This window comes from Jiella mangrovi, assembly GCF_017815135.1.
In the GTDB taxonomy this organism is placed as follows: Bacteria; Pseudomonadota; Alphaproteobacteria; order Rhizobiales; family Rhizobiaceae; genus Jiella; species Jiella mangrovi.
Genome location: NZ_JAGJCF010000011.1, coordinates 1 through 170,780 on the forward strand (window position 1 = coordinate 1; position 170,780 = coordinate 170,780).

General features: G+C 64.7%; 163 protein-coding genes and 1 pseudogene. 79 read left to right on the forward strand and 85 right to left on the reverse strand.

Annotated elements, in window-relative coordinates; all coding sequences use genetic code 11:
• Positions 1 to 849 precede the first annotated feature (849 nt).
• The gene (locus tag J6595_RS14670) at positions 850 to 1,635 is read left to right on the forward strand and encodes an alpha/beta fold hydrolase (RefSeq protein WP_342453209.1); all 786 of its coding nucleotides are present in this window, start codon (positions 850 to 852) and stop codon (positions 1,633 to 1,635) included.
• A gap of 239 nt (positions 1,636 to 1,874) precedes the next feature.
• Here J6595_RS14670 and J6595_RS22970 read toward each other — a convergent pair whose 3' ends face one another.
• The 7 genes from J6595_RS22970 to J6595_RS14705 form a co-directional block, all read right to left on the reverse strand.
• A complete protein-coding gene (locus J6595_RS22970; protein ID WP_425342157.1) occupies positions 1,875 to 2,516 on the reverse strand; it encodes a hypothetical protein in 642 nt (213 codons plus the stop codon).
• Positions 2,517 to 2,936: 420 nt separating this feature from the next.
• A complete protein-coding gene (locus J6595_RS14680; protein WP_209595326.1) occupies positions 2,937 to 3,353 on the reverse strand; it encodes a DUF3830 family protein in 417 nt (138 codons plus the stop codon).
• A 54-nt stretch (positions 3,354 to 3,407) separates the two neighbouring features.
• Positions 3,408 to 4,763 carry a M20 family metallopeptidase gene (locus tag J6595_RS14685; protein ID WP_209595327.1) on the reverse strand — a complete coding sequence of 452 codons (1,356 nt, stop codon included), beginning with the start codon at positions 4,761 to 4,763 and terminating at the stop codon, positions 3,408 to 3,410.
• Positions 4,760 to 5,464, reverse strand: a complete 705-nt coding sequence (locus J6595_RS14690) for a GntR family transcriptional regulator (protein ID WP_209595328.1) — start codon at positions 5,462 to 5,464, stop codon at positions 4,760 to 4,762. Before J6595_RS14690 ends, J6595_RS14685 begins: the two co-directional genes overlap by 4 nt.
• A gap of 17 nt (positions 5,465 to 5,481) precedes the next feature.
• Positions 5,482 to 6,522: a phosphotriesterase family protein gene (locus J6595_RS14695; RefSeq protein WP_209595329.1), complete on the reverse strand. Its 1,041-nt coding sequence runs from the start codon at positions 6,520 to 6,522 to the stop codon at positions 5,482 to 5,484.
• Between the two features lie 9 nt (positions 6,523 to 6,531).
• Positions 6,532 to 7,260 (reverse strand): amino acid ABC transporter ATP-binding protein, encoded by a 729-nt coding sequence (locus J6595_RS14700; protein ID WP_209595330.1) that lies wholly within the window; start codon positions 7,258 to 7,260, stop codon positions 6,532 to 6,534.
• A gap of 3 nt (positions 7,261 to 7,263) precedes the next feature.
• The gene (locus J6595_RS14705; protein WP_209595331.1) at positions 7,264 to 10,221 is read right to left on the reverse strand and encodes an FAD-dependent oxidoreductase; all 2,958 of its coding nucleotides are present in this window, start codon (positions 10,219 to 10,221) and stop codon (positions 7,264 to 7,266) included.
• Between the two features lie 117 nt (positions 10,222 to 10,338).
• Between J6595_RS14705 and J6595_RS14710 the strand changes: the two genes are divergently transcribed.
• The 3 genes from J6595_RS14710 to J6595_RS14720 all read left to right on the forward strand — a co-directional run bounded on the left by J6595_RS14710 (position 10,339) and on the right by J6595_RS14720 (position 13,007).
• On the forward strand, positions 10,339 to 11,232 hold the full coding sequence (locus J6595_RS14710; RefSeq protein ID WP_209595332.1) for a dihydrodipicolinate synthase family protein: 894 nt from the start codon (positions 10,339 to 10,341) through the stop codon (positions 11,230 to 11,232).
• Between the two features lie 95 nt (positions 11,233 to 11,327).
• Complete coding sequence (locus tag J6595_RS14715; RefSeq protein WP_209595333.1) at positions 11,328 to 12,170, forward strand: ABC transporter substrate-binding protein; 843 nt, start codon at positions 11,328 to 11,330, stop codon at positions 12,168 to 12,170.
• A 138-nt stretch (positions 12,171 to 12,308) separates the two neighbouring features.
• Entirely contained in the window at positions 12,309 to 13,007 is a 699-nt protein-coding gene (locus tag J6595_RS14720; RefSeq protein WP_209595334.1) for an amino acid ABC transporter permease, read from the forward strand.
• Positions 13,008 to 13,048: 41 nt separating this feature from the next.
• Here the strand turns inward: J6595_RS14720 and J6595_RS14725 are convergent, their stop codons facing one another.
• The 12 genes from J6595_RS14725 to J6595_RS14780 form a co-directional block, all read right to left on the reverse strand.
• Positions 13,049 to 14,842: a gamma-glutamyltransferase family protein gene (locus J6595_RS14725; RefSeq protein ID WP_209595335.1), complete on the reverse strand. Its 1,794-nt coding sequence runs from the start codon at positions 14,840 to 14,842 to the stop codon at positions 13,049 to 13,051.
• Positions 14,843 to 14,865: 23 nt separating this feature from the next.
• Complete coding sequence (locus J6595_RS14730) at positions 14,866 to 15,819, reverse strand: ABC transporter permease (RefSeq protein ID WP_209595336.1); 954 nt, start codon at positions 15,817 to 15,819, stop codon at positions 14,866 to 14,868.
• Positions 15,819 to 16,763 (reverse strand): ABC transporter permease, encoded by a 945-nt coding sequence (locus J6595_RS14735; protein ID WP_209595337.1) that lies wholly within the window; start codon positions 16,761 to 16,763, stop codon positions 15,819 to 15,821. Before J6595_RS14735 ends, J6595_RS14730 begins: the two co-directional genes overlap by 1 nt.
• Positions 16,764 to 16,826: 63 nt before the next feature.
• Positions 16,827 to 18,326, reverse strand: coding sequence for an ABC transporter substrate-binding protein (locus J6595_RS14740; RefSeq protein WP_209595338.1), 1,500 nt, complete (start codon positions 18,324 to 18,326; stop codon positions 16,827 to 16,829).
• Positions 18,320 to 19,381 carry an ABC transporter ATP-binding protein gene (locus J6595_RS14745; RefSeq protein ID WP_425342158.1) on the reverse strand — a complete coding sequence of 354 codons (1,062 nt, stop codon included), beginning with the start codon at positions 19,379 to 19,381 and terminating at the stop codon, positions 18,320 to 18,322. Before J6595_RS14745 ends, J6595_RS14740 begins: the two co-directional genes overlap by 7 nt.
• Before the next feature lie 110 nt (positions 19,382 to 19,491).
• On the reverse strand, positions 19,492 to 20,490 hold the full coding sequence (locus J6595_RS14750) for an ABC transporter ATP-binding protein (protein ID WP_209595340.1): 999 nt from the start codon (positions 20,488 to 20,490) through the stop codon (positions 19,492 to 19,494).
• Complete coding sequence (locus J6595_RS14755) at positions 20,483 to 22,003, reverse strand: carboxypeptidase M32 (protein ID WP_209595341.1); 1,521 nt, start codon at positions 22,001 to 22,003, stop codon at positions 20,483 to 20,485. Before J6595_RS14755 ends, J6595_RS14750 begins: the two co-directional genes overlap by 8 nt.
• A 29-nt stretch (positions 22,004 to 22,032) precedes the next feature.
• Positions 22,033 to 23,082 (reverse strand): ABC transporter ATP-binding protein, encoded by a 1,050-nt coding sequence (locus tag J6595_RS14760; protein WP_245198430.1) that lies wholly within the window; start codon positions 23,080 to 23,082, stop codon positions 22,033 to 22,035.
• On the reverse strand, positions 23,079 to 24,089 hold the full coding sequence (locus tag J6595_RS14765) for an ABC transporter ATP-binding protein (RefSeq protein ID WP_209595342.1): 1,011 nt from the start codon (positions 24,087 to 24,089) through the stop codon (positions 23,079 to 23,081). The genes J6595_RS14760 and J6595_RS14765 overlap by 4 nt, the downstream gene beginning before the upstream one ends.
• Positions 24,086 to 24,943 (reverse strand): ABC transporter permease, encoded by an 858-nt coding sequence (locus J6595_RS14770; protein ID WP_209595343.1) that lies wholly within the window; start codon positions 24,941 to 24,943, stop codon positions 24,086 to 24,088. The genes J6595_RS14765 and J6595_RS14770 overlap by 4 nt, the downstream gene beginning before the upstream one ends.
• Positions 24,940 to 25,878 (reverse strand): ABC transporter permease, encoded by a 939-nt coding sequence (locus tag J6595_RS14775; RefSeq protein WP_209595344.1) that lies wholly within the window; start codon positions 25,876 to 25,878, stop codon positions 24,940 to 24,942. Before J6595_RS14775 ends, J6595_RS14770 begins: the two co-directional genes overlap by 4 nt.
• Positions 25,879 to 25,955: 77 nt before the next feature.
• Entirely contained in the window at positions 25,956 to 27,536 is a 1,581-nt protein-coding gene (locus tag J6595_RS14780; protein WP_209595345.1) for an ABC transporter substrate-binding protein, read from the reverse strand.
• Positions 27,537 to 27,727: 191 nt separating this feature from the next.
• Here J6595_RS14780 and J6595_RS14785 point away from each other — a divergent pair, with 191 nt between their 5' ends.
• From J6595_RS14785 to J6595_RS14805, 5 genes are read left to right on the forward strand one after another with little or no spacing between them, the layout of a single operon-like run.
• Entirely contained in the window at positions 27,728 to 28,717 is a 990-nt protein-coding gene (locus J6595_RS14785) for a GntR family transcriptional regulator (protein ID WP_209595346.1), read from the forward strand.
• A complete protein-coding gene (locus J6595_RS14790) occupies positions 28,714 to 29,415 on the forward strand; it encodes a creatininase family protein (RefSeq protein WP_209595347.1) in 702 nt (233 codons plus the stop codon). The genes J6595_RS14785 and J6595_RS14790 overlap by 4 nt, the downstream gene beginning before the upstream one ends.
• On the forward strand, positions 29,412 to 30,473 hold the full coding sequence (locus tag J6595_RS14795) for a ketopantoate reductase family protein (RefSeq protein ID WP_209595348.1): 1,062 nt from the start codon (positions 29,412 to 29,414) through the stop codon (positions 30,471 to 30,473). The genes J6595_RS14790 and J6595_RS14795 overlap by 4 nt, the downstream gene beginning before the upstream one ends.
• Positions 30,470 to 31,228, forward strand: coding sequence for an SDR family NAD(P)-dependent oxidoreductase (locus tag J6595_RS14800; protein ID WP_209595349.1), 759 nt, complete (start codon positions 30,470 to 30,472; stop codon positions 31,226 to 31,228). The genes J6595_RS14795 and J6595_RS14800 overlap by 4 nt, the downstream gene beginning before the upstream one ends.
• A complete protein-coding gene (locus J6595_RS14805; protein WP_209595350.1) occupies positions 31,225 to 32,652 on the forward strand; it encodes a dipeptidase in 1,428 nt (475 codons plus the stop codon). The genes J6595_RS14800 and J6595_RS14805 overlap by 4 nt, the downstream gene beginning before the upstream one ends.
• Before the next feature lie 438 nt (positions 32,653 to 33,090).
• Here J6595_RS14805 and J6595_RS14810 read toward each other — a convergent pair whose 3' ends face one another.
• The 9 genes from J6595_RS14810 to J6595_RS14850 form a co-directional block, all read right to left on the reverse strand.
• The gene (locus J6595_RS14810) at positions 33,091 to 34,380 is read right to left on the reverse strand and encodes a PQQ-dependent sugar dehydrogenase (RefSeq protein ID WP_209595351.1); all 1,290 of its coding nucleotides are present in this window, start codon (positions 34,378 to 34,380) and stop codon (positions 33,091 to 33,093) included.
• A gap of 835 nt (positions 34,381 to 35,215) precedes the next feature.
• A complete protein-coding gene (locus tag J6595_RS14815; RefSeq protein WP_209595352.1) occupies positions 35,216 to 36,220 on the reverse strand; it encodes an ABC transporter ATP-binding protein in 1,005 nt (334 codons plus the stop codon).
• Positions 36,217 to 37,230: an ABC transporter ATP-binding protein gene (locus J6595_RS14820; RefSeq protein WP_342453210.1), complete on the reverse strand. Its 1,014-nt coding sequence runs from the start codon at positions 37,228 to 37,230 to the stop codon at positions 36,217 to 36,219. Before J6595_RS14820 ends, J6595_RS14815 begins: the two co-directional genes overlap by 4 nt.
• A 17-nt stretch (positions 37,231 to 37,247) precedes the next feature.
• Positions 37,248 to 38,219 carry an ABC transporter permease gene (locus tag J6595_RS14825; RefSeq protein ID WP_209595354.1) on the reverse strand — a complete coding sequence of 324 codons (972 nt, stop codon included), beginning with the start codon at positions 38,217 to 38,219 and terminating at the stop codon, positions 37,248 to 37,250.
• 11 nt (positions 38,220 to 38,230) lie between these two features.
• Positions 38,231 to 39,274 (reverse strand): ABC transporter permease, encoded by a 1,044-nt coding sequence (locus J6595_RS14830; protein WP_245198432.1) that lies wholly within the window; start codon positions 39,272 to 39,274, stop codon positions 38,231 to 38,233.
• A 90-nt stretch (positions 39,275 to 39,364) separates the two neighbouring features.
• Entirely contained in the window at positions 39,365 to 41,059 is a 1,695-nt protein-coding gene (locus tag J6595_RS14835) for an ABC transporter substrate-binding protein (RefSeq protein ID WP_209595355.1), read from the reverse strand.
• An 83-nt stretch (positions 41,060 to 41,142) separates the two neighbouring features.
• Positions 41,143 to 42,057, reverse strand: a complete 915-nt coding sequence (locus tag J6595_RS14840) for a proline iminopeptidase-family hydrolase (RefSeq protein WP_245198440.1) — start codon at positions 42,055 to 42,057, stop codon at positions 41,143 to 41,145.
• A gap of 1 nt (position 42,058) precedes the next feature.
• On the reverse strand, positions 42,059 to 42,649 hold the full coding sequence (locus J6595_RS14845; protein ID WP_209595357.1) for an ANTAR domain-containing response regulator: 591 nt from the start codon (positions 42,647 to 42,649) through the stop codon (positions 42,059 to 42,061).
• On the reverse strand, positions 42,646 to 43,839 hold the full coding sequence (locus tag J6595_RS14850; RefSeq protein ID WP_209595358.1) for a transporter substrate-binding protein: 1,194 nt from the start codon (positions 43,837 to 43,839) through the stop codon (positions 42,646 to 42,648). The genes J6595_RS14845 and J6595_RS14850 overlap by 4 nt, the downstream gene beginning before the upstream one ends.
• 562 nt (positions 43,840 to 44,401) lie before the next feature.
• Here J6595_RS14850 and J6595_RS14855 point away from each other — a divergent pair.
• From J6595_RS14855 to J6595_RS14910, 12 genes are all read left to right on the forward strand, one after another.
• Positions 44,402 to 45,442, forward strand: coding sequence for a LacI family DNA-binding transcriptional regulator (locus J6595_RS14855; RefSeq protein ID WP_209595359.1), 1,041 nt, complete (start codon positions 44,402 to 44,404; stop codon positions 45,440 to 45,442).
• A gap of 127 nt (positions 45,443 to 45,569) precedes the next feature.
• Positions 45,570 to 46,241: an amino acid ABC transporter permease gene (locus tag J6595_RS14860; protein ID WP_245198452.1), complete on the forward strand. Its 672-nt coding sequence runs from the start codon at positions 45,570 to 45,572 to the stop codon at positions 46,239 to 46,241.
• 10 nt (positions 46,242 to 46,251) lie between these two features.
• Positions 46,252 to 46,908 carry an amino acid ABC transporter permease gene (locus tag J6595_RS14865; RefSeq protein ID WP_209595361.1) on the forward strand — a complete coding sequence of 219 codons (657 nt, stop codon included), beginning with the start codon at positions 46,252 to 46,254 and terminating at the stop codon, positions 46,906 to 46,908.
• A 42-nt stretch (positions 46,909 to 46,950) separates the two neighbouring features.
• Entirely contained in the window at positions 46,951 to 47,781 is an 831-nt protein-coding gene (locus J6595_RS14870) for a transporter substrate-binding domain-containing protein (RefSeq protein WP_209595362.1), read from the forward strand.
• 54 nt (positions 47,782 to 47,835) lie between these two features.
• The gene (locus J6595_RS14875) at positions 47,836 to 48,588 is read left to right on the forward strand and encodes an amino acid ABC transporter ATP-binding protein (protein ID WP_209595363.1); all 753 of its coding nucleotides are present in this window, start codon (positions 47,836 to 47,838) and stop codon (positions 48,586 to 48,588) included.
• Positions 48,589 to 48,653: 65 nt separating this feature from the next.
• On the forward strand, positions 48,654 to 49,598 hold the full coding sequence (locus J6595_RS14880; protein WP_425342159.1) for a 2-hydroxyacid dehydrogenase: 945 nt from the start codon (positions 48,654 to 48,656) through the stop codon (positions 49,596 to 49,598).
• Positions 49,595 to 49,921: a hypothetical protein gene (locus J6595_RS14885; protein ID WP_209595364.1), complete on the forward strand. Its 327-nt coding sequence runs from the start codon at positions 49,595 to 49,597 to the stop codon at positions 49,919 to 49,921. The genes J6595_RS14880 and J6595_RS14885 overlap by 4 nt, the downstream gene beginning before the upstream one ends.
• 14 nt (positions 49,922 to 49,935) lie before the next feature.
• Positions 49,936 to 50,826, forward strand: coding sequence for an NAD(P)-dependent oxidoreductase (locus J6595_RS14890; protein WP_209595365.1), 891 nt, complete (start codon positions 49,936 to 49,938; stop codon positions 50,824 to 50,826).
• A gap of 369 nt (positions 50,827 to 51,195) precedes the next feature.
• Positions 51,196 to 52,164 carry a TRAP transporter substrate-binding protein gene (locus tag J6595_RS14895; protein ID WP_209595366.1) on the forward strand — a complete coding sequence of 323 codons (969 nt, stop codon included), beginning with the start codon at positions 51,196 to 51,198 and terminating at the stop codon, positions 52,162 to 52,164.
• Between the two features lie 71 nt (positions 52,165 to 52,235).
• Positions 52,236 to 52,760 (forward strand): TRAP transporter small permease, encoded by a 525-nt coding sequence (locus J6595_RS14900; RefSeq protein WP_209595367.1) that lies wholly within the window; start codon positions 52,236 to 52,238, stop codon positions 52,758 to 52,760.
• Complete coding sequence (locus J6595_RS14905; protein ID WP_209595368.1) at positions 52,757 to 54,043, forward strand: TRAP transporter large permease; 1,287 nt, start codon at positions 52,757 to 52,759, stop codon at positions 54,041 to 54,043. The genes J6595_RS14900 and J6595_RS14905 overlap by 4 nt, the downstream gene beginning before the upstream one ends.
• 3 nt (positions 54,044 to 54,046) lie before the next feature.
• Entirely contained in the window at positions 54,047 to 55,276 is a 1,230-nt protein-coding gene (locus tag J6595_RS14910; RefSeq protein ID WP_209595369.1) for an aspartate aminotransferase family protein, read from the forward strand.
• A gap of 4 nt (positions 55,277 to 55,280) precedes the next feature.
• Here the strand turns inward: J6595_RS14910 and J6595_RS14915 are convergent, their stop codons facing one another.
• Both J6595_RS14915 and J6595_RS14920 read right to left on the reverse strand, forming a co-directional pair.
• Positions 55,281 to 56,141 carry a LysR family transcriptional regulator gene (locus J6595_RS14915; RefSeq protein ID WP_209595370.1) on the reverse strand — a complete coding sequence of 287 codons (861 nt, stop codon included), beginning with the start codon at positions 56,139 to 56,141 and terminating at the stop codon, positions 55,281 to 55,283.
• Positions 56,142 to 56,333: 192 nt separating this feature from the next.
• Positions 56,334 to 57,293 carry a D-2-hydroxyacid dehydrogenase family protein gene (locus J6595_RS14920; protein WP_209595371.1) on the reverse strand — a complete coding sequence of 320 codons (960 nt, stop codon included), beginning with the start codon at positions 57,291 to 57,293 and terminating at the stop codon, positions 56,334 to 56,336.
• Between the two features lie 162 nt (positions 57,294 to 57,455).
• Here J6595_RS14920 and J6595_RS14925 point away from each other — a divergent pair, with 162 nt between their 5' ends.
• The 8 genes from J6595_RS14925 (at position 57,456) to J6595_RS14960 (ending at position 64,428) form a co-directional block, all read left to right on the forward strand.
• Positions 57,456 to 58,379 (forward strand): LysR family transcriptional regulator, encoded by a 924-nt coding sequence (locus tag J6595_RS14925; protein ID WP_209595372.1) that lies wholly within the window; start codon positions 57,456 to 57,458, stop codon positions 58,377 to 58,379.
• Between the two features lie 124 nt (positions 58,380 to 58,503).
• Positions 58,504 to 59,523, forward strand: a complete 1,020-nt coding sequence (locus tag J6595_RS14930; RefSeq protein ID WP_209595373.1) for a C4-dicarboxylate TRAP transporter substrate-binding protein — start codon at positions 58,504 to 58,506, stop codon at positions 59,521 to 59,523.
• A 91-nt stretch (positions 59,524 to 59,614) separates the two neighbouring features.
• Entirely contained in the window at positions 59,615 to 60,148 is a 534-nt protein-coding gene (locus tag J6595_RS14935) for a TRAP transporter small permease subunit (protein WP_209595374.1), read from the forward strand.
• A complete protein-coding gene (locus tag J6595_RS14940; RefSeq protein WP_209595375.1) occupies positions 60,145 to 61,455 on the forward strand; it encodes a TRAP transporter large permease in 1,311 nt (436 codons plus the stop codon). The genes J6595_RS14935 and J6595_RS14940 overlap by 4 nt, the downstream gene beginning before the upstream one ends.
• Positions 61,456 to 61,457: 2 nt before the next feature.
• Positions 61,458 to 62,132, forward strand: coding sequence for a glutathione S-transferase N-terminal domain-containing protein (locus tag J6595_RS14945; protein ID WP_245198466.1), 675 nt, complete (start codon positions 61,458 to 61,460; stop codon positions 62,130 to 62,132).
• Between the two features lie 4 nt (positions 62,133 to 62,136).
• Positions 62,137 to 62,688 (forward strand): carboxymuconolactone decarboxylase family protein, encoded by a 552-nt coding sequence (locus tag J6595_RS14950; protein ID WP_209595376.1) that lies wholly within the window; start codon positions 62,137 to 62,139, stop codon positions 62,686 to 62,688.
• Positions 62,689 to 62,733: 45 nt separating this feature from the next.
• On the forward strand, positions 62,734 to 63,609 hold the full coding sequence (locus tag J6595_RS14955) for an amidohydrolase family protein (protein ID WP_209595377.1): 876 nt from the start codon (positions 62,734 to 62,736) through the stop codon (positions 63,607 to 63,609).
• Between the two features lie 18 nt (positions 63,610 to 63,627).
• A complete protein-coding gene (locus J6595_RS14960) occupies positions 63,628 to 64,428 on the forward strand; it encodes an SDR family NAD(P)-dependent oxidoreductase (protein ID WP_209595378.1) in 801 nt (266 codons plus the stop codon).
• Between the two features lie 54 nt (positions 64,429 to 64,482).
• On the opposite strand, the gene J6595_RS14965 is transcribed toward J6595_RS14960, so the two are convergent.
• Both J6595_RS14965 and J6595_RS14970 read right to left on the reverse strand, forming a co-directional pair.
• Positions 64,483 to 67,176 (reverse strand): bifunctional acetate--CoA ligase family protein/GNAT family N-acetyltransferase, encoded by a 2,694-nt coding sequence (locus tag J6595_RS14965; RefSeq protein ID WP_209595379.1) that lies wholly within the window; start codon positions 67,174 to 67,176, stop codon positions 64,483 to 64,485.
• Between the two features lie 266 nt (positions 67,177 to 67,442).
• Entirely contained in the window at positions 67,443 to 67,604 is a 162-nt protein-coding gene (locus tag J6595_RS14970) for a hypothetical protein (RefSeq protein ID WP_209595380.1), read from the reverse strand.
• 467 nt (positions 67,605 to 68,071) lie between these two features.
• On the opposite strand from J6595_RS14970, the gene J6595_RS14975 reads away from it, so the two are divergent.
• From J6595_RS14975 to J6595_RS15000, 6 genes are all read left to right on the forward strand, one after another.
• Positions 68,072 to 68,713, forward strand: coding sequence for a peroxiredoxin (locus tag J6595_RS14975; protein WP_342453211.1), 642 nt, complete (start codon positions 68,072 to 68,074; stop codon positions 68,711 to 68,713).
• The gene (locus J6595_RS14980; protein WP_209595381.1) at positions 68,710 to 69,156 is read left to right on the forward strand and encodes an ArsR/SmtB family transcription factor; all 447 of its coding nucleotides are present in this window, start codon (positions 68,710 to 68,712) and stop codon (positions 69,154 to 69,156) included. The genes J6595_RS14975 and J6595_RS14980 overlap by 4 nt, the downstream gene beginning before the upstream one ends.
• Before the next feature lie 119 nt (positions 69,157 to 69,275).
• Positions 69,276 to 70,142 carry an MBL fold metallo-hydrolase gene (locus J6595_RS14985; RefSeq protein ID WP_209595382.1) on the forward strand — a complete coding sequence of 289 codons (867 nt, stop codon included), beginning with the start codon at positions 69,276 to 69,278 and terminating at the stop codon, positions 70,140 to 70,142.
• A gap of 116 nt (positions 70,143 to 70,258) precedes the next feature.
• Entirely contained in the window at positions 70,259 to 70,675 is a 417-nt protein-coding gene (locus J6595_RS14990) for a protein tyrosine phosphatase family protein (protein ID WP_209595383.1), read from the forward strand.
• Positions 70,676 to 70,818: 143 nt separating this feature from the next.
• On the forward strand, positions 70,819 to 71,253 hold the full coding sequence (locus J6595_RS14995) for a YeeE/YedE family protein (RefSeq protein ID WP_209595384.1): 435 nt from the start codon (positions 70,819 to 70,821) through the stop codon (positions 71,251 to 71,253).
• A gap of 10 nt (positions 71,254 to 71,263) precedes the next feature.
• Positions 71,264 to 71,698 (forward strand): DUF6691 family protein, encoded by a 435-nt coding sequence (locus tag J6595_RS15000; protein WP_209595385.1) that lies wholly within the window; start codon positions 71,264 to 71,266, stop codon positions 71,696 to 71,698.
• Between the two features lie 138 nt (positions 71,699 to 71,836).
• Here the strand turns inward: J6595_RS15000 and J6595_RS15005 are convergent, their stop codons facing one another.
• From J6595_RS15005 to J6595_RS15015, 3 genes are all read right to left on the reverse strand, one after another.
• Positions 71,837 to 73,147: an MmgE/PrpD family protein gene (locus tag J6595_RS15005; RefSeq protein WP_209595386.1), complete on the reverse strand. Its 1,311-nt coding sequence runs from the start codon at positions 73,145 to 73,147 to the stop codon at positions 71,837 to 71,839.
• Positions 73,147 to 74,304, reverse strand: coding sequence for an acyl-CoA dehydrogenase family protein (locus J6595_RS15010; RefSeq protein ID WP_209595387.1), 1,158 nt, complete (start codon positions 74,302 to 74,304; stop codon positions 73,147 to 73,149). Before J6595_RS15010 ends, J6595_RS15005 begins: the two co-directional genes overlap by 1 nt.
• A gap of 99 nt (positions 74,305 to 74,403) precedes the next feature.
• On the reverse strand, positions 74,404 to 75,900 hold the full coding sequence (locus J6595_RS15015; RefSeq protein WP_209595388.1) for a fumarate hydratase: 1,497 nt from the start codon (positions 75,898 to 75,900) through the stop codon (positions 74,404 to 74,406).
• Between the two features lie 308 nt (positions 75,901 to 76,208).
• Between J6595_RS15015 and J6595_RS15020 the strand changes: the two genes are divergently transcribed.
• Positions 76,209 to 76,997, forward strand: coding sequence for an HpcH/HpaI aldolase/citrate lyase family protein (locus J6595_RS15020; protein WP_209595389.1), 789 nt, complete (start codon positions 76,209 to 76,211; stop codon positions 76,995 to 76,997).
• 14 nt (positions 76,998 to 77,011) lie between these two features.
• Here the strand turns inward: J6595_RS15020 and J6595_RS15025 are convergent, their stop codons facing one another.
• The 5 genes from J6595_RS15025 to J6595_RS15045 form a co-directional block, all read right to left on the reverse strand.
• The gene (locus J6595_RS15025) at positions 77,012 to 77,845 is read right to left on the reverse strand and encodes an HTD2 family dehydratase (protein ID WP_209595390.1); all 834 of its coding nucleotides are present in this window, start codon (positions 77,843 to 77,845) and stop codon (positions 77,012 to 77,014) included.
• On the reverse strand, positions 77,845 to 78,594 hold the full coding sequence (locus J6595_RS15030; RefSeq protein ID WP_209595391.1) for an SDR family oxidoreductase: 750 nt from the start codon (positions 78,592 to 78,594) through the stop codon (positions 77,845 to 77,847). Before J6595_RS15030 ends, J6595_RS15025 begins: the two co-directional genes overlap by 1 nt.
• A 10-nt stretch (positions 78,595 to 78,604) precedes the next feature.
• Positions 78,605 to 78,757, reverse strand: coding sequence for a hypothetical protein (locus J6595_RS15035; RefSeq protein ID WP_209595392.1), 153 nt, complete (start codon positions 78,755 to 78,757; stop codon positions 78,605 to 78,607).
• 147 nt (positions 78,758 to 78,904) lie between these two features.
• Positions 78,905 to 79,195, reverse strand: a complete 291-nt coding sequence (locus J6595_RS15040; RefSeq protein WP_209595393.1) for a hypothetical protein — start codon at positions 79,193 to 79,195, stop codon at positions 78,905 to 78,907.
• Position 79,196: 1 nt separating this feature from the next.
• Positions 79,197 to 80,147, reverse strand: a complete 951-nt coding sequence (locus J6595_RS15045) for a LysR substrate-binding domain-containing protein (RefSeq protein ID WP_209595394.1) — start codon at positions 80,145 to 80,147, stop codon at positions 79,197 to 79,199.
• Between the two features lie 107 nt (positions 80,148 to 80,254).
• On the opposite strand from J6595_RS15045, the gene J6595_RS15050 reads away from it, so the two are divergent.
• On the forward strand, positions 80,255 to 81,394 hold the full coding sequence (locus J6595_RS15050) for a CaiB/BaiF CoA transferase family protein (protein ID WP_209595395.1): 1,140 nt from the start codon (positions 80,255 to 80,257) through the stop codon (positions 81,392 to 81,394).
• A 57-nt stretch (positions 81,395 to 81,451) separates the two neighbouring features.
• Here J6595_RS15050 and J6595_RS15055 read toward each other — a convergent pair whose 3' ends face one another.
• From J6595_RS15055 to J6595_RS15100, 10 genes are all read right to left on the reverse strand, one after another.
• A complete protein-coding gene (locus tag J6595_RS15055) occupies positions 81,452 to 82,699 on the reverse strand; it encodes an amidohydrolase family protein (protein ID WP_209595396.1) in 1,248 nt (415 codons plus the stop codon).
• A gap of 19 nt (positions 82,700 to 82,718) precedes the next feature.
• The gene (locus J6595_RS15060) at positions 82,719 to 83,588 is read right to left on the reverse strand and encodes a GNAT family N-acetyltransferase (RefSeq protein WP_209595397.1); all 870 of its coding nucleotides are present in this window, start codon (positions 83,586 to 83,588) and stop codon (positions 82,719 to 82,721) included.
• Positions 83,585 to 84,355 carry an aspartate/glutamate racemase family protein gene (locus J6595_RS15065; RefSeq protein WP_209595398.1) on the reverse strand — a complete coding sequence of 257 codons (771 nt, stop codon included), beginning with the start codon at positions 84,353 to 84,355 and terminating at the stop codon, positions 83,585 to 83,587. The genes J6595_RS15060 and J6595_RS15065 overlap by 4 nt, the downstream gene beginning before the upstream one ends.
• A gap of 168 nt (positions 84,356 to 84,523) precedes the next feature.
• A complete protein-coding gene (locus J6595_RS15070; protein WP_209595399.1) occupies positions 84,524 to 85,423 on the reverse strand; it encodes an ABC transporter permease in 900 nt (299 codons plus the stop codon).
• Positions 85,424 to 85,827: 404 nt separating this feature from the next.
• Positions 85,828 to 86,790: an ABC transporter permease gene (locus J6595_RS15075; protein ID WP_209595400.1), complete on the reverse strand. Its 963-nt coding sequence runs from the start codon at positions 86,788 to 86,790 to the stop codon at positions 85,828 to 85,830.
• A 4-nt stretch (positions 86,791 to 86,794) separates the two neighbouring features.
• Positions 86,795 to 88,078 carry an ABC transporter substrate-binding protein gene (locus J6595_RS15080; RefSeq protein ID WP_209595401.1) on the reverse strand — a complete coding sequence of 428 codons (1,284 nt, stop codon included), beginning with the start codon at positions 88,076 to 88,078 and terminating at the stop codon, positions 86,795 to 86,797.
• Between the two features lie 63 nt (positions 88,079 to 88,141).
• Positions 88,142 to 89,128 carry an ABC transporter ATP-binding protein gene (locus J6595_RS15085; RefSeq protein ID WP_209595402.1) on the reverse strand — a complete coding sequence of 329 codons (987 nt, stop codon included), beginning with the start codon at positions 89,126 to 89,128 and terminating at the stop codon, positions 88,142 to 88,144.
• Positions 89,129 to 89,326: 198 nt separating this feature from the next.
• The gene (locus tag J6595_RS15090) at positions 89,327 to 90,706 is read right to left on the reverse strand and encodes an aspartate aminotransferase family protein (protein ID WP_209595403.1); all 1,380 of its coding nucleotides are present in this window, start codon (positions 90,704 to 90,706) and stop codon (positions 89,327 to 89,329) included.
• A 52-nt stretch (positions 90,707 to 90,758) separates the two neighbouring features.
• The gene (locus J6595_RS15095; protein WP_209595404.1) at positions 90,759 to 92,252 is read right to left on the reverse strand and encodes an NAD-dependent succinate-semialdehyde dehydrogenase; all 1,494 of its coding nucleotides are present in this window, start codon (positions 92,250 to 92,252) and stop codon (positions 90,759 to 90,761) included.
• A 546-nt stretch (positions 92,253 to 92,798) separates the two neighbouring features.
• Positions 92,799 to 93,263, reverse strand: a complete 465-nt coding sequence (locus tag J6595_RS15100; protein WP_245198469.1) for an Lrp/AsnC family transcriptional regulator — start codon at positions 93,261 to 93,263, stop codon at positions 92,799 to 92,801.
• A 66-nt stretch (positions 93,264 to 93,329) separates the two neighbouring features.
• Here J6595_RS15100 and ehuR point away from each other — a divergent pair, with 66 nt between their 5' ends.
• The 10 genes from ehuR to doeB all read left to right on the forward strand — a co-directional run bounded on the left by ehuR (position 93,330) and on the right by doeB (position 103,231).
• On the forward strand, positions 93,330 to 94,712 hold the full coding sequence (gene ehuR, locus J6595_RS15105) for a MocR-like ectoine utilization transcription factor EhuR (protein ID WP_209595405.1): 1,383 nt from the start codon (positions 93,330 to 93,332) through the stop codon (positions 94,710 to 94,712).
• A gap of 142 nt (positions 94,713 to 94,854) precedes the next feature.
• On the forward strand, positions 94,855 to 95,628 hold the full coding sequence (gene ehuA, locus J6595_RS15110) for an ectoine/hydroxyectoine ABC transporter ATP-binding protein EhuA (protein ID WP_342453212.1): 774 nt from the start codon (positions 94,855 to 94,857) through the stop codon (positions 95,626 to 95,628).
• A gap of 81 nt (positions 95,629 to 95,709) precedes the next feature.
• On the forward strand, positions 95,710 to 96,570 hold the full coding sequence (gene ehuB / locus J6595_RS15115; RefSeq protein ID WP_209595406.1) for an ectoine/hydroxyectoine ABC transporter substrate-binding protein EhuB: 861 nt from the start codon (positions 95,710 to 95,712) through the stop codon (positions 96,568 to 96,570).
• A 329-nt stretch (positions 96,571 to 96,899) separates the two neighbouring features.
• Positions 96,900 to 97,559 carry an ectoine/hydroxyectoine ABC transporter permease subunit EhuC gene (ehuC, locus tag J6595_RS15120; RefSeq protein WP_209595407.1) on the forward strand — a complete coding sequence of 220 codons (660 nt, stop codon included), beginning with the start codon at positions 96,900 to 96,902 and terminating at the stop codon, positions 97,557 to 97,559.
• Positions 97,560 to 97,574: 15 nt separating this feature from the next.
• The gene (gene ehuD, locus J6595_RS15125) at positions 97,575 to 98,252 is read left to right on the forward strand and encodes an ectoine/hydroxyectoine ABC transporter permease subunit EhuD (RefSeq protein WP_209595408.1); all 678 of its coding nucleotides are present in this window, start codon (positions 97,575 to 97,577) and stop codon (positions 98,250 to 98,252) included.
• The gene (gene eutA / locus J6595_RS15130; protein WP_209595409.1) at positions 98,249 to 99,025 is read left to right on the forward strand and encodes an ectoine utilization protein EutA; all 777 of its coding nucleotides are present in this window, start codon (positions 98,249 to 98,251) and stop codon (positions 99,023 to 99,025) included. Before ehuD ends, eutA begins: the two co-directional genes overlap by 4 nt.
• Positions 99,026 to 99,032: 7 nt before the next feature.
• Positions 99,033 to 100,019 carry a hydroxyectoine utilization dehydratase EutB gene (eutB, locus tag J6595_RS15135; protein ID WP_209595410.1) on the forward strand — a complete coding sequence of 329 codons (987 nt, stop codon included), beginning with the start codon at positions 99,033 to 99,035 and terminating at the stop codon, positions 100,017 to 100,019.
• Entirely contained in the window at positions 100,019 to 101,011 is a 993-nt protein-coding gene (gene eutC / locus J6595_RS15140) for an ectoine utilization protein EutC (protein WP_209595411.1), read from the forward strand. Before eutB ends, eutC begins: the two co-directional genes overlap by 1 nt.
• Before the next feature lie 16 nt (positions 101,012 to 101,027).
• The gene (gene doeA / locus J6595_RS15145; RefSeq protein ID WP_209595412.1) at positions 101,028 to 102,209 is read left to right on the forward strand and encodes an ectoine hydrolase DoeA; all 1,182 of its coding nucleotides are present in this window, start codon (positions 101,028 to 101,030) and stop codon (positions 102,207 to 102,209) included.
• Between the two features lie 5 nt (positions 102,210 to 102,214).
• On the forward strand, positions 102,215 to 103,231 hold the full coding sequence (gene doeB, locus J6595_RS15150) for a N(2)-acetyl-L-2,4-diaminobutanoate deacetylase DoeB (protein ID WP_209595413.1): 1,017 nt from the start codon (positions 102,215 to 102,217) through the stop codon (positions 103,229 to 103,231).
• 72 nt (positions 103,232 to 103,303) lie between these two features.
• Here doeB and J6595_RS15155 read toward each other — a convergent pair whose 3' ends face one another.
• The 5 genes from J6595_RS15155 to J6595_RS15175 form a co-directional block, all read right to left on the reverse strand.
• Positions 103,304 to 103,933 (reverse strand): isochorismatase family protein, encoded by a 630-nt coding sequence (locus J6595_RS15155; protein ID WP_209595414.1) that lies wholly within the window; start codon positions 103,931 to 103,933, stop codon positions 103,304 to 103,306.
• Between the two features lie 84 nt (positions 103,934 to 104,017).
• On the reverse strand, positions 104,018 to 105,049 hold the full coding sequence (locus J6595_RS15160; RefSeq protein WP_209595415.1) for a 2,5-dihydroxypyridine 5,6-dioxygenase NicX family protein: 1,032 nt from the start codon (positions 105,047 to 105,049) through the stop codon (positions 104,018 to 104,020).
• 53 nt (positions 105,050 to 105,102) lie between these two features.
• On the reverse strand, positions 105,103 to 105,885 hold the full coding sequence (locus J6595_RS15165; RefSeq protein ID WP_209595416.1) for an alpha/beta fold hydrolase: 783 nt from the start codon (positions 105,883 to 105,885) through the stop codon (positions 105,103 to 105,105).
• Positions 105,886 to 105,921: 36 nt separating this feature from the next.
• Complete coding sequence (locus tag J6595_RS15170; RefSeq protein WP_483414002.1) at positions 105,922 to 106,671, reverse strand: maleate cis-trans isomerase family protein; 750 nt, start codon at positions 106,669 to 106,671, stop codon at positions 105,922 to 105,924.
• A 153-nt stretch (positions 106,672 to 106,824) separates the two neighbouring features.
• Positions 106,825 to 107,271 carry a MarR family winged helix-turn-helix transcriptional regulator gene (locus J6595_RS15175; protein WP_342453213.1) on the reverse strand — a complete coding sequence of 149 codons (447 nt, stop codon included), beginning with the start codon at positions 107,269 to 107,271 and terminating at the stop codon, positions 106,825 to 106,827.
• Between the two features lie 206 nt (positions 107,272 to 107,477).
• On the opposite strand from J6595_RS15175, the gene J6595_RS22570 reads away from it, so the two are divergent.
• From J6595_RS22570 to J6595_RS15185, 4 genes and pseudogenes are all read left to right on the forward strand, one after another.
• Positions 107,478 to 108,035 carry a (2Fe-2S)-binding protein gene (locus J6595_RS22570; RefSeq protein WP_245198470.1) on the forward strand — a complete coding sequence of 186 codons (558 nt, stop codon included), beginning with the start codon at positions 107,478 to 107,480 and terminating at the stop codon, positions 108,033 to 108,035.
• Positions 108,026 to 110,668, forward strand: a pseudogene (locus J6595_RS15180) (xanthine dehydrogenase family protein molybdopterin-binding subunit); the annotation flags it as partial. The gene J6595_RS22570 and the pseudogene J6595_RS15180, both read left to right, overlap by 10 nt.
• A gap of 438 nt (positions 110,669 to 111,106) precedes the next feature.
• On the forward strand, positions 111,107 to 111,544 hold the full coding sequence (locus tag J6595_RS22575) for a c-type cytochrome (protein ID WP_245198499.1): 438 nt from the start codon (positions 111,107 to 111,109) through the stop codon (positions 111,542 to 111,544).
• An 84-nt stretch (positions 111,545 to 111,628) separates the two neighbouring features.
• Positions 111,629 to 112,771 carry an FAD-dependent monooxygenase gene (locus tag J6595_RS15185; RefSeq protein ID WP_209595419.1) on the forward strand — a complete coding sequence of 381 codons (1,143 nt, stop codon included), beginning with the start codon at positions 111,629 to 111,631 and terminating at the stop codon, positions 112,769 to 112,771.
• Positions 112,772 to 112,853: 82 nt separating this feature from the next.
• On the opposite strand, the gene J6595_RS15190 is transcribed toward J6595_RS15185, so the two are convergent.
• The 4 genes from J6595_RS15190 to J6595_RS15205 all read right to left on the reverse strand — a co-directional run bounded on the left by J6595_RS15190 (position 112,854) and on the right by J6595_RS15205 (position 116,874).
• Positions 112,854 to 113,864: a zinc-binding alcohol dehydrogenase family protein gene (locus J6595_RS15190; RefSeq protein WP_209595479.1), complete on the reverse strand. Its 1,011-nt coding sequence runs from the start codon at positions 113,862 to 113,864 to the stop codon at positions 112,854 to 112,856.
• 40 nt (positions 113,865 to 113,904) lie between these two features.
• Entirely contained in the window at positions 113,905 to 114,678 is a 774-nt protein-coding gene (locus J6595_RS15195; RefSeq protein WP_209595420.1) for an ATP-binding cassette domain-containing protein, read from the reverse strand.
• A 120-nt stretch (positions 114,679 to 114,798) separates the two neighbouring features.
• Positions 114,799 to 115,740, reverse strand: coding sequence for an ABC transporter substrate-binding protein (locus tag J6595_RS15200; protein WP_425342160.1), 942 nt, complete (start codon positions 115,738 to 115,740; stop codon positions 114,799 to 114,801).
• An 87-nt stretch (positions 115,741 to 115,827) separates the two neighbouring features.
• Positions 115,828 to 116,874, reverse strand: a complete 1,047-nt coding sequence (locus tag J6595_RS15205; protein WP_209595422.1) for an ABC transporter permease — start codon at positions 116,872 to 116,874, stop codon at positions 115,828 to 115,830.
• Between the two features lie 201 nt (positions 116,875 to 117,075).
• On the opposite strand from J6595_RS15205, the gene J6595_RS15210 reads away from it, so the two are divergent.
• The 7 genes from J6595_RS15210 (at position 117,076) to J6595_RS15240 (ending at position 125,422) form a co-directional block, all read left to right on the forward strand.
• Positions 117,076 to 117,993, forward strand: a complete 918-nt coding sequence (locus J6595_RS15210) for a GntR family transcriptional regulator (RefSeq protein ID WP_209595423.1) — start codon at positions 117,076 to 117,078, stop codon at positions 117,991 to 117,993.
• Between the two features lie 157 nt (positions 117,994 to 118,150).
• Complete coding sequence (locus J6595_RS15215) at positions 118,151 to 119,668, forward strand: sugar ABC transporter ATP-binding protein (protein WP_342453214.1); 1,518 nt, start codon at positions 118,151 to 118,153, stop codon at positions 119,666 to 119,668.
• 165 nt (positions 119,669 to 119,833) lie between these two features.
• Positions 119,834 to 120,916 carry an ABC transporter permease gene (locus J6595_RS15220; protein WP_209595425.1) on the forward strand — a complete coding sequence of 361 codons (1,083 nt, stop codon included), beginning with the start codon at positions 119,834 to 119,836 and terminating at the stop codon, positions 120,914 to 120,916.
• Positions 120,917 to 120,921: 5 nt separating this feature from the next.
• Positions 120,922 to 122,031 (forward strand): ABC transporter substrate-binding protein, encoded by a 1,110-nt coding sequence (locus tag J6595_RS15225; protein WP_209595480.1) that lies wholly within the window; start codon positions 120,922 to 120,924, stop codon positions 122,029 to 122,031.
• A gap of 171 nt (positions 122,032 to 122,202) precedes the next feature.
• Entirely contained in the window at positions 122,203 to 123,117 is a 915-nt protein-coding gene (locus tag J6595_RS15230) for an SMP-30/gluconolactonase/LRE family protein (protein WP_209595426.1), read from the forward strand.
• A 299-nt stretch (positions 123,118 to 123,416) separates the two neighbouring features.
• On the forward strand, positions 123,417 to 123,998 hold the full coding sequence (locus J6595_RS15235) for a DUF4142 domain-containing protein (protein WP_209595427.1): 582 nt from the start codon (positions 123,417 to 123,419) through the stop codon (positions 123,996 to 123,998).
• 266 nt (positions 123,999 to 124,264) lie between these two features.
• A complete protein-coding gene (locus J6595_RS15240) occupies positions 124,265 to 125,422 on the forward strand; it encodes a GGDEF domain-containing protein (protein WP_209595428.1) in 1,158 nt (385 codons plus the stop codon).
• A 25-nt stretch (positions 125,423 to 125,447) separates the two neighbouring features.
• Here J6595_RS15240 and J6595_RS15245 read toward each other — a convergent pair whose 3' ends face one another.
• Positions 125,448 to 126,014, reverse strand: a complete 567-nt coding sequence (locus tag J6595_RS15245) for a CoA-binding protein (RefSeq protein WP_245198474.1) — start codon at positions 126,012 to 126,014, stop codon at positions 125,448 to 125,450.
• Positions 126,011 to 126,832: an enoyl-CoA hydratase gene (locus J6595_RS15250; RefSeq protein ID WP_209595429.1), complete on the reverse strand. Its 822-nt coding sequence runs from the start codon at positions 126,830 to 126,832 to the stop codon at positions 126,011 to 126,013. The genes J6595_RS15245 and J6595_RS15250 overlap by 4 nt, the downstream gene beginning before the upstream one ends.
• 149 nt (positions 126,833 to 126,981) lie before the next feature.
• Here J6595_RS15250 and J6595_RS15255 point away from each other — a divergent pair, with 149 nt between their 5' ends.
• The 5 genes from J6595_RS15255 to J6595_RS15270 all read left to right on the forward strand — a co-directional run bounded on the left by J6595_RS15255 (position 126,982) and on the right by J6595_RS15270 (position 129,419).
• Positions 126,982 to 127,407 carry a PaaI family thioesterase gene (locus J6595_RS15255; protein ID WP_209595430.1) on the forward strand — a complete coding sequence of 142 codons (426 nt, stop codon included), beginning with the start codon at positions 126,982 to 126,984 and terminating at the stop codon, positions 127,405 to 127,407.
• Between the two features lie 247 nt (positions 127,408 to 127,654).
• Positions 127,655 to 128,119, forward strand: coding sequence for a 50S ribosomal protein L13 (rplM, locus tag J6595_RS15260; RefSeq protein ID WP_209595431.1), 465 nt, complete (start codon positions 127,655 to 127,657; stop codon positions 128,117 to 128,119).
• A complete protein-coding gene (gene rpsI, locus J6595_RS15265) occupies positions 128,119 to 128,601 on the forward strand; it encodes a 30S ribosomal protein S9 (RefSeq protein WP_209595432.1) in 483 nt (160 codons plus the stop codon). Before rplM ends, rpsI begins: the two co-directional genes overlap by 1 nt.
• A gap of 349 nt (positions 128,602 to 128,950) precedes the next feature.
• The gene (locus tag J6595_RS22760) at positions 128,951 to 129,073 is read left to right on the forward strand and encodes a hypothetical protein (RefSeq protein WP_280891109.1); all 123 of its coding nucleotides are present in this window, start codon (positions 128,951 to 128,953) and stop codon (positions 129,071 to 129,073) included.
• A gap of 121 nt (positions 129,074 to 129,194) precedes the next feature.
• Positions 129,195 to 129,419, forward strand: coding sequence for a hypothetical protein (locus tag J6595_RS15270; RefSeq protein ID WP_209595433.1), 225 nt, complete (start codon positions 129,195 to 129,197; stop codon positions 129,417 to 129,419).
• A 165-nt stretch (positions 129,420 to 129,584) separates the two neighbouring features.
• Here the strand turns inward: J6595_RS15270 and J6595_RS15275 are convergent, their stop codons facing one another.
• Complete coding sequence (locus J6595_RS15275) at positions 129,585 to 129,785, reverse strand: hypothetical protein (protein ID WP_209595434.1); 201 nt, start codon at positions 129,783 to 129,785, stop codon at positions 129,585 to 129,587.
• A 477-nt stretch (positions 129,786 to 130,262) separates the two neighbouring features.
• Between J6595_RS15275 and J6595_RS15280 the strand changes: the two genes are divergently transcribed.
• Both J6595_RS15280 and J6595_RS15285 read left to right on the forward strand, forming a co-directional pair.
• Positions 130,263 to 131,453, forward strand: coding sequence for a vWA domain-containing protein (locus J6595_RS15280; RefSeq protein ID WP_209595435.1), 1,191 nt, complete (start codon positions 130,263 to 130,265; stop codon positions 131,451 to 131,453).
• Between the two features lie 379 nt (positions 131,454 to 131,832).
• The gene (locus tag J6595_RS15285; RefSeq protein WP_209595436.1) at positions 131,833 to 132,345 is read left to right on the forward strand and encodes a cytochrome b; all 513 of its coding nucleotides are present in this window, start codon (positions 131,833 to 131,835) and stop codon (positions 132,343 to 132,345) included.
• Between the two features lie 6 nt (positions 132,346 to 132,351).
• On the opposite strand, the gene J6595_RS22765 is transcribed toward J6595_RS15285, so the two are convergent.
• From J6595_RS22765 to J6595_RS15340, 12 genes are all read right to left on the reverse strand, one after another.
• Complete coding sequence (locus J6595_RS22765) at positions 132,352 to 132,687, reverse strand: AzlD family protein (RefSeq protein ID WP_209595437.1); 336 nt, start codon at positions 132,685 to 132,687, stop codon at positions 132,352 to 132,354.
• Entirely contained in the window at positions 132,684 to 133,445 is a 762-nt protein-coding gene (locus tag J6595_RS15295) for an AzlC family ABC transporter permease (RefSeq protein WP_342453215.1), read from the reverse strand. Before J6595_RS15295 ends, J6595_RS22765 begins: the two co-directional genes overlap by 4 nt.
• Before the next feature lie 123 nt (positions 133,446 to 133,568).
• Complete coding sequence (locus J6595_RS15300) at positions 133,569 to 134,081, reverse strand: YbjN domain-containing protein (protein ID WP_209595438.1); 513 nt, start codon at positions 134,079 to 134,081, stop codon at positions 133,569 to 133,571.
• A gap of 216 nt (positions 134,082 to 134,297) precedes the next feature.
• Entirely contained in the window at positions 134,298 to 135,674 is a 1,377-nt protein-coding gene (locus tag J6595_RS15305) for a replication-associated recombination protein A (protein ID WP_209595439.1), read from the reverse strand.
• Between the two features lie 71 nt (positions 135,675 to 135,745).
• On the reverse strand, positions 135,746 to 137,317 hold the full coding sequence (locus tag J6595_RS15310) for a DegQ family serine endoprotease (protein WP_209595440.1): 1,572 nt from the start codon (positions 137,315 to 137,317) through the stop codon (positions 135,746 to 135,748).
• 109 nt (positions 137,318 to 137,426) lie between these two features.
• Entirely contained in the window at positions 137,427 to 137,555 is a 129-nt protein-coding gene (locus J6595_RS22770) for a hypothetical protein (protein ID WP_280891113.1), read from the reverse strand.
• 289 nt (positions 137,556 to 137,844) lie between these two features.
• Positions 137,845 to 138,861: an NAD-dependent epimerase/dehydratase family protein gene (locus tag J6595_RS15315; RefSeq protein WP_209595441.1), complete on the reverse strand. Its 1,017-nt coding sequence runs from the start codon at positions 138,859 to 138,861 to the stop codon at positions 137,845 to 137,847.
• 147 nt (positions 138,862 to 139,008) lie between these two features.
• On the reverse strand, positions 139,009 to 139,431 hold the full coding sequence (gene rplQ, locus J6595_RS15320; RefSeq protein WP_209595442.1) for a 50S ribosomal protein L17: 423 nt from the start codon (positions 139,429 to 139,431) through the stop codon (positions 139,009 to 139,011).
• Positions 139,432 to 139,587: 156 nt separating this feature from the next.
• Entirely contained in the window at positions 139,588 to 140,625 is a 1,038-nt protein-coding gene (locus J6595_RS15325; protein ID WP_209595443.1) for a DNA-directed RNA polymerase subunit alpha, read from the reverse strand.
• Positions 140,626 to 140,822: 197 nt separating this feature from the next.
• Positions 140,823 to 141,212 carry a 30S ribosomal protein S11 gene (rpsK, locus tag J6595_RS15330; protein WP_209595444.1) on the reverse strand — a complete coding sequence of 130 codons (390 nt, stop codon included), beginning with the start codon at positions 141,210 to 141,212 and terminating at the stop codon, positions 140,823 to 140,825.
• A 195-nt stretch (positions 141,213 to 141,407) separates the two neighbouring features.
• Complete coding sequence (rpsM, locus tag J6595_RS15335) at positions 141,408 to 141,776, reverse strand: 30S ribosomal protein S13 (RefSeq protein WP_209595445.1); 369 nt, start codon at positions 141,774 to 141,776, stop codon at positions 141,408 to 141,410.
• Positions 141,777 to 142,014: 238 nt separating this feature from the next.
• Complete coding sequence (locus J6595_RS15340; protein ID WP_209595446.1) at positions 142,015 to 142,464, reverse strand: GatB/YqeY domain-containing protein; 450 nt, start codon at positions 142,462 to 142,464, stop codon at positions 142,015 to 142,017.
• 345 nt (positions 142,465 to 142,809) lie between these two features.
• Here J6595_RS15340 and carA point away from each other — a divergent pair, with 345 nt between their 5' ends.
• Positions 142,810 to 143,997, forward strand: coding sequence for a glutamine-hydrolyzing carbamoyl-phosphate synthase small subunit (carA, locus tag J6595_RS15345; RefSeq protein ID WP_245198476.1), 1,188 nt, complete (start codon positions 142,810 to 142,812; stop codon positions 143,995 to 143,997).
• Between the two features lie 116 nt (positions 143,998 to 144,113).
• Here carA and J6595_RS15350 read toward each other — a convergent pair whose 3' ends face one another.
• A complete protein-coding gene (locus J6595_RS15350; protein ID WP_209595448.1) occupies positions 144,114 to 144,251 on the reverse strand; it encodes a hypothetical protein in 138 nt (45 codons plus the stop codon).
• 438 nt (positions 144,252 to 144,689) lie between these two features.
• Here J6595_RS15350 and J6595_RS15355 point away from each other — a divergent pair, with 438 nt between their 5' ends.
• The 4 genes from J6595_RS15355 to J6595_RS15370 all read left to right on the forward strand — a co-directional run bounded on the left by J6595_RS15355 (position 144,690) and on the right by J6595_RS15370 (position 150,663).
• Entirely contained in the window at positions 144,690 to 144,977 is a 288-nt protein-coding gene (locus J6595_RS15355) for a helix-turn-helix domain-containing protein (RefSeq protein ID WP_209595449.1), read from the forward strand.
• 198 nt (positions 144,978 to 145,175) lie between these two features.
• Complete coding sequence (gene carB / locus J6595_RS15360; protein WP_209595450.1) at positions 145,176 to 148,670, forward strand: carbamoyl-phosphate synthase large subunit; 3,495 nt, start codon at positions 145,176 to 145,178, stop codon at positions 148,668 to 148,670.
• 212 nt (positions 148,671 to 148,882) lie between these two features.
• Positions 148,883 to 149,356, forward strand: coding sequence for a transcription elongation factor GreA (gene greA, locus J6595_RS15365; RefSeq protein WP_209595451.1), 474 nt, complete (start codon positions 148,883 to 148,885; stop codon positions 149,354 to 149,356).
• 254 nt (positions 149,357 to 149,610) lie between these two features.
• Positions 149,611 to 150,663 (forward strand): glycosyltransferase family 4 protein, encoded by a 1,053-nt coding sequence (locus tag J6595_RS15370; protein WP_209595452.1) that lies wholly within the window; start codon positions 149,611 to 149,613, stop codon positions 150,661 to 150,663.
• Here the strand turns inward: J6595_RS15370 and J6595_RS15375 are convergent.
• Together J6595_RS15375 and J6595_RS15380 are read right to left on the reverse strand one after the other, a co-directional pair.
• Positions 150,633 to 151,496, reverse strand: coding sequence for a glycosyltransferase family 25 protein (locus tag J6595_RS15375; protein WP_209595453.1), 864 nt, complete (start codon positions 151,494 to 151,496; stop codon positions 150,633 to 150,635). The two genes, J6595_RS15370 and J6595_RS15375, sit on opposite strands and share 31 nt — an antisense overlap.
• A 10-nt stretch (positions 151,497 to 151,506) precedes the next feature.
• Positions 151,507 to 152,904, reverse strand: a complete 1,398-nt coding sequence (locus J6595_RS15380; RefSeq protein WP_209595483.1) for a TrkH family potassium uptake protein — start codon at positions 152,902 to 152,904, stop codon at positions 151,507 to 151,509.
• Positions 152,905 to 153,164: 260 nt separating this feature from the next.
• Between J6595_RS15380 and trxB the strand changes: the two genes are divergently transcribed.
• The 3 genes from trxB (at position 153,165) to J6595_RS15395 (ending at position 156,049) form a co-directional block, all read left to right on the forward strand.
• On the forward strand, positions 153,165 to 154,136 hold the full coding sequence (gene trxB, locus J6595_RS15385; protein ID WP_209595454.1) for a thioredoxin-disulfide reductase: 972 nt from the start codon (positions 153,165 to 153,167) through the stop codon (positions 154,134 to 154,136).
• 71 nt (positions 154,137 to 154,207) lie between these two features.
• Positions 154,208 to 155,104, forward strand: a complete 897-nt coding sequence (locus tag J6595_RS15390; protein ID WP_209595455.1) for a LysR family transcriptional regulator — start codon at positions 154,208 to 154,210, stop codon at positions 155,102 to 155,104.
• Positions 155,105 to 155,272: 168 nt separating this feature from the next.
• A complete protein-coding gene (locus J6595_RS15395) occupies positions 155,273 to 156,049 on the forward strand; it encodes a metallophosphoesterase (protein ID WP_209595456.1) in 777 nt (258 codons plus the stop codon).
• A 32-nt stretch (positions 156,050 to 156,081) separates the two neighbouring features.
• Here J6595_RS15395 and J6595_RS15400 read toward each other — a convergent pair whose 3' ends face one another.
• Together J6595_RS15400 and J6595_RS15405 are read right to left on the reverse strand one after the other, a co-directional pair.
• Positions 156,082 to 156,567: an SRPBCC family protein gene (locus J6595_RS15400; RefSeq protein WP_209595457.1), complete on the reverse strand. Its 486-nt coding sequence runs from the start codon at positions 156,565 to 156,567 to the stop codon at positions 156,082 to 156,084.
• A 301-nt stretch (positions 156,568 to 156,868) separates the two neighbouring features.
• Positions 156,869 to 157,171 carry a hypothetical protein gene (locus J6595_RS15405; protein ID WP_209595458.1) on the reverse strand — a complete coding sequence of 101 codons (303 nt, stop codon included), beginning with the start codon at positions 157,169 to 157,171 and terminating at the stop codon, positions 156,869 to 156,871.
• Positions 157,172 to 157,796: 625 nt separating this feature from the next.
• Here J6595_RS15405 and J6595_RS15410 point away from each other — a divergent pair.
• Positions 157,797 to 158,813 (forward strand): SOUL family heme-binding protein, encoded by a 1,017-nt coding sequence (locus J6595_RS15410; protein ID WP_209595459.1) that lies wholly within the window; start codon positions 157,797 to 157,799, stop codon positions 158,811 to 158,813.
• Between the two features lie 120 nt (positions 158,814 to 158,933).
• Here the strand turns inward: J6595_RS15410 and J6595_RS15415 are convergent, their stop codons facing one another.
• Positions 158,934 to 159,614 carry a queuosine precursor transporter gene (locus J6595_RS15415; RefSeq protein ID WP_245198485.1) on the reverse strand — a complete coding sequence of 227 codons (681 nt, stop codon included), beginning with the start codon at positions 159,612 to 159,614 and terminating at the stop codon, positions 158,934 to 158,936.
• Positions 159,615 to 159,765: 151 nt separating this feature from the next.
• Complete coding sequence (gene rpmB, locus J6595_RS15420) at positions 159,766 to 160,068, reverse strand: 50S ribosomal protein L28 (protein WP_209595460.1); 303 nt, start codon at positions 160,066 to 160,068, stop codon at positions 159,766 to 159,768.
• Positions 160,069 to 160,338: 270 nt separating this feature from the next.
• Between rpmB and J6595_RS15425 the strand changes: the two genes are divergently transcribed.
• The 3 genes from J6595_RS15425 to fghA all read left to right on the forward strand — a co-directional run bounded on the left by J6595_RS15425 (position 160,339) and on the right by fghA (position 163,388).
• Positions 160,339 to 161,127 (forward strand): DUF3108 domain-containing protein, encoded by a 789-nt coding sequence (locus tag J6595_RS15425; RefSeq protein WP_209595461.1) that lies wholly within the window; start codon positions 160,339 to 160,341, stop codon positions 161,125 to 161,127.
• Positions 161,128 to 161,442: 315 nt separating this feature from the next.
• Complete coding sequence (locus tag J6595_RS15430; RefSeq protein ID WP_209595462.1) at positions 161,443 to 162,552, forward strand: S-(hydroxymethyl)glutathione dehydrogenase/class III alcohol dehydrogenase; 1,110 nt, start codon at positions 161,443 to 161,445, stop codon at positions 162,550 to 162,552.
• Entirely contained in the window at positions 162,552 to 163,388 is an 837-nt protein-coding gene (gene fghA, locus J6595_RS15435; protein WP_209595463.1) for an S-formylglutathione hydrolase, read from the forward strand. The genes J6595_RS15430 and fghA overlap by 1 nt, the downstream gene beginning before the upstream one ends.
• A gap of 221 nt (positions 163,389 to 163,609) precedes the next feature.
• Here fghA and J6595_RS15440 read toward each other — a convergent pair whose 3' ends face one another.
• The 3 genes from J6595_RS15440 to J6595_RS15450 all read right to left on the reverse strand — a co-directional run bounded on the left by J6595_RS15440 (position 163,610) and on the right by J6595_RS15450 (position 166,872).
• Positions 163,610 to 164,677, reverse strand: a complete 1,068-nt coding sequence (locus J6595_RS15440) for an aldo/keto reductase (protein WP_209595464.1) — start codon at positions 164,675 to 164,677, stop codon at positions 163,610 to 163,612.
• A gap of 97 nt (positions 164,678 to 164,774) precedes the next feature.
• Positions 164,775 to 166,031: an AGE family epimerase/isomerase gene (locus J6595_RS15445; protein ID WP_209595465.1), complete on the reverse strand. Its 1,257-nt coding sequence runs from the start codon at positions 166,029 to 166,031 to the stop codon at positions 164,775 to 164,777.
• Positions 166,024 to 166,872: an SDR family oxidoreductase gene (locus J6595_RS15450; RefSeq protein WP_209595466.1), complete on the reverse strand. Its 849-nt coding sequence runs from the start codon at positions 166,870 to 166,872 to the stop codon at positions 166,024 to 166,026. Before J6595_RS15450 ends, J6595_RS15445 begins: the two co-directional genes overlap by 8 nt.
• Before the next feature lie 278 nt (positions 166,873 to 167,150).
• On the opposite strand from J6595_RS15450, the gene J6595_RS15455 reads away from it, so the two are divergent.
• Complete coding sequence (locus J6595_RS15455; protein WP_209595467.1) at positions 167,151 to 167,636, forward strand: hypothetical protein; 486 nt, start codon at positions 167,151 to 167,153, stop codon at positions 167,634 to 167,636.
• Between the two features lie 25 nt (positions 167,637 to 167,661).
• Complete coding sequence (locus tag J6595_RS15460) at positions 167,662 to 169,881, forward strand: pyrroloquinoline quinone-dependent dehydrogenase (RefSeq protein WP_245198487.1); 2,220 nt, start codon at positions 167,662 to 167,664, stop codon at positions 169,879 to 169,881.
• A 269-nt stretch (positions 169,882 to 170,150) separates the two neighbouring features.
• On the opposite strand, the gene J6595_RS15465 is transcribed toward J6595_RS15460, so the two are convergent.
• Entirely contained in the window at positions 170,151 to 170,636 is a 486-nt protein-coding gene (locus tag J6595_RS15465; RefSeq protein WP_209595469.1) for a hypothetical protein, read from the reverse strand.
• Positions 170,637 to 170,780: the final 144 nt, after the last annotated feature.

The window sequence follows — 170,780 nt, forward strand, 5'->3', positions numbered from 1 at the left end:
GCGATGCGGAACAAGCGTGCATAACCTAGGACTTCAAAGCTGACATTCAGACATCATGCAGCATTCGTCGCTGTGGGCTCGAAGCCGCCATTCGCTGCGAACTCGGTGTACGGCAGCACTGGGTCGACTGCAGAACGGCAGCTTCTCGGCTCTATCGCCCCAAAGCCGACCGTCTCCTTCCGGCCCGACCCTGCCGATACCGGAACGACGGGGTAGAATGGAAAGCGGAATGGCAGCTCTCGGGCGTTCGCCGACTAAAACGGACATGGGTCGGTTTTGGAAAGGTAGATAAGCCGCCACTAGTGCGCCCCAGAATTTTACACCATGTCACCCGCTTCGCGAGCATGCCGCGCAATCTCCCGCAGATTTCTTGCTCTCCATACGTTATTGTTAGCTGGGTACTTTATCTTGGATAAGTCCGCTTAAATCTCGCACGCTCACAAGTCGGGCATCGACGGAACGTGTGCCTTCACTGGATCTTACAGCCTTGCGTAAAGACACATGTCGATGTCCCGATTTCTTTGGGCCGCTCCGATGTCTGCGCAGGAGCTTCCCGATGATCACAGACAGACGCTCGATCCTGATAGGCCTCGTTCTCGTCGCCGCGGCCCCGGTTGCGTTGATGACACGTGCGTCCGCCGCCATGCCTCCCCGTGAATTTAGCCGACGTGAAGCTCGCCGCCGATTTCTATAACGCAGGATTTTGCGGTGACCGATCTCAAGTCCGCGTTCGCAGGTACGATCTCCAACTGAACTAAAAGGCGCGGCTTGAACGCCGCGCCTTTTCATAACGCAGGCCGTTACAATTTGACGGCTGTTTCGCGGTTGCGCCAAGCAAGGAACACGACAGTGACTTTGAACTTCGTTCGCCAAGGCAAAGGCCCCAAACTTCTCCTGGTCCATGGCTTGGGTGGGACGTGGCGGTCCTGGAGCACGATCCTTCCGGCTTTGTCGAAGGCGCGTGAGGTGACCGCGATCGATCTCCCCGGACATGGCGAAACACCCGCGGCGGCAGACAGCGGCACCTTAGGCGGCCTCGCTGAAAGCGTTGAGCGTTTCATCCTGGACCAGGGGCTGGAGGGCGTCGACATCGTCGGCAGTTCGCTCGGGGCGCGGATCGTCTTGGAGATGGCATGCCGCGGCAGGGTCGGTGCCACTGTCGCCTTGGACCCTGGCGGTTTCTGGAGAGGCTGGGAGCGCACCTACTTCCGGACGACGCTCTCGGCTTCGATCCGTCTTATCCATGGACTGCGTCCGGCGCTGCCGAGGCTTTCACAGTCCGCGGTGATGCGGAGCGCGCTTTTGGCGCAGCTCTCGGCAAGGCCTTGGCGCCTGGATGGGAAGGTTGTCGCAACCGAACTGCAAAACTTTGCCAGCACGAAGACCTTCGCCGCCCTCGTGCACGATCTGGCGATAGGGCCTGAGCAAAAAGGACCGGCGGCCGATCCGGCCCGTCCTCTCGTCATCGGCTGGGGCCGCCAAGACCGTCTGTGTCTGCCGCGACAGGCCGCTCGCGCTCAGGAGGCCTTCCCATCCGCCAGGCTGCACTGGTTCTCCAAGTGCGGTCACTTCCCGATGTGGGACCGCCCGGACGAGACGGTGCAACTCATTCTTGAGACGACGGGCACCCACTGAGAGTGTCAAAGAATGCGGAAGTCGACTGCAATGGACACTTGTCTGTCACTTGCGTCTGCTAGCGGCGGCAGAACCCCTTCTGGCCACCAGCTAAGACTGGTTCGCGGGGCAGCATCTCGCGCGAAGGATGTCTGCTCTGCGGAGCGATAGCCTCAAGCAGTCAGCAGCCGCTATGGGTCGACTGGTGGCATTCGGGCGGAGGCTGACGACCACTGCTTGTGACCGTACACCGGCGCATCTCAGAGCCAAGACGTTCTAGCGGCGGATTGTGCACGACGCGCGACCCGGTGCAGACGCGCTAAAACGCGCGCGCGGCCCCGGAGCTCGGCCAGAACCACGAGATCATCGTCGTTCTGACGGGAGGCGGTGGCGCGGGCACGCCCTACGCACCGCTGACCGTCGGAGCACGAGCCCTGCCGGAGGCCGAATGGCTGGTGCTCGGGCCGACGCTGTAGGCGGGCCACGAGACGAACTTCGCCAATCTGAAGGAACTGGGTTGGGTGGCGAACGTCACTGACTGTCTGGCAGCGGCCGATATCGTCATCGCTTCGGCGGGCGACAATACGATCACCGAGATCGCGCGGGTCGGAAGGCCGCTCGTGGTCATGCCGGAATAGCGCTATTTCGGCGAACAGGCGCGCAAGGCCGAGGCCCTCGCCCGTCTTAGAGCCGCGGTTCACGCCCCACGCTGGCCGGGCGATATAGCCGGTTGGCAACAGATGATGGCCGAGGCGCGAACCCTCGATCCAGCTCGCCAGACGCCGCTCTACGATCCGGATGCCGCTAGGAAAGCCGCCGGTTAGCTGGAAAGCCTGACCGACGAGCGGATCGACCGGTGGAAGATTGGCGATTTCGCCCGCCAGAAAACCGATCCGCCACAAACGAGATCGAAGCCTCGCCCGAGCCGAACTCCCGGTCGAGCGCATCGAGACAGGCGCCGACCCGCTCCGCGTCGTTGCGGACCGGAACGCAGGCGACGTGGCGCACGGTATCGGGCGGCAGCGATCCTTCCCGCTGAAGCAATTTGCCACCGGTCGGCGATGAGATCGGCAATCGGCATCCGAGGCCTCTTCGAGATCAACCAGAGATCGACGAAATCGATCCAAATCCCGGCAAATCTCGGGCTGAAGGGACCTGGCATTCCGCGCCGTCGCCCGTGGCCTGAGTACGTCCAAAGCTGTGGTACGTGATCGCGGAGCGCTCGGGCCATATCGATCGACTTCGAACGGTTAACCGCCCGATCCCGGCGAGAGGATGGGCGACGGATGTGTTGAATCACCGCCGCCGCTGATGGCCGTGCGTCAGGCGAGCTCGAAACGGATCGGCTGAGCGCCCTTCCACAGAACCGTCGTGCCGAGATCGTGCAGTCTGTCGAAATTCGAAGTCAGAGTAATGAAGTGATTGCCGGCGAGCTGGCCCATCTTGGACGAGAAATCGACGCCGCCATAAGCGAGCAGGATTTCGGTTTCGCTAATCCCGCCGGGATAAAGGATGATGTGGCCGGGAGCTGGATGGCTCGTGTGGTTTTCGTAGGAAACGCCGAAGTCCGTGTCACCGAGCGGCACCCAGACGCCCTCGCCGCTCCAGCGCACATGCACGATCTGGCTCTCGAAAGGCAGATGCTGAAGGAAGGCGGCGCAAGTCTTCGGCGCGAGTTCGGTTTCGAGACGCGCGTCGAATGTGAAGTCGCCGGCGGTGATCTTGAGAGCTTTCGGCATGTTGGTCCTTATTTTGCTGAGATCTTTGGAGTTCGCATAGAGGCTAGGGAACGCTCAGCCGTCCGGGCGCACGCCACACCATGCGGCGATGATCCGGGCCGTGACGGCGACGTTGCGGTGAAAATCAGCGACGTCGACCCATTCATCATGGCCGCCGGCCATGGTCAGGCCGCCGCAGAGCGGACCGTAGCCGACGGTCGGGATGCCCCGCTGGACGACCGGGTTGCGGATGTCGCTGGAGGTGTGCAGCGAATTGACCTCGGGCCGCGCGCCGGCCTCTGACAGCGCGCCTTCGACAAGTCGGTAGAGGTAGCCGTTTCGGTCGGTCTCGGCGGCGCTCACGCCCGCAGTCCAATCAATCCGAGGCGGATTTTCGCGAAGCCAGGAGGAAACATCTCCGGCACGCCCGATCGCGGCGGCGATCTCGCCTTTTGCGGCATCCAGATCTTCGCCCGGGATAAGCGACATCGCCGCCCGCAGCCGGCAAGTCTTTGCAACGCGCGGCGAGCCGCCGTCCGCGCCATGGTCGACACGGGTGATCAGAAGATTGGTCGAGCGACCGACCGCCGCTTCGAGCAGCGGATGGCGGACGCGTTCGCCGCGCTCGGCGTCGAGCGATTTCAGGGCCGAGGCAACGGCCATCATCTCGGTAAACGGATCGACGGCGAGATGGGCAAAGGCCGTGTGGGCGGGCTCGTTCGTCTCGGGCAGGCGCCCTTCGACGGTGACTTCAAACTCGATCTGCCCCGGCGCGAACGCCTTGATCTCGTCGAGGCCTCTGCCGGATTCGGCCGGATGAAGATAGATGGCGGCGTCCGCAACGAGGCCGCGATGGAGTGCGGCGGCGATCCCCCGGCGATGGCTCTTCGACGGTGCCGAGACGAGGCTGAGCGGCGCGGCCGGGGCAAGGCCGGCGGCCTTCAGGACGGCGAGGCTCTGCAGCATGATGGCAATGCCGGCGAGATCGTCAGCGACGCCCCAGCCGGTGATGCAGCCATCCGAGACCGTTGCGGTGAATGGATCAGTCGCCCATGCCGGCGTCTCACGATAAGGCTCGGGATCGGGATGCGAGAAAAGGAGCAGGCTCCGGCCGGTCTCTCCCGTCCCTTTAGCGGTTTGCCCAACGAGGCAGCGCTCGCGCTGATGTGCGCCGGGCTGCTCCGCGGCGAATTCGGCGATGAGCGGCACGTCTGCCGGATCATAATCGAAGCTCTCGTCGTCGAGCCCCAGCGCCTTCATCTCACTGCCGATCACCGCCTCGATCGCTTCTCGGCCTTCTTTTGCCGCAGCGATCAGGCGCTTCAGAAGATCGAGGCTCGCCGCTTCGATGCCCTCGGCGGCCTTCCGGATGATCTCGGAGGTCAATGCGTCGAGCGGCGTTGCGCCGCCTGTCTTCGCCGGATCGCTCATAGCCGCGCCATCGCTGCGAGGACGTCGTTGGTCAGGCTGCGGATATGGGCCTGCATCGAGGCCCGCGCCCGCTCCGCGTCACCGGATCGCAGTGCCGCGATGATGGCGATGTGCTCCTCGGTATCCGGTCGAAAACGCGAGGGCAGGCCGGACAGTTCGTAAAGCCGGGTGGTGATGCGCAGCGAGGCGATCATCGCGGCCATCACGTCGTTGCCGGACGCCTCGGCGATCATCTCGTGCAGCTCTTCATCCGCCGCCCAATGCACTTCTGCCGGCACGTCCGGATCGTCCTGCAGGGCCAGCATCCCCCGCTCGACCTTTTCCAGCTCATGAGGGGAGATGGCCGTCACGGCGGTTGCGATCGCCTCACCTTCCAGAAGCTCGCGCAGGCGCATGCTCTGGAAATATTCGCGGTTGGAGACGAGCCGAACCCGAAAAGGCTGGTTCATCTCTTTCTGGATCAGGCCGGCATTCTGGAGAAGAAGCAGAGCCTCGCGCACCGGCGTGCGGGAGATTTCGAGCTCGGCCGCGAGCTTTTCTTCCGACAGGATATCGCCACCCGGTAGGCGCCGCTCCATGATCATCGCGCGGATGGCGCCATAGGCCTTGCGGCCAAGGCTTTCACCGTCGCTCGCCACTCGCTTGCGCTTTTCGGGCGCTGCCGCGTTCTCTTCGTCGTGGGCCATGCTGCGCCGGACCATGCCTCTTCTCCTGCCGATCAGCTCAGGAAGCTCAAAAGCCGCGCCGGGGTCTGCACCAGCAGCTGATCGAGTTCGCTGTCCGAAAAGCCCCGCCGGCGCGCGAGCGGCGCGACATGGGCGATGAGATGTCCGTACCCGTGACCACCATAAGCGAGCAAGCGGGTTCGGGTGCAGATGTCGTGAGAGACCGCGATCTGGTTGAGATAACCGCGCTCGATGAGGGCCCGGATCAGATCGAGCCGCATATAGTCGGTCGGCAGGTCGAGATCGACGCCGCCCATCCAGTATTGCGACGTCTCGATGCCGAAGAAATCCCATTCGAGAACGAAGCCCCGCTCGAGAAGGGCAATCAGGCGGTCCCGGTCGAAGATCGTGCGGTCCATGTGGCCGATGACCGTGCGTTCGGGATCGCCGCCTGCGGCAATCACGATCTCGGCGATCTCGGCGGGCGCATCGGGATGGCGACCCGGATGGATGGTCAGGGCAGCACCGGTGGTCTGCTGCGCTTTCGCCGCGGCGGCAAGGATGCGGCGCTCGGTCGGCGTGACCGGCCAGGAACAGCCGATCTCGCCGATGATGCCACAGCGGATATTCGTGCCCCAGGCGCCTTGCAGCACCTGTCTTTCGATCTCGGCCTGGATCGTGTCCTGATCCATCCCGTCGATCTCGGGCGACAGATAGGCCTGCGTGTACCAGCCAGCGCCGAGAATGACATGGACGCCGCTTTCTCTCGACAGGGCCGCAAGCCGCTCCGACTGGGGCGCCATCCCGCCGACGGTGAGTTCGACGATCGTGCCGCCGCCGGCGGCCGAGAAGTGCTCGAGATCCAGCTCAGCGGCCGCGTCGTCGTCGAGAAACATGTTCTCCGGAACGCGATTCTGGAAGTAGTCGACCGCAAAGCGGTTCGCCATGGTGATGGGCCCCGACCCTAGTCCATGCGCTGGTGAGCCGCGATCGCCCGGCGCGCGCAGATCGCACAATATGTGCTCGTGCATCAGCGTGCGGCCGAGCTCGGCCGCCGCTATCCGTCCCGTCACGGTCTGGGCGAAGCCTCCCATCACCCCGGCCTAGTGCTTCAGGATCTTGTCGAGGAACTGGCTCGCCCGTTCCGAACGCTCGGTGGTGAAGAACTCGTCGCCGGTGCAGTCCTCGACGATCTCGCCATTGTCCATGAAGACGACCTTCTTCGCGACCTTGCGGGCAAAGCCCATCTCGTGGGTCACGCAGACCATGGTCATGCCTTCGTTGGCGAGCTGCACCATCACCTCCAGCACCTCGCTGATCATTTCCGGATCGAGCGCCGAGGTCGGCTCGTCGAAGAGCATGGCGACCGGGTCCATGGCGAGGGCCCGCGCGATGGCGACACGCTGCTGCTGGCCGCCGGAAAGCTGGATCGGATATTTGCGGGCCTGATCGGCGAGACCGACGCGTTCGAGCAGCGCCTCGGCCTTTTCCGTCGCTTCTCCCTTCGAGCGGCCGAGAACCTTGCGCTGGGCGATGGTCAGATTGTCGATGATCGACAGATGCGGGAAGAGCTCGAAGTTCTGGAAGACCATGCCGGTCTTCGCTCGCAGCTTGGCGAGGTCGGTGCCCTCGGCCCACACATCGGTTCCTGCCACCGTGATGCGGCCGGAATCGATCGGCTCCAGACCGTTGATCGTCTTGATCAGCGTCGATTTTCCCGAGCCCGACGGCCCGCAGACGACGACGACCTCGCCGCGTTCGACGGTGGTGGAGCAGTTTTTCAGGACCTGAAACTTGCCGAAGGACTTGGAGACGTTGTCGAGCGTGATCACTATTCAGCTCCTTTCGAAGCGTTCGAGGCGGTAGGGTTCGACATTGAAACTCGCCGAACCATGGGTGACGAGTTCGCGGGTGAGGCGCGCGACGGCAGGCGCCAGCGTGTAGCCGTTGGAGGTCACGCAGTTGTAGAAGCCGGAGAGACCCGACGCCTCGCCGATGATCGGCGCGCCGTCGATATTGACGTTCATGCCGGCCCAGCTTCTGAGCACATGCAGGCCCGCGATCTGCGGCACGACGCGCTGGGCGACCCACAGATTGCCCTCGATGCTGTCGAGCATCGTCGTGTTGAGGCGCTGATGCTCGGCATAGCGCGCCGGCCAGGCGCCGCCGATCAGAATGCCGCCGGTGGACAGCTGCTTCAGCGAGAGATGCCGGTCGGCATGGGCGACGAGCTGGCCGATCAGCTGAGGCGCGCGTTCGGTGGTGATCATCTGCAGCGGCGCGCTGTAGACCGGCACGTCGATGCCGACCATCGCGCCGATTTCCCGCGCCCAGGGGCCGGCGGCGTTGATCACCGTACCGGCGCGGATCGTCCCGCGCTGGGTGGTGATCGTCCAGGCAGTGCCGTCCCGCTCGATAGCCGTGACATTCGTGCCGCGCAATGACCTCGCGCCCGCGGCCTTCGCCGCCTCGAAGGTGCGATAGGTCGCCGTCAGCGGATTGATCTTGCCTTCCTCGGCCACGTATTCGGCACCGATCAGCTCCTCCGACAGGCCGGGCGCGAGATCCCGCAATTCCGAGCGGCCGAGGATATGGGCGTCGATGCCGTGGCGGCGCTCGACCTCGGCCTTGGCCTTGAGGAACGCCATGCCGGCTTCGCTCTCGGCCACCATCAGTCCGCCGGTGACGCGGATCTCGAAGTCGCCACCGCAGGCCTCGGCGATCTCCTGCCAGAGCTTCACGGCATAGGGGCCGAGCGGCAGCGTATCGGCGGCCGGGCCGCCGCCTGCCTCGGCCTTCTTGCCGAAATCGAAGGACAGCAGCTGAACGTGCAGGCTGCCGGCATTGGCGCCGGAGGCCTGAAGATTGACGTCGTCGCGCTCGATGACGAGGACGTCCTTGCCGGCTTTGGCGAATTCATAGGCCAAGCATGCGCCCACCACACCGCCGCCGATGACCGCGACCTCGGCTTCCATCGTGCCGAAGGGTTCGGCTTGCGGCGCCCGGCCGAGATTGGGTGAGCCGGCCCGCGCATGGCCGCCCCATTCCGGCTTCTGGCGGGCAAGGGCCGCGGCGGGAAACGGCTTGACCGGCAGGCGCGGGGCGAAGCCCTCGACCTCTCGCTTGCGCCCGGTCCGCTCCTCGATCAGCTTGGCTGTCGTCGCCGCGCAGTAGCGGGCCTGACAGCGGCCCATGCCGAGGCGCGTGCGCCGCTTCAACGTGCCGAGGCTGTCCCAACCCGCATCGATCTCGGACCGGATGCGGCCGAAGGTCAGGCCCTCGCAGCGGCAGAGGATCGTCTCGTCCGGGACGCCGGCCAGCGTGACGGGCGGCGCGGCGAACAGGTCCCAGAGTGCGGTCTGGAAGGAACGGGCTGTCTCAAGGTCGCGGCGAGCCCGATCAGCCGCGGCAGAACCTGCCGTACGCCCCAGTGTCCCGGCCGCATGGGAGCCGGCGATGGTGCCCATGGCCTCAGCGACCCGCGAGCCGGCGACAGCGGCGCCGTCGCCGACGGCATAGACGCCTGAGAGGCTGGTTTCACCACTCTCTGATATTTCGACGGCAGGCGTTCCGAGATGACGCGGATCATGAACTGTCCGGCAGCCGAGCGCCCGTGCGATCTCGCTCGACGCGACGAAGCCGTAGCCCAGGCATAGGGCGTCGGCCTGAAGTTCGGTCACGCGGCTCATGTCGGCCTCGTCGTCCGCGCCGAGCGGGGCGATGGCGACGCTTTCGAGCCGCCCATCGCCCTTCGCGCTGACGGCAGCGTGGCCCCAACGGATCGGCGTCCCGCTTTTCGCCAGGACCGCCCGGTATTTCCCGCCCTCAGCCAGAAGGTCCGGGGCGGCAAGGCCGGCTTTCGCAAGGCTTCGCCATTTGCCGAGGCCGGGACGCGGCGCCGCCTCGACGACGGCGACGACCGTGACCCCATGGGCCGCAAGGTCGGCCGCAAGCTGCAGGTTCAACGGCCCATTGCCCGCGACGACGACGCGGCTTCCCGGCGAGACGCCATAGGCGCGCGACAGGGTCTGGCCGGCGCCGGTGGTCATGACGCCGGGCAGCGTCCAGCCAGGAATCGGATAAGGACGCTCATAGGCGCCGGTCGCAAAGATCAGCCGCTTCGGCCGATAGACGACCTCCCGGCCGCCGACCAATGTCAGCACCTCGTCGGGACGAATGGCGCCCCAGACGAGAGCGCCCTGAACCAGAGTCACGCCTGCGTCCTCGAGAGCCTTGAAGCGCTCGGCGCCTCGGCGGAACTGCCGGTCCGGTTGCTCGGCCGCGCTCAGGGAGGGCGCGAGCGGCTTGTAATATTGACCGCCTGCCTGCGCGCGCTCGTCGATCACCGTCACCGAGGCGCCGGCTCGCCGGGCGGCAAGCGCTGCGGCCATGCCCGCCGGCCCCGCCCCGACGACGAGGATGTCGACGCCGACCTCCTCGCGCGGCGCTTCGTCCGGCAGGGCCGCCACAGGCGCCAGCCTGTCGTCTGGGGTTCCCGCAGGCTGGGACGACCGGACGGTCTCGCCGCCGGAAATCTTCGTCAGACAGGCGCGCTGACCGGCCTTGCCGTCCACCGTCACCACGCAGTCGTAGCAGGCGCCCATCCCGCAATAGAGCCCGCGCCAGTTCTCGTCGCCCGGCGCACCAGCATCGAACTTGCGGATCGCCGCGATGCCGTTTGCCGCCAGCGCAGCCGCGATCGTCTCCCCAGGCAGGGCGACAAGCTTCCGCCCGTCGAATGTGAACTCAACGGGGTTCGCTGCGGGCTGGACGGTCTTGCGGTTGAGACGCATGGGCTCGGTATCGGATGGCTGTTGACGAGGGTGATACTACACGTTCTGGATTTTTTGTGTATACAGAGAAAATATTTTTGTTATGGTGCAAGCAATGAAAGCGATGAAAGACAGGCAATGACCACAGCGAGGGGCACCTTCACAGTTCTGGTAACGCCGTTCACGGCCGATGGCTCGGCCGTCGATGCCGCGGCGCTCAGGCGTCTGGTCAACTGGCAGATCGAACAGGGCATCCACGGCCTCATCCCCCTAGGTAGCACGGGTGAATTCCTGTCCTGCTCGCGGGCCGAGCGGCAGGAAATCATCGAGATATGCGTTTCGGCCGCGGCGGGCCGGGTGCCGGTCTATATCGGCACCGGCGCGGAGGCGACGTTCGATGCGGTCGAGCTGTCGCGCGAGGCCGAGGCGATGGGCGCCGACGGCGTCATGATCATCCCGCCCTTCTATTCGGCCCCGACCGACGACGAGCTCTTCCAGCACTACGCCAAGATCGGCGAGGCGATCTCGATCCCGATCATGGTCTACAACAATCCGGCGACGGCGAATGTCGATCTCGTCCCGCACATCGTCGACCGGCTGAGCCGGATCGACGCCGTCCGCTCGATCAAGGAATCGACCCTCGAGGTTACCCGCGTCCGCGACATCATCGATCTCTGCGGCGACCGGATCGACGTCTTCGCCGGCATCCTCGGTTACGAATCCTTCTGGCTCGGCGCCGTCGGCTGGGTGGCCGTGTGCTCCAATCTGATGCCGAAGGAATCGGCGAAGCTGTTCGAGCTCGTCGCGGACCACTCCGACAAGGACGCCGCGCTGGCGCTTTACAAGAAGATCCTGCCCGTCGTGCGCTGGGTCGGCGGACCCCGCTACGTCTCGGCCTCGAAGGCGGGGCTGGCAATGATGGGCCTTCCGGTGGGCGATCCGCGCGCGCCGCGCCTGCCGCTGCCCGCCGACCAGCAGGCGGAGCTGAAACAGACTCTCGCGAGCCTCGATCTCATCGGCAGTCTCGCCTGACCATAAAGACGGGCGGCAACGCCCGCATCGCCGATCTCATACTGGGAATGAAACGCCGCCTAACCCCACGCCCTTCGGGCCAACAGGAGACAAGCATGATCAGACTTCACGACGCATTCCGCATCGCCGGCGGTCTTGCCGCCAGCCTTCTCGTCTCGGCCGCTCCGGCCCTGGCACAGGATTGTGAGCAGAAGGTTCCGGACTCGGCGCTGGTGTCGCCGGGCAAGCTGACCATGTCGACCAACCCGACCCTCCCGCCGATGCAGTTCGTCGATTCTTCGGGCCAGCTGAAGGGCATGCGCATCACGCTCGGTGACGAGATCGCCAAGCGGCTCTGCCTCGAGCCCGAATATGTCCGCATCGAGTTCTCGGCGATGATCCCGGGTCTTCAGGCTGGCCGCTGGGATGTCATCAACACCGGCATTTTCTGGAACCCAGAGCGCGCCGAGATGATGAAGATGGTCCCCTACGAGCAGCAGGCGATTTCCATCTCTGCCCAGAAGGGCAATCCGGAAGGGATCTCGAAGGAAGAGGATCTCGCCGGCAAGACGGTCGGTGTCGAGATCGGCGGCTTCGAGGAAGCCAAGCTGAAGGCGCTCGACGAGAAGCTTCAGGGCGAAGGCCTCGAAGCGATGAACATCCGCACCTTCGACAATTTCGCCCTCGCCTACCAGGCGCTTGCCGCCGGCCAGACCGACGCTACCGTCAGCATCGATCCGACGGCCGCCGAATACGCCAATCGCGGCGATTTCGACCGGGCGATTTCCGGCCTCTTCCCGACCCCTGTCGCCCTGGCGATGCAGAACGAGGAGGTCGCCGACGCCGTGGTCGAGGCGCTGAACTCGATGATGGAAGACGGCAGCTACAAGACGCTGATGGACGAGTACGGCCTTCTCGCCAACACCGAGCCCTTCGCGCTGCGCGGCCCGAACGACTGATCGGCCGAAGCACCGAAACCCTGATCTCGGACCGGATTGGCCGGGCGGTCTCACGCCCGGCCAATTCATAAAGCGCAGGCCTTCGCTGGAACCTGATCGGTGACGGCCTGCCCGCAACCTTCTTGCTTTGAGGCCTTCATGGATATTCGCTGGAGCTGGACGGGATTTTTCGAATATCTCGTCAATCCGTTCATCCTCGGCGGTGCGCTGACGACGCTCTGGCTGACCCTGGCGGCGATTGCGGGTGGCCTCGTTCTCGGCTGTCTCCTCGCCATGATGCGGATGTCGTCGATCCGTCTCCTCACCTATCCGGCGCGCTTCTATATCTGGGTCTTCCGGGGAACGCCGCTCCTCGTTCAGCTGATCATCATCTATACGGGCCTGCCGCAGTTCGGCATCCGCATGGGGGTGATCGAGTCGGCCCTTCTCGGCCTGATCCTCAACGAGGCGGCCTATCTCTCCGAAATCGTTCGCGGCGGCATCCTCGGCGTTCCCGGCGGCCAGTGGAACGCCGCCCGTGCTCTCGGCTTCAAGCCGTCACAGGTGATGGCCTACGTGATCATGCCCCAGGCGACGCGGATCATCATTCCGGTCCTCGGCAACAGCGTGAACGGCCTTCTGAAGACCACCTCGGTTACCTCGGTCATCTCGATGGAAGAGCTCCTCCGGCGCACCCAGATGCTGATCCAAGAGAAGTTCCTGGTCCTCGAACTCTTCATCGTCGCGGCGATCTATTACCTGATCATGACGACCGCCTGGCACTTCATCCAGATGCGCATCGAGGCACATTTCGGCCGTGCCTACTCCCGCAAGATGGAAGAGCAGGACGCGCGTTAGTAGACCGGCTCGGACAGCATGATGGTCCGGCTCAGCCCCGGCTACCTGGCGATCGCGTAAGCCTGCATCAGCCGCGGTGTCGCGGCCGCCCTCAGAAGGCCGTCCCTTTCACGAGCGACGGCGACAAGCCGACCGATGGTCCATTCCGGCGAGACTTCGAGATCGTGGCCACGGGCGCGAAGATCGTCGATCACCTCGTTCCCGAAGCTCTCCTCGACGAGGAGATGACCGGGCTTGCGCGACCGCGGATAGAACGAACTCGGAAAATGCGTGGTATGGCTCATCGGGAGGTCGATCGCCTCCTGCAGGTTCAGACCATGGTGAACCGCCCGCAGGAAGAGGATGAGCTGCCACTGCTCCTGCTGGTCGCCGCCCGGCGAACCGAACGCCATGAAGGGCTTACCGTCGCGTGTCGTCAGCGTCGGTGTCAGCGTGGTGCGCGGACGTTTTCCGGGAGCAAGCGACGCCGGCAGGTCCGGCTCCAGCCAGAACATCTGCGCCCGCGTGTTCTGCATGAACCCGAGCTCCGGGATCATCGGCGAGGATTGCAGCCAGCCGCCCGAAGGCATCGCCGCCATCATGTTTCCCCACCGGTCGACGGCATCGACGTGAACCGTGTCGCCGCGCCGCGCCGATTGCATGGCGGCGGTGGTCGGCTCGTTCACCTGCTTGGTGCCGGTGGCGTCGGACAGCCTCTCCAGCGTCGCCATCACCCGGTCGACCTGCGCCTCGTAGCCGGCAATGCGGCCGGGGCGAAGGTCGAAGGACGCCTTTGCGCCGATCAGCTTGCGGCGCTCGTCTGCATAGGCATCGGAGAGCAGCGTCTCGACCGGCACGTCGACGAAAGCGGGGTCGCCGTAATAGGCCTCGCGATCAGCGAAAGCGAGCTTCATCGCCTCGGTGAGGAGATGGATGAGTTCGGCGCCTGCGGGCTTGGCCGCGCCGAGGTCGAAGCCTTTCAAGAGCGACAGGGTCTGCAGGAACACCGGCCCCTGCCCCCATGGCCCGATCTTGTTCACCGTCTGGCCGCCATAGTCATAGGTCAGCGGCGCCTCGAACGACGCTTCCCACCCGCCCATGTCGTCGGCGGTGATGACTCCCTTGTGGCGAGTGCCGCTTTCGTCCATCGCCTCGGTCTTCGCCGCAAATTCGCCGATCGCCTCGGCGACGAAGCCTTTGTAGAAGGCATTCCGCGCCGCCTCGATCTGGCGCTCGCGGTCGGACCCCGCGGCCTCTGCTTCTTTGATGATACGCTGCCAGGTTCCGGCCAGCGCCTCGTTCTTCAAAAGGGACCAGGGCTCGGGTGCAGAACCTCCGGGCAGGAAGGCGGCCGCACTCGTCGGCCATTCCTTCTCGAAGAAGGACTTCAGACCTTTGATCGTGTCGGAGACGCGCGGCAGAAGCGGATGCCCCTTTTCGGCGTAGTAGATCGCAGGCTCCAGCACGTCCCGAACGCTCATCGTGCCGTGGTCGCGCAGCAGGAGCATCCAGGCATCGAAGGCGCCGGGAATGACGGCGGCGAGAAGGCCGTTGCCCGGAACCAGCGTCAGACCCTCGCTCTTGTAGTGCTCGATCGTGGCGCCTGCCGGTGCCGGGGCCTGGCCGCAGATCACCTCGGTCTTGCCGGTTTTCGCCGAGTGGAAGACGATCGGCACCTCGCCGCCGGGCCCGACGAGATGCGGCTCGACCACCTGCAGGACGAAGGCCGTCGCGATGCCCGCATCGAAGGCGTTGCCGCCACGCTCCAGCACGGACATGCCGACGGCGGTGGCGAGCCAGTGGGTCGAGGCGACGGCGCCGAAGGTGCCGAGAAGCTCGGGACGGGTGGTGAACATGGTGAAGCCTTTCGAGGGTTTTTTCAGCTTTCGCGCGGATCGAGCGCGTCGCGCAGGCCGTCCCCGAGAAGATTGAAGCCGAGGACGAGAAGGAAGATGGCGGCGCCGGGAAAGATCGACATCCACGGTGCCTGGCCCATGAAGTTCTTGGCGGTGTTCAGCATCGAGCCCCAGGAGGGGTCCGGCGGCTGCTGACCGAGGCCAAGGAAGGAGAGGCTCGCCTCGGCGATGATCGCGGTGGCGATGGTCAGCGTCGCCTGGACGATCAGCGGCGGCAAGACGTTCGGAAAGACATAGCGGGCGACGATCCAGCGGTTCGGCAGGCCGATCGCCTCGGCGCCCTCGACGTAGTCTTCCGCCTTCACCGCCAGCGTCTGGGCGCGCGCCAGTCGCGCGAAGATCGGCGTCTGCGAAATGCCGATGGCGATCATCGCATTGGTCAGCGTCGGGCCGAGAAAGGCCGCGAGTGCGATGGCGAGAATGAGAAACGGAATCGACAGCATGGCGTCGGCGACGCGGCTGACGACCATGTCGACCCAGCCGCCGAAGAAGCCGGCAAAGAGCCCGAATGGCACGCCGATGACCGCGGCGATGGCGACCGAGACGACGCCAGCGAGAAGCGAAGCCCGAGCGCCATAGGCCATGCGCGAGAAGATGTCCCGCCCGAGTTCGTCTGTGCCGAAGAAATGCGCCAGCGACGGCGCCTTGCGGATGGCGAGAAAGCTCGTCTGGAGCGGGTCGTAGGGCGCGATCAGCGGCGCGAAGACCGCAAGCAGGACGAAGACGGCCACCACCACGCCGCCGACAATCGCCGCCCGGTTGGCAAGGAACTTGCCGACGGCACGATGACGCTTTTCGGGAAGCGGTTCATCCGTCGGGCCGATCTCGGGGATCTTCACGGTCTCGGGGCGCGCCGGAGCATCGGCGTCGGTGCGCGGAGCGACCTTTCCGGCCCGGGCCGCGGCGGTCTCGGTCATCACGCCCCCCTCAGCCGCGGATTGATCAGGATGTAGAGGATGTCGGCGAAAAGATTCATGACGATGAAGCCGATGGCGGTGCACAGGACGATCCCCTGGACGACCTGATAGTCCCGGGTGAAGACCGCATCGACCACGAGCTTGCCGAAGCCCGGAATGGTGAAGATCTGCTCGGTGAGGACAGCCCCGCCGAGAAGCTCGCCGAAGAGCAACGTCATCAGGGTGACGATGGGCACCAGCGCGTTTCTGAGCGCGTGTTTGTAGACCACCTTGTTCTGACGAAGCCCCTTGGCCCTCGCGGTTCGGATGTAGTCGGAGCGCAGGATGCCGATCATCGCCGATCGGGTGTGACGCATCAGCGTCGCCGCGAGCGCCGTGCCGAGAACGAAGGCCGGCATCAGCATTGTCTCGATCGACAGCCAGAGGTCCTCGGATGGCGGTACGTAGCCAGAGGCCGGCAGCCAGCCGAGTTGAACGGAAACGAGGAAGATCAGGAGGATGCCCAGCCAGAAATTCGGGATCGAGAGGCCGGAGAGCGCGACGACGTTTGCGACGTAGTCCGTCACCGTGCCCTTGCGGACGGCCGACAGGATCCCCGCTGGAACGCCGACGAGAAGCGCGATGATCATCGCCATGACGGCGAGCTGGATCGTCACCGGCAGCTTCTGGGCGACAAGGGTCGTCACTGGCGTGTCGGTCCGCAGCGAGATGCCGAAGTCGCCCGTCAGAACGTTCATCACCCAGTAGCCGTACTGGACCGGCACCGGATCGTTGAGATGGTATTTCTCGCGGATGAACTCGACCACCTTTGGATCCCGCTCTTCGCCGGCGATCAGAAGCGCCGGATCGCCGGGGAGAAGCTTCTGCAGCGCGAAGACCAGCATCGACACGATGATGATGGTCGGGATGGCGACGAGCACGCGCCTGAGGATCAGTTCCGCCATGATTTGACCTTCGAGGAGGGCCGGCGGGCGATCGATGAGACCGCCCGCCGCTTTTGATCTCGGCTATTCGACGTTCATGCCCTTCAGGCGGACCATGCCGTCGGGATAGGGCTCGAAGCCAGTGACGTTCTTGTTCAGGACGAACGGCCAGGGCTGGTAGTAGGTATAGACCAGCGGCAGGTCCTGCTGGAGGATGGTCTGAGCCTGATCGTAGAGTGCTTTGCGCTTCTCGACGTCGGAGGTTAGACGTGCCGCGTTCAGCGCCTTGTCGACGTCTTCGTTGCAGTATTTGGAATCGTTGAGATTGCCGTTGCAGGTGACGAACTGGTGGATGTTGCCATCGGGATCGACACGGCCCGACCAGTTGATCATTGCCGCGTCGAAATTGCCCTGCTCCATCTCCTGCTGCATGGCCGCAAATTGCGTCGCCCTTAAAGTGATCTGGAAGCCCGCCTCGGCGGCCATCGCCTGGATCAGCTCGGCGAGCTGCTGGTTGGCCGAGCCAGTGCCGAAGACGAGCTCGAAGCTCGGGTTGGGCTCTCCGGCTTCCTCCAGCAGCGCCTTGGCCTTGTCGACGTCCCGGGTGGTCACCGGGAACTTGTCGGAGTGATACGGGCTCGACGGCGGAAACGGCTGCTGCGCCGGTGGGAAGATGCCGTTGCCGGCCACCTGATCGATGACATCGCGGCCGATCGCTGCCTGGAACGCCTGACGGACGAGCTTGTTGGCTCCAGCCGGCTTTTTTGATCGCTCGCCGTTGTTGGTGTTGAAACGGATGGAACCGTAGCCAAGGCCGGTGACGGGGACGAAATCGAGACTGGTATCTCCCTTCACGGACGGCACGTCGGTCGGTGCCAGCCGCTCCAGCATGTCGATGTCGCCGGCCTTCAGATTGGCGAGCTTCACCGTCGCGTCGGTAATCGGCAGATAGGTGATCGCCTCGATCGGGAACGCCTCGGCATCCCAGTAGCCGTCGTACTTCTCCAGCTCGATTCGATCGTTCTGGACGCGTTGGACGAATTTGTATGGACCGGAACAGACGGGATTTTGCGAGAACTCCTTGCCGTCGGCGAAGGCCGCGGGCGCCAGCATCATGCCGGCGCGATCCGACAGGGTGGCGAGCAGCGTCGCGTCCGGCTGCTTCAGCTTGATCGTGGCAGTCTGGGGATCTACGACCTCGACGCTGTCCACCGAGGAAAGCTCGCTCTTGCGGTTGGAATCGGGGAGCGTCATCGCCCGCTCGATGTTGGCCTTGACCGCTTCGGCATCGAACTTCGAGCCGTCCTGGAAGGTGACGCCATCGCGCAGTTTGAAGGTCAGCTCGGTCTGATCGTCATTGTAGGACCATGAGGTCGCGAGCTGCGGCACGAATTCGAGCTTCGGCGAGATGTCAATCAGCTTGTCGCACAGCGCCGTGAAGACGATGCGCCCGACATAGGTTCGCGCCCGGTGCGGATCGAGCACGTCGGGATCCTCGGCAAGACCGATCCGCAGTGTCTGGGCCGAGGCCGCGCTCGTCGTCAGAAGCGCAAGGGTGAAAAGGGCAAGTCTGGTTTTCAGCATGTCTGGTCCTTTGCGGTAGGCGTTGATGATCGATGGGATAAGAGTTCCGCTCGTCCGGCCTGGCAGGCGGTGTAAAGCGCGAGGCGCTTTTCCAGCCGGGCGCTCGGCCGCGCGATCGGACGCGGATCGCTGCCGGCTGCCGCGATCTCGCGCCAGAAGTGGCAGGCGACCCGACGACCACCCTCAACAGCTTCGAGCTGAGGCCGCGCCTCATTGCACAGGGGCTTGGCATGCGGGCAGCGGGTGTGGAACTTGCAGCCGGATGGCGGATTGGTCGGGCTCGGCACGTCGCCGTCGAGAGGCTTGATGCTGTGACGCGCCACCGCGCTCGCCTGCGGAATCGCGGCGAAGAGCGCCTGGGTATAGGGGTGAAGCGGCGCATCGTAGAGCGTGTCGGTGGTCGCAAGTTCCACCACCTCGCCGAGATACATCACCGCCACCCGGTCGCTCATATGGCGGATGACCGCCAGATCGTGGGCGACGATGATCAGCGTGAGCTTCAGCCGCTCCTTCAGCTCCTCCAACAGATTGACGATCTGCGCCTGGATCGAGACGTCGAGGGCCGACACCGGCTCATCGCCGAGGATCAGCCGCGGGTCCGAGGCGAGCGCGCGGGCGACGCCGATGCGCTGGCGCTGGCCACCGGAGAATTCGTGGGGATAGCGGCTCGCCATGTCCGGTCGAAGGCCGACGGTCCGCAGGATCTCGACAACCTTGTCGCGCCGTTCGCCCCGGCTCGAACCGCCCTTCAACCAGATCGGCTCGCTGACGATGTCCGACACGCTCATGCGCGGGTTGAGCGAGGCAAACGGATCCTGAAAGATGATCTGCAATTCGCCGCGCAGGCGGCGCAGTTCGTCCGGCGTCAGGTTGCCGAGATTGCGACCGCGATAGATCACGTCGCCGGCGCTCGGCTCAAGCAGACGGATCAGGAGTCGCCCAAGCGTGGACTTGCCACAGCCCGATTCCCCGACGACCGCCAGCGTCTCGCCCTCTTTGACCGACATCGAAATGCCGTTGACCGCCCGGACCAGCGGCGAGCGTTTGAGAAGCATCCGCTTGCCGCCGAAATGCTTGACGAGACCCGACGCTTCGAGGATCGGTGGCGGTGCCGTCGGCCCCCTGCGGCCGGTCGGCGCCTGACCGTTCTGCGTGAGAGGCGCCATCACGCGACTTCCGAGAAATGCGCTTCGAGCGGCGCGAACCAGCAGGCGGCGCGATGATCGTCCTTCCCGCCGACGGGGACGAGCGGCGGGGCCTCGGCACATCGTGGCTCGGCAAAGGGGCAACGGGGCGCAAAGCGGCAGCCTGCCGGCATCGCCTCGATGGCCGGCACGGTACCGGCGATGGTCGCAAGCTTGGCCGAACGCCGGCCGAGCGACGGGATCGCGCCCATCAGGCCGATCGTATAGGGATGTTGCGGGTCCTCGAAGATCGCCTCCGCCGGCCCGCTTTCGACCACGCTGCCGGCATACATCACCGCAACCTTGTCTGCGGTCTCCGCGACGACGCCGAGATCGTGGGTGATCATGATCACCGCCGTTCCGGTCTCTTCCTGCAGCGCGCCGATCAGCGAAAGGATTTGGGCCTGGATCGTCACGTCGAGCGCCGTCGTCGGTTCGTCGGCGATCAGGAGCTTCGGCTCGTTGACGAGCGCCATCGCGATCATCACCCTTTGGCGCATGCCGCCGGAGAGCTGATGCGGATAGTCGCTCATGCGCTTTTCCGGCGCCGGGATCCGCACTTTCCGCAGCATGTCGAGGGCGAGCCGCCCGGCCTCGGCTTTGTCGACCTTGCGGTGACGAAGAACGGTCTCCGTAAGCTGGTTGCCAACGGTGAAGGCCGGGTTCAGCGAGGTCATCGGCTCCTGGAAAATTATCGAGATCCGGCTGCCGCGCAGGTCGGACATGGCGCTGTCGAAGAGCTGGAAGAGGTCACGGCCCTCGAATGTCGCCCTTCCCGAGACGATATCGGCCGGGGGTGTCGGCAGAAGCCCCATCAGCGCCAGTGACGTCACCGACTTGCCGCAGCCGCTCTCGCCGACGATGCAAAGCGTCTCACCGGCCGCGACCGAAAAGGACACGTCGTCGACGAGATTACGGCCGGGCGCGAAGCGCAGCGAGAAGTTCTCAAGGGTCAGGACGGCGTCGGTAGGCTCAGCCATTGTGCATCGCTCCAACCTTGGCCGTCAGGTGACGGAGATAGGGAGAGACGTCGAGCCCCCTCCCCGTCGCCCGCACAAGGATTTCGTCCGGCGTCAGCGACCGGCCGAAGCGATGGACGTTGTCGGTCAGCCAGGTCTTCAAGGGCGCGTAATCGCCCTGATCGATTCCCTGTGAGACACCCGGCGCATCGAGGGCCGTCTCGAAGAGCTGTCCCGCCATGACATTGCCGAGGGTGTAGGTCGGGAAAGAGCCGATCATGCCGGACGACCAGTGGACGTCCTGTAGGACGCCGAGTCTGTCGCTCGGCACGTCGAGCCCGAGACTGGCCTTCACCTTCTCCGCCCAGAGCGCCGGCAGGTCCTCCACCGCGACATCGCCGACGATCAGCGCCGCCTCGATCTCCGAGCGCGATATGATGTGAAGGTCATAGGTGGTCTCGTCAGCCTCGACGCGAATGAGACTCGGCTGCGAGACATTGACGGCCCGCCAGAATTCTTCGGCCGACACATCGGCGAGCTGATCGGGAAAGACGTCGCGAAGTTCGCCGTAATGCAGCTCCCAGAAGCGGCGGGTCCGGCCGACGCGGTTTTCCCACAGCCGCGATTGGGATTCGTGCATGCCGAAGCTCGCACCGCCGACAGCGTAGAGATTGACGAAGTCGGTGGTGAAGGCCGAACGGCTGAAGGCGGGATCGATACCCTGCTCGTACATGCCATGGCCGGCCTCGTGCCAGACGGCGAAGAGGCCGCCCGGGAGCCAGCGCTCGTCGAAACGGCTGGTGATGCGCACATCCTCACGGGTGAAGGAGGTCTCGAAGGGATGCACCGTGTCGTCGAGGCGGCCTCGGGAAAAGTCGTAGCCCATGCGTTCGGCGACGGCCCTGGCGAAGCGTTTCTGCTCGGGGATCGGAAAGCGACGTTCCAGAAAATCGGTGCGCGGTCGTGGCGCGGCCAGGGCGGTTTCGAGCAGCGGCAGGAGGCCGGTCTTGAGGTCCGCATAGAGAGCCTGCAGCCGCCTCCACGTCATTCCCGGCTCGAAGCCAGCGACCATCGCGTCATAGGGATGATCGTCATAGCCGATCGCCTCGGCGATCTCGCGCTGGATCGCTACGGTGCGCGTCAAGAGCGGCGCGAAGGCGGCGAAGGCGTTCTCGGCGCGGGCCTTCGCCCAGACGGCCTGCCCCTTGGTCTTCAGTTCGGCTGCTTCGAGAAGAAGCCCGGCCGGAATACGCGAGAGAACGGCGATCCCGCCGGACGCGACCGCAACGGCCTTCACGCGCGGATCGTCCGCGGCCGCATCCTGCAACTCGGCACGAGCCGCGTCGATCGTCCGCGCCATCGCCTCGCCGGTCGCAAGACCGCGGGCAAGATCCGTCAGCGTGGCAAGCTGGTGGGCACGCGACCCGACACCGCCCGGCGGCATCATCACCCGCGCGTCCCAGGTCAGCAGGTTGGCCGCGCAGAGCAGATCGTTGATCCGCGCGATCTCACGGGTGAAGTTCTGATAACTCATCGGCCGTGCTCCGGATCAAAATTCATGGCTCAGGCCGGCTCGGCTGCAGTGAAAGACGGTTCGAAAGCCGGCGTGCCAAAATCGGCGAGGTGGCAGGCTGCCCGATGATCCCCTCCCCGCTCAGCAAGAAGCGGGCGCTCGACTTGGCAGCGCTCGAAAACATGCGGACATCGCGTATTGAAAAGGCAGCCGCCGGGAAGATCAACCGGGCTTGGCAATTCGCCCCTGGTGGCCGCGCGGCGCGTCCGCCGGCCCGGATCGAGCTCCGGCGCGGCGTCGAGTAGCGCCATGGTGTAGGGATGGCGCGGCGCGGAAAAGAGCGCCTCCGTCGGCCCGATCTCGATCACCTTGCCGAGATACATCACCGCCACCCGGTGCGAGATGTGCCGCACCAGCCTGAGGTCATGGGCGACGAAGACGATGGTGAGTTGCAGCTCGTCCTGAAGCTGCAGAAGTAGATTCACCACCTGCGCCTGGACCGAAACGTCGAGGGCGGAGACCAACTCGTCTGCAACGAGCACGTCCGGCTCGACGGCGAGCGCGCGGGCGATGCCGATCCGCTGGCGCTGGCCACCGGAAAATTCGTGCGGATAGCGTCCCGCCGCATCCTGCGGCAGGCGCACGAGATCGAGCAGCTCAGCGATGCGGACGGGAATCTCGGCTTTTGGCCGCATCCTGTGGACGGACAGCGCCTCGCCGAGGATCTGGCGCACGGTCATTCGCGGATTGAGCGACGAATAGGGATCCTGGAAGATCATCTGGACCCGTCGGTTGAACGCCCGCCGCTCTCCGCCACGCAATTCGCCGATATCGCGGCCCTCGAAACGGACTCGGCCCTCGTTCGGTTCGAGAAGGCGGACGAGACAGCGCGCGAGGGTCGACTTGCCACAGCCGCTCTCGCCGACGATGCCAAGGGTCTCGCCGCGATGGACCGCCAGGTCGACGCCGTTAAGCGCATGAACGGCGAGCGGGAGCCGCCCGGCAATCCGCCCGACGATCGTCTGCCGCATGGCGAAGCGCTTTTCCAACGCTTCGACCGAAATCAACGGCGCTCCCGGATGGTTGGTCATGGCGCTCATACTGGCGCTCCCGCCGCAGCAACCTCGGCCTCGCGAAAGCACGCGACCATGCGGCCGAGGCCGATCCGCTCCAGCGCCGGACGCTTTGCAACGCAGTGCTCGACGGCGTAGGCGCAACGAGGATGGAAGGCGCAGCCTTGCGGGATGACCGCAAGGCTCGGCGGCGTTCCCTCGATCGAGGTCAGCATGGTCCGCTCGGCCCCGCCGCGTGGCACGGAGCCGAGAAGCCCCCGCGTATAGGGGTGATGTGGCCGGGCGAAGATCTCCGCCACGGTGCCAGATTCGACAATCCGACCGGCATACATCACCGCCATGCGGTCGCAGGTGCCAGCGACGACGCCGAGGTCATGGGTGACGAAGACGACGCTCATCGCGAATTCGTCGCGCAGATCGAGGATCAGCTTCAGGATCTGGTCCTGGATGGTGACGTCGAGGGCCGTGGTCGGCTCGTCGGCCAAAAGCAGCTTCGGATTGCTGGCGAGCGCGATGGCGATCATCACCCGTTGGCGCATGCCGCCGGAGAACTGGTGGGGATAGTCCTCGAGCCGGCGTTCGGCGGCGGGAATGCCGACGAGATCGAGAAGTTCGATCGCCCGGGCCCTGCGCTGCCGGGCGTCGAGCTGCGAGTGGGCGGCAAGGTTTTCCTCGATCTGGACGCGAACCTTGAGCACCGGGTTCAGCGCCGTCATCGGCTCCTGAAAGATCATCGCGACCTCGCCACCGCGCACGCGCCGCAGCGCTTTTTTGGGCATCGCCAGAATATCCGCGCCCTGCCAAAGCACCCGCCCGGATACCTGTGCCGGGGCATGGATGAGCCCCATGAGCGAACGCAGCGTGACGCTCTTGCCCGAGCCGCTCTCGCCGACGAGGCCCAGCACCTCGCCAGGCATGACGTCGAAGGAGACGGCGTCGACGGCTCTTACCGGCCCCTTCGGCGTCTGGAAGACCGTCGTCAGACTCTGGACGCTGAGCGCCGGCGTCTCGGCGGGCGTGGCGAGCGCGCTCATTTCTTCGTCCGCATCAGTTCGGCGAGGCCGTCGCCGAAGAGCGAGAAGCCGAGCCCGGTGACGACGATGGCGATGCCGGGGAAAACCGAGATCCACCAGGCGGTCGCCATGAAGTTCTTGCCGTCCGCGATCTGGACTCCCCACTCGGCAGCCGGCGGCTGGGCGCCAAGGCCGAGATAGCCGAGGGAGGAGCCGAGCAGGATCGCGAGCGCCATGTCGGTCATCCAGTAGACGATAGCCGGCGTGATGGCGTTGGGCAGGAGATGGCGGAAGATGATGCGCATCGGCGTGTAGCCCATCGCCCGGCCGGCATCGGCATAGTCGAGCCGCTTCTGCACCTTGACTTCGCCGGAGACGAGGCGGGCGAAGAACACCCAGTCGATGACGCCGACGGCGATGTACATGTTGGTGAGGCCGGGGCCCAGCACCGCGACGATGGCGATGACGAGAACGAGCTGCGGAAAGCTGATCACCGCGTCGACAATCCGGCCGAAGATGCTCTCGGCAAGCCCGCCCGCATAACCGACGAGAGCGCCGACGATCACGCCGACGATCAGTGGCCCGGTGGTGGCGAAGACGGCGATCTGCATGTCGATCGTGTAGGCGTGGATGACGCGCGAAAGGACGTCGCGGCCGAAGCTGTCGGTGCCGAAGGGATGGGCGAGTGAGGGCGCTGCGAGGATCGAATTGTAATCCATCGCCGCCGGATCGTAGGGCGCGAACAACGACGGGACGACGGCCAGAACGAGGCTCGCGAAGAGGACAAGGCCGCCGACGATCAACGTCGCGGGAAGGCCGGCGACCTTGAACCGCGACCGCCAGCTGCGCTGCGGAGGCGCCTCGATCGCCCTCATCGCGCCACCCGTGGGTCGAGCCAGGCTTGGACGATGTCCGTGGCAAGGAAGGTTAGCGAGACGATGATGGCCAGCGCGAATGTCAGCCCCTGCACCACGGGATAGTCGCGACCATAGATGGATTCGATCATCAGCCGCCCGGCGCCGGGAATGGCAAAGACCGTCTCGGTGATCACCGCGCCACCGAGCAGCGTGCCGATCTGCAGACCGAGCAGCGTCACCGTCGAGATCAGAGCGTTGCGCAGGACGTGGCGCATCATGATCAACCGCGAGGAGAGCCCCTTGGAGCGGGCGAAGTCGACATATTCGGCGCCGACGACGCCGATGATCGCTGAGCGCAGATTGCGCATCAGGATAGCGGATAGGCTGAGGGCCAGCGTCACCGCCGGCAGGAAAAGGTGATAGAGCTGATCGAGAAAGGTCGTGCCGAACCCGCCGACGGGAAACCAGCGCAGCTTCGCCCCGAAGACGGTGAGGAGGATAAGCCCGACATAAAAGACCGGCATCGACAGGCCGACCTGAAACGAGCCGCGAATGGCGTTGTCGCTTAAGCTGCCGCGACGGGTGGCGGCGACGAAGGCGAGCGGTACGGAGAGAGCAAGCGCGATCAACGCTGCCATTGCCGTCAGCATCAGCGTCACCGGCAACCGCTCCGCGATCAGGCTCGCCACGGAAACCTTGAGATGGATCGAATTGCCGAGATCGCCGGTCACGATGTGCTTGACGAAGAGGGCGAACTGCACGGGCCATGGCTGATCGAGACCAAGCTCAGCATTGATGCGCGTCACGTCGGCATCGCGCGCCCTGTCGCCGAGAATTGCGCTCGCCGGATCGCCGGGTAAGAGACGCACGAGGACGAAGATCACCACCAGGATGAAGGCAAGCGTCGGAATAAGCTGCAGAAGGCGGCGGGAGATGAAGCTGAGAAGGGCCAAGAAGCCGATCCGATCCGTGCTGTCAGGACGGGGCGGCGGGCGGCCGGGCCTATCAGGCTAGCCGCTCGCCATGCGGATTACTGCTTGTCCATCCAGGCCGCCCGGAAGACGTTGTTGCCAAGCGGGATCTGGAGGAAGCCGTGAACCTTGTCGCTGAGCGCCACAGGATAAGGCGTCTCGTAGAGCGGAACGATCGGGCCGGTGTCATTGTAGATCTTCTGGATCTCGGCGTATTGCTCGGCCCGCTTTTCCTGATCGATCTCCTTCTGGGACGCTTCGAACAGCTCGTCCGCCTTCTCGCTTTTCCAGCCGGAATGCACCGCGTCGATGTTCTTGGAATAGACGTAGTAGGAGGTGATCTCGTTCGGATCGGCGATGTCGTCGGTCCAGGCGCCAGCGCGCATCTGGAACACGCCGTCGCGGTACTTCTGGGTGCGCGTGGCATTGTCGACCTGCTGGAGCTCCAGCTCGACGCCGATCTGCGCCCACATCTGCTGCAGGGCCGTCGCCGTGCCAATCTCGTCCTGGCTGCCGGCGAGGATCAGGATCGACGTCGAGAAACCGTCCTCGAAGCCCGCCTCCTTCATCAGCTGCTTGGCCTTCTCCAGATCATAGGGGTAGACCGCGCCCTCGCCCACATGTAGTGGCGTCGCCGACGACATGTAGGAGGACATCGGGGTCCCGACGCCATGGGTTACGATCTGGATGATCGCCTGCTTGTTGGCGGCGTAGTTCAGCGCCTGGCGAACCTTCTCGTTCGACAGCGGATTGTCCTTGCCGTCGACCTGCGGGCGCACATTCATGATGACGTCGGCGATGCGCGTCGAGGGGAAGAGCTCCATGTCGATCCCCTCCGCCTGCTTCAGCTCGGCGACGCGGGCATAAGGGATCAGTTCGGCGCCGTCGATCTCCCCGGACTGGAGCTTCAGGATGCGGGTGGCGTCGTCCGGCAGAAGGTTGAACTCGATGCCATCCAGATAGGGCAGCGGCTTGCCGTCCTCGCCCTTGCCCCAATAGTGCTCGTTCTTCACAAGTTCCATGGTCGAGCCCCGCTGCCAAGACTTCAGGACGAAGGGGCCTGAGCCGACGGGATGCTCGGCGAAGGCCTTGGCCTTCTCGGCATCGGTGGAGCCCTCGGACGCCTCGAACGGCTTCTTCGGCATGATCGCGGAATTGAACACCGTGAGTGCCGGCAGGATCGCCGGGTCGGTGTGCTTCAGCTTGATCGTGATGCCGTCGTCACTCTTGGCGACCACGTCGTCGACCGAGACGAGCAGGAAGTTCCAGATACCGTTCTCCGGATTGGCCGCGCGCTTCAGCGACCAGATGACGTCGTCCTGGGTGATCGGCGTGCCATCGGAGAACATCGCGCCCTGGCGCAGGGTCAGATCGACGGAAAGGCCATCGTCGGCGATCTTCCAGTCGGTCGCGAGGCCCGGCTTCAGGCCCTTGCCGTCGTCCGTCGGCAGGATCAGCGTGTCGTACAGGTTGGACAGGATCCAGATGTCGACATTGGCGTCGTTCAGCACCGGATCGAGGAACAGGCTGTCGGCATAGCGGCCGTAATGCAGGACACCGCCCCGCTCGATGGAAAAGGCGGCCGAACCGGAGCCGAAGATGAGTGCGGCGGAGAGTGCGGCAGTGACGGCGTTCTTCATGACGATGTCCCTATGGCAAACCGTTCTATCGATGTATAACGATAGGCATGGTGCCGGGACGCTGTCAATTCGGTAGGCGTGGCTTAAATTTCAGCATATTATCAGTTTTCCGCTCAAAGTCGCGCCATTGACGGGGCTTGTTGACCGTTGGTCATCGTGCTAGCCGAATAGGACAGTTGGAGCATGCCCCGATGGATTTCCGCATCGACCGCGCCCTGCCCGTACCGATCCGAACGCAGATCAAAGGGCTCATCGAATACGGCATTGCCTGTGGGGAACTTCAGGCTGGAGAGGCGCTGCCGTCCGTACGTGATCTCGCGGAACGGATCGGCGTCGCGCCGATGACCGTCAGCCAGGTCTATGGCGAACTCAAATCCGCAGCTTTGATCGAGACCCGCCCCGGCTCCGGCACCTTCGTCGCCGAGAGCGGCCAGTCGCGCATGGCGGCGCGTCCCGAGGCGATCCGGCTGCGCCGGCAGATCGATGCGCTGATCGACGAGGGCCTGGCAATGGGGGTGCGCGCCAGCGATCTCTCGGCGCTCGTCAATGCCCGCTTGTTCTACCGCACCAGCGTAGGCCGGCGCATCCAGGTGCTGATGGTCGGCCTGTTTGCGGAAGCAACGACGAGCTATGCCCGCTTCATCGCCGCCCGCCTCGGCGAAGGCGTGACGGTCGAGCCGCTCACCATCGCCGCGATCCAGCGCAAGCCGGACGCCCGCGCCAGAGCGGCTTCCGCCGATCTGGTCGTCACGTTCCTTACCCGACAAAGAGAAGTCGCGGCGCTATTGCCGAACACCAAGGTCGTCTCCGTCAGCTTCATCCCGTCGGAGGAGACGCGGCGCGCGCTCGCCTCCCTCGACCCGCGCACCAATCTCGCCGTCGTCTCGCGCTTTCCCGACTTCCTGCCGATCATGAAGGCCGGCGTCCAGCGCTTCGCCCCGCATGTCTCGCAGATGGTGGCAACGACAATCGACGAGCCAGACCTCGCAGACGTCCTCGAGCGCTCGAGCGTCGTGGTCTACGCCACCGGTGCCGAGACGGTCCTGACGATCATCGAGCCGGAAACGCCGGCCATCGAATACCGGCACACGCCCGACCCCGCCGATATCGAACGTATCATCCTGCCATGGACCCGCGCGGGCGACGAAGGCGGCGCGCCGCAGCAAAGGGAAGCATCATGAAAATTGCCGAGATAAACTGGCTGCAGATCGAGAACTATCTGAAGACCGACGACCGCGCGATCCTGCCGCTCGGCTCCACCGAGCAGCATGCGGGGCTCTCGCTCTCGGTGGATTCGATCCTTTCCGAGCGGGTCGCGCTTGAGGCGGCAGCCCCCCTCGGCGTGCCGGTCTTCCCGGTGCTCGCCTATGGCGTCACGCCCTATTTCCTTAGCTATCCCGGCTCGATCTCCATCCGCATCGAGACCTATGTCCGGATCGTCCGGGACATCCTCGACAGCCTGAAGCGGCAGGGCTTCCGGCGCATCCTCATCGTCAACGGCCATGGCGGCAACCAGCCGGCGGGAAGCCTCGCCATCGAGTGGATGGCCGATAATCCCGACACCGCAGTCAAGTTCCACAACTGGTGGAACGCACCGAAGGCCTTCGCCAAGGTTCAGGAGATCGATCCGATCGCCTCCCACGCATCCTGGATGGAGAACTTTCCCTGGACGCGGCTCGCCAGCGTCGAGCAGCCGACCCAGCAAAAGCCGATGGTCGATTTCGACCGCATGCGAGTGATGGACCCGGACAAGGTCCGCGAGCTTCTCGGCGACGGCAATTTCGGCGGCCACTACGAAAAGCCCGACGCCGACATGCTGGCACTGTGGGAGGTGGCCGTCGCCGAGACCCGCGCGCTGATCGAAGGGCCCTGGGCTTGAGCACTGGAGGAGAGCCGTCCGGGCCGATCCTCATCTGGGGCGCCGGAGCCATCGGCGGGACGCTCGGCGCCGCCTTCCTGCGCGCCGGCCACGAGGTGGTCTTCGTCGATGCAGCGGACGACCACGTGAGAGCGATCGAGGCGAGCGGCCTGTCGATCACCGGCTCGCTGATCGAAGACACCGTGCGCGCGCGGGCCTTTCTGCCGGCCGATCTTTCCGGCCGTTTCGACACGATCTTTCTCTGCGTGAAGGCCCATCACACAGAGGCCGCAGCGCATGAAGTCGCCTTCCATCTCGCCGAAGGCGGCTGTATCGTCTCCGCGCAGAACGGGCTCAACGAATATGTCATCGCAAAGGTCGTCGGAGACGAAGCCGTCGTCGGTTGCTTCGTCAATTTTGGTGCCGACTATCTCGAGCCGGGCCTCGTCCATTACAGCGGCAAGGGTGCAGTGGTGATCGGCGAACTCTCCGGCGAGAAGACGGCGCGCGTCGAGCGGCTCTTTGGCCTTCTGCATGAATTCGCCGACCACGCGATCCTGACGGAGAATATTCTCGGCTTCCTCTGGAGCAAGCTCGTCTATGGCGCGCTGCTCTTCGCCACCGCGCTGACCAACGATTCCATCGCCGACGTCCTCGCCGATCCCGCCCACCGCCCGGCCCTGACGGCGCTTGGTCGCGAAGTCGGGGCCGTGGCGGGCGCTTTAGGCATCCGGCTCGAGCCCTTCGACGGCTTCGACCCTCTCGCCTTCCTGCCCAACGCCCCTGCCGAGCGGACGGCGAAATCCTTCGACGACATGGTGGCGCACAACCGCCGCTCGCTGAAATCCCACAGCGGCATCTGGCGCGATCTCGCCGTCAGAAAGCGCAAGACAGAAGTCGACGCGCAGCTCGGTCCGATCGTCGATCATGGCGCGCAAACCGGTGTCGCGACGCCGCTGACGACGCAGCTAATCGCCATGATCCAGGAGATCGAGGACGGCACCCGTCCCCTCTCGGACAGCAATCTCGTGGAACTCGCGCAGTCGATGCCGGCGTCCGAAAAGGCAAAGGCGATATGACCGGGTCCTTCGAGGGCCGCACTGCCCTCGTCACTGGCGCAGCCCACGGCTTCGGCCGGGCGATCGCGCTTGCCTTCGCCGCCCGCGGCGCCCGTGTCGTAGCCTGCGACATCCTCGGCGATGGCGTCGCAGAAACGGCAGAGATGGCCGGTGCCTCCTGTGAGGCGCTCTGCCTCGACATCACCGACCATGGCGGCGTGGGCCAGGCGCTCGCCGACCTCATGACGCGCCATGGCGGCGTCGATATCCTCGTCAACTGCGCCGGCGGCGTCCTCGGGCAGGTCGGCCGACCGATCGAGGAGATCTCGCCGGCGGACTGGACCGCGATCGTTGCGGTCAATCTGTCGGGCGCCTTCTACCTCTCCCAGGCCGTGGCACCGGGAATGAAGGCGAATGGCTGGGGCCGGATCGTCAACATCTCGTCCGGCGCGGGCCTCGGTATCTCGCTCACAGGCATTCAGGCCTATGCCAGCGCCAAGGCCGGGCAGATCGGCCTGACCCGCCAGCTCGCCCACGAGCTGGGCGCCTTCGGGATCACGGTGAACAATGTCGCGCCGGGCTTCGTGCGCTCCAATCCGACTACCGAGAGACAATGGCAGGCGATGGGCAAGGACGGGCAGAAGAAGCTCGTCGAAAGCATCGCCCTGAAGCGCCTCGGCAGCCCAGACGACATCGCCAACGCCGTCCTGTTCTTCGCTTCGGAGGAAGCCGGCTGGATCTCCGGCCAGGTGCTCAGCGTGGACGGCGGCAAATGAGCGGGAGCGCGGAGACCGCCGACGTCGAGGCCTATCTTGCCGCCCGCATGGAAACCGCAATCGAAGAACTGCGAGCCTTTTGTCGCATCGCCAGCGTTTCCACCGATCCGTCCTGCAAGGCCGACATTGCGGAAGCCGCAGCTTTCGTCTCCGAGCGCCTCTCTCTTGCCGGCTTTCCGAGCGTCGAGATCGTCGAGACCGGTGGCCATCCGGCCGTCGTCGCCGAATGGTGCGAGAAACCGGGCGCACCGACGATCCTTGTCTACGGCCATTACGACGTGCAGCCCCCTGATCCGCTCGAGAAGTGGCTCACACCGCCCTTCGAGCCGTCGATCCGCGGGGGTCGCCTTTACGCCCGCGGCGTCTCCGACGACAAGGGACCGCTGCTCATCCCGATCCTCGTTGCCGAAGCCTTCGCCAGAACCCGCGGCAGCCTGCCGCTGAACGTCAAGGTGTTCGTCGAGGGCGAGGAGGAAAGCGGCAGCCCGCATCTCGCCCCAACGGTCGAGCGGCTGCGCCAGCGCTTGGCGGCCGACCTCGTCGTGTCGGCAGACGGGGCGATGTGGCGATCGGATCTCCCCTCCGTCACCGTCGCGAGCCGCGGGCTCGTGGCGCTCGACGTGACGGTCACGGGAGCCGCCAAGGACCTTCATTCCGGCCGGCACGGTGGCAGCGCGCCGAACCCGGTCCGCACGCTGGTCGCCATGCTTGCGACACTGCATGACGAGGCAGGCCTCGTCGTCGTTCCAGGCTTCGACGACGGCGTGGATCTGCCCGATCCGGCGATCCGGGAGGCGATGGGCGCTTCGAATTTCGACGTAACGGGTTATTTCCGGGACATCGGCGCCGAACTTCCCGATCCCCTACCCTCCCCCGAAGAACTGCTCGAGCGACAATGGCTCGTCCCGACGCTGGAGTTCAACGGGATTGCGGGCGGCTATTCCGGTCCGGGCACCAAGACGGTGATCCCGGCCTCGACGACCGTCAAGATCACCTGCCGCCTTGTGGCCGGCCAGGATCCGCAGGCCGCCCTTAGCGCCATCGAGGCTCACCTGCGCTGCATGCTTCCGTCGGGCTACCGGATGTCGATCGAACGCCATGGCCCAGGCAGCGCGGCCTTCGCCCTAGACAAGGACGATCCCGGCCTTGCCGTGACAGAGGACGTCGTCGAAGGAATCTTCGGCCAGCGCCCGCTTCGCGTCGCCATGGGCGCGACCATTCCCATCGGCGCGGTATTCAAGGACGCACTCGGCGCCCCGGTCGTGTTCTTTTCCTTCTCGACGGCGGACGAGGACTACCACGCTCCGAACGAGTTCTTCCGGCTCGCAAATTTCGAGAAGGGCATGGTCGCCTGGGCTCGGCTGCTCCTTCGCCTGTCCGGCGAGCTGACGCCTCGAAATCCGAAGGCCCCGCCATCTCCGTGACGTCATCGAGCGCCGGACCGGTGACCGCCCGTCAGCCATTTCAAGGTCGCGACGCGCTTGGAATCGGCGAAAAGGGTGTTCATCTGATACGATGAGGCGTCTCACGACATGTCGCTTCATTTTTCGTTCGGGCCGAGCGCCGCCTCATTGTAGTCCACCGTTTCGGCTCTTACGCATCTAGACGACATCACGTACGTCGCTCGGTTGGTCGCGATGCCACTTCTTTACAACAATCGACCACCACTCGTCACTTCTGACCCGAGTTGCGACTGCATGCCGGTCGCGTCGAATGTCCGCTTCCAATGCGCATGTGCCGACAGCCGGCCGTCCGCTTTCAGCCCAAACTCCCCGCCGGATCCTGATCGCCTGGACGCGCTCAACCTAGCTTCTACGGCTTGATCTTGAGCCTGCGATCACCGCTCCGGTGCGACCGCCGCATCAAGCGGAGGTCACCCGCCAGATGACGTCACCCACATCGTCGGCCATCAAGAGCGATCGGCCGTCCGGGCCGATCGCCACGCCGACGGGACGCCCATAGGCAAGTTTCTCGTCCTTTGACAGGAAGCCGGCGAGAATGTCGCGAGGCGGTCCGTTCGGCGCGCCATTCTCGAAGGGGACGAAGATCAGCTTGTAGCCGCTGAGCGTCGCGCGATTCCACGATCCGTGCTGGCCGACCACCATGCCCTTGCCGAATCCCGGCAAGGTGCCTTCCGGCATCCAGCAGAGGCCGAGCGATGCGGTGTGGCCGCCGAGGGCATAATCTGGCTGGATGGCACGGGCGACGAGGTCTGGCGCCTGCGGGACACGATCGTCCACGGTCCTGCCCCAGTAACAATAGGGCCAGCCGTAGAACCCACCCTCTTCGACCGACGTCAGGTAGTCGGGCGGCGTTTCGTCGCCGAGCCCGTCGCGCTCGTTGACGACGGTCCAGAGCTTTCCGGTAACCGGCTCGAAGGCCATGCCGACAGGGTTTCGCAGCCCGGAGGCGAATATCCGCGCCTCTCCGGTGGCAACGTCCATTTCCCAGATCGCCGCGCGGCCCTCTTCCGCCTCCATGCCGTTGTCACCGATGTTGGACAGCGATCCGACACCGGCGTAGATCTTCGCTCGATCCGGCGAGACGATCAGGCTGCGGGTCCAGTGCCCGTGCGGCTTGAAGTCGACAAGCGTTTCACCACCGCCCGTCAGGCTCGTGTCGCCTGGCTGGTAGTCGAAACGCCGAATGCCGTCGGTATTGCCTAGATAGAACTTGTCATCGACCAGCGCCATGCCGAAGGGTTGGTTCTGGTTTTCTACGAAGACCTCGCGGTGCTCGGCGACACCGTCTCCATCCGCATCACGCCAGAGCGTCACACGATTGGCGCTCTCGCCGATTGCCTTGACGCGGCGCATCGTAGCCTGCTGGGCGTGGTCCATGAGGGTGCGCGGCGTCTCTGGCTGTTCCTTCGATTCCGCCACGAGGACATCGCCGTTCGGCAGGACCTCGACCCAGCGAGGATGATCGAGGTTCGACGCAAAGGCATTGACCTTGAGCCCCGAGGCGCAGGTGGGCAGGCGCCCCTCCTTCCAGCCCTCAGCGGCGGGAAGTTTCAGGGTCATGATCCCCTGTTTGCGCGCCTCCGGAATCTGCGGTGTCTGCCCGACCGCTTGATGCGACGGCGAACCATAGCGCCTGACGAGCGCGACAGCGCCACCCACGATTTCAGTCGCCTTCGCGACAATCTCCATAGCCGACCGCCTTATCCTGAGGAGCGTGTAGAATGAGCACCGACACCTGCCCTACCGAGTGTCGCGGAGCAAGTGTTGGTCCAGAGTGGCGTATCTGCCCCGATCTCCAATCCGGATCCTCGCTCATGGCCGAACGGGTATGTAACGCGATCTGGATTGACGGGCAGACAGAGGCGACGGGCGAGCAAAGTCTACTAAACACCGGACAGAGGTCTCGGTGCCAGAGTGGGCGCATCTTCATTATCTGTTCGGTGCGCGACGCTGGCTTTTCCGAAAGGCCCTAACCGAAAAGCATACAGGAGCGCCCGGCTTGAAACTCCAGTACAGACTGCATAACATACCTGACGCGACGTCCCCTAACGCATTCAATTGTTTGCACTTTCACAGAGTGGTATCGCGTCCCTCCGGGCCTACCACTTTTCGTGCAAGGCACTGCAAACGTTACATATTAGTGCCAATCCGGATTGGAAACGGGCTGAGCGGCATAACATTGTGCATGAGGTGCCCCCCGATCGGCTGCCCGGGGCAACTGATCATCTCCGAGATCGGGATTGCCTACTGCAAGACATCGACCGTCCGGAACATTGCGCCTTCGAAAGACCGCGTCTTTCAGGCAATTCGCGACATCTTCGCGCCGGCACTCGTCGCCGCAACCTCGTCCGACACGACGATCCTCGATCAGTCACCCTCAGCCACCGATGATCGCAAGTCGTTGCATCGAAGATCAGGGGCATCAGGCTCCGTTCCAAGCCGGAGCGCATCGCTGGCGGCGGACCGGCTGTCAAAGCACCAATGCGATGGTTTTCCTGGTTCCAGGTTGAATCCAACATTGCCCCTACCCGGCCGCACTGCCGAGCGGATAGTGGCACGCAACACTGCGGCCGGAACCGGCAGGCAGAAGTTCGGGTCGCTCGGCGTGGCAGCGCTCCTTTGCGAAGGGACAGCGTGTCGAGAATTTGCAGCCCTTTGGCGGGTTTAGCGGGCTCGGGATCTCGCCCTCGAGGATGATGCGGCTGCGCCGCCCGCGGTTGCGCGCCTGGGGCACGGCCGACAACAGCGCCTCGGTGTAGGGATGGCGTGGCCGCGCATAGAGGTCTTCGGTCTCGCCGATCTCGACCAGCGCGCCGAGATACATCACCGCCACCCGTGTCGAGACCTGCCGGACCACCGCCAGATCATGGGCGATGAAGACGTAGGTGAGGTTGAGTCTTTCACGAAGCTCCGAAAAGAGGTTGACGATCTGCGCCTGGACCGAGACGTCCAGCGCCGAGACCGGTTCGTCGGCGACGATCAGCTCGGGCTCGACGGCGAGAGCGCGGGCGATGCCGATGCGCTGGCGCTGGCCGCCGGAAAATTCATGCGGATAGCGGTCGAGATATTCGGCTCTCAGACCGACGATGTCCATCAGCTCGCGCAGCCAGTCCTCGACCGCCCTGCCCTTGCGAATGCCGTGGACGCGCACGGCGTCGCCCACGAGATCGCGGACGCGCCGGCGTGGATTGAGCGAGGCGGAGGGATCCTGGAAAATCATCTGCATGCGCCGGCGGACGGGCAGCAGTCCGCGCTCGCCGGTCCGGGTGATATCCTCGCCGTCGAAGACGAGGGAGCCCGAGGTCGAATCACAGAGCCGCGTCATGCAGCGGCCGAGCGTCGACTTGCCGGAGCCGGATTCGCCGACGAGCCCCAGCGTCTCGCCGCGATAAACGTCGAGCGTGACGTCTTCCACCGCGTGGACCGTGCGACCGGAGCCGGGACGCATGGTCTTGCCGACGGTAAAATGCTTGGTGAGGTCGCGCGCCGAAATCAGGGGCGACACGGCGGTGTTGGCAGCGTCGATCATGCGGCCACCGCCTCGCCGAGGACGGAGGCGCGCAGTTCTTCCCGCTCTTTCGCATCGAGAACGCAAAGAACGGTGTGGTCGCCCTCGCGGCGCTGAGGCGGGCGCTCGGCGCAGGCCGCGCGAGCAAATCGGCAGCGCGGCGCGAACGCACAGCCCGGGGGGATCGCCTCCGGCGACGGCGGCATGCCGGGGATCGAGGGCAGCCGCGGCAGTCTCGGCCCGTCGATCGGCGGTATCGAGGCCATCAGCCCCCAGCTGTAGGGATGCATCGGGCGCTCGAAGATTGCCTCGGCGGCCCCCTTTTCGACGATCCGCCCGGCATACATCACATGCACACGGTCGGCGACTTCGGCGACCACGCCCATGTCGTGGGTGATCAGGATGATCGCCGAGCCGAAATCGTCGCGCAGCCTGAGGAGAAGATCGAGCACCTGCGCCTGCACCGTGACGTCGAGCGCCGTGGTCGGTTCGTCGGCGACGAGGAGCTTCGGGTTGCAGGAGAGCGCCATCGCGATGACCGCGCGCTGGCGCATGCCGCCGGAGAGCTGATGCGGATAGCGGTCCTTCGCCTCGTCCGGGTTGGGCAGGCCGACCGCCGCGAGGAGTTCGACGGCGCGCTTCAGGGCTGCCGACTTCGAGACGTTCTCGTGGGCGCGGATCTGCTCGGCGATCTGCCAGCCGATCGTATAGACCGGCGTCAGCGCGGTCATCGGATCCTGCGAAATCAGGCCGATCTCCTTGCCGCGCAGCCGGCGCAGCTCGCGGTCGGGCATTTCGAGGAGATGCCTGCCGCGAAACGACACCGCCCCGTCGACGAAGGTCGTCTTCGGATCGTTGAGCCCGAGCAGCGACATCAGCGTCACCGACTTGCCCGAACCGGATTCGCCGACGATCGACAGGATCTCCCCCTCCGCGACCTTGAAGGACACGTCATCGATCGCCTTCACCCGGCCGCGATCGGTGGAGAAGGAGACGGAGAGCCCCTGGACATCCAGCAAGGGTGCATTCACGGAACTGGTTTCCTGCATCAGTTTCCCCTTACCCGCGGATCGATGACGACGTAGAGGATATCGACGAGCGCATTGGTGACGACGACGAAGAACGAGGCATACATCACCGTCGCAAGGATCATCGGCAGGTCGAGATTGAGCATGGCCTGATAGGTCAGGCGGCCGACGCCGTTAAGGCCGAAGACGACTTCGGTGAGGAGCGCAGCGCCGCCGACGAGCACGCCGAAATCCATGCCGAACATCGTCACGAAGGGGATCAGCGACATGCGAAGCGCGTGGCGGATCATCACCCGGGACGGCGAAAGGCCCTTGGCCCGAGCCGTGCGGATGTAGTCCTCCTGATAGGTCTCGACGAGATTGGCCCGAAGCACGCGCCCATAGATGCCGATGTAAAGGGCGGCCAGGGTGAACCAGGGGATCACCAGCGTCTTAAACCACAGCCATGGTCCGTCGAAGAACGGCTTGTAGCCGAGCCCCGGCACCCAGGAGAACAGGAACGTGTCGTGAAACCGGCTCTGGGAGACGAGGTTCAAGAGCTCGCCGAGCCAGAAGACCGGCATGGAGACACCGATCAGCGCGAGGATCATCAGTCCCTTGTCGATGATGGTGTCTCTGGTCATCGCCGCCAACACGCCGACGGCGATCGACCCGACGACCCACAGGACCGCCGCCCCGAAAACCAGCGAGAGTGTGATCGGCGCTGCCCGCATCACCTGCGGCACGACTTCAAGTCCACGATTGACGAAGGAGGTGAGATCGCGGGAGACGAAGAGCTTCTCCATCATGATCGCATATTGCACCGGCAGCGGCCGGTCGAAGCCGAAGTCCTTGCGGATCGCCTCGACGGTTTCCTGGGCCGCATTGCGCCCGGCGATGCGCGCAGCAGGGTCAGAGCCGGGGGTTGCGAAAAAGATCAGAAAGACCAGCGCCGAAATGCCGAACAGGACGAACAGCATCTGAGCCAGACGTTGAAGGATTGCGAAAACCATCGGGATTCCCTTCAGCGAAGCTTGGTGCGCGGATCGACCGCGTCGCGTACGCTGTCACCGAGAACGTTGAGGGCGAGCACGGTGAGGACGATCGCAATGCCGGGGGCCAGCGCCACCATCGGCCGCGTGTAGAGCAACCCCTGCCCGTCCTGGATGATGGTGCCCCAGCTCGCATCGGGCGGCTGCACACCGATCGACAGGAAGGACAGTGCCGATTCCGTGACGATGTTCAGCGCCATCATGATCGGGATGTAGACGATCAGCGTCGTCGTCACATTGGGCAGGATGTCCTTGAGAAGGATTCGCCAGCGCGGAATGCCGAGCCCCTTCGCCGCGAGCACGAACTCGCTGTGGCGCAGCGACAGGACGCGCCCGCGGACCGGCCTTGCGATATAGGGAACGTAGATGATGCCGATGATCACGATCGGCAGGATCAGGCTGCCGGAGCCGATGCGGAACGGCCCGATCCAGAACTCGGTCGTCAGAAGGACGATCGAGAGGGAAATGGCGAGGAGATAGACCGGAAAGGCCCAAAGGACTTCCAGGATCCGCGACAGGACCATGTCGACCCAGCCGCCGAAGAAGCCGGCAATGGTGCCGATCGCGGCCGCAAGAACGAGGCAGATCAGCGTCGCGGCGGTGGCGATCAGCAGCGAGTTGCGACCCCCATAGAGAAGCCTTGCGGCGACGTCGCGGCCCTGATTGTCCGCGCCCAGCATGTATTGCCAATGCCATGTCGGGCCGATCGGAGTGGTGCCGAGACCGAGGCCGGTGGTCGACGCCTCCATGATCTTCCGGGTCTGGCCGTCGATGACGATGCTGCCGCTCAAGGTGGAGCGGAAGGGATCGGTCCTGGCGAGGTCATTGGCGTAGATCGGCGCTGCCAGACATGCGGCGACGATCAGAACGAGAACGACGAAGGCGCCGATCGCGGCCTTGTCGCGGCGAAGGATGCGCCAGGCGCGGCGCCACGGGCTCTGGCTTGGCCTTGCCGGAATGGCCGCGGCATCGCCGCCGGTCTCCGTCATCTGACGCGGTGCTGCTGCGTCTGACATTTCGCATTCCTGTCATCAAGGCGCCGGGCGCGGAAAGAAGCCACCGGGAGCGCTGGAAGCCCCCCGGCAGCGTCGATGAGGAAGGTCTCGTCACTGCACCCAGGACTGGTCGATGACCCAGCGGAACTGGTTGGAGAAGATGAAGTTGCCGACGCGCTTCGAGACGAAGTCGACATTCTTGGGCGTGAACAGCGGTGCCACCGGCGCCTGTTCCATGAATGCCTTGTCGAGCTTCGCCCACATCTTGTTGGCGGCCTCTGGATCGGTCACCGCCGTCTGCATGGCTTCCGCCATCCGTTTGTCCAGATCCTTGTTGCAGTAGCCGGCGATGTTGATTGAAGAGTCGCTGCCGGGGGTGAAGGACGCGCAGGACAGGAGCACGTTGAGGAAGTTCGAGGCCTGCGGATAGTCCATGAACCACTGCGACACCGAGATCTGCACCTTGTTGTCGGTGTTCTGGATGTAGGTGAACTGGATATTCGGCGAGATCGCCTGCATCGTCGCGTCATAGCCGAGCTCGGACAGAACGCTCTGGAGGTAGGTGCCGACGGCGCGCGAGGTCGCCGTGTCTTCGGCGACGACCGTCACCTTCTGGCCAGCCGTGCCGGATTCCTCGACGAGTTGTTTGGCCTTTTCCATGTCGGGCGCCGACCACGCCGTGCCGGGATCCTTGGTGTAAAGGCAGCTGTCCTCGTGGCCGGGGAAATCCGGCGGCAGGATCTGACAGGTCGGCTGCGCCAGCACCGGGCCGCCATAGATGTTGACGAGAGCGTTGCGGTCGATGGCGAAATTCACCGCCTGACGGACCTTCAGATTGTCGAAGGGCGCGAGGTTGGTGTTCATCGGCGCGTACCAGAAGGCGGCCAGCGGATTGACGTGAACCTGATCGGCATACTGGGTGCCGAGCTCGTTGAGGCGATCGGCCGGCGGGGGATCGAACATCCAGTCGATCTGGCCGTTCTGGATGGCGTTGATCGCCGATTCTTCCTTCATGCCGAAGCGATAGACGATCTCGTCGGGGAACCCCTGCGGCTGGGCTGCGACGCTCCATTCCTTGAAATGCGGATTGCGCTTGAGCACCATCTTGTCGTTGGGATCGTAGCTCTCGATCACATACGCGCCGGTACCGGGAATGTAGGAGGTTCCCGAATCCTTCGCTTCCGTCTTGGCCGGCAGGATCGAGGCATGCGGAACGGCGATCTTGTCGAAGAATTCCGAATCCGGCTGCATCAGGTGGAAGGTGATCGTGCCCGCCGCGTCGTCGGCGACGACCCCGCCTTCGAGCGTGCATGTCTCGGCATCGGCCAGGCATTTGTCGGCGCCGACGATGTTGTTGTAGAAGCTGCCGGACGTCGGACCGTGGATCTTGAAGATTCGCTGGAACGAGGCGACCACGTCTTCCGGCGTCACGTCGGAGCCGTCTGCGAACTTGATGCCCTTGCGCAGCTTGAAGACGTAGGTCTTGCCGCCGTCCTCAGGCTCCGGAATGGCCTCGGCAAGGTCAGGCACGATCTCGAAGCCTTCCGAGCGCGAGGCCTGCTTGAACTTGACGAGACCGTCATAGGTCATCTGGAAGATCTGCCAGAACTCGGCGGTGTAGTTGACCTGCGGATCGATCGTCCCGGCGGCCGACACGGCCGAGAGGATCATCGTCCCGCCGCTGTGTTCCTCCAGCAGCGCCTTGCGGTCCTGGGCCTGGGCGCCGCCTGCGAGCGCGGCCTGGGCGAAAAGCCCGGCGGCGAACAGGGTCGTCGTGATTTTCAGTCGATGAAGCGTTCTGCTCATTCTTGCCGTTCCTGTCGATGGAGGTTGCGAGTGGTGAGCGCCGCGGCGGGGAAGCCCGCCGCAGCTTTCTGGCTGCTGCGGGTTCAAGCGGCCTTCTCGTCGAGAAATGCCGTAACGGCCGCCATGCATGCGGGGCGTTCCTCGACATGCGGCATGTGGGAAGAGGCGCCGAAGATCGTCCAGCGCACGTCCGGGATCTCTTCGAGGAATGGCGTGACGCAGGCCTGCGTCGCCTCGTCGTGACGTCCGGAGACGAGATAGACCGGCACGTCGATCGTGCCGAGCCGGCCCTCGATCGACCACTCCTTCATCGTGCCGACGACGTGAAACTCGTTCGGCCCGTTCATGGTGTAATAGACGGTCGGGTCCGCCTCGATCGCATCGAAGGTTCGCTGCACCTCCGCCGGCATCGGCACGATCCGGCAGACATGGTTCTGGTTGAAGACGTCGGTCGCGGCCTTGTATTCGGCGCTGTCCGTGGTCCCGGCCTCCTCATGCTTCAGGAGCGTCTCGTGGACCCCGCCCGGCAGCGCCCGGCGCAGCCGGTTCGCCTCTGCGACCCAGGTCTTCAGCGAGGCCGGCGAATTGGCGATGACGAGCGCTTTCAGGCCCGCCGGACGATCGACGGCAAATTCCGACCCCAGCATGCCGCCCCAGGACTGGCCGAGCACGCAATAGGCGTCGCGGATGCCGAGATGGTCGATGAGATTGTGGAGTTCCGCCTTGAAGAACTCGACGGTCCAGAAGTCGCCGCCCTTGTCCGGCAGATGGGTCGAGCGGCCGTTGCCGACCTGATCGTAATGCACGACCGCGCGGCCGCTCTCGGCGACGTCCTTGTAGGAATCGACATAGTCATGGGTGCAACCGGGCCCGCCATGCACGACGATCAGCGGCGGCTTGCCGGATTTCAGGTCGCCGGTGATGCGATACCAGGTCTGGTAGTCGCCATAGGGCGCGAAGCCTTCCGTTGCTGACACTTTTTGCGTCTCCTTTTCCAACTCACGCCTCGCGTTTGGCGTGTTGTTCGTCGGCACAGATCGTCTCGGCTGCCTCTTCGATCGTCATGCGCCAGGTCATCGCGATGGTGCGCAGCGTCTTCATGGCGGCCGCCTCGTCGCGCTCGCCCTGCCCCATCAGCTTGAGCACCGCGCGCACGACCGCTGGCCTCTGCCTCAGCCGATCCTCGAGATGTCGAATGTCGTCGCTCTTGGCGCGGACGATCCGGTGGCTGTGGGCCGCGATCAAAAGCGCGCTGTAGACGCCGGTCGATCCGATCGGCTTCAGAAGATGCGCGGTCGAGCCTTGCGACAGGGCCCATTCGATGCGGCCCGGAGCCTCCGAGCCGACGAGTGCGATCATCGGCATCGGAGCAAGGCCCGCGGACCAGGGAAACTGCCCGTCGTGGCCATCGTCGGCGTCGAAGAACACGACGTCGGCGCGCGCATCGGCTTCATCGAGCTGCGGCCAGACAGTGCGGGCCTCGACATGCAGCATCGCGAGCTGGCGGATCAGCGCATCCACGGAAGGATGCGGCCGGTGCAGGATGATCGCCTGCCAGCCGGCAGGTTCGAGACGCTTGAAGCCGGTCATTTCACCACCCTCAGTTTCCGGGCCTGTGACGCTTCGATCGGCAGGTCGGCCGGATGCGGCGTCAGGGCGGCCCGAGCGGCCAGCCCGGCAAGATAGGGATCGGCCGCGACCGGCCCCGAGCTTTGCTCAAGAACGTGAAAACACCCGTCCGCCCCGGCCCGGGCGAGATGAGGCGTCAGGTCGGCATGGTGGTTCCGCGGATCGACGCGAAGATCGCCGAGCGGCGTCGCAAAGCGACGGGCGGTGACGATCTCTCTAACCGCCGCCGGATCGTCGCTGCCCGCCTCCGCCATGGCCGTTCCCAGCACGAGAACAGCCGAATAGGCGGCGGCGAAACAGGAGGAAATCGCATGTCCCTCGCCCAGCCTCTCGGTCATGCGGGCCTTGAAGGCGCGATTGTCGGCCGTATCCAGTTCATGAAGATAGGTCGAGACGGTGATGTGCCCGGCTGCGGCCGCGCCGACGGCCGAAAGGTCGAAGTCGGTCATGTTGCAGGACACGACGGGACAGTTCTCGGGCCGGAACGCATCGTCCTCAAGACCAAGTGAATGATAGGCCCGGATGAAGGCATGGAGGCTCTCCCCGACCAGATTGGACAGGATGAAATCGGGCTTCTTCTGGCGGATTTCGGCGATCAGATGGTCGCAATCGATATGGCCGAGGGGCAGATAGCGGTCTGCCGAGAGCGCCCCGCCCCTCGCCTCGACCAGCTCGCGGGCAATCCGGGCAATCTCCCACCCCCAGATGTAGTTCGAACCAACGACGAACGGCCGGACACCCTGACGCGGCAAGAGATAATCGAAAAGCGGCAGCAGATGCTGGTTCGGACACGCCCCGAAATACAGGGCGTGCTGGCTGGATTCGTAACCCTCATAGGGAAACGCGTACCAGAGCAGCGCGTCGTGGCGCTCCACCACCGGGACGATTTCCTTGCGCGCCGACGAGGTCAGCGCACCGACGACATGGCGCGATCCATCGCGGATCGCACCCTCCGCCAGTTCGGCATAGCGCCGATCCTCACCGCGGGGATCGGCAATGACGGGACGCAACCGCAGGGAAAGCGTCGGGGAAGCGTTGATCTCGGCAATCCCGGCCAGAGCCCCCGCCACCGCTTCCCGCCCCAGACCCGCATAGGGCCCGGCTGCGGAAAACAGCACGCTGACGGGATAGGCCGGGATATTCGAGGACATGCGCCGCAGATTCCCTGTCAAAAACAAAAAAAGCCCCGCTACGTCCGAAGGACGTGGAACGGGGCGCACTTGCCGCTTGGCCTTTTCGGCCGTCATCTGCCATCACATTAAGCAGGGTATAAAATCTAGTCAACGATGATTATGCGAGCGTTTGCGAAAACGGCCTCGCGCCGCTGCTGCTCTCCGCGCTCGACCGCAGCTCGCTCGCCACGGACAGGGCGCCCGTTCGGGCCAGACCCATAGTCGAGGACACGAAGCTCGACCGCTGGCCTCGACTTGATCGAGAGTGCGCACCATTCGAAGCTTCGTCATTCTCGCGTCTCGTCCAGAGACCCCAGGAAAGTTCGACAAAACAGACGCTTTGAGACGGTCGTTTAGTATCGGCCTGACCAGTGGCGACGCTCCGAAAGCTGGGCTCGAACGGAGCGGTTGTACTCGCCAAGGGCAGCCGGACGCACGACCAGTCGTGCTTTCGGCAACACGCGCCCCCGCAGTTTCCAGCTTGACACGGGCTGCACTGAAACTGATTTTAGATCGATCTAACGGTGGCGATGGAGCGAGTATGGCAACCACCCGAAAGCGCGTCACGCTTCTCGATGTCGCTCGGCATGCGGGCGTCTCGCGCGCGACGGCTTCCCTCGTGGTTCGGCAGAGCCCCCTGGTGGGAGAGACGACGCGACAACGGGTGGTGGAGGCGATGCGCTCCCTCGGCTATGTCTACAATGCCGGTGCCGCCCGCTTGCGGCGAGGAACGAGCCGAACCGTCGGCGTCATCGTCCCAAATCTGCGCAACCCGTTCTTCGCCGAGATGCTGGACGGGATCGAGACCGTCTTCGACACCGAGGACATGGCGGTCATGCTGGCGAACACCCATGAAGACCGCGCCAAGCAGGACGCTTTCGTCCGACGGATGCGCGAGCACGACGTCGACGGCGTGATCGTCTGCCCCGCCGCAGGCAGCGACGAGAGTTTTCTAGAAACCACGGACACGCTGGGCCTGACCGTTGTCCAGGCCTTGCGCTGGATTTCTCAGGACAGAAGCGACTATGCCGGCACCAACTATGCCGACGGCATGCGTCAGGCCGTCGAGCATCTCAAAGAGCTCGGCCATCGTCGCATCGCTTTCGTCGCCGGCGACCGCCAACACTCGGCCTTCCGGGACCGGCTCGAAGGATATCGAAATGCGATCGGCCCAGAAGCAGAGACGATCGTCGTCAAGGTGCCGCTGACACACGAGGACGGGCGCGCCCTTGCCGGGACATTGATGCGGCAGACGCCCCCTAGCGCGGCAATCTGCTTCAACGATGTCGTCGCGCTCGGCCTTCTGCGCGGGCTCTTCGACCTCGGCGTCGATGTCGGCCGGGACTTTTCGCTGGTCGGTTTCGACAATGTTCCTGAAGCTGCACTGTCGCGTCCGGCGCTGACGAGCGTGACGACCAATCCCTTTGCGATCGGAGAGGCAGCGGCAAGGCTGTTGCTGCGCCGGCTCGCCGATCCCGAGGGCGCGCCAAAGCGAACGATCGAGCCCACCCGCCTCGTCATCCGCGAATCGACGGGTCCCTGCCCCGAATCGCAAGCCCACGCCCCAAAGCGACGCGGTTGACATCATCCCTGTTTCTTTTTAGATCGATCTAAATGATGCCATGCGGTCGGCTGGGTTTGGGGATCCCGTGAACGATCGCTGCCCTCGACAGGTTCGGGCGCGGCTCATCGACGATCGGGAGGATCGCTTGAACTACGACTTCAATTTCGCGCCTGTGCTTGCGAACTATCCGCGGCTTCTGGAGGGGGCGTGGGTGACCATCCAGCTTTCCTTCGGCGCGATGGTTGCGGGGCTCGTCGTCGGGCTGATGGGCGCGATCGCGAAGAATGCCGGGCCGCGGCCCCTGCGCTGGCTCGTCGACGCCTATGTCGAGGCGATCCGCAACACGCCCTTCATCATCCAGATCTTCTTCATCTTCTTCGGCCTGCCGGCCATCGGGCTGCGGTTCTCACCCAACGTCGCCGCCCTCGTCGCTCTGATCATCAATGTCGGGGCCTATGCCACCGAGATCATTCGGGCCGGCATCGAGTCGATCAACCGGGGTCAGGTCGAGGCCGGCATCGCGCTCGGCATGAAGCGGGCGCAGATCTTCCGCTATGTGATCCTGCGACCGGCGCTGCGCACCGTCTATCCGGCGCTCACCAGCCAGTTCATCTTCCTGATGCTGACGACCAGCGTCGTCTCGGTCATTTCGGCCAGCGATCTTGCCGCCGCCGGAAACGACATCAACGCCGAGACGTTCGCCAGCTTCGAGGTCTATCTGGTCATCACCGTCATCTATTTCATTCTGTCGATCGGGTTTTCCGCCCTCTTCTCGGCCATCGAACGGGTCGCCTTCAGCTACCCGTTGAGCCGGTAGGAGCAGCGCCATGATCCGCGAATTTGGAACCAGCGACTTCCTGTTCATTCTCTTTGCCGTGCGCTGGACGCTGCTTCTTTCGGCCATCGCCTTTGCCGGCGGTGCGGTCGGCGGGCTCGTCATCGCGCTCGCCCGGGTTTCGCAGAACCGCATATTTTCCGGGCTGGCACTCGGTTTCATTCGGGTGTTCCAGGGCACGCCGCTTTTGATGCAGCTCTTTCTCGTCTTCTTCGGCATCAATATCTTCGGCATCTCCGTCACCCCGCTCCTTGCCGCAGCGATCGCCCTCACCCTTCATGCCAGCGCCTTTCTCGGCGAGATCTGGCGCGGCTCGATCCAGGCCGTGCCCGGCGGACAGCACGAGGCGAGCTGGGCGCTCGGCCTTGGCTATCTCGACCGGATGAAATCGATCATCCTGCCCCAGGCAGCACGGATCTCCGTCGCACCGACGGTCGGCTTCCTGGTCCAGCTCATCAAGGGCACCTCGCTCGCCTCGATCATCGGCTTCGTCGAAATGACCCGGGCCGGCCAGATCATCAACAACGCGACCTTCGAGCCCTTCACGGTCTTCGGGCTCGTCGCCGTCTTCTACTTCATCCTCTGCTGGCCGCTCTCGATCGCCGCGCGTCAGCTGGAGCGCCGTTTCTCACGCGCCACGGCGCGGTGAGCGGCTGAAATCCGAACAATCGATCAAACCGGGAGAGACATCATGAAAATTCTGAACCTCGTTCTGGCAGCCGGCGGGCTGGCTGGCGCCCTCGCCGCGACGAGCCTGCCTGCGACCGCGCAGACTCCGCAGGAGATCAAGGATCGCGGGACGGTCAACATCGGCATGCTCGTCGATTTCCCGCCCTTCGGCATTCTGAACACCGAAGGCAAGCCCGACGGCTACGATGCCGATGTGGCGAAGCTTCTCGCCGAGGATTTCGGTGTGAAGGTCAATCTCGTCCCGGTGACCGGCCCGAACCGCATCCCCTATCTTCTTTCGAACCGGATCGACTTCCTCGTCGCCTCGCTCGGCATCACGCCCGAGCGCGCCGAACGCGTCGACTTTTCCCAGCCCTATGCCGGCATCGAGATCTCCGTGGTCGGTGAGAAGGGCCTCGACATTCCGGACGCGGCCGCCCTTGCCGGCCAGTCGGTCGGCGTTGCCCGGGCCAGCACCCAGGACACCTCGCTCACCAAGGTCGCGCCGGAAGGCACCAACATCCAGCGTTTCGACGACGACGCCTCGGCCGTTCAGGCCCTGATTTCGGGTCAGGTGCCGCTCATCGGGGCCTCGAACACCGTCATCGCACAGATCCAGAAGCTGCGGCCCGACACCTACGACAAGAAGTTCGACCTCGCCCAGCAGGTGCAGGGCGTCGCGGTCAAGCCGGGCTCGGACGAGCTCCTGAAAGAGATCAACCAGTATCTCACCGAGGCGAAGAAGGACGGCAAGCTCAACGCGATCCACGAAAAGTGGCTCGGCCAGCCGCTTCCGGACTTCATCGCCGACGACACGGCTCCGCGTGTCGATGGCAAGCCGGCTTCGAAGTAAGCGGCTCTCCAAGCCTGACGATCGTCCCGAAAGTGCCTTTGAAAGGAGCTGTCCATGACCGAGCGAACCAGCGGCGCCGCCGCCGTGCGCATGGAGAAAGTCGGAAAATGGTTTGGTGACTTTCATGCTCTGAAGGGGATCGACCTCGAGGTCGCAAATGGCGAGCGTATCGTGATTTGCGGCCCGTCGGGCTCCGGCAAGTCGACGCTGATCCGCACCCTCAACCAACTCGAGCCGGTTCAGGAAGGGCGCATCTTCGTCGACGGAATGGAGCTCACCGGGGGCGACAGGAACGTCGATGCGATCCGCCGGGAAGTCGGCATGGTCTTCCAGTCGTTCAATCTGTTTCCACACATGACCGTCCTCGAAAACTGCATGATCGCGCCGCGCAAGGTGAAGAAGATCGACAAGGCGGAGGCGGAAAAGACCGCCCGCCATTTCCTGGAGCGGGTCCGCATTCCCGAACAGGCGGACAAATATCCCGCCCAGCTTTCCGGCGGCCAGCAGCAGCGCGTGGCGATCGCCCGGGCGCTGTGCATGAACCCCAAGCTGATGCTCTTCGACGAGCCGACCTCGGCGCTCGATCCGGAGATGGTGAAGGAAGTTCTCGATACGATGATCGATCTCGCGCAGGAAGGCATGACCATGCTTTGCGTCACCCACGAGATGAGTTTCGCCCGAAGCGTCGCGGATCGGATCATCTTCATGGATCGTGGCGAGATCGTCGAGGTCGCCCCGCCGGACCGTTTCTTCGACGCGCCGGAACACGAGCGGACGCGCAATTTCCTTGGGCAGATCTCGCACTGATGGCAAACGCAATGTCCGACATGCCCGAGCGCGGGATGCGAAAATCCATCGTCCTCGTCGAGCCGATGATGGCCGAAATCGAAGCCCGCCTCGACGAGCGCTACGACGTTTTCCGCGTCGCGGGTGGCCGTGACGGCGACATTCCCGCCGACAACCGCTTCGAGGCGGTGGTGACGGGCGGCGGAAGCGGTTTGCCGCCAGCCTGGTTCGACAGGCTCCCGCATCTGAAAGTCGTCGCCATCAACGGTGTCGGCACCGACGCCGTCGACCTCAAAGCCGCCCGGGACCGGAATGTCGATGTGACGACGACCCCCGGCGTTCTCGCCGGCGATGTCGCCGATCTTGCCTTGGCGATGATCCTCGCTTTCCTGCGCAAGGTTCCGGAAGGGCACAGCCTCGTGCGCTCGGGGGCATGGCAAGGTGGCGAAAAGCCCGTTCTGGGCCGCAGCCCCAGAGGCAAGCGGATCGGTATTCTGGGCCTTGGCGAAATCGGCCGCGAGACAGCCGTCAGGGCGACCGCCTTCGGCATGTCCGTCAGCTACTACAATCGCAGCGACGTCGATGTGCCCGCAGACTGGCAAAGGGCCGCAGATCCGGTGGCATTGGCCACTCAGTGCGACATCGTCGTCGTGTCGCTGGCCGCCAACGCTTCGACCGAAAACATGATCGGCGAAGAGTTTCTGAACGCGCTCGGGCCACAGGGTATCCTCGTCAATGTCGCGCGCGGGGCGCTGGTCGACGAGGACGCCTTGATCGAGGCGTTGACAAGCGGCCGGATCGCCGGCGCCTGCCTTGACGTCTATCGTGACGAACCGGGCATCCGGGACGCCTTCAGGACCCTCCCCAACGTGCTTTTGATGCCGCATCAGGGCAGCGCGACGCGCGAGACACGCTTGGCCATGGGGACGATCGTGCTGGAAAGCCTTCGAAGCGTGTTCGCCGGAGAGCGCCCGGCCGCCAGCGTCTTCAAGGATGACGCAGCGCTCTTACCTCGAAGGATACGATCATGATCGTTCGCCAGGCGTTTTTCGAGGGCTCGATCAGGGACGGTCAGGAAACGGCCTTTCGCACCTTCGTCGAAACGCGCCTCATCCCGATGTGGCGGCGCTTCCCAGATGTGCGTGATGTCCGGGTGCTTTTTGCCCGGGATCGCGACGCGGGCGCTCCGTCCTTCGCCTTGTCTCTCGCCATGATCTTTGACGACGATGCGGCCCTCGAAGCTGCCCTCGCCTCGCCCGTTCGCTACGAAAGCCGCGCGGTGACGCAGGAGCTGATGGCGATGTTCGAGGGCCATATCCACCACCATGTTTTCGACATGACACCACTCGACTGATCAAAGGACGCCGCATGGATGACGCAACCAGACAATCCGCCGCCGTCATTGGCGCCGGCATCATGGGAGCTGCGATCACCGAGCGGCTGCTGTCCGTCGGCTTCACGGTCACGATCTACAACCGTGATCAGGACAAGCTGAAACCATTGGAAAAGCTCGGCGCCAGAGCCGCGTCGACGCCGTGCGAGGCCGCGGCAAATACCGACTATGTCGTGGTTTGCCTGACCTATGCCGATGTCGTCGAAGACGCGATTTTCGGCACCGAAGGCGTTGCAGGATCTGCCGGGCCAGACAAACTTCTGATCGACATGTCGTCGATCGATCCTGACGCGACCAAGCGGATGGCGGAGCGGCTGCGCCGCGAGACGGGCATGGGCTGGATCGACTGCCCGCTCTCGGGCGGGGCCCCCGGCGCCCGAACCGGCACCCTGACGGTCATGGCCGGCGGCTCGGCGGAGGATTTCGAGCGCGGCCGGGCCGTGATGGATCATCTTTGCGCCAACTATAATCACATGGGCCCGAGCGGCGCCGGTCAGGCGACCAAGCTGATCAACCAGCTGTTTTGCGGGCTCCTGTTTCAGGGCGTCGCCGAGGCCGTCGTGCTGGCCGAGGCAGCCGGGATCGACCCGGGCAAAGTCCCGGCCGCCTTGAAGGGCGGACGTGGAGATTCCCGAATTCTCCAAGAATATATGGGCAAGTTCGCCGCGCGTGATCACACCCCGACGGGGCGTCTCGACAACATGATGAAGGACCTCGAGACGCTTCAGTCTTTCGCTCACAAGACCAGGACGCCGCTGCCTTTGACGACGGCTGTCGCCGACATTCACCGGATCCTCATCCGCATGGGCCTCGGCGCAGCGGACATGTCGGAGATGATCCGGCTTCTGGAGCCGACGGACGACTGAGGGCCGCCCGCCGGCCAAGGGCGGAATTGGCGCAGGCTCGACCGGCCCCGCATCGACATGACGACCGATGGGAGGATCGCCGCCGGCGAAAGCCGAAAGGCGCCGCGAAGGTCTGCGAAGCGTCAATCCGCGAGGAGAGCGGTCGACTCGAAGCCTACAAGGCGATCGGCAGGACCGTCAGCTTGCGTGAAGGCAGCTTCTATAGCGCCGTGACCTTTGAGCGGTGCAGAGAATCGAGACGGCGGTGCATAAGCTGACCGAATGGCACCATAAGATCTTCGCGGCGTGGATCGGCGCGCAACGCGTTGACGATCGCAACCCTGGACGCGATTGGTAGGGCGTTCGCTCTAATAATAGGCACGCCCGAAAATGAAACATTTGCTCGCCACTCTCGCAGCCTGCTCCATGCTGACGCTTTCCTCCGGCGTTCAGGCAGAGACGCTTCGCCTGGCCCACGCCTCGTCGTCGTCGAGCCTGATCCAGAAAGCGGTCGAAATGTTTGCCAAGGAGGTCTCGGACAAGACCGGAGGCGAATTGACCGTCCAGATCTTCCCCGACGGTCAGCTCGGCGATGAGGGACCGATCGCGGACGGCGTCGGCTCCGGTTCGATCGACATCGGTCTTGGCGGCGTCGCGGATGCGATCGATCCCAAACTCAACGTCGTGACCCTGCCATTCCTGTTTTCCGATCTCGACGCGGTCCACGCCTTCCTCGACAGCCCGGCGGGCAAGAAGGTTTTCGACACGGGTCAGGACAACGGCTTCCACATGCTGGGCGCCCTCGATTCCGGCTTTCGCCAGTTCGCCGATACCCGTCGCCCGATCGAAACGCCTGCGGACCTGAAGGGCGCGAAGATCCGCACGCCGCCGAACCCTGTCATCCTGGCGACGATGAACGCCCTCGGAGCGCTGCCGCAGTCGATCCCGTTCGGCGAGGTCTACACCTCGCTGCAGTCCGGCGTCGTCGATGGTACGGAACCGGAGATCCGCGATTTCTACGACCAGAAATGGTACGAGGTGAGCCCCTATCTTTCCATCGCGAACTACATGTGGACCCCGAACTACTGGTTCATGAATGCCGACCGGTTCGATTCGCTTTCCAAGAAGGATCAGGACGCGATCACCGAAGCTGTTGCCGACACCACGGCGTGGTATCGCAAGGAACTCGGCGCGACCTACGACACCGTGCTCACGGAGCTCAAGGACGCAGGGGTGAAGGTGAATGTCGTCGATCAGGCGCCGTTCCGCGCGATGGTCGATCCCGTCTACGCCAAGTTCGGCGCCGAGTGGGGCAAGGACTTCGTGGCCTCGGTCCGCAAGGCCGCATCCGGGAAATAACCCAAACAGCCGCGCGATGCCGCGTTACCGCGGCATCGCCTCGACCCAGACCTGAGTAAGGACCGTTCGTCTTGACGGAACTTTCGATACCCGACGGGCGAGAGCGGACCGGACGCGGGCGCGCGCACCGGCTCTGCCTTTTCGTCGCAAGCGTCGTTGCCGCCGCATCCTTCGCCGTCACGCTGCTTGCCACGCTTGGCGGCGTGGCCGCGCGCTATCTCGGCATCAGCGGGATGGAGTGGACGTTCGAACTTGCCGGGATCGCCTTTCTCTGGACGACATTCGTCGGCGTCATCGTCGCCGAAATGAAGGGCGAGAACGTCGCTTTCACAGCCATGTCAGACCGCCTGCGCGGCCGGGCCCGGCAGGGTCTCGTCCTGTTTCTCGGCGTGGCCACCCTCTGGTTTGCACTCGAGCTCTTCCAGAGCGCTCTTGCCTTCCTGGAGCGCAGCGGCGGAGCGCCGACACCCGTCCTTCGCCTGCCCCGCGCCGTCTCGATCATTCCGCTCATGGGCGCCGCCGCAGCAACCGCTGCGATCGCCGTTGCCTCGATCGTCAGAACCCTTCGGCACCACTCGGACGGCGAGGCCAAATGACGACGCTCTATCTCTTCGGCGCATTCGCCATCGGCCTCGTCGCCGGATTGCCGATCCTTTGGACCATGGGTTTTGCCACCATCGTGGCGTTGACGCTCGGCGATCTTTCGATGCCCACCGCCTGGCTCGCACAGCAGGCCATACGGGGCGCGGATTCGCTCTATCTCGCGGCCATCCCGCTGTTCCTGTTCAGTGGCGAACTGATGAACCGGGGCGGCCTCACCCATCGCCTGGTGTCGCTGGCCGAATTCGTCTTCGGCCGCTTCACCGGGGGTCTCAGTCTCGTCAACGTCGCGACGGCCTTCGTCTATGGCGGCATCAGCGGATCGGCCACGGCCGATACCAGCGCCGTCGCCAAGCTGATGATTCCTGCCATGGAAAGCCGAGGGTATCCCCGATCCTTCGCAGCGGCCCTCACCGCGGCTTCGGGAACGCTCGGCATCATCGTGCCGCCGAGCGTCGTCTTCATCCTCTACGGCGTTCTCACCAACACCTCGATCGGCGGCCTGTTCGTCGCCGGCATCATTCCCGGCATCCTGGTCGCCGGCCTGTTCATGCTGACCGCCTACATCGTGTCGAAAAAGCGCGGTTACGTCGGCACCGCGCCGCAGCAGAGCATGGCGCAGTTCCTGCGCGACCTGGCTTTCGGCCTGCCGGCGCTGGCGATGCCGGTGTTCATTCTCGGCGCCATCCTGTCCGGCTTTGCGACCGCGACCGAGGCGGCGGCGCTGTCGGTGGTCTACGCGCTCATCGTCGGCATGTTCGTCTACCGCGAACTGACGCTCAAGGACATCTGGCCAGCCGTGGTCGATACGGTCGCGGGTACCGGTGCGGTGATGATGATCGTCGCGCTGGCGACGCCCTTCGCCTGGATCCTGACGATCGAACAGGTTCCCACCATGGCGGCCCACGCGGTCACAGCACTGGGGGCCGGGCCGACGGGCACGGTCATGCTGGTTCTCATCATCCTCCTCTTCGTGGGAACCTGGCTCGACCTCAGCCCCGCGATGATCATTCTCGCTCCCATCCTGACGCCCATTTTGCTGACCGCGGGTCTTGGGCCCTATCAGGCCGGCGTTCTCGCCACGGTCGCCCTCGGCATCGGCCTCTACACGCCCCCGGTCGGCACCAACATCTTCGTCGTCTGCAATGTCGGACGCGTGCCGATCGGCGCCGTGTCGCGCGAACTCGTGCCGTTCTGGGCGGCGAGCGCCGCCGTGATCCTTCTTCTGGCCTTCGTTCCGTCCCTGACCGAATGGCTGCCATCCCTGCTTGGAAATTGAATCATGCAACATCTCGTCGGCGGCATCTCGAGTGCCGGTCGCGCCGTCCCGATGGTCGACGGCGAAGTCTTTCTGGTGGAACGCGCCTCCGGTCCCTATCTCTTCGACCTGTCCGGACGGCGCTATATCGATACCGCTCTCGGTTTCGGTGCGACCATGCTCGGCCATGCCCATCAAGGCGTGAACGAGGCGGTCGCGCGGGCCCTGAACCAGGGCTCCATGCCGGCCTTCGCGCATCCGGGCGAGGAAGCTGCGGCGGCCCGTCTGACGGGCTTTTGCGGTCCACTCGATCAGGCGATCTTCACCAATACCGGTTCTGAAGCGGTCCATATGGCCTGCCGCATCGCCCGGGCGGTGACCGGACGGCCCACGATCGCCAAAATGGGCGCCGGCTTCGACGGCTGGTACGACAGCATGGCCGTCGGCAATGCCGGCTCGGCCGAAGCGCTGATCAGCGGCAACAGCCGGGCCGAACGCCACGGCACGACGCTGGTGCGCTTCAACGACATCGAGGATCTGGAGCGCCTCTTCGCCGAGCGCAGCGACATCGCCGCCATCATCGCCGAGCCCCTGCTCGCCAATGCCGGCTGCATCGAAGCCCGCAACGACTACCTGCATCAGGCGCAGGCGCTGGCTCGCCGGCATGGCGCGTTGTTCATCGCCGACGAGGTGTTGATGGGCTTTCGCCAGGTCGCCGGGCTCGCGTCCCAGCATGCCGGCCTCGATCCGGACCTCGCCACCGTCGGCAAGGCGATCGGCAACGGCTTCTGCGTTGCCGCCGTGCTCGGCCGTGCCGAGATGATGAAAGCCGCGACCGACGGACGGGCCGTTCGGGCCGGCACCTACAGCGGCAACCCGGTTGCCACCGCCGCCGTCCTCGCCACCCTCGACGCTCTGGAGAATGCCGACTATGCCGCGCTGGAGGCCCGCGGCAATCGCCTGCGCAACGCGCTGGTGGAGAATCTGCTGGCCGCCGGCGAGATGTCCGCGACATCCGGCCTCGGCATGGTGTTCACCCTGTGGTTCGCCGCCGAGGCGCCGGTCTCATACAGCCAGGCGTCCGAGATGGTCCGTCCGGAGCTGACACTCGCCTTCCATGCGGCAATGCGGCGATCGGGCATCATGACGATGCCCCAGAGTTTCGGCCGGTTCTACCTGTCCTTCGCCCATGACGACGCCGTCGTCGCCGATATGATCGAGCGCGCGGCGACCGCCATCCGCGACATGGTCTGAGACTTCAGTCCGGGCGATCGGGGCTGAACTCCGATCGCAGGAAACTGGCAAGACGGCGTGCCGCCAGTCCGATGCTCGGCGCGCTGATCAGCGCCAGTTCCAGTTCCGGAAGCGCGGGCAACCCGTCGCCTTCGCCAAGTTCGCGGTGCTCGAAGGTCAGCGCCGACAGCGGCAAGGCCGTCACCGCAAAGCCCATCATCACGGCGGACTGGATCGACTGAAGGTGGGAGGACGTCCAGACGATCCGCCAGTCGCGGTTGGCCGCGCTGAGCGCTTTGAGGATATGCGGCCGCGCCCGGCAATGATCGGGAAACAACGCGAGTGGAAGGATCGGCTCGGTCTCCGGGCGCGCCTGCCGGGCCGCGCACCAGATCTGGCGCTCGCGCTTCAGAAGACTTCCCTGTCCGTCGTCGGATTGCCGGGTCACGATCGCCAGATCGAGGTCGCCGGTGGCGACCAGCGGCTCGAGATGATGGGAGAACTCGCAGACGACCTCGACGTGGATTTCCGGATGGCGCGCCCGAAAGTTTTCCATCACCAGCGCTCCGAACAGGCCTAGATAGTCGTCCGGCATGCCGAGACGGACGCGACCGGCCGTCACATCGCCGCCGAGAGCCGACAGGGCCTCCTCCTCCAGCGCCAGCAAGCGGCGCGCAAAGTCCGTCAGGATCTCGCCCGCCGGCGTCAGGCTGACGGTCCGGTTCGTGCGGTTCAGCAGACGCTTTCCGATCCTGTCTTCCAGACGCGCGATGGCAGAGGAGACAGCGGCCTGGGATTTGGAAACCCGGTCGGCAGCCTGTGTGAAGCTTCCCGTATCGATGATGGCGACGAGGGTCGCGAGTGTTTCAGTATCGAGGTGACGCATCCTGATGCCTGACTTTCATTCGCAGAACTCGCCTTCGGGCTAAAAGACGCAAAACCTTTTCATGCAGCCGAAAGCGGCCGCTGCCTGATCAGCTACGATCGATCTTCACTCGAAGATGTCGACCGGCTGCCGGGTTTCCGTCGTCAAACCATTCGTCGCAGATAGTCTGCGTCGTATCGATGAAAGATAACCTCAAAGGTTCTTCAAAACATTGACAGGACGTCCTTCGCGCCAGGCCGCGATCGTCTCGATCGTACTCTCGTAGAACTCCCGCAATCCACCTTCGGTGACATAGCCGAGATGCGGCGTCAGGATGACGTTCGGCGCGCTGCGGAGCGGGTGGTCGGCTGGCAGCGGCTCGGTGTCGTAGACATCGAGCGCGGCGCGGATGCGATCCTGCCGCAGGGCCTCCAGCAGCGCCGCTTCGTCGATCAGGGGGCCGCGGGACGTGTTGACGAGGAGCGCGCCGGGCTTCATCGCCGCCAGCTCCGGCGCCCCCACGATCCGCCGTGTCGTCTGCGACAGGACGAGGTGAAGGCTGACAACATCCGCAGTCTCGAAGAGCTCGGTCTTCGCGGCCCGCCGCACGCCCGCCACCTCAGCCCGCTCGTCGGTCAGGTTTGGGCTCCAGGCGATCACCTTCATGTCGAAAGCGCCGGCGATCTTCGCCATGCGCTGGCCGGTCCGGCCAAGCCCCAACAGACCCAGCGTCTTGCCGTTCAGGCTGGTTCCGACGGTTTCCTGCCAGCCGCCTTCGCGCATCGCCAAGTGCTCCTGCGGGATCGAGCGCATCGCCGACAGGATGAGGCCGAAGGCAAGCTCGGGCGTCGCGATGCCGCCCTCGCCCGGCGCCGTGTGGCAGACTGTCACGCCGTGACTGGTCGCAGCACCGAGATCGACGGAACCAGCCGACCGTCCGGTGACGACGACCAGCTTCAGCCGGTCGAGGCCGGCGATCAGATCCGCCGGCAGAGCCATCCGCTCGCGCATCAGGCACAGGACGTCGAAGCCGGCGAGCTGTGCAAGCGCGGCCTCGCTGTCGGCGAGATGATCGCGAAAGACCGTCACCTCGCAGTCCGGTCCAAGCTGCGACCAGTCGGCGAGCGAGAGGGCGACGCCCTGATAATCGTCGAGAACGGCAATCTTCGTCATGGGATGGAGCCTCGTGCGGTCGTCAATTCGGCTTGTGGATCGGAGAGAGTCGCGAAACAACGGCCCTCGGCCTATAGGCTGTGGCTCGCGCCCTCGCCTGCAAGTGCCGACCGCCGCGCCATCGCCGATCGTCGGCGCCATTTGAAATGGGGATCAGAGAGCATGGCCGCAGAATGGCAACCCGAACTGCGGACGCTGCGCTATTTCGTTTGCGTCGCCGAGGAAAAGAGCCTGACCAAGGCGGCGACGCGGCTTCACATCGCCCAGCCGGCTTTGTCGCGGCAGATCCGCGGGCTGGAACTCGACCTAGGGCTCGATCTTTTCCTGCGGACCTCGCGGGGGGTCGAGCTGACGGAGGCCGGAGGGATCCTGCTGCGCCGGGCCTATGTCATCCTCAACCAGATCCAGCAAACACACCACGACGTCACCGCCCATGCCACCAGCCCCCGCGGCGTCGTCACCATCGGCATGCCGCCGACGCCGGGTGAATTCATCGGTCCGCCCCTGCTGGCTCGAATGAAGGAACGCTTTCCCGAGATCGAGCTGCGCTTCCTGGAAGGTTTCAGCGGCGAGCTCGAGCGTCGCATCAACAACAACGAGATCTCCCTCGCGGTCATGCACGACCCGGCGCCGCGCGAAAACATCAAGGTGACTCCGATGCTGGTGGAGCCGCTTTGCGTCGTCGGACCGCCAGGATCGCTGACGCAGGCCGCCTATGATTTCGCCGACGCCGTACGGCTTCCGCTGATCCTGCCCAGCCGCCCGAATTTCCTGCGGATTCTGATCGACGATCAGGCCCAGCGCTTCGGCCTCGCCATCAACGACGTCCAGCGTTCCGACGGGGTCTGGCATCTCAAGTCGCTCGTCCGCTTCGGCCATGGCTACACGATCCTGACCTATGGTGCGGTCCTGTCCGAGGTGCAGCAGGGGACGCTTGAGGCGGCCCCGATTCGTAACCCGCAGATCGACTGGACGCTTTGCGTCGCCATGCGCACCGACCAGGGTCAGAAGCAGGCGCTGACAGTCGTCGAGGAAGAAGTCCGCGACATCGTCGCCGGGCTCGTGGAGCGCGGCATTTGGCGCTAAGTCATGCCTGAAAGGTATGGCCCTCATGCTGATATGGTATTTGAAACATGACACAAGGTCGGAGCACAGTGCCCGTCGAGATCAGAACCGGGTGGAGGCCCGGCATTCCAGGGAGGAAAACATCGTGATCCGCTCATATCTGAAAACCGTTCGTGCCAGCCTTTTGGGGATAGCGCTGACGCTGCCTGTCGCCGCCCATGCGACCACCTACAAGTGGATCACGTTCAAGCCGCAAGGTGCGGGCGACGCCCAGGCGATCTCCACGCAGTGGTTCGTCGATGAGTTCAAGAAGCGGACGGGCGGCAAGGACGACATTCAGGTCTTCTGGGGCGGCAGCGTCGCCAAGACCGGCGAGATTCCCGACTCGCTGGCTGCCGGTGTCGGCGACTTCGGCGATATCATCACCCCGTATTTTCCTGACAAGTTCCCCCTGAACAACGCCGTCGGCTTTTTCATTCCGCAGCCCAATTCGACGCTGAAGATCGCCGAATTGATGGAGGAGTGGCATAAGAAATACCCCCAGTTCGACGCCGAACTCGCCAGATACAATCTCAAGGCCATCGGCTACAGGCCGCTGGAAGACTACGGCCTGCTCTGCACCAAACCGGTCAAGTCGGTGTCCGACCTGAAGGGTCTTCGTATTCGCAGTTACGGCTTCGCCTATCCGGCTTTGATCGAAGCGCTCGGTGCGACGCCGGTCTCGATCAACACGGCCGAAGCCTACGAGGCGCTGGAGCGCAGCATCATCGACTGCACCCCCATCGGACCGGCCCTCGCCCGCGGCTGGAAATATGACGAGGTCGCCAAGTATTACATTGAGATGCCGCTCGGCGCGTCGTTCGGCCATCTCATCGCGATGAATCTCGACAGCTATAACGGCCTCGACGACGCCACGAAGGCGGTGGTCGACAAGCTTGGCGAAGACTACGCAGTCGAATATTCCAAGCTTCTGGACGAGGACACGGCCAAGGTTCTGGAAATGTGGAAGGGCGAACTCGGCGTTACCGTCATGCCCTTCCCGCGCGACGAGCTGGCCAAGGTTGTCGAGGACCCTAGGGTTCAGGCCGTACGCAAGCAGTGGATCGACCGTGCGACGGCCGAGGGCGTGCCTGCCGAAGAGATCGTCGACGAACTGAAGTTCTGATCCGGCCATAAAGAGCGGCCGCGCCAAGGTCTGCCGGTCGCTCACCCTTCCCACTTTCCCAATCTCTTGCCTCGAAAGAGAGGTCCTGGTCATGTCCGCACTGCAACGCGTGCGCACGGGATTTGGCGCGCTGCTTTATGGCTGCGGCCTCGTCGCCGGCATCATCACCTTCCTCGTCATGTGTCTGGTGGTTGCGAACGCCTTGTCGCGTTTCATCCTCAACGCGCCGATCGCCGGCACGCTGGAAATCACCGAGTCGGCCTTGCCGTTGTTGATCTTTCTGTCCCTGGCTCTCACGCAATACGAGGGCGGACACATTCACGTGGTGCTTGTCACCCAGCATTTCGGCAAGCGCAGCCAGAACGTTGCGACCTTCCTCGCCATGGTACTCGGCGCGATCTTCTTTGCCTGGTGCGCCTATGCTGCCTTCGGCTTTGCCATGAAATCCTTCGCGATGAACGAACAGGAATGGGGCTCGATCCGGTTTCCGATCTGGCCGGTCAAGTTCGTCATTCTCTTCGGCCTGGCGCTGCTCGCCATCCAGTTCGCCCTCGACGCGCTCGCCGTCGCCTTCGGGCTGGAACTCGCCGACACGGATCTCGAAGCGGTGGAGCTTGACCGATGAGCGGCATTACGATCGGGCTCGTGGGGGTCGCCTGCCTGTTCGCGACGATCCTGCTCGGCGTCAACGTCATGGTCGCCCTCGGCTTCGTCGGCGCGGTCGGCCTTGCGGCGCTCGTCGGATTTCACGCTGCGACCGCCATGCTCTCGACGGTGTTTTTCGACACCACCCACTCCTTCCACTTCAGCGTGATCCCGCTGTTTCTGCTGATGGGCTTTTTCGCGATGCGCGCCGGCCTCGGCGAGGATCTGTTCGAGGCGACGACCAAGTGGCTGGGCAATCTGAAGGGCGGCCTTGCGATCTCGACGACGATCGGCGCCGCCGCATTTGGTGCCGCTTCCGGCTCCAGCGTCGGCACGGCGACTGTGTTCACCAAGCTGGCCCTGCCGCAGATGCTCGATCGCGGCTACGACAAGTCGCTCGCCTCCGCCTCGATCGCAATCGCCGGCACGCTGGCGGTGATGATCCCGCCGAGTTCGCTCGTCGTCGTCTACGGCATCCTGACCGATTCCTCGATCGGCGGCCTGCTCGTCGCCGGCGTCATACCGGGCTTGATCTTCGCCGTTCTACTTTGCGTGGCCACTTATCTGACGGTGTTGCGCCGGCCCGAGCTCGCCCCGGTCACCCCCGTCTCCGCGACCTTTCGCGAGAAAATCGTCTCGTTGCGCCTTGCCGGCCCCCTCGTCCTCGTCATCATCTGCATCGTCAGCGGTCTTTACTACGGCGTCTTCACGCCCACCGAGGCCGGTGCGATCGGCGCCGCCTTCACCTTTGTCCTGGCGATTCTGCGCCAGCGCGGCTTGAAGGGCGTCGAACTCAAGGCGACGTTGCTCGACACCATTCGCACCTCCGCGATGATCTTCGGCATCATCATCGCGGCCCTCGTCTTTTCCAAGTTCCTCGCTCTCAGCGGCCTAGCCAACGCCATAGGCGGTTACCTGACCACCCTCGACGTCAATCGCTGGATCGTCGTCCTCCTGATCGCGCTCATCTATCTGGCGCTCGGCATGATGATGGATGCTCCGGCGCTGCTGGCCATCACCCTGCCGATCACCCATCCAGTGATGATGAAGCTCGGCTTCGATCCGATCTGGTTCGGCGTGTTCGTCGTGCTGCTCGTGGAGATCGGAGCCGTGACCCCGCCGGTCGGGATCAACTGCTTCGTCGTCCAGGCCTCATCGGGCGGTCGCGTCAAGCTCGAGGACGTCTTCAAAGGCCTGATTCCCTATGTCCTTGCCGGCTTCGTCATGCTGATCGTGCTCTGCGTGTTCCCGCAGCTGGCGCTGTTCCTGCCTCAATCGATGAAGTGACGATGCAAGCCCCCCTCTCCTCGCCCCAGTCACCAACGAGCCAGGAAATCGCCGCGGCAGCGTCCGGACGGATGATCATGCGCACCACGCTGACATCGCCATTCGGCCGCAAGGCCCGGATCGCCGCCGACGTTCTCGAGCTTTCCGGCCGGATCGACATTGTCCCGGCCGACACCCGCGACGAGAGCGACGATCTGCGCGAGATGAATCCGCTCGGCAAGATGCCCTGCCTCGTCCTTACCGACGGCACGACGCTCTACGACAGCCGGGTCATACTCGACTATTTCGACGCCTTGTCCGGCGGCGGCCGCCTCTTGCCGCCCGGCGGCCTTCCCAGGCATGTCGCAATGACCCGCGCAACGCTGGCCGACGGGATCGCCGATGCGGCGCTTCTGATGGTCTATGAGGGACGTTTTCGCGAGCCCCATCAAGCCTCCGACGTCTGGATGTCGCACCAGCGCGGCAAGATTTCGCGAGGGCTCGCCGCCTTCGCGGCCGACCTGCCGAACCCTGAGGTCACGGATGTCGTGTCGATCTCGCTGGCCTGTGCCCTCGGCTATCTCGACTGGCGGCAGCCCTACGACTGGCGAGAACCATTCCCGCGGATCGCCGCCTGGCTCGAGGCCTTCGCTGCCGCCGAGCCCGCTTTTGCCGCCACCCAACGCCCCGGAGCCTGACGCCATGGCCCGCATCTCACCGCCCGATCCGCAAACCATGACTGCGCGCCAGCGCGAGGTGCACGACGCCATCGCATCCGGCCCGCGTGGCAAGGTGCGCGGTCCGCTTGCGGTCTGGCTGCACAGACCTGAACTGGCCGACGCCGCCCAGGCGCTCGGCCGCTACTGCCGCTACGACACGCTGCTGGAGCCGCGCCTTTCGGAACTCGCAATCCTGACAATTGCCCGCATCTGGGGCTCGGAGTTCGAATGGTGGGCGCATAAGCCCATCGGGCTCAAGGCGGGCCTTTCCGAGGCCGTCGTCGAGACCATCCGTACCAATGGCGAGCCGGTATTCGAACGCGCGGACGAGGCGATCGTCCACGAATTCACCCGTGCCGTCCATACCGAGCGGAAGGTCTCCGATGATCTGTACGCCAGGGCAGTGAGCGTGCTCGGTGAGGAAGCGGTCGTCGATCTGGCCGGCATCCTCGGCTACTACGCGCTGATCTCCCTTACCATCAACGTCTTCGACGTCGACGTTCCAGACCCGGACGCGCCGCGCGAGCTCGTCTGAGCAGCACCGGCGCTTCGTCCGCAGCCCCGAGAGAAAGGCGCACTCATGAATTCGGCCTCGATCACCTTCGATCCCGCCCCGAGCCAGCCCGCCCTCGTCCTGCCCGAGGGGGCGACGGACACCCATTGCCACGTCTTCGGCCCGACCGATCGGTTTGCCTTCGCTGAAGGCGCCAAATTCCGGCCGGGCGACGCTCCCAAGGAGACCCTGTTCGCCCTGCATGACCGGATCGGCATCGATCGCTGCGTGGTCGTGCAGTCCGGCTGCCACGGCTTCGACAATTCCGTAACGCTCGATGCGATGCTGGCTCGGCCAGGGCGCTATCTCGGCGTCGCTCTCTTGCCTCGTGATGTCAGCGATGCCGAGCTGCAGCGCCATGCGGGTCTCGGCTTCCGGGCGGTGCGCTTCAACTACATGGCGCATCTGGCGGCCGAGCTGCCGATCGGGGAAATCCCCGCCTTCGCCTCCCGGCTTGCCGGTTTCGGCCTGCATCTTCAGTTGCACATGGAAAGTGGCCTGATCGCCGAGATGGCACCTGCCATTGCGTCCAGCCCGGTGCCGGTCGTCATCGACCACATGGGCCGGATCGACGCCTCCGAGGGCCGCGACCAGAAGGCCTTCGCCGCGCTCATGAAGCTGTTGGAACACGATCATGTCTGGGTGAAGGTCTCGGGCTGCGAGCGCGCCTCGCGCCAAGATGCGCCCTATGCGGACGCGGTGCCCTTCGCTGCCCGGCTGGTCGAGACCTATCCCGACCGGGTTCTGTGGGGCACCGACTGGCCGCATCCCAATTTCCGCGTCGATACCCCGCCGGACGACGGCGTCCTCGTCGATCTGCTGAGCGGCATCGCTCCGACGCCGGCGCTCCTTCAGGCGCTTCTCGTTGACAATCCGATGCGGCTCTACCGCTTCGAGGCCTGAATTTGATGGAGTGCAACAATGGCCGGACGTCTTGAAGGCAAGGTCGCTGTAATCACCGGCGCCGGCTGTGTCGGTCCCGGCTGGGGCAATGGCCGCGCGGCCTGCGTCCGCTTTGCAGAGGAGGGCGCGAAGATCTTCGCCGTCGACCTTAAGGCCGACACGATGGCGGAGACGATCGAGCGGACCCGCGCTGTCGGCGGCGAGATCGAGAGCCATCTCTGCGACGTCACCGATGGCGACGCGGTCGCGTCGATGGTCGCCGCCTGCGTTGCGCGCTTCGGCACCGTCGATATCCTCGTCAACAATGTCGGCGGCTCGGCCAAGGGAGGCCCCGCCGAGATGAGCGAAGAGGTCTGGGACAGGCAGGTCGATTTCAATCTGAAAAGCGTGTTCCTCACCTGCAAGTCCGTCCTGCCGATCATGGCGGACAAGGGCAACGGTGCGATCGTCAACACCTCCTCCACGTCGGGCATGCGCTGGACGGGAGCGGCCCAGTCCGCCTATGCCGCGACGAAGGCTGCCGTCATCCAGTTCTCCCGGGTGGTTGCGGTCGAATATGCGGCAAGGGGCGTCAGGGTGAACACCGTCGTGCCCGGCCAGCTGCACACGCCGATGGTTGAGGCCAGGCTCGCCGGCCAGCGTGCAGGCGGCGACGTCGATGCGCTCCTGAGGCAGCGCCTTGCGCGCATACCGCTCGGCTTCATGGGCGACGGCCGCGACACAGCGAACGCCGCGCTGTTCCTCGCCTCTAATGAGGCCCGCTTCATCACCGGCACCGAGATCGTCGTCGATGGGGGCATGACGGCGCGCTGCGATTGACGGCTGTGGACGAAGAGACGGTGGGTTGAGCGTCGCCTGTCAGTCCTGCAGGGTTCAGCCTTCGTCCGGCAGCCTGTCGAGTTCGATGATGATATGGGCGACGTCCTGGTCGGCGCTGGCGGCCGAGTGAAAACCGAGGTCGCGCGCCATTTTCAGCATGGTCGAGTTCTCCTGCAGGACCTCGCCGGAGATGCGCTTCAGCCCGCGCTTGCGGCCATAGCCGAGGATCGCGGTCATCAAGCGGTAGCCGAGCCCCTTGCCCTTCATGTCCGAGCGCACGAGGACGGCGAACTCGGCGGTCTCGTTTTCCGGATCGGCCACCAGCCTGACGACGCCGTAGATCGGCCCTTCGCCGTGGCCGCTCTGCGGCTCGACGGCGACGAAGGCCATTTCGCGGTCGTAGTCGATCTGCGAAAAGCGCGCCGCCGTCTGGTGGGGCAGCGCCTTGATCAGCCCCATGAAACGCAGGCGCAGATCGTCGGGGGTGCATTTCAGCACCATCTCGGCAAGCGCGTTCTCGTCCTCCGGCCGGATCGGCCGCAGGAGAAAGCGGGTCTCGTCACGAAGCGTGACGACCTTGCCGAGCTCGCCCGGATAGGGTCGGATCGCCGGCCCGGTCTGCTTGGCGCCCGGTTCTGCCAGGGCGATGCGAGCATCGAGAGCGATGACGCCCTCGCCATCGGCCAGGAGCGGGTTGATGTCCAGTTCGCCGACCTCGGGCAAAAGGACCGAGAGCTCCGCCAGCCGGACCAGCACATCCGTCAAGGCTTCCATCGGCACGGCGGGAACGTCCCGGAAGCCGGAGAGCAGCCGCGAGACGGCGGTGTCCTCGACCATTCTTCGGGCGAGCACCGAGTTCAGTGGGGGCAGGCCGATGGCGCGATCGCCGATCACCTCCGTCGCCTTGCCGCCCTGACCGAAAAGGATCACCGGACCGAAGGTCGCATCGCGGGCAATGCCGGCGATCAGCTCCTGCGCGTCGGGGCGCGTCACCATCGGCTGGACGGTGAAGCCGGCGATCTCGGCGTCCGGCAAGGCGGCCGACATGTCCCGCGTCATTACTGCCACGGCCTCGCCCATCTCGGCGCCCGAGCCGATGTTCAGCCGCACGCCGCCGACATCGGATTTGTGGACGACCTGCGGCGAGACGACCTTGAGAACCGCCGGCCCGCCGATCGCTGAAAATTCGTCCGCAGCCGCCTCGGCCGACGTCACGAAGACGGTGGGGACGATCGGAATGCCGAACAGTGCCAGCACCGCCTTGGCTTCCCATTCGCTGAGGCTCGCCCGGCCCTCGCCGGCCGCTTTCTGGAGGATCTGCCGCGCCTCGGCGACCGCTGCGGGCGCGATGGTCACGCCGGCGGATGGCGTTTCCAGCAAAAGTTCCTGATTGCGGCGATATTCCACCAATTGGGTGAAGGCGCGAATCGCGTCGTCGGGGCTTTCGAAGGTCGGGATCTTTTCCTGCGAGAAGAAGCTGCGAACGGGCGCTGCCGCGGAGCCGCCGAGCCAGCTGGTCAGAACCGGGATGCGGCGCTGGCGCTTGTGCGCGTTTGCCACTGCGCGCCCCGCCTCCATGCCGTCGGCAACGGCGGTCGGACAGTTGAGGACGAGAACCGCGTCGCTGTCCCGGTCCGCCATCAGAATGTCGAGCGCCGCGCCATAGCGCTCGCCGGTCGCGTCGCCGATGATGTCGACGGGATTGCCCCGCGACCAGATCGGCGGCAGCACGGCGTCGAGCGCGCTGCGCGTCGCCTCGCTCATCGCCGCCAGATGGCCGCCATGAGCGTCCAGCGCATCGACGGCGAGGACCCCCGCTCCGCCGCCATTGGTCAGGATGGTCAGCCGCTCGCCGCGAATTCGCACGCCTGTCGCAAGCGTCGCGGCCGCCTCGAACAGCTCCTCGATCGTGTTGACCCTGAGAACGCCCGCGCGCTTGAACGCTGCATCGTAGACGATGTCCGACCCGGCAAGCGCGCCGGTATGGGAGAGCGCCGCCCGCGCCCCGTCGGCGCTGCGGCCGGACTTGATGACGAGAACGGGTTTTGCCCGCGCCGCGATGCGCGCGGCCGACATGAATTTCTTGGCAAAGGTGACGTTCTCCACATAAAGGAGGATCGATCGCGTTGCCCTGTCCGTGGACAGGAAATCCAGGAGATCGCCGAAATCGGCGTCGCCCATGTCGCCGAGGGAGACGACGTGGGAAAAGCCGATACCGCGCGCGTCGGCCCAGTCGAGAACGGCGGTGACGATCGCGCCCGACTGGCTGACGAGGGCGATGTCGCCGGCCTTCGGCGTCAGATGGGCAAAGCTTGCATTGATGCCGGCTGGCGTCGAGATCAGGCCGAGGCAGTTCGGCCCGACGATCCGCATCAGATGCGGACGCGCGGCGTCGAGCACATGCTGGCGCAGCGTCTTTCCGCCCAAGACTTCGCCGAGCCCGGCCGAGATCACTACGGCGGCGCGGCAGCCGGCCTCGGCCAGCTCTTTGACGATCCCCGGCACGCTCGGCGCCGGCGTGACGATCACCGCCAGATCCGGCACCTGCGGCAGCGCTGCGATGGAAGGATAGCACGGCCGGCCGAGGATCTGCCGGTGATGAGCGTTCACCGGCATGACCGGGCCGGAAAAGCCCGCCGAAAGCAGGTTGCGCGCAACGACGCTGCCGACCGTATGCGGCTCGTTGCTGGCGCCGACGAGCGCGATCGAACGCGGAGCAAAGAGTGCATCGAAATTGCGGGTCGTCATGGCGGGGCCTTTCGGGCTCACGACGGACTGAAACGTCGAGACAGCGTTCCTTCGTCAGAAATAAGGAACTGGTTGAAATTCCTGCGGGCGCTCCGAGCGAGAAATATATTCCCTGCATTTCAGGCACAAAAAAAACCTCGCACGGACGATCGTCCGATGCGAGGCAATCCGATACGCGGCTACCATGCGCGAAGCTCAGCCGTCGCCCCTGACGCAGCCTTGCGCCGGGCACGGTGCTGGCTCAGGCGGCAAAAGCCGCACGAAACTCAGACGATGTGATCGAAGGAGCGCGGGTTGATCCCGAGCGCGCGAAGCGAACGCTCCGGCGGACGGCGCCCGGCATCGATGGCGGACGCGCATTCGCGCGCGGCGCTCAGTTGGCCGAAAAAGCGATCGATGCGTTCGACTATGCGGCTCGCGCGTTTCATGGGTCGTCTCCTGATGCGACGTTTGCAACATGTGCTGTTGCGCCTGATCTAGGCCATGTTGCAGTGCAAAAGAAGCGACGATCGGGCTTGCCTGCCATGCGTTCGACGCAGTTCAAGACCGCACCCTTCGCAAGCTGGCCTCAGGGAGAAGTCGATCAGGCAGGATCGCGCCCTTGCCTCGGACCGGGATTGCTACGCGTCCTGACGCGACAATCACGCCGCCTGGTAAGGGCGCGATCGGGCTTCACAGGCCCCCGACGCATTGTCGTCATTCTCGCGACGCGAGACCGGCGCGGCCCGCACATCATCACGAGCATCAAGCGGAGTAGCGAACGGCAGGGCCGATGTGCCGGCCGGACGTTCACGAAGGCGACCGACTGCCGCGCTCATAATCGCATGAATATACGTTTTCATATATTGATTGCGAAGGACGATTGCGTATTCTTGATATCGTGATAGGAGGGCCCGTGACCAATCTCGATACACCAGCCTCGACGCCGCCCCGGATCGGCGACCCCGCGCCCGACTTTTCCTGCCGCTCCACCCGTGGCGAGATCAGGCTCTCGGAGTTTCGCGGCCGCTGGCTGGTGTTCTTTTCGCACCCGGCGGACTTTACGCCGGTCTGCACCTCCGAATTCGTGGCTTTCGCGAAGGCGGCGGGCGATTTCGATGCGATGGGCTGCGAGCTTCTCGGCCTTTCGGTCGATAGCCTGTTCTCACATCTCGCCTGGATACGGGCGATCGAGGAGAGGTTCGCGCTGAAAGTTCCGTTCGCGCTGTGTGAGGATCCGTCGATGGCGGTCGCCCGCGCCTATGGAATGCTCGATGCCGCCTCCGGCTCGAGTGCGACCGTGCGAGGGCTGTACGTCATCGATCCGGCCGGCACGGTGCGGATGGCGTCCTTCTACCCGATGTCGACCGGTCGCAGCGTCGCCGAGGTTTTGCGCACCGTCCAGGCGCTGCAGCTTTCCGATGCCCGCGCGATCGCGACCCCGGAAGGCTGGCAGCCGGGCGACGCGGTCATCGACCTTGCCGACATGACGCGCGACGACGACGCCGGCGTCTCCAACTGGCTCTATCGAACCCGGATGCTGGAGGCTCTGCCATGAGCGGCCGCAACGGCGCCGAGACGGCGGCCGGTTTCGGCCAGGCTGAGGTCATCGAGGAGGCCGTGTCGCTTCTCAAGCGCCTTGGCCACCCCGCGCGGCTTCTCATCGTCTGCCGCCTCGTCGAGGGGGAAATGTCGGTGGCCGAGATGGAGGAGCAGATGGGGCTCAAGCAGCCGTCGCTCTCCCAGCAGCTCGGCGAATTGCGCAATGCCGGGATCATCTCGCCGCGCCGCGAGGCGAAGAACGTCTTCTACCGGCTTGCCGATCACAAGGCCGAAAAGCTGGTCGAACTCCTCCATGCGCTGTTCTGCCCGAACGGGGCCCCCGCAGCCTTCGGACAAGCCGACCTGTCTATGCCCGCCAATCTCGCACCGCAGCTCGGCGCGGCGGTCTTTGCCAGAACCGGCATCACGGCGCAGCCGGGCACGCCGGAGGATCCCTGATCACCGCCCCTGCCAGAGCAACCGGCGCGTCCTTCAGTCTGGTCGCGCCCGCCATGAAATCATCGACGCGTGGTTCGACTGAAACCACTGCAACAACCTGCCAGTCCCAGGAGGACATCATGACCGCACATCCCGACGTCACGACGTTTTTCGACACCGTGTCCAACACCTTTTCCTATGTGGTCAAGGACCCGGCGAGCGACGCCTGCGCCATCGTCGACAGCGTGCTCGACTTCGACTACGCCTCCGGCAAGGTCTCCTACAAATCCGCCGACGAAATCGTCGCTCATGTCAGCAAGCACGGCCTCAACGTCGAGTGGCTGATCGAGACCCACGTTCATGCCGACCACCTCTCGGCCGCTCCCTATCTGCAGGAAAAGGTCGGCGGAAAGATCGGCATCGGAGAACAGATCACCGCCGTTCAGGAGACCTTCGGGAAGGTGTTCAACGAGGGCACCGAGTTCCAGCGCGACGGCTCGCAGTTCGACCGGCTGTTTGCGGACGGCGCGACGTTCTCGATCGGCGCGATGCAGGCTCTCGCCATCTCGACGCCCGGTCACACGCCGGCCTGCATGACCTATGTGATCGGTGATGCCGCCTTTGTCGGCGACACGCTGTTCATGCCGGATGGCGGTACCGCGCGCGCCGACTTTCCCGGCGGGGACGCCCGCCAGCTCTATCGTTCGATCAAACGGGTTCTGGCGCTCCCGGCCGAAACGCGGCTGTTCATGTGCCACGATTACGGGCCGAACGGCCGCGACATCCTGAACGAGACGACGGTGGCCGACCAGATCGCCCACAATATCCACGTCCATGAGGGCGTGAGCGAAGAGGAATTCGTCCAGATGCGCACGGCGCGCGACGCGACGCTGGCCATGCCGAAACTGATCATTCCCTCGCTCCAGGTCAACATGAAGGCCGGCGCGCTGCCCGACCCCGAGGCGAACGGACAGCGCTATCTCAGGGTGCCGATCAACGGTCTCTGAGCGCCGCGAGAGCTGGCTTTCCGGCGGCCAAGTGGAGCGGTCCGGCTGCGAGGCCGGCGCTTCACGCATCGTCCTCGCATGACATCCAGGTTTGGAAGAACGGGAGAATAACGGCCATGAACGCAAAGCCACTCACCGATCAGCTGTCTGTCCGCGATCAGGTTGAGCCCGGCGAGATCGCCGGGCTGAAGGCCGAAGGGTTTCGCGCGATCATCGTCAATCGGCCGGACGGCGAAGGCCCCGGCCAGCCGAGCTTTGCCGAGATCGAGCAGGCGGCGAAAGCGGCCGGCATGGAAGCCCGATACATCCCCGCCGTGATCGGCCAGATCACCGAGGCGGATGTCGCGGCATTCTCCGCTGCAATGGAAGAATTGCCGAAGCCGGTCGCGGCCTTCTGCAAGTCCGGTCTGCGCTCGACGACGCTTTGGGCGCTGAGCGAGGCGGGCAAGAGGCCGGTCCCCGACATTCTCCAAAGAGCCAGGTCGGCCGGCTACGACCTCTCCGGCATCGCCGAACGCCTGGCCAAGGGCTGAACGACGCAGGCTAGTGGCCTGACGTTTCGACTGGACAGCCGCCGCATCGCAGGCGTCGGCATCGCGATGGTCCGTGCCCGTGGCGCCAGATGCCATCGCCTCTGCCAGATCCGCGCTCGTCGCCTCCATGGGGAATAACCGACATGCCCATCGAGATCGCCACACCCTTCACCCCGATCGCCTCCACCATCGGCGGCATCATGATCGGCCTTTCCGCCGTCCTCGTCATGGCGCTGTTCGGCCGGATCGCCGGCATTTCGGGCATCACCACCGGCGCTTTGCCGATGCGCCGCGACGACTGGTCCTGGCGGTTCGCCTTCGTCGCCGGGCTGATCGCAGCGCCGCTGCTCGTTCAGGCGGTGACCGGCTCGCCCGTCGTCCAGACCGTTCCCGGCAATCTCGCCGCGATGGCTCTTGCCGGCCTTTTCGTCGGCTTCGGCACCGTCAAGGGAGCCGGCTGCACCAGCGGCCACGGCGTCTGCGGCCTCGCCCGGCTGTCGGGACGCTCGCTGGCGGCCGTCACCATCTTCATGGCCACGGCTTTCGCAACGGTCTTCATCCTGCGCCACATCCTCTGAGGGGGCTTACATGGGCATTGTCTTCGGATTTCTCGCAGGGCTGCTCTTCGGCGTAGGGCTGATCGTCGCCGGCATGTCCGATCCGGCCAAAGTTCTCAATTTCCTCGACGTCTTCGGCAGCTTCGACCCGAGCCTCGCCTTCGTCATGGGCGGCGCGGCAATCACCACCTTTGTCGGCTATCGCCTTGTCTGGCTGCGCGAAAAGCCGCTCTTGTTCTCCGATTTCCAGATCCCCCGTCGCAGCGACATCGATAGCGACCTCGTCATCGGCGCTGCGGCCTTCGGCGTCGGCTGGGGCATCGGCGGGTTCTGCCCGGGGCCCGCCTGGACGGCGCTTCCCCTCTCCGCCCCCGGCACGCTGGTCTTCCTGCCGGCGATGCTGGCCGGCATGGCGCTCGCAACCGTTATGAAGGACCGTAAGACCGGGCTCGCCTCAAGTTCCTGACGTCGGGAACGGCGATTTCCCTTCACCAGCGTAATCCCCACTCCGCCTCGCCACCCTGGCGATCATGCTCGCGATCGACAGGCGCGGACGGGACGGTCGCTGCGCGGTGGCCGCCAAGATGCGGCGTGCCTTATCGTCTCACCTCGCAAGGTTGCCTGCAAATGTCTCGACGCTGGCGTCTCCGCTGGCCAGGCCGCAAACGGCCTGCCACAAGGCGCTGGAGGCTTGCGCGCCGAGAAGCGTCGCGGATTTCGCCCTGAGCCGCTTCTCGATCTGAGCCGGGCCGATCGCCCCGAGGAGGTCGTGGCCGGCCGACAGCCTTGCGCCGTCGCGGGTCTCGACGATGACGCGGGACGCGGTGTCGGTAAGCGACGGGTCGGCCTCGACCTCCACACGGTCGCGAAGCGCGACGAGATCGGGCCTTCGGCACGTTCGTGCGTCGTAGACCGCGAGATCGGCCGTATCCATGCCGCAGATCGCCATGGCGGCGACAAGCCGGTAGCTGAATTTCGCCTCGAGGCCGGTTTGAGGCTCTCGCTTGTTGCAGACGGCGAACCAGCGCGGATTGGTCAAGATCGTCACGCGCTCGACCGCTTGCGGCTCCAGCCCCGCCTGCCGGATTTCGCGCAGGGCTTCCAGCATCGCATGCAGCCCGTGGCAGCAGGCATGGAACTTGTAGGAGACGCCCGGAAACACCCAGTCCCGCCCCATTTGGTCGAAGGCCTCAATCCTGTCGGAGCCGGCATGGGTCGGGCCGAAACCCTGAGCGTCCTCGAAGGCTTGCGGGTTGGAGATGACGCCATGGCGGGCGAGAAGCGCGCAGGTGACGCCGACCTCGGCGGCAAAGCCCGCATTGAGGGGTTTTGCCATGGTCCCGAACTGACTTTTCAGGCCCGCCGCCCGAGTTGTCGCCAATCCAAGAGCGGAGGTCATGGCTCCCGCATCGAGGCCAAGGAGGCGCCCGGCCGCCGCCGTAGCGCCAAAGGCGCCGGCGGTGCCCGTCTGGTGGAAGCCGGCTTCGTAATGCGAGCGGCCGAGCCAGTCGCCGACCCGGCAGGAGAGTTCGAGACCGTGGGTCAAGGCTTCCAGAAACTCGCTGCCGGAGGCTCCCTCCGCCTCGGCGACGGCGAGTGCCGCCGAGGCGACGACGACGCTCGGATGGCCGATATGGAGGAAATGCGTGTCGTCATAGTCGAGGGCATGGCTGGTCGCGCCATTGGCGAGCGCCGCGGCGCTTGGATGGGCCCTGCCACCGCCGAAGAGGGTGGCGCCATCGCCCGACCGCACCCCCACGGCCAAGGCCCTTGCGGCCTTCGAGACCGGTTCGTCGCGCCCGGCAAGACCCACCGTCGCCCAGTCGAAAAGCGACAGCTCGGCGAAGCGACGGGCCTCGGCGCTTGCGGGCTCCTTCGACAGGGCAAATTCCGCAAGCTCGCCGGCGAGCGACATCAGTAGCTCCTCGGCATGCCGAGAACGTGCTCGGCGAGGTAGGAGAGGATGAGGTTGGTCGAGATCGGCGCGACCTGATAGAGCCGCGTCTCGCGGAACTTGCGCTCGACGTCGTATTCCTCGGCAAAGCCGAAGCCGCCATGGGTCTGGACGCAGGCCTCGGCCGCCTCCCAGCTGGCTTCGGCCGCCAGCATCTTCGCCATGTTCGCCTCGGCGCCGGGGTTCTCGCCGGCCTCGTAGAGCCGGATCGCCTCGTGCAGCATCAGCTCGGCGGCCCGCATGCGGGCATAGGCCTTGGCGATCGGGAACTGGATCCCCTGGTTCTGGCCGATCGGCCGGCCGAAGACGACGCGCTCCGTGGCGTAGGCGGAGGCCTTGTCGATGAACCATTTGGCGTCGCCGATACATTCGGCCGCGATTAGGATCCGCTCGGCATTCATGCCCGAGAGGATATAGCGAAAACCCTTGCCCTCCTCGCCGATCATGTTGGCCGCCGGCACCGGCACCTCGTCGAAGAACAGCTCCGTCGTCGCGTGGTTCATCATGGTGCGGATCGGCCGGATCGTGAGGCCGTTCTCTTTCGCCGCCACCATATCGACCAGGAAGACCGAGAGCCCTTGCGTGTTCTTCTCGACCTTGTCGAGCGGCGTCGTGCGGCAGAGAAGGATCATCAGATCGGAATGCTCCGAGCGCGAGATCCAGATCTTCTGGCCGTTGACGATGAAATCATCGCCCTCGCGCCGGGCCGTCGTGCGCAGCGAGCCGGTGTCGGTGCCGCTGGTCGGCTCGGTCACACCAAACGACTGGAGCCTCAGCGTGCCTTCGGCGATCTTGGGCAGATAGGCCTGCTTCTGCGCCTCGGAGCCGTGCCGCAAAAGCGTGCCCATCGTATACATCTGGGCATGGCAGGCGCCGGCATTGCCGCCCTGGCGGTGGATTTCCTCGAGGATCACCGCAGCCGCCGACAGGGGCAGTCCCGAGCCGCCATATTCTTCCGGGATCAGCGCCGACAGAAAGCCGGCCTCGGTCAGCGCCTTCACGAACTCCGTCGGATAGGCGCGTTTCTCGTCGAGCTCTCGCCAGTAGCTTCCGGGGAAATCCTGGCAGAGGCGGCCAACGGCCTCGCGGATTTCGTCGTGGGTCTCGATCGTGGTCATGGCTGTCTCCCGTGCTTTGGCGTCTTTGTACCGGTCCAGATCCGATCGAAGCAGGGCGCGAATTGAATGCAGCCCATAGACCTGCGCTATGGCTCGCCTTTACGCGCTCTTGCGCCAGAGCTTCGGCCCGCTTTCGTGGATGGAGTTGCCCCTGGTGTCGACGGCGAGCGTCACCGGCATGTCTTCGACCCTCAAACGATAGATCGCCTCCATGCCGAGGTCCTGCCAGGCGACGGGTTCGGCCTCGCGGATCGCCTTGGAGACGAGGAACGCCGCGCCGCCGACGGCGATCATGTAGACGGCGCCGTGATCGGCGATGGCGGAGATCGCCTCCGGCCCGCGCTCGGCCTTGCCGATCATCACCTTCAGGCCGGTTTCGGCCAGCACCTGTCGGGTGAACTTGTCCAAGCGGGTCGAGGTCGTGGGTCCGGCCGGGCCGATCACCTCGTCGCCGACGGGATCGACCGGCCCGACATAGTAGATCGCCCGTCCCTTCAGATCGACGGGCAGGCTCTCGCCCTTGTCCAGCGTTTCCACCATGCGTTTGTGGGCGGCATCGCGGCCGGTATAGAGCGTGCCGGAAAGAAGCAGCGTCTCGCCGGGGGTGAGCGCCGCCAGCGTCGTCTCGTCGAGCGCGTCGAGGTCGATCCGCTTCACCGAGGCGCTGGAATTGTCGAGAACGATCTCCGGCCAGAGCGAAAGATCCGGCGGATCGAAGGTCGCGGCCCCCGATCCGTCGAGGACGAAATGGACGTGGCGGGTGGCCGCGCAATTGGGGATCAGCGCGACCGGCAGCGACGCGGCGTGGGTCGGGAAATGCCGGAGCTTGACGTCGAGCACCGTGGTCAGGCCGCCGAGGCCCTGGGCGCCGATGCCGAGCGCGTTGACGCGCTCGTAGATTTCCAGCCGCAGTTCCTCGGCGCGGTCGCGCGGGCCCCGCTCCAGAAGATCGAAGATGTCGATCGGATCGTTCAGCGACATCTTGGCGAGCGCCATCGCCTTGTCGACGCTGCCGCCGACGCCGATGCCGAGCATGCCCGGCGGGCACCAGCCGGCGCCGAGGCCGGAGACGGTCTCGACCACCCAGTCGGCGACCGAGGCCGACGGATTGAGGACGGCGAACTTCGTCTTGTTCTCCGAGCCGCCGCCCTTGGCCGAGACGACGACGTCAACCGTGTCGCCCGCCACCATCTCGACATGGACCATGCCGGGGGCGTTGTCGCCGGTGTTCCTGCGATCGCCGAACGGATCGCGGACCACCGAGGCGCGCAAGGGATTGGTGTCGAGACGATAGGCCCGGCGCACCGCCTCGTCGACGATCTCCTGCAGCGGCCGCCTCCAGCCGATTTTCGCCTCGCAGCCGATCTTGAAGAAGACGTTGGCGACGCCGGTATCCTGGCAGATCGGACGCTGGCCCATGGCGCACATGCGCGAGTTGGTCAGAATCTGACCGATGGCGTTCTTCGCGCCCGGCGACTGTTCGCGCTCATAGGCCGTCGTCATCGCCCGGATGAAATCCTCCGGGTGGTAACAGGCGACGAATTGCAGCGCGTCGGCGATGCTGTCGACGACATGGTCTTCGGTGATCGCAGCCATGAAACCTCCCTGACTTCGGCAACCCTCGGCGGCAATGGCACGCGGCGAGCCCTGCGTTCAGACTGGAATGGTTCTTACTCCCCAGACCGCGACAGGCAAAGACGGCGCCCATAGGCCTTGCCTCGAGCAGGCTTCCACTTGCGCGACGAACACCGGCAAAAATTGCCCTGAAACGATAGGTTGGGTCTATCCATCCCATCCTGCGACAACGCATTTCGATCGTCCCGGCGCTTCGCTATGAGGATTGTTGTCAAAGACCGGTCGTTCTTTCGCGACCAGATCTCAGCCAGACCCCGGAGGGCCCCGCCATGAGAGACCTTGCCGCCGCCCGCAGCTTCCTCTTCGTGCCCGCGACACGGCCCGAGCGGATCGAAAAGGCCAAGGCCAGCGGCGCCGACGCCGTCATCGTCGATCTCGAGGACGCCGTTGCGCCGCAGGAAAAGGCCGCGGCACGCGAGACGCTGCAAGCGGCGCTCGTAGAGGACGCTGGCATTCTTCTGCGCATCAACGCCGCCGGCACGAAGTGGCACGACGAGGACCTGGCCCTTCTCGCCCATCCCGGCATCTCCGGCGTCGTGCTGGCCAAGGCCGAGCGCGCCGAAGACATCGAAAAACTGGGCAAACCGGTCGTCGCGCTGATCGAGACGGCGCGCGGCCTTGCCAATGCGCGGCCGATCGCGGCGGCCAGAGGAACCCGCCGTCTCGCCTTCGGCACGATCGACTTCATGGCCGATCTCGGCCTGCCCGAGGACGGCGCGGCGATGGCGATCTACCGTGCCGAACTCGCCCTCGCCTCCCGCCTCGCCGGCATCGGGCCGCCGATCGACGGGGTCACGACCGCGATCGACGACGACGCGCTGATCGCAGAGGAAACCCGCCGGGCGCTCGCCTTCGGCTTCGGGGCGAGACTCGCCATTCACCCGAGGCAGATCGGCCCGATCCACGACGCGCTCCGCCCCACCGACGCCGAGATCGCCCGCGCCCGGCGGATCGTCGAGGCGGCAGAGACGTCCGATGGCGGCGCCATCCGTCTCGACGGGGCGATGGTCGACGCTCCTGTGGTGTTGCAGGCCCGCGCGGTTCTGGCCCGGGCCTGAGACTTTCGCCGGAATCAGCCGAGCGTCAGCGTCGCCTTCATCGAGGTCACGCGGTCGGAGCGTTCGACCCGGCCTTCCCGGCTCGCCCCTTCGGTCTCGAAACCGAGGCGGATGGGCGTCGTGTCGAACACCGGTGCGAGCGCCCGATAGGCAAAGCGAAGCGGCTGTCCTGTCGCGATCCCGGCACTTTCGATCATCGTGTCGCAGAGCTTCGTCGCCATCAGGGGCCCGTGCACGACGAGGCCCGGATAGCCCTCGACCTTTCGGCAGAAATCACGATCCCAGTGGATGCGGTGACCGTTGTGGGTCAGGGCCGAATAGAAGAACAGCTCCATGTCCGGATGGACGACATAGCCGTCCGGCACGGGGTCGTCCGCCTCGCGCAATGCTGCATCGGGCAGACCGCGATCACGATAGACGACGGTCTGGATCTCGTCGATGGCGGTCTCGCCGCCTTGCGAAATCCTGTGTTCGACCGTGACGAAGCAGAGATCGCCGGTCTTGCCCGTCTTGAAGTTGACGGCGGTGATCGTCGATCTGCGCGTCGCGGCAACGCCGAGCTGCAACGGCCGCCGAACCGTCACGTCGCCCGCCGCCCACATGCGCCGGTGAAACGGCGCCGGCGGCAGGAAGAGGCCGAGCTTTTCGTGGCCGTCCTCTCCCGCATCGACGATCGGATAGCCGTGGTTGAAATAGGCCCAGTGCCATGTCGGCGGCAGCCCTTCCTCTGGCACAGACCGCCGAAGCAGTGTCGCGAGCTTCGTCGCCGTTTCAGGCGCCATCTCGTCGGTGACGGAGCGCTCGCGGCCGACATAGGCCTCGCATTCGGCCTTGATTGCGGCGTCCATCAGATCGTCCGCCCGCCGTCGACTTCGAGGATGACGCCGGTCAGGTACTCCGCTTCGTCACTGGCGAGGAACGCCGCAGCATTCGCGACGTCGCGGGGCTCCGACAGGCGGCCGAGCGGGATCGTCGCGATGAAGCGCTCGCGATTTTCCGGCGTGTCGGGCATGCCCATGAAGTTCTCCAGCAGCGCCGTCGCGCCCATCACCGGCGCAAGGCCGCAGACGCGGATCCTGTCCGGCGCAAGTTCGACCGCGAGCGAGCGGGTCATCAGGTTGGCCGCGCCCTTGGAGGAGTTGTACCACGTCAGCCCCGGACGCGGGCGAATGCCGGCGGTGGAGCCGACATTGATCATGACGCCGCCGCCGGAAGCACGCCAGCGGGGAACGATCGCCTTGGTCATGTGGAAGATCGACATGACGTTGACGTCATAGAGTTTCCTCATCGTCGCTTCGTCGGTCTCCATCAACGGAGCATTCTTGTTCGACCAGCCGGCATTGTTGACGATCACGTCGACGCCGCCGAACTCAGCCTCCATCTTCGCGATCGCCGTCTCGATCTGTTCTGCGCTGGTGACGTCGCAGGTGATGGCGACCGCGCCTTTGCCGATTTTTGACGCGACAGTCTTGGCGCCCTCGCCGTTCATGTCGACGACGGCGACCTTTGCGCCTTCCGCCATGAACTTTTCGGCAATGCCCCTGCCGAAGCCGGAGGCAGCGCCCGTGACGAGACAGCGTTTTCCTTCGAGCCGCATGACGACCTCCTTATCCGTGATTGTGGACGATCGTCTTGATCGTCGAGACTTCGAGCAGGGCCTCGAAGCCGACCTCCAGCTCGGCCGGCTTGTCACCATTCTGAGGCCCGGGCGGCATCGCTTGGGCGGCGAAGAGCGCGGCGCGATTACGGTGTCCTGCCATGTCGAATTTCCTCCCATCACAAGGATCACCCCTGCCCGCAGCCCTTCCTCCCAGGGCCGCGGGACGATACTGGCGGAGCCTACAGAGCGGGGCGGACCTTGAGAAATAGCGATTTTGGACCCGCGCCCATAGATCAGGCTTATTGCTTCAGCGAATGGCGATCGGATTGATGATCATCTGCACGGCGCCGCGCAGCCGCGCCTGACCCAGCACGCAGAAACATTCGTTCACGTCATCCGCCGGGAGTTCGCGGGTTTCCATGTTTTCCAGGATGTCGATGCCGTGCTCGGGCTGAAGAATCGGGTGGACCTTCAAGGCCGCCCCTCTTCCTCGGCCGGAACCACCTCCATGCCGCAGATATCGGCACCCGAAGCGCCAACACTGGCGCCACGGATGCACCGTCGGGAACATGTCCAACAGGCCGGGCGGCAGGTCCACTTTAGTCTTCGGTTTGCCCGGTCGGAAACTCCGCCTGCCAGATGCCGCGTCCCACGAGATCCTCGATCACCTGCCGGCAATAGGTCTCGATCGCCCGGGTCGCGGCGGTGGCGCGGGACTTGCCGGAGCGCACCAGATAGACCGGCCGGCGCATGCACGGCTCGATGATCTGGCTGCCGAGAAGCCAGCCCATCTCGACATGATCGTGGACCGCCGCCGGCGACAGGATGGTGTGGCCGCTGCCGCGGGCGACGAGCGCCTTGATCTGCTGCAGGGAGTCCATCTCAGTGACGACCCGTGGCTCCAGCCGCGCGGCCTTGGCCACGCGGTCGATCAGCGTCCTGAGGCCATGGCGGCGCGAGGGCAAAACGAGATCGAGGCGCATCACGTCGCGAAGCGCCACCGGCTCTCCCGGCGGCGTCTCGAACGGCCAGTCGTCCGGGGCGGCGTAGAACCACAGATCCTCCATCAGGATCAGTTCCGAGGTGCAGTCGCCGATGCCCTCCTGGTCGTAGAGAAGCGCCAGATCGATGTCGCCGGACTTCACCCACTCCTTGATATGGCCGCTCATCGCCTCGGTGGCGCAGAAATGCACCCTCGGCATCTCGACCCGAACGGTCTCGGCAAGCGGGATCGACAGCGCCATCGAGACGGAGGCCGGCAGGCCGAAATCGACGCGGCCGGACGGTTCGGAGGAGATCGCGCGCACATCCTCTTCCGCTTGCCGCAGGAGTTCGGCGATCCGGCAGGCATGTACGTAGAGGAGCTGGCCAGCCTCGGTCGGCGAGACACCGCGGGCGGTGCGGGTCAGGAGTTCCGAGCCGAGACGCTCTTCGAGATTGCGCGTCTGCTGGGAGAGCGAGGGCTGGGCGACGCCCAGCGCCCGCGCCGCCGCGCTCATCGAACCGCTTTCGACGATCTGGCGGAAATAGGCGAGCTGGCGCGAATCCATGGATACTCCGCGGAGATAGGGTCTTCCTATTGGTAGATGCCGCGAAAGCTATTTGTACAGGCCCCGTCGCATTCGGCATCTTCGCGGCGAATGCGAGAGGATGTCTGATGCAGGATCTGAGCGGTCTGACCGTGGTTTCGGTCGAGCATGCGGTGGCGGCGCCCTATGCGTCGGTGAAGCTTGCCGATGCGGGGGCGAGGGTCATCAAGGTGGAGCGGCCGGAGGGGGATTTCGCCCGCGGCTACGACAAGCTCGCGGCGGGCAACAGCGCCTATTTCGTCTGGCTCAATCGCGGCAAGGAATCGATCGCCCTCGATCTGAAGGACGCGGCCGACAAGGCGGTCCTCGCCAGGCTGATCGACGAAGCCGACATCCTGATCCAGAATCTCGGGCCGGGTGTCATGGAGCGGCTCGGCTTCGGCGTCGACGACCTATGCAAAAGCCATCCGAAGCTGATCGCCTGCTCGATCTCGGGCTACGGTTCGGAAGGCCCGCGCGCCTCGCAGAAGGCCTACGACCTCCTCATTCAGGCCGAAAGCGGCCTGTCGGCGATCAACGGCACGCCGGAAGGGCCGGCCCGCGTCGGCGTTTCCGTCTGCGACATCGCCGCCGGCATGACCGCCTATCAGGCGATCCTCGAGGCCTTGATCGGCCGGGCGACGACCGGCAAGGGCCGCCATGTCGAGGTTTCGCTCTATCACGCCATGGCCGACTGGATGAACGTGCCGTATCTCCAGTATCGCTATGGCGGCAAGGCGGCGCAGCGCCAGGGACTGCAGCATCCGACCATCGCGCCCTATGGCGCCTTTCCATGCGCCGACGGCAAGGTGCTGCTCATCTCGGTCCAGAACGACCGGGAATGGGCTCAGCTCTGCAAGGCACTGGGGGCGCCCGAGATGGCGACGAAAGAGGGCTTTGCCACGAACCACGAGCGGATGGCCAACCGTCCGGCGGTCGACGGCTTCGTCGGCGGAAGACTGGCGGAGCGGGGCCGCGAGGAAAACATCGACCTTCTCACCAAAGCCCGGATCGCCATCGGCCGGCTGTCCGACATGGAGGACGTCGTTCAGCATCCGCAGAACCGCTTCGTCGAGGTGCCTACGCAACACGGCCCGCTCGAACTCCTCGCCCCCGGCGCGACCGTGCGCGGAAGAAAGATCGAGGCCTTCGGGCGGGTGCCGGAAACAGACGAACATGGCGCATCGATCCGCGCCGAATTCGGCTTTGCGGCGAAGCACTCGACCTAGATCAAGGGCGTCACGGCGCTCGCGGCGAAGCCCGGCCCGTCCTGGCCTATCCCGAAATTATAAGGCTTCGCCGCCCATTTCGCTGCCGAAGAGTTGCGGCAAGGGGCGCTCGAAGGTCTGGCGACCGGCCTTCCAGCCGGCAATCGGCTGGGCGATGCGGCGCACGGCATCCGTGGCGCTCGCAGCGTCGAGGATGACGAGATCGGCCGGCGCGCCGACGGCTGGCGTCGACGGCCTGTCGAGGCCAATGACGGAGGCGGCGCTCTCGCTGACCATCGCGAAGCTTTCGGCGATCTCTTCCTCCGTCCCGATCTGGGCGATGTTGGCAAAGAGGTTCGCCATGCGGATCAGCGAGGCGTCGCCGAATGGCGTGAAGGGGTTGAGGACGTTGTTGGTGGCCACCGCCGTCCTGACGCCCGCCCGGGCCAGACGATCGGCCCTTGCCATGCCGCGCGGATTGAGCCGGTCGGCATCCCGCCCCATGAGATAAAGATCCGTCGCCGGCAGGACGACGAGGCCGATATCGGCTTCGGCAAGTTCGCTCGCCAGCTCATCGAAGCGCTCCGGCGCCATCGCCGAGAGCTTGCTGACATGGCCGATCGAAACCCGGCCCTGAAGGCCCCTCGCCTTCACGGCGGCAATCAGCGTCGGTAGATCCGAGCCTTCGGGGTCGAGATCGAAATCGATGTGGAAATCGGCCGGCACCGCGAAGCGCTCGGCCAGATCGAGGACGAGCTCGATGTGCCGCGCCGGATCGTCGTCCGTATAGGGACAGCCACCGACGCTGGTCGCGCCGCCCTCGAGCGCCGCGATCAGGAGATCACGAGTGGCCATCTCCTGGGTCAGGCCCTCCTGCGCGAAGGCGCAGAGGTCGAGATCAATGGCATGGGCATAGTCGCGCTTCAACTGGACAAGCGCGTCGAATGAGGTCAGCTGGACGCGCGGGTCCGTCTCGACGAAGCTCCTCATCGCCATGGTTCCGTTGACGATCGCCTGTCTGAGGACGGTCTCCGCCCGCTGGTAGACGTCTTCGCGGGTAAACTCCGCCTTGGCTTTCGCCGTCAGAGACACCGCCTCTTTAAGCGTCCCCTCACAGATCGGGCAGCGCCCGAGAATCGCGGCCTTGTCGAGATGGATGTGGGCATCGACGAAGCCGGTGCAGACGAACCGCCCGTGCACGCGGCGCTCGGCTGCGCCTTGCGGCAGTCCCGGCGCGATCTCGGCGATGCGCCCGTCCAAGATGCCGATATCGACGGGCGCGTCCCTGCCCGCGATCCGCGCCTCCCGCAAAATCAGATCCAGCATGCCCGCTATTCTCCGCCTGTCAGCCGAGTTCGAAGCTGGTAACGCCGAAGATCCTGTCGAGGGGGAGCGACGGAGGGTCGCCCTTCACCATCCGCGCGGTCTCGAAGACCTCGACCATGCCGCGGCCTTCGGCAAGCGCGATGGCGGCTTTATTCGGCTCGGGAACGTCGAGGATCACTGCCTCGCCGGGCGGCACCATGCGCGACAGGGCGTCGAACAGGCTCGATGCGGCATCCGGCGTCTCGGCGAAGAGCGGACCGACCTTGAACCCATCCTGCGCCGGACGAACGACGCCATAGCCCCTCACCGTGTCGCCCTCGCCGGGCAGTATCCTGGCGACGTGCCCGTCCGCAAACAGCCAGGCGCGAAGGAAGGCCTCACGCTCGGTCCCGAAATGGGCCGTGTCGTAGGAAACGAGAGCGGCGCCGTCCTCGGCCGTGACCGCCCGCGTCGCGTCCGGCACCTCGGCCGCTAGTGAAACCGGGCCCTTGAAGCGGATGTTGCGATGCTGGAGGACGAAGCCGGATCGGGCATAGTTCGCCTGCTGATCGACGACGCCGTCGAGACCGACCGAGCGGCCTTCGAGCCGCGCCATGCCGGCCTGCCAGAGCGCCCAACCGATGCCCCGGCCGCGCAGCTCCGGCCTGACGATGTAAAAGCCGAGAAAGCCCTGTGTCTCGCCATAGGCGACGACCGAGATCGCGGCCGCCGGCTCGCCAGCCAGAAATGCCATCAGGAAGCCCTCGGGATCGGCGCTCCGGAACGCCTGCGCATCGCCGAGACCGGGATTCCAGCCCTCCTTCGCGGCCCATTCGACCGCCAGCTCGACATCGGCCGGCGTCATCACGCGGATTTCGATATCGGACGCTCGCGTGGCGATGCCCGTCATTCGACGGGCTCGAGAACGGGTGCGCTCTCGGTGTAGCCGATCATCCCGTCCGGATAGACGAAGCCCTGGTCCTTCGGGCGGGGCGTCGCATAGCCGCCGCGCTTGACGGTCTTCAGACCGAGCGTCACGGCGGCCTCCATCAGTTTCACCGCCGCCGAAACGCCTTCGACCACCGGAACCCCGTGGCGCTCGGAAAGGCTCGCGGCAAAGTCGGCCATGCCAGCGCAGCCGAGCACGATCGCCTCGGCGCCGTCCTCGTCGATCGCCCGGGCGATCTCTTCGGAGATTTTGGCGTTCGCCGCCTCCGGATCGGCCTCGAGAGCCAGGACCGGCAGCTCCGATGCGCGGACGCTGGCACAAAGGCTCGAAAGGCCGGCGCGGGACAGATTGTCTTCGAGGATCGGTACGGAGACCGACAGCGTCGTGATCACCGAATATCGCCTTGCCACCAGCGTCGCCATGCGCGCCGCCGCTTCGCCGATGCCGATCACCGGGCCCTTGAGGATAGAACGGGCGGCTTCGAGGCCGGTATCGTCGAAACAGGCGATGATATGGGCGTCGGCTCCATCGCGTTCGGCGATCGCGAGGGCATGGAGAAGCCCCGGCACGGCGAGCGCGCCGTCGACATGGCCCTCGATCGAGATCGGGCCGGCGTCGTTCTGATAGGCAAGGATTTCAGTGCCCCGCGCCGCCGCCTGGCGCGCCGCGTGGGCGATCGTCTCGGTCATCGACCGGGTGGAGTTCGGATTGACGATTGAGATCCGCAATTTGTCCCCTCAGACCTCTGTTCGTCCCGCCGCGACATTCGCCGGCCGTGGCTCTGGCGCTTGCGGGACGATAGCTCGATCCCGAAATTCTTAAGCCATCGCCGCTTGCAGGGGGCGACGAATTTGTCACGTCTGCGCCGGAATTCGAAGCAGGAGGCGATGACACAGTCAGGCCGCAAGGGCGCGGCGGCGGCGGCGTCTCTGGAGAAGCACGAAGGCCGCGAGCGTTCCGAAGATCACCGTGAAGGAAACCGCCGTCACCGACGTGCCGAGGGCGTAGATCTCGGGCGTCGTCACCGTCGTCGTCAGAGCCGCGAGTTCGAGCGGCAGCGTGTTGGTGGAGCCCATGGCCTGGCTGGAGCGGGCGATCTCGTCCCATGAGAGTGTGAAGCCGAACAGCGCGATGCCGATCAGGAACGGCGCGATCATCGGCAGGATGACATGGCGAAAGCTCTGCCAGTTCGAGGCGCCGAGGTCCCGCGCGGCCTCCTCGTAGCTCTTGTCCAGCCGGTTGAAGACCGCGAACATGATCAGAAGGCCGAAGGGCAGCGTCCAGGACAGATGAGCGCCGAGGCCGGAGGTGAAGAGGCCCAGCGAATTGCCGCGACGCGAGACGAGCCCGATCGAGGAGAGGACCGGCCGGAAGATGTCGTCGATGATGCGGAATTCCAGCGCGATGCCGAGCGAGACGACGATCGAGGGCACGATCAGGCTGGCGATGGCGATGTAGAACAGCGGCGTCGCGCCGAAGAATTTCTTGCGAAAGGCAAGACCGGCGAGGACCGAGATCACGACGGTGATCACCATCACCGTCAGGCCGAGCATCAGGGACCGCTGAAAGGCCGTGCCGATGTCGACCGTGCCGCGCCCGCTCCACAACCGCTCGAACCAGTAGAGCGAGACGCCGTTCATCGGGAAGGTCAGCCCGCCCGACGGCCCCTGGAAGGAGAGCGTCAGGATGGTGACCACGGGCCCGTAGAGAAACACCACGAACAGCGCGAAGAAAATCGCGAGGGCATAGAAGGAGCGCGGACGCTTTTCCTCCCGGGTGACGGATTTCACAGCCATGAGGGGGCTCCTTCCGCGTGATGGCGGGAGAGCGCTGCAGGGTCGCGACTGCATGCGTCTCGGCCATCGCCGGGCCGAGGCTCCGCAAGGGTGCCATGTCGAGGCGCTCCCCTCAACGCCCCGTCATCCTCGGGCTTGTCCCAAGGATCTACCGCCGTGTCCGCGTCAAAATCCGTGCAGAAACGCCCAGCTTCGACGTCGAGCTCCACCGGCCGGCGGCAGGAGTTCCTCGGGACAAGCCCGAGGATGACGGCGCCGGGATGTGTAGGCCCTATCTCAAAGGTCTCATCCGGCACGAGCGTCGCGCCGCTCGAAGGTGTACGGCCGGGCCTGAGTGCCGGGTATCCGCAGGACCTAGCTCCGATAGCCCTCGCCCTGATATTCGACCGCGGCCCAACCATCGCTCAAAGCTCCTTGCGGATGTCGACGAGCCGCAGCATGCCCCAGATCGTCACGAGAACGACGGCGAGAAGCACAATGGCGTTGGCGGCGGCGATGGGGAACTGGAGGAAATTGATCTGGGTCTGGATGACCTTGCCGACCGAGGCGATCTGCTGGCCGCCCATGATGCCGATGGTGAGATAGTCGCCGGTGACGATGGTGACGACGAAGATCGATCCGATCAGGATGCCGGGCTTGACCAGCGGAATGATGATGTTGGTCAGCGTCTGCCAGCCCGAAGCGCCGGCATCGTAGGCCGCCTCGATCAGCGATCGGTCGATGCGCATCATCGAATTGAAGATCGGGACCACCATGAACAGCGTGTAGAGATGGACGAGCGCCAGGGTGACGGCGAAATCGGAATAGAGCAGCCATTCCAGCGGCGCGTCGATCAGCCCGATGGACTGTAGCGTCTCGTTGACGAGGCCGTTGCGGCCGAGCAGCGGGATCCACGAGATCATCCGGATGACGTTCGAGGTCCAGAACGGGATGGTGCAGACCATGAAGAGCGCGATCTGCATCGGCAGCGTGCGCACGTGGAAGGCGAGGAAATAGGCGACGGTGAAGCCGATGAAGAGCGTGACCGCCCAGACGATGGCGACGAATTTCAGCGTCGACAGATAGGTCGCGAAAGTGGTGCAGAGCCGGGATGAGCCGGAGAAGCAGCCGTAGAACACGTCCTGGTAGTTCGAGAAGACGAAGGCCGGCTCGATCGAATATTCGGTGTAGTTCCAGAAGGAGACGACGAAGGTCGCGACCAGCGGCAGGACGAAGAACAGAAAGAAGACGAGCGCCAGCGGCGCGGCCTGGGCATAGGGCACCCAGGCCGGCGTCCAGCTCGTGCGCCGGTTGCGCGTCGCGGTGGACGCGCCCTTCTCGGCGTTGGACGCCCCGGTGCGGGCCGCGGCGTCCATCGTCTCGGTCATGACCTCAGGCGGCAATGAACTCGTTCCACTTGCGGATCATGTAGATGTTCTCGTCCATGACCGCGTTCCAGCACGCGACGGCCCCCATGCGCTCGTTGTAGGAACCGCCGTCGCGCACGGCGCCGGCCTTTTCGAGCAGCTTTCCGTCCGGCGACATGATGTCCTTTTCGGCCGGCTTGCCCTCGAACCAGTAGGCCCACTCGTAGGGCTCCATGGCTTGCTCGGTGGTCTCGAGCACGGCGGTGTAATAGCCCTGCTTGGCGAGATGTGCGCCGGCCCAGCCGGAGAGGAACCAGTTGATGAACTCGTAGGCCGCGTCCTTCTCGCGGTCGTCGATCGCGATCGGAAGTCCGAAGCCCGACGCCCAGGCGCGGTACCCCTCTTTGAGCGGCTGGTACTTGCACGCGATGCCCTGGGTCCGAACGGCTGTCACCGCCGGCGACCACATCGACTGAATGACGACCTCGCCCGAGGCCATCAGATTGACGCTCTCGTTGAAGTCGGTCCAGAAGGCCCGGAACTGGCCGTTGCGCTTGGCTTCGATGAGCGCGGCGATCGTCGCGTCGATCTCGTCGCGGGTCATGTTGCCCTTGTCGGCATATTTCATGTCGCCCCGGGCTTCGATCGCCATCGCCGCATCCATGATGCCGATCGAGGGAATGTTGAGCGTCGCCGCCTTGCCCTTGAATTTCGGGTCGAGAAGCGCCGCCCAGCTGTCGACGGGGCCGTCGATGAGATCGGGACGGATGCCGAGCGTGTCGGCGTTGTAGGTGGTCGGGATGAGGGTCAGGAAGTCGGTCGGCTCGCTGGCGAACTCGGTCGCTTCCTCGTCCGGCAGATAGAGCACCTCGGTCGGCGCGGTGCCGTCGAGGCCGACCTTCTTGCCGTCGACGGTGCCGTCGCGGATGACCGTGGCAATCTTGTCGGCGAGTTTGATCTTCTTGGCGTCGAGACCCATGATGTTGCCGGAGGGAAGCAGCTTCGGCAGCGCGAAATATTCGGTATCGACGAGGTCGAAGGAATTCGGCTGGGTGATGACGCGCTTGGCGACGTCGTCGGTCGTCACGGCGATGTATTCGATCTTGATGCCGAGATCTTCCCCGGCCTTTTCGGCGATCGCCGGCGACTGGTTCACCGCCGTCGAGAGATAGCGGAGCGTCACCGGCTCCTGGGCGAGTGCCGGAAAGCCGGTGACCTTGGTCACCAGCGCCGCGCCGCCGAGCGCGGCCGAGCCCTTGAGGATCGACCGGCGGGTCACGCCGCCGCGGGTTTCGGTGAGTATCGTCATGAAGCTTCCTCCGTCTACAGTTTCGGGGGTGGGCGAGTTCTGGGGCGGACCTGGCAGCGACGCTCAGGCCGCAAGCTCGTGGCGGTCGGCCGGCTGCCAGGCGACCGACACCGTGTCACCGGCCGCGACGGGCGACCGGTCGAATTCCGATTCCGGCAGGGTGGCGATGAGGTCCGTGCCGTCCTTGCGCGTCATGGCGACATGAACGGTCATGCCCTGATATTCGACATCGGTGACTTTCGCCTCGGTGCCGGCCTCGCCGGGCTGGGCGAGACGGATGCGGTCGGCCCTCACGGCATAGGACTTGCCGCCTTCGGGCACGACATTGTGGCCACCCATGAATTTGGCGACGAACACCGTCTTCGGAGCGTTGAACACCTCGCGGGGCGAGCCGACCTGCTCGATCCGGCCGTCATTCATCACCACCACCATGTCGGCCAGCGCCATCGCCTCTTCCTGGCTGTGGGTGACATGGACGAAGGAGATGCCGAATTCGCGCTGATAGCGTTTCAGCTCTGCCCGCATGCGGATCCTCAAGAACGGATCGAGGGCGGAAAGCGGCTCGTCGAGGAGAAGGACGGTCGGATTGGTGACGAGCGCGCGGGCGAGCGCGACGCGCTGCTGCTGGCCACCGGAGAGCTGGCTCGGCAGACGGTCGCCATATTTGGCCATGTCGACGAGATCGAGCAGCTCGTCGGCGCGCTGTCGTCGCTCGGCCTTGCCGACGCCGGCCATCTTCAGCGAAAAGGCGACGTTGTCGCGAACGTCGAGATGGGGAAACAGCGCGTAGTTCTGAAACATCATCGCCGTGCCGCGCTTGGCCGGCGGCAGGTCGTTGACGACCTGGTTTCCGATCACGACGTCGCCGTCGGAGATGAATTCGTGGCCTGCGATCATTCGCAAGGTCGAGGATTTGCCGCAGCCGGACGGCCCAAGCAGGCAGCAATAGGTGCCGGCGGGTATCTTCAGCGAGACCCTGTCGACGGCGATCGTTTCGCCATAAGCCTTGGTGACGGCTGCAAGTTCAAGATCGGCGGCTTCGTTCGGCAAGGCATGACCTTCATGTCGGACGGCATTTCATCCGACAGAAGCAACGGCCATGCCAACCAGGCGTGGAAAGGGGAAGCCAGTCCTCCCGGCTCCCCCTTTTCCAATCGAGCCCGCCTCGCTGTCTGAAAACTGGGCAATCAGCCCATCTTCGCGGCAAAGGCGTTTGACTGCCTGATCACCACGTCAGATCGCGGACGGTCAGCGCGCGGCCATCACCGCATCGACCGCTTCCGAGGTCTTCTGAACGATCAGGTCGGCGTCTTCCTTCGTCAGGCAGAAGGGCGGCGCGAAGCCCAGAATGTCGCCTTCGGGCATCGCCCGGCCGATGACACCGCGATCGAACAGGGCCGCCGAGATCTTCGGCCCGATCTTCTGCGAGGCATCGAAGAAGCGGCGGTCGTCCTTGTCCTCGACGAATTCGACGGCGGCCAGAAGCCCCTCGCCGCGCACCTCGCCGACATTCGCCTTGCCCTCGAGAGCCTCCTTCAGGGCCTTGAGGAAATAAGGCCCGACCTCGCGGACGTTGTCGATCAGCTTCAGATCGTCGATCAGCTTGAGGTTGGCAACGCCGGCCGCCGCGCAGATCGGATGGGCCGAATAGGTCCAGCCATGGCCGAAGGCGCCGAGATCATCGGCCCCCTTCACCAGCCCGTCCCACATGCGCTTCGAGACGATCGAGCCCGACAGCGGCGCATAGGCCGAGGTGAGACCCTTGGCGATGGTGATGAGGTCCGGCTTCATGCCGTAATGGTCGGAGCCGAACATCGAGCCGAGGCGGCCGAAGCCGGTGACCACTTCGTCGGCGACGAGCATGACGTCGTATTTTTCCAGCACGGCCTGGATCTTCTGCCAGTAGCCGGCCGGCGGCGGCACGATGCCACCGGTGCCAAGCACCGGCTCGCCGATGAAGGCGGCGACGGTCTCCGGGCCCTCGGCGAGAATCAGCTCTTCCAGCTGGTCGGCGCAATATTGCGAGAACTGCTCCTCGCTCATCGAGCGATCCTCGCGGCGGTAGTAATAGGGCGAGACCGTATGGAGGATCGGCGCGCGCGGCAGGTCGAAGGCATTGTGGAAGAGCTGCAGGCCGGTCAGCGAGCCGGTCATGACGCCGGAGCCGTGATAGCCGCGCCAGCGCGAGATGATCTTCTTCTTCTCGGGCCGGCCGAGGACGTTGTTGTAGAACCAGATCAGCTTGATGTTGGTCTCATTGGCATCCGAGCCCGACAGGCCGAAATAGACCCGGCTCATATGCTTCGGCGCCCGGTCGATGATCATCTTCGAAAGCTGGATCGAGGCGTCCGTGCCGTGGCCGACATAGGCGTGGTAGTAAGCGAGCTCATGGGCCTGCTTGGCGATCGCGTCGGCGACCTCGGTGCGGCCGTAGCCTGCATTGACGCAGTAGAGGCCGGCGAAGGCGTCCACATGGGTGCGGCCGGTGGCGTCCGTGATACGCACGCCCTCGGCGCCGGTGATCACCCGGGTCGGGCTCTCGCCGCGGGCATGGGTGCCCATATGGGTCGAGGGGTGGAAGAAGTGATCGCGGTCGAACGCTTCGCGTTCGTTCGAGGCGTCGAGCATGGCGGCGGCTCCTTTCAGGTTTTGTCTGGAGGTTTCTGATTTTGCGGCCGGATCAGGCGAGATCGGCGCAGACATATTTGATGTCGGTGAAGGCCTCGAGGCCGTGGCGTGAGCCCTCACGGCCAAGACCCGACTGCTTGACCCCACCGAACGGGACCGGCGCGCCGGTAATCTTCACACGGTTGACGGCGACCATCCCGTAGTCGAGGGCGCCGGCAAGACGCGCCGCCCGGGCGCCGTCCTTGGTGACAACATAGGCGACGAGGCCATATTCGCTGTCATTGGCGCGGGCGACGACCTCGTCCTCGCTGTCGAAGGGGGTGAGCGCGGCAACCGGTCCGAAGGTCTCCTCCCGCATGATGGTGGCGCTGTCGGAAACGTCGGCGAGCACCGTCGGCTGATAGAAGAGGTGCCCTGCCCCGTGGCGCGCGCCGCCCGTCAGCAGCCTTGCGCCTCGCGCTGTTGCATCCTGGACCTGCGCCTCGATCTTTGCGACCGCGCGCTCATGCATCAAAGGGCCGATCTCGCTCGCCTCGTCGAGACCGTTGCCCACGACCAACGACGCCGCTTTCTCGGCAAATCGGCGGGAAAATTCCGCGTAGACGGAACGCTCGACATAGATGCGGTTGGCGGCGAGGCAGTCCTGGCCGGAGGTGGCGAATTTGGCATCGATGGCGATGGCGACGGCCCGGTCGAGATCGGCGTCGGCAAAGACGATCAGCGGGGCGTGTCCGCCGAGTTCCATGACGAGGCGCTTGACGGTGGGCGCCGACTGGGCGGCGATCAGCCGGCCGATTTCCGTCGAGCCGGTGAAGCTCATCGCCCTGACGCGATTGTCCGCACACATCTCGCCGACGATGGTCGCGGCATCGCCGGTGACGACGTTGAAGACACCGGCGGGAAAGCCCGCCCTTTCGGCGAGTTCTGCCAGGGCAAGCGCGGAGAGCGGGGTCTCGGCGGAAGGATGGGCGACGACGGTGCAGCCGGCGGCAAGCGCGGCCGCGGCCTTGCGGGTCAGCATCGCCATCGGAAAATTCCAGGGGGTGACGAGGCCGGCAACGCCCACCGGCACGCGGGAAACGCTCATGGCAGCGCCCGGCAGGTGGCTCGCCACGCTCTCGATCGAAACGCGCCTGGCCTCTTCGGCGTAGTAGCCGACAAAGGACGCGCCATAGGCGATTTCGCCCACAGCCTCGGCATAGGGCTTGCCCTGTTCGAGGACCATCAAAAGAGCAAGGTCGTCTTTCGCCGCGAGGATCAGATCGTTCCAGCGTTGCAGGATCGCGCCGCGCTCCTGCGGCAGCAGCGCCTTCCAAGATGCAAAGGCGCCCTGTGCGGCATCGATCGCCGCCACCGTAGCGGCGGCATCGAGGCCGGCGACATGGGCAAGGGTGATCCCGCTGGCGGGATCGGTCACGGCGAAGGTCGCGCCGCTGCCCGCTCGTGTCCAGCGTCCGCCGACATAGGCGTTGTCGCGGAACAGCCGGGGATCGGCGAGACGGTCGATGGCAGGGTGAATTTCGGTGCGGGCGAAGACGGCGCTCATCGATGACCTCTCGACTGTTCCGGCCAGGCAACCGGAGGGACCGGCGACGTCCGCCAGCATGGCCATCAACCTACGAGGTCCGTGGTGGAGGGATTGGCTAAAGAGGCGATCGCGGCAGGCCGTCTGGGCTGAAGTCGGCCGCTGTCGCAGAGAGTTTCTCTCCCTGCGCGCTTTTGCCGAGCAACCTTGAATGCGTGCGTGCAGCTCCAATGCAAGTGGCCGAAGCGCTTGTCTTGGCTGCGGCTTGCACCCGATCAGCTGGAAAAGACGCCTTGTTCGCAGTCGTATCCACTTCGCGACGTCATCTTCGTGCTTGTCCCGAGGAACGACTGCGGGTTGATGATCGGGCCGCTCGCGGATGAATGGCCACTCTTGGACGATTTTGGTGAAGACGCGGCAGTAGATCCTCGGGACAAGCCCGAGGATGACGCAATTTCAATGGCTTCGGACCTAACTTTACCCAAGCCGTCTCTTGGTGAATTGTGGATCTCGCCGCATTCTGGCTGAACGGGACTGGGCAAATTGTTAGGCGGCGAGACCGCAGGCTCAGACGCCCGCCTCCTTGACCGTGCGGGTCACGATATAGGTGAAGTATCGGGCTATGCCGATCTCGCGGTTCAGCCAGCCGTCGATCAGCCGCTGATAGGCGTCGACATCCCGGGCGACAACTTTGAGGACGTAGTCGACGCCGCCGCCGACCGACCAGCAGGCGACAATTTCCGGCGTGTCGCGCACCATTTTCTCGAAGCGGTCGAAATCCGCCTGCCGATGCTGGCCGAGAGTGATCTCCACCAGCACCGTCGTCTGCGGCGCGACCAGCCGCCATTCGATCCGGGCGTGATAGCCCGCGACGATGCCGCTCTCCTCCAACCGCTTCAACCGGTTCCAGCAGGGCGTCGGCGACAGGCCCACCATCTCGGCCAGCTTGAGCTTGGTGATCCGCCCCTCGCGCTGGATGGCGCCGAGGATCTTCAGGTCGATCGGATCGAGCTTGATGGGCGGAATCGGCATGGCATTCCCTGATGAGTTGTCCGCCACCATATTGCCGAATGACATGATTTGCGAAAGAGTGCTTTCATGACAATGCCATTTCTCGATCCCGCCGCGCTCCACCGGCCGGTCTATCAGTCGCTTGCCGACCAGATCGCCCGCGCCATTGCCGACGGGCATCTGGCGAATGGCTGCAAGCTTCCGCCGCACCGCAGCCTCGCCCATGATCTGAAGATCTCGGTGCAGACGGTGAGCCGAGCCTATGAGGAACTGATTCGCCGCGGGCTGGTCTCCGGCGAGACGGGGCGCGGCAGTTTCGTCCGGCGCCAGGAGCCCTCCGGCGACGTGCCCTATCTGCAGGAGCGGCCGGGCGAAGTCGTCGACCTGTCGATCCTGAAGCCGGTCTGCGAGGCGATGCATCTCGACCGGATGAAGGCGGTCCTGGCCGAGCTTTCGGTCGATCTGCCGGCCAGCGCTGCTTTGTCCTTCCGCCCGAACGTCATCTTTCCCGGCCACCGGATCATTGCCGCGGACTGGCTGCGCCTTTGCGGGCTGAACGTCTCGCCGGGCAATGTCGTCCTGACCAATGGCGCCACGGCCGGCATGACGGTGGCGATGATGAGCGCCGCCTCCACCGGCACGGTGATCGCGACCGAAACCGTCGGCCACCACACGCTGATCCCGCTGGCGAGCTATCTCGGGCTGAAGATGGTGGGCGTGGAGATCGACGCCGACGGCATGGTGCCGGCAGCCCTCGACGCGCTCTGCCGGCAGGAGGATGTGCGCTCGGTCTTTCTGCAGCCGTCGCCCATCAATCCAACGGCGACGATGATGAGCCTCGAACGCCGCAAGGCACTGATCGCGGTGGCGCGACGCAACGCCCTGACCATCATCGAGAATGATCCGCTCGGACCGTTGATGGAAAATCGCCCGCCGCCGATCGCGGCTCTGGCGCCGGAGCTGACGCTCTATGTCACCAGCTTTACCAAAACCGTGCTGCCGGGCCTTCGGACCGGCTATCTGGTCGCGCCGGACAGGCTGATGTCCGCCGTCGCCAATCGTCACCTGGTCAGCCACTGGATCGCGACGCCGCTCTTGGCCGAGATCGCGTCACGCTGGGTGCGCGATGGAACGGCGATGGAGCTGGTCCGCTGGCAACGGGCGGCGCTCAAGAAGCGCCAGGAGATCGTCCGCTCGATGCTCAAGGGGATCCAATACGGCGCCCATCCCGAGGGCCTGCATGTCTGGTTGCCACTGCAGAGCCGCGCGGAGGAGGAAATCTTCGTGACCCAGGCGCGGCTGCGCGGCGTCGCGCTCGCCCCAGGCCGCAGTTTCCAGATCGGCCGGGACGACCATCCGGCCGTGCGCATCGCCGTCGGATCGGCGAGCGAGACGGAGCTGAGATCAGGCTTGCGGATCGTCGCCAGCCTGCATCAGGCGGCGCCGGAGCCGCTACTGCTCGCCATCTAGGCGGACTGCCTACGAAATGAAGGGCCGTCTGCGCGATTGTCCGGCATTTCGGCAAATATTGTCATGATTTTATTTTCTCGATTGACATGATTTAGCCTGCCGTCTCATCCTAGCGCGTCGCAACGCGATGACCGAGGAAGCCGTGGCCGAACCGATAATCAGACTGGACGCCGTCACCAAACGCTTCGGCACCCTCACCGTGCTGGACGAACTGACCTTTGACGTGAAGCCCGGCGAGAAGCTGGCGCTGATCGGCCCGTCCGGCTCCGGCAAGACCACCATTCTGCGCATGCTGATGACCCTGGAAAATCCTTCCGAGGGCCGCATCACCGTCGATGGCGATTATCTCTTCCACATGAAGCGCGGCAACGACGTCGTGCCGGCGGACGAGAAGCACCTCCACGAGATGCGCCGCAAGATCGGCATGGTGTTCCAGCACTTCAACCTGTTTCCCCACAAATCGGTGCTCGAGAACATCACCCTCGCGCCGATCCTGACCCAGAACGTTTCCAAGGCCGATGCCGAAGAGCGGGCGATGTCGCTGCTGACGAAATTCGGCCTTGCCGAAAAGGCGGACGCGATGCCGAGCCAGCTCTCAGGCGGCCAGAAACAGCGGGTAGCGATCGCGCGGGCCTGCGCGTTGCAGCCCAAGATCATGCTGTTCGACGAGGTGACGTCGGCGCTCGACCCCGAGCTGGTCGAGGAAGTGCTGAACGTGATGCGGCTGATCGCGGAGGAGACCGACACGACGATGCTGCTCGTCACCCACGAGATGAACTTCGCCCGGGATTTCGCCGACCGGGTGCTGTTCTTCGATTCAGGTCACATCATCGAGGACGGCCCGCCTTCCGAGATCTTCACCAATCCGACCCACGAGCGCACCCAGAGCTTCCTGCGCAAGGTGCTCTCTCACTGATGCAGTTTCCATGACGGGCGCCGTTAGCCGCCGCCCCTCAGCTGCGAAAACGAACCATTTTCAACAGCCAACGGAGTTGCCATGAACCGCCTCTTCACTCTTTCCCGCCGCGCCGTCCTCGGGGCCGCCATCGCCGGTCTCGCAGCCACCGCAGCTCAGCCGGTCATGGCCCAGGACGCGCTCGAAAAGCTGATGGAGAAGGGCGAGGTCCGGATCGCCATCGGCAACGAGCCTCCCTACACCGAGCTGAAGTCCGATGGCACCGTCACGGGCGCTGCGCCCGACGTTGCCCGCGCCGTGTTCAAGAAGCTCGGCATCGACAAGCTCGATCCGGTCGTGTCCGAATATGGCGCGATGATCCCCGGCCTTCAGGCCGGCCGCTTCGACGCCGTCACCGCCGGCCTGTTCATGAAGCCCCAGCGCTGCAACGCCGTCGCCTATTCCGAGCCGGTGCTGTGTGACGCCGAGGCGTTCCTGGTGAAGGAAGGCAACCCGAAGAAGCTGACGACCTTCAAGTCGATTGCCGAAAGCTCCGACGCCACCATCGGCGCGCCGGGCGGCGGCACCGAGGAGCGGCTGGCCCTCGAAGCCGGCGTGCCGCGCAGCCGCGTCATCGTCGTGCCGGACACGCAGAGCGGCCTGACCATGCTGCAGCAGGGCCGGATCGACGTCTATTCGCTGCCCGTCCTGTCGATCAACTCGCTCGCCAAGAAGGCCGGCGGCGGCGTCGAGGTCGTGGCGCCGGTCGAGGATTCGCCCATCGCCTGCGACGGCGCGGCCTTCCGCAAGGACCAGACCGATCTGCGCGACGCCTTCGACAAGGCGCTGGCGGAGCTGAAGGAATCCGGCGAATTCGCCAAGCTCATCGAGCCCTACGGCTTCTCGGCCAAGGCGGCGATGAAGACCTCCCGCGAAAAGCTCTGCTCGGCCTCGGCGGAGTAAGAGGCGGGCGCGGCGGCCAGGTGGCCCCGGTCGGCGGGTTGTCGACCCAGGCCCAGGCCATTTTCGCCAAAAGATGTCGACGAAGTTGAAACTTCGTCATTCTAGGGCTCCGTCCCGAGAATCCAGGGGCGGCGGACGCAGCGCTGGACGCTTCCCCAATTACAGCTGAGACCGAGTGCTCGACGATTCCTGGATTCCCGGGACGGGGCCCGAGAATGACGGGGCTGTTGGGCTGGCGCCTCAAGCTCTGACGATCCGGATGTCCCGCGATATTCATCGCCGACGAGACTGTTCGAAACCAACACCAACCTTCAAGGATCCCGACCTTCATGGAGATGTGGCTCGGCTACATGCAGCTCATCCTTCAGGGTGCCTGGATCACCGTCCAGCTCACCGCCTATGGCTGCGCCTTCGCACTCGTCGTCGCAATCCTCGCCGGTCTCGGCCGGATCTCGCGCTTTGCCGCGCTGCGCTGGCTCTCCGTCGGCTACATCGAGTTCTTTCGTGGCACCTCGATCTTCGTGCAGCTGTTCTGGATCTATTACGTCCTGCCGCTGATGGGCTTCACCCTGAGCCCTATGCAGGCCGGCGTTCTCGCTCTCGGCCTCAATGTCGGGGCCTATGGCGCCGAGGTGGTGCGCAGTGCCATTCAGGCCGTGGACGGTGGGCAGAATGAGGCTGCCGTCGCGGTCAATCTGACGCGCTTTCAGACCATGCGCCACATCATCCTGCCCCAGGCCTTCGTCATCATGCTGCCGACCTTCGGCAACAACGCCATCGAGCTTCTCAAGGGCACGGCGATCGTCTCCTTGATCTCGCTCTCCGACATGACCTTCCAGGCGCAGGTCGTGCGCGCCCAGACCGGCAACACGGCCGTGCCCTTCATCACAATCCTCGTCCTCTATTTCGCCATCGCCTCGGTCATCAGTTTTGGAGTGCGATCCCTGGAAAAGCGCCTGACGCGCGGCCTCGACGGCGTGCGGGCTTAAAGGAAGGGATCGACCATGGATTGGGACTGGCAATTCGTCTGGCAGATCCTGCCGACCCTCGCCGAGGGCGCCAAGATCACCATCATCGCGACGCTGCTCGGCTATGTGCTGGCGGTCGTTCTCGGCCTCCTTCTGGCGATCATGCGGCGCTCGCACAACGGCTTCGTCTCGAAACCGACCGCCGGTTTCGTCGAGTTCGTGCGCGGCACGCCGCTGCTGGTGCAGCTCTATTTCCTGTTCTACATCCTGCCCGAGGCAGGCATCACGCTGGCGCCGCTCGTTGCCGGTGTCATCGGGCTCGGCCTGCATTATGCGACCTATACGTCCGAAGTGTACCGCGCCGGTATCGACAACGTGCCGCGCGGCCAGTGGGAGGCGGCGAAGGCCTGCAACTTCACCACCCGCCAGACCTGGCGCCACATCGTCCTGCCTCAGGCGATCATGCCCGTCATCCCGGCGCTGGCGAACTATCTGATCGCCATGTTCAAGGAAACGCCGCTCCTGTCGGCGATCACCGTCCTCGAACTGATGAACCAGGCCCGCTCGATCGCCAACTACAACTATCGCTATGTCGAGCCGATCACCCTTGTCGGCGTTTTCTTCCTGGTGATCAGCCTGATTTCGGTGGTGGGCGTCAAATATCTCGAGCGCCGTTTCGGCGCTTACGGCAAACGCGGGCGGGCGGCATCATGACGGCGATGCGCGAGCTCGGCCCGGACGCCGTGACGCTGGACGAACGCCCGATCGCCAGACGGATCGGCCTGATCCTGCTCGACACCGATCATACGACGGAGACGGATTTTGCCCGTCTCGTCGCCTCCGGCGAGATCGGGGTCTATGCTGCGCGGGTCGCCTACGCCAATCCGACGACGCCCGAAAATCTCATGGCCATGCGGCCGCGTCTCGCCAAGGCAGCGGCGGCGATCCTGCCCGGGAGCGAACTCGACGCGATCTGCTTTTCCTGTTCGTCCGCCTCGGCGGTGATCGGCGACGATACTGTGCGTGATGCGATCCGCGCGGGCAAGCCGGGCGTTGCCGTCATCACGCCGGCACTTGCGGCCGCCAACGCTCTTGCAGCCCTCGGTGCGCGGAAGATCGCCATGCTGACCCCCTATCTCGCCGAGACCACCCGGCCGCTCGCCGCCTATATGCAGGCCAAGGGCTTCCACCTTGCCGGCGTCACCTGCCTCGGCTTCGACGACGATCGCGAGATGGCCCGCATCTCGCCCGCCTCGCTGGTCGAGGCGGCGGTGGCAGCGACGCCCGACGATGCCGAAGCGCTCTTCATCTCCTGCACGGCCCTTCGCGCGGTCTCGGTCGTCGCCAAAATCGAGGCGAGGATCGGCCGACCGGTCGTCACCTCCAACCAGGCGACGGCCTGGGAGTGCCTGTCCCTTTGCGGCGCCACGGCCGATCCGGCCAGAGCGGGCCGGCTCTTCGCCCTCGACCGGCCAAAAGCGGCTTGATCGTTTCATGGAAGCCGTCACGATTTCCGCCATCGAAGCCGCCGCCGACCGGATTGCCGGCCATGTCCGCCGCACGCCGATGGCGAATTCGGCCTCGCTCTCCGAACTCTGCGGCGCGCCGGTTCATCTGAAGCTGGAGCATTGGCAAGAGACCGGTGCCTTCAAGCTGCGCGGCGCGACCAATGCCGTGCTTTCGCTGAGCGATGAAGAGCGGGCGCGCGGCGTCGTCGCGGCCTCCACCGGCAATCACGGCCGGGCGCTCGCCCATGCGGCGAAGAAGGCCGGCGCGCGCTGCACCGTCTCAATGTCGAAGCTAGTGCCGCAGAACAAGCTCGACGCCATTGCCGCGCTCGGCGCCGAGATCCGCATCGTCGGAAACAGCCAGGACGACGCGCAGATCGAGGTCGACCGGCTGGCGCGCGAGGACGGCATGGTGCCGCTGCCGCCCTTCGATCACCCCGACATCATCGCCGGCCAGGGCACGATCGGCCTCGAGATTGTGAAGGATCTGCCCGATGCCGAGACGGTTCTCGTGCCCCTCTCCGGGGGCGGGCTGATCGCCGGCGTGGCGGCGGCAATCAAGGCGCAAGCGCCGGGCACGCGGATCGTCGGCATCTCCATGGCGCGCGGCGCGGCGATGCAGGCGAGCCTTGCCGCCGGTCATCCGGTCGAGGTGAAGGAGCTGCCGACGCTGGCCGATTCCCTCGGCGGCGGCATCGGCCTCGACAACCGCCTGACCTTTCAGATGGTGCGCGACCTCGTCGATGAGGTCGTGCTGCTCACCGAAGCCGAGATCGCGGCGGGCATGCGCCACGCTTACTTTCAGGAGCGCGAAATCCTCGAAGGCGGTGCCGCCGTCGGCATTGCCGCTCTCCTCGCGGGCAAGGTCGAGGCGCGCGGGCCCATCGTCGCGCTTTTGTCCGGTCGCAACGTCGCCATGGACCTACACGCCCGTATCATGGCCGGGGCAAACGGGTTGGAGGAGGCCGCTTGATGCCGCAGATCCGTATTCTCACAGAGGCCGAGCTGCGCCAGTTCGTCAGCCTCGACATCGAAACCATCGACGCCATCGAGGCGGCGTTTGCCGCGCTGGCGACGAAGCCGGTGGCGATGCCGCCGATCATGCGGCTCGACATTCCCGAGCATCGCGGCGAGGTGGACGTGAAGACCGCCTATGTGCCGGGCTTGTCCGGCTTCGCGATCAAGGTCAGCCCGGGCTTCTTCGACAATCCAAAGCTCGGCCTTCCGAGCGTCAACGGCCTGATGATGCTGATGTCCTCGACGACCGGCCTCGTCGAAGCGCTGTTCCTCGACAATGGCTATCTGACCGACGTCCGGACCGCTGCTGCCGGTGCCGTCGCCGCCCGCCATCTGGCGCGCTCGGACGCCTCGGTCGCGGCGATCTTCGGCGCCGGCGTCCAGGCGCGGCTGCAGCTTGAGGCGCTGACGCTTGTGCGTCCGATCCGCGAGGCGCGGATCTGGGCGCGCGATGCCGCCAAGGCGTCGAAGGCGGCGACCGAGCTGACCGAGGCCCTGGGTTTCAAGGTGACGGCGCATGCCGATCCCCACGCGGCCATCGATGGTGCCGAGATTATCGTAACCACCACGCCTTCCGAAACGCCGATCCTGACGGCCGACTGGCTCCAGCCCGGCCAGCATGTCACCGCCATGGGCTCCGACGCGGAGCACAAGAACGAGATCGATCCGGCCGCCCTCGCCCGCGCCGACCTTTATGTCGCCGACAGCCTGAACCAGACGCGACGGCTGGGTGAGCTGCACCATGCCATCGCGGCCGGGCTCATTACGGCGAACGAGGGTTTTCCCGAACTCGGTCAGATCGTTGCCGGCCTTTGTGAAGGTCGAACCTCCCATGACGCCATCACCCTCGCCGACCTGACCGGAACCGGCGTTCAGGACACGGCGATCGCGACCCTCACCCATGCCCGCGCGCTTGCCAGCGATCGTGGCACACAGTTCAACACCTGACAGGAAAGACGGCCCGATGGCGGCGCCCCAGCTCAAATTCACCCGCGAGGAATATGCCGCGCGGCTTGCCAAGACCCGAAAGGCCATGGCGGCCAAGGGCGTCGATGCCCTCTGGGTCTCCGACCCCTCCAACATGGCCTGGCTGACGGGCTATGACGGCTGGTCCTTCTATGTCCATCAGGGCGTGCTCGTGCCGCCGGAGGGCGAGCCGATCTGGTTCGGCCGCGGCCAGGACGGCAATGGCGCCAAGCGCACCGCCTATATCGGCCACGACAACATCGTCGGCTATGCCGACCATTATGTCCAGTCGACCGAGCGCCACCCGATGCAGGCGCTGTCGGCGCTGATCAAGGATCGCGGTCTTGATCGCATGACCATCGGCGTCGAGATGGACAATTACTGGTTCTCGGCCGCCGCCTTTGAGACCATGCGCCGCGAACTGCCCGAGGCGCGCTTCGTCGACGCGACGGCGCTGGTCAACTGGCAGCGCGCGGAAAAGAGCCCGCAGGAGCTCGACTACATGCGCATCGCCGGGCGCATCGTCGGCAAGATGCACGAGCGGATCGTCGAGAAGATCGAGCCCGGCATGCGCAAGAACGATCTCGTCGCCGAGATCTATGATGCCGGCACGCGCGGCGTCGACGGTTACGGCGGCGACTATCCGGCGATCGTGCCGCTGCTACCATCGGGCGCCGACGCTTCCGCGCCGCATCTCACCTGGGACGACCGGCCGATGCAGACCGGCGAAGGCACATTCTTCGAGATCGCCGGCTGCTACAACCGCTATCACTGCCCCTTGTCGCGCACGGTCTTTCTCGGCAAGCCAAGCCAGGCCTTCCTCGACGCCGAGAAGGCGACGCTGGAAGGCATGGAGGCCGGCCTCGAAGCCGCAAAGCCCGGAAACACCTGCGAAGACATCGCGAATGGCTTCTTCGCGGTCCTGAAGAAATACGGGATCATCAAGGACAACCGCACCGGCTATCCCATCGGTCTCAGCTATCCGCCGGACTGGGGCGAGCGGACCATGAGCCTTCGCCCCGGCGACAAGACGGTGCTGAAGCCCGGCATGACCTTCCATTTCATGACCGGCCTGTGGCTCGAGGACATGGGCCTCGAGATCACCGAGAGCCTCGCCATCACAGAGACCGGCTACGAACTCCTCGCCGACGTGCCGCGCAAGCTCTTCGTGAAGGACTGACGATCATGTTCGGACCCGAACCCATCGCCGAACTGCCGCCCTCGCCCGTCGTCGCCAAGGTCGAGTTCGAGGCCGATGGCATCCATCACGGCTATCTCCGGATGCCCTACAGCCGCGACGATAGCGCCTGGGGCTCGATCCTGACGCCGATCACCGTCGCGAAGAACGGCGACGGGCCGACGGCGCTTGTGACCGGGGGCAATCACGGCGACGAATATGAAGGGCCGATCGCGCTCTTCGATCTCGCCCGCAATCTCGATCTGTCGGACGTCTCGGGGCGGATCATCATCGTCCCGGCGCTGAACTATCCGGCCTTTCGCGCCGGCACGCGCACCTCGCCGATCGACAAGGGCAATCTCAACCGCTCCTTTCCGGGGCGGCCTTTCGGACAGCCGACCGAGAAGATCGCCGACTTCGTCACCCGCAATCTCCTGCCGATGGCGGACATCGTCCTCGACTTTCATTCCGGCGGCAAGACGCTCGACTTCCTGCCGTTTGCGGCAGCCCACATCCTCGACGACAAAAAGCAGGAGGCGGCCTGCTTTGCCGCCGTCAGGGCGTTCGGCGCGCCCTATTCGGTGAAGATGCTGGAGATCGACGCCGTCGGCATGTTCGACACCACGGCCGAAGCGATGGGCAAGGTCTTCGTGACGACCGAACTCGGCGGCGGCGGCACGGCGAGCGCCCGCACGGCGGGTATCGCCAAGCGCGGCGTCAGGGACGTCCTGCGCCATGCCGGCATCCTCAAGGGCGAGCCGGAGATCCGCGAGACCCGCTGGCTCGACATGCCGGACGACCGCTGCTTCACCTTCTCGGAAATCGACGGGCTGATGGAGCCGCTGGTCGATCTCGGCGAACCGGTGAAAAAAGGCCAGCCGATCGGCCGATCCTGGCCGATCGACCGCACCGGCGAGGAACCCTACACCTATACCGCCAAGATGGACGGCATCCTCGTCGCCAGGCACTTCCCGGGCCTCGTCAAGGCCGGCGACTGCATCGCCGTTCTCGGCGTGCTCGGTTGACGGAGATCGCCAGAGGCCCGAGCGAAGGTCAAAGTGACGTCCCGCGCCTTTGAAGGCGCGGGACCGGCGACCTCAACTTTCGGCGATGCCTTGCAGCCAGGCGAGCACGTCCGCGCTATCGGTCACGTCAGCGTATTTCTGGCCCATGTCGTAGAGATTGGCGTCGTGTGGGGCCTTCGCCCGGTCGGCGCAGCAATCGGCCGGCACGAGCGTGTTGAAGCCGGACTGCACCGCATCGACGACGCTCGCCCTGACGCAGCCGGACGTCGTCGCGCCGGTGACGACGAGGGTGTCGACGCCGGCACCGGTGAGAATGGCCGCAAGGTTGGTGCCGAAGAAGGCCGACGCGCCGTGCTTGACGATGAGGGCGTCCGCGTCGGTCATGCCGCAACGCTCGTCGATCTCGACGAGACGCGTTCCGATCTTCAGTGCCGCCATGCCCGTCGCCTTCTTCAGCCAGGGCAGGCTTTCGGCTTCGAGCGGCGTGTAGGCGATGGTCGTATAGATCACCGGCATTCCGGCGTCGCGGGCGAAATCGGTCAGCCGGCGCGTCGCGGCGATTTCGGCGGTCATGTCGGCCGCGGTCGGATATTGCGTATCGGAAAAGCCGTAGGAGAAGTCGACGACGAGGATCGCCGGCTTTGTCCCGCGGGGAACGCTCGCACCGAAGCCGGCGTCCTTGTAGACGGTTTCCTGGGTCATGCGGCTTTCCGGCAGATCGGGTGGAGGATGTTGGCGTAAGTCCGCCGCGACCCGGTGAGGCCGCGGCGGAAGTCGGCGAGACGCTCAGTGGCGCTCCATCTGCATTTCCTTGACGACGATGTCGCCGTCGATGACGATCGGCTCGTCGTCGAGGAAGAGCGAGCAGCCGCGCATCGGGATGTCGAGGTGGCAGGGCGTGTCGTTGGGGCCCCCGAGCTCGTTGTTCGGGCCGGTGGAGAACATGACGTTGCCGTAGAAGGAGCGCGGCTCCATGCCCATGCCGCCCGGGAACTCGCCCGGCACCATGCCGTGCCACTTGGCGTTCGGATTCATGCCCCAGCCGACATGGCTCATGCCCATGCCGCGCGGATCGTTGAAGGCGCCCATGTAGGATTTGACCAGATCGGCATCGAGCCCGCCCCGGATGTCGGTTACCCAGCCCTTTTCGATCGTGTAGGTGATCGGGTCGCGCACATACATGTTCTGCGGCAGGAGGATGTCGCCCTGCGCGACGACGATCTGCCCGTCGACGCCGTCGTCGTCACCACCGGTGAAGACGAAGCCCGACGGCCAGTGATCCCAGCGGCCCGCCTCGTCCGTGCAGGCATATTCGGTGATCGTCGGATAGGTGTTGAGCTTGTAGGTGACGTCGGTGCCGTGCGGCGAGGTGATGCGCATCACCTTCGCCTTCGACAGGAGCTCGCCGCCGATCTCGACCTTCTCGCGGATCTCCTTGGTCGGCAGCATGCGGGCGAGCAGCTCCGGCGGCTCGACGGCGGTGAGGATGCGGGTGCCGGCGGCCTGGATCGCCATCTGCTCGGGCGAGAACAGAAGGAAGATGCAGTCGATCAGCATGTCGGCCTTCTTCAGGGCCTCCACCGCATCGGGCATCGCGGCGAGCCCGGTCTGGCCGACGGCCCAGGCACCGACCGGCGGCACGGCGGGAAGCCGCATGTGATACATCTTGGCGCCGAGGCGCTGGCCCGCCGCCATGAAGGCGTCGGCATAGTCGAGGCGCTCCGAGCCCTGCGTCAGGACGACGAGCTTCTCGCCCTCGTGAACGCCCGACATCTTGAGCTGATGCAGGCAGATTTCAGTGAAGCTGAACTGATCCATTCTCGCTCTCCTTCTCTCGGTGAGATCGCCCTTTGCGGCGATCGGCTTGGCTGTCAGGCCGAAAAATCCATGACGGCTTCAAGGAAACCGTCGAAATCGTCCCAGGGGATCATGTGACCGGCATTCGCGACCGTCCTGACCTCGATCCCGGGCGCAAGCTCCTTGATCTCGGCGACGTCCTCTTCGCCGATCACCGGCGCGGCGCCGGCGACGACGAGGCGCATCGGCAGCGTCAGATGCGGCAGGTCCTGATGGATGTCGTCGGTGTGGAAGCCCTTGAAGGCGGTGTCGATGGCGTCGAGCTGGCAGGTGTGGAGCCATTCGGCCCGAAGCGCCCGCTGCTCCTCGGTCCAGGTCGGGCAGAATTCCTTCATGTCCTCGGCTGAGCAGCCGCGATCGGCCATGAGGATCGAATCCTCGTACCAGGGCCATTTCGACGGATATTCGCGGCGGCCGGGGCCCGAGACCGGCGGATCAACGAGGACGAGGCCGGAGAATACGTCCGGCGCAAGGCGGGCGGCGCGAATGGCGTTTCTCGCGCCCATGGAATGGCCGAGGACGATCGGCTTGCCGAGCCCGGCCACCTTCGCGACCTCGACGGCGTCCTTCGCCATCGCGTCAAGAGAATAATCGAGCTCGCCGGCCTGGGATAGGCCGCGCCCGCGCACGTCTAGAACATGGACGTCGAAGCGCTCCGCCAGCTTCTCGGCGACGAAGCCCCAGGTGATCGCCGGCGAGGTGATGCCGGGAATGAGCAGCATCGTCTCGCCCTCGCCCGGATAGTGGATGAGATGCTGGCGAATGCCGTTGGCGTGAACGTTATAGCCGAAAGCCATGGTCGTTCCTCCTTGAATGGGTGGGCGGGCGCCGGCTCAGTAGAGACCCGAGAGCAGCGTGCCGCCGCCGGGCACGCGCGTGTCGAGATCGAGGGCCTTGAGCATCGACCAGGTGGTGGCGATCGCCGCCGTCAGCACCGGCTTGCCGGTCATCGCCTCGACCATCGAGACGGCGGCGAGCGACGGCATCTGCACGCAGGCCGACAGGACGATCGCATCGACGTCGCCGACCTCGAGTTCGGAGACGATGCCGGGCAGCTTGCCGGTGTCGTGAGCGGCGACGGCGAGATTGTCGGAGATTTCGAGCGCCCGCGAGGTCGAGACCTCGATGCCCTCATTGGCGATGTAGTCGACGACCATGGCGGTCAGCGGCTTCATATAGGGCGCGACGACCGCGACCTTCTTCGCGCCGACGGCCTTGATGCCCTCGCACAATGCGCCGGCCGACGTCACCACCGGAGCCGGATTGCCGTTGTCGACCGTTACCTGATGCAGGCGCTTGGCCGACGCGTTGTGGTAGCCATGGCCCATCGACATGATCGCGACGAGGCAGGCATAGCCCATCACATCGACCCGGGCGTCGGAGAGTTCGGCCGCGCAGCGGTCGCTCTCACCGTCCATCGCGGCCAGCTCTTCCTTCGTCACATGCTTCATACGCATGCGCGAGGAGTGGTAGGTGAAGCGCTCCGGCGCGATGGTCTCGCGCAGGCGCAGCAAAGCCGGGATCTCCGTCTCCATGGTGACGTTGGAACTCGGGACGATCTGCCCGATGCGGATCGGCTTCATGGGCGCAACCTCAATCTTGTCATGAGGCCGATGCTACAGATTGTTTGTGTAGAAACAAGTTCCCTTGTCGGGATTTTTTGGCAGAGCAGCGATATCAAGGAGTTGGGTGGGATTGCTCCCGAGGGCCTTCGGACAACCGCGCCGCGCACGGGTTCAGCACAGCCTCGCCAACAGCGTCATGAAGGTCTGGCGTTCGGCCTCGTCCAGCGGTTCGAGGGTGGCTTCGGTGATTCCCGTCACGACCGGGATCGCATCGCGGACCAGCGTGCGGCCCTTTTCGGTCGAACGCAGGAGATAGCGCCGCTTGTCCCGCGGGTCGCGCTCCGTGGTGATCAGCCCGTTGTTCTCAAGCCGTGAGATCACCCCCTTGGTGGTCGCGGCGTCCATCGCGACGAGACGTCCAAGGGCATTCTGCGAAATCGGCTCGCGTTCCGCGAACAGCCTGAACAGCGTCGAGAACTGCGTCGGGGTCAATCCGCCGATCATGTTCTTGGCGAAGATCGTCATGTGGCGCTGATAGGCCTTGCGCAACAGGAAACCGACCTGTTCGTCGAGCACATAGCCGAGGAAGGCTTCCTCTTTTCGGGTCGCTTCTGCCACGCTTGCATGCCTTTCGTGTTGGCGGTTACCCGCCCTCGTTGCCATGTCGTCAGCACCACGGCAAGCGCCCGGCGACCGTTGCCTCCCCGCGTCAAACCGGAGGGAGGGTTGCAAGCCTTCCCGATTTCAGATTGTTTGTACACAAGCAAAATTTGAGATCACCGACGACTCCTTCCCGAAGGGGTCGCCCTACGGGAGTGTTCACCATGAACCGCTCGATCGAAGTCACAGTGAATGGCGCGCATCACGCCCTCACGATCGACGAGCGCCGAACCCTGCTCGACGTTCTGCGAAGCGATCTGCGCGTCACCGGCCCGAAATACGGCTGCGGACTTGCCCAATGCGGGGCGTGCACGGTGCTCGTCGGCGGCGCACCGGCCCGCAGCTGCGTGATGCGCGCGGCCAAGGCGAACGGCGCCGAGATCGTGACGCTGGAAGGTCTCTCAGATCCCGTGTCGGGCACGCTTCATCCCGTGCAGCAGGGTTTCGTCGACGCGGCAGGCGCCCAGTGCGGCTACTGTCTCAGCGGCATGGTCATGACGGCGGTCGCCTTGCTCGAAAACGAAAGCGATCCCAGCGAGGCCAGGGTGCGGGACGCGCTCAAACATAATCTTTGCCGGTGCGGCACACACAAGGAGATCATCGCCTCGGTGATGCGGGCTTCAGAACTGATGCGGCGGGAAAGGCCGGCCAAAGCCGGAGACGGCGAGCCTTTCAGCGACGGCGGCGCAGATGCTCGCCGCAGCGAGGGACCCCGCGCGTGACGTCACAGTTCGGACGCATCGCCGTCTTTCGCGACGATCTCGGACCGCGCGAGGTTTTCCTCACCTTCGACACTTCGGGCGTTGCAATCGGTTTCAACGGCCATGTCGATCTCGGCACCGGCATCGAGACGGCGCTCGCGCAGATCGTCGCCGAAGAGCTCGACCTGCCCGTCCAGCGCGTCAGGATGGTGCTTGGCGACACTGAACGGACCCCCAACCAGGGAGCGACGATCGCCTCGGAAACGATCCAGGTCGCGGCCGTGCCGCTGCGCCATTCGGCAGCCCAGATCCGGCGCGAACTCGCCTTACGCGGTGCGCGCCGGCTGAACGCTTCGCCGCAGGGCGTCACGCTCGAGGCCGGCGAAGTGCGCTTCAAGGATGCCAGGGTCAGCTATGAGAGCCTGATTGCCGGCGAAGACATCGCTCTCAGGCTCGATCTCCTTACGCCGGTGAAGCGCCCGGAGGACTACTGTGTCGTCGGAAAATCGACCCCGCGCGTCGATCTTCCGGCGAAGGTGACCGGCACGCATCCTTATGTTCACGACATCTTCGTCGAGAACATGGTCCACGGCCACATGGTCCGGCCGCCCTATGCCGGCCGCGACAGCGGCGAGTTCATCGGGAAAAGCCTCCTGTCATTCGACGAGACGGCGGTGCGGGACATGCCGGGCTTCGTAGCCGTCGTGCGGCAGGGTGACTTTCTCGGCGTCGTCGCCGAGCGCGCCGACCAGGCCGAACGGATCGCCGCGGCACTGCCGGCCCGGTGGCTGACGCCGCCGCCTCTGCCGGACATGGCAAGCCTCGCCGATACGATCCGCGCGCAGCCGTCCAAGCCGCGATCCTGCGACGCGACTGGCGACTTTGCCGCGGGCATCGCCGAATGCGACAAGCGGCTTTCGCGCAGCTATGTGTGGCCGTACCACATGCACGCGTCGATCGGCCCGTCCTGCGCGATCGCCGACTGGAACGACGGTGAACCCGTCGTCTGGTCGGGAACGCAGAACCCCCACATGCTCAGGCACGATCTCGCGCAGCTGATGGCGCTTGCCGAAGCGCGGATCGACATCCGCCGCTATCAGGCCGCCGGCTGCTATGGCCGCAACTGCGCCGACGACGTGTGCGGCGACGCGCTGTTCCTTTCAAGGGCGGTCGGGCGCCCGGTCCGGGTGCAACTGACGCGCGAACAGGAGCATCTGTGGGAGCCGAAGGGTGCGGCGCAGATCATGGATGTCGAGGGCGGGCTGAAGGACGGCGCGCTCAACGCCTACGGCCTCGACTCGTGGTATCCTTCCAATCGCGGACCGAATCTGGCGCTGCTTCTGACCGGCACGATCTCGCCCGAGCCCCGCCCCTCGGACATGGGCGACCGGACGATCATCCCGCCCTACCGCATCCCCCACAAGAAGATCACCGTCCACGACGTGGCGCCGATCGTGCGCGCCGCCTGGATGCGTGGGGTTTCGGCCCTGCCCAACACCTTCGCCCATGAGAGCTTCGTCGACGAGATGGCGTTCGAGGCCGGCGAGGATCCCGTCGCCTTCCGGCTCGCCCATATCGACGATCCCCGCACGGCGCAGCTGATGCGCGAAAGCGCCGAAAAGGGCGGATGGGAACCAAGGACGGCCCCGCGCAAACGGCGCGAAGGCCGCATGGCCTATGGTCAGGGCTTTGCTTTTGCGACCTATGTGCACGGTACGTTTCCGGGAACGGCGGCGGCGGCGGCGGCCTGGGTCTGCGACGTCGCGGTCGACATGGAGACCGGCGAAGTTTCGCTGACCCGTGTCTTCGTCGGCCAGGATCAGGGCCTCGTCATCAATCCGGACGGCGTTCGCCACCAGATCCACGGCAACGTCAACCAGACGGCCGGGCGCGTCCTGAAGGAAAACCTCAGCTTCGACGAGGTCACCGTGACGCCGAAGAGCTGGGCGACCTACCCGCTGCAGACGTTTCCCGAGACGCCCGAGATCGAGACGATGCTGGTCGAGCGCTCCGGCGATCCGGCGCTCGGCGTCGGCGAAAGCGCCGCCGTGCCGGCTGCCGCCGCGATCGCCAACGCCATCTTCGATGCGACGGGCGTCCGGATGCGCGAGGCGCCGTTCACGCCCGAAAAAATGCGTGCGGCGCTCGGCATTCACGACGGAGCGCCGGAAGCCGCCCTCGCCGGCCCGGTGGCCAGACCCGGTTGGCGCCAGCGCCTTTCGGCAAAAAGGCTCGGCGCGAAAGGCGTCGGCCTTGCCGCACTGCTTGGCGGCTCGCTGACGGCGGGAGCGCTGGCCCTGCCGATCCACCGCGCGATCCCGCCGGCGGCCGCTCCCGGCGCCGCGAGCTTCTCGCCGGAGCTTATCGCGAAAGGACGGGACGTCTTTGCCGCGGGCAACTGCGCCGACTGCCATACGGCCGAAGGTGGCGCGGCCAATGCAGGCGGACTGGCGGTCGAGACGTCCTTCGGCCGGATCTACACGTCGAACATCACGCCCGACCCTGAGACGGGCCTTGGAAACTGGAGCTACGCGGCCTTCGAGCGGGCCATGCGCCAAGGCATTTCCCGCGACGGGACGAACCTTTATCCGGCCTTCCCTTACACCTCCTTTGCGAAGATGACCGGCGACGACATGTTCGCCCTTTACGCCTATCTGCAGACGCTCGAGCCCGTGACGAAGGCAACGCCAAGCGCTGAGATGGCCGTGCCGTTCAATCTGCGGCCGCTGAATGCCGCCTGGAACGCGATCTTTCACGATGCGAGACCGCTCGAGCCCCAGCCCGAACAGAGCGCGGAATGGAATCGCGGGCGTTATCTCGTCGAGGCGGCGGGCCATTGCAGCGTCTGCCACTCTCCGCGCAACGCGCTCGGTGCCGAAAAGACGGGCGAGAAGGCGCTCACCGGCGCACTCGTCAAGGGCTGGTATGCTCCGGCGATCGCAGGTCCCGAGGCGACAGGCTTCGGTTGGAACGATGAGAGCTTCTATGAGTATCTGCGGAACGGAAGTGCCCACGGCCTTGCCGCCGCGGCCGGCCCGATGGCAGACGTCGTCGCCAATCTGAAGGCGCTGCCCGACGCCGATATCCGCTCGATGGCGGTCTATCTCGCATCACTTTCCCAAGGCAGCTCTGTGACGGCATCCGATATTGCCGCGACCGATCCCGGCTCCCCGTCTCCGCGGCCGGTTTCGGTGCCGACGATTTTGCCCGACGCGGTTCACCGCCTGTTCGAGAGCGCATGCGCGTCCTGCCACGAACCGGCGATCAGCAACCTCGCGACAGCAGCGCAGATTCCTTTGTCGCGCACGCCGGCGCTTCGCTCGGGCGATCTTGAGGCGATCCGCACCGTCGTCCGCGACGGCATCGAGGCGCCGCTTTCGCTCGACACCCGCGACATGCCAGCTTTCGGCAGGGAACTCACGGTCCGGCAGATCGACGATCTGGCGGCCTATGTGCAGGCTCGCTACCGGCCGAAAAGGGCCGCCGGCCTTGAGGAGACCAGCCCGGCGCAACCGTCCGGAATCCGCTGACAGCCGGGCCGGCTCGCACGGGGCTTTACACCGATCGAATATTTGTTAGTATACAAACAAATATTCGAGTGACAGGACAGTGCCATGACTACCATCGAAAAAGTCGACATCGCGATCATCGGTGCGGGGCTCGGGGGCGCCGCCGCCATGGCCCTCCTCTACAAGGCGGGCTTTGCGGTCCACACCTTCGAACAGGCGCCGGAATTCACGCGGCTGGGCGCGGGCATCCACATCGGCCCGAACGTGATGAAGATCTTTCGCGAGATCGGGCTGGAGCAGCATCTCGCCGATGTCGGCTCGCACCCCGATTACTGGTTCTCGCGCGATGGCAATACCGGCGAGTATCTGTCGAAGATCCGCCTCGGCGACTTCGCCAAAAAGGAATACGGCGCCCCCTATATCACCATCCATCGCGGCGACATGCATGCCGTCCAGATCGAGGCGCTGCCGCAGGATCGGGTGCATTTCGGCTACAAGCTCGTCGATATCGAGGAGCGCGAGGACGAGGTCCTGCTCTCCTTCGAGAATGGCCAGCAGATCGCGGCGGGGTTGGTAATCGGCGCCGACGGCATCAATTCGGCGATCCGCGAGAAGCTGCTCGGCGTCGAGAAGCCGCGCTTTTCCGGCTGGATCGGCCACCGCGCGCTGATCAACATGGACAAGCTGCGCGCCTCGGGTCTCGAATTCGAGCCCTGCGTCAAATGGTGGTGGGAGGCGTCGCGCCATATCATGGCCTATGCCACGAAGCGGGACCATTCCGAATATTACTACGTCACCGGCGTGCCGGTGGATGGCTGGGAGCACGAGGCGAGCTTCGTCGATTCTTCGCGCGAGGAGATGGAGGCGATCTTCGGCAGTTCGCATCCGGTGGTGAACGCCCTGATCGACGCCACGGAAGAGGTGACGAAATGGCCGTTCCTCAACCGCGATCCGCTCAACCTGTGGAGCCGCGGACGCCTCTGTCTTCTGGGCGACGCCTGCCACCCGATGCGCCCGCACATGGCCCAGGGCGCCTGCATGGCGATCGAGGACGCCGCCGTCCTGGCCCGCTCATTGACGGAGACGGGCGAAGAGAACTATGAAGAGGCTTTCCGGATCTACGAGGAGGCCCGGCGCGATCGCGCGACCAAGGTGCAGACGATCTCCAACGCCAACACCTGGCTCAAGGAGCCGGAGGATCCCGCCTGGGTCTACGCCTATGATCCAATGACCGTGTCGCTGGGCTGAGCCTTGGCCTTTGCAGCTCGTACGGATGCGGGTGATCGCTTCGCCCGTATCGCCTCGACCCCGCAACGACGCGCGGACGTGATCAATCGGCGACCGTGACGATCGCCTTGACGATCTCGCCGCGATCGGCGCTCCATTCTGCCAGGACGGCGGCGACTTCGCCCCATGTCGCGGAATGGGTCTTGAGCTTCGCGGCATCGATGGCGCCGTTCGAAAGCGCGGTCTTCACCGTCTCGAAATCCTCGCGCGTGGCGTTGCGGCTGCCCATCAGCGTCATTTCGCGCTTGTGGAATTCGGGATCGAGAAAGCTGATCCGGTCCTTGACGACGCTGACGAGAACATAGGTGCCGCCATGGCCGACGAGAGCAAAGCCGGCCTCGATCGCGCGGGCACTGCCGGTCGCGTCGAAGACGACATCGAAACCGTCTCCCCCGGTTGCGGCCAAAAGGGCGCCCGAACCGTCCGACAGGAGATGGGCGTGTTCGAAGCCAAAATTTGCGCGCAGCGTCGCAAGCCGCGCCGCATTGGCGTCGAGGAGATGGACCTCTGCGCCCTGCCCCTCGGCGAAGAGCGCGGTGCCAAGGCCGATCGGGCCGAGGCCGACGACGAGCACCCGGTCTTTGGCGGTCAGGCCGGAGCGGCGCACGGCATGAGCGCCGATGGCCAGAAACTCGACCATCGCCGCCTCGTCGGGGCTGAGATCGCCGGCAGGATAGAGATTGCCCGCCGGCACGGCGATCCGCTCGGTCAGCCCGCCGTCCCTGTGAACGCCGAGGACGGCGATGTTCGTGCAGCAGTTCGGCCTGCCGCGCCGGCACGCCCGGCAGGTGCCGCAGGACAGATACGGGTTGACGATGACGAGCTCGTCCTTGCCGAAGCCGGCGCCCGCTTCCACGACGCGGCCGCTGAGTTCGTGGCCGATGACGCGGGGATAGTCGAAGAAGGGCTGGTTGCCCGCGATGATGTGGTAGTCGGTGCCGCAGATGCCGACGCGGGCGATGTCGACCAACACCCAGCCGTCCGGCGCGCTCTCGGGCCTTGGCCGCGCATCCAGCCGCAGCCGGCCAGGCGCCTCGACGACGAGGGCCTGCATGGTCTCTCCCTCGCCGTCCTCGGGCCCGGCTTCATCGCTCTCATGCTGCACGGCGGTCGCTCCAGTCGGCGGGCAGTTCGCCCTTGATGATCAGGCTGAGGACGTCGTCTTTCGACACCTGATCGATGGCGTAGTCGCCGACATTGCGGCCGTTGTTCATCACCATCACCCGGTCGCAGAGCCGGAACACGTCGTGCATGTCGTGGCAGACGAGGAAGATGCCGATCCCCTCCGATCGCAGCTTTTCGACGAGGCTCGAGACCATCTCGGTCTCGGAGGGACCGAGCGCCGCCGTCGGCTCGTCCATGATCAGCACCTTCGCCTCGAAATGGATGGCCCTCGCGATGGCGATCACCTGGCGCTGGCCGCCCGACATGGCGCTGACCGGCACGGTGAGGTTCTTGAAATTGGGATTGAGCCGGTGGAGCACGCTCTCGGCCTCGCGCAGCATGCGCTTCTTGTCGAGATTTCCGAGCCAGGTCTTGAGTTCGCGCCCGAGAAAGAGATTGGCCGGCGCGTCGAGATGGTCGGCCAGCGCCAGCGTCTGGTAGATCGTCTCGATGCCATGATCGCGCGCCGCCGAGGGCGTCGGGATCTCGATCTTCTCGCCGCGCAGGAAAATCTCGCCGGACGAGGCGGCCATCGCGCCGGACAAAATGCGCATCAGGCAGGACTTGCCCGCGCCGTTGTGGCCGAGAACACCCACGACCTCGCCGGGATTGAGCGAAATCGACACGTCCCGGACGGCGTGGAGCCCGCCGAAATGCTTGGAAATGTGCCGCATCTCGACGAGCGGCGTTGCGCCATTCTGCATGATCGAGCCTTGGTTGACCGGCTGCCCTTCGTCGCCTTGAGGCGGAAAAGTGGCGCCGCGTGTTTCGGAAGGCGCGGACGGCGCCGACACGCCGCCCGCAGCGATCTCGCGAAAGCCGCCTCAGTAGAGGACGTTCTGGGCTTCCGGGCTGTCGATATTGTCCTTGGTGACGATGACGACGCCGGTATTGACGAAGGGCTCGACAGTCTTGCCCTCGATCAGGTCGATGACCGTATCGACGCCCTTCTCGCCCATCTGAAACGAGCCCTGGACGGCGATGGCGTCGAGTGTCCCGTCTCTCACCATGGCCTGCAGGTCCTCGTTGCCGTCAAAGCCCAGCGCGACGATCTGGCCCTTCTTGCCGGCCTGCTCGATCGCCCGGCCCATGCCGACGGCCGTCGGCTCGTTGGCGCCGAAGATGCCCTTGAGGTCGGGATTGGCGGCCAGTGTGTCGGTTGTCTGGTTCAAGGCGGTGGCCATCTGCGACTGAGAGTAGAGCGTCGAGACGATCTTCAGGTCGGAGTTCTTGGCGATATAGTCCTTGAAGCCGCCGACGCGGCCGATCTCCGAACCAACGCCCGGCACGTAGGACATGACGGCGATGTTGCCGGTCTTGCCGACGCGGTCGATCATCTCTTTCGCCATCGCCTCCCCGGCCGCCTTGTTGTCGGTGGAAAGGAAGGACTGGTAATATTCCTTGCCGCCATCGGCGAGGAGGCTGTCGATGATGACGACCGGAATGCCGTTCTCATAGGCGCGCTTCACCGGCGGGATCAGCGCCTCGGGGTCGGAGGGCGCGAGCACGATGCCCTTGACGCCGCGATTGATGGCGTTCTCGACGAGATTGACCTCGTCGGAAATCGCCGACTCCGTCGCCGGCCCGTCGAAGCTCATCGTATAGCCGTCGTGCTTCTTGATCGCGGCGGACGCGCCCTTGTTGACGTTCTGCCAGAAGTTCGAGGAGTTGGTCTTGACGATGACCGCGATCTCCTGCGCCGAGGCGGCTCCCGCGAAGGCCGTCGCGACACCCGCCAGAATGGTCGCGGCTGCGAGTTTCCCGATGAAATTCATGCCTGTTCCTCCCGTTATGCGGCCGAAGCGGCCGTTCGTTCCCAGTTTGCTGCGATGGCCGGCACCTCCCGTGCCGCCTCACCGCCGGTTGCGCAGCTGATCGACATAGACGGCGCCGATGACGACGCAGCCGATGACGATCTGCTGGATGAAGGACGACACCCCGGCCATGTTCAGGCCATTGCGCAGGATGCCGATGATGAAGGCGCCGATCATCGTGCCGGAGATCGTCCCGGCGCCGCCCATCAGCGAGGCGCCGCCGATGACGGCTGCCGCGATCGCGTCGAGCTCGGCCATGACGCCCTCGCTCGGCTGCGCCGTGACCAGCCGCGACATCAGGACGAGGCCGGCGAGACCGGCCATGAAGCCCGACAGCGAATAGGCAAAGAGCTTGGTGCGCCAGACGCTGACGCCCGAAAGATGCGCCGCCTCCTCGTTCGAGCCGACGGCATAGACATGCCGGCCGATGCCGCGCTTGTGCAGCACATAGGCGATGATCACGGCGGCAACGAGAAGCAGGATCGCCGGATAGGGAATGCCGGGAAACACCACCTTCGGAAAGCCGTTGGGCGCCTTTTCGACGATCCGGAAAAGCGCGCCGTTGCCGAGCCGGCCGAAGGCATCGCCGAGTTGCGAGACCGGTGCGGCGCCGGTGATCTGTAGCGCGACCCCCCGGGCAATCAGCATCATGCCGAGCGTCGCGATGAAGGGCGTGATCCTCAGCTTCGTGACGATGAGGCCGTTGAGGAAGCCGCAGAAGGTGCCGACCGCGACGCCGCCGGCAAACCCGACTGGCACGGACCATCCCGCCTTGACCAGAAGACCGGCCGCGACGCCGGACAGCGCCAGCACGGAGCCCACCGAAAGATCGATCCCGCCGGTGATGATGACCACCGTCATGCCGAGGCCGAGCAGGCCGATCACCGCCGTCTGCAGCAGGATCGTCATCGCATTGGCCGATGACAGGAAGGCGCCGTTGACGAAGGAAAAGGCGATCACCAGGACGACCAGCGTCGCCAGCGCCGAAAGCTTCTGGATCAGGTCCCCCTGCCGGGGAAGCGACGCGGCGATGCCGATCAGGTCGAGATCGCCTGGCTTGGATGTCGAGCCTTCGACCTGGCTCATCCACAGTCTCCCATTCGCCCCGCCGCGACCGTCGCAGCACGACACGCTGCGCAAGATCTTCGCCGAAGGTCTTTCACCCGACTGGCATTCAGCCTGCCGGGCCTCCCGGACGAAAGACTAGACAGTCGCTGCAAATGCGGTCAATGGTTTTTAATTATTTCCGTACAATCCGGAAAAATGCGCTAAATATCAATCGACTGGATGGACGGTACGAAAGTCGTGGCCAGGACCAACACCCGTTTCAAGACCGCCTACAATGCGCTTCTCGCCCGGCTGGACACCTGGCCGGAAGAGACGCCGCTTCCGTCCGAGGCGGTGATTGCGGACTGGCTCTCCGTCAGCCGGACTGTCGCGCGCTCGGTCCTCCGGGAACTCGACGAAGCCAAGATCGTCGACTGGCGCGGGCGACGGAAGGATCTCCTGCGCCGTCCACTCCCCTCGGACCGCTTTTCTCTGACCGAGCTGCGATCCGGCAGTGAAAAGGTCGAGCGGGCCTTTCTGGAATGGATCCTGCGCCGGGACGTACCGCCAGACACCCGGCTCAACGTGCGCGACCTGTCGCGGCGCTTTTCCGTCAGCCCCTCGTCGGTGACCGAATTTCTCAGCGGGTTCAGCCGGTTCGGCCTCGTGCGACGCGAGGGGCGCGACGGATGGATGCTCGACGGCTTCACCCCGCAATATGCCATGGAGCTTTCGGATTTTCGCCAGATGATCGAGATCGACGCCGCGCTCCGCTTCGCCGCGCTGGGCGGAGAGCATCCGGTCTGGGCAGAACTCGAGGCGATGGAACGCGAACATCACCGGATCCTCGACGAAATCGAGGTCTCCTTCCACGACTTCTCCGCGCTCGACGACCGGTTCCACGCGACCATCGTCGCGCAGAGCCAAAACCGTTTCGCTCTGGAGTTCCAGAACCTCATCTCCTTCGTCTTCCACTACCATTACCAGTGGAACAAGCGTTTCGAACGCCAGCGCAACGAGGCGGCGATCGGCGAGCACCTCGCCTATATCGCAGCGCTTCGCTCGCAGGAGCCGGCGCGGATCGAGATCGCCGCAAGGGCCCATCTGGCAACGGCTCGCCAGACGCTCCTCGCCTCCATCGAACGACCGCAGGTCTGAGACGGGCCGGGACTGAAATCGTCGCGCAGCCATGGCCGCGACCTCTCGGCGCCCGGAGACTGGCCGGGACGTCCGCTCGAAAGGATTGTCACGACGAGCCGTTGCACTTGCTCCGGTTCCAGATATCATCGCCACTGACGGTCACGGGAGAAAACCGGTGTCGCAGCTCGTGTTCAACGACGTCCGCAAGCGGTTCGGCGGCACCGAGGCGCTCAAGGGCGTCGGCTTCGAGGTGACATCCGGCGAGGTCGTCGCGCTGCTCGGCGAAAACGGCGCCGGCAAATCGACCCTCATCAAGATCCTCGGGGGCGTCTACACGGCCGATGGCGGTCGGGTGACGATCGACGGCGCGGACTATCTCCACAAATCCCAGCGCCGCACCGGCGCGGCCCAGGCGGTCGCCTTCGTTCATCAGGATCTCGGACTGATCGAGTGGATGACGGTTGCCGAGAACGTCGCCATGGTCAACGGCTATCCACGTCGCGGCAACCGGCGTTTCGGGGCGATCGACTGGGCCGAGGCCGACCGGCGCGCCGCGTCGGCGCTTTTTCAGATCGGTTGCGACATCGATCCCCAGACCCGGGTCTCCAGCCTCTCGCGTACCGAAAAGTCGCTGGTCGCCATCGCGCGGGTGATCGGCACGGATTGCGACTTTCTCGTCCTCGACGAGCCGACCGCCAGCCTGCCGGCCGACGAGGTGGAGACGCTTTTTTCCGCCGTGCGTCGCCTGAAGGCCAAAGGGGTCGGCATCATCTATGTCTCGCACCGGCTCGACGAAATCTTCCGCATCGCCGATCGCGTCGTCGTCCTTCGCGACGGTCTGCTGGCGGGGGCGCAACCGGTCGCCAAGACGACGCCTGACGAGCTGATCGAGCTGATCGTCGGCGCGGGGACCCTGCAATCCTTCCGGAAGCCGCAGGTGCCCGAGACGCGGCCCGACGACGAGAAGAGGACCGTCACGGTCCGCAATCTTGCCAGCGATCATGCCGGCCCGGTGGATTTCGACATCAGGCCCGGCGAGATCCTCGGCCTCGTCGGCCTGCGCGGTGCCGGCCAGGAAGAGATCGGCCGATCGCTCTTCGGGGCCCTAGAGCATAGCGGCGAGGTCCGCATCGGCGGCGAGAAACTCGACCTTTCGACCATGCGCCACGCCCTCGCATCGGGGGTCGGCCTCGTGGCACGAGACCGCGCGGCGGAATCGGTGGCCGGGTCGCTTTCGATCCGTGAGAACGTCTTCCTCAATCCGCAGGCCACCGGCCGGACCCTTGCCTCGGTGCTGTCGCGCCGGACCGAAACACGGCGGGCGGGCGAAGTCGGGCGGGCGGTTGGCTTGCGCCCCAACCGGCCGGAGCTTCCCATCGAGAGCCTTTCGGGCGGCAACCAGCAGAAAGTCGTCGTCGGCCGCTGGCTGTCGACAGGCCGGCGGCTTCTGATCCTCGAAGACCCAACTTCGGGTGTCGACGTCGGGGCCAAGGCGGAGATCTACCGACTGGTCGAGAAGGCCATGGCGCAAGGCCTCTCTGTTCTGGTGGTCTCGACGGATTTCGAGGAGATCGCGACCCTGTGCCACCGGGCGCTGGTGTTCAATCGCGGCAAGATTACCGCCGAACTCGACGGCGATGCGCTGACGACGGAGGCGGTGATCGCCGCTGCCAGCGCCTCGGAGGCAGCCTAGGAAAGACGAGATGCAGATGACGGGACAAGCCGGACGGCAAGTCCCCAAGGAGACCGACAAGAGTTGAAGCGAGCCCCGAACCGGGGCCGGGTGCGGACGGGAGACCGCAGCCGGATGCGATGAATGCGGAAGGCGCCAAACGGTGTCTTCGGGAGGAAAACGAACATGAATTCGCTGAAATCGAACGCGCTCGAGCCGACGCGCGCCGAGCTTGACGGGCTCGGCCGTGGCGAGGCCGCCCTTCGGCTCCTGCCGGTCTACGGCCTACCGATCATCACCCTCGCCCTGATCGTCCTGTTCTCGATCATCCTCCCAAACACCTTCCCCACGCTCCTCAATCTGCGTTCGGTGATCTCAGACAAGGGCGTGATCGCGCTGCTGGCGCTGGCAGCGATGATCCCGATGGCGGCCGGCAAGATCGACCTGACCGTCGGCTATGCCATCGTCATCTGGCACATCCTGGCGATCAGCCTGCAGACCGTCTTCGGCATTCCTTGGCCCCTCGCAGTCCTGATCGTTCTTCTGCTCGGCGCCTTTGTCGGCTTCCTGAACGGGCTCCTCGTCGAGGTGGCGCAGATCGACAGCTTCATCGCGACGCTCGGGACCGGCACCGTGCTCTACGCGATCGCGCTCTGGTACACGGGCGGCAGGCAGGTCATCGGCATGTTGCCGGCCGGCTTTCTGGCGATCAACGGCACGATGCTCTTCGGCCTGCCGATTGCCGGGGCCTACGTGCTTCTGGTCGCCTTGGTGCTCTGGGCCGTGCTCGAATACACGCCGACCGGCCGCTATCTCTACGCCATCGGCGCCAATCCGAACGCGGCGGCCCTGAACGGGATCGACGTCAAGCGTTTCACCATCGGGGCGTTCGTCGCCTCGGGGGCCCTGACGGCGGCGGCCGGCGTTCTCCTCGCCTCCAAGCTGCGCATCGGCCAGGCGAGCGTCGGGCTCGAATATCTCCTGCCGGCTCTCGTCGGAGCCTTTCTCGGCTCGACGACCATCCGCCCCGGACGGGTCAATGTCTGGGGCACGGTGATCGGCGTCGTCATCCTCGCCGTCGGCATTTCCGGCATCCAGCAGTTTGGCGGCTCGTTCTGGGTCGAGCCGATGTTCAACGGCATGACGCTTCTGATCGCCATCGGCATTGCCGGCTACGCCCAGCGCAAGCGCGGCGCCAAAAGCGGTCTTCAGGATACCAGAAAGACGGCCATTTCCGAGCCGTCGCCAAAGGGAGGAACCACCCCATGACGTGCATCACCACCAGACGGCTGTTACTGGCGACGGCAAGCCTCGCCGCCCTCACCCTGTCACAGGGCCCCACCCGTGCCGACGCCTTTACCGACGAGGCCAAGGCTGTCGTCGAAAAGGCGGTGGCACCGGTGACCAAATGGGAAGGCCCGACCAGCGGTCCGAAGGCCGCCACGGGCAAGACGCTCGTCTATGTCGCCGGCGACATGCGAAACGGCGGCATTCTCGGCGTTGCGCAGGGCGTCAAGGAAGCGGCCGAAGCGATCGGCTGGACCTATCGCGAGATCGACGGGCAAGGCACCGTTTCGGGCCAGTCCTCGGCGCTCAGCCAGGCCGTCGCCCTGAAGCCCGACGCGATCGTCGTCGGGGGCAGCGACGCCGTCGAGCAGAAGGCCGCGCTTCAGGCCGCAAAGGACCAGGGCATCACCATCGTCGGCTGGCATGCCGGGCCGAAACCGGGCCCGATGGAAGATTCGCCGGTCTTTGCCAACGTCACCTCCGATTCGGCGGAAGTCGCAAAGGTCTCGGCGATGAAGGCGATCGCCGATTCCGATGGCAAGGCCGGCGTCGTCATCTTCGCCGATTCCACCTATGCCGTCGCCATCGCCAAGGGCCGCGCGATGGAGGAGGTCATCAAGCAATGCGCCGAATGTCAGGTGCTGTCGTTCCAGGACACGCCGCTCGCCGACGTCTCGACGCGCATCCCGCAGCTAACGACGACGCTGCTGCAGCAGAACGGCGAGAAATGGACACACTCGCTGGCGATCAACGACCTCTATTACGACTTCATGCCCCCAGCGCTCTCGGCCGCCGGCATTCCCGGCGACGGCGCGCCGCACAACATCTCGGCGGGCGACGGCTCGGAATCGGCCTATCAGCGCATCCGGGCCGGCGACTATCAGAGCGCGACGGTGCCCGAACCCTTGAACATGCAGGGCTGGCAGGTCGTCGACGAACTGAACCGGGCCTTTGCAGGACAGGAATGGTCCGGCTTCGTTCCGGGCATCCATCTGGTCACCAAGGACAATATCGGCAGTGACGGCGGCCCGAAGAACCAGTTCGACCCCGACAACGGCTATCGCGACGAATACAAGAAGATCTGGGGCGTCGAATAGCGCCCTCGGCCGGCGGCGATGCGAGGCCCCTCGCGTCGCCGCTTCCTGCCTGTTTCGAACTCCTTGCCGAGACATCGACCCTCGACGATGACTATTTGATCCGCATTCGCGGATGACGGCTCGACCGACACACTCCCCATCGTTCCGGGTTGAACGACCACGAGACATCCCATGAGCGACTACATTTTCCACGACGACCGCTTCAAGCAGCTCGTCATCTTCCACGCCCGGCTGGAAAAGCTGTGGACCGGCGGCCGCTGGGTCGAGGGCCCGGTCTATGTTCCGGCGGCCAAGAGCCTGCTGTGGTCGGACATCCCCAACGACCGCGTGATGCGCTACGACGAATGCGACGGCTCGGTCTCGGTGTTCGAACGCCCTTGCGGCTTTCACAACGGCCACACGCTCGATCATCAGGGCCGCGTCATCGCCTGCGAGCACGGCGGCCGTCGGATTTCGCGGCTCGACCATGACGGCGTCTGGCGGGGCCTCGTCGACAGGGTCGACGGAAAGCGCTTCAACTCGCCCAACGACGTCGTCGTTCATTCCGACGGGTCGATCTGGTTCACCGATCCAACCTACGGCATCGACAGCCATTACGAGGGCAAACGCGCGACCTCCGAGCTCGAGGGCAGCTACGTCTACCGCTTCGATCCCGAAACAGGCACGGTGGAAGCGATGATCCGGGACCGGCTGCGACCGAACGGCCTCGCCTTCTCGCCGGACGAGACGATCCTCTACGTCGCCGATACCGGAGCGACCCACGTTCTCGATCATCCGGTGACGATCGAGGCCTATCCGATCGGGCCGGACGGAAGGCCCGGCAAGGGCTCGACTTTCGCCACGTCTCCTGCCGGCCTCTTCGACGGCTTCCGGGTCGATGGCGAGGGCAATGTCTGGACGTCGACGGCGCGAGGCGTTTCGGTCTACGCAGCGGACGGCAGCCATCTCGGCGAGATCCCGGTTCCGGAGCTGGTCTCGAATCTCACTTTTGGCGGAGCCAAGCGAAACCGGCTCTACATTACCGGCCAGACCTCGATCTACGCCATCTATGTCAATGCCCATGGCGCGGGCTTCGAGGATGCATGACTTTTGCACGGACCGGCACGCGAACGCGAACCGATCCAGGATGAAACATCCCGCATAATCAGCACCTTAAGACGTATCACAACACCAGTTGTCGCTTTTGCCGGCCGATGATCGGCTCGTGGAAGGCGGACGGTTGCGACCTGGCGCCCGTAGCGGCGCCCCTCCCTTGGCGCGAACCCGGCAAAGACCGATCCGGTCCAGACTAAGCATCTGATCTGGAACCAGGAATGCCGCTCCTTGCTTGACAGTCAAATCCTGGACGCGTGTCGGCCGGGACAACAACGTCAGGGAGAGCGACCATGCAGCGGAAAATCCTCGGACCCATCACGGCCTTCGTCCTCGCAGCGAGCCTCCCGGCCTTCGCGCAGAGCGAGAGAACGCCCGATGGCGGCGAAGCCATGGGCACCAACGCAATGGACACCGACAAGGGACCGACGCCTGCGCCACAGGACGTCAAGACCGCCGCAGACTTCGTGCCGCTGGCGGCCGTCGGCAACAGCTTCGAAATCGAAACGAGCAATCTCGCCCTGACGAAATCGACCGACGAGGCCGTGCGTGAGTTTGCGAGGCGAATGAACGCCGACCATTCCGAGGCTGCCGTGAAATTGCAGCAGGCGGTCGAGCAGTCCAAGAGCGGGCTTGCCATCCCGACAGGCCTCGACGCCAGACATCAGGAACTGTTGAACGAACTATCGGCAGCCGACGACGGCGACTTCGACGCCGAGTACGTCGCGATGCAGCGACAGGCCCATGAGGAGGCCGTCGCCTTGTTCAGCGCCTATTCGACGAACGGCGAGGACGGTCCGATCAAGGAAATGGCTGCTTCCACGCTCCCGACGCTGAAGGAACATCAACAAATGGTCGGCGACCTGGGAAAGTAATCTCGCCATTCCATCTAAGCTTGCCTCCAGATATAAATACAGTTTCAGATAACCGTGAACGGCATTGGAAACATGCAGAATATTGATCGCATCCTGTGGTGGACATGAACGGGCCAAGGCATACTGGCGTGAGCTTTGAATCAGCTGCCGTCAACGACCGGGACGTCGATATCGCAAGGACGTCTGTAGCGGCAGCTTGAAACAGACATGCCGGGCGCCAGATAATTGCGGGCCCGGCTGTTTGTCGATGCGCGAAGGACGTCGGGTTGGGAGATACGATCAGTCTCTTCTCTGCGGTATTCGGACTGGTACTGGCGCTCGCGTTCGTCTGCACGTTGATCTATGCCGGCATGCGCAGCCAGTCGTCGCTTTTGTGGTTGGCGGGAGCGCTGGTCAGCGGCGGTCTCGAAGTCCTCGTGTTGCGCCCCGGCACCGAACCCGTCTTGCAGACGACCTGCGCGACCATCCTGCTTCCCCTGACCTATTTCTGCGGTAGCCAGACGATCCGCCTGGCGCTTGGCCACAAGCAGGCGAGCGGCAGCTTCGTCGCGATCATCGGTCTTCTCGTCTGCGCATCGCTGGTCATGGCCGGGCTCGGGATCGAAAACCTTTACCAGACCATGCCGTTCAAGATCGCCGGCGCGATGGGGCTCGCCGACATGCTCTGGTGGACGCTGCGCGTGCGCGGCAAAAGCTTCATCGACTACGGTCTTCTCGTCGCCATCCTGGGTCTGACCGTCATCTTTCTCTTGCGAATTCCGGCTTACCCGACGGTCGGCGAAGGCTTCGTTTCGATCTACGGTATGGATCGCCCGGAAATCGAACGATTGCTTCTGTCACTGACGGCCTTCATCACGCCAGCCGCCGTCGTCCTCATCGTGGCCAAGCTCTTGAATGGCGCGATGCTGGGTTATCGCGAGAAATCGGAGCGCGACGGGCTCACCGATCTTCTCAACCGGCGTGCCTTCGAGCGAATGGCTCAGGAAAGGCACTATCGAAGCGGGGTCCTGATCCTCTGCGACATCGATCATTTCAAACGGATCAACGACAGCTACGGACATCTCGTCGGCGACGACGTCATCCGCGCGTTCGGCAAGGAACTGCGCAAGGAATGCCCGCAAGCAGCCCGGATCGGCGGAGAAGAGTTCGCGCTGCTGCTGCCGGAGGAGACCGTGCCGACCGCCGTCGCGATGACTCACGCGATCCGTGCGCGGCTCCAGTCGGTGAGCCATCCGCAGATCGACGCCGATCACAAGCTGACGGCCAGTTTCGGCATCGCGCCGCTTTCGCCGGAAGAGCCGTTTCGTGACGCCATGGAGGCAGCCGATCGCGCGCTCTACCGCGCCAAGAATGCCGGGCGCGACCGGATCGCCCTCCACCCCACCGGCATTCTGGTTCCCTCCAACACGCCGCGCGCGGCCTGAACCGGCCCAACATGACGAAAGAGCATCAGCGACGGGTGTTCAGACCGAAGCTCTGATAGCCCTTGCCGAGCGTCGGCTTCTTCGACGAGAGAACCCGCGAGTTCACGCCATTCCAGCCGATTTCGCCGGAAAGCCGCGCATATTCGATCTTCGGGCAGCGATCCATGATCACGGTGATACCCGCCGCCTCGGCCCGGGCTGCCGCCTCGTCGTGGCGGACGGTCAGCTGCGTCCAGATCACCTTCGGCAAAGGATCGAGCGACAGCGCCTCCTCGACGATACCGGGCACGGCGTCCGAGCCGCGGAAGACATCGACCATGTCGATCGGCACGGGGATCGATTTCAGGTCCGCATAGACCGTCTTGCCGAGGATCTGACCGCCCACAAGCCCCGGATTGACCGGGATCACGTCGAAGCCCTTGGCGAGCAGATATTTCAGCACGAAGAAAGACGGCCGGATCTCCCTGGCGCTGGCACCGACCATGGCGATGGTCTTCGTGTCTGAGAGGATCCGCCGGATCAGCGTATCGGGATAGGTGAGCGGCGCCACGCCGTTCGAGGCGGGCCTCTCGGGTGTCGTGCCGGCGCTCATCGTCCCGTCCATTCCGGCTTGCGCTTTTCGAGGAAGGCGCCGATCCCTTCTTCGGCATCCCTGGCCAGCATGTTCTCGACCATCACGTTCGCCGCATAGTCGTAGGCTTCAGACAGTCCCATCTCGGCCTGGGCGTAGAAGGCCTGTTTGCCGGTCTTCACCGTCAAGGCCGACTTCGAGGCGATGGTGGTCGCATATTTGCCGACGATGGCGCCGAGATATTCCGGCGGCACGACACGGTTGACGAGGCCGAATTCCCGGGCGGTGCGCGCGTCGATCCCCTCGCCCGTCAAAAGCATCTCCATCGCATGCTTGGGCGAGAGGTTGCGCGACAGCGCCACCATCGGCGTCGAACAGAACAGGCCGATATTGACGCCGGGCGTCTGGAACATCGCCTCCTCGGAGGCGATGGCGAGGTCGCAGGAGGCGACGAGCTGGCAGCCGGCGGCCGTGGCCACGCCGTTGACCTCGGCGATCACCGGGCAGCGGTGGCGCACGATCGCCTGCATCAGGGCCGAGCACTGGCGCATGGTCTTTTCGAAGAAGGCCCGCCCCCGGTCCTCGTCGGTTCGATGGGCGGTCAGCTCCTTCAGATCGTGACCGGCGGAAAACACTTTGCCATTGGCGGCGAGAACGACGACCCGGCAATCCTCGTCCTTCTCTGCCGCATCGAGGGCCGCCATCAATGCGTCCATCACCGCGATCGACAGCGCGTTGGCCGGCGGGCTCGACAGCGCGATGCGGGTGATGCCCGGCGCCGTCTGCACCTCGATCGGATGGGGAGCGGTGTCGGAGTTCATCGGGAGAATTTCGGCCATGCCACCATCAGGTTCTTGCGTGTCGTGAAACGAATATCGCCAAAGGCGCGGCTTGCCGCGACGCCGGGTTCCGTGGTCTGAACATAAGGCAGGAGAGAGGCCGGCGCCAAGAGTTCGCGGCGCCGGAGACGGCGGGGGAGGATGCGGCCATGCAGCCGGTGATGACGAGCGAGGAACTGCGCGCGTTCCTTCACGACGCGTTTCCGCAGGTGATGGGTTCCGAATTCGGCTTCACCGTCGACGAAATCGGCGAAGGCTACACGGTCATGAAACTCCTCGCCGCCGAGCGGCATCTGCGCCCCGGCGGCACGGTCTCCGGCCCGACACTCTTCACCCTTGCCGACGTCTCGGCCTATGTGGCGATCCTCGCCCATATCGGCCCGGTGGCGCTGGCCGTCACCACAAACATGTCGATCAACTTCCTGATCAAGCCGCCGCCGGGAACACTCGCCGCCAAAGCCTCGATCCTGAAGCTCGGCAAGCGCCTTGCCGTGGTCGAGGTCGCGATATCGGGTGAAAGCGACGGCGTCACCGTCTGCCATGCCGTGGCGACCTATTCTATCCCGCCGCGATAGCGGGCAACGGCTGGCTACCACCCGGCGAGATCGAACCGGGACGAAGTTGCGGTACTATGCTACCATGCCCCGTCGATCACCGCGATTTCAGGCGATTGCCGGCATGACGGTCCACGCGTTTTGCGTTGACAGCCCGCCCGCGTGACCGTATGGAGGCGCACAGGAAGAGCGGCCGGTGGCCGCCCTTTTCGTTTGGCGGCCCTTGACCGGCTTGCCTCGCAACCCGACCAACATCCAGGGGCAACCCATGAAGACCTTCTCGCAGAAGACCGAGACGGTGGTGAAGAAGTGGATCGTGATCGACGCCGAAGGGCTCGTCGTCGGCCGCCTTGCTTCCCTCGTCGCGCTTCGCCTCCGTGGCAAGCACAAAGCCACCTTCACGCCGCATGTCGACGATGGCGACAACGTCATCATCGTCAATGCCGACAAGGTGGTTCTGACCGGTAAGAAATACTGGGACAAGACCTATTACTGGCACACCGGCTATGCCGGCGGCATTAAGGAGCGCAAGGCGCGCGAAATCCTCGAGGGGCGCTTTCCCGAGCGCGTCGTGGAAAAGGCCATCGAGCGCATGCTGCCCCGCGGCCCGCTCGGCCGTCGCCAGCTGAAGAACCTCCGCGTCTATGCCGGGCCGACCCATCCGCACGAGGCGCAGAATCCCGAAACGCTCGACATCCGGGCGATGAACTCCAAGAACGCGAGGGCCGCATAATGTCACAGCTCTCTTCTCTCGAAGATCTCGGCACGGCCGCGAACGTCGCTCAGGCCCAGCCGGACGCTCCGGTCCATGTCCAGAAGCTCGACAAGTTCGGTCGCGCCTATGCCACCGGCAAGCGCAAGGACGCCGTCGCCCGCGTCTGGGTGAAGCCCGGCTCCGGCAAGATCGTCGTCAACGACAAGGACTACACCGCCTATTTCGCGCGGCCCGTCCTGCAGATGGTGCTGCGCCAGCCGATCGTCGCCTCCGAGCGTGACGGCCAGTTCGATATCATCGCGACGGTTGCCGGCGGTGGCCTCTCCGGCCAGGCCGGTGCGGTGCGCCACGGCATCTCCAAGGCGCTGACCTACTACGAGCCGGCCCTTCGCGCCGTGCTCAAGAAGGGTGGCTTCCTGACCCGCGATTCGCGTACGGTCGAGCGCAAGAAGTACGGCAAGGCCAAGGCCCGCCGGTCCTTCCAGTTCTCCAAGCGCTGATTTTTCGGCCCATGCGGGCCGGACCGATCTCACAAAGAAGGCCGCGGGCTTCTCGCCCCGCGGCCTTTTCGTTTGAGCGTGCCCTGTCTGGTTCCTGTTCCCCTCCGGCCCCGACGGCAGAAAAATCGGCCGCTATCGTGCCTTTCTGACGACCTGACCTCACGGGATCGCGAGGTCAGGCAAATTGCTTCAACTGTCATCTTCCCGCCGCTCGAATCGTGCACATATGAGGGTGCCATCAAGGAGGACGAGGACGATGGATACTTTAAAGAAATCAGAACCTTTCCAAGGTTCCTTCGAGCAGATTCAAGTTGCCCGGAAGGCGGATACCGGGCTGTCTGAAGACTGCATGAAGGGTGAGCCGACGCTCGACGAGCTCCTCGACGAGCCGATCGCGCGCCTGCTCATGGCCTATGACCGGGTCGATCCCGATCTCCTGGAGGAACTGGTGCGCCGGCGCTTTGCGGCCTGATCCTTGTCCCCGGCCTTGCGGACGACCGGATCCGACGGAACGAAGCGCGATCCCGCCGGTTCTCTCACGAAAGGAAGGCGGACGCTGCTTTCCGGAAGACATCACACGCAAGGAGACGGCCGTGAGCAACGCACCGGACAAGTTCGACAACCAGCAGAACCGGGCCGACGAACAGGACCGCGACCAGGACATGGCCTACCGCCAGAACGCCCCGAAGGCGCGGCCCAGCCAGGACAACGCCTTCGACCGCCCCGGCAGCGTCGATCGCCTCGGCGGCGGGGCAAAGCCCGTCGGTCAGGGCGAAGCCGTCAAGGTCAGCGAAGACGGCGACGAGGCGGAGAAGTAAGAGCCTTTGCTTCTGTCGGTGACCATCAAGGCCGGGCCGGCAAAAGCGGCTCGGCCTCTTGCCACTGATTGCCTGGGGAGCAGGCGTTCAGGAACCAGGGACACCGCAGGCAGTCGCGTAGGCGCCTCCTACAGCGAACACAGCAAACGATGCCTTATACCTCTCCTACGAAGACGAGGCTTTGGCCTCTTCACCGACAACCGATGCATTTCGTCTTTCCATCGGGCGATCCGAAGCATCGACGGCATACCGATGGATGACCACCTCGGAGTGATCGCCAACAAACCATTTCAACGCTTGTCCGAGCGCCTCTTCCATTCGCTCGTTGGCTTCTTGCTGGGTCTCGCTCGGCCTGGTTTCGCTCATGGCCTAAAATCCAAACAACCGTTTCACGTCATTTATGATGCGGATCAGCCGAAGAATGCTCGTCAGCGTCTGAGATTTTGGGGCATCCGCCGGCACGACACGAAGGAGGACGATACGATCGAGATCCTTTGTCGGCCAATACGTAATCCGACATTCGCGAAAGTTCCAATCCCAAAGGTTCTGCGACTCCGGTCTTTGGACTCCCACCGTAGCGTTTGATCCAAGTTGCTCCATCGCAGATTTGAGCCGATCTTCGCTGAGGCCGTAGAGGGCCGCGTCCAACCGAAACTGATCGGTCTCGACGATCACAACCTCCAACTTTGGTGGCAACGCGGCAACTCCCTCAACTCCACCAACGCACCACCACACACCATCAGTCGCTGCATTTCAGTATGCGCACACCTCCGAGCGCGCGCAAGTAGAGACTGGAAGCGAAACAGGCTGACTTTTCACCCGCGCTCACCTACGATCCCCGCCATGTTCCTGACCTTCTTCCTCAAGCTGAAAGCCGCCGGCGTGCCGGTCACGCTGCGCGAGCATCTGCAGCTGCTCGAGGCGATGCAGGCCGATCTCGTCGCTTACGACGTCGAGGCGTTCTACTACCTCGCCCGCGCCACGCTGGTGAAGGACGAGCGGTTCGTCGATCGCTTCGATCGCGTGTTCGCCGACATCTTCAAGGGCGTCGAGGCGGTATCCGGCGCGGCGGGCGAAGAGGTCGCGACCCGTGATCTACCGGAGGAGTGGCTGCGCAAGCTCGCCGAAAAGCACCTGACGGACGAGGAGAAGCAACTCGTCGAAAGCCTCGGCGGCTTCGACAAGCTCATGCAGACGCTGAAACAGCGGCTCGAAGAGCAAAAGGGCCGGCACCAGGGCGGCTCGAAATGGATCGGAACCGGCGGCACCTCCCCCTTCGGCGCCTACGGCTATAATCCAGAAGGCGTCCGCATCGGCCAGCACGAAAGCCGGCATCGGCGCGCCGTGAAGGTCTGGGACAAGCGCGAATTCAGAGATTTCGACGACGACATCGATCTTGGCACCCGCAACATCCGCATTGCGATGAAGCGCTTGCGGCGCTGGGTGCGGCAGGGTGCGGCGGAGGAATTCGCCCTCGACGAGACCATCGATTCCACCGCCCGGAAAGGCTATCTCGACGTCAAGACGCGGCCGGAGCGGCACAACGCCGTCAAGCTCCTGCTCTTCCTCGACGTCGGCGGCTCGATGGACGATCATGTGCGCGAGGTCGAGCAGCTGTTCTCGGCGGCGCGGGCCGAGTTCAAGCATCTCGATTTCTTCTATTTCCACAACTGCCCCTATGAGCGCCTGTGGAAGGACAATCGCCGACGCCACGCCGAGACGGTCTCGACCGAGGAGGTGATCCGCACCTACGGCCCGGATTACAAGGCGCTGTTCGTCGGCGACGCGGCGATGAGCCCCTATGAGATCGCCATGCCGGGCGGCTCGGTCGAACACTGGAATGCCGAGGCCGGCCGCGTCTGGCTCGAGCGCCTGACCGGCAAATGGGCGAAAGCCGCCTGGCTGAACCCGTCGAACCAGAAATACTGGGCCTACACCCAGTCGGTCGGCATGATCGACGAGGCGATGGCGGGGCGGATGTTCCCACTGACACTCGCCGGCATCGAGGCCGCGACGCGCGAACTCGCCCGCTGAGGCAAATTCCAGCCGTCACTGGAGCGCCGTGCGTGCGAAAGGACGCACAAAGGACGCTCCAATCCATCGAACACACGCATCGTGCTTTAGCCTGCGCTGATCGATCATCTCTCCGCGCCGAGGTGCGGCCTATCCGTCAGCCGCGAAGTCTCGTCAGGATGCCCTCACGGGCAAGTCGAATGGCAGGGTTTTCGAGCGCCGCCGATCCTCATCCCGTGAAAACGACGCGACCATCGTCAGTGATACATAGTTTATAACGATTCTTAACTTGAAGAATTGCTGCAACCCGTGCGACCCATCCGGCAACGTCAGTTCGCGTCTGCCTTTGCCTCGGCCACGTGCGGAACCGATCGCTCGATTTCAGGAGACCATCTTCGCCATGTCCCTATCCGCACCCCGCTCGCAAGGCTGGTCGACCCTCAGCGTCGTCCTCCACTGGACCATCGTTCTGCTCATCATCATCCAGTTCATCGACCACGAGTGGATGTCCGAGATGTGGCGTGCGACCCGCCGCGCAACGCCGATCGATGCCACGACTGAGACATGGGGCTGGGTGCACATCATTGCCGGGACGCTCGTCCTGGTCGCCGCTCTCGTGCGTCTCTGGGATCGTTTCAGCCACGGTCGCCCGCCCTATCCCGAGGGAGAGCCGAGCTGGGCATCCTGGATCGCCAAGGTGACCCATGCCCTGATCTACGCGATCCTGATCCTGATGCCAATTGCCGGGCTCGTCGCCTGGTTCGGGGGGATCGGTGCAGCCGGCGGAATCCACGAGCTGATGTGGACGCCGCTGCTCGTCCTCATCGCGCTCCACGTCGTCGGTGCACTGACCCATCAGTTCTGGTTCAAGACCGGCGTCCTGAAGCGGATCTTCGTGCCGGGAACGGTGTGATCGGCGCTACAGCCCCAGCGCCCTCGCCCCGGCGACCATCGCCGTACCGATGACGACGACGACGATCAGCGGCAGCCGGAACGACAGGATCAGACAGACGACGATCGCCACCCGCTCGGCCCAGTCGCCGGAAACCAGCACCGGCGCGACGATCGCCGTCATCACGGCGGCGGGAACGGCGTCGAGCGCGGCCGAGGCACGCGGCGGGATGGTGCCGAAGAGCGAAATCAGCAAATGGCCGCCGGCGCGCGTCAGATAGGTCAGCAATCCGCCGGCCAGGATCACGAACCAGATCGAGGCGACGGACCATGCGCCGTCGGAAAGAAGCGGTTCACCGTTCACGGGGCTTCCTCGCGGACAGGCTCTCGTCCGTCTAAAGGTTCGGCTTTCGGTGGACCGATGATCGCTGCAACGGCAATGCCGGCCAGACCGCCGAAACTGACATGCCAGGGCGGACCCGCCAGCCAGTAGACGACGACGGACACCAGGAGGCTCGTTCCGGCCACGGGATAGAACGAGCCACGCCCGCGAAAGCTCATGACGAGGCCGAGGAAATAGACCGGCAGGACGAAATCGAGGCCGAAGGCTTCCGGATCCTCGATGAGATTGCCGAAAGTCGCACCCGTCAGCGTCGCCAGCTGCCAGCCGGAATACATCAGGACGCCGTAGGTCAGGTAGAAGGTCGGCGTCAGCCGGGTTCTTGCTGCCCGGACTTCCGACGCGCCGAACAGCGGATCGACGAGCAGAAAGAAGGCAAGCGCCTTCTGCCGGCGGGAAAACGCTCCCAGATGACGGCTGAGGGACGCGGAATAAAGGACATGGCGGAAGTTCAGAGCAAAGACGGTGAGGAGGACCGACCAGACCGGGGCGCCGATACCCATCAGCTGCAGTGCCGCAAGCTGCGAGGCACCCGCGAAGATCGCTCCGGAAAACCCCATCGCCTCGGTAACGCTCAGCCCTTCCTGGACGGCGACCGCGCCATAGACGAGGCCGAAGGGCAGCACTGCGAGCAGGACGGGCAGAAGCGTACGGACGGCCTCCTTGCGCTCACTTGCCGGATCGGCCGGCATGTCGTTGGAAAGACCGTCTGCAAGTTTCACGATGATGCGCCGGAAATGATTGTGGGTCGCGATGAAGCCGCGCGTCGCGCGATTCGTCTTGCGGGACGATACAGCAAGACGCGGCGGTCCGAAGCCCGGTCGAGAGCTCGCCGACAGACCTGACTACTGGGCTGCCTTGTCCAACACTTCGCGCGGAAATTCGGCGAGTGTCACCGTCCAGCGATCGAAGAGGTCGCCAAGCCGGCCCCTGGTCAGATCGATCGTCGAATCGTTCAGTTCAACGACGGGCATTCCGCCCTCGGTCAGATAGGCCTTGTTGAAGGCGCCCATCGCATTCCACCGGTTCAAGAGCTCCAGCGGCACGCCGGCGCCATCCCACACCGCGTAAAAATTCAGGGTCCGGCAATCGCGATTCGCGTGGCAATCGAGAAAGAACAGCTGATAGGCCGTGCCGTTGATGTCGCCGGTGATGACCGGGTCACCGCTTTCCGTCTTCGTCAGCTCGGCCTCTCCGTAGCCATTCGCCATGTCGAGAATTGCGGCAAAGTCGTTGCGATCGATCCCCTGCGCGTCCTGCCTCGCCTCTGTCGCAGCGGCCGACGAAGCCGGCAGCGCCATGAGGAACACCGAGGTAATCAGACTTGCGCGCAGGACGCGCGCGGAATGGTCGAGCATGTGATTATCCGTGACATCGAATGATCGGCAGACGCTGCGTCCGGCGATCCGCCAATGCAAGAGGCCGCGGCTGGTGGCATGTGCTTTCAACAGGCGCGTGGTGATTTTGCACCGCGGCAACCCTGCGAGCTACGCAGGGATGCCATGCGTTGCTATGGACTATTCTACAACTTTTACGAATGGCATGGGAACAGGTCGTTCGATCCCGCGCCTATGTCAACGCCGACCGCGTTCGTGCCGCAGCCGCGCAAGGCGTTCCAGATGCTCCGACAAAGGCCCCTCCTCTCCGCGTCCGGTGGGCTGGTAGAAATTCTGCCGCCCCATCTCGGAGGGGAAATAGTCCTGGCCTGAAAAGCCGTCCGGCTGATCGTGATCGTAGAGATAGCCCGAGCCGTAGCCCTCGTCCTTCATCAGGCCGGTCGGGGCGTTCAGAATGTGCTTGGGCGGCAGCAGCGAGCCGTGTTCCTTCGCCGCGCGCATCGCCGCCTTGTAGGCGACATAGACGGCGTTCGACTTCGGCGCGGCGGCGAGATAGGCGGTTGCCTCGGCGAGCGCAAGTTCCCCCTCCGGCGAGCCCAGATAGTCGTAGGCGTCCTTGGCGGCGAGCGCGACGGTGAGCGCCCGCGGATCGGCAAGGCCGATATCCTCGGACGCCATGCGCACCAGACGGCGGCCGAGATAGAGCGGGTTCTCGCCGGCGTCGAGCATCCGGCAAAGCCAGTAGAGCGCGGCATCGACATCCGAGCCCCGCACGGATTTATGCAGCGCCGAAATCAGGTTGTAATGGCCATCCTGGCCCTTGTCGTAGATCGGCGCCCGCCGCTGGACGACCGAGAGCAACGTCTCGGCGTCGAGGGTCTCGTCCTTCGCCGCCGCCCGCCAGACCTCCTCGGCAAGCGTCAGGACCGCCCGGCCGTCGCCGTCGGCGAGCTGCAGAAGGAGGTCGCGCGCCTGATCGTTGAGGGGCAAGGCGCGGCCGGTCTCTTCCTCCGCCCGGCCGACGAGCCGCCCGAGGCTTTCCGGCGAGAGCGATTGAAAGGTCAATACTCTTGCGCGCGACAAAAGCGCGGCGTTCAGCTCGAAGGACGGGTTTTCCGTCGTCGCGCCGACGAGGACGACCGTGCCGTCCTCCATCACCGGCAGAAACGAATCCTGCTGGGCCCGGTTGAAGCGATGGATCTCATCGACGAAGAGCAGCGTGATACGGCCATTCGTCCGCCGCAACCTGGCCGATTCGAACACCTTCTTCAGATCGGCGACGCCCGAGAAGATCGCCGAGATCTGCTCGAAGGCGTAATCGACCTCTCGTGCAAGCAGACGCGCAACCGTCGTCTTGCCGGTGCCGGGCGGGCCCCAGAAGATCAGAGATCCAAGGCTCCTGTTGGCGAGCATGCGCGTCAGCGCCCCGCCCGGTCCGGTCAGATGCTCCTGGCCGACGACCTCCAAGAGCTGTTTCGGCCGCAGACGGTCGGCCAGCGGACGCGGCGGTTCGGCCGTGCCGTCCCGGCGTCCGCCCGTCTGGCTGCCGACGTCTCCCGCCTGCGACCGGGGCCTTGGCTCCGCGGAGGGAGCGTCGCCGAAGAGGTCGCCCATGGCTCATCGTCCGATCTTGACATGACACCAAGCGGATTTCGCACATGGCCGCCAAATGTCAAATCGCTCCCTCAGCGCACGACCTGGGTCAGGCGGCGGCCATCGCGCTCGATGTCGAACTGCCAGCCGCGATAGGTTTCGCCGGCGATCGCCGCGAGCGTCTTGGTCGAATCGACATCCTCGCCGTTGACGTCGAGGACGATGTCGCCCTTCTTCAACCCGAAACGCCGGGCAAGCGAGCGCGGCGCGACCTCCGCGACCACGACGCCTTTGGCGTCCTGGGGCAGCTTGAACTCGCCGGCCACGCGCGGCGACAGATTGTAGACCGTCGCGCCGGCAAACGGATTGCGCCCCTTGATCGTGCGCGCGTCGCGGGCCGGGATTTCCGGCGGCTCGTCAAGCGAGAGCGAGACCGTTTCCGTTCGGTCGCCGGACAGCACGTCGAGTTCGACGCTCTTGCCGATGCCGAGTGTTGCGAAACGGTAGTTCAGCGCGTCCGGCGTCGCGATTTCCCGCCCGTCGCATTTCAGAACCACGTCGCCGACCTTGAGGCCGGCCTTTTCCGCAGGCCCCTTCGGATAGACCGCCCGGACCAGAGCTCCCGTCGGACGATCGAGGCCGAGCGCATCGGCGATATCGCTGGTGACCGGCGCAAAGTCGGCACCGATGAAAGGCCGCTCGAACGTCCCGCCATTCTTCGCCGCCCGAACGAAGGTTGCCACCATGTTGGACGGGATCGCGAAGCCGATCCCGTTCGACCCGCCGGAGCGCGAATAGATCGAGGAGTTGATCCCGACGAGCTGCCCCTTCATGTCGATCAGCGCACCGCCGGAATTACCGGGATTGATGGCCGCGTCGGTCTGGATGAAGAAGCCAAAGTCGTTGACGCCGATGTGGTTTCGCGCCAGCGCCGACACGATGCCGTTGGTGACGGTCTGGCCGATGCCGAACGGGTTTCCGATCGCCAGGACGAGATCTCCGGTCTCGAGATCGTCGGAATCGGCGACCGGTATGGTCGGGAACGGACCAGCGCCCTCGATCTTCAGCACCGCAAGATCGACGGTGGCATCCTTCGAAAGAACCTTCGTTTCGAACTCACGACCGTCGGCGAAGCCGATCTTCACCTCGTCCGCCCCCTCGACCACGTGATTGTTGGTGACGACCAGTCCCGAAGGATCGACGATGACTCCCGATCCCAGCGACTGCTCCATTCGCGGGGGACTGTCGAATCGATTTCCGAAGAACTGACCGAAGAACGGGTCGTCGGCAAAGGGCGAGCGCCGGGCGGAGACCTGTCGCGCAGCATAGACATTGACCACGGCCGGCGCCGTTTCCTTGACGAGCGGGGCGAAGGACAGCTTGATTTCGGCGGCGGACGACGGGACGCGTTTCGCCTCATCGCTCCGCCCGGCCCTGTCATTGGCCGCGAGCGAAAGCGGCTGCCCGGCTTTACCGTCTGTTTGGCGCGTTTCCGCGCCAGACTCCTCGGACTGGCTGCCTTTCGGCGCCACGAGCGCCGGAGCCTCCGTCGCGATCGGCAAGACGTGGCGTTGCGAAAGTGGCGTATCGGCCAGCACCGCCGGGCCGGTCAGGGCCGTGCCCGCAAAGGAAATCGCCACGAGTGCGAGGATCTTGAGCTTCATGTCGTCCTCTTGGTCAACGGGAATCAACCCGCGCGGTAGACCAGAGGAATGCCACGAAAAAGGGGCCTTGAAAGGCCCCTTTTTCCGATCAGAAATGTCGTGCCTGGCGTCAGTTGCCAGCAGAACTTGCGATCGATGTGGTCGTTCCATCGGTGGGAAGCTCTGCCGTGGCATAGCTCGCCGTCAGGACGCCGAAAGCGGCGACGGCGCCCAGGAGAGTGAGGAGGGTACGACGCATGGTACTCCGGCCGATATTGTTCATTGTGCTCGCATCATTCATGAAGATTGTTTCAACCACGTAAACGTTGCCACAATCTTGTGGCGGCTGCCCCGTTCCCGACATAAAAGCAAAAGGGGCTGGATTGGTTGCCTCGCTTCTTATGAAAAATGAACGCGTGGCGCATATGGCACGCCGGTGACCGGGCGACGATATCATTTGCGCCACACTCAACTTTTTCGCTCGATTCATCCTTAGCAGTTAACTTTACCTAACGTAATTCACGCTGTCACGACCTTTCGAGATTTCCTTAAAATCCGTGGCTGCGCAGGCTCAGCGCAGTAGAAGCCACGGCTTTTTCAGGATTATCCGGATTAAAACCCAGGGTTGCTCTTGCGGGGGCGGTATCAACTTCTTTGCGGCGGCCGAGATCGGACACCAGCGACCTGAGGTCGCGCAGGAACAATGCCGCCAGGCGAACCGCGAAATTCGGCATCGTGAAGCGCGGCACCTTCTTGCCGCAATCGGGAACGGCATCGGCGATCGCCGCCCCCATCTCCATCAAGGTCATCGATCCGGCCGAAAGGATGAACCGCCGCCCGGGCGCACCATCCGCCGTCAGCGCCGCCACATGAGCCGCCGCGACGTCGCGAACATCGACGACGCCGAAGGAGACGTCCGGCGCGACCGGTATCTTGCCACGCATCATCATCAGGACGAGCTTCACCGAAGCGCCGGGTTCATCGTCGAGCAACGGCCCGGCAACGATCACCGGGTTGATCGCAACCATCGCAAGGCCTGCCTTGTCGGCGGCATCCCAGGCAGCGGCCTCCGCTTCCGTCTTGGAGACAGCATAGGGGGAGATGTCGTCGGCATTCACGTTCGACCAGTCGTCTTCGGCGAACGGGCCGACGCGACCGGCGCCATGCCCGTAGACGACCGCGGCGACAGAAGAGGTGAGGACAAGGCGGCGCGCCCCGGCTTTGGCCGCCGCCTGCACCACCCGGAGTGTTCCACCCTTGGCGATCGGCAGCAGCGCCCATTTGTCGGAAGGCTGCCGGATCGGGAGCGGCGATGCCATGTGACAGACGAAATCGCAGTCCCTGGCCGCCTCGTCCCAGCCCTCGTCGCGGGTCAGATCCGCCTCGACGAGTTCGAGCCGCGAAACGTCGCCGCCGGCGCTCGCCAGGGTCTGGCGCAGCTTCTCTCCCTTTTGCGCCGAACGCACCGTCCCGCGAACACGGTAGCCTTTCTCGAGAAGCTGCAGGACAACATGCTTTGCAATGAAGCCCGAAGCTCCCGTCACAAGGACCCGCCCGTTCGCCATCGCCGTCATCCCGTCTCGAATCTCTGTGCTCAGCGAAGGTAACGGCACCCGTGTCGCGCCGTTCCGCGCAAACGCCTTGGCGCAGGCACAAAAAAAGGGGAGCCGAAGCTCCCCTGGACAGTCAGATCTCTAGTCGGGACAGGCCGCTTATGCGGCGTCCTCGGTGCCTTCGGCCTCGAGCCGGGCACGGTCGGCAGCGCCGCGCGCCTCCGGATCACGGTCGACGAATTCGATGACGGCCAGCGGAGCATTGTCGCCGCGGCGGAAGCCCGCCTTGAGAACGCGGCAATAACCGCCATTGCGATCGGCAAAGCGCGTGGCGAGGGTATCGAACAGCTTGGCGGCGGCGGCCTCGTCGCGCAGGCGGGACGCTGCCATACGGCGGGCGTGCAGATCGCCGCGCTTGCCAAGGGTGATCAGCTTCTCGACGATCGGACGCAGGTCCTTGGCCTTGGGGAGCGTGGTGACGATCTGCTCATGCTCGATCAGCGAGGCCGCCATATTGGCGAACATTGCCTTGCGGTGGCTGGCAGTCCGGTTGAGCTTACGGCCGCGATTGGCGTGGCGCATGGTCGGGTTTCCTTGTCAAAAAGTCGGCTTTTCGCCGTGGTCGGGATCTTTGCGTCCCTGCCGCATGCTGCGACAGACCGCCGTTCCTTTGAATGATTCGTCACGTGCCGAGACACGCATGCGCCCGGCCGCCTCGAAAGGCGGCCGGGACGCGTTTTAGTACTGGTCTTCGTAGCGCTTGGCCAGATCGTCGATGTTTTCCGGCGGCCAGGCAGGCACTTCCATACCGAGATGGAGACCCATGGAAGCGAGAACTTCCTTGATCTCGTTCAGCGACTTGCGACCGAAATTCGGCGTGCGCAGCATCTCCGCTTCGGTCTTCTGGATCAGATCGCCGATATAGACGATGTTGTCGTTCTTCAGGCAGTTCGCCGAGCGGACCGAAAGCTCCAGCTCGTCGACCTTCTTGAGCAGCGCCGGGTTGAAGGCGAGCTCGGCGATCTGGTCCTCGGCGACACCACCAGGGGCGCCCGGGCGAACGTCGCGCTGGGGCTCCTCGAAGTTCACGAAGACCGAAAGCTGGTCCTGCAGGATGCGAGCGGCATAGGCGACCGCGTCCTCGCCGGAGATCGAGCCGTCGGTCTCGATCGTCATCGAGAGCTTGTCCTTGTTGAGATCCTGGCCCTCGCGAGTGTTCTCGACCTTGTAGGACACCTTCTTGACCGGCGAGAACAGCGAGTCGACCGGGATCAGCCCGATCGGCGCGTCCTCGGCACGGTTCTGGTCGGCCGGCACGTAGCCCTTGCCGGTGTTGACCGTGAACTCCATGCGGATCTCGGCGCCCTCATCGAGGGTACAGATCTCGTGCTCGGGGTTCAGGACCTCGATGTCGCCGACGGTCTGAATGTCGCCGGCGGTGACGACTCCCGGACCCGACTTGCGCACGACCATGCGCTTCGGCCCCTCGCCCTGCATGGAGATGTTGATCTCCTTGACGTTGAGGACGATGTCGGTGACGTCTTCACGGACGCCGGGGATCGACGAGAATTCGTGCAGGACGCCGTCGATCTGGACGGCGGTGACCGACGCGCCGCGCAAAGACGACAGAAGGACACGGCGCAGGGCATTGCCGAGCGTCAGCCCGAAGCCGCGCTCGAGCGGCTCGGCGACGAGCGTCGCCCGGTTGCGGGCGCTCTCGTTCTTGAAGACGAGCTGGTTGGGCTTCGTCAGCTCTTGCCAGTTGCTGGAAATCATGGGGATGCCTCTCAGTTTCCTCGCCACCATCCAATCGTGGCGAAAGGTCTGAACCGGGGCGGGTCGCCGAGCATTGTTCGGACGAAGCCTTCCGGAAACTCAAACAGCGGAGCGCTGACGCTCCGCCTTCTGGCCCTGTCGGACCGAAACAGTCCAACGCCGGCTATCTCCAAAAGGAGCCAGCCAGCGGATGAAGATCAGACCCGGCGCTTCTTGCGCGGGCGCACACCGTTGTGCGGGATCGGCGTCACGTCGCGGATCGAGGTGATGGTGAAACCGGCCGACTGCAGAGCGCGCAGCGCCGACTCACGACCCGAACCCGGGCCGCAGACCTCGACCTCGAGGGTGCGCATGCCATGCTCCTGCGCCTTCTTGGCGCAATCCTCGGCGGCGATCTGCGCGGCAAACGGGGTCGACTTGCGCGATCCCTTGAAGCCCTGCGCGCCGGCCGATGACCAGGCAATGGCGTTGCCCTGGGCGTCGGTGATGGTGATCAGCGTGTTGTTGAAGGTCGAGTTCACGTGAGCGACACCCGACGAAATGTTCTTGCGCTCGCGGCGACGAACGCGCTGGACTTCCTTGGCCATTCAAACTTCCTGTTCGATCTCTACACCGCCGTAGTTCCGGCGGCTCCACCAGCAGCGCCCCGTGAGCGCCGCCTTTTACTCGGGGCAAGGCGCGCCTGCGACCGCCATCGAAAACCAATGGCGACACAGCGGACGCTCCGCCCCCGCAACGAAATCGAGCGCGGGGCTATTGGCCCTACGCTCGATGCCGAATCATTATTTCTTCTTGCCGGCAATCGCCTTGGCCGGACCCTTGCGGGTGCGGGCATTGGTGTGCGTGCGCTGACCGCGCACCGGCAGGCTGCGGCGATGGCGCAGGCCGCGATAGCAACCAAGGTCCATCAGACGCTTGATGTTCATCGCGGTCTCGCGGCGAAGATCGCCCTCGACCTGATAGTCGCGGTCGATGATCTCGCGGATCTGCAACACCTCGGCGTCGGTCAGATCGTTGACGCGGCGATCCTCGGTGAGGTTCGCCTTGGCCATGATCTCCCGGGCAAAGGACGGGCCGATGCCGTGGATGTACTGCAGCGCGATGACCGCGCGCTTGCCAGACGGGATGTTGACGCCAGCGATACGTGCCACGTCGATTCTCCTAAACTTTCGGGGCAGGCTGAAGAAGCCCGCTCGTTTCCTGGGCACCGCGCCCGATAATTTACGCGGGGGCTTATGGCCGAAAGCGGCCGGTCGGTACTCGGTCCGAGCCCCGTGCCAGCCGCAAAAATCGCGAATGCGCAGCCTATAGGCAGTTGTCGCGGGCAAGTCAACCGGAACGCGGGCCCGGCTGAACGCCTCTCGCCGCTGCCGCGAGCTGCGCCACGTCCTAGCGCAACAGGCCCTTCACCACGGTCGAGGCCTTGGAGAAATCCATCTTGCCCGGATAGCGCTGCTTGAGCACGTTCATGCAGCGACCGACGTCGCGCAGTCCCTTCGAATCGGTTTCCTCCACCGCTTCGCGGCAGGCGCGCTCGATCTCTCCGCTATCGAGCTGCGGAGGCAGGAACTCGCGAATGACGCCGATTTCCTCACGCTCCTGCTCGGCGAGTTCGAGACGGCCGTTGTCCTCGTAGGTTCTGGCAGCTTCCTCGCGCTGCTTGATCATCTTCACCAGGATCTGCAGCACTTCTTCTTCCCCGACAGGATCCTTGCCGGCGCTGCGACAGGAGACGTCCCTGTCCTTGATCGCGGCGTTGATCAGCCTGAGGGTGCTGACCCGGCGTTTGTCCTGCTGTTTGACTGCAGCGTTGAGAGCCTCGGTGAGATGCTCGCGCATGGGACGTGACTTTCGAGTTCGACTGGGTTCGCGCCGAAGGGTGCGATCGCTTCGGTCTAGTGCAATACTTCTTGAAGGCAGACGTAAAGGCCATTCGCGACTTTGAAGCTCGCGGCGGCTCGATGAAACATCTGGATGTCGCCTGTTTGCATCGCGTCGGCAGGATCGGATCCGGTGCCTGATGCTCTTGCTCGTCGGCGCCGGCTGGATGTAGAGACGTCCCAATCTTTGCGCAAGATGGCTTGCCTCCGCCTGACGCGATGCTGATATGACGCGTGCGGGAAGCGGCATCAGGCGCATACGCCCCTGGCGACACAGCACGAACACAGCCTGAAAGGAATGACGATGGCCAGCGAAGCCTGGACTGAGCGCAAGACGACGGCGGTCCTCGTCCTTGCGGACGGAACCGTGATCGAGGGCTATGGCGTCGGCGCCGAGGGCGCGGTCGAGGGCGAGGTCTGCTTCAACACCGCCCTCACCGGCTATCAGGAAATTCTCACCGATCCGTCCTATACAAAACAGATCGTCACCTTCACCTTTCCCCATGTCGGAAATGTCGGCGCCAATGACGACGACCACGAGGATCTGACGCCAGCCAATGCCTGCGGCGCCGTCGGCGCGATCTTCCGGGCCGACGTCACCTCCCCCTCGAACTATCGCTCTGCCAGCCATCTCGACGCCTGGCTCAAGGCCCGCGGCGTCATCGGCCTCACCGGCATCGACACACGCGCCCTCACCGCCTGGATCCGCGACAACGGCATGCCGAACGCCGTCATCGCGCATTCCGCTACCGGCGAGTTCGACCTCGACGCCCTGAAGGCACGGGCAAAAGCCTGGCCGGGCCTCGTCGGTCTCGATCTCGCCAGGGACGTCGCCGTCGGCCAGAGCGCGGTCTGGAAACAGACGCCGTGGATCTGGGACGCCGGCTATGCGGACATGGCCGAACCGAAATACAAGATCGTCGCCGTCGACTACGGCACCAAGCGCAACATCCTGCGCCTGATGTCGGGCCTTGGCGCCGAGGTGATCGTCATGCCGCCGACATCGAGCGCCGAGGAGATCCTCGCCCATGAGCCGGACGGGGTGTTTCTGTCCAACGGCCCGGGCGACCCGGCGGCGACCGGCGAATATGCCGTGCCGATGATCCGGGAGCTCCTCGCAGCCGAAGTCCCGGTTTTCGGCATCTGCCTCGGCCACCAGATTCTGGCGCTGGCGCTGGGCGGGACGACGGAAAAGATGCATCAGGGCCATCACGGCGCCAACCATCCGGTCAAGGACTTCACCACCGGCAAGGTCGAGATCGTCTCGATGAATCACGGCTTCGCCGTTGCCGCCGACAGCCTGCCGCAGGGTGTGGAGGAAACGCACCGCTCGCTCTTTGACGGCACGAATTGCGGCCTGCGGCTCTCCGGCAAGCCGGTCTTCTCGGTCCAGCATCACCCGGAAGCCTCGCCGGGCCCGCAGGACAGCCACTATCTCTTCCAGCGCTTCTTCGACCTGATCGCCGAAAGCCGGGCGAAGAAGGCGGCCTGATTGTTGCCGGCGTCACTGCCGCAGCAAAAGGCACAGATTACACGAAACGAAACCGGCGCTGGAGAGAGATCTCCGGCGCCGGTTTCGTTTATGCACCCTATCCCCGGCCCGGCCCGTCAGGCAAACCGGAACAGTCGTATCGCTCTCTTGAAAAACGACTTGATGCCGCAGTTGAACGTTGCATGACGATGCAGGTCGTCCCGATCGCGATCACCGCCGCAAGAAGAGCGGCCAATCAGAATATCCGCCAGCATGACAGCGCACCCTTTCCGTTTTGTGCCCCGAACCATGTGACGCTACGCCTCAAAACCTGCGCGAGCATTGACGGCTCACACGCCACATGAGTGAAGATGCGCACAATGTGCGCTTCGGTCAAGGGGATGAGGCGCACTGGGTGCGTAAAAATTGTCGCACCTCGTGCGCTTTTTACGGGCCGGCTGATCATTACGGAAATAGGGTTGGGGTTTGCGACTTGAGCGCAAGCCCCTTTACCACAGCCATTTCGGCGATATCTCCGCGCTCCCGCCCGGTGGGATCGGCATGAGCGCAGCAGCGAAACGACGTGGAGCGAAGCCGCGAGAGGCAGATTAGCGACACCAGACAAACGAAAATGTCATCGCTCTATGCTTCGATCTCACAGTGCGGGACGATCCGGACGCACACAAAGACGCCGTATTCGAGTTGGGACCTACATGACGCCCGAAGCCTTCAAGGACTGGCGCAAGCGCCTCGGCCTCAAGCAGAAGGAGGCCGCCGACAAACTCGGCCTCAAGAAACGCGTCATCCAGTATTACGAAAAGGGCCACCGCGACGGAAAATCGGTGGAGATCCCGAAGAATGTCGAGCTTGCGTGCCTGGCGCTGGCGCTCGGCTATGAGGAATATGACCCGTCGGCGGTCGCGGCGCGAACTGGCACCGCTGTGGACGACAGCGAACGAGGACCGGATGCGGTCGCCGAGGCCGCTGCTTACAGCGACTGATTTTTACCCATCGACCAGTGCTCGACGCAGGTCCGCCGGGACAAATGCGGGAATCCTGCCTCCGCCCCTTTCGCCGCGCAGCTGCCTTCCCTATAAGCCGGCCTCAGCCTCATCGTTCCACGCCGACCTGGCCGCCGCCCTCCCCGCGCGACCGGGTTCGCCGCGCGCGCGAAAAAGAAGAAACGGACGAGCCCTCCCATGCCCAAACGCACTGACCTGAAATCGATCCTCATCGTCGGCGCCGGCCCGATCATCATCGGCCAGGCCTGCGAGTTCGACTATTCGGGCACCCAGGCCTGCAAGGCGCTGCGCGAAGAGGGATACCGGATCATCCTGGTCAATTCGAACCCGGCGACGATCATGACCGATCCCGATCTCGCCGATGCGACCTATATCGAGCCGATCACCCCGGAGGTCGTCGCCAAGATCATCGCCAGGGAGCGGCCGGATGCGATCCTGCCGACCATGGGCGGCCAGACGGCGCTCAACACGGCCCTGTCGCTGCGCCGCATGGGGGTTCTGGAAAAGTACGGCGTCGAAATGATCGGCGCCGACGCCGACGCGATCGACAAGGCGGAGGATCGCTCGCTGTTCCGCGAGGCGATGGCGAAGATCGGGCTTGAGACGCCGAAGTCGCGGCTCGCCAATGCCAGCGAGGCCAAGGCCGCCGACCGGGCGGCCCATGACGAGAAGAAGGCCGCCGTCGCCCGCGAGATTGCCGATGCCGACGAGCGCGAGGCAAGGCTCGCGGCGCTGGAGGTCGAGTGGCAGCATGGCGAGGGCGAGCGCAAGCAGCGCTACATGGGCCGGGCGCTGGCGACGGCCGCCGAGGCCCTGGAAGAAATCGGCCTGCCGGCGATCATCCGCCCGTCCTTCACCATGGGCGGCACCGGCGGCGGCATCGCCTATAACCGCTCGGAATTCTTCGAGATCGTCGAGATCGGTCTCGACGCCTCGCCGACCACCGAGGTGCTGATCGAGGAATCCGTCCTCGGCTGGAAGGAGTACGAGATGGAGGTCGTCCGTGACAAGGCGGACAACTGCATCATCGTCTGTTCCATCGAGAACGTCGATCCGATGGGCGTCCATACCGGCGATTCGATCACCGTCGCGCCTGCCCTGACGCTCACCGACAAGGAATATCAGATCATGCGCAACGCCTCGATCGCGGTGCTGCGCGAGATCGGCGTCGAGACCGGCGGCTCCAACGTCCAGTTTGCCGTCAATCCCGAGACCGGCCGCCTCGTCGTCATCGAGATGAACCCGCGCGTTTCGCGTTCCTCGGCTCTCGCGTCGAAGGCCACCGGCTTCCCCATTGCCAAGGTCGCGGCCAAGCTCGCCGTCGGCTACACGCTCGACGAGATCCAGAACGACATCACCGGCGGCGCGACGCCGGCCTCCTTCGAGCCGTCCATCGATTACGTGGTCACCAAGATCCCGCGCTTTGCTTTCGAGAAGTTCCCAGGCGCATCGCCGATCCTGACGACGGCGATGAAGTCCGTCGGCGAAGTCATGGCGATCGGCCGGACCTTCGCCGAGTCGCTGCAGAAGGCGCTGCGGGGCCTGGAAACCGGCCTCACCGGCCTCGACGAGATCGAGATCCCCGGTCTTGGACAGGATGACGACAAGAACGCCATTCGCGCCGCCATCGGCACCCCTACCCCCGACCGCTTGCGCATGGTCGTCCAGGCGATGCGCCTCGGCCTTTCGATCGAGGAGGTGCATGCCGCCTGCAAGATCGACCGCTGGTTCCTGGCGCAGCTGAAGGCCATCGTCGACACCGAGAAGAAGATCGCCGAACACGGTTTGCCCGAGGATGCGGCCAATCTCAGGCTTCTCAAATCCATGGGCTTTTCCGACGCGCGGCTGGCCAGCCTGACGAAGAAGCGGCCGAAGGAGATCGCCGAGTTGCGCAACCGGCTGGGTGTCAGGCCGGTCTACAAGCGCATCGACACCTGCGCCGCCGAGTTCGCCTCGCCGACGCCTTACATGTATTCGACCTATGAGCGGCCCTTCGCAGGCGCCCTGCGCTCGGAGGCCGAGGTCACCGGCCGCAAGAAGGTCGTCATCCTCGGCGGCGGCCCCAACCGGATCGGCCAGGGCATCGAGTTCGACTATTGCTGCTGCCACGCCGCCTTCGCGCTGAAGGATGCAGGGCTCGAAGCGATCATGATCAACTGCAATCCCGAGACCGTCTCGACCGACTACGACACCTCGGACCGGCTGTATTTCGAGCCGCTCACCGCCGAGGACGTCATCGAGATCATGAAGGCCGAGCAGGAATCGGGCGAGCTTGTCGGCGTCATCGTCCAGTATGGCGGCCAGACCCCGCTGAAGCTCGCCGAGGCACTGGAAAAGAACGGCATCCCGATCCTCGGCACCGCGCCGGACATGATCGATCTCGCCGAGGACCGCGACCGCTTCCAGAAGCTCCTCGTCAAGCTGGACCTGAAGCAGCCGAACAACGGCATCGCCTTCTCGGTCGAGCAGGCGCGCCTCGTCGCCGCCGAGATCGGCTTCCCGCTGGTGGTGCGCCCTTCATACGTGCTGGGTGGCCGGGCGATGCAGATCATTCATTCCGAACAGATGCTGCAGAGCTATCTGCTCGACACCGTCCCCGGCCTCGTCCCGGAAGACATCAAGCAGCGCTATCCGAACGACAAGACCGGGCAGATCAACACCCTGCTCGGCAAGAACCCGCTGCTCTTCGACAGCTATCTGACCGACGCCATCGAGGTCGATGTCGACTGCCTGTCCGATGGCACCGACAGCTTCGTCGCCGGTATCATGGAGCATATCGAGGAGGCCGGCATCCATTCCGGCGATTCGGCCTGTTCGCTGCCGGTCCACTCCTTGTCGAAGGAGATCACCGACGAACTCGCCCGGCAAAGCGAGGCGCTTGCCCGCTCCCTGCATGTCGGCGGGCTGATGAACGTCCAGTTCGCCATCAAGGACGGCGACATCTACGTCCTTGAGGTCAATCCGCGCGCCTCGCGCACGGTGCCCTTCGTCGCCAAGACGGTCGGCCGCCCGATCGCCAAGATCGCGGCGCGCGTCATGACGGGCGAGAGCCTTCAGGCCGCCTTCGACCACTATGGCGGCAAGCCCGACACCCACAACATCCGCCATATCGCGGTGAAGGAAGCGGTGTTCCCCTTCGCGCGCTTCCCCGGTGTCGATACGCTGCTCGGCCCCGAAATGCGTTCGACCGGCGAGGTGATGGGTCTCGACACCGACTATGCTGTGGCCTTCGCCAAGGCCCAGCTCGGCGCCGGCGTCGACCTGCCGCGCGAGGGCGCGGTCTTCGTCTCGGTGAAGGATTCGGACAAGGAGCGCAGCCTGCCGGCGGTTCGCCGTCTTTCCGACCTCGGCTTCTCCATCGTCGCGACGGGCGGCACCCAGCGCTTCCTTCTGGCCAACGACATCGCCGCGACGAAGATCAACAAGGTGCTCGAAGGCCGGCCGCATATCGAGGACGCGATCCGCAACCGCCAGGTTCAGCTCGTGCTGAACACGACCGAAGGCGCCAAGGCTTTGTCCGACTCCCGCTCGCTGCGCCGTGCCGCACTGATTCACAAGGTGCCCTACTACACGACGCTCGCGGGCATGGTCGCGGCTGCCGAAGCGATTGCAGCGCTGAACAAAGGCAATCTTGAAGTTCGGCCGCTTCAGTCGTATTTTACCAACGCCTGAGAATGTCCGGCGCCTGTCAGACGGGCGCTTTCGGCAGGTTCAGCCAATTCGAAAGTGGTGCTGGTCCGGAGCGGCAGAGCCGTTCGGGGCCGGTTTCTTATTGTGTCGGGGCATGGTTCTCGTCACACTGTGTGTAGACGACTTCGCCAATGAGGCGCGGTTCTTATGAGGGTGAGTTCGCGCTCTGCGCGAGGTCCGGAAAGGTGGAGGCCATGGATAAGGTCCCGATGACGACTGGCGGTTTCGAGGCGCTGCGGGAAGAACTGCGCCGGCGCCAGCAGGAAGAGCGCCCGCGGATCATCGCGGCGATCTCCGAGGCGCGTGCCCATGGCGACCTCTCCGAAAACGCCGAATATCATGCCGCCAAGGAGGCTCAGAGCCTCAACGAAGGCCGCATTTCCGAGCTTGAGGACCTGACCGCCCGGGCCGAGGTGATCGACCTGTCGAAAATGTCCGGCGACCGGATCAAGTTCGGCGCGACGGTCAAGCTCGTCGACGAGGACACCGAGGAAGAGAAACGCTACCAGATCGTCGGCGACCAGGAAGCCGACGTGAAGGAGGGCAAGATCTCGATCTCCTCGCCCATTGCCCGCGCGCTGATCGGCAAGGCCGAAGGTGACACCGTCGAGGTGGCTGCCCCCGGAGGCGCCCGGTCCTACGAGATCCTCGAGGTCAGCTGGCAGTGATCTTCACTGTATGACGGAGCTGACTTGCAAAAGCATAGCGTCGGCCGGCCGGATGTCGGTCGCGCTCGCATCATTTGCTGAGTGCTTCGTAGCCGCGTCTGCCGCGCTGGAGTTAACGGCGGACTCTCCCACCGTGCAGAGGCTGATTGCCTCTACAGCATCGTGCTTTCAAAAGGTTAGAGCGCCCTTTGTGCGTCCATTCGGACGCAAGGCGCTCTAAGTAGCAACCGCCAAACTGGGTCGTTGACCGAGCCTTGCCCGACGTCTCGCACATCCTCGTCGTCGCGCCGAACTTCAAACGGCGCCTGTCCGGCGTGACCTCGACCATAGTCCAGCTGGTGCCGAAGCAGGCCGAGACGATCGCGATCGCGACCCTCGGCCCCGGGCTGCCGGACCATCTGCCTAAGCTCCACTGGCTCGACCTGCCGAAGCTCCGGCGACGGCCGAAGGGGCGCCGGTTTCGCGTCTGGCACGCCCGGCGTAACGTCGAGATGCTGGCCGGCGTCGTGATGCGCGATCTTTTGCGCATGCCGTTAAAACTGCTCTTCACTTCCGCCGCCCAGCGCCATCATACCGGCTGGACGCGGTTTCTGATCTCGCGCATGGACGGCGTCGTGGCGACCAGCGAGCGCAGCCGCTCCTATCTCAAGGCACCGGCGCGCGTCGTGATGCATGGCATCGATTGCGAAAGCTTCAGCCCGGATGGTCCGATGCCGTCTGGTGACCTTGCCGCGTCGCTTGAAGGTCGCAGGATCGTCGGCTGTTCCGGCCGCATTCGCCATCAGAAGGGCACGGACCTCTTCGTCGAGGCGATGATCGCGCTACTGCCATCCCACCCCGACTGGACTGCCGTGATCACCGGCCGGGTCACCGCGGAAAACCGGGCCTTCGCCACAGATCTCGAAGGACGCATCGCGGCCGCCGGCCTGAAAGAGCGAATTCTCTTTGCGGGCGAGGTGGACGACATCGCCGCCTGGTTCCGCCGCTTCGATCTCTACGTCGCGCCCCCCCGAAACGAAGGCTTCGGCCTGACACCGCTCGAAGCCATGGCGAGCCGGACGCCGGTCGTCGCCAGCGATGCCGGCGCCTTCGCCGAGCTGATCGTCGAGGGCGTCACCGGCCGGGTCGTTCCGGCGGGCGATGCGGGCGCCCTCGCCTCGGCGATCGCGCCCTTTCTCTCGGATGAGACAATGCGTCTGGCTGCCGGTACGGCCGGCCTGGAACACGTCAGAGCGAAGTTCCCCCTGGAGCGGGAGGCCATGCAGCTGGGTGCCGTCTACGAAGCTTTGTGGACGTCCACCCCATAGCTCGCGAGCTTGGCCTCGAGCGCGTCTCGCGAGATCGGCAGCACGGCGCGAAATGCCTCTTCGTCGAAGGTAGCCGGCCGAAATTCTGCGTCGGCGAGGCGGCGGAGCTGGACCATACCCAAGCGCACCTGCGTCGCCAGACGACGTCCGCCATAGCCCAAACGACCAGTCGTGATCGGCAGGCGCTTGCGCGGAAGCTGTATCGACGTCGCGGTGGACATCCCGACATCCAAGCCCCGCGCTTGGAGGAGATGCACCTGCATGGTCGCGGCCGGCTCGATCTGTGCGGCCCTCAGTTTGCAGACACCGAACATGAAGGCGTCGGCCGGCGCGGTATGGGATTGGGAGCGGCCGAGGAGCAGCCGCGCCCCTCGCTGCGAAATGAAGTAGGCGCCCGCCCCGGCCTTGTCGCGGAGAACGGCCGCCAGCTTCAGCCGGCCGATCGTCTCGACGCGCTTCTTTCGAAAGAATTTCCGCCGCCCGAAACTCTCCAGATTGACGAGGTCGTAGCCGCTGGCCGCCGCGGCCTCGGCCGCTTCGGCGAAATGGGCTGCGAAGACCGTGTCGTCTTCGAGAACGATCACGCCCTCCGGCGTTTGCGCAGCCTTCTCCCAGAGCGAGCGATGCGAGAGGAAGGCGGCGAGTTCCGGCCGCGTCATCGGTCGCTCCCAAAGCGTCGAGAGCTGGCGAAAAGCGGGCTCGTCGATGGCCTCGGCCTCACATGCGGCAAACCGGGTCAGCGCGATGCCATGGGTGTCCGCCTGCACCTCCATGAGCGCCCGGCGCTCCCTTGCCCGGTCGAGATTGATGAAACAGATCTGCGGCATCGCCATCGGCTCTTCCTCAATCGGCCCAGACCGAGGGGAAGAACAGGATCAGGACCGTCACCAGCTCCAGCCGGCCGAGCAGCATCGTCGCCGACAGGACCCAGAGCGCCGGGTCGGGAAGCGTCGAGAAATTGCCCGCCGGCCCGATGATCTGGCCAAAGCCGGGGCCGACATTCGACAGGGCCGTCAGCGTGCCGGAAAATGCGGTGATGAGGTCGAGACCGAACATCGTCAGGAACACTGTGCCCATCAACAGCGTCCCGAAGAACAGGAAGAAGAAGATCGTGACGGTCTGGATCGTCTGGGCGCTGATCTCGTCATTCCCGTATTTCAGCCGGATGATCGCGTGGGGCCGCACCAGTTTGCGAAAACTCGCCCTGACGACGAGAAACAGAACGACCAGACGGTTTGCCTTGATGCCGCCGGCCGTCGAGCCGGCGCAGCCGCCGATGAAGGAGGCGAGGAAGAAGATGCCGATCGCCGCGTTCGACCAGAGCGTATAGTCCTCCGAGGCGTAGCCGGTCGTGGTGATCACCGAAACGAGATTGAAGGTGGACGAGATCAGTGCCTCGCCGAAGGGCGTTTCGTTGATGATGCGGCGGGTCACCGCGATGGCGAAGCTGAGAACGCCGCAGATCACCAGGAAGACGAGGATCTGCGGGTCGCGCCAGAGCTGAAAGCGCCTCGGCAGGAAGGCACGCACATAGACGACGAAGGGCAGCGCCGCGAGAATCATGAAGATGGTCGAGGCGACGAGGATGCGATTGTCGTCGAAATACCCCATCGAGGCGTCGTGTGTGGAATAGCCGCCCGTCGCCAGCGTCGTCATGGCGTGGTTGGTGGCGTCGAAGAACGACATGCCGAGCGTGTTGTAGACGATGGCGCACAGAAGCGTCAGCGTGATGTAGGCGGCGAACAGCCCGCCGGTGAGCTGGTTCACGCGGGGAAGCACCTTGTCCGACTTGTCGGAGCTTTCCATGTGGAACAGCGCCAGACCGCCGGCCTGCAGGGACGGCAGGACGAGCAGCACCATGCCGATGATGCCGATGCCGCCGAGCCATTGCAGCAGCGAGCGCCAGAGCAGGATGCCACGCGGCAGCGAATCGAGGCCGGAGATCACCGTCGAGCCGGTCGTCGTCAGGCCCGACATTGATTCGAAGCAGGCGCCCGCGAAGCTGACATTGACCGAGGAGAAATAGATCGGCAGCGCGCCAATCACGCAGGCGGTGACCCAGATCGTCGCGACGATCAGGAAGCCGAGCTTCTGGGTGAACTGTGGCCGTTCACCGCGCGTTGCCACGGCCACCAGCGCACACACCACGCCAACGAGGAAGCCTGTGCCGACGAAAACCCGAAAGTCGTCGCTCTGGTCGGCGAGATCGATCAGCGCCGGCAGAAGCATGGCGAAAGCCAGGCCGAGGCCGAAGCTCGACGAAACGTGGGCGATCGTCCTGAAAATCTCTGGCTCTCCGACAGCTGGCGCGCCTCTTTGGCGAGGTCACGCAGACCAGCGCTTCTAAAGCGTCCGCCCGGCGGCGGCAATTCTGCAGGTTCGGTGCGGTGCTGCCTTTGATATGCCCCTGTTGCAGCCATGTTGCAGCACGGCATGCCCTCGTCTATTGAACGAAGGGATCCCCGACGCCATCTCCCAGACGCATTGCTTGCGAGGCCGCCATGTCTGAACGTCACGCCAACATCATCATTCTCGGCTCCGGCCCGGCTGGCTACACGGCCGCGATCTATGCCGCGCGGGCGATGATGAAGCCGTTGATCATCGCTGGCCTGCAAGAAGGCGGGCAGCTGACCATCACCACCGACGTCGAGAATTATCCGGGCTACGCCGAACCCGTCCAGGGGCCGTGGATGATGGAGCAGATGAAGGCGCAGGCGCTGAATGTCGGGGCCGAGATGGCCAGCGACATCATCGTCAAGGCCGAGCTCGACAAGCGTCCGTTCCGTCTGACCGGTGATTCCGGCACGGTCTACAGCTGTGACGCCCTGATCATCGCGACCGGGGCTCAGGCGAAGTGGCTGGGTCTGCCCAGCGAGGATATGTTCCAGGGATTCGGCGTCTCCGCCTGCGCGACCTGCGACGGCTTCTTCTATCGCGGCAAGGAGGTCGTGGTCGTCGGCGGCGGCAACACCGCCGTCGAGGAGGCGCTTTATCTCGCTCATATCGCCAAGAAGGTGACGATCGTTCATCGCCGCGACGAGTTTCGCGCCGAGCGGATCCTGCAGGAGCGTCTGTTCAAGACCGAAAATGTCGAGATCCTATGGGATACCGGCGTCGAGGAGGTTGTCGGCATCGAAAAGCCGATGAAGTCGGTGACCGGGGTCCGCCTGAAGAACTACAAGACCGGCGAGGTCACGGAACGGCCGATCGACGGCGTCTTCGTCGCAATCGGCCACGCGCCGGCGGTCGAACTCTTCGTCGGTCAGTTGAAGCAGAAGCCTTCGGGCTATCTCTGGGTCGAGGCGGGCTCGACGCGGACCTCCGTCGAAGGCGTCTTCGCGGCCGGTGACGTTTCCGACGACGTCTACCGTCAGGCGGTGACGGCAGCGGGAATGGGTTGCATGGCCGCTCTGGAGGCAGAAAAGTTCATCGCCGAGCAGGCACTCACTGAAAACCGAACCGCGGCCGAATAGGGCTTAGCCGCCCTCACCCACCATCTGTCCGGCCCAACTTTTTGCCGGATCGCTTGAAGGACCACCAGACCATGGCCCTCGACTGGGACAAGCTGCGGATATTCCATGCAGCAGCCGAGGCAGGTTCGTTCACTCACGCGGCCGATGCGCTCAATCTCAGCCAGTCGGCGATCAGCCGGCAGGTCGCAGCGCTCGAAAACGAGATCGGCGTTCCGCTTTTCCACCGTCACGCTCGCGGCCTCGTTCTTTCCGAACAGGGCGAACTCCTGTTTCAGACCGCGAACGACGTCCTGAAACGCCTCGAGACGGTGCGCATGCAGCTCACCGAAACCAAGGAGAGGCCAACGGGCAAGCTGCGCGTTACGACGACCGTCGGTCTCGGCTCTGGCTGGCTGACGGAGCGCGCGCGCGAGTTTCTCGAACTCTATCCCGATCTGGAACTCCAGCTCGTCTTCGACAACGAGGAAATCGACCTGACCATGCGCAAGGCGGACGCCGCAATCCGCCTGCGCCAGCCGCAGCAGCCCGATCTCATCCAGCGCCGGCTGTTCACGGTCCATCTCCATGTCTACGCGTCGCCGGCCTATCTCGCCCGCTTCGGGACGCCGGAGACGGTGGACGATCTCGACCGCCATCGCATCATCACCTTCGGCGAGCCAGCACCGAATTATCTGCGCAATCTCAATACGCTGGAGACGGTGGGCCTGCCCGAGGGAAAATGCCGCAATCCGATCCTGCAGATCAACAATCTGATGGCCATCCGCTCGGCGATCGAGAGCGGAACCGGCCTCGCGCTCTTGCCCGATTACATGATCGACAAGCGCTCGAAACTCGTTCAGGTCCTGCCGGAAATGGAAATGCCGACCTTCGACACCTATCTCTGCTACACCGAGCAGATGCGTAGCGCCGCCAAGCTGAAGGTGTTCCGCGACTTCCTGATTTCCAAGGCACGAACCTGGGCTTATTAGAGCGCGCGGCGTCCTATCAAACGCAGACAGAAGGCTCTTGCTGTCTGAATCGGTACATCGTGCTTCAAGGAGAATCGATTGCGATTTCCGGGCCGATGCTGTGGTCGAAACGGGCCAGTGCTTTCGAGGCAGACGCCGTTCAGCGATCCCACCGCGAGAGGAACGCCATTGCCGAGCGAGCCCACCGACATCGTCGCGATCGGCGACGTCCACGGAAAGAGCGGCCTTCTTACCCGGTTCCTCGACGGTATCGATCGCATTGCCGAAGAGCGCGGGGCAACTCCGGCGATCTTTCTCCTCGGCGACCTCGTCGATCGCGGCGAGGACAGTCGCGGGACGATGGACATCGCCGCGAAGCTCTTGTCGGAGCGACCGGGATCACAGGTCCTCCTCGGCAACCACGACGAATGGTTCTTGCGATTCCTGCGGGATGAACTCAGCGACGCCGAATTGTGGAACTGGCTCGATCAGGGCGGCGCGGAGACCCTGTCTTCCTATGGCTGCCCTTCCGATGCATCGCCCCAGACGGCGCGCGCTCTCATCAAGGCAAGTTGGCCGCATCACCTGTCAATTCTGAGCCACGCTCCGACGATCGTTCTTCGTGGAAGATTCGCATTCGTCCATGCCGGCATCGATCCGGGCCGTCCCCTCACCGATCAGGACCCGCATGACTGCGTATGGATCCGGGCGCCCTTCATGAATCATGTCGGGCGGCTGAGCCATCTGGTTCTCCACGGCCACACGCCGCAAAAGCGCGGACGGCCCACGATCACGGAGAATAGGCTGTCTCTCGATACCGGGGCGGTCTTCACCGGCAGGCTGAGCGGCGCATGGCTGAACGTCGACACCGGGTCGATCACCTGTCTTCAGGCCAGCGACGGTGAGGCGATTCACGAGATCGCACCGCATCGTCTCGATCGGGGCCTCGGCACGGCGCTCGACTGATCGATCGGCAGCGCCGAGGCGGATGCTTCAGGCTACATCGAGCCGGCCTTCTCCTTCAGCGACGAAAGTCCAGCGTCGTAGATGCCGCCGATCACTCCTGACGCCTCATCGTCGCTCGCGCCTTTGGCATCGAACCTGCCCGACCAGCTGACCGTCGATCCGTCGCCCGAGCCGGAAACGCTGATCGTCGATTCGTAGTTCTCGACCGGCAGCGGTCCTTCGAGGATCCTGTAAGTGTAGCTCATCGCGCCGTCGTCGCGGGCGACTTCTTCTTCGACCAGCACCGCACCGTCCGGCAGGGTCAGGCTGCGCAAGGGCCGGCCGTCTTGTTCGGAGAGTTCACAGTTGGTGACGACCGGATGCCAGTTCTGGATGTCGCAGAACGTGCCGATCAACTTCCACAGGGCGTCCGGCTTTGCCGCCAGTTCTGCCGACCTTGAAACGTCGAGGGCCAGAGCCGGAGATGCCGCCAACATCACCGACGCGCCGACAAGGGCAGCGTTGAGACGAATTTTCATATGCGTAATCCTCCCGAGAGCCGCGACGGCGACTGTTCTCGCCCGTTGCGGCATCCTCCTCGGTGCCCGGCTGTACGCTACGGCATCGGCCCGGAAATCGGAATCGATTTTCGGAAAGCGCGATGCCTTGATTCAGCAGGCCTCAGCGCCCTTTGCGGGCCCATTCGAATGCAATGCGCTCTTGCGGATTTCACACTCCTTGCGATCGCGACGCCTGGCGGCGATCCGCGCATGAAAAAGCCGGCAACGCTGCAATCAGCAGCGTTGCCGGCCGACTTTCGCGGGAATGACCCGCCGTCGTTCAGTGGCAGACGCGAGTCTTCTCGACAACCTTCTTGCCGTGCTGGATCTTCACGACTTTCTTGGTGCGGCAGTCCTTCTTGTGAGACTGGGTCTTGCCGACATGCTTCGTGGCAGATTTTTTGACGACGACGGAGCCATTGTGCTTCTCGACGATGACCTGGCCGTGATGCTTTTCGGAGGCGTGCGTGCGGGCGGCGTCCTTGTCGACGATGATGACCTTCGTATTGGCGGCCTGAGCCGCGGCACCGGCACTGAGGGTTGCCGCGAGAGCGACGGCTGCCGAAATGATGAACTTGCGCATGATCGAAACCTTCACTAGCGCCATATTGGCGTTTTCAACGATGGCGTAACCATATCAATCGGCAACTGAATGAATTCTGAACATTATGGTTGGCTTAATTTTAATCGAGGCGACCCATTCCGAAGAGCCCGAGATCATTGGCGCTGTTTCAACCGGCACCGCGGCGTCGTTGGCGGCAATTGCGGGTGAAACCACAGGCTCTCAGGGAGCCCACCGGCAGACGGAGGAGAACCCTGGTGGAATGCCTCGCTCGGACCGACTGCTTCAAACAGGCCGGCCCGGCGGTGGATCGGCAAAAAAAAAGGCGGCCAAAGGGCCGCCTGAAGTTTGGCTGGAGTATCAGGTCGAAAACCCGATATGGCCACAACGTTGAACCCGAAAGTTGGTTGCATTTGGGCAACGGGTCCTGAGATTATTTTCGCCGCGCAGCTGAATGGCAGACGTTTCGACGCCCGCGGGATGGTCAGAGGAAAATGCTTCCACGCAAGGCCATCGCATTGCCTCTCGCGCGCAACCAATGAGGCTTGCTGACGTTATGGCGTAACATGCGGCGGGGTAATCACTCCGCCCGCTTCCCGCCGTTGAACGATCGCCGTCGACGCAAGGAACGTCAGGAGTTTCATTTATGTTTCGGGACAAACCGAGCACCTACGAGCAGGTCGCCAATTCGCTCGGCGCGCTGAGTCAGCGAATTGGAGAACTGGAAGGGCAACTGGCCGAACGGCTGGACCCGACGCCATCGGCCACCGACCGCGCCCGACGCGCGATCGGACGGATCCCCGGTGTGGCGCCCGAGCCGACGGGCCTGTCTCGCTATCTGCCGCATTTTTCGGACTATTGGCCGGACGATGCCGGCCGGAGCGCCCGCCGGCAGATGCGTGCGCTGCAGGAGGCCGGCGGCGACCTCGCCCATGGCGCCGAAGACTATTTCGACGGGGCTCGCCGCCACCTCGCCAACTGGTCGGCGCCGGCTCTCGCCTCGCTGCGCGGCCATCTTCCCGCCCGCTATCAGCCGAAGGCCGACGATCGCAACCGCGAGCTGACGGCGCTCCTGATTGCAGGCGGCGCCATCGCGGCCGTTGGCGCTGCGTATTTCATCACCAAGAAGGTGAATGATGCCAGCGAGGAGCCGGATTACGACGTAGTGCGCGCCGACGGGGCCGTGGAGATTCGCGACTACGACGCGATGATCGTCGCCGAGACTGTGAAGAGCGGCTATCACGAAAAGGCCCGTCGCATGGGCTTCCAGACCCTGGCCGACTACATCTTCGCGAAGAACCGGCCGGGCAAGAAGATCAAGATGACGACGCCGGTCATGCAGCAGCTCGCCGAGGGCGAAGGCCGCTCGAAGGGCTGGGCCGTGCGTTTCGTCATGCCGAAGAAGTTCACCCTCGCCAGCCTGCCGGAGCCCGGCGGCGACGACGTGCATCTGAAGGACGTTCCCGCAAGGCGCCTCGCGGCCATTCGCTTCCCGGGCAACTTCACCGCGACGCTTGCCTCCAAGCACCTGATGACGCTCTACAACTACCTCGCCGACAATAATCTGAAGCAGCGCGGCGATCCCGAATATGCCTTCTACAATCCGCCGTGGACCCCCGGCTTCCTAAAGCGCAACGAGATCCTCATCGAGATCGAGCGCTGATCCGAACGGGGCAACCGTTCCTCACATGCGAAAAAGGCCGGCGATCACCTCGCCGGCCGTTTTGCATCGATGAGAGAGTTCGCCGATTCGCACCATCCGGTACGGCGGCCGCTTCTGCGATCAGGCGGGAACGGAGCGATACGGCATGAAGCGCTGCATGATCACGCGGTAGGGAATCAACGCAAAGATCGCGATGACGAGCTTCACGGTGAAATCGCCGATAGCCCAGGAAACCCAACGCGGCGCCTCCGTCGAAAGAACACCGAGCAGCGGCGAGCTTTCGAGGGCAAATTGATCATTTGCGCCGATGAAGACGAAGATCGGCGCGAAAGCGATCGTAAAGAAGGTCATCGTGTCCAGCACCGAGCCGGACAGCGAGGAAAATGTGGGCGCCCGCCACCAGCTGTCCTGCCGCAAGCGGTTGAAGACAGCGATGTCGAGAAGCTGCGCGACGAGAAACGCTCCCCCCGAGGCGATCGCGATGCGGAACAGCCGATCGGCGGTGGAGGAAAAGCCCAGTAGGCCGAGATCGTAAAGCAGCGGAGGCACGACCAATGAGCACACGACCGCCGCGGCGAAGCCGGCGATCACGACGCGGCGCGCCACTCGGGCGCCATGGCGGCGATTGGTCAGATCCGTCACCAGAAAGGCGAAGGGATAGATAAAGGCGCCATAGGTCAGAATGTCGGCAAGCTGCAGCCCTCCGACCTGACCGTGGAACGGATACTGGACGGCGACATTCGACGCGAGCACGATGAGCGCCATTGCGGCCACCGGAAGCGCATAAATTCTGGAAAGCATTTTTTTATCCTGGGTAATGGAACCAGCGCACATCTCGTCCCGGATCAAGTCCGGCCGACGGTCCTCGCGAGAGACGAAGACCATTGCGGCTGAAGACAGCAATCCGGGATCAGCGGAAGGGGCGATCACGCCCCAACCGTGGTCATATGCGTCAGGCGGCGGCCGATGCGGTCTCGGCAACCTTCTTGGCGATCTGGCGCTTCAGGAGACGCGCCCGCTGCGACAGTTCGGCTTCGCTGGCCTTGAGCAGGAAAGCGTCGAGGCCGCCACGATGCTCGACCGAACGCAGGGCATGAGCCGAGACCTTCAGGCGGAAACGCTGGCCGAGCGCGTCGGAAATGAGCGTGACGTTGCAGAGGTTCGGCAGGAAGCGGCGACGTGTCTTGTTGTTGGCGTGGGACACGTTGTTTCCGGTCAGGACCGCCTTGCCGGTCAGTTCGCAAGCGCGTGACATCTATGCACCTTTCAGACTGTCTACAAACCCTTCGAAGCACGCGCCACCGTTGCAAACGGCGCGATCGATGCTGCGGGGCATGATCGGGAAAATCCCGCGCTCTATAGTCTCGATCGCTTTGGGCGTCAAGTTTCACCGGGCTTTCACGAGAACACGCATCTGTGGCTTTATCAAACTCGCCAAGGCCATGCACATCGCTGTAAAACCGGCTGACTATCCCCGCCGGAGACGTTCCGGCGGGAGGCGAACCCGAAGGTACGGCTCCTTCCTATGACTATCAAGCGAATCGCGATCATCGCCGCCGTCTGCGGCGCCCTCTCCGCCTTGCCCCGCGAGGCGGCGGCCGAAACCTCGACCGTAACGACCGATTACGGCATGGCGCTGATCGGCCTCATCATCGGCAAGGCATCGTTCAACACGGTCATCGACGGCGACCGGTTCACCGTGCGTGGCCGCATGTCATCGGCGGGCCTTGGCAAACTGGTTTCCGAAACGGGCGGCACCAGCCGAGTTTCGGGCCGGCTGACGTCGCGGGGATTTTCCGCCGAGAGCTATGGCCTCGATTACAAGTCCGACGGCAAGCGCTGGACGAGCGACGTCCGCTTCCGTTCGGGACGTGTCACATCCGCCAATGTCAGCCCGAAACGCTCAAGTAACGAAAAGCCGAGTTATGTTCCGGTTCAGCGCGCGCAGCTCACCTCGGTTCTCGACCCGTTGAGCGGGCTGATGATCCGCACCTCGGACGCCGGCAGCGTCTGCCGGCGCAACCTTCCGCTCTATGACGGTTGGTCGCGGCTGAACCTGCGCCTTTCTCCGCGCGGCAAGGAGAGCGTCTCTCTCAAGGGCTATAGCGGCGACGCCGTCGCCTGCAGCGTCCGGATCGATCCGGTCAGCGGCTATGACAAGCGCTCCAAGGGCCTGAAGTTCCTGCGCGATCAGACGATCGAAGTCTGGTTTGCGCCGATCGCCCGGCCGGACGTCTATGTTCCTGTCTATGCCAGGATCCCGACGACGATCGGGCCACTGACGCTCCAGGCGACGTCCGTCTCGGTCAGATAGGTCGCAAGGCCGATCATGGCGCTGGAGAACACGACAGCGTCCATTTCAGGCCTGCGATCGTCCGGTCGGACCCTTTCGACGTTCGGCCGTCAGCCGTCTCTGCGGCCTTTTGCGGGAATCGGATCGCGATGGTTGACGAGGCGGCGGGCCGGGCAACCGGCATCACTGTCGTGATCCGGCCGCGCCCCGCCTCTTCCGCCGCCGCCTGCAATTACTCCCCCCTCCCCGCCGCTTTCTCGTCCTGCCGGGATTTTCAACGCCGCGCGAAATCGCTAGCAAACGCGTTGAGGCACCACCCGCAGGAGAATCCCACCCATGAAGACGCGCGCAGCCGTCGCCTTTGAGGCGAAGAAACCCCTCGAGATCGTCGAACTCGATCTGGAAGGTCCGAAGCAGGGCGAGGTCCTGGTCGAGATCATGGCGACCGGCATCTGCCATACGGACGCCTACACGCTGGACGGGCTCGATTCCGAGGGGCTGTTTCCGTCGGTTCTCGGCCATGAGGGCGCGGGCGTCGTTCGCGAAGTCGGCGCTGGCGTCACGTCCGTGAAGCCGGGCGACCACGTCATTCCACTCTACACGCCCGAATGCCGCCAGTGTAAGTCGTGCCTCTCGGGCAAGACGAACCTCTGCACCGCGATCCGCGCGACGCAGGGCAAGGGCCTGATGCCCGACGGCACCTCGCGCCTGTCCTACAAGGGCCAGCCGATCTTCCACTATATGGGCTGCTCGACCTTTTCGAACTTCACCGTCCTGCCTGAGATCGCGGTTGCCAAGATCCGCGAGGACGCGCCCTTCAAGACCGCCTGCTATTGCGGCTGCGGCGTCACCACCGGCGTCGGCGCTGTGGTCAACACGGCCAAGGTCGAGCCGGGCGCCAACGTCGTCGTCTTCGGCCTCGGCGGCATCGGACTGAACGTCATCCAAGGCGCGAAACTCGTCGGCGCCGACAAGATCATCGGCGTCGATCTCAACGAGGAGAAGAAGGCCTGGGGCGAGAAGTTCGGAATGACGCATTTCGTCAATCCGAAGACCATCGACGGCGACATCGTCGCCCATCTCGTCGAGCTGACCGGCGGCGGCGCCGACTACACCTTCGACTGCACCGGCAACACCATGGTCATGCGCCAGGCGCTGGAAGCCTGCCATCGTGGCTGGGGCGTTTCGGTGGTCATCGGCGTCGCGGAAGCCGGCAAGGAAATCTCCACCCGGCCGTTCCAGCTGGTCACCGGCCGTGTCTGGAAGGGCTCGGCTTTCGGCGGCGCCCGGGGACGCACCGACACGCCGAAGATCGTCGACTGGTACATGGACGGCAAGATCCAGATCGACCCGATGATCACCCACACGCTGAGCCTGGAAGAGATCAACAAGGGCTTCGACCTCATGCATGAAGGCAAGTCGATCCGTTCGGTGGTGGTCTACTAATGGAAACGGTCTCGACCAACACCGCATTCGGCGGCGTCCAGGGCGTCTACAAGCACGCCTCGAAAGAGACCGGCACGCAGATGACCTTCTCGGTCTTCGTGCCGCCCCACGCGGAAGGCGCCAAGCTGCCTGTGGTCTGGTATCTCTCCGGCCTCACCTGCACCCATGCCAACGTCACCGAAAAGGGCGAGTTTCGAAGGGCCTGCGCCGAACTCGGCCTGATCTTCGTCGCGCCCGATACCTCCCCGCGCGGCGAGGGCGTGCCGGACGATGCGGAGGGCGCCTATGATTTCGGTCTCGGCGCCGGCTTCTATGTGGATGCCACCGAGGAGCCCTTCGCGAAGAACTACCGCATGTGGTCCTATGTCACCGAGGAATTGCCGGCACTCGTCGCGGCACAGTTTCCGGCCGACATGGCCCGCCAGTCGATCCTCGGCCATTCCATGGGCGGCCATGGCGCGCTGACCATCGGGCTGACCTATCCCGATCGCTACAAGGCCGTGTCCGCCTTTGCGCCGATCGTCGCTCCGGGCATCGTGCCCTGGGGCGAAAAGGCCCTGCCGCTCTATCTCGGAAACGACAAGGCGGCTTGGCGCCGGCACGACGCCGTCGCGCTGATCGAGGACGGCGCGCGGGTCGATGCGCTTCTCGTCGATCAGGGAACGGCCGACAACTTCCTCGAAGGCCAGCTGAAGCCAAAGCTGCTCGAACAGGCCTGCAAGGCGGCGGGAATCGATCTGACCCTTCGCATGCAGGAAGGCTACGACCACAGCTACTACTTCATCTCGTCCTTCATGGAGGATCACCTCCGCTGGCACGCCAAACGGCTGGGGTAGCAGAACGAATACCAGCGGCCCGGGAGAATGATTCCCGGGCCGCTGGAATGACCCTGCCCGGCGACTGAGCGATCACTCCTCGGCATCGGTCAAAGACCGGGGCGGACGCTTTAAGACGAACCGAGGATTTTCCGTCCGCGGCCCGCACCAACAGTCAATTCGCCTGGTCAGTCAGCGCGAAAGCTGCCATCGGATTGCCGCTTGCGACCCTTGATGGCGGCTCAATCCAGCCCCATCGTCTCGCGATACCCTTCCAGATACTCGCGCTCGGCCTCGCTCACCCGGTCCATGCCGTTCATCGCCCGGTGCCACAGCGGCACGATCGCCGGCGGTCGGCCGGCCTTTTCGATGCGCCTGGCCTGATCCTCGGTCAGCGTCAGGTCGATCGAGGCGAGATTGTCGCGCAGGTGATCCTCGCTTCGCGCGCCGAGCGCGATCGAATGGACGCCGGGACGCTCCCGCAGCCAGGCGAGCACCACCTGCGGCACGCTGCGGCCGACCTCGCCGGAGACCTCCTTCAAGACGTCGATCACCCGGTATAGCCGCTCGGTATCGACGATGTGCGGCTCCGGCCAGTCGTTGCCCTGGCGGGTGCCCGGCTGCGGGCCGTTGTTCCGGTCGATCTTTCCCGTGAGGAGCCCCTCGCCGAGCGGGCTCCAGATCTGCGTCGCGACGCCGAGGTCGCGGCCGGCCGGGATGATCTCGTACTCGACCTCGCGGGCTTCGGGCGTGTAGTTCAGCTGATGAGCGACGGGCGGCGTCGCATCGAGCATCCGCGCCGTCATCACGGTCTTCGCCACCTGCCAGCCCGAATAGTTGGACACGCCCCAGGACCGGATCTTGCCCGCGCGGATCAGGTCGTCCATCACCGCGACGGTCTCCTCGACCGGGGTCACGCCGTCCCATTGGTGGATCCAGTAGTGGTCGATCCATTCGGTCTGCAGCCGCTTCAGGCTTTCGTCGATCTGGCCCATGATGTGGGCGCGCGAGGCACCCGCCATGTTCGGGCCCTCGCCCATGGTCGTGCGGACCTTGGAGAAGATCAGGAGGTCGTTGCGCCGGCCCTTCACCGCCTCGCCGACGACCTTCTCGGAATCGCCCTTCGAATAGATGTTGGCCGTGTCGATGGCGTTGACGCCGGCCTCGGTCGCCATGTCAATGAAGCGCCGCGCGTCGTCGACACCCACATTGCCGGTCTTTTCGAAACCATGGGTGCCACCGAAGGTGACGGTCCCGAGCACGAAGGTCGAGACCATCATGCCGGAATTGCCGAAAGGCGCATATTTCATGTCGGGCTCTTTTGCTTGCATGTCATTGTTTGGCGCGGCTCGTCGTCCGCGATCTCACAAACCCAACGCATGCACCCGAACGAAGTTCGAGTTTTTCTCAGTCCTTCAGTTCGCCGCGCGAAAGCGCGCCGGGGATCGACGCGGCGATGGGCAGGCGCGGAGTCAAAGTTGGCTGATAGGCGTGATAAAGATCGGGCTTTCCTTCATAGATGCGCTCCGACGGCCGGTTGTCCGCATCGACCTCGTTGAACCAGCTGCCGTCCCGCCGGTCGATCAAGGTCAGATCGACATAGTCCCAGAAGCGCCGATACCATTCGGCATAGTCCGCCTCGCGGGTTCGCCGATAAAGCAGCGCCGCCGCCGTGATGCCTTCCGCCAGCGTCCAATGCGCGGTGTTCGGCACGCAAACCTTTCCGTTCCAGTCGACGGTATAGACGAGGCCGCTCGCCCCGTCGCGGTTCCAGCCGTCCCGCACGGCACCGGCAAACAGCGCGCCGGAACATTCGGCAAGCCAGGCCGGCGCCGAGTGGCCGGACCCGCTCAGCCCGGCTTCTAGCTTCAGGCAGAGATGCGACCATTCCAGCGAATGGCCCGGCGTGGTTCCGTAAGGACGGAAGGGATGATCCGGCCGATCGGCGTGAAACTCCTTCAGGACCGTCCAGTCAGGGGCGAAATGTTCGGGAAGCGCGAAGCCGTTCTGCCGGGCGATACGGTTGACGAAGCGCTCGGCGATGCGCAGCGAGCGGTCCAGCCAGATCGTGTCGCCGGTGGCGTCGAAGACTGCGAGGAAGGCTTCCAGCGAATGCATGTTGGCATTGGCGCCGCGATAGGCTTCTTCCTCGGCGAAATCTGCGGAAAAGCTCTCGCGCATGGCGCCGTCGGCCTCGGCCCAGAAGCGCTGCTCGATCACCTGAAGCGCATCGGCCAGAAGGTCTTTCGCGCCCGGCCGGCCGAGGATCACCGCTGCCGAAGCTGCCAGGGCAACGAAGGCCTGGACATAGGCCCGCTTCTGTCCGCCGCCCTCCGGGGTGTTCGGGGCCTGCTCGTACCAGCCGCCGTTGACGTCGTCGCGCAACAGACCGGAAAGCGCCGCGAGCCCATGGTCCACCAGCGGCACCGAGCCGGGCAGCCCCTGCATGGCGGCAAGCGCGTAGGAATAGGTCATCCGCGCGGTGATGATCGTATCGGCGCTGGCGCCCTCTGGCCGCTCGCCGTTTCGGTCGAGGGCGCAGAAGCCTCCCGAGGGAAGCCGCGAGGCCTTGGAAAAGGCGAGCAGCCGCTGCCCCTCGCCGTCCAGCCAGCGGCGATGCGCGGGCATGTCCATCATCGCCATATCGGTCTTTGCCTCAGCCATTGATGATCATCCCGCCATTCACATGGATCGTCTGTCCTGTCACGTAGGAGCCGTCGGCACTCGCCAGATAGACATAGGCCGGCGCCACTTCGCTCGGCTGGCCGATGCGGCCGAGCGGGGTTTCTTCGCCCATCCCCGCGACGGTCTCCCCATCGAAGCTCGCAGGCTGGATCGGCGTCCAGATCGGCCCCGGCGCGACCTCGTTGACGAGGATGCCGGCCGGCGCCAGCTGCTTGGCGAGCGCCCGGGTAAAGCCGGCGATCGCGCCCTTGGTGGCGGAATAGGCAACGAGCCTCGCATTGCCGGCGAAACCGTTGATGGACGAGGTGTTGATGATCCGGGCGCCGGATTTCAGATGGGGCCGCGCGGCCCGCGACAGATAGAACATGCCGTCGATATTGGCGCCAAACTGCAAGCGCCAGTCGGCGTCCGAGATCGCCGTCAGATCGTCGGCGACGATCTGCGTGCCGGCATTGTTGACGAGGATGTCGATGCCGCCAAAGCGCTCGACCACCTTGCCGACGGCGTCGGTGCAGAAAGCACTGTCGGCGATGTCGCCGGCGATCGACAGGCATTCGGCGCCCTCGGCCGCGATCAGCCTTTCGGCGTTTCTGGCGTCCTCGTGCTCATCAAGATAAAGCAGCGCGATCTTCGCGCCCTCGCGGGCGAAGTGGATGGCCACCGCCCGGCCGATGCCGCTGTCGCCGCCTGTGACGATGGCGACCTTCCCCGCCAGCTTGGCCGTACCCCGATAGGTCGGAGCGATATGCTCGGCAGGAGGCGTCAGTTCGCTTTCAAGGCCTGGAAGCCGGTTCTGGGTCTGGGGCGGAATCTTGCTCATGACGGGCTCCTGTTTCTCGACGCCGCGCACATGAGCGCGGCGGCATAAATCACCTTCGTTGACGAATGCATGAGGCGAGGATCTGTTCACCGATTCGGCCGCCGGCCAACAAAATCTCCGCCGAATCTGGCGCAAGCGAACCGCGCGCCGATCGATAGGCAACCAACGGACGAACCTCTCGATTGCCTGATCGAGAGGGTTGCGACGCCGGGACTGGGGGCTATGTCGGAACTAAGCAAAGCAGACCAATAGCAACCGTTGATCGAAGCGAGGGCGACATGAGCGACACCGGAACTTCAAACCGCCACGGCGTCGGATACTGGGCGGTCGTCGTCCTTGCCGCCGTCCTGGTCTTGTTCGGCCTGCCGATTTTCGGCGGCGGAGCGTATCTCCTGTGGCTCGGCGGGTCCTGGTATTACGTGCTTGCCGGCATCGGCCTGTTGCTGACCGCCTGGTTCCTGGTCCAGGCCTCGATGCTGGCCGTGTGGATCTATCTCGTGACATTCGCCGGCACCGTCGTCTGGGCGTTCTGGGAAAAAGGCTTCGACTGGTGGGCGCAGGTTCCCCGTCTCGTCGCCCCGACCGTCATCCTCGTCCTCGTGCTCCTGACGATCCCGGTGCTGCTTCGTTCCGGCCTGACCCGCGGCAAGGACCGGCCGGCTTCCCCGGCGACCGATCACCCGTCGCCGGCCCGCGAGAAACAGCGTTCTTCCGCAGGCGAGGAGAACCGCCGGAGCGGCACCATCATCCCCACCGCCCGCTGACCCGATCCATTTGCAGGAAATGACGATGACACGACAGCTCACCCGCAGCGGTTCGGCCACCGCCCTTGCCACGATCCTCGCGCTCACAGCCTCGCCATTGGCCGCCTTGGCGCAGGAGACGCAGCCCGCCCCGCAGGAAACGCCGACACCGGCGCCAGCCGACGCTGACGGCACCACCGTCCAGCTGGCTCCCGCCGAAGGCCCGGACACCCCCGACGACGCAACCGGAACCGCCGCGAGCGATCCCACATCCGATTCCTTCGCCCCCGGCACCGAGGACCAGCCGGGCGCCCTCGCCGCAAGCGAACCGGCCGAGCAGCCGCAGGTCGGCTCCGACTGGCCGTTCTGGGGCGGCGGTCCGATGGCCACGCGCTTTTCGCCGCTCGATCAGATCACCCCGGACAATGTCGACGGGCTGGAGAAGATCTGGACCTATCGTACCGGCGACATGCCGAGCGGCAAGACCGAAGGCAAATATTCGCCGGAGGGAACGCCGCTGAAAGTCGGCGACGCGCTTTATATCTGCTCGGCGATGAACATCCTCTCCTCGGTCGACGCGAAGACCGGCGAGGAGCGCTGGCGCTACGATCCGAAGGTCGCGCCCGAAGCGATCCCCTACGGCGCGAGCTGTCGCGGCGTCGCCTATTACAAGACACCCGACGCCCCTGACGATCAGGCCTGCGCCACCCGCATCATCGAGGGCACGCTCGACGCCCGGCTCGTCGCCGTCGACGCGAAGACCGGCGAGCCCTGCGCCGATTTCGGCGACAACGGCTCCGTCGATCTGTGGGCCGGCATCGGCGAGAAGGTCCCTGGCTGGTACGCCGTCACCGCCCCGCCGGCGATCGTGCGCGGCATCGCCGTGACCGGCGCGCAGGTCAAGGACGGCCAGGCCGAGGACGCCCCCTCCGGCGTCATTCGCGGCTATGACGCCGTCACCGGCGAGCTCGCCTGGGCCTGGGATCTCGGCAATCCGGAGCTGACCGGCGCGCCGCCCGAGGGCGAGACCTACACCCGCGGCACCCCCAACATGTGGACCCAGGCGACCGGAGACGAAGAGCTCGGCCTCGTCTATCTGCCGCTCGGCAATTCCTCGGTGGACTACTATGCCGGCAACCGCTCGGAAGCCGAAAACCAGTGGTCGACCTCCCTCGTCGCCCTCGACGTCACCACCGGCAAGCCGGTCTGGCAGTTCCAGACCGTGCGCAAGGACGTGTGGGACTACGATCTCGGCAGCCAGGCGACCCTGATCGACTTCCCCGGCAAGGACGGCGGCGGGACCACCCCGGCGATCCTGCTCCCCTCCAAGCAGGGCGACATCTACATCCTCGACCGCGCCACCGGCGAGCCGCTCGTCCCGATCGAGGAGATCACTGCGCCGAAGGGCGGCGTCGAGGGCGACGCCTATGCCGACACCCAGCCGTCCTCCGGCTATCACACCCTGCGCAAGGACGACCTCACCGAGGCGGACATGTGGGGCATCACCCCGCTCGACCAGCTGTTCTGCCGCATCGCCTTTCGCCAGGCCGCCTATGACGGCATCTACACCCACCCCACCGCCGACCGGCACTGGATCGAATATCCCGGCTACAACGGCGGCTCGGACTGGGGCAGCGTCGCCGTCGACACCGACAAGGGCATCATCGTCGCCAATTACAACGACGTGCCGAACCACAACCGGCTGATCCCCCGCGAGGAAGCCGACAAGCGCAATCTGAAGCCGATCAACGAGAAGCAGAACGAATCCGAAGGCGGCTCCAAGGCCGAAGGCGCCGGCGACCCGCAGGCGGGCTCGCCCTATGCCATCGACGTCAATGCCGGCTGGCGCGCGCCGGTCACCGGCATCCCCTGCAAGCAGCCGCCGCTGGGCGGCATCCGGGCGATCGATCTCGCCACCGGCAAGACCCTCTGGGACCGCCCGCTCGGCACCGCCCGCCGCAACGGCCCCTGGGGCATCCCGTCCTTCATCCCCCTGTCCATCGGCACCCCCAACAATGGCGGCTCGATGGTCAGCAAAGGCGGCCTGATCTTCATCGCCGCCGCCACCGACAACCTCATCCGCGCCATCGACGAGAAGACCGGCGAGACCCTGTGGTCCGACGTCCTGCCCGCCGGCGGCCAGGCCAACCCGATCCTCTACGAACAGGACGGCCGCGACTACCTCGTCATCCAGGCCGGCGGCCACCACTTCATGGAAACGCCGGTGGGGGATTATTACATCGCCTATGCGTTGCCGGAGGAGTGAGGGATCTGACGCGAGACAGTCGGGGTGCTTCCGCTCTTGCGCGATGAGGGCGGGAGCATCGTGCAAGGTCGCCGAGGTCGAGCGCGCCTCTGAGCGGCGCCGACTGGATTGAGCCAAAAGCTGACCGTCAGCTTTTCAAGGTAAATGTTATTGAGCGGACATTCAGCTCGGCGCAGGCTCCGCCCGTCCCTTACCGTAACGCTATGTTCTTTACTCCGATGCTGAGAGCCCGCTGTACGGGTCAAAACGCCGCTTTGCTGAACTGGCGATTACCCGGCGTCCCACCTGCGATTCAAAGAAAGCAGTCGAGGATCCGCGTTCAGTCTACCGTCTGCCTTACCGATGCGTTGTATGGTGCTCTCGATCCCATAGGGCCAAGCCATCGCGTTCTCTGGAAGGATTGCATCCAAAATAGCGAGCGTCTGTTCTGGATAGATGTCAACGATGTTGCCCTTCGACTTTCTGAGGTTCGGTAACATTATCGAGTCGCCTTCCGCCTTACTGAGTAGGGGGAGGACAAGGGCAGCACGCCTTACAAAGCGATCCTTATCTGAGAAAACAAAATTGCATAGGCGAGCTGATATTCGCGGTGTTTTTGCCAATATTTGACGTGGCCAAACGTCTTCAAGCAATACTTCAATTTTCTCTGACCACCTTATTTCTACGTTCTCTCTTTCATCCTCTGCCCATCGCTCAGCTTGCCATAGGACATGCGATCTAAACTCTTCGTCTGACTTCAGCAGCAGATCGCGCATTTCATCGTTTGAGATGTTAGAGCACGTCTCACGATCGCTGAATCGGATGTGATGTGACGATTTCGTCTTGGTCTGATTCAAAGTCCACCTCGATGGAGGTGGATGATGGCCAGAGCGTTGAGCGAGGATTTGCGATCGAGGGTT

Bases quoted from the DNA above. Each gene is read 5' to 3' on its own strand.
- J6595_RS14680 (WP_209595326.1), bottom strand. From the start codon at position 3,353: ATGCCGAAAGCTCTCAAGATCACCGCCGGCGACTTCACATTCGACGCG.
- J6595_RS14685 (WP_209595327.1), bottom strand. From the start codon at position 4,763: ATGAGCGATCCGGCGAAGACAGGCGGCGCAACGCCGCTCGACGCATTG.
- J6595_RS14690 (WP_209595328.1), bottom strand. From the start codon at position 5,464: ATGGTCCGGCGCAGCATGGCCCACGACGAAGAGAACGCGGCAGCGCCC.
- J6595_RS14695 (WP_209595329.1), bottom strand. From the start codon at position 6,522: ATGGGAGGCTTCGCCCAGACCGTGACGGGACGGATAGCGGCGGCCGAG.
- J6595_RS14705 (WP_209595331.1), bottom strand. From the start codon at position 10,221: ATGCGTCTCAACCGCAAGACCGTCCAGCCCGCAGCGAACCCCGTTGAG.
- J6595_RS14710 (WP_209595332.1), top strand. From the start codon at position 10,339: ATGACCACAGCGAGGGGCACCTTCACAGTTCTGGTAACGCCGTTCACG.
- J6595_RS14715 (WP_209595333.1), top strand. From the start codon at position 11,328: ATGATCAGACTTCACGACGCATTCCGCATCGCCGGCGGTCTTGCCGCC.
- J6595_RS14720 (WP_209595334.1), top strand. From the start codon at position 12,309: ATGGATATTCGCTGGAGCTGGACGGGATTTTTCGAATATCTCGTCAAT.
- J6595_RS14725 (WP_209595335.1), bottom strand. From the start codon at position 14,842: ATGTTCACCACCCGTCCCGAGCTTCTCGGCACCTTCGGCGCCGTCGCC.
- J6595_RS14730 (WP_209595336.1), bottom strand. From the start codon at position 15,819: ATGACCGAGACCGCCGCGGCCCGGGCCGGAAAGGTCGCTCCGCGCACC.
- J6595_RS14735 (WP_209595337.1), bottom strand. From the start codon at position 16,763: ATGGCGGAACTGATCCTCAGGCGCGTGCTCGTCGCCATCCCGACCATC.
- J6595_RS14740 (WP_209595338.1), bottom strand. From the start codon at position 18,326: ATGCTGAAAACCAGACTTGCCCTTTTCACCCTTGCGCTTCTGACGACG.
- J6595_RS14745 (WP_425342158.1), bottom strand. From the start codon at position 19,381: ATGCTTCTCAAACGCTCGCCGCTGGTCCGGGCGGTCAACGGCATTTCG.
- J6595_RS14750 (WP_209595340.1), bottom strand. From the start codon at position 20,490: ATGGCTGAGCCTACCGACGCCGTCCTGACCCTTGAGAACTTCTCGCTG.
- J6595_RS14755 (WP_209595341.1), bottom strand. From the start codon at position 22,003: ATGAGTTATCAGAACTTCACCCGTGAGATCGCGCGGATCAACGATCTG.
- J6595_RS14760 (WP_245198430.1), bottom strand. From the start codon at position 23,082: ATGAGCGCCATGACCAACCATCCGGGAGCGCCGTTGATTTCGGTCGAA.
- J6595_RS14765 (WP_209595342.1), bottom strand. From the start codon at position 24,089: ATGAGCGCGCTCGCCACGCCCGCCGAGACGCCGGCGCTCAGCGTCCAG.
- J6595_RS14770 (WP_209595343.1), bottom strand. From the start codon at position 24,943: ATGAGGGCGATCGAGGCGCCTCCGCAGCGCAGCTGGCGGTCGCGGTTC.
- J6595_RS14780 (WP_209595345.1), bottom strand. From the start codon at position 27,536: ATGAAGAACGCCGTCACTGCCGCACTCTCCGCCGCACTCATCTTCGGC.
- J6595_RS14785 (WP_209595346.1), top strand. From the start codon at position 27,728: ATGGATTTCCGCATCGACCGCGCCCTGCCCGTACCGATCCGAACGCAG.
- J6595_RS14790 (WP_209595347.1), top strand. From the start codon at position 28,714: ATGAAAATTGCCGAGATAAACTGGCTGCAGATCGAGAACTATCTGAAG.
- J6595_RS14800 (WP_209595349.1), top strand. From the start codon at position 30,470: ATGACCGGGTCCTTCGAGGGCCGCACTGCCCTCGTCACTGGCGCAGCC.
- J6595_RS14805 (WP_209595350.1), top strand. From the start codon at position 31,225: ATGAGCGGGAGCGCGGAGACCGCCGACGTCGAGGCCTATCTTGCCGCC.
- J6595_RS14810 (WP_209595351.1), bottom strand. From the start codon at position 34,380: ATGGAGATTGTCGCGAAGGCGACTGAAATCGTGGGTGGCGCTGTCGCG.
- J6595_RS14815 (WP_209595352.1), bottom strand. From the start codon at position 36,220: ATGATCGACGCTGCCAACACCGCCGTGTCGCCCCTGATTTCGGCGCGC.
- J6595_RS14825 (WP_209595354.1), bottom strand. From the start codon at position 38,219: ATGGTTTTCGCAATCCTTCAACGTCTGGCTCAGATGCTGTTCGTCCTG.
- J6595_RS14830 (WP_245198432.1), bottom strand. From the start codon at position 39,274: ATGTCAGACGCAGCAGCACCGCGTCAGATGACGGAGACCGGCGGCGAT.
- J6595_RS14835 (WP_209595355.1), bottom strand. From the start codon at position 41,059: ATGAGCAGAACGCTTCATCGACTGAAAATCACGACGACCCTGTTCGCC.
- J6595_RS14845 (WP_209595357.1), bottom strand. From the start codon at position 42,649: ATGACCGGCTTCAAGCGTCTCGAACCTGCCGGCTGGCAGGCGATCATC.
- J6595_RS14850 (WP_209595358.1), bottom strand. From the start codon at position 43,839: ATGTCCTCGAATATCCCGGCCTATCCCGTCAGCGTGCTGTTTTCCGCA.
- J6595_RS14855 (WP_209595359.1), top strand. From the start codon at position 44,402: ATGGCAACCACCCGAAAGCGCGTCACGCTTCTCGATGTCGCTCGGCAT.
- J6595_RS14865 (WP_209595361.1), top strand. From the start codon at position 46,252: ATGATCCGCGAATTTGGAACCAGCGACTTCCTGTTCATTCTCTTTGCC.
- J6595_RS14870 (WP_209595362.1), top strand. From the start codon at position 46,951: ATGAAAATTCTGAACCTCGTTCTGGCAGCCGGCGGGCTGGCTGGCGCC.
- J6595_RS14875 (WP_209595363.1), top strand. From the start codon at position 47,836: ATGACCGAGCGAACCAGCGGCGCCGCCGCCGTGCGCATGGAGAAAGTC.
- J6595_RS14880 (WP_425342159.1), top strand. From the start codon at position 48,654: ATGATGGCCGAAATCGAAGCCCGCCTCGACGAGCGCTACGACGTTTTC.
- J6595_RS14885 (WP_209595364.1), top strand. From the start codon at position 49,595: ATGATCGTTCGCCAGGCGTTTTTCGAGGGCTCGATCAGGGACGGTCAG.
- J6595_RS14890 (WP_209595365.1), top strand. From the start codon at position 49,936: ATGGATGACGCAACCAGACAATCCGCCGCCGTCATTGGCGCCGGCATC.
- J6595_RS14895 (WP_209595366.1), top strand. From the start codon at position 51,196: ATGAAACATTTGCTCGCCACTCTCGCAGCCTGCTCCATGCTGACGCTT.
- J6595_RS14905 (WP_209595368.1), top strand. From the start codon at position 52,757: ATGACGACGCTCTATCTCTTCGGCGCATTCGCCATCGGCCTCGTCGCC.
- J6595_RS14910 (WP_209595369.1), top strand. From the start codon at position 54,047: ATGCAACATCTCGTCGGCGGCATCTCGAGTGCCGGTCGCGCCGTCCCG.
- J6595_RS14915 (WP_209595370.1), bottom strand. From the start codon at position 56,141: ATGCGTCACCTCGATACTGAAACACTCGCGACCCTCGTCGCCATCATC.
- J6595_RS14920 (WP_209595371.1), bottom strand. From the start codon at position 57,293: ATGACGAAGATTGCCGTTCTCGACGATTATCAGGGCGTCGCCCTCTCG.
- J6595_RS14925 (WP_209595372.1), top strand. From the start codon at position 57,456: ATGGCCGCAGAATGGCAACCCGAACTGCGGACGCTGCGCTATTTCGTT.
- J6595_RS14935 (WP_209595374.1), top strand. From the start codon at position 59,615: ATGTCCGCACTGCAACGCGTGCGCACGGGATTTGGCGCGCTGCTTTAT.
- J6595_RS14940 (WP_209595375.1), top strand. From the start codon at position 60,145: ATGAGCGGCATTACGATCGGGCTCGTGGGGGTCGCCTGCCTGTTCGCG.
- J6595_RS14945 (WP_245198466.1), top strand. From the start codon at position 61,458: ATGCAAGCCCCCCTCTCCTCGCCCCAGTCACCAACGAGCCAGGAAATC.
- J6595_RS14950 (WP_209595376.1), top strand. From the start codon at position 62,137: ATGGCCCGCATCTCACCGCCCGATCCGCAAACCATGACTGCGCGCCAG.
- J6595_RS14955 (WP_209595377.1), top strand. From the start codon at position 62,734: ATGAATTCGGCCTCGATCACCTTCGATCCCGCCCCGAGCCAGCCCGCC.
- J6595_RS14960 (WP_209595378.1), top strand. From the start codon at position 63,628: ATGGCCGGACGTCTTGAAGGCAAGGTCGCTGTAATCACCGGCGCCGGC.
- J6595_RS14965 (WP_209595379.1), bottom strand. From the start codon at position 67,176: ATGACGACCCGCAATTTCGATGCACTCTTTGCTCCGCGTTCGATCGCG.
- J6595_RS14970 (WP_209595380.1), bottom strand. From the start codon at position 67,604: ATGAAACGCGCGAGCCGCATAGTCGAACGCATCGATCGCTTTTTCGGC.
- J6595_RS14980 (WP_209595381.1), top strand. From the start codon at position 68,710: ATGAGCGGCCGCAACGGCGCCGAGACGGCGGCCGGTTTCGGCCAGGCT.
- J6595_RS14985 (WP_209595382.1), top strand. From the start codon at position 69,276: ATGACCGCACATCCCGACGTCACGACGTTTTTCGACACCGTGTCCAAC.
- J6595_RS14990 (WP_209595383.1), top strand. From the start codon at position 70,259: ATGAACGCAAAGCCACTCACCGATCAGCTGTCTGTCCGCGATCAGGTT.
- J6595_RS14995 (WP_209595384.1), top strand. From the start codon at position 70,819: ATGCCCATCGAGATCGCCACACCCTTCACCCCGATCGCCTCCACCATC.
- J6595_RS15000 (WP_209595385.1), top strand. From the start codon at position 71,264: ATGGGCATTGTCTTCGGATTTCTCGCAGGGCTGCTCTTCGGCGTAGGG.
- J6595_RS15005 (WP_209595386.1), bottom strand. From the start codon at position 73,147: ATGTCGCTCGCCGGCGAGCTTGCGGAATTTGCCCTGTCGAAGGAGCCC.
- J6595_RS15010 (WP_209595387.1), bottom strand. From the start codon at position 74,304: ATGACCACGATCGAGACCCACGACGAAATCCGCGAGGCCGTTGGCCGC.
- J6595_RS15015 (WP_209595388.1), bottom strand. From the start codon at position 75,900: ATGGCTGCGATCACCGAAGACCATGTCGTCGACAGCATCGCCGACGCG.
- J6595_RS15020 (WP_209595389.1), top strand. From the start codon at position 76,209: ATGAGAGACCTTGCCGCCGCCCGCAGCTTCCTCTTCGTGCCCGCGACA.
- J6595_RS15025 (WP_209595390.1), bottom strand. From the start codon at position 77,845: ATGGACGCCGCAATCAAGGCCGAATGCGAGGCCTATGTCGGCCGCGAG.
- J6595_RS15030 (WP_209595391.1), bottom strand. From the start codon at position 78,594: ATGCGGCTCGAAGGAAAACGCTGTCTCGTCACGGGCGCTGCCTCCGGC.
- J6595_RS15035 (WP_209595392.1), bottom strand. From the start codon at position 78,757: ATGGCAGGACACCGTAATCGCGCCGCGCTCTTCGCCGCCCAAGCGATG.
- J6595_RS15045 (WP_209595394.1), bottom strand. From the start codon at position 80,147: ATGGATTCGCGCCAGCTCGCCTATTTCCGCCAGATCGTCGAAAGCGGT.
- J6595_RS15050 (WP_209595395.1), top strand. From the start codon at position 80,255: ATGCAGGATCTGAGCGGTCTGACCGTGGTTTCGGTCGAGCATGCGGTG.
- J6595_RS15055 (WP_209595396.1), bottom strand. From the start codon at position 82,699: ATGCTGGATCTGATTTTGCGGGAGGCGCGGATCGCGGGCAGGGACGCG.
- J6595_RS15060 (WP_209595397.1), bottom strand. From the start codon at position 83,588: ATGACGGGCATCGCCACGCGAGCGTCCGATATCGAAATCCGCGTGATG.
- J6595_RS15070 (WP_209595399.1), bottom strand. From the start codon at position 85,423: ATGGCTGTGAAATCCGTCACCCGGGAGGAAAAGCGTCCGCGCTCCTTC.
- J6595_RS15075 (WP_209595400.1), bottom strand. From the start codon at position 86,790: ATGACCGAGACGATGGACGCCGCGGCCCGCACCGGGGCGTCCAACGCC.
- J6595_RS15080 (WP_209595401.1), bottom strand. From the start codon at position 88,078: ATGACGATACTCACCGAAACCCGCGGCGGCGTGACCCGCCGGTCGATC.
- J6595_RS15090 (WP_209595403.1), bottom strand. From the start codon at position 90,706: ATGCTCGACGCCTCGAACGAACGCGAAGCGTTCGACCGCGATCACTTC.
- J6595_RS15095 (WP_209595404.1), bottom strand. From the start codon at position 92,252: ATGAGCGCCGTCTTCGCCCGCACCGAAATTCACCCTGCCATCGACCGT.
- J6595_RS15100 (WP_245198469.1), bottom strand. From the start codon at position 93,263: ATGCCGATTCCGCCCATCAAGCTCGATCCGATCGACCTGAAGATCCTC.
- ehuR (WP_209595405.1), top strand. From the start codon at position 93,330: ATGACAATGCCATTTCTCGATCCCGCCGCGCTCCACCGGCCGGTCTAT.
- ehuB (WP_209595406.1), top strand. From the start codon at position 95,710: ATGAACCGCCTCTTCACTCTTTCCCGCCGCGCCGTCCTCGGGGCCGCC.
- ehuC (WP_209595407.1), top strand. From the start codon at position 96,900: ATGGAGATGTGGCTCGGCTACATGCAGCTCATCCTTCAGGGTGCCTGG.
- ehuD (WP_209595408.1), top strand. From the start codon at position 97,575: ATGGATTGGGACTGGCAATTCGTCTGGCAGATCCTGCCGACCCTCGCC.
- eutA (WP_209595409.1), top strand. From the start codon at position 98,249: ATGACGGCGATGCGCGAGCTCGGCCCGGACGCCGTGACGCTGGACGAA.
- eutB (WP_209595410.1), top strand. From the start codon at position 99,033: ATGGAAGCCGTCACGATTTCCGCCATCGAAGCCGCCGCCGACCGGATT.
- eutC (WP_209595411.1), top strand. From the start codon at position 100,019: ATGCCGCAGATCCGTATTCTCACAGAGGCCGAGCTGCGCCAGTTCGTC.
- doeA (WP_209595412.1), top strand. From the start codon at position 101,028: ATGGCGGCGCCCCAGCTCAAATTCACCCGCGAGGAATATGCCGCGCGG.
- doeB (WP_209595413.1), top strand. From the start codon at position 102,215: ATGTTCGGACCCGAACCCATCGCCGAACTGCCGCCCTCGCCCGTCGTC.
- J6595_RS15155 (WP_209595414.1), bottom strand. From the start codon at position 103,933: ATGACCCAGGAAACCGTCTACAAGGACGCCGGCTTCGGTGCGAGCGTT.
- J6595_RS15160 (WP_209595415.1), bottom strand. From the start codon at position 105,049: ATGGATCAGTTCAGCTTCACTGAAATCTGCCTGCATCAGCTCAAGATG.
- J6595_RS15165 (WP_209595416.1), bottom strand. From the start codon at position 105,885: ATGGCTTTCGGCTATAACGTTCACGCCAACGGCATTCGCCAGCATCTC.
- J6595_RS15170 (WP_483414002.1), bottom strand. From the start codon at position 106,671: ATGAAGCCGATCCGCATCGGGCAGATCGTCCCGAGTTCCAACGTCACC.
- J6595_RS22570 (WP_245198470.1), top strand. From the start codon at position 107,478: ATGAACCGCTCGATCGAAGTCACAGTGAATGGCGCGCATCACGCCCTC.
- J6595_RS22575 (WP_245198499.1), top strand. From the start codon at position 111,107: ATGGCGGTCTATCTCGCATCACTTTCCCAAGGCAGCTCTGTGACGGCA.
- J6595_RS15185 (WP_209595419.1), top strand. From the start codon at position 111,629: ATGACTACCATCGAAAAAGTCGACATCGCGATCATCGGTGCGGGGCTC.
- J6595_RS15190 (WP_209595479.1), bottom strand. From the start codon at position 113,864: ATGCAGGCCCTCGTCGTCGAGGCGCCTGGCCGGCTGCGGCTGGATGCG.
- J6595_RS15195 (WP_209595420.1), bottom strand. From the start codon at position 114,678: ATGCAGAATGGCGCAACGCCGCTCGTCGAGATGCGGCACATTTCCAAG.
- J6595_RS15205 (WP_209595422.1), bottom strand. From the start codon at position 116,874: ATGAGCCAGGTCGAAGGCTCGACATCCAAGCCAGGCGATCTCGACCTG.
- J6595_RS15210 (WP_209595423.1), top strand. From the start codon at position 117,076: ATGGACGGTACGAAAGTCGTGGCCAGGACCAACACCCGTTTCAAGACC.
- J6595_RS15220 (WP_209595425.1), top strand. From the start codon at position 119,834: ATGAATTCGCTGAAATCGAACGCGCTCGAGCCGACGCGCGCCGAGCTT.
- J6595_RS15230 (WP_209595426.1), top strand. From the start codon at position 122,203: ATGAGCGACTACATTTTCCACGACGACCGCTTCAAGCAGCTCGTCATC.
- J6595_RS15235 (WP_209595427.1), top strand. From the start codon at position 123,417: ATGCAGCGGAAAATCCTCGGACCCATCACGGCCTTCGTCCTCGCAGCG.
- J6595_RS15245 (WP_245198474.1), bottom strand. From the start codon at position 126,014: ATGAGCGCCGGCACGACACCCGAGAGGCCCGCCTCGAACGGCGTGGCG.
- J6595_RS15250 (WP_209595429.1), bottom strand. From the start codon at position 126,832: ATGGCCGAAATTCTCCCGATGAACTCCGACACCGCTCCCCATCCGATC.
- J6595_RS15255 (WP_209595430.1), top strand. From the start codon at position 126,982: ATGCAGCCGGTGATGACGAGCGAGGAACTGCGCGCGTTCCTTCACGAC.
- rplM (WP_209595431.1), top strand. From the start codon at position 127,655: ATGAAGACCTTCTCGCAGAAGACCGAGACGGTGGTGAAGAAGTGGATC.
- rpsI (WP_209595432.1), top strand. From the start codon at position 128,119: ATGTCACAGCTCTCTTCTCTCGAAGATCTCGGCACGGCCGCGAACGTC.
- J6595_RS22760 (WP_280891109.1), top strand. From the start codon at position 128,951: ATGAAGGGTGAGCCGACGCTCGACGAGCTCCTCGACGAGCCGATCGCG.
- J6595_RS15275 (WP_209595434.1), bottom strand. From the start codon at position 129,785: ATGAGCGAAACCAGGCCGAGCGAGACCCAGCAAGAAGCCAACGAGCGA.
- J6595_RS15280 (WP_209595435.1), top strand. From the start codon at position 130,263: ATGTTCCTGACCTTCTTCCTCAAGCTGAAAGCCGCCGGCGTGCCGGTC.
- J6595_RS15285 (WP_209595436.1), top strand. From the start codon at position 131,833: ATGTCCCTATCCGCACCCCGCTCGCAAGGCTGGTCGACCCTCAGCGTC.
- J6595_RS15300 (WP_209595438.1), bottom strand. From the start codon at position 134,081: ATGCTCGACCATTCCGCGCGCGTCCTGCGCGCAAGTCTGATTACCTCG.
- J6595_RS15305 (WP_209595439.1), bottom strand. From the start codon at position 135,674: ATGGGCGACCTCTTCGGCGACGCTCCCTCCGCGGAGCCAAGGCCCCGG.
- J6595_RS15310 (WP_209595440.1), bottom strand. From the start codon at position 137,317: ATGAAGCTCAAGATCCTCGCACTCGTGGCGATTTCCTTTGCGGGCACG.
- J6595_RS22770 (WP_280891113.1), bottom strand. From the start codon at position 137,555: ATGCGTCGTACCCTCCTCACTCTCCTGGGCGCCGTCGCCGCTTTCGGC.
- J6595_RS15315 (WP_209595441.1), bottom strand. From the start codon at position 138,861: ATGGCGAACGGGCGGGTCCTTGTGACGGGAGCTTCGGGCTTCATTGCA.
- rplQ (WP_209595442.1), bottom strand. From the start codon at position 139,431: ATGCGCCACGCCAATCGCGGCCGTAAGCTCAACCGGACTGCCAGCCAC.
- J6595_RS15325 (WP_209595443.1), bottom strand. From the start codon at position 140,625: ATGATTTCCAGCAACTGGCAAGAGCTGACGAAGCCCAACCAGCTCGTC.
- rpsK (WP_209595444.1), bottom strand. From the start codon at position 141,212: ATGGCCAAGGAAGTCCAGCGCGTTCGTCGCCGCGAGCGCAAGAACATT.
- J6595_RS15340 (WP_209595446.1), bottom strand. From the start codon at position 142,464: ATGCGCGAGCATCTCACCGAGGCTCTCAACGCTGCAGTCAAACAGCAG.
- carA (WP_245198476.1), top strand. From the start codon at position 142,810: ATGGCCAGCGAAGCCTGGACTGAGCGCAAGACGACGGCGGTCCTCGTC.
- J6595_RS15350 (WP_209595448.1), bottom strand. From the start codon at position 144,251: ATGCTGGCGGATATTCTGATTGGCCGCTCTTCTTGCGGCGGTGATCGC.
- J6595_RS15355 (WP_209595449.1), top strand. From the start codon at position 144,690: ATGACGCCCGAAGCCTTCAAGGACTGGCGCAAGCGCCTCGGCCTCAAG.
- carB (WP_209595450.1), top strand. From the start codon at position 145,176: ATGCCCAAACGCACTGACCTGAAATCGATCCTCATCGTCGGCGCCGGC.
- greA (WP_209595451.1), top strand. From the start codon at position 148,883: ATGGATAAGGTCCCGATGACGACTGGCGGTTTCGAGGCGCTGCGGGAA.
- J6595_RS15375 (WP_209595453.1), bottom strand. From the start codon at position 151,496: ATGGCGATGCCGCAGATCTGTTTCATCAATCTCGACCGGGCAAGGGAG.
- trxB (WP_209595454.1), top strand. From the start codon at position 153,165: ATGTCTGAACGTCACGCCAACATCATCATTCTCGGCTCCGGCCCGGCT.
- J6595_RS15390 (WP_209595455.1), top strand. From the start codon at position 154,208: ATGGCCCTCGACTGGGACAAGCTGCGGATATTCCATGCAGCAGCCGAG.
- J6595_RS15400 (WP_209595457.1), bottom strand. From the start codon at position 156,567: ATGAAAATTCGTCTCAACGCTGCCCTTGTCGGCGCGTCGGTGATGTTG.
- J6595_RS15405 (WP_209595458.1), bottom strand. From the start codon at position 157,171: ATGCGCAAGTTCATCATTTCGGCAGCCGTCGCTCTCGCGGCAACCCTC.
- J6595_RS15410 (WP_209595459.1), top strand. From the start codon at position 157,797: ATGTTTCGGGACAAACCGAGCACCTACGAGCAGGTCGCCAATTCGCTC.
- J6595_RS15415 (WP_245198485.1), bottom strand. From the start codon at position 159,614: ATGCTTTCCAGAATTTATGCGCTTCCGGTGGCCGCAATGGCGCTCATC.
- rpmB (WP_209595460.1), bottom strand. From the start codon at position 160,068: ATGTCACGCGCTTGCGAACTGACCGGCAAGGCGGTCCTGACCGGAAAC.
- J6595_RS15425 (WP_209595461.1), top strand. From the start codon at position 160,339: ATGACTATCAAGCGAATCGCGATCATCGCCGCCGTCTGCGGCGCCCTC.
- J6595_RS15430 (WP_209595462.1), top strand. From the start codon at position 161,443: ATGAAGACGCGCGCAGCCGTCGCCTTTGAGGCGAAGAAACCCCTCGAG.
- fghA (WP_209595463.1), top strand. From the start codon at position 162,552: ATGGAAACGGTCTCGACCAACACCGCATTCGGCGGCGTCCAGGGCGTC.
- J6595_RS15440 (WP_209595464.1), bottom strand. From the start codon at position 164,677: ATGAAATATGCGCCTTTCGGCAATTCCGGCATGATGGTCTCGACCTTC.
- J6595_RS15445 (WP_209595465.1), bottom strand. From the start codon at position 166,031: ATGGCTGAGGCAAAGACCGATATGGCGATGATGGACATGCCCGCGCAT.
- J6595_RS15450 (WP_209595466.1), bottom strand. From the start codon at position 166,872: ATGAGCAAGATTCCGCCCCAGACCCAGAACCGGCTTCCAGGCCTTGAA.
- J6595_RS15455 (WP_209595467.1), top strand. From the start codon at position 167,151: ATGAGCGACACCGGAACTTCAAACCGCCACGGCGTCGGATACTGGGCG.
- J6595_RS15460 (WP_245198487.1), top strand. From the start codon at position 167,662: ATGACACGACAGCTCACCCGCAGCGGTTCGGCCACCGCCCTTGCCACG.
- J6595_RS15465 (WP_209595469.1), bottom strand. From the start codon at position 170,636: ATGCGCGATCTGCTGCTGAAGTCAGACGAAGAGTTTAGATCGCATGTC.